The 230,686-nt window shown below is 44.0% G+C and carries 176 protein-coding genes, 3 tRNA genes and 1 pseudogene (2 of these 180 only partly in view); 100 read left to right on the top strand and 80 right to left on the bottom strand.

Translation table 11 applies throughout. The features are described 5' to 3' along the window. The 5 genes in view from radA to panC are tightly spaced (at most 56 nt apart) and all read right to left on the bottom strand, a layout consistent with a single transcriptional unit that may run on beyond the window. A protein-coding gene (gene radA, locus HYN49_RS05095) for a DNA repair protein RadA (RefSeq protein ID WP_108903116.1) crosses the window boundary here: on the bottom strand, positions 1 to 679 show its 5' end (the start). It extends 680 nt beyond the left edge of the window; only the first 679 of its 1,359 coding nucleotides appear in the window; its start codon is at positions 677 to 679; its stop codon lies off the left edge, out of view. After that, positions 679 to 1,827: an alpha/beta hydrolase gene (locus tag HYN49_RS05100; RefSeq protein ID WP_108903117.1), complete on the bottom strand. Its 1,149-nt coding sequence runs from the start codon at positions 1,825 to 1,827 to the stop codon at positions 679 to 681. The genes radA and HYN49_RS05100 overlap by 1 nt, the downstream gene beginning before the upstream one ends. A gap of 56 nt (positions 1,828 to 1,883) precedes the next feature. Beyond that, a complete protein-coding gene (locus HYN49_RS05105) occupies positions 1,884 to 2,846 on the bottom strand; it encodes a lysylphosphatidylglycerol synthase transmembrane domain-containing protein (RefSeq protein WP_108903118.1) in 963 nt (320 codons plus the stop codon). A 4-nt stretch (positions 2,847 to 2,850) separates the two neighbouring features. Beyond that, positions 2,851 to 3,201 carry an aspartate 1-decarboxylase gene (gene panD, locus HYN49_RS05110; RefSeq protein ID WP_108370050.1) on the bottom strand — a complete coding sequence of 117 codons (351 nt, stop codon included), beginning with the start codon at positions 3,199 to 3,201 and terminating at the stop codon, positions 2,851 to 2,853. A gap of 13 nt (positions 3,202 to 3,214) precedes the next feature. After that, the gene (gene panC, locus HYN49_RS05115; protein WP_108903119.1) at positions 3,215 to 4,063 is read right to left on the bottom strand and encodes a pantoate--beta-alanine ligase; all 849 of its coding nucleotides are present in this window, start codon (positions 4,061 to 4,063) and stop codon (positions 3,215 to 3,217) included. 106 nt (positions 4,064 to 4,169) lie between these two features. On the opposite strand from panC, the gene HYN49_RS05120 reads away from it, so the two are divergent. The 9 genes from HYN49_RS05120 (at position 4,170) to HYN49_RS05160 (ending at position 17,254) form a co-directional block, all read left to right on the top strand. After that, positions 4,170 to 4,976, top strand: coding sequence for a glycogen/starch synthase (locus tag HYN49_RS05120; protein ID WP_108904962.1), 807 nt, complete (start codon positions 4,170 to 4,172; stop codon positions 4,974 to 4,976). Between the two features lie 17 nt (positions 4,977 to 4,993). Continuing rightward, positions 4,994 to 6,709, top strand: a complete 1,716-nt coding sequence (locus HYN49_RS05125) for a DUF4270 domain-containing protein (protein ID WP_108903120.1) — start codon at positions 4,994 to 4,996, stop codon at positions 6,707 to 6,709. 5 nt (positions 6,710 to 6,714) lie between these two features. Next, positions 6,715 to 8,559 (top strand): glutamine--fructose-6-phosphate transaminase (isomerizing), encoded by a 1,845-nt coding sequence (gene glmS / locus HYN49_RS05130; protein ID WP_108903121.1) that lies wholly within the window; start codon positions 6,715 to 6,717, stop codon positions 8,557 to 8,559. Positions 8,560 to 8,838: 279 nt separating this feature from the next. Continuing rightward, positions 8,839 to 11,685: a TonB-dependent receptor gene (locus tag HYN49_RS05135; RefSeq protein WP_108903122.1), complete on the top strand. Its 2,847-nt coding sequence runs from the start codon at positions 8,839 to 8,841 to the stop codon at positions 11,683 to 11,685. 30 nt (positions 11,686 to 11,715) lie between these two features. After that, positions 11,716 to 13,179, top strand: coding sequence for an SGNH/GDSL hydrolase family protein (locus HYN49_RS05140; protein WP_108903123.1), 1,464 nt, complete (start codon positions 11,716 to 11,718; stop codon positions 13,177 to 13,179). A 305-nt stretch (positions 13,180 to 13,484) separates the two neighbouring features. Further along, a complete protein-coding gene (gene atpD, locus HYN49_RS05145; protein ID WP_108903124.1) occupies positions 13,485 to 14,993 on the top strand; it encodes a F0F1 ATP synthase subunit beta in 1,509 nt (502 codons plus the stop codon). Between the two features lie 68 nt (positions 14,994 to 15,061). Next, entirely contained in the window at positions 15,062 to 15,343 is a 282-nt protein-coding gene (locus tag HYN49_RS05150; protein ID WP_108903125.1) for a F0F1 ATP synthase subunit epsilon, read from the top strand. A 205-nt stretch (positions 15,344 to 15,548) separates the two neighbouring features. Beyond that, the gene (locus tag HYN49_RS05155) at positions 15,549 to 16,820 is read left to right on the top strand and encodes a Y-family DNA polymerase (protein WP_108903126.1); all 1,272 of its coding nucleotides are present in this window, start codon (positions 15,549 to 15,551) and stop codon (positions 16,818 to 16,820) included. Continuing rightward, positions 16,811 to 17,254 (top strand): LexA family protein, encoded by a 444-nt coding sequence (locus tag HYN49_RS05160; protein WP_108903127.1) that lies wholly within the window; start codon positions 16,811 to 16,813, stop codon positions 17,252 to 17,254. Before HYN49_RS05155 ends, HYN49_RS05160 begins: the two co-directional genes overlap by 10 nt. On the opposite strand, the gene HYN49_RS05165 is transcribed toward HYN49_RS05160, so the two are convergent. The 6 genes from HYN49_RS05165 to HYN49_RS05190 all read right to left on the bottom strand — a co-directional run bounded on the left by HYN49_RS05165 (position 17,255) and on the right by HYN49_RS05190 (position 24,486). Next, positions 17,255 to 18,298 (bottom strand): transglutaminase domain-containing protein, encoded by a 1,044-nt coding sequence (locus HYN49_RS05165; RefSeq protein ID WP_108903128.1) that lies wholly within the window; start codon positions 18,296 to 18,298, stop codon positions 17,255 to 17,257. It lies immediately after the preceding gene. A 35-nt stretch (positions 18,299 to 18,333) separates the two neighbouring features. Beyond that, on the bottom strand, positions 18,334 to 20,019 hold the full coding sequence (locus HYN49_RS05170) for a sodium/sugar symporter (RefSeq protein WP_108903129.1): 1,686 nt from the start codon (positions 20,017 to 20,019) through the stop codon (positions 18,334 to 18,336). Between the two features lie 25 nt (positions 20,020 to 20,044). Further along, positions 20,045 to 21,091: a UDP-glucose--hexose-1-phosphate uridylyltransferase gene (locus tag HYN49_RS05175; RefSeq protein WP_108903130.1), complete on the bottom strand. Its 1,047-nt coding sequence runs from the start codon at positions 21,089 to 21,091 to the stop codon at positions 20,045 to 20,047. Positions 21,092 to 21,196: 105 nt separating this feature from the next. Further along, entirely contained in the window at positions 21,197 to 22,366 is a 1,170-nt protein-coding gene (gene galK / locus HYN49_RS05180; protein WP_108903131.1) for a galactokinase, read from the bottom strand. A 9-nt stretch (positions 22,367 to 22,375) separates the two neighbouring features. Further along, on the bottom strand, positions 22,376 to 23,446 hold the full coding sequence (locus HYN49_RS05185; protein ID WP_108903132.1) for a glycoside hydrolase family 53 protein: 1,071 nt from the start codon (positions 23,444 to 23,446) through the stop codon (positions 22,376 to 22,378). Next, positions 23,443 to 24,486, bottom strand: a complete 1,044-nt coding sequence (locus HYN49_RS05190) for an aldose epimerase family protein (protein WP_108903133.1) — start codon at positions 24,484 to 24,486, stop codon at positions 23,443 to 23,445. Before HYN49_RS05190 ends, HYN49_RS05185 begins: the two co-directional genes overlap by 4 nt. Before the next feature lie 94 nt (positions 24,487 to 24,580). On the opposite strand from HYN49_RS05190, the gene HYN49_RS05195 reads away from it, so the two are divergent. Both HYN49_RS05195 and HYN49_RS05200 read left to right on the top strand, forming a co-directional pair. Next, the gene (locus HYN49_RS05195) at positions 24,581 to 25,579 is read left to right on the top strand and encodes a GntR family transcriptional regulator (protein ID WP_108903134.1); all 999 of its coding nucleotides are present in this window, start codon (positions 24,581 to 24,583) and stop codon (positions 25,577 to 25,579) included. Between the two features lie 123 nt (positions 25,580 to 25,702). Beyond that, positions 25,703 to 26,032, top strand: coding sequence for a hypothetical protein (locus HYN49_RS05200; RefSeq protein WP_108903135.1), 330 nt, complete (start codon positions 25,703 to 25,705; stop codon positions 26,030 to 26,032). A 41-nt stretch (positions 26,033 to 26,073) separates the two neighbouring features. On the opposite strand, the gene HYN49_RS05205 is transcribed toward HYN49_RS05200, so the two are convergent. From HYN49_RS05205 to HYN49_RS05215, 3 genes are all read right to left on the bottom strand, one after another. Beyond that, the gene (locus HYN49_RS05205) at positions 26,074 to 26,541 is read right to left on the bottom strand and encodes a TlpA family protein disulfide reductase (RefSeq protein ID WP_108903136.1); all 468 of its coding nucleotides are present in this window, start codon (positions 26,539 to 26,541) and stop codon (positions 26,074 to 26,076) included. Between the two features lie 76 nt (positions 26,542 to 26,617). Further along, a complete protein-coding gene (locus tag HYN49_RS05210; RefSeq protein WP_108903137.1) occupies positions 26,618 to 26,890 on the bottom strand; it encodes a hypothetical protein in 273 nt (90 codons plus the stop codon). Between the two features lie 290 nt (positions 26,891 to 27,180). Further along, a tRNA-Leu gene (locus tag HYN49_RS05215) sits at positions 27,181 to 27,260 on the bottom strand. A gap of 343 nt (positions 27,261 to 27,603) precedes the next feature. Here HYN49_RS05215 and HYN49_RS05220 point away from each other — a divergent pair. From HYN49_RS05220 to pth, 3 genes are all read left to right on the top strand, one after another. Beyond that, on the top strand, positions 27,604 to 28,545 hold the full coding sequence (locus HYN49_RS05220) for a ribose-phosphate pyrophosphokinase (protein WP_108903138.1): 942 nt from the start codon (positions 27,604 to 27,606) through the stop codon (positions 28,543 to 28,545). A 196-nt stretch (positions 28,546 to 28,741) separates the two neighbouring features. Then, complete coding sequence (locus tag HYN49_RS05225; RefSeq protein WP_108903139.1) at positions 28,742 to 29,353, top strand: 50S ribosomal protein L25/general stress protein Ctc; 612 nt, start codon at positions 28,742 to 28,744, stop codon at positions 29,351 to 29,353. A 211-nt stretch (positions 29,354 to 29,564) separates the two neighbouring features. Then, the gene (gene pth, locus HYN49_RS05230) at positions 29,565 to 30,131 is read left to right on the top strand and encodes an aminoacyl-tRNA hydrolase (protein ID WP_245892260.1); all 567 of its coding nucleotides are present in this window, start codon (positions 29,565 to 29,567) and stop codon (positions 30,129 to 30,131) included. Positions 30,132 to 30,180: 49 nt separating this feature from the next. On the opposite strand, the gene HYN49_RS05235 is transcribed toward pth, so the two are convergent. Then, positions 30,181 to 33,456, bottom strand: coding sequence for a zinc-dependent metalloprotease (locus HYN49_RS05235; RefSeq protein ID WP_108903141.1), 3,276 nt, complete (start codon positions 33,454 to 33,456; stop codon positions 30,181 to 30,183). A 228-nt stretch (positions 33,457 to 33,684) separates the two neighbouring features. Here HYN49_RS05235 and HYN49_RS05240 point away from each other — a divergent pair, with 228 nt between their 5' ends. Then, positions 33,685 to 34,140: a hypothetical protein gene (locus tag HYN49_RS05240; RefSeq protein WP_146185056.1), complete on the top strand. Its 456-nt coding sequence runs from the start codon at positions 33,685 to 33,687 to the stop codon at positions 34,138 to 34,140. A 160-nt stretch (positions 34,141 to 34,300) separates the two neighbouring features. On the opposite strand, the gene tsf is transcribed toward HYN49_RS05240, so the two are convergent. From tsf to HYN49_RS05270, 6 genes are all read right to left on the bottom strand, one after another. Further along, positions 34,301 to 35,122 carry a translation elongation factor Ts gene (tsf, locus tag HYN49_RS05245; RefSeq protein WP_108903143.1) on the bottom strand — a complete coding sequence of 274 codons (822 nt, stop codon included), beginning with the start codon at positions 35,120 to 35,122 and terminating at the stop codon, positions 34,301 to 34,303. 110 nt (positions 35,123 to 35,232) lie between these two features. Then, complete coding sequence (gene rpsB / locus HYN49_RS05250; protein WP_108903144.1) at positions 35,233 to 36,078, bottom strand: 30S ribosomal protein S2; 846 nt, start codon at positions 36,076 to 36,078, stop codon at positions 35,233 to 35,235. A 242-nt stretch (positions 36,079 to 36,320) separates the two neighbouring features. After that, complete coding sequence (gene rpsI / locus HYN49_RS05255; RefSeq protein WP_108370078.1) at positions 36,321 to 36,707, bottom strand: 30S ribosomal protein S9; 387 nt, start codon at positions 36,705 to 36,707, stop codon at positions 36,321 to 36,323. Further along, positions 36,707 to 37,162: a 50S ribosomal protein L13 gene (rplM, locus tag HYN49_RS05260; protein ID WP_108903145.1), complete on the bottom strand. Its 456-nt coding sequence runs from the start codon at positions 37,160 to 37,162 to the stop codon at positions 36,707 to 36,709. Before rplM ends, rpsI begins: the two co-directional genes overlap by 1 nt. Before the next feature lie 288 nt (positions 37,163 to 37,450). Continuing rightward, positions 37,451 to 38,266, bottom strand: coding sequence for a ferritin-like domain-containing protein (locus HYN49_RS05265; RefSeq protein ID WP_108903146.1), 816 nt, complete (start codon positions 38,264 to 38,266; stop codon positions 37,451 to 37,453). 18 nt (positions 38,267 to 38,284) lie between these two features. Continuing rightward, on the bottom strand, positions 38,285 to 39,025 hold the full coding sequence (locus tag HYN49_RS05270; protein WP_108903147.1) for a ferritin-like domain-containing protein: 741 nt from the start codon (positions 39,023 to 39,025) through the stop codon (positions 38,285 to 38,287). 225 nt (positions 39,026 to 39,250) lie between these two features. Between HYN49_RS05270 and HYN49_RS05275 the strand changes: the two genes are divergently transcribed. Continuing rightward, entirely contained in the window at positions 39,251 to 40,270 is a 1,020-nt protein-coding gene (locus HYN49_RS05275; protein WP_108903148.1) for a LacI family DNA-binding transcriptional regulator, read from the top strand. Here the strand turns inward: HYN49_RS05275 and HYN49_RS05280 are convergent. Next, on the bottom strand, positions 40,265 to 40,927 hold the full coding sequence (locus HYN49_RS05280; RefSeq protein ID WP_108903149.1) for a methyltransferase: 663 nt from the start codon (positions 40,925 to 40,927) through the stop codon (positions 40,265 to 40,267). The genes HYN49_RS05275 and HYN49_RS05280 overlap by 6 nt on opposite strands. 35 nt (positions 40,928 to 40,962) lie before the next feature. Beyond that, the gene (locus HYN49_RS05285) at positions 40,963 to 42,486 is read right to left on the bottom strand and encodes a B12-binding domain-containing radical SAM protein (RefSeq protein WP_108903150.1); all 1,524 of its coding nucleotides are present in this window, start codon (positions 42,484 to 42,486) and stop codon (positions 40,963 to 40,965) included. A gap of 79 nt (positions 42,487 to 42,565) precedes the next feature. On the opposite strand from HYN49_RS05285, the gene HYN49_RS05290 reads away from it, so the two are divergent. Next, complete coding sequence (locus tag HYN49_RS05290; protein ID WP_181369006.1) at positions 42,566 to 43,489, top strand: FkbM family methyltransferase; 924 nt, start codon at positions 42,566 to 42,568, stop codon at positions 43,487 to 43,489. A 3-nt stretch (positions 43,490 to 43,492) separates the two neighbouring features. On the opposite strand, the gene HYN49_RS05295 is transcribed toward HYN49_RS05290, so the two are convergent. From HYN49_RS05295 to polA, 11 genes are all read right to left on the bottom strand, one after another. Beyond that, complete coding sequence (locus HYN49_RS05295) at positions 43,493 to 44,659, bottom strand: hypothetical protein (RefSeq protein ID WP_108903152.1); 1,167 nt, start codon at positions 44,657 to 44,659, stop codon at positions 43,493 to 43,495. A gap of 78 nt (positions 44,660 to 44,737) precedes the next feature. Then, positions 44,738 to 46,291 (bottom strand): glycosyltransferase family 87 protein, encoded by a 1,554-nt coding sequence (locus HYN49_RS05300; RefSeq protein ID WP_108903153.1) that lies wholly within the window; start codon positions 46,289 to 46,291, stop codon positions 44,738 to 44,740. After that, positions 46,288 to 47,034 carry a glycosyltransferase family 2 protein gene (locus HYN49_RS05305; protein ID WP_108903154.1) on the bottom strand — a complete coding sequence of 249 codons (747 nt, stop codon included), beginning with the start codon at positions 47,032 to 47,034 and terminating at the stop codon, positions 46,288 to 46,290. Before HYN49_RS05305 ends, HYN49_RS05300 begins: the two co-directional genes overlap by 4 nt. Then, positions 47,027 to 48,142 carry a hypothetical protein gene (locus tag HYN49_RS05310; protein ID WP_108903155.1) on the bottom strand — a complete coding sequence of 372 codons (1,116 nt, stop codon included), beginning with the start codon at positions 48,140 to 48,142 and terminating at the stop codon, positions 47,027 to 47,029. The genes HYN49_RS05305 and HYN49_RS05310 overlap by 8 nt, the downstream gene beginning before the upstream one ends. After that, a complete protein-coding gene (locus HYN49_RS05315; RefSeq protein ID WP_108903156.1) occupies positions 48,143 to 49,630 on the bottom strand; it encodes a hypothetical protein in 1,488 nt (495 codons plus the stop codon). Beyond that, entirely contained in the window at positions 49,627 to 51,003 is a 1,377-nt protein-coding gene (locus HYN49_RS05320) for a B12-binding domain-containing radical SAM protein (RefSeq protein ID WP_108903157.1), read from the bottom strand. The genes HYN49_RS05315 and HYN49_RS05320 overlap by 4 nt, the downstream gene beginning before the upstream one ends. After that, positions 51,000 to 51,782 carry a class I SAM-dependent methyltransferase gene (locus HYN49_RS05325; protein WP_108903158.1) on the bottom strand — a complete coding sequence of 261 codons (783 nt, stop codon included), beginning with the start codon at positions 51,780 to 51,782 and terminating at the stop codon, positions 51,000 to 51,002. Before HYN49_RS05325 ends, HYN49_RS05320 begins: the two co-directional genes overlap by 4 nt. Further along, positions 51,779 to 53,233 carry a B12-binding domain-containing radical SAM protein gene (locus tag HYN49_RS05330; RefSeq protein ID WP_108903159.1) on the bottom strand — a complete coding sequence of 485 codons (1,455 nt, stop codon included), beginning with the start codon at positions 53,231 to 53,233 and terminating at the stop codon, positions 51,779 to 51,781. Before HYN49_RS05330 ends, HYN49_RS05325 begins: the two co-directional genes overlap by 4 nt. Next, positions 53,226 to 54,128: a nucleotidyltransferase domain-containing protein gene (locus HYN49_RS05335; RefSeq protein WP_108903160.1), complete on the bottom strand. Its 903-nt coding sequence runs from the start codon at positions 54,126 to 54,128 to the stop codon at positions 53,226 to 53,228. The genes HYN49_RS05330 and HYN49_RS05335 overlap by 8 nt, the downstream gene beginning before the upstream one ends. Positions 54,129 to 54,211: 83 nt before the next feature. After that, positions 54,212 to 55,534 carry a serine hydrolase gene (locus HYN49_RS05340; RefSeq protein WP_108904963.1) on the bottom strand — a complete coding sequence of 441 codons (1,323 nt, stop codon included), beginning with the start codon at positions 55,532 to 55,534 and terminating at the stop codon, positions 54,212 to 54,214. A gap of 16 nt (positions 55,535 to 55,550) precedes the next feature. Further along, positions 55,551 to 58,382 (bottom strand): DNA polymerase I, encoded by a 2,832-nt coding sequence (gene polA / locus HYN49_RS05345; protein WP_108903161.1) that lies wholly within the window; start codon positions 58,380 to 58,382, stop codon positions 55,551 to 55,553. A 201-nt stretch (positions 58,383 to 58,583) separates the two neighbouring features. Here polA and HYN49_RS05350 point away from each other — a divergent pair, with 201 nt between their 5' ends. The 5 genes from HYN49_RS05350 (at position 58,584) to HYN49_RS05370 (ending at position 62,677) form a co-directional block, all read left to right on the top strand. Next, positions 58,584 to 59,258: a response regulator transcription factor gene (locus tag HYN49_RS05350; protein ID WP_108903162.1), complete on the top strand. Its 675-nt coding sequence runs from the start codon at positions 58,584 to 58,586 to the stop codon at positions 59,256 to 59,258. 2 nt (positions 59,259 to 59,260) lie between these two features. Beyond that, positions 59,261 to 60,583, top strand: a complete 1,323-nt coding sequence (locus tag HYN49_RS05355) for an ATP-binding protein (RefSeq protein WP_108903163.1) — start codon at positions 59,261 to 59,263, stop codon at positions 60,581 to 60,583. A gap of 95 nt (positions 60,584 to 60,678) precedes the next feature. Then, a complete protein-coding gene (locus HYN49_RS05360; RefSeq protein ID WP_108903164.1) occupies positions 60,679 to 60,933 on the top strand; it encodes a hypothetical protein in 255 nt (84 codons plus the stop codon). Positions 60,934 to 61,099: 166 nt separating this feature from the next. Then, positions 61,100 to 62,332 (top strand): metallophosphoesterase, encoded by a 1,233-nt coding sequence (locus HYN49_RS05365; protein WP_108903165.1) that lies wholly within the window; start codon positions 61,100 to 61,102, stop codon positions 62,330 to 62,332. Between the two features lie 48 nt (positions 62,333 to 62,380). Further along, the gene (locus HYN49_RS05370) at positions 62,381 to 62,677 is read left to right on the top strand and encodes a thioredoxin family protein (RefSeq protein ID WP_108370100.1); all 297 of its coding nucleotides are present in this window, start codon (positions 62,381 to 62,383) and stop codon (positions 62,675 to 62,677) included. Here HYN49_RS05370 and HYN49_RS05375 read toward each other — a convergent pair. Both HYN49_RS05375 and HYN49_RS05380 read right to left on the bottom strand, forming a co-directional pair. Then, positions 62,674 to 63,357, bottom strand: a complete 684-nt coding sequence (locus HYN49_RS05375) for a polysaccharide deacetylase family protein (RefSeq protein ID WP_317045872.1) — start codon at positions 63,355 to 63,357, stop codon at positions 62,674 to 62,676. The two genes, HYN49_RS05370 and HYN49_RS05375, sit on opposite strands and share 4 nt — an antisense overlap. Then, positions 63,358 to 66,663 (bottom strand): glycosyltransferase family 117 protein, encoded by a 3,306-nt coding sequence (locus HYN49_RS05380; protein ID WP_108903166.1) that lies wholly within the window; start codon positions 66,661 to 66,663, stop codon positions 63,358 to 63,360. A 235-nt stretch (positions 66,664 to 66,898) separates the two neighbouring features. Between HYN49_RS05380 and HYN49_RS05385 the strand changes: the two genes are divergently transcribed. After that, a tRNA-Gln gene (locus HYN49_RS05385) sits at positions 66,899 to 66,969 on the top strand. A gap of 114 nt (positions 66,970 to 67,083) precedes the next feature. Here HYN49_RS05385 and HYN49_RS05390 read toward each other — a convergent pair. Beyond that, positions 67,084 to 67,908, bottom strand: a complete 825-nt coding sequence (locus HYN49_RS05390) for a universal stress protein (RefSeq protein ID WP_108903167.1) — start codon at positions 67,906 to 67,908, stop codon at positions 67,084 to 67,086. Between the two features lie 174 nt (positions 67,909 to 68,082). On the opposite strand from HYN49_RS05390, the gene rimP reads away from it, so the two are divergent. Genes rimP through infB form a run of 3 tightly spaced genes read left to right on the top strand, consistent with a single transcriptional unit; the run spans position 68,083 to position 72,608 of the window. Then, complete coding sequence (gene rimP / locus HYN49_RS05395) at positions 68,083 to 68,550, top strand: ribosome assembly cofactor RimP (RefSeq protein WP_108904965.1); 468 nt, start codon at positions 68,083 to 68,085, stop codon at positions 68,548 to 68,550. Between the two features lie 10 nt (positions 68,551 to 68,560). After that, positions 68,561 to 69,805, top strand: a complete 1,245-nt coding sequence (nusA, locus tag HYN49_RS05400) for a transcription termination factor NusA (protein WP_108903168.1) — start codon at positions 68,561 to 68,563, stop codon at positions 69,803 to 69,805. A 43-nt stretch (positions 69,806 to 69,848) separates the two neighbouring features. Continuing rightward, entirely contained in the window at positions 69,849 to 72,608 is a 2,760-nt protein-coding gene (gene infB / locus HYN49_RS05405; RefSeq protein ID WP_108903169.1) for a translation initiation factor IF-2, read from the top strand. A 125-nt stretch (positions 72,609 to 72,733) separates the two neighbouring features. On the opposite strand, the gene HYN49_RS05410 is transcribed toward infB, so the two are convergent. After that, positions 72,734 to 73,123, bottom strand: coding sequence for an SPOR domain-containing protein (locus tag HYN49_RS05410; protein ID WP_108904966.1), 390 nt, complete (start codon positions 73,121 to 73,123; stop codon positions 72,734 to 72,736). 218 nt (positions 73,124 to 73,341) lie between these two features. Here HYN49_RS05410 and HYN49_RS05415 point away from each other — a divergent pair, with 218 nt between their 5' ends. From HYN49_RS05415 to queG, 13 genes are all read left to right on the top strand, one after another. Continuing rightward, positions 73,342 to 74,685 (top strand): c-type cytochrome, encoded by a 1,344-nt coding sequence (locus tag HYN49_RS05415; protein WP_108903170.1) that lies wholly within the window; start codon positions 73,342 to 73,344, stop codon positions 74,683 to 74,685. A 54-nt stretch (positions 74,686 to 74,739) separates the two neighbouring features. Then, a complete protein-coding gene (locus HYN49_RS05420; RefSeq protein ID WP_108903171.1) occupies positions 74,740 to 77,805 on the top strand; it encodes a TAT-variant-translocated molybdopterin oxidoreductase in 3,066 nt (1,021 codons plus the stop codon). Positions 77,806 to 77,839: 34 nt separating this feature from the next. Then, a complete protein-coding gene (gene nrfD, locus HYN49_RS05425) occupies positions 77,840 to 79,243 on the top strand; it encodes an NrfD/PsrC family molybdoenzyme membrane anchor subunit (RefSeq protein WP_108903172.1) in 1,404 nt (467 codons plus the stop codon). Beyond that, complete coding sequence (locus tag HYN49_RS05430; protein WP_108903173.1) at positions 79,236 to 79,763, top strand: DUF3341 domain-containing protein; 528 nt, start codon at positions 79,236 to 79,238, stop codon at positions 79,761 to 79,763. Before nrfD ends, HYN49_RS05430 begins: the two co-directional genes overlap by 8 nt. An 8-nt stretch (positions 79,764 to 79,771) precedes the next feature. Next, positions 79,772 to 80,317, top strand: a complete 546-nt coding sequence (locus HYN49_RS05435) for a c-type cytochrome (protein ID WP_108903174.1) — start codon at positions 79,772 to 79,774, stop codon at positions 80,315 to 80,317. 28 nt (positions 80,318 to 80,345) lie between these two features. Then, entirely contained in the window at positions 80,346 to 81,887 is a 1,542-nt protein-coding gene (locus HYN49_RS05440) for a cation-translocating P-type ATPase (RefSeq protein WP_108903175.1), read from the top strand. A gap of 18 nt (positions 81,888 to 81,905) precedes the next feature. Beyond that, the gene (locus HYN49_RS05445; protein WP_108903176.1) at positions 81,906 to 83,069 is read left to right on the top strand and encodes a cytochrome c oxidase subunit II; all 1,164 of its coding nucleotides are present in this window, start codon (positions 81,906 to 81,908) and stop codon (positions 83,067 to 83,069) included. 28 nt (positions 83,070 to 83,097) lie between these two features. Next, positions 83,098 to 84,900 (top strand): cytochrome c oxidase subunit I, encoded by a 1,803-nt coding sequence (locus tag HYN49_RS05450; protein WP_108903177.1) that lies wholly within the window; start codon positions 83,098 to 83,100, stop codon positions 84,898 to 84,900. An 83-nt stretch (positions 84,901 to 84,983) separates the two neighbouring features. Then, a complete protein-coding gene (locus HYN49_RS05455; RefSeq protein WP_108903178.1) occupies positions 84,984 to 85,217 on the top strand; it encodes a (4Fe-4S)-binding protein in 234 nt (77 codons plus the stop codon). Continuing rightward, complete coding sequence (locus HYN49_RS05460; protein ID WP_108903179.1) at positions 85,210 to 85,500, top strand: GNAT family N-acetyltransferase; 291 nt, start codon at positions 85,210 to 85,212, stop codon at positions 85,498 to 85,500. Before HYN49_RS05455 ends, HYN49_RS05460 begins: the two co-directional genes overlap by 8 nt. Before the next feature lie 41 nt (positions 85,501 to 85,541). Beyond that, a complete protein-coding gene (gene ruvB, locus HYN49_RS05465; RefSeq protein ID WP_108903180.1) occupies positions 85,542 to 86,564 on the top strand; it encodes a Holliday junction branch migration DNA helicase RuvB in 1,023 nt (340 codons plus the stop codon). A 10-nt stretch (positions 86,565 to 86,574) separates the two neighbouring features. Beyond that, positions 86,575 to 87,399 carry an alpha/beta hydrolase gene (locus HYN49_RS05470; RefSeq protein WP_108903181.1) on the top strand — a complete coding sequence of 275 codons (825 nt, stop codon included), beginning with the start codon at positions 86,575 to 86,577 and terminating at the stop codon, positions 87,397 to 87,399. Between the two features lie 6 nt (positions 87,400 to 87,405). Then, the gene (gene queG / locus HYN49_RS05475; RefSeq protein ID WP_108903182.1) at positions 87,406 to 88,338 is read left to right on the top strand and encodes a tRNA epoxyqueuosine(34) reductase QueG; all 933 of its coding nucleotides are present in this window, start codon (positions 87,406 to 87,408) and stop codon (positions 88,336 to 88,338) included. 28 nt (positions 88,339 to 88,366) lie between these two features. Here the strand turns inward: queG and HYN49_RS05480 are convergent, their stop codons facing one another. After that, entirely contained in the window at positions 88,367 to 88,966 is a 600-nt protein-coding gene (locus tag HYN49_RS05480) for a M949_RS01915 family surface polysaccharide biosynthesis protein (protein ID WP_108903183.1), read from the bottom strand. Between the two features lie 345 nt (positions 88,967 to 89,311). Here HYN49_RS05480 and HYN49_RS05485 point away from each other — a divergent pair, with 345 nt between their 5' ends. The 15 genes from HYN49_RS05485 (at position 89,312) to HYN49_RS05555 (ending at position 108,838) form a co-directional block, all read left to right on the top strand. Beyond that, a complete protein-coding gene (locus tag HYN49_RS05485; RefSeq protein WP_108903184.1) occupies positions 89,312 to 91,603 on the top strand; it encodes an NADP-dependent malic enzyme in 2,292 nt (763 codons plus the stop codon). Positions 91,604 to 91,687: 84 nt separating this feature from the next. Further along, positions 91,688 to 92,269, top strand: coding sequence for a Holliday junction branch migration protein RuvA (ruvA, locus tag HYN49_RS05490; protein WP_108903185.1), 582 nt, complete (start codon positions 91,688 to 91,690; stop codon positions 92,267 to 92,269). Between the two features lie 37 nt (positions 92,270 to 92,306). Then, positions 92,307 to 99,668 carry a T9SS outer membrane translocon Sov/SprA gene (gene sov, locus HYN49_RS05495; protein WP_449404174.1) on the top strand — a complete coding sequence of 2,454 codons (7,362 nt, stop codon included), beginning with the start codon at positions 92,307 to 92,309 and terminating at the stop codon, positions 99,666 to 99,668. Between the two features lie 79 nt (positions 99,669 to 99,747). Then, positions 99,748 to 100,128, top strand: a complete 381-nt coding sequence (gcvH, locus tag HYN49_RS05500) for a glycine cleavage system protein GcvH (RefSeq protein ID WP_108903186.1) — start codon at positions 99,748 to 99,750, stop codon at positions 100,126 to 100,128. Then, positions 100,079 to 100,501 carry a VanZ family protein gene (locus tag HYN49_RS05505; RefSeq protein WP_108903187.1) on the top strand — a complete coding sequence of 141 codons (423 nt, stop codon included), beginning with the start codon at positions 100,079 to 100,081 and terminating at the stop codon, positions 100,499 to 100,501. Before gcvH ends, HYN49_RS05505 begins: the two co-directional genes overlap by 50 nt. Positions 100,502 to 100,567: 66 nt before the next feature. Then, the gene (deoC, locus tag HYN49_RS05510; protein WP_108903188.1) at positions 100,568 to 101,314 is read left to right on the top strand and encodes a deoxyribose-phosphate aldolase; all 747 of its coding nucleotides are present in this window, start codon (positions 100,568 to 100,570) and stop codon (positions 101,312 to 101,314) included. Positions 101,315 to 101,330: 16 nt separating this feature from the next. Further along, the gene (locus tag HYN49_RS05515; protein ID WP_108903189.1) at positions 101,331 to 103,424 is read left to right on the top strand and encodes an energy transducer TonB; all 2,094 of its coding nucleotides are present in this window, start codon (positions 101,331 to 101,333) and stop codon (positions 103,422 to 103,424) included. A 188-nt stretch (positions 103,425 to 103,612) separates the two neighbouring features. Further along, complete coding sequence (cyoE, locus tag HYN49_RS05520) at positions 103,613 to 104,524, top strand: heme o synthase (RefSeq protein WP_108903190.1); 912 nt, start codon at positions 103,613 to 103,615, stop codon at positions 104,522 to 104,524. A gap of 2 nt (positions 104,525 to 104,526) precedes the next feature. After that, entirely contained in the window at positions 104,527 to 105,108 is a 582-nt protein-coding gene (locus HYN49_RS05525; RefSeq protein ID WP_108904968.1) for a cytochrome c oxidase subunit 3, read from the top strand. Positions 105,109 to 105,150: 42 nt separating this feature from the next. Next, entirely contained in the window at positions 105,151 to 106,191 is a 1,041-nt protein-coding gene (locus tag HYN49_RS05530; RefSeq protein WP_108903191.1) for a cytochrome c oxidase subunit 3, read from the top strand. 18 nt (positions 106,192 to 106,209) lie between these two features. Further along, entirely contained in the window at positions 106,210 to 106,566 is a 357-nt protein-coding gene (locus HYN49_RS05535; RefSeq protein ID WP_108903192.1) for a cytochrome C oxidase subunit IV family protein, read from the top strand. Positions 106,567 to 106,644: 78 nt separating this feature from the next. Further along, positions 106,645 to 107,307 carry a hypothetical protein gene (locus tag HYN49_RS05540; RefSeq protein WP_108903193.1) on the top strand — a complete coding sequence of 221 codons (663 nt, stop codon included), beginning with the start codon at positions 106,645 to 106,647 and terminating at the stop codon, positions 107,305 to 107,307. After that, positions 107,294 to 107,983 (top strand): SCO family protein, encoded by a 690-nt coding sequence (locus HYN49_RS05545; RefSeq protein WP_108903194.1) that lies wholly within the window; start codon positions 107,294 to 107,296, stop codon positions 107,981 to 107,983. The genes HYN49_RS05540 and HYN49_RS05545 overlap by 14 nt, the downstream gene beginning before the upstream one ends. Further along, entirely contained in the window at positions 107,983 to 108,570 is a 588-nt protein-coding gene (locus HYN49_RS05550) for a DUF420 domain-containing protein (protein ID WP_108903195.1), read from the top strand. The genes HYN49_RS05545 and HYN49_RS05550 overlap by 1 nt, the downstream gene beginning before the upstream one ends. Next, positions 108,560 to 108,838 carry a hypothetical protein gene (locus tag HYN49_RS05555; protein ID WP_394336401.1) on the top strand — a complete coding sequence of 93 codons (279 nt, stop codon included), beginning with the start codon at positions 108,560 to 108,562 and terminating at the stop codon, positions 108,836 to 108,838. The genes HYN49_RS05550 and HYN49_RS05555 overlap by 11 nt, the downstream gene beginning before the upstream one ends. On the opposite strand, the gene HYN49_RS05560 is transcribed toward HYN49_RS05555, so the two are convergent. Next, positions 108,816 to 110,201, bottom strand: a complete 1,386-nt coding sequence (locus tag HYN49_RS05560) for a DUF4403 family protein (RefSeq protein ID WP_108903196.1) — start codon at positions 110,199 to 110,201, stop codon at positions 108,816 to 108,818. The genes HYN49_RS05555 and HYN49_RS05560 overlap by 23 nt on opposite strands. A 175-nt stretch (positions 110,202 to 110,376) precedes the next feature. Here HYN49_RS05560 and HYN49_RS05565 point away from each other — a divergent pair, with 175 nt between their 5' ends. The 7 genes from HYN49_RS05565 (at position 110,377) to tsaB (ending at position 118,136) form a co-directional block, all read left to right on the top strand. Further along, a complete protein-coding gene (locus tag HYN49_RS05565; protein WP_108903197.1) occupies positions 110,377 to 111,078 on the top strand; it encodes an ABC transporter ATP-binding protein in 702 nt (233 codons plus the stop codon). Then, positions 111,071 to 112,315 (top strand): ABC transporter permease, encoded by a 1,245-nt coding sequence (locus tag HYN49_RS05570; protein WP_108903198.1) that lies wholly within the window; start codon positions 111,071 to 111,073, stop codon positions 112,313 to 112,315. Before HYN49_RS05565 ends, HYN49_RS05570 begins: the two co-directional genes overlap by 8 nt. 1 nt (position 112,316) lies before the next feature. Continuing rightward, on the top strand, positions 112,317 to 113,579 hold the full coding sequence (locus tag HYN49_RS05575; protein ID WP_108903199.1) for an ABC transporter permease: 1,263 nt from the start codon (positions 112,317 to 112,319) through the stop codon (positions 113,577 to 113,579). A gap of 29 nt (positions 113,580 to 113,608) precedes the next feature. Beyond that, complete coding sequence (locus HYN49_RS05580) at positions 113,609 to 114,727, top strand: efflux RND transporter periplasmic adaptor subunit (RefSeq protein ID WP_108903200.1); 1,119 nt, start codon at positions 113,609 to 113,611, stop codon at positions 114,725 to 114,727. A 72-nt stretch (positions 114,728 to 114,799) separates the two neighbouring features. Then, complete coding sequence (locus HYN49_RS05585; RefSeq protein ID WP_108903201.1) at positions 114,800 to 116,170, top strand: TolC family protein; 1,371 nt, start codon at positions 114,800 to 114,802, stop codon at positions 116,168 to 116,170. A 5-nt stretch (positions 116,171 to 116,175) separates the two neighbouring features. Then, a complete protein-coding gene (locus tag HYN49_RS05590; RefSeq protein ID WP_108903202.1) occupies positions 116,176 to 117,456 on the top strand; it encodes an efflux RND transporter periplasmic adaptor subunit in 1,281 nt (426 codons plus the stop codon). Further along, entirely contained in the window at positions 117,456 to 118,136 is a 681-nt protein-coding gene (gene tsaB, locus HYN49_RS05595) for a tRNA (adenosine(37)-N6)-threonylcarbamoyltransferase complex dimerization subunit type 1 TsaB (RefSeq protein WP_108903203.1), read from the top strand. Before HYN49_RS05590 ends, tsaB begins: the two co-directional genes overlap by 1 nt. Here tsaB and HYN49_RS05600 read toward each other — a convergent pair. The 6 genes from HYN49_RS05600 to mvaD form a co-directional block, all read right to left on the bottom strand. Further along, the gene (locus HYN49_RS05600) at positions 118,133 to 118,828 is read right to left on the bottom strand and encodes a hypothetical protein (RefSeq protein ID WP_108903204.1); all 696 of its coding nucleotides are present in this window, start codon (positions 118,826 to 118,828) and stop codon (positions 118,133 to 118,135) included. The two genes, tsaB and HYN49_RS05600, sit on opposite strands and share 4 nt — an antisense overlap. A gap of 109 nt (positions 118,829 to 118,937) precedes the next feature. After that, on the bottom strand, positions 118,938 to 119,297 hold the full coding sequence (locus HYN49_RS05605) for a nuclear transport factor 2 family protein (RefSeq protein WP_108903205.1): 360 nt from the start codon (positions 119,295 to 119,297) through the stop codon (positions 118,938 to 118,940). Position 119,298: 1 nt separating this feature from the next. Further along, positions 119,299 to 120,216: a pseudouridine synthase gene (locus tag HYN49_RS05610; RefSeq protein ID WP_108903206.1), complete on the bottom strand. Its 918-nt coding sequence runs from the start codon at positions 120,214 to 120,216 to the stop codon at positions 119,299 to 119,301. Positions 120,217 to 120,286: 70 nt separating this feature from the next. After that, positions 120,287 to 121,228, bottom strand: a complete 942-nt coding sequence (locus HYN49_RS05615; protein ID WP_108903207.1) for a geranylgeranylglycerol-phosphate geranylgeranyltransferase — start codon at positions 121,226 to 121,228, stop codon at positions 120,287 to 120,289. 85 nt (positions 121,229 to 121,313) lie between these two features. Next, positions 121,314 to 122,252, bottom strand: a complete 939-nt coding sequence (locus HYN49_RS05620; RefSeq protein ID WP_108903208.1) for a mevalonate kinase family protein — start codon at positions 122,250 to 122,252, stop codon at positions 121,314 to 121,316. A 10-nt stretch (positions 122,253 to 122,262) separates the two neighbouring features. After that, the gene (mvaD, locus tag HYN49_RS05625; RefSeq protein ID WP_108903209.1) at positions 122,263 to 123,345 is read right to left on the bottom strand and encodes a diphosphomevalonate decarboxylase; all 1,083 of its coding nucleotides are present in this window, start codon (positions 123,343 to 123,345) and stop codon (positions 122,263 to 122,265) included. 68 nt (positions 123,346 to 123,413) lie between these two features. On the opposite strand from mvaD, the gene HYN49_RS05630 reads away from it, so the two are divergent. The 16 genes from HYN49_RS05630 (at position 123,414) to HYN49_RS05705 (ending at position 138,923) form a co-directional block, all read left to right on the top strand. After that, positions 123,414 to 123,890 carry a TspO/MBR family protein gene (locus HYN49_RS05630; RefSeq protein WP_108903210.1) on the top strand — a complete coding sequence of 159 codons (477 nt, stop codon included), beginning with the start codon at positions 123,414 to 123,416 and terminating at the stop codon, positions 123,888 to 123,890. 136 nt (positions 123,891 to 124,026) lie between these two features. After that, the gene (locus HYN49_RS05635; RefSeq protein WP_108903211.1) at positions 124,027 to 124,392 is read left to right on the top strand and encodes an NADH-quinone oxidoreductase subunit A; all 366 of its coding nucleotides are present in this window, start codon (positions 124,027 to 124,029) and stop codon (positions 124,390 to 124,392) included. 84 nt (positions 124,393 to 124,476) lie between these two features. Next, entirely contained in the window at positions 124,477 to 125,028 is a 552-nt protein-coding gene (locus HYN49_RS05640; protein ID WP_108903212.1) for an NADH-quinone oxidoreductase subunit B, read from the top strand. Positions 125,029 to 125,030: 2 nt separating this feature from the next. After that, entirely contained in the window at positions 125,031 to 125,552 is a 522-nt protein-coding gene (locus tag HYN49_RS05645; protein ID WP_108903213.1) for an NADH-quinone oxidoreductase subunit C, read from the top strand. 21 nt (positions 125,553 to 125,573) lie between these two features. After that, positions 125,574 to 126,809, top strand: coding sequence for an NADH-quinone oxidoreductase subunit D (locus HYN49_RS05650; RefSeq protein ID WP_108903214.1), 1,236 nt, complete (start codon positions 125,574 to 125,576; stop codon positions 126,807 to 126,809). A gap of 3 nt (positions 126,810 to 126,812) precedes the next feature. After that, complete coding sequence (locus HYN49_RS05655) at positions 126,813 to 127,343, top strand: NADH-quinone oxidoreductase subunit NuoE family protein (RefSeq protein WP_108903215.1); 531 nt, start codon at positions 126,813 to 126,815, stop codon at positions 127,341 to 127,343. Position 127,344: 1 nt separating this feature from the next. After that, on the top strand, positions 127,345 to 128,709 hold the full coding sequence (gene nuoF / locus HYN49_RS05660; RefSeq protein ID WP_108903216.1) for an NADH-quinone oxidoreductase subunit NuoF: 1,365 nt from the start codon (positions 127,345 to 127,347) through the stop codon (positions 128,707 to 128,709). A gap of 73 nt (positions 128,710 to 128,782) precedes the next feature. After that, positions 128,783 to 129,826, top strand: coding sequence for a 2Fe-2S iron-sulfur cluster-binding protein (locus HYN49_RS05665; RefSeq protein WP_108903217.1), 1,044 nt, complete (start codon positions 128,783 to 128,785; stop codon positions 129,824 to 129,826). 3 nt (positions 129,827 to 129,829) lie between these two features. Beyond that, positions 129,830 to 130,882: an NADH-quinone oxidoreductase subunit NuoH gene (gene nuoH, locus HYN49_RS05670; protein WP_108903218.1), complete on the top strand. Its 1,053-nt coding sequence runs from the start codon at positions 129,830 to 129,832 to the stop codon at positions 130,880 to 130,882. Positions 130,883 to 130,993: 111 nt separating this feature from the next. After that, complete coding sequence (locus HYN49_RS05675; RefSeq protein WP_108903219.1) at positions 130,994 to 131,539, top strand: NuoI/complex I 23 kDa subunit family protein; 546 nt, start codon at positions 130,994 to 130,996, stop codon at positions 131,537 to 131,539. After that, positions 131,539 to 132,063, top strand: coding sequence for an NADH-quinone oxidoreductase subunit J family protein (locus HYN49_RS05680; protein WP_108903220.1), 525 nt, complete (start codon positions 131,539 to 131,541; stop codon positions 132,061 to 132,063). Before HYN49_RS05675 ends, HYN49_RS05680 begins: the two co-directional genes overlap by 1 nt. Before the next feature lies 1 nt (position 132,064). Beyond that, positions 132,065 to 132,385, top strand: coding sequence for an NADH-quinone oxidoreductase subunit NuoK (nuoK, locus tag HYN49_RS05685; RefSeq protein ID WP_108370153.1), 321 nt, complete (start codon positions 132,065 to 132,067; stop codon positions 132,383 to 132,385). A gap of 3 nt (positions 132,386 to 132,388) precedes the next feature. After that, the gene (gene nuoL, locus HYN49_RS05690) at positions 132,389 to 134,284 is read left to right on the top strand and encodes an NADH-quinone oxidoreductase subunit L (RefSeq protein WP_108903221.1); all 1,896 of its coding nucleotides are present in this window, start codon (positions 132,389 to 132,391) and stop codon (positions 134,282 to 134,284) included. After that, positions 134,284 to 135,726, top strand: coding sequence for a complex I subunit 4 family protein (locus tag HYN49_RS05695; RefSeq protein WP_108903222.1), 1,443 nt, complete (start codon positions 134,284 to 134,286; stop codon positions 135,724 to 135,726). The genes nuoL and HYN49_RS05695 overlap by 1 nt, the downstream gene beginning before the upstream one ends. Before the next feature lie 13 nt (positions 135,727 to 135,739). Further along, positions 135,740 to 137,107: an NADH-quinone oxidoreductase subunit N gene (locus tag HYN49_RS05700; RefSeq protein ID WP_108903223.1), complete on the top strand. Its 1,368-nt coding sequence runs from the start codon at positions 135,740 to 135,742 to the stop codon at positions 137,105 to 137,107. Between the two features lie 196 nt (positions 137,108 to 137,303). Further along, positions 137,304 to 138,923, top strand: coding sequence for a T9SS type A sorting domain-containing protein (locus HYN49_RS05705; protein WP_108903224.1), 1,620 nt, complete (start codon positions 137,304 to 137,306; stop codon positions 138,921 to 138,923). A gap of 100 nt (positions 138,924 to 139,023) precedes the next feature. Here HYN49_RS05705 and HYN49_RS05710 read toward each other — a convergent pair whose 3' ends face one another. From HYN49_RS05710 to HYN49_RS05760, 11 genes are all read right to left on the bottom strand, one after another. After that, on the bottom strand, positions 139,024 to 145,992 hold the full coding sequence (locus tag HYN49_RS05710) for a gliding motility-associated C-terminal domain-containing protein (RefSeq protein ID WP_108903225.1): 6,969 nt from the start codon (positions 145,990 to 145,992) through the stop codon (positions 139,024 to 139,026). A 193-nt stretch (positions 145,993 to 146,185) separates the two neighbouring features. Next, a complete protein-coding gene (locus tag HYN49_RS05715) occupies positions 146,186 to 151,489 on the bottom strand; it encodes a DUF7619 domain-containing protein (RefSeq protein WP_108903226.1) in 5,304 nt (1,767 codons plus the stop codon). 68 nt (positions 151,490 to 151,557) lie between these two features. After that, complete coding sequence (locus HYN49_RS05720; protein ID WP_108903227.1) at positions 151,558 to 152,766, bottom strand: BaiN/RdsA family NAD(P)/FAD-dependent oxidoreductase; 1,209 nt, start codon at positions 152,764 to 152,766, stop codon at positions 151,558 to 151,560. Beyond that, the gene (locus HYN49_RS05725; protein WP_108904970.1) at positions 152,763 to 153,443 is read right to left on the bottom strand and encodes a glycerophosphodiester phosphodiesterase; all 681 of its coding nucleotides are present in this window, start codon (positions 153,441 to 153,443) and stop codon (positions 152,763 to 152,765) included. Before HYN49_RS05725 ends, HYN49_RS05720 begins: the two co-directional genes overlap by 4 nt. A 23-nt stretch (positions 153,444 to 153,466) precedes the next feature. Further along, a complete protein-coding gene (locus HYN49_RS05730; RefSeq protein ID WP_108903228.1) occupies positions 153,467 to 155,122 on the bottom strand; it encodes an alpha-amylase family glycosyl hydrolase in 1,656 nt (551 codons plus the stop codon). Continuing rightward, a complete protein-coding gene (locus HYN49_RS05735) occupies positions 155,122 to 157,521 on the bottom strand; it encodes a glycoside hydrolase family 31 protein (RefSeq protein WP_108904971.1) in 2,400 nt (799 codons plus the stop codon). The genes HYN49_RS05730 and HYN49_RS05735 overlap by 1 nt, the downstream gene beginning before the upstream one ends. A 99-nt stretch (positions 157,522 to 157,620) precedes the next feature. Then, positions 157,621 to 159,456: a glycoside hydrolase family 13 protein gene (locus HYN49_RS05740; protein ID WP_108903229.1), complete on the bottom strand. Its 1,836-nt coding sequence runs from the start codon at positions 159,454 to 159,456 to the stop codon at positions 157,621 to 157,623. Between the two features lie 51 nt (positions 159,457 to 159,507). Further along, positions 159,508 to 161,811: a glycoside hydrolase family 65 protein gene (locus HYN49_RS05745; RefSeq protein ID WP_108903230.1), complete on the bottom strand. Its 2,304-nt coding sequence runs from the start codon at positions 161,809 to 161,811 to the stop codon at positions 159,508 to 159,510. A gap of 61 nt (positions 161,812 to 161,872) precedes the next feature. Next, complete coding sequence (gene pgmB, locus HYN49_RS05750; protein WP_108903231.1) at positions 161,873 to 162,529, bottom strand: beta-phosphoglucomutase; 657 nt, start codon at positions 162,527 to 162,529, stop codon at positions 161,873 to 161,875. Further along, positions 162,522 to 164,075, bottom strand: coding sequence for an MFS transporter (locus tag HYN49_RS05755; protein ID WP_108903232.1), 1,554 nt, complete (start codon positions 164,073 to 164,075; stop codon positions 162,522 to 162,524). Before HYN49_RS05755 ends, pgmB begins: the two co-directional genes overlap by 8 nt. A gap of 212 nt (positions 164,076 to 164,287) precedes the next feature. Then, positions 164,288 to 165,316 (bottom strand): LacI family DNA-binding transcriptional regulator, encoded by a 1,029-nt coding sequence (locus HYN49_RS05760; protein ID WP_108903233.1) that lies wholly within the window; start codon positions 165,314 to 165,316, stop codon positions 164,288 to 164,290. A 225-nt stretch (positions 165,317 to 165,541) separates the two neighbouring features. On the opposite strand from HYN49_RS05760, the gene HYN49_RS05765 reads away from it, so the two are divergent. The 4 genes from HYN49_RS05765 (at position 165,542) to HYN49_RS05780 (ending at position 174,323) form a co-directional block, all read left to right on the top strand. Then, positions 165,542 to 168,502, top strand: coding sequence for a SusC/RagA family TonB-linked outer membrane protein (locus tag HYN49_RS05765; protein ID WP_108903234.1), 2,961 nt, complete (start codon positions 165,542 to 165,544; stop codon positions 168,500 to 168,502). A gap of 10 nt (positions 168,503 to 168,512) precedes the next feature. Continuing rightward, entirely contained in the window at positions 168,513 to 170,129 is a 1,617-nt protein-coding gene (locus HYN49_RS05770; RefSeq protein WP_108903235.1) for a RagB/SusD family nutrient uptake outer membrane protein, read from the top strand. A gap of 18 nt (positions 170,130 to 170,147) precedes the next feature. After that, entirely contained in the window at positions 170,148 to 171,281 is a 1,134-nt protein-coding gene (locus HYN49_RS05775; RefSeq protein WP_108903236.1) for a SusE domain-containing protein, read from the top strand. A 117-nt stretch (positions 171,282 to 171,398) separates the two neighbouring features. After that, complete coding sequence (locus tag HYN49_RS05780; protein ID WP_108903237.1) at positions 171,399 to 174,323, top strand: alpha-amylase family glycosyl hydrolase; 2,925 nt, start codon at positions 171,399 to 171,401, stop codon at positions 174,321 to 174,323. Positions 174,324 to 174,380: 57 nt separating this feature from the next. Here the strand turns inward: HYN49_RS05780 and HYN49_RS05785 are convergent, their stop codons facing one another. From HYN49_RS05785 to HYN49_RS05810, 6 genes are all read right to left on the bottom strand, one after another. Then, complete coding sequence (locus HYN49_RS05785; protein ID WP_108903238.1) at positions 174,381 to 175,943, bottom strand: hypothetical protein; 1,563 nt, start codon at positions 175,941 to 175,943, stop codon at positions 174,381 to 174,383. 126 nt (positions 175,944 to 176,069) lie between these two features. Beyond that, positions 176,070 to 176,462, bottom strand: coding sequence for an ExbD/TolR family protein (locus HYN49_RS05790; protein WP_108903239.1), 393 nt, complete (start codon positions 176,460 to 176,462; stop codon positions 176,070 to 176,072). Continuing rightward, positions 176,452 to 177,174 (bottom strand): MotA/TolQ/ExbB proton channel family protein, encoded by a 723-nt coding sequence (locus tag HYN49_RS05795; protein WP_245892263.1) that lies wholly within the window; start codon positions 177,172 to 177,174, stop codon positions 176,452 to 176,454. Before HYN49_RS05795 ends, HYN49_RS05790 begins: the two co-directional genes overlap by 11 nt. Positions 177,175 to 177,512: 338 nt before the next feature. Next, positions 177,513 to 180,428, bottom strand: coding sequence for a carbohydrate-binding domain-containing protein (locus tag HYN49_RS05800; protein WP_108903240.1), 2,916 nt, complete (start codon positions 180,426 to 180,428; stop codon positions 177,513 to 177,515). Beyond that, positions 180,425 to 180,907 carry a T9SS type A sorting domain-containing protein gene (locus HYN49_RS05805; protein ID WP_108903241.1) on the bottom strand — a complete coding sequence of 161 codons (483 nt, stop codon included), beginning with the start codon at positions 180,905 to 180,907 and terminating at the stop codon, positions 180,425 to 180,427. The genes HYN49_RS05800 and HYN49_RS05805 overlap by 4 nt, the downstream gene beginning before the upstream one ends. A 202-nt stretch (positions 180,908 to 181,109) precedes the next feature. Next, a tRNA-Phe gene (locus HYN49_RS05810) sits at positions 181,110 to 181,182 on the bottom strand. A gap of 98 nt (positions 181,183 to 181,280) precedes the next feature. Between HYN49_RS05810 and HYN49_RS05815 the strand changes: the two genes are divergently transcribed. The 6 genes from HYN49_RS05815 (at position 181,281) to HYN49_RS05840 (ending at position 187,510) form a co-directional block, all read left to right on the top strand. Then, the gene (locus HYN49_RS05815) at positions 181,281 to 182,009 is read left to right on the top strand and encodes a type III pantothenate kinase (protein WP_108903242.1); all 729 of its coding nucleotides are present in this window, start codon (positions 181,281 to 181,283) and stop codon (positions 182,007 to 182,009) included. Continuing rightward, on the top strand, positions 182,006 to 183,250 hold the full coding sequence (locus HYN49_RS05820) for a hypothetical protein (RefSeq protein WP_108903243.1): 1,245 nt from the start codon (positions 182,006 to 182,008) through the stop codon (positions 183,248 to 183,250). Before HYN49_RS05815 ends, HYN49_RS05820 begins: the two co-directional genes overlap by 4 nt. Positions 183,251 to 183,277: 27 nt before the next feature. Next, positions 183,278 to 183,844 (top strand): LPS export ABC transporter periplasmic protein LptC, encoded by a 567-nt coding sequence (lptC, locus tag HYN49_RS05825; protein WP_108903244.1) that lies wholly within the window; start codon positions 183,278 to 183,280, stop codon positions 183,842 to 183,844. Positions 183,845 to 183,846: 2 nt separating this feature from the next. Beyond that, positions 183,847 to 184,044, top strand: a complete 198-nt coding sequence (locus tag HYN49_RS05830; RefSeq protein WP_108903245.1) for a hypothetical protein — start codon at positions 183,847 to 183,849, stop codon at positions 184,042 to 184,044. Positions 184,045 to 184,047: 3 nt separating this feature from the next. Then, on the top strand, positions 184,048 to 185,310 hold the full coding sequence (locus tag HYN49_RS05835; RefSeq protein ID WP_108903246.1) for a hemolysin family protein: 1,263 nt from the start codon (positions 184,048 to 184,050) through the stop codon (positions 185,308 to 185,310). Between the two features lie 106 nt (positions 185,311 to 185,416). Continuing rightward, positions 185,417 to 187,510 (top strand): peptidylprolyl isomerase, encoded by a 2,094-nt coding sequence (locus HYN49_RS05840; protein ID WP_108903247.1) that lies wholly within the window; start codon positions 185,417 to 185,419, stop codon positions 187,508 to 187,510. 52 nt (positions 187,511 to 187,562) lie between these two features. On the opposite strand, the gene HYN49_RS05845 is transcribed toward HYN49_RS05840, so the two are convergent. Beyond that, positions 187,563 to 188,477 (bottom strand): GYDIA family GHMP kinase, encoded by a 915-nt coding sequence (locus HYN49_RS05845; protein WP_108903248.1) that lies wholly within the window; start codon positions 188,475 to 188,477, stop codon positions 187,563 to 187,565. Then, entirely contained in the window at positions 188,478 to 189,797 is a 1,320-nt protein-coding gene (locus HYN49_RS05850) for a hydroxymethylglutaryl-CoA reductase, degradative (protein WP_108903249.1), read from the bottom strand. Positions 189,798 to 189,982: 185 nt separating this feature from the next. Here HYN49_RS05850 and HYN49_RS05855 point away from each other — a divergent pair, with 185 nt between their 5' ends. From HYN49_RS05855 to HYN49_RS05880, 6 genes are all read left to right on the top strand, one after another. Continuing rightward, entirely contained in the window at positions 189,983 to 191,059 is a 1,077-nt protein-coding gene (locus tag HYN49_RS05855) for a PA0069 family radical SAM protein (RefSeq protein ID WP_108904973.1), read from the top strand. A 106-nt stretch (positions 191,060 to 191,165) separates the two neighbouring features. Beyond that, positions 191,166 to 193,334 carry a S9 family peptidase gene (locus HYN49_RS05860; RefSeq protein WP_108903250.1) on the top strand — a complete coding sequence of 723 codons (2,169 nt, stop codon included), beginning with the start codon at positions 191,166 to 191,168 and terminating at the stop codon, positions 193,332 to 193,334. Between the two features lie 26 nt (positions 193,335 to 193,360). Continuing rightward, a complete protein-coding gene (locus tag HYN49_RS05865; protein WP_108903251.1) occupies positions 193,361 to 194,878 on the top strand; it encodes a peptide MFS transporter in 1,518 nt (505 codons plus the stop codon). Between the two features lie 71 nt (positions 194,879 to 194,949). Next, the gene (locus tag HYN49_RS05870; protein WP_108903252.1) at positions 194,950 to 196,605 is read left to right on the top strand and encodes a peptide MFS transporter; all 1,656 of its coding nucleotides are present in this window, start codon (positions 194,950 to 194,952) and stop codon (positions 196,603 to 196,605) included. Continuing rightward, complete coding sequence (locus HYN49_RS05875) at positions 196,605 to 198,089, top strand: peptide MFS transporter (protein ID WP_108903253.1); 1,485 nt, start codon at positions 196,605 to 196,607, stop codon at positions 198,087 to 198,089. The genes HYN49_RS05870 and HYN49_RS05875 overlap by 1 nt, the downstream gene beginning before the upstream one ends. A gap of 60 nt (positions 198,090 to 198,149) precedes the next feature. Continuing rightward, complete coding sequence (locus HYN49_RS05880; RefSeq protein ID WP_108903254.1) at positions 198,150 to 198,608, top strand: thioredoxin family protein; 459 nt, start codon at positions 198,150 to 198,152, stop codon at positions 198,606 to 198,608. A 2-nt stretch (positions 198,609 to 198,610) separates the two neighbouring features. On the opposite strand, the gene HYN49_RS05885 is transcribed toward HYN49_RS05880, so the two are convergent. The 5 genes from HYN49_RS05885 to surE form a co-directional block, all read right to left on the bottom strand. Continuing rightward, a complete protein-coding gene (locus HYN49_RS05885; RefSeq protein ID WP_108903255.1) occupies positions 198,611 to 200,638 on the bottom strand; it encodes a ComEC/Rec2 family competence protein in 2,028 nt (675 codons plus the stop codon). Positions 200,639 to 200,872: 234 nt separating this feature from the next. Further along, positions 200,873 to 201,550: a C40 family peptidase gene (locus HYN49_RS15230; protein WP_245892267.1), complete on the bottom strand. Its 678-nt coding sequence runs from the start codon at positions 201,548 to 201,550 to the stop codon at positions 200,873 to 200,875. A gap of 276 nt (positions 201,551 to 201,826) precedes the next feature. Beyond that, positions 201,827 to 202,942: a lipid-A-disaccharide synthase gene (gene lpxB, locus HYN49_RS05895; protein ID WP_108903256.1), complete on the bottom strand. Its 1,116-nt coding sequence runs from the start codon at positions 202,940 to 202,942 to the stop codon at positions 201,827 to 201,829. A gap of 2 nt (positions 202,943 to 202,944) precedes the next feature. After that, positions 202,945 to 203,214, bottom strand: coding sequence for a hypothetical protein (locus tag HYN49_RS05900; RefSeq protein WP_108903257.1), 270 nt, complete (start codon positions 203,212 to 203,214; stop codon positions 202,945 to 202,947). Continuing rightward, complete coding sequence (surE, locus tag HYN49_RS05905) at positions 203,207 to 203,977, bottom strand: 5'/3'-nucleotidase SurE (RefSeq protein ID WP_108904975.1); 771 nt, start codon at positions 203,975 to 203,977, stop codon at positions 203,207 to 203,209. Before surE ends, HYN49_RS05900 begins: the two co-directional genes overlap by 8 nt. Positions 203,978 to 204,256: 279 nt before the next feature. Between surE and HYN49_RS05910 the strand changes: the two are divergent. The 5 genes and pseudogenes from HYN49_RS05910 (at position 204,257) to HYN49_RS05930 (ending at position 214,212) form a co-directional block, all read left to right on the top strand. Then, a pseudogene (locus HYN49_RS05910) lies at positions 204,257 to 206,489 on the top strand (carboxy terminal-processing peptidase). A gap of 11 nt (positions 206,490 to 206,500) precedes the next feature. Beyond that, positions 206,501 to 207,607 carry an ABC transporter permease gene (locus HYN49_RS05915; RefSeq protein WP_108903258.1) on the top strand — a complete coding sequence of 369 codons (1,107 nt, stop codon included), beginning with the start codon at positions 206,501 to 206,503 and terminating at the stop codon, positions 207,605 to 207,607. A 56-nt stretch (positions 207,608 to 207,663) separates the two neighbouring features. Then, complete coding sequence (locus HYN49_RS05920; protein WP_108903259.1) at positions 207,664 to 211,203, top strand: gliding motility-associated C-terminal domain-containing protein; 3,540 nt, start codon at positions 207,664 to 207,666, stop codon at positions 211,201 to 211,203. 5 nt (positions 211,204 to 211,208) lie between these two features. Continuing rightward, on the top strand, positions 211,209 to 212,144 hold the full coding sequence (locus tag HYN49_RS05925) for a PorP/SprF family type IX secretion system membrane protein (RefSeq protein ID WP_108903260.1): 936 nt from the start codon (positions 211,209 to 211,211) through the stop codon (positions 212,142 to 212,144). Position 212,145: 1 nt separating this feature from the next. Further along, entirely contained in the window at positions 212,146 to 214,212 is a 2,067-nt protein-coding gene (locus HYN49_RS05930) for an OmpA family protein (protein WP_108903261.1), read from the top strand. A gap of 40 nt (positions 214,213 to 214,252) precedes the next feature. Here HYN49_RS05930 and rodA read toward each other — a convergent pair whose 3' ends face one another. The 6 genes from rodA to purH form a co-directional block, all read right to left on the bottom strand. Further along, complete coding sequence (gene rodA / locus HYN49_RS05935; RefSeq protein ID WP_108903262.1) at positions 214,253 to 215,506, bottom strand: rod shape-determining protein RodA; 1,254 nt, start codon at positions 215,504 to 215,506, stop codon at positions 214,253 to 214,255. Positions 215,507 to 215,512: 6 nt separating this feature from the next. Further along, positions 215,513 to 217,408, bottom strand: a complete 1,896-nt coding sequence (locus tag HYN49_RS05940) for a peptidoglycan D,D-transpeptidase FtsI family protein (RefSeq protein WP_108903263.1) — start codon at positions 217,406 to 217,408, stop codon at positions 215,513 to 215,515. Further along, positions 217,405 to 217,911 carry a rod shape-determining protein MreD gene (locus HYN49_RS05945; protein WP_108903264.1) on the bottom strand — a complete coding sequence of 169 codons (507 nt, stop codon included), beginning with the start codon at positions 217,909 to 217,911 and terminating at the stop codon, positions 217,405 to 217,407. Before HYN49_RS05945 ends, HYN49_RS05940 begins: the two co-directional genes overlap by 4 nt. Then, the gene (gene mreC / locus HYN49_RS05950; RefSeq protein WP_108903265.1) at positions 217,908 to 218,738 is read right to left on the bottom strand and encodes a rod shape-determining protein MreC; all 831 of its coding nucleotides are present in this window, start codon (positions 218,736 to 218,738) and stop codon (positions 217,908 to 217,910) included. The genes HYN49_RS05945 and mreC overlap by 4 nt, the downstream gene beginning before the upstream one ends. 100 nt (positions 218,739 to 218,838) lie before the next feature. Then, complete coding sequence (locus tag HYN49_RS05955; protein WP_108370194.1) at positions 218,839 to 219,867, bottom strand: rod shape-determining protein; 1,029 nt, start codon at positions 219,865 to 219,867, stop codon at positions 218,839 to 218,841. A 56-nt stretch (positions 219,868 to 219,923) separates the two neighbouring features. Beyond that, positions 219,924 to 221,450, bottom strand: coding sequence for a bifunctional phosphoribosylaminoimidazolecarboxamide formyltransferase/IMP cyclohydrolase (gene purH, locus HYN49_RS05960; RefSeq protein WP_108903266.1), 1,527 nt, complete (start codon positions 221,448 to 221,450; stop codon positions 219,924 to 219,926). A gap of 255 nt (positions 221,451 to 221,705) precedes the next feature. Here purH and HYN49_RS05965 point away from each other — a divergent pair, with 255 nt between their 5' ends. Next, entirely contained in the window at positions 221,706 to 222,959 is a 1,254-nt protein-coding gene (locus tag HYN49_RS05965; protein ID WP_108903267.1) for an ABC transporter permease, read from the top strand. Positions 222,960 to 223,074: 115 nt separating this feature from the next. Here the strand turns inward: HYN49_RS05965 and HYN49_RS05970 are convergent, their stop codons facing one another. The 4 genes from HYN49_RS05970 to HYN49_RS05985 form a co-directional block, all read right to left on the bottom strand. Beyond that, a complete protein-coding gene (locus HYN49_RS05970; protein WP_108903268.1) occupies positions 223,075 to 225,576 on the bottom strand; it encodes a sodium-translocating pyrophosphatase in 2,502 nt (833 codons plus the stop codon). Positions 225,577 to 225,733: 157 nt separating this feature from the next. Beyond that, the gene (locus tag HYN49_RS05975) at positions 225,734 to 226,336 is read right to left on the bottom strand and encodes a DNA-3-methyladenine glycosylase family protein (protein ID WP_108903269.1); all 603 of its coding nucleotides are present in this window, start codon (positions 226,334 to 226,336) and stop codon (positions 225,734 to 225,736) included. Next, on the bottom strand, positions 226,336 to 228,816 hold the full coding sequence (locus HYN49_RS05980) for a DUF5686 and carboxypeptidase-like regulatory domain-containing protein (protein WP_108903270.1): 2,481 nt from the start codon (positions 228,814 to 228,816) through the stop codon (positions 226,336 to 226,338). Before HYN49_RS05980 ends, HYN49_RS05975 begins: the two co-directional genes overlap by 1 nt. Before the next feature lie 205 nt (positions 228,817 to 229,021). Then, positions 229,022 to 229,999: a pyruvate dehydrogenase complex E1 component subunit beta gene (locus HYN49_RS05985; protein ID WP_108903271.1), complete on the bottom strand. Its 978-nt coding sequence runs from the start codon at positions 229,997 to 229,999 to the stop codon at positions 229,022 to 229,024. 280 nt (positions 230,000 to 230,279) lie between these two features. On the opposite strand from HYN49_RS05985, the gene HYN49_RS05990 reads away from it, so the two are divergent. Continuing rightward, positions 230,280 to 230,686, top strand: the 5' portion of a protein-coding gene (locus HYN49_RS05990; protein ID WP_108903272.1) for an electron transfer flavoprotein subunit beta/FixA family protein. It continues 340 nt past the right edge of the window; 407 of the gene's 747 nt are visible here — the first part of the coding sequence; the start codon lies at positions 230,280 to 230,282; the stop codon falls past the right edge of the window.

A 230,686-nucleotide genomic window follows, 5' to 3' on the forward strand; every position in this document is an offset into this window, starting at 1 on the left:
CCAGGATTTTCGGGCCGGCAATGCTGCCGTCTTTCGTGATATGCCCGATGAGGATGACGGGCACATTGGTTTCTTTGGCAAATTTGATCAGCTCGGCAGTGCATTCCCGGATTTGCGAAATGCTTCCCGGTGAAGCCTCGATGTAATCTGTATGAAGTGTTTGTATCGAATCGATAATGACGACTTCAGGCTCAATTTCCCGGATCTGGTGGAAAATGTGCTGTGTTTTGGTCTCGGTTAAAATGTAGCAGTTGTTGGCTTTGTCGGTAATCCTTTCGGCACGCATTTTTATCTGCTTCTGACTTTCCTCGCCCGAAACATACAAGGTGCGATACGGGAGTTTGAGCGAAATCTGCAGCAGCAACGTACTTTTCCCGATTCCAGGTTCGCCGCCCAATAAAATCAGGGAGCCGGGAACAATCCCGCCGCCGAGTACACGGTTCAGTTCGCCGTCAAGGCTGTCCATACGGATTTCCTGCGCCGAGTCGATTTCTTCAATCTTAAGGGGCTTTGCTGCTTTTTTATTTTCTGCCGAAGGTTTCCAGGAAGTCTTGTCTTCCTTCTGTATCACCTCTTCGACAATCGTATTCCATTGTTTGCAGGAATTGCACTGGCCCTGCCATTTCGGATATTGGGTTCCGCAATGCTGGCAAAAGAAGGCCGTCTTTATTTTTGACATTATTTGCTTCCTCCTTTTTTTAATTCGTCCGCTTTATCAAGCATCATGTCTTTGGTCAGATCGCCGATTTCATCCATGAGGTAAGCGTTTTGGTATGCTTTTGCGGCTTTTTTGGTGTCACCGGTCTTTTCATAAAACATCCCCATTTCATATTGCGAAAGCATGGCCTTTGGGTAACTTTTTTTAGCGATGGCAGCCAGTTTTTCAAGTTCGTCGAAAGCATTATTCTTGATAATGGCCGCTTCGATGGCCTTGAAATCGCTGATACGTACCGGCATTTTCATACCATATGATTTCTCGATGATATCATATTTTTTGATCAGGTAATCGACATATCCTTTTTCCATCTTAACGATCTTTTCCTGGAATTCGGCTGTGGAAATAGGTTGGTACTGCCCGAAAATGTGGTATAAGGATGCCGGAATGCCGTACAAAACCAATGAATAATGCGAAGCGCCTTTGAACTCGTCATAAGCATAATACACATTGGAATGCAGTACGGTTTTAATATTGGTATCCAGAGTCCGCATATCGGCGAGATTTTTTTTCAGGTCACCGTCGCCGCTGGCCATATAATAGAAAATGGGTTTTTTGGTCGTCTGGAGCATGACAGGGATGCGTTCCATCATTTGCAGGCCAAATTCAGGGCTGAAGCAGATGTAAGCGTTAAAAAGCGGATTTTCCTTATATAGGAACAGATTCAGGAAACCTGCCGTGACATCGTGACCGCCGATGATCCTGAACGGGGAAAGGCGGTATTTTTTGTCGAGCGCCGGAATCAGTTCGGTACCGATGAATTCAAAAAATGCCGCGCCCGTTTCCGTAGGCAGGCCTTCTTCATCCATCACCGAGTCGGCTTCACGTTCCCCATTGCTGTTTTGGTTTACAGCAACGATGACCACTTCCGGGAGGTCGTCCCAGTAATTGCCATAAGCGAGGGCGCCATCATACGCGTCAAGCAGGTATTCACCATCCAAAAGCAATAGAAGTGGGTATTTCCGGTCTTTATTCTTACCGTAAGACAGTGGAAGCGAGACTGTAAACTCGCGGTCCATATTCAATTTTTCAGAGAATATAGTGTCGCGGCTTCGTTGCGAAAAAGCAGGGAGGCAACACAGGAATGCCAGTAGAATTATAATTTTTTTCATAGCCCGTTGAGGATTAAAGGAATGGATCCATTAAAACAGTCGGGGAAGTTAAGAAATTATTTTTTCCTATTCAGGATGGGAAGCAGGAAAATTGAAATGATTCCCGTGATGACCACGAGCAGTATCTGGGAAATCCAGACAATCCATCCGAAGGCGTTTCCAACCGTTTCCGCAATACCGTAGAACAACAGGATCTTAGCCATCAGTACAGGATAGGTCCCGAAGCCGCTGCTGGTCACTGCAATGGTGATGCTTCCTACGAGGAATGAAGATAAAATGGCACCAAAACCGATATTACTGGTTTCCTTTAGGGTGAAAATAGTGATGTAAAACATCGCCAGGTAACTTACCCAGATAAAAATGGTGTGGAAGATATAAGGCCATTTTTTCTCCATCTTTACAACGCTGAGCATGCCTTCCTTGAGCCCGGAAACTTTTGCCTTGAGCGAAACGATGAATTTCATACGGGAATAAAAATACAGCAGCAACGCAATAATGGTCAATGTTCCACCGATGACCAGTACCCAGATCGTTTCCCGCAAAGGGATTTTGTCCAGAACGAATTTCTTTACGGCTTCAAACTGTACAAAAAAAGTCAGTACCATCAGGAAGAGCAGTACAATTGAGTCGACGATGCGCTCAGCCACAATACTTCCGAAAGCTTTGTCAAAAGGGATGTTGTCGTATTTTTTAAGGACCAGTGCGCGTGAAAATTCACCCGAACGCGGAATGGTCATGTTTACAAGATAGCCTACTGAAACCGCCATGAAATTATTGGCAAACGAACTCTTATAGCCCATATGTTCCAGCGAAAATTTCCATCGGTAGGCACGGGAAATACAACCTAAAGTGGAAATAATGAGTGAAACGATAATGTAAAAATAATCGGCCCGGCGGAAATGCGTCTTGATTTCCTTTAACTGCTCCGGCGTGAATTTATCGTAGGTGTAATAAATAAGAAAAACACCCAGCAACAGCGGGAGGATTATGGAAAGCCATTTTGTAATTTGATTTTTCACCGGTCTATGTCAGCGAATTGTCCTTTTCATTAGGGAATACCAAAGAAGGCTTAAAGGATTTTGCTTCTTCAAAGTCGAGTATTCCATATGAAATGATGATGATGATGTCGCCCTTCTGGACTTTCCTCGCAGCAGGGCCGTTCAGGGTAATGTCGCCGCTGTTGCGGTTTCCCTTGATGGCGTAGGTTTCGAGGCGTTCGCCGTTGTTGATGTTGACGATGGATACTTTTTCACCTTCGATGATGTTGGCGGCTTCCATTAAAGCCTCGTCAATAGTGATGCTTCCGATATAATTCAGATCGGCTCCGGTCACGCTGACGCGGTGGATTTTTGATTTTACTACTTCAATTTGCATGGCGCAAAAGTAATTAATTAAATGAAATCGTGTCAATTAAACGAATATCCTTAACAAAAACGGCTATAAAACCACGGTATTTTTTGTTTTTGCTTTTGCGGATTACAGGCAATAACGTTGATTCGTCAGCAATTTCGAAATATTCCAGCCTGAAACCGTCGATATTCTTAAATGATTTTTCGACAAAAGCCGTGACTTCTTTTGCGCTTTTCGTGCCAAACATTTCTTTGGCATATTTTAAAGTGCTGAAAATAACTGAAGCTTTATGTTTTTGCTCCGGAAGCAGTCGTTCATTCCTTGAACTCATGGCGAGCCCGTTTGCTTCGCGGAATATTGGCATGCCGATGATATTCACCGGTATATTATATTTACTGACCAGTTTCCGGATAATCTGCAATTGCTGGAAATCCTTTTCCCCAAAATACGCATTATGAGGTTTTACAATATCAAAAAGGCGTTTGACGACCGTCCCGACACCGTCGAAATGGCCTGGCCTGTGGCGGCCTTCCATTTGCTTGTCGATGCCATCAAAATTGAAGTGTTCTGACGTTGTTTTTCCGCCGTAAATATCATCTACCGATGGGGCATATACAATCACGTTGTCGCTGACCGTGCGGATTTTCTCAATATCGGCTTCAAGTGTCCTTGGATATTTCTTAAGATCATCCGGATTGTTGAATTGCGTCGGGTTTACGAAAATACTCATGACAGTCACATCATTATCCTTTAAGGACTGGGCCATCAGGGAGAGGTGTCCCTGATGCAGTGCGCCCATGGTTGGCACGAAACCTATTGTCATCTTGCCTGAGGCCAAAGATTTCAGGTGTGATTTTAAATCAGCCTGCCGTTCGAAAATCTGCATGAGCATTGGATTAATAATTTGCAAACTTAAGATTTTACCCAATAAATCCATAAAATTTTGTACTTTTGCCTGTTTTTTATCGGCAATACATAAAGTACAGAATTATATGGAGGATAAGAGGATATTGTTTGTATCATCTGAAGTGGTGCCTTACCTGGCAGAAAATGAAGTTTCTTCAATGTCATATGATGTCCCCAAAATGATTAATGATCAGGGCGGGCAGATCAGGATTTTTATGCCGAGATACGGCAACATCAACGAACGCAGGCACCAGTTGCACGAGGTGATCAGGCTGTCTGGGATGAATCTGGTAGTCAATGACCTTGACATGCCGTTGATTATCAAGGTAGCTTCTATTCCGAAAGAAAGAATCCAGGTTTATTTTATTGACAATGATGAATACTTCAAACGGAAGGCAACCTTTGCGGATGAAGAAGGTGTGTTGTATCCCGATAATGACGAGCGTGCGATATTCTTTGCAAAAGGCGTTGTCGAAACCGTGAAAAAACTGAACTGGGTCCCGGACATCATCCATGTTCATGGCTGGCTTGCCGCAATGCTGCCGATTTATATGAAGCATTATTATAAGGACGAAGCGTTGTTTGCAGATACTAAAATCGTAACGTCGGTATATTCCCAGCCTTTTGATGAAACGCTGAATATCGAAATGATCAATAAGGTGAAGTTTGACGGCATTCCCGGAGAAGCGGTTGCTGATCTGGAAATACCTACTTATGAGAATATTATCAGGGCTTCCGTCCTGCATTCGGATGCAGTAATCATAGCGTCTGAAACCCTTTCCCCAAGTTTAACAAAATTTATAGAATCGTCCGGAAAACCTTTTTTACCTTTCGCCCCGAAAGATAAATTCGCAGCGGTTTACACCGATTTTTACAAAACAAAAGTGCTATAAATTATTTCTGATTACCCATGAATTACAAAACAGTAAGATCTTTTTTTCTCTTCATTTCCATTACAGCTTTTTTTGCTTCCTGTGACAAGGAATATAACGATATCGGGACAGATGTGATCGGTGAGGACCATTTCCTTGTCGATAAATATACCGGTGCATCGGTGGTGGCTTTTGATAAATCTACAGGAGCGGTGCAGTCAAACAACCTGCCGGTGAATCCGCTGGGGATTTATGACAACCCTACGTTTGGCGTTACCAAAGCCGGTTTCGTAACCCAGGCTGAAATTGATATCAGCAATTTAAACAATGCCATCGGGAACAACCCTCTGGTGGACAGCGTGTATATATCAATCCCTTACTTCAGTAGCAGAACCGCTATAACCAGCGGGGTAAGCACTTATGAGCTTGATTCCATCTACGGCAGCGGTAAAATGAAGCTTAAGATTTATGAAAACGGCTATTACCTGAATGACCTGGATCCGGCAACCGGTTTTGAAGATGCCCAGAGATTTTTCAATGACGACCCGAATATTGAGAGTTATAAAAGAGGAGCCGCTGGCGATGGAACGTCAATCCCCAATGGGAAGCAGCTTAATGATCTTTTGGTGAGTGAAGGAAATCCGACAGATTTCGCAGATGACCATTTTACATTCAGTAATAAAGAAATCATCACCAAAACGAAAAATGATAATAATGAAGACGTGATCTCAAGATCGGCACCTGCGATGCGGATGAAGCTTAACAAAGATTTTTTCCAAAAGAAAATCCTTGACGCGCCAGCTGCAAAACTCGCCAATAATGCGTCATTCAGGGATTATTTCAGGGGGCTTTATTTCAAGATGGAAGATGATGACTCAGGCGATGGTACAACGATGGCGATGATGGATTTTTCAAAAGGGACTATCAATATCGCTTATAAAGAAGATAAGATCATCCGCAACAAAGCCAACACCGCAGATAGCCTCACAAGGCCGGCAAAGAAATATGTAATCAACTTAAAAGGCAATACCATCAGCCTTCAACAGCATAATGAGACGGCTGATTATAATGCCGCCTTATCAACAACAAACACTACTGTGGGCGATGAAAAACTGTACCTGAAAGGCGGGCAGGGATCGATTGCGGTCATCGATTTGTTCGGCCCTGGAGAACTTGAAGCACTGCGCGATAAAAAATGGCTGGTCAATGAAGCAAACCTGACTTTTTACATTGACCGTGCCAGCATGAAGTCGGAAGAAGGAAGCGGTGTTGCAAAACCAATTGAGCCGGAACGATTGTACCTTTACGATTTAACGAATAAACGTCCTTTATACGATTATGCTACGGATGGAACGACTTATTCTACAAAGCCAAAATTTGCTAAAGTCATCCACGATGGGATCATACAACGTGAAGAAGTAAAGGGCCGTGGTGTAAAATACAGGATCAGGATTACAAATTACATGAGGAACCTGCTTAAGCACAATATAGCGGATCCAAGTAAAGATTCGACAAATGTGAGAATCGGACTGGCTGTAACAGAGTCAATTAATATCATTTCGAATGCAAGGCTTAAAAATCCGACGACACTTCCTTTGCCATTTACAAATACTTCCACTACATTTGACAGGCTGCCAGCAGCTTCTGTAATGCATCCCTTAGGGACGGTGCTTTGGGGAAGTGCCCCGACGGTTGCGGATGACAAAAGGCTGAAACTCGAAATTTATTACACAGAAGAAACCAATAGTAACTAAGTATTATGTGCGGAATAGTAGGTTATATAGGACACAGGGAAGCTTATCCCATCATTATAAAAGGGCTCAAAAGGCTTGAGTACAGGGGTTATGACAGTGCAGGCGTAATGCTTTATGACGGAGACAACCTGAAGCTTTCCAAAACAAAGGGAAAAGTGTCCGACCTTGAGGAGCGTGCCAAACAGATTACAACCAATGGCACGATCGGTATTGGCCACACCAGATGGGCCACCCATGGGGTTCCCAATGACATCAATTCCCATCCGCATATTTCCAATTCCGGGAACCTCGCTATTATCCATAATGGGATTATTGAAAATTATGAGCCGCTCAAGAAGGAACTTATAAAAAGGGGCTATACTTTTCAATCGGATACCGACACAGAAGTATTGGTCAACCTGATTGAAGAGGTCCAGAAAAAAGAAAACCTCAAACTCGGAAAAGCCGTTCAGATTGCTTTAAATCAAGTCGTAGGTGCTTATGCCATTGCAGTTTTCGACAAACAGAATCCCGACGAAATCGTGGCGGCGCGTTTGGGTAGCCCATTGGCAATCGGAGTGGGCGAAGATGAATTCTTCATTGCTTCGGATGCTTCGCCGTTTATTGAATACACTTCAAATGCCGTTTATCTCGAAGATGAGGAAATGGCTATTGTAAGGCTGCATAAGCCTTTGAAAATCAGGAAAATTAAAGACGATACCCTGGTAGATCCTTACGTACAGGAACTGCAGTTGAATCTGGAGCAGATTGAAAAAGATGGCTACGATCATTTTATGCTCAAGGAAATCTACGAGCAGCCAAACGTAATCAGGGACACGTATCGCGGAAGGCTTCTGGCCAACGAAGGCATCATCAAGATGGCCGGTGTTGAGGACAACCTTGAGAAATTCCTGAACGCGGAAAGAATCCTGATCGTTGCCTGTGGTACTTCATGGCATGCTGGTTTGGTTGCCGAGTATATCCTCGAAGAATTCACAAGGATCCCTGTTGAAGTGGAATATGCCTCTGAGTTCAGGTACCGCAATCCGATTATCAACAAATCCGATGTAGTGATTGCCATTTCACAATCGGGTGAAACGGCTGATACGCTTGCGGCAATAAAATTATCCAAAGAAAAAGGCGCTTTTGTTTTTGGCGTATGTAACGTAGTCGGATCTTCTATTTCGAGGGAAACGCATGCGGGTGCTTATACCCATGCAGGACCTGAAATAGGTGTAGCATCGACTAAGGCTTTTACGACACAGATTACAATATTGACTTTAATTGCCTTACGACTTGCCAAAGCCAAAGGGACTTTATCGCATACGGACTTCCACAGGTATCTGCAGGAACTTGAAATCATTCCTGAAAAAGTAGCCGAAGCTTTGCTGACCAATGACAAGGCCAAAGAAATTGCAGCCAGGTTCAAAGATGCACCGAATTGCCTTTACCTCGGGCGTGGCTATAATTTCCCGGTAGCTCTTGAAGGCGCATTGAAGCTAAAAGAGATTTCCTATATTCATGCAGAAGGCTATCCTGCTGCTGAGATGAAGCACGGCCCGATCGCCTTGATTGACGAACTGATGCCGGTAATCGTAATCGCTCCTAAGCAGGGACATTATGACAAAGTGGTAAGTAATATCCAGGAAATAAAATCCAGAAGCGGGAAAATTATAGCAGTAGTAACTAAAGGCGATACACAGGTACGCGAACTGGCGGATTATGTGATCGAAATCCCGGACACTTCCGATGCTTTATCTCCATTGCTGACCACCATTCCTTTGCAATTGTTGTCTTATCATATTGCTGTAATGCGCAATTGTAATGTGGACCAGCCGCGTAATCTTGCGAAATCAGTTACAGTAGAATAGTTTTTACAAAAATAAATATCTGAAAGGCGGGTCTATCCTGCCTTTTTTTATGGGATTATGTTTGCATTTTCTTCATAAAAGACACTATTTAATATGTATGCATAGTATTTAATTTAGGGGTTATATTAATTTGTTAAGAAAAATTTAAAAAACCAATATAACCATGTTATATGCAGAAAAAATTGATAAAATTGACAATATTTAAATCTTATTTCGATTTTATTGCTAATATGAAAATTATTTGTACATTGTCCGGGTAAACTAACAAAAACATAACCAATGAAAGTGTATTTATTTATTTTGTCATTGTTCTGCTGCAGCATTTCCTTTGCGCAGAGTTCCGTTTCGGGAACTGTAACTGACAGCAACGGTCTCCCGGTTTCCGGAGCCAGTGTTTCAGTGGTAGGCGAATCTACAGGGACCATCACGGATTCAGATGGAAAATTTTCCCTCAGTACTTCCCAGATGCCTCCTTTTTCCGTGCAGGTAACCAATATTGGCTTCACTGCGCAGACCATCCAGGTGACCTCTCCGAGCCAGAAACTCGCTGTCAGCCTGCAGGAAGAAGAAACCAAGCTTAATGAAATCGTAATTTCGGCATCAAGGACGCCTGAACGTATTAAAGAATCGCCTGTTACCATTGAGAGAATGGGAATCAAAGACATCAAGAAAAGCGCTTCTCCGACATTTTATGACGGTCTTGAAAATTTAAAAGAAGTTCAGATGAACACCAGTAGTATGTCTTTTAAATCGATCAACACACGTGGTTTTGCAACCATTGCCAATACACGCTTCATGCAGTTGGTTGACGGCATGGACAATTCATCGCCATTGCTGAATTTCGTGCTTGGCAATATGATAGGAATGTCTGAAATCGATGTGCAGAGTGTCGAGTTGCTGCCCGGGGCTTCTTCCGCATTATACGGAGCTAACGCTTTCAACGGGATTTTGTTCATGAACAGTAAGAGTCCTTTTGATTACCAGGGGATTTCTGCCTATGCAAAATATGGCTCTACAAACCAAAAAGCTGCCGGTGCCAATGAATATGCTGACTACGGCGTTCGCGTGGCACATACATTCAGCAAGTATTTTGCCGCCAAAGCCAACGTGGCTTTCATGCATGGAACCGATTGGTACGCGACAGATTATCGCGATCTTTCCAACCCTGGTGCTGACCGCAGTTTTTACAACTATAATGGTGTGAACGTTTATGGGGATGAGGCGAGTACAAACATCAAGGCAGTTGCCGGGAAAATGCTTGCAGCGGGTGTCATCACGCCTGCGCAATTTACAGTATTTGATGCGATTTTGCCCAATTATAAGGTGAGCAGGACTGGTTATAATGAAGTGGATCTGACCGATAATAAAGTGAGAAACGCAAAAGTGGATTATTCATTACATCTGCGTCCTTTCGGGAATGCTGATTTTGAAATTATTTTCCAGAGTAAATTTGGTTTTGGAAATGCAGTTTACCAGGGTGCAAACAGGTATTACCTGAATAATTTCAATATGCAGCAGCATAAAATTGAATTCAAGGGAAAGAACTTCTTCCTTCGTGGGTATACGACTACTGAAGATGGTGGAAAATCATATGACATGTTATTTACCGGCTTAAATGTGAACAGGCAGTGGAAGTCCGATGCGGTATGGTTCGGGCAATATGCTGCAACCTATGTAACTTCCACTTTAGGCGGGGCCACTCCGGATCAGGCTCATGCTAATGCAAGGAATGTAGCTGATACGGGAAGATTAATCCCTGGTACGGCTGCTTTCATGAAGGCATTCAATAGGGTGATTTCTGACCCTAATGTGCTTTCTGGTTCTAAATTAGTCGATAATTCAAGGATATATCATTCTGATGTAAACTACAATTTCAGGGATCTTATAAAATTTGCTGAAATTCAGGTTGGTGGTTCCTACAGGCAATACCAACTCAATTCACACGGAAGGATTTACACTGATGCGGCAGGTCCGATTTATTATGATGAATACGGAATGTACACACAGTTCCAGAAAAAATTCATGGAAGACAGGTTGAAATTGGTAGGGTCTTTACGATATGATAAATCTCAAAATTTTGATGGTAATTACTCGCCAAGAGTATCCGCAGTGTATTCTGCAGGGGCAGAAAAAAACCATACTTTCAGAGGGTCATTCCAAACAGGTTTCCGCAACCCATCAACCCAGGATCAATACATCGGATTCAATGTCGGAAGTGCTGTGTTAATCGGTTCAGCACCGGATAACCTGACCCGTTACAGTGAAGTATTGCCGGTTAATACGGCTATTGGCCAGGCTTTGGCTGGTGGTGAAAACGTGACATTGACGGGGCTTAACGCTTACAACAATTCTTATACCGCAGCTTCTGTGACACAATTTTCTGAATTGGCTGCATCAGATCCCATTGCTGCATCCGCATTGCTCAGGAAATCCAATGCCAGCAATGTGAAGCCTGAAACCGTGAAAGCGTTTGATTTAGGATATAGAGGGCAAATCAAGAATTTTTCGTTTGATATCAATGCCTACTACAATATCTACAATGATTTCCTTGGAAACCTGAACGTAATCGCGCCTTATTACGGAACTGTCGTGGATTCACCAAATCCTTTGGGGGGTGCAGCAGATCCGGGTGCACAAACATTGCATGCGCTTCAAAATGATAACTACAGGGTTTATCAATTGTATACAAATACGGATATCGAGATCAAATCTTTGGGCTTTGGTGTTGGTGTTACCAGAAAAATTGCAGGCAACTTTGAGTTGGGTGCAAACTATAATTATGCGCAATTTGACTTCGACCAGGCTAAAGACCCAAGCTTTGAAGCTGGATTCAACACGCCGAAACACCGCGTAAAAGGATCGATCGGAAATGACAGGTTATTCAAGAATTTCGGATTTAATGTAAGTGCAAGATGGAGCAGTGAATATCTTTGGCAGTCGGGATTTGCTGACGGAACAATAGATGCTGCAACTGTAGTGGATGCTCAGATTAATTACAGCCTGCCACAATTGAAATCAGTATTTAAATTAGGTGCGGCCAACCTCGGAGGCAAAGAATACAGGCAGGTCATTGGTCCAGGTTTAATCGGGCAGCAATACTTTATTTCCTGGACGGTCAACCCGTAATTTTTTTTAACAAATAAAAATATACTGAATATGATAAAAAATTTTAAATGGCTGTTTTTACTCTCACTGAGTATTACAGCGTGCAGCAGTGATGACGACAATGGGGAAGAGGCTGTAGTAATCACTTCGGGTTCCGCTGATTTTTCAAAATATGTGGCACTTGGCGATTCCTTCGCGGCAGGTTACAGCGATAATGCATTGTTTAAGGCTGGTCAGGAAAACTCATATCCGAACATCCTTTCACAACAATTTGCTTTAGCAGGCGGAGGTACTTTCAACTCTCCGTTCATGGCCGATGATTTAGGTGGATTTTCTGTAGGCGGCATGCAGATTCCGCAATTCCCGACACGCCTGTATTTCAATACAGCCACCAGCACGCCGATGAATGTAGCCGGAATTTCCGGAACCGACATCACGGCACAGGTTGCTGGTCCGATTAATAATTTAGGCGTCCCGGGCGCAAAGAGCTTTCATTTGCTGGCCGCCGGTTATGGTGCCGCCAATCCTTATTTTAAAAGATTCGCTTCCGCAGCCGATGCCTCAGTGCTGGGCGATGCTTTGGTACAATCACCAACTTTCTTTTCGCTGTGGATTGGCGGGAATGACGTGTTGGCTTATGCTACGTCAGGGGGCAGCGGTGTAAACCAGACCGGAAACCTGAACCCTGCCACTTATGGCAATTCGGATATTACCGATCCTAATGTTTTTGCTGCGACATATTCCCAGATCGTAGCGAAACTGACCGAGAATGGAGCCAAAGGTGTCGTGGCCAACCTGCCTTACATCAATGCGTTGCCGTTTTTCACGACAATCCCATACAATCCTGTGCCGCTTGACGCCAATACGGCTGCATTGCTTAACAGTGCGAATGGTTTCGGGCAATATAATGCAGGAATCCAATTTGCAAAATCACAGGGCCTGATCAGCCAGGATGAAGCCGACCGCAGGACCATTGCGTTCCATGCCGGTGCCGGAAATGCCGTTGTCATGACTGACAGTTACCTGACCAACCTTACGGCTTTCGGAATTCCTTCATACCGTCAGGCCACTTCAGAAGATTTCATCGTGCTTCCGGCAAGGGCTTTCATCGGAACCCAGGTCAATGGAAATCCTTTGCAGGTAAACGGCGTTTCAGTCCCATTGGCTGACAATTGGGTGCTTTCGAAAGATGAAGTAGCCGAAGTGAAAACAGCCACGGATGCTTACAATGCGACAATCGAAGCAGTTGCAAATGACAAGGGCCTTGCTTTAGTGGATACCAAAGCAATCCTTGCACAACTTTCCAATGGCGGTATTGTAAAGGACGGCTTTACATTAACTTCTGCATATGTGACAGGTGGTACTTTTTCGCTTGACGGAATCCATCCAAGCCCAAGAGGGTATGCCTTTATCTCAAACATGTTTGTGGATGCCATCAATGCAAAATACGGCTCGAATATGCCGGGCGTAAACCTTGGAGATTACAGGATTTTGTACCCGCAGGCTTTTCAATAGTAACTAAGCAGAATATTGATAGGAAACCATCTCTTTCGGGGGATGGTTTTTTTATGGACTGTGAGATTTTAAGACTGTAAGATTTTAAATTGAACTTAGTCTTATAACCTTAAAGCGCAGCGGTCTTATAATCCAATCCTCAGCATAAATAAGCCATCTCGGATAATCCTGCAAAAACCCAATATTTTTTTATCGAAAAATTATTGATTTTACATTTTAAAAATTATCTTTGCACTCGGAAAAAAGAGGTGTTTTTTGCCTGTTGATTCCCGAACCTAAATAGCTATTTAATAAATACATAAGCAATGTCAAAAGTAATAGGAAAAGTTGCGCAAATTATCGGTCCGGTAGTGGACGTGGTGTTCAGCGGAGATGTTGAGCTTCCAAAAATCTATGATTCATTGGAAATCACTAAAAAAGACGGTACGCTGTTAGTACTTGAGGTACAATCACACATTGGTGAAAACGTAGTGCGTACCATTTCGATGGACTCTACTGACGGTTTGGCCCGTGGTGCTGAAGTGGTTGGTACCGGAGCTCCAATCCAGATGCCAATCGGTCCGGATGTTTACGGACGTTTGTTCAACGTAATCGGAGATGCTATCGACGGTTTGGGCGATTTGCCAAAAGCAGGTGCTAACGGAATGTCTATTCACCGTCAGGCCCCAAGATTCGACGAATTATCAACTTCTACGGAAGTACTTTTTACAGGTATCAAAGTAATCGACCTTATCGAGCCTTATGCAAAAGGTGGTAAGATTGGTCTCTTCGGTGGTGCCGGTGTAGGTAAGACCGTATTGATCCAGGAGTTGATCAACAATATTGCAAAAGGTCACGGTGGTCTTTCCGTATTCGCAGGAGTAGGAGAAAGGACCCGTGAAGGAAATGACCTTTTGCGCGAAATGCTTGAGTCAGGCATCATCAAATACGGAGAGGCTTTCATGCACTCTATGGAAGAAGGCGGATGGGATTTGTCTAAAGTGGACAAAGCCGGTATGCGTGATTCTAAAGCGACTTTCGTATTCGGACAGATGAATGAGCCGCCTGGAGCACGTGCGCGTGTTGCCTTGTCAGGTCTTTCTATCGCTGAATATTTCCGTGACGGAGCCGGTTCTGACCAAGGTAAAGACGTACTTTTCTTCGTAGACAACATCTTCCGTTTTACACAGGCAGGTTCTGAGGTATCCGCACTTCTTGGACGTATGCCATCTGCGGTAGGCTATCAGCCAACATTGGCCACTGAAATGGGTGCGATGCAGGAGCGTATCACCTCTACAAATAAAGGTTCGATCACATCTGTACAGGCGGTTTATGTTCCTGCGGATGACTTGACTGACCCTGCACCGGCAACAACATTTGCCCACCTTGATGCCACAACCGTATTGTCACGTAAGATTGCTGAGCTTGGTATTTATCCTGCTGTTGACCCACTGGATTCTACTTCAAGGATTCTTACCCCGCACATCCTTGGTGATGAGCACTACGATTGCGCACAACGTGTAAAAGAGATCCTTCAGAAGTACAAGCAACTACAGGATATCATCGCGATCCTTGGTATGGAAGAGCTTTCAGAAGAAGATAAATTGTCTGTATCACGCGCACGTCGTGTACAACGTTTCCTTTCTCAGCCGTTCCACGTAGCAGAGCAGTTTACAGGTATCCCAGGGGTTTTAGTTGATATCAAAGATACCATCAAAGGTTTCAACATGATCATTGACGGAGAACTGGATCACCTTCCTGAAGCAGCCTTCAACCTGAAAGGGACTATTGAGGATGCTATCGAGGCTGGACAGAAAATGCTCGCTGAAGCGTAATCCAGTATTCAGTAGGCAGTCGCAGTAGACAGTACTGAGACTGAGACTGAGACTGTAAACTAAAAGATATGATATTAGAAATAGTTTCTCCAGAAGCCTCCCTTTTCAAAGGTGAAGTTACATCGGTTACACTGCCGGGTGTTGACGGTTCTTTCCAGATCCTGAATCACCACGCGCCAATTGTTTCAATCCTGAAGGCAGGTGATGTGAAGATTGTAGCAAACAGCTTCAACATTGGAAAAGAAGTCGCAGATCGTTTCGTAAAGGTAGACAACAACACCTATCTGTTGCCGATTAACTCCGGCACGATCGAAATGAATGACAACAAAGTGATTGTATTGGCCGATTAAGCCAATCTAAAATAAATGTGAAAGGCCTGGCAGATGTCAGGCTTTTTTGTTTTTCAGGAGCTCAATCCCGCTGTCCGCTATATCTTTTTATTTTTGGCAGCAAAATAATGGGATGCCGCTGCCTTCGGGCTAGGGCATCTCATTCCAATTTACGGATCTGTAAAATTAACGTGATCCCTCCGTTCTTATTCCGTAATTTTACAACATGTACGCCTTAGTCGATTGCAACAACTTCTACGCTTCCTGCGAGCGCCTGTTCCGTCCGGACCTGGAAGGCAAGCCCATCGTGGTTTTGTCTAACAACGATGGCTGTATCATTTCGCGTAGTGATGAGGCCAAAGCACTCGGCATCGCGATGGGTGCGCCCGAATTCAAGGTGCGTGATGAACTAAAGGAAAAAGGCATCAACGTATTTTCATCGAATTATCCACTATATGGTGACCTTAGCGAGCGCGTCATGGACATCCTGCGCGAATTCACACCCGACGTCGAAGTGTACAGCATCGATGAAGCCTTCCTGAATTTTGATAAGGTGAAGGTAGCCGATTTTCACGATTATGGCCTGCAGATGAAAAGTAAAATCCGTCGCGGCTTAAGCATTCCCGTCTGCGTAGGCATTGCTCCAACAAAGGCTTTGTCTAAAGTTGCCAATAAGATTGCGCGTAAATTCCCCGATCAGACACAAGGCGTCCACGTAATCGATTCCGAAAAAAAACGCATCAAGGCACTCAAATGGACCGCCATCGAATCCGTCTGGGGCATTGGTTACCGCATGAAGAAAAAGATGGTAGCCCGCAACATCAAAACCGCTTACGATTTTACTGATGTGATGCACGAAGCCTGGATCAAAAGCCAAATGGGTGTCGTCGGCCTGCGGCTGCGTAAGGAATTGTTAGGCGAATCCGTGTTGGAACTCGAAAAAGAGGATGTCAAAAAAAGAAGCATCGCCATCACCAGGAGCTTTCCAAAGAAACTGACTGACCTGGAACCTTTGCGCGAAAGGGTAGCTACTTTTGCCGCCGTCTGCGCTGAAAAGTTACGCAAACAGGAATCCTGCTGTTATACGGTAATCGTATTGCTTGGCACTTTGGAGCATAAAACGGCCCATTCAAAAATGTATTACCAGGAAGCGTCAACACTAGCTTTTGCAACAAATTCTACCCTTACGATAACCAATATAGCTTTGGATTTACTCGAAAAGATTTACGAAAAACACCACGGACACCGTTTCCACAAAGCCGGTGTCATCGTGACACAAATGATCCGGGAAGATGAAAAGCAGTTCAACTTATTTGAAGAGGAAGACCCGCGCCACCTGTCCATTATGAAGGCAATGGATTCCCTGAATAAGAAGATTGGCGAACGCAAGGTACGGCTGGCATCACAGGATGAAAAGACGTGGAACATGAAGCAGGAACTCCGTTCTCCAAGGTATACAACAAGTATTAACGAACTGATGGTTGTGAAATGTCATTAGAGAAACCACAAAAGCCACTCGAATTTTTTATTCCTTCCACTTCGGACAAACAGGAATTGCCTTTTTCTGAAACGGGTATTTCCGCCGGTTTCCCATCACCTGCAATGGATTTTATGGAAGCCAAAGTCGACATGAATGACATATTGGTCAAAAACCCGAAAACGACTTTCTACGCGCGTGTCAGCGGCAATTCGATGATTAATGCCGGGATTGCAGACCAGGATATTCTGGTGATCGACAAAAGCATCATGCCTGCAGACAACCATATAGCCGTCTGTTTTATCGATGGGGATTTCACCGTAAAAAGGATCAAGCTCAAAAAGGAAGGGGTATTCCTAATGCCGGAAAACGACAGTTATCCTGAAATCCAGGTGAAGGAAGAACAGCAGTTTGTGATTTGGGGTGTGGTCACTTATGTGGTCAAAAAGCTTTGATTACTCGCTTACCCTGATCTTGAAACGCGCCACAACACCGCCGTTGAAAAGGATGTCGAGATGCCTGGCTTTCACGTCATCAGCTGCATACGTGAAATAGTAGGTGTCTTCTTGCCTTTCAAAAGGGATGGTCAGTTGCTTCTTCCCGATTTCATCATATTCGTCTCCTGCCTCTTTGCGTGAGAGGGGTTTGTGCCGGACATTGGTGTTTATCTGAATCTTTTTTGTTCTGTTAACGGCGCTGTTACGGATACTGAACCGGATTGTATCGCCTAAACGAACGGCTAGGATGCCACTGTCAGGTTTGATAACTTCAATGTATTCCAATTTGTTTCCGGGAATATAAGGTGCATCCTTATACTGCTTTTTCGTAATCGATGTCGATGCAAGTAATGTAGTATCTTTTGGGAAATGATTCCGCGAAAATCTTTCCACCGGTGTCAGCCAATAATAGTCATTGAAACGTTTTACGAATTTCTTCAGTTTGCCTGTTTTGTCATTCCGCGTACATCCGCCTGCTGCCCACGTGACATCAAGCCAATACGGTTTCCCATCAGCAATCATATAGTTCCAGGCATGGTCTAAAGGGCCCATCCTGCCAATCTGCGAAGGGTGGTCTTTGGTATATCCTGAAACGACGGAACATTCAATACCGCTGTATCCACACATCATCTGGAATAAACGCGCATAGCCTTCGCAAATGCCTTTCTTTTTCCGGATGACTTTATTAATATACTCCTGCTGTTGCTTTGCCAGCCTGGCTTTACAGTCATCAGCATCCTTACATTTAAAAGATTTCGCCGGCTTGCGGTTGTTATACCCATGGTAATCATACGCAATATTGTCTGTAATCCAAATGAAAATAGCACGTGCTTTGTCCGTCTGGCTGGTATAATTTTTTGTAAGTTCGTAAGAAAGCTGCTTGATATCGCTTCGGTATTTTACCATTTTTGCCATGCTGTCCACCTTCGTGAAAACCATCTTTTCCTGCGAAAAGACCATTCCTGAAAATAAAATGAAGAGGACGGCAAAACGATATTTCATAGAAATCCTTTTTGCCAAAACTAAGCAATAAACCTTTACCAGAAAAGCATATACAACGCCGCCGTAATAGCACAAACGATAATAGCGCCTACTGTAAATCCGGCATTGGTTTTGAACATCGAAGCGTCCACTTCGAGTCCGTTCGGCTGTAAACCGTTTCGGGTTTCCAATTTGCTGATGAGGTACATGCCGATGATACAAACCGCGAATACGATACCCATACGGTCAATGAACGGAATTTCATAAACACCGGTACTGTTCGGTACGGCCCAGCCTGAATCATAAAGGAACGACAGGTCCACAAAGCCCGGCAGGAACTTCAACACGATCGACAATATGAAACCTCCAATCATTGAAAACAGCGCCGCATTTGAGGTGGTTTTTTTCCAAAAGAAACCCAATAAGAACATCGCAAATACACCCGGACTTACAAATCCTGTGTACTCCTGAATATACTGGAACCCTTGTTTGCCTTCACCCATCAGTTTTTCACCGATGACCAACGCGAGCAATATCGCCATCAGCATTGAAACCACCACGGTGATTTTCCCGACACGCACGACTTTTTTATCTTCAGCCTCTTTGTTGATGGCTTTCTTATAAATATCAAGGGAGAAAATGGTAGCGATACTATTGGCTTTTCCAGCAAGCGAAGCGACGATTGCTGCCGTCAGCGCTGCAAATGCCACGCCTTTTAATCCGGTTGGCAAAAGATTCAGCAAGGTTGGATAGGCTTTATTTACGTCGACAATGCCCTTTGAATCGAGCAATTCCGTCTGGAACATGCCTTGTTGGTACAATACATAAGCCGCAATTCCCGGGATGACCACGATTAAAGGCATCAATAGTTTCAGGAATGCACTGAACAGGATTCCGGCACGTGCCGTCTTCAGGTCGGCACCCAAGGCACGTTGCGTGATATATTGGTTGCAGCCCCAGTAATTCAGGTTTACAATCAGCATACCGCCTATCAATACTGAAATGCCTGGCAGGTCCATATAATTGGCATTCGATTTATCGAAAATCATATGGAAATGATCGTTTGCTTTGGTCGTCAATAACTTAAATCCGTTCAGCACACCCGGCTCGCCGAATTTATCCGCCACAAGATCCAATGCGATATAAGTGGCGACCAATCCGCCCAGGATCAGGAAAAATACCTGGATTACATCAGTGTAGCCAATGACTTTCATGCCGCCCAGCGTGATGAAAATAGCAAATAAAGATAATAGCCCGATACAAAGATGAATGTCCAGCCCCGAAATACCGTGGATGGCCAATGCCCCTAAATATAAAATCGACATCAGGTTGACTACTACATAAAGCAACAGCCAGAATACCGCCATAATCATCGCTACCGTGCCATTATAACGCTGACTCAGGAATTGCGGCATCGTAAAAATCTTGTTCTTCAGATAAACGGGAATGAAAAATATTGCGACAATAATCAATGTAATGGCGGCCATCCATTCATAAGTCGCAATCGCCAAACCAATCTTGAACCCGCTGCCGCTCATCCCGATGAATTGCTCCGCGCTGATGTTACTCGCAATCAGTGATGCACCAATCGCCCACCACGTCAGCGATCCTTCGGCAAGGAAATAATCCTTGCTTGACGTTTCCTCTTTTCTTTTTTTACGATAAATCCAAATGCCGTAACCGACAATCAGGATGAAATAACAAAAGAAAACAATATAGTCGGCGGTAGATAGTGTGCTCATAAGCAATGGTTTTAATGAGGGAAAGTTAACGTTTTTTGTAATGGATATCCGGGAGCTGCCTCAGGATTTCAGCGCTTTTTTCCGGGGTAATGTCACGCTGCGCCTCGCCCAGCATTTCATAACCGACCATAAATTTCTTCACGCTCGCCGACCGTAATAACGGCGGATAAAAATGCATATGGAAATGCCATTCCGGATGTGCGGCCTTATCTGTCGGTGCCTGATGAATTCCTGAGGAATACGGGAAGGAAGTTTCGAAGAGGTTGTCGTATTTTACTGTAATGCCTTTCATGATTGCTGCGTAAGCGCGTTTTTCGTCGTTGCTCATCGAAATCAAACTTCCGAAATGCCGCTTGCTGATGATCATCGTTTCATAAGGCCACGTTGCCCAAAATGGTACCAATGCGACAAAATGCGCATTCTCAATCACGATGCGTTCACCGAGTTTCAGTTCCTGTTCAAGATAATCCTTTAAAAGGCTGGTTTTATTTTTCTGGTAATATTTCTCAAGCTGTTTCTGGGTTTTTTCGATTGCTGTAGGCAAAGACGATTGCGCCCAGATCTGGCCATGCGGGTGCGGATTGCTGCAGCCCATCACCGCGCCTTTGTTCTCGAAAATCTGCACATGGTTGATGAAATCGCGATTGCCTAAATCAAGATATTGCTGCGTCCAGAGGTCGATGATCTTCTCAATGGCGCTCACTTCCATTTCCGGAATCGTAAGGTTGTGTGCCGGCGAAAAGCACACGACACGGTTGATTCCGCGCTCCGGCTGGAACCGGAAAAGCGGATCGGTATTGATGTCGGTAGCAATGTCGTCGTTGAGCAATGCCGGGAAATCATTGTCGAAAACGTAAACGTCCTGGTAATCTTCATTCCGCTCGCCGTTGGAGCGCGAATTGCCCGGGCACAAATAACATGTTGCGTCATATTGTGGCAGGCTGCTGTCCGTCACCGATTCTTTCTGGCCCTGCCAGGGTCGTTTGGAACGGTGTGGGGAAACCAGTATCCACTCGCCTGTGAGCGGGTTGTAACGGCGGTGCGGATGTTCATTTCTGTCGAATGTCTTCATATTACGAGGATTTGCGTGAGGGATGGCAGCGGCAGCCCGGAGTCTCGTTTTTTCAACGAGACGAGGACTATAGCGGACAGCCCGGCCCGCAGGGACACGCCCAAATTATTTTTTATAAACTGATGTTCCTTTTGAAATCTTAATCTTATACGCCTGAAGCGCGATCCCGAACTGTTCCTGATACGCTTTAGTTGTTCGTTCAATAATTCCCTCTTCACTGCCTTTCTGCACCAGGCAAATCGCGCAACCGCCAAAGCCGCCGCCCATCATGCGGGCGCCGAGAACGGTTTGTTCTGAAGAAACGCTTTCTACCAGGAAATCGATTTCGGGGCAGCTCACTTCATATTCTTTGGAAAGGCCGTGGTGCGTTTCTGACATTAGCCTTCCGAGCCTTGCAAAATCTGCCTGTTCCAAAGCATCAACAGCTTCAAGTACGCGCCGTATTTCGGTGACAACAAAATGGCAACGGCGGAAATTGATTTCGCCGAGTTCAGAGCGCAGTTCGAGCAATTGTGTTTCGGTACAATCGCGGAATGTACGGACTTCGGGGAACTGTTTTTTTACCAGCGCCAAGCCTTGCTCAGTCTCACGTCGTCGGTCATTATAACCCGATGTGAGGTGTGTGTGCTTGACTTTACTGTCGAGTAAAAGTAAGGCGTAATTTTTAAAATCGGCATTATGGTATTCGTATTCAAGGCTGTCGCAATCGAGTTTGATGACTTTTCGTTTCTTGCCGAAAACACTTGCAAACTGGTCCATAATGCCACAATGGACACCGGCAAAAGTGTGTTCTGCTTTTTGCCCGATCAGGGCGATACGTTCTTTAGATAGGCCAAGTGAAAAGATGCTGTCCATCGCAAAGCCAAAGCCGCATTCGACCGCTGCAGAAGAGGAAAGTCCGGCCCCCATGGGAATCGTACTGCTGAAAGCAATGTTAAATCCTCTTACCGGAAACTGCATTTCAAGGAGTTGATGCAATACGCCCAGGATGTAATTCGGCCACATCGCAGCTGCCGGCACAACAGGGTTTTGAAGGCTGAAACGGAATTTTTCATTCAGGTCTAAAGCGACTAAAGTACAGTCGTCTGAATCGCTTTCGGAAACGGCAAAACAAATGTATTTATTGATGGCGGCGGGCAATACGAAACCGTGGTTGTAATCGACGTGTTCCCCAATGATGTTGATCCGGCCAGGTGACAAAAAAATGTGCTTCGGCATGCTGCCGAATTCCTTTTCAAATCCTGCTGTCGTATTACGGATGAGTTTTTTCTTCATGGTTTTCAATTATTCTGCAAAAACAGCCATCACAGGCAAGGCGTTGTGGTTGAAATCCCAAAGCGCCTGGTTTTCGAAAGTAGAGCCGTTGGTTGCTTCCGGGCCGCGGAATGAGAGCCATTCGCCGCCCCAATAAGCAAAGCCGAATCCTTTCGACGTGGACTTTACACTGCTTTTTAACGCGTTAAGAAAATCTTTCTGTCCGGCTGACGTTGCGGGAAATCCGGGAATCAACTGGTTTTCCAATCCTACAATATTGTTGGTCCAGTCCGCCCATTGTAAGGTAAACGGATAAGCGGTTTCGGCTATAATGACTTTTTTATTATAGGTCGTGCCTAAGGATTCTATGGTGTTTTTTACGTCGGTCAGGCTCTTGCCATGCCAAACGGGGTAATATGACAGTCCGATGTAGTCATAGTCGATTGCCGCGACTTTATTGAAAAACCAATCAGAGCCGGTCATTCCTGCAAAATGCAGCATGATTTTTGTGCCGGGCGCTTCACTCCTGATCGTAGCGCTTGCGGCAGTAACCAGTTGCAGGTATTGTGCTTCGTTCGTGGTGATCTTTCCTTTAGGCCAGAGGAATCCGTCGTTGGTTTCATTCCCGATCTGGAAAATGTCGGGATGGATTTCGCTTAGGATGGTGGAGGTGTAAGCGGAAATGGCATTTTTCAAATCGGCGAAAGAAAGGGCTTGCCAGGCCGTGGGGGTAGTCTGGTTTCCAGGATCGGCCCACGTATCAGAATAATGGACGGTAAGCCAGACCTTCATTCCGGCATTTTTTACGCGTGTCGCAAGCGCTTTTACTTCAGCCAAACCCGAATGGGATGTGGCGGGATCTTTCCAAAGGCGTATCCGGATGGTATTACAGCCGGCATTTTTCAATGTGGTGATCGCATCCTCGGTTTGCAGATTGTTTTTGTAAGCCGCACCGGCGCTTTCCGCTTCCGGTAAAGTAGACAGGTCTGCTGCGCGGATGAATTCTTCGGTAACCGGGTTTCCTCCGGTTTTTTTATCATCGCCTGAACAGGAACTGAAAACGGCAATAATTAAAAAAAGGAATAGGGCTTTAGGCTTCATGTGGTATGTTTTTTAAAATGATATACTGTTTTATGATGATAGATTTCTCCTTTTTTTAAAATGGCATTCGGGAATTTAATGTGGTTCGGGGCATCAGGATAATTCTGGGTTTCAAAACAAATGCCGCTTAGCGGATGGTATGCGGCATGCTCTTTGCCGTTGATCTGGCTGAAGCAATTTCCGCCGACGTAAATGTGCAAGCCTGGCTGATTGGTGTAAACTTCCATTTTCAGGCCGTTTTTTTTGCTGAAGAGCGTTGCAGCCATGCTTTTCCCATCGATGGCAAAAGTATTGTCGATGCTTTGGGGACAATTTTTTGCAGTCCTGAAATCGAAATCCGTATTTCCGACGGAGAGGAAATTACCGGTAGGGACGTTTCCGGAATCGGTTTCAAGGTACTGGTCGGAATGGACCTGCAATTGCTGTTCCACAACCGACTCTGTGTGGCCATCGAGGTTGAAATAACTGTGATGCGTGAGGTTGATGGCTGTATCGTCATCTGCGGAGGCGGAATATTCTACCATAAACTGATTGTCGTCAGTGAGGGAATAAGTCAGCGTGACGTGCAGGGTGCCGGGATAATTTTCCTCACCATCCGTGCTTGTATAAGTAAAAGTGAGGCGGTTTTTATGCGGGGTACAATGCCAGATTTTTTGGCTGAAACCGACATGTCCGCCATGCAGTGCGTTATTGCCATTGTTTTTATTGAGGTTGATTTTTTGGCCGTTTAAAACGAACTCCGCGTTCCCAATACGTCCGGCATAGCGCCCAACCGTAGCGCCGAAATAGGGCGCACTTGGCAGGCGGAACGAATCAATATAATCCTTAAGGGTGTCAAATCCCAAAACGACATCGGTGAAATTGCCATCCAGATTGGGGATTTGGAGTGAAGTGACGGTCGCGCCGTAGTCGGTCGCACAAAGGGTCATTCCGTTTTTGTTCGAAATTTTATAAATGAAAGATTCATTCCGGTTTTCATCAAAACCAAAAAAATCTGCATTTATACGGGTGTTAAAATGTGGTATGTGTTTTATTTTCATCACTTTTTTATCAAAAACAGAATCAAAATTAAAAAAACAAATCTCCTGACCACACCAGTACCTACCAGTTTAGTATATTTGACAAATTTTTTTCATGAAAATCATAACGATACAAAGCAATCTTGGTATTCCAAAATACCGCCAGATCATAGGCTCGATAGAAAAAGCCATTGAGGAATCCCGGTTGCAGCGTGGCGTGAAATTGCCTTCGGTGAATAAGATCAGCATGGAATTTTCATTGTCGCGCGATACTGTTTTACTTGCCTATGAGGAGCTTAAAAAACGCGGAATCGTTTTTGCCATCCCCGGAAAAGGCTATTATGTAAAAAGTACGGAAGTGGCCATTGAGCAAAAAATTTTCCTGCTTTTTGATGAATTGAACAGCTTCAAGGAGGATTTATACAATTCATTTATGGCGAATATCGGGGGGAATGCGCGTGTTGATATTTTCTTCCATCATTTCAATAGTAATGTATTCCGGAAGCTTATTGACGACAGCAATGGGAATTATACGAAGTATGTCATCATGCCGACAAACCTTCCATCGGCTGCGGAAGCGATAAAAACCCTACCGGTTGACGAGGTGTTTATTTTGGATCAAACCAATGCCGATCTGGATTCGTTTCCTTCAGTGCATCAAAATTTTGTAAAGGACATTTATGACGCGTTGCTTGAAGGCAGATCAAGGTTGCAGGCATATGATAAGATGATTATGATCTTTCCTGGTTTCCGTGAGCCAATGGGAATGAAAGAAGGTTTCGTGAAATTCTGCACCCATTTTAACCTGGATTTTGAAGTCATTCCTGAATTTGACCAGCGCAATATAACGAAAGGCGAAGTCTATATTATTCCAAATGATCGCGACCTTGTCAGGGTGATTGAGCAATCGAACAGCCAGGAACTGGTTTTGGGAACAGATTTTGGGATTATTTCCTATAACGAAACCCCTTTGAAGAAAATCGTGGCCAACGGCATTACCACCATCTCGACAGATTTTAATGCCATGGGGAAAATTATGGCGGGAATGGTCATTGAGAACAGCAAAAAACAAATTGAGAATCAAAGCGCTTTGATCATGCGAAACTCTCTTTAATTTTTTAAGATTTCTTTCTGAGGGAATCTTGAAATTTTACTTTTTTAAATCATAACATATTGATAAACAGCACCTCTAATTTTACGTTACAGTTCACGGAAGATAACATAAATATTAGAAGTCATGAAAAATCTTGTTGCAACAATGATGATGATTGCGGGTGTTGCTTTTTATGGCAATACAGCTCATGCGGGAACAGGCGATTCTTCGCCTTTAAGCCCGGAATTAAAGTCCGCTAAGATGGAACCCATAAAAATGGCCAACTTACCGAAAGATGCCAGGCAGTATATCAAAGAAAATTTTCCGTCAAAAGGAGTGACTTATGTTTCCAAACATAAGGCTGCTTCAGGCGAAACGGTTTATGAAGTAGGCGTTGCTATGGAAGGGAAATTGTCGATACTCGAATTTGATGCCAAGGGAGAGTTGCTGAATGAAAAAGTTGCTAAAAAGTAACCCCTCAATTAAAATCTGAAACCCGCATGTAGCGGGTTTTTTTATATTTTGTCAGGAGTGTGGCCGTATTTAGCAACGAAGTGCCTGTTTTCATCATAAAGCACCAGGGTGGGGTATATTGCTACAATTCCCAATCCAAAGTCTTTCAGGAAAGTGTTTTGCATGTCAATCAATATTGCATCATTCTTACGCAGGGACTTTGTTGAAAAGTGGCTTTGTGCATAATTGAAATTGCTGTTTAGCGGAAGGACTATAACGAGGTTAAAGTCGGTGTTTTTTCGCAAGTTGTTTAGTTTATCTATTTCTGCGGTACAAATGTCGCAATCCGGTAAAGCATAAAGGAATATGGTTTTTTTATTTTCGGCAAGGATTTCTTTCCCGGTGGCTTTTCCTGTAAAACTGTAATATTTGAACTCGGGGATACTGCTACCGCCGATATTGAATAAAATAATGTGGATGGCGAGATAGGCAAGGATTGCCAGGGCGATGCCAATGACGATTTTTTTCATTTGAAGTTTTTTAAAATAAAACGGTTGAAACCATCCCAGAGTAGCTTCAACCGTTTAATGGCAATGAATTCAAGTGTTAATTTTCCCAGAACCATTCCCAGTCTCCGTGAGTCCCGCATTGATATTCATTGGTCGATTGGCAGGTTTCGCCGGTAGCATCTTTTCGAAAATGGCTTGTGGCTTTGATGGAGCCGGACCATATTTTCACAAGGCCAAGATTAATGCTGCTGCAATTGTTAGTGTAAGTTGTGTCAGTGTACCTCCAGCCTGTACCGTCACATTCCTGTGCATAAATTGCTGATGCGATCATCATTCCGCTGATCATACATCCAAGTAAAATTTTTTTCATGGTAAACATTTTTGTGTTAATAATTGAGAAGATTTGGGATGATGAAGTTACAAATAGCGAATTAATAAAACAAATAAAATCGCATTTAAAATTATTTAACATTAAAAAATTAACTTTAGTTGAATTTGTGCGACACAAAATAAAACAAAATGAGGATTAGTTTCATGGATAACTTAAAGACATAAAAAAAGCCCTTCTTTTCAGAAGAGCTTTGTGCCCGGAGCCGGTCAAACAAAAAAAGTTTGACGCTGCTCCTAAAAGAAAAAGCCCTTCTTTTCAGAAGAGCTTTGTACCCGGAGCCGGAGTCGAACCGGCACGGTTTCCCACAGGTGTTTGAGACCAGCGCGTCTACCAATTCCGCCATCCGGGCGAATGTGCCTTTATGGATGATAATTATTTTTAGAAAAAATAATGGTAAAATTTATCATCCGGGCTTGAGAGACAATATCGAACCAATCGATATGTACGCAAAAAACAGTAAAAAATAGATTGCTGTTTTTCTAACACGGTGCAAATGTAAAAAATATTCTTTCTCACAAGCAAAAATTACTGAAAAATATGCTTTTTTACTCCGATTTATTTCTAAATTTGCAGCTCGTTAACGCGACACACAACTAACTAACTACATTCGAGGGATTTATATGTCATTTGACTTTGGAAAATAACAAGGTTGAATAGTATAAAAATACACCGGATAAAAAAACCTGAATACAATGCCACACCAGGAACCGGAAGCAAAGATTTTTGCGTGTTCACAAAGCACTTATCTCGCCGAGATTATCGCCGAGAAATATGGAGTGCCGCTGGGGAAAGTTACGTTCTCTAAATATAGTGATGGGGAATTCCAGCCTTCGTATGAAGAATCTATCAGGGGATTGCGCGTGTTCATCGTTTGTTCGACTTTTCCAAGTGCGGACAACCTGATGGAATTGCTGCTCATGATCGATGCTGCAAAAAGAGCCTCGGCAAGGCATGTCACCGCAGTAATACCGTATTTCGGTTGGGCGAGACAGGACAGGAAAGACAAACCACGCGTTCCGATAGGGGCGAAATTAGTGGCTAATCTTTTGGATGCAGCCGGTGCCACGAGGGTGATGACGATGGATTTGCATGCAGACCAGATCCAGGGATTTTTCGAAAAACCGGTGGATCACCTGTTTGCCTCGACAATCTTTTTACCTTATGTAAGAAGCCTGAACCTGGAAAACCTGACGATTGCGTCGCCTGATATGGGTGGTTCGAAAAGGGCTTATGCTTATTCGAAATTTCTGGAATCGGATGTGGTAATCTGTTACAAGCAAAGGAAAGCGGCTAATGTGATTGACACGATGGAGCTCATCGGGGAAGTGAGAGGCCGGAACGTGATCCTTGTAGATGACATGATCGACACCGGCGGGACTTTAGCCAAAGCGGCTGACCTGATGATTGAAAAAGGGGCATTGAGCGTAAGGGCTATTTGCACGCACGCGATTTTATCGGGTGATGCGTATGAAAAGATTGAAAAATCACAATTGAGTGAACTGATCGTAACGGATTCCATTCCGTTGAAGAAGCAGTCGCCAAAAATAAGGGTTGTAAGCTGTGCCACATTGTTCGCAGATGTGATGAAGATGGTACAGAACAACAACTCGATTAGTGGAAAATTCCTCATGTAAGAGGAGAGACCGCGTCAGGGATTGCAGTGGAAATCCTTTTTGCCTGTCCTGGAATTGATTTTGAGACAGAACCTGAAGGCAAAAAGATTGAAACGGAAAGCCCGGCCCGCAGGGAGACGCCAAAAAGAAGTTTACAGTGAGCAGTCACAGTAGGCAGTTTAGAAAAGAGTTTTATTATTAACTATATATTTTTACAATGAAATCGATTACAATTAAAGGATCAGAAAGAGAAAGCGTGGGCAAGGTAGCAACCAAAGCGGTACGTAATGCTGGAGCGGTTCCTTGCGTTTTATACGGAGGAGGTCAACCAGTTCATTTTTCAGCTGAGGAAAAAGAATTCAAAAGCCTTGTTTACACTCCAAACGCGCACACCGTTGTGATTGATTTGGGCGGCAAGAAATTCGATGCGGTTTTGCAGGACATCCAGTTACACCCTGTGTCTGACAAAATCCTTCACATCGACTTTTTCCAACTGAAAGACGACAAGGAAATTATCATGGAAGTACCGGTAAAAGTAACAGGAACTTCTCCTGGTGTGCTTTTAGGAGGTGTTTTACGTTTGAACACACGTCGTCTGAAAGTGAAAGCTTTGCCAAAGGATCTTCCGGATTTCGTAGAGGCGGACATCACGCCACTTGAAATGGGTAACAAGCTTTATGTTACTAAACTGGCTTCTGACAAGTACAAACTGATGCACCCGGACAACACGGTTGTAGCTCAGGTTCGTATCTCTCGTGCGGCCATGAAGGCAGCACAGGAAGCAGCAAAAGCAGCAAAAGCACCTGCAAAAGGAGGAAAGAAGAAATAATTTCTTTTCAAGATATTTGGAAAGCATCGGGAAACCGGTGCTTTTTTTTTGAAACAGATTTAATCAGATAACGTCATAATAGAAAAATGAGATAATTCTTTACGAATCGATGATTATCTCATTTTCTCATTGACTAATTTTCTAATTTAGCCTCATGAACTGGATTTCCAACTTATTTTCATCCAAACAACCACAGGAAACAATAGATCCCATGAAGAAATTCTTAATCGTTGGCCTGGGCAACATCGGCGCAGAATATGTCAATACACGCCATAATATTGGTTTTAAGGTCGTCGACTTTTTAGCTAAAGAAGAATCACTTTCATTTGAAACGGTGAAGCTGGGCGCTATGGCGGAATATAAATTTAAAGGACGCACTTATTTCCTGCTAAAACCAAATACCTATATGAACTTAAGCGGAAAAGCGGTGAAGTTCTGGATGGATAAGGAAAATATTCCGTTGGAAAATATCATGGTGATTACAGACGATCTAAACCTTCCGTTCGGGACCATCCGCATCAAACCAAAAGGGAGTGATGGCGGCCACAATGGGCTCAAAAGTATCAACCAGATCCTGAATACGCAAAATTATACACGCTTCCGTTTTGGCATCAGCGATGAGTTCAAGAAAGGGAAACAGGTGGATTATGTACTGGGGGAATGGGATGAGGATGAAAAATCCAAGTTGCCCGAGCGGCTGAAAATGTCAGCGGATGCTGTTCGTTCCTTCGGGGCTGCAGGATTAGAAAACACGATGACTTCTTATAACGGGAAATAAAAAAGGGAAAGCATTGCTTTCCCTTTTTCCTTTATTGACTAATCATAAGTTATTGCACTACGATCCTTTTCACTTCTTTGTTTTGGCCGTCGGAAACGGACAATAAGTATACTCCGGACTGCACATTATCCAATTTGATGTTTTCGTTGAAATTTGCGCTGCCTGCATAATCTTTCTGGAAGATTATCCTGCCGCGGATGTCGTATACGGCCATATTGATCTTATCTGAAGTCAGTTTGTCTGACTTTACAGTAAAACTTCCATTGTTTGGATTTGGATATACGGCAAAACTGAATAACGCTTTATCTTCTATTCCCAGTGGCGCAGCTGAACACACTTTCATGCTCCATGAATTAAGGGTGCCGCCATCGCCACTCTGATTGTCTAGAATCCTAAGTGTCCAATTCCCCTGAGCCGATATGTTATTGAAATTAGAAAGCGCGTTTAAAGGCTTAATTGTGCCTGAAATGGCAGGATTTGTACCACATACCAGAAATGACCCTAAATCGTCAAACGTTACATTCATATTCGGCACTCCAGGATTCACATTACATTGATTTGCAATAAGCGTAAGTACGGTACCGCCCGGACTAACCAATGAAACCCTAAGGTCGCTGATCCAGCTGTGGGTGATGTCCACGGTTAAATCCAAATCCCTGATGCTGACATTATCCGAAATATTCATTGTAGAGTTAATCGTAATGTTCCCTCCCGTTCCGATAACCATCGGGACATTTGTTGCTACATATGAATTACAATTGAAATTCCCTGTAGTGAATTTACTTACAGCACTGAAAGCACTTAAGCATTGTCCGTTGTTTACGGCAACCCTCCAGTAATAATCTGTATTCTCCATGAGGCCATGGGCATTATAAGAAGCAACTTCAGGATTTTCAGAGACAATGATATTGTTAAAATTAACATCAGTAGCCAATTCAAAAACATAAGAGATAACATCTGCAGCCTGCCATGTAAAGGCAAGGTCTGTAAGTTGATCTGTAGCAAGATTTACCGGAGTGGTTGTTGTTACCGGGGCTACAGCAGCCTGTATCTGGAGGTAAAAATTGATTGTTTTTGTAATGCTTCCAGAGGTTGATGTAACGGTAATCGGATAAGTTCCTGTGGCGCTGTTGTCAAGGCCACTTACACTCATTGTGATTTCACCATTGGCAGTTGCCGATGTCGGGTTGAAGCTTACGGTACTTCCTGCAGGATTTCCTGTCGCACTGAAAGTCGTTGTTCCTGTAAATCCTGCAAGAGTCAGATAGTCAAAGATGAAATTTATTGAAGAAGCCTGTCCACATACAGTTTTAAATTGCTCCCCCGCATCTCCGGTAAAGGCAATGGACTGGGTAGCGACAGGCGCACTTATTGCAAAGTTCGTGTTAGAAACATCGAAAAAGATATTTCCATTGGCCCTAACCATGATGCGGTTGCTTGTGCCTGGAGTATTTGGTATAGTAATCGTCTCAGAGCCATCATTTGGTACGTGGCTTGCCAGGAGTGTGCCGAAAGTGACACCAGCATTATTTGAAAGATAAATGTCAACAAACGGGGTATCAACACCGTTCCCCGTAGTTCCTGCAACATTCCATGTCACCGTTTGGTTTGATCCGGCTTGCCATGTCACTACGCTGTTAGGCGCCGTTACGGCAAATGGACCTGCGGCAGTAGTTACCGTGATGGCCATTGCGGCAGTATTGGTTTGTGGTCCGTTTACTGAATTGTCCCTTGCTGTCAGCGTAAAATTCAGGTTTCGCGCCACATTGGAAACTGATTCAAATGCCGAGGTGATGTTGTTGCTTAACACTTTGCTCATCGATGGGCAATAACGGATCGGAGACGTTGTTGGTGAAAATGACCTGAAAGTCGGACCCGCCGTTTTCGTCGCAGATGCGATACTTGCATTCCCCTGTAAAGACTGGGTTGAATCATCATTTTGCTCCCAGGTATATTCTAACGAATCCCCTTCAGCATCAGTTGCTGAGCCTGTTAAGATAAAAGGTGTTCCCTTAGGGATGGTATAACTTGCACCCGCATCAACCACAGGAGGTGTATTTGTTATTGGCGTTGAAACCGGACAGGATTTTCCGGCAAGGTTTTGCTGGATTTGCGCGATGTTTACGTAAGTGAAATAGTCATTCGAATGTGCCTGAACGTCAGTCGGGCTGCCTGTGATTCCGGCATAACCCATAATTGTAGAGCCGCTTCCTGGTTCCACATTAGTTCCTGAAGCTTCATAAATATGCGAATAGGAGTGTGTACCGCCCAACTGGTGGCCCATTTCGTGAGCGACATAATCAATGTCGAAAGTATCGCCCATTGGCACCCCGTCCTCAGGGGAAGTGATTCCGCTGCCTTTTCCTTCAGGTTCAGTGTTTGTTGGAGCAACGCATACACATCCGATACAGCCTGCATTTCCACCGCCTCCGGTCGCACCGAAAAGATGGCCGATATCATAATTGGCATTGCCGATAATTGAAGTCAGTTTTGCCTGCAATTCTAAATTCCAGTTGTCCATGTTAGCGGCATTGGAATAACCGTCAGTAGTGGCATTTGTATAAACAAGGACGTTGTTGTTTGCAATGAGGTTAAGGTGTACGGCAAGATCGATATCATACACTCCGTTAACACGTGTCATCGTCGCGTTCATCGCAGCCAAAGCACCTGCCGTGCCACCGTGGTATGTACCATATTCGCCAGTACACGAAAGCGCAAGCCTCATGGTTTTGTATGAGCCATTGTTGGAACGCGCAACGCTTGGGTTGCTGCTGATTTTATTGGATACGTTCTTTTCCTCTGTGCTACAAACCAGCGGAAGGCTGTTTTTTAAGCGTGTATCGGAGTCAAACATTACATACACCGCACGGTCTTTTGTATACGGCTCAATAAATTCTGAACCTTTATCAGCCCTGAGGATCATAGTCTGGATTCCCTCTGGCGCAAGGCTGAAGTACAATTTGGCAGTACTGTCAGTAATTCCACGGCCAATGTATGACCTGATTTCAGGATATTTTGCCTGCAATTCTGGTTCGAAATTAGAGTTTTCCCAAACCATGAATTCTTCCATATTGCCGGAAATGGTAGGAATAGCGATTCTCACACCAGCCTGGCCTGAAAACCTGCCTGAAACATTCACAAGCATATTCTTCATTGTGGCTACATCAAAAGTGAAGAATTTCTGGTTTTCAGAATAAGCACCGCTACGGATTGTTTCACGTCCCGAAAAAGCGGACAAATCGGCAACATGCCATGCGTCTTTCTTTTGGGCAAAAATCGGGCCTGCCAAGAGCAACGCAATTAAGAACAGTAATATTTTTTTCATCTTAATGGGGGTAAAGTTTTAAAAGAATTTTAAAAAAGTTTCCAAATGTATCAAAAAATACATGAATTATGCATTAAAGTATTATGAATTTAACTCCGGGTTGTGTTAAAATATTTTTTGTACTTTTAAAACCCTCAAAACATTGAAAATCTTTCAGATATGCAAAGAATATTCGCCTTTTTATCATGTTGTCTTATCCTTTCCTGCTGCAATACAAAAAGCGCGGTTTTGTCTAAAAACGATAACGCGGTGCTGCAGTCGGCGTGTCCTGGTGACGGCGTGTGCACGATTGCCCAAAAACAGAATAAATCAGTTTCAGTCCTGGAAGACGAATACGGAAACCTGAATTATAAGCTGGAAGATTCCCCTTCTAAAAGTGTTTACATCATTACCTACAACCGTAATGTGCCGAAAGATGTACAGGACGGGACCTACAGGGAGGAAATCATTTTTGAGTCAGAGAATTCCAATAAATCTTCCGTTATGGAAGGCGAAGCGCTGCAAAATGCGAGGTTGCTTTTTGGACGTTTCTGCTATTGCAAAGGACAGACCGGATATTACAGGATCAACCAGGGAATCATCAGGGTTTCAGGAGATGATAAAAAACGTGTTTTCAGTGTGGATTTCACCAATCCAAAAACACCCCAGGTTTTATCTTCCGTAAAGTTTACTGTAAGGCTTTAAAAATCAATCGGCCCTGAAGGCATTTTGCCGTTGAATTTGATTGTTATTTGAGTACGGAAATCCAAAACAAGTATTTAAGTTTGTGGTATCATGAAAATGGTAAAAATAAAAAAAGGCACCGGATGTCTCCGATGCCTTTTTTAAAGTACTTGAATTATAATTATCCCAGAGCAACTCTTTTGAAACCAGTTACGGTAAGACCTGTATCTACAGATTTTACATAAGCGGCAACGCTCATCGAGCTGTCCTTGATGTAATCCTGGTTCACCAAAGTATTGTCTTTGAAGAAACGCTGGATTTTTCCTTTTGCGATATTGTCAAGCATTGCCTCAGCTTTGCCTTCCTGACGCAATTGGTCTTTTGCGATTTCGATTTCTTTTTCGATTACAGCAGCGTCAACCCCTGTTTCATCCAATGCGATTGGCGACATCGCTGCAGCCTGCATGGCTACGTTTCTTGATGCTTCTTCAGCACCGTCAACGTTAGCAGAAAGTGCCACCAAAGTAGCGATTTTACCAGAGTGTACATAAGAACCTACAAATGCACCAGTCAGTTTTTCGAAAGAGTTTACCTCGATTTTCTCACCGATAACACCAGTCTGCTCGATTAATTTATCAGCAACAGTGATTCCGTTGAAATCAGCAGCAAGGAAAGCCTCTTTTGAATCAAAGTTGATGGCAAGGGCAGCCAGTTCGTTGGCCAATTTTACGAAACCTTCATTTTTACCTACGAAATCAGTCTCACAGTTCAAAGTGATCGCAACGCCTTCAGTTTTGTCAGCATTAACAAAAGCTACAGCAGCACCTTCAGTGTTTTCACGGTCTGAACGGTTAGCAGCTACTTTTTGTCCTTTTTTACGAAGGTTTTCGATAGCCAAATCGAAATCCCCGTCAGCTTCAACAAGCGCTTTTTTACAGTCCATCATTCCGGCGCCTGTGATTGTTCTTAATTTATTTACGTCTGCAGCAGTGATTGTTGCCATTGTTTTATTTTATTTTAAGATTAAAGATTCTTTTAAAATGAATTACGAATTACAAATTAGGAATCACGCAACTACGCAATTCCCAATTCATAATTCGTAATTGTTTTGTTTTATTCTTCAGTCGACTCAGCAGCCTCAGCAGCAGGAGCTTCAGCTACAGGAGCTTCTTCTACAGCTGGAGTTTCTACAGCAGGTGCAGTAGCAGTAGCAGCCGGAGCAGCCTCTGCTACAGTGTCGGTTTCTTCATCAGACTCTTCTTTGTCAGAAGTCCTGTTAGACAAACCATCCACTACGGCAGCAGTTACTAAAGATAAAATTTTCTCGATTGATTTAGAAGCATCATCATTTGCAGGTATTACATAATCCACCTCACGTGGGTCAGAGTTTGTATCTACCATTGCGAAAACCGGAATGTTTAATTTCTGAGCTTCTTTTATTGCGATGTGTTCCGCTTTGATATCCACTACGAATAACGCCGCAGGAAGTCTTGACATATCAGCGATAGAACCTAAGTTCTTTTCTAATTTTGCACGCAGACGATCAACCTGTAAACGCTCTTTTTTAGACAGAGTCTGGAATGTACCGTCTTTCTTCATCCTGTCGATAGTGCCCATTTTCTTAACGGCTTTACGGATGGTTACGAAGTTAGTCAGCATTCCGCCCGGCCATCTTTCAGTGATGTACGGCATGTTTGCAGCTTTTGCCTTATCGGCAACGATGTCTTTTGCTTGTTTTTTGGTCGCAACGAAAAGGATTTTGCGGCCTGATGCAGCGATTTTCTTAAGGGCTTCGTTAGCCTCTTCAATCTTAGCTGCAGTCTTATACAGGTTAATGATATGAATACCATTACGCTCCATATAGATGTAAGGAGCCATGTTTGGATCCCATTTTCTGGTCATGTGCCCGAAGTGAACACCTGCTTCCAGTAATTCTTTAACTTCTACTTTGTTTGCCATTTTTAATAGTTTACGTTCTGTCGAATTAGCAATGGATTTTAAAGATTTAAAGATTTAAGGATTTAAGGATTTAAAGATTTTTTGATACAATCTTTTAATTTTTCAATCTTTCAATTTTTCAATCTCAACCTCATTTAGATGCTAAACTAATTTCCAGCCTCAGCGGGAATAGTAACAATAACTTAGTTTTTAATAATTTAATGAACTTGATGTCCTGTACGCCCAGCACAGGACAGGTAATATTAACGTTTCGAGAATTGGAATCTCTTACGGGCTTTCTTCTGACCGAATTTCTTACGTTCCACCATTCTTGGGTCCCTTGTCAATAAACCTTCTGGTTTAAGGATCGCTCTGTTTCCTTCACCAACTTCGCACATTGCCCTTGCAATAGCCATACGTACCGCTTCTGCCTGACCTGTAACACCGCCACCGTATACGTTGATCTTAACGTCGTAGTTGTCGGCATTCTCAGTCATTGTCATTGGCTGCAATACTTTGTACTGTAAAGTTGCCGTTGGGAAGTAAGTCGCGAATTCTTTTTTGTTTACGGTGATTTTTCCTGTTCCTTCAGAAACATACACACGCGCTACGGCTGTTTTTCTTCTGCCGATTTTGTGGATTACTGCCATTACTTAAGATCGTTTAGGTTAACAGTTTTAGGTTTCTGAGCGCCTTGTTTGTGCTCAGAGCCTACTACTACATTCAGGTTTCTGAAAAGTTCCGCGCCCAATTTGTTTTTTGGAAGCATTCCTTTTACAGCTTTCTCAACTAAAGCAGCAGGATTCTTTTGCTGTAATACTTTAGCAGTTAAGGTTCTCTGACCTCCTGGGTAACCGGTATGACGCATGTAAATTTTGTCATCCATTTTTGAACCCGTAAGGTTGATTTTCTCTGCGTTGATAACAATCACGTTATCGCCACAGTCTACGTGCGGTGTATAACTCGGCTTATACTTCCCTCTTAAGATCATAGCGACCTTTGAAGCAAGACGTCCCAAGTTATGACCATCAGCGTCAACAACAATCCACTCTTTGCTTACAGTGGCCTTGTTGGCTGAAATCGTCTTGTAACTTAATGTGTTCACAATAATTTATTTTAATTAAACATTCCATCCCCAATAAAGGGAGTGCAAAAGTACAATTATTTATTTTAAATGCAAATTGTCTGGAAAAGATTATTTTAAGTTCGTTTTCATCAATACAGTTTTTGGATATTGGTTTAATTTTCAGGAGCTTTTTCCCGCTATCCACTACAATCTTTTTGTTTTTAAAGAAAAAACAAAAAGGATTTACGTTCCTATCGGGGCTAGGCATTAGTCTATAAATAAAAAAAACCACCCCGAAGGATGGTTTTTCAACTAACCAATTAAATTCTATACAATAAACAAGTTGGCGATATCCACCACCTGTTCTGTAGTCAAAGGCTCATCATATGCTTCACTTCCTGCATCCGCCCCAAAAGGGCCGCCAGTATTAAACCCTGCCTGATTCGTTACTTCTTCTCCATTATATACTGCCTGAGTAGCATCGGGCATTCCTGCACCACGTTGGTTTCCGGTAATCCAGCCTTTCAGTCCGCGCAACCTTCTTACTTCAGAAGCGTGACGTGCTTCGACGGAGTGGATTTGCAATGCAGCCGTTAATAAAGCCGGCTGTGTAATCAGGTTACCAGCCTGTCCTTTATAAGCCCTCACACCCGTATCTTCGAATGCCTGGGACAAAGCGAGGAATTGGGCATAAGCTGTTGCCTGCCCTATTCCGTTATCATTAAATGGATCAAAAGCACCGCTTACAGTAAAATCGAAAGTTGGTTTTGCAGGTGCATTGGCACCAAGGGCATTCTTTAAGAAAGCCACGTGGTCGCTTTCGTGTGCCGCAATCTGCATAAAGACTTTTTCATCCCTTCCTCCGGTTGGGATTACCCCGGATTCTAATCCCAGTCTGTAAAATTCATCTTCAAGGTATTCCAATATTAATGCAAACTGCAATGCACCTGTTGGCGTGGCCGGTGTAGGCGTAATATCTGCAGCAAACGCTTTTGAAGTCAAAGTGGCAAGCCCGAAAGGTACCGCTGCCAGAGCAAGGTTTCTTCCTAATTTTCCGAATTGCCCGAAACTGTCTCTTCTCGAGCCTTCACTGCGCATCATTTCCTCATTGGTAAACGACTCTAAAAATTTGATAATATTCATGATCGTGATTTTTAAATGTTATAAATAATTCGCAGTAAATTCAGTTGTAATAAATCCTCCGGCGATACCAAGTATTTCTGACGGTTCTTTAGCGACATCAAGCCCGTTCGAGGTACTTACGACATCATCTCCGGCAAATGAATTGGAATTCGGATTGATAAGGCTGCGGATTGCTGAAGCATGCCTCGCTTCTACAGAAACGATTTTACCGGCAAGTAAAAGATAATTTACATTGGTAATCTGCTTTGCAGCACCATTATAAGCGGCTACACCAGTATCTTCAAGTGCTTTAGCCGTGGCTAAAACCGCATCACGGCTGTTGAAATTCAATCCGCTGTAGTCAAACGCCAGTGTAGGCAGCAATTGTGTCGAAGGATCAGGTAAAGCTTCGGTTAAGGCAGCCTTGAAAAATTCCCTGTGGATTACCTCATGGTGATAAAGGTCGGTCAGTACCTGACGGTCTTCATCAGGAAAGCTGTTAAAACCGGAAGCGTTTACGACTTTAGTATAAAAGTCGGCTTCAAGTTGTTCGAGTGCATAAGCATAAGTCAGCACGCCGAAGTCACCGCCGCCTAAATCAAAAATACCATTACTCCGCACGCCCGGCAACTGGTTTTGATTACCATTGCCGTCGTCGGTGTCGTTACATCCGGCTAATAGTAGGCCCGCACCAACAACGGTCAGCCCACTAAGTTTCAGGAAACTTCTTCTGTTAGTAAAAGAAGGATTTACTTCCTGGATTTTCACTGTGTTTTTCATAATGAAACATTTAAAAGTGGTTAATAATCATTCAGCCCGGGAATTATGCCAACGTTTTACGATAACACTTTCCCGAAAAATCAATTTGCCGTTTGTCTACTGGAAATTTTTATTTTTTGGTTTTGTAAAATTGTTGATTAAATATGTGTGAATGTTTCGCCTTTACAACAAAACCTTATATAATTCACATTATATTTGCATAAACCGCCAATAATCATTTGACCGATGAAAGAAAAAGCCACCTTAAAACAAATCGCCAAAGAACTGCATGTTTCGGTTTCGACCGTTTCCAAAGCTTTGAATGATAGTCCTGAAATCAGCGAGCCAACGAAAATCAAGATACAGGAGTTTGCCAAGCTGAAGAATTACAAACCGAACATCATTGGTCTGAACCTCAAGAACCGCAAGACCAAAACCATTGGCGTGATCATACCCAATATTATGAATGCCTTTTTCGCAAAAGTTTTCAGTGGTATTGAAAAGGTGGCGGAAGCCAAAGGATACAACGTGATCACCTGCATTTCAAACGAATCGCTGGCAAAGGAAATCCATACGCTCGATATGCTCAGCAATGGCACTATTGACGGTTTTATCCTTTCCGTTTCAGAAGAAGCCCAGAAACTTAACGAATACCAGCATTTCACAGATGTCATTAATGACGGTACGCCCATTGTAATGTTCGACCGTATCGCCGAAAGGGTGGATTGCGATAAAGTGGTGGTGGATGATTTCGATTCGGCTGTACACGCCACAGAACACCTCCTTAAGCTAGGATGCAAAAAAATCGCGCTGCTTTCGGCAATCGACAATCTCAGCGTAGGGAAACTGCGTGCCAAGGGCTATTTCGAAGCGCTGGAGAAAAACGGCACTAATGTCAGCGACGATTTGATCATCCGCACGGATTCCGAAGATGATTTCAACGATAAGATCGAAAAATTATTCGACAGCGAAAAACCGGATGGCGTTTTTGCATTAGATGAACATGCATCGACCATGGCCATGAAAGCGGCTATAAAACGCGGGGTTAAGATTCCGGAACAACTTTCAGTGATTGGTTTTGCAGATGGGATCTGGTCCAGAAGGATGACGCCAAGTTTGTCAACCATCAGCCAGCACGGACCGGAAATCGGGGAGGCGGCTGCAAAGCTTCTCATAGAAAGGCTCGAAAGCAAAGAGGAAATCAAGCCCATCACGAACGTCATCAAAACGGAGCTGCGCCAGCGCGATTCGACCAGAAAGTTATAATTGGATTATGCGAAAAATGTAATTTTTTTCACCGGCGACTTTTTTCTCCAGAACAACATTTAAAGCCATTCCATTTTTTAATGCAATGGCTTTTATTTTTTCCAGATCACAATCTTCTGACAGGATCATATAGATTTCGTTTTGGGCAGAAATAAATTCCGGCAAAGTGGAAAAGAGTTTTCTGAAATACTCAAAATCTTCCCCGCAAAACCAGGCGTTTTCAGCTATGGACCCAGGGTTTTTCGGATAATACGGCGGATTGATGATGATACAATCAAATGATTTTCCGGTAAGGCTTTCAAACAAATCCGAAAACAGGATTTCGATATTGACCCCATTCGCTTCAGCATTTTTTTTTAAAGCACGCAACGCAGCCTCATTAATATCTGTCGATGTCACAATCGCTTCCTTTTTTGCCGCCAGTATGGAGATGATGCCGCAGCCGCAACCCAATTCTAAAAAGGCCTTATTTTTCAGCGGAAGTGGATTGATAAAATCGAGTAAAATTTTAGTACTGATGGTAATGAACGGCGGAAACACCGTAGGTTCCACCCAAACTGAAATGCCTTTATAGGAATATTTCCGGCGTTTTTTTAAATACATCGCGCTGGCTTTTTTCAGGAACGGGCTGAATATTTTTTTTAAAAGTCCCCTCATCACTATATTATTAATTTGCCGCTTGCAGCAGCGAATTATTCAGAATAAAATCCTTCAATTTCAGGTTGCCGGTATTTCCAGATTTTATGCAAAGCCTTGATTTCATAAGGAAAATGATACATCCCCGTTTTATAGCGTATTCCCGAAACTGCCCGAAGCAAGTGCCTTTTATAACCCTTGATCCGAAAATCGGAAACCGTTGGGTAATAGCCGTTTAGCACCGTCTCGAAGTTTTTTATGGTGTCAATCATATAAGGTTTCAGCCAGGGAGTAAGCGGATTTTTACGTAAATCGAAATTTTCCCAGCTTGGCGAAATCCATTCTTCCAGCGTTTCCGGGAATGAGAATCCCGCATCGATGATCTGCTGGTATAATTCCGAACCTTCGGTTGGTACCGGGCTGAAAAGGTAAATGATGATTTCCGCATCAGGATTGATGGTTTTGATTTCCTTGATGAAATTGATGTCCCAAAGAATCTGGTCGTAAACTTCCTTCTCTGTTTTGGCAGGCATGCCCAATACAAACGACAATTCGGGTATGATGTCGGCGTTTTTCATGCGCAGCACAAAATCCTTAATCATCTTCCCCGTTTGCGTACCCCCTTTGTTCATTTGCTTTAACACGGCATCGTTTCCGGTTTCGGCACCGAGGAAAATCATTTTGCAGCCTGCTTTGCGCATCAGTTTCAAATCCTCGTCCGAATACATATTGATGGTGTCGATGCGCCCTTCGCCCCAGTAACTGATGTTGTCATCCATGATTAAATTCGAAAACTCCAAAACCCTTTTTTTGGAAGTGAAGAAATTATTGTCGTGGAATTCGACCGCATCGATATTATAAGTTTCTTTAAAATATTTTACATCCTCATAAATCCGCGTGGCCGACATGCCTTTCCACTTTGCATTGTATATAGGTACCACAGCGCAAAACGAACACGAAAACGGGCAACCCATACTGGAATGATACGATAGTGTCTTGTTTCCCATGAAGGTTTTCGCGAGGTAATTCCTTACGGGATAAAACGAATCCAGGTATTCATAAGGGAACTTCGGCAAGGTGTCCTGGTCCAGTAAAGCCTCGACCGCGGTTTTGATGATTTCGCCTTTGTCGTTTTTATAAATCAGGTTTTTGATCAGGAAAATAGCTTCCTTTTCGTTTGCTTCAATCGCTGCAATCAATTGTGGGAACGTATTGTCGCCAGGCCCGTTGATCACATAATCCACAACGCCTGAATTCAAGGCGGCCTTATATTGATTCGAAGCGAAGTAGCCGCCCCAGACCGTAATGACATCGGGGAACGCTTCGCGTATTTTTTTGGTAAAAGGAATCGCCTGCCGCAATTGCGGGCCGGGCATTACTGTAGAACCGAAATATTTAAACTCACCCGTTTTAAGATAATTTTCAATGGTTTCCCAGGGATCTTTTTCGAGATTGCCATCCACAAAAACATATTCGTATTTTCCATGGATCGATGCGCCGACCTGCAGGATCGAGTTGGGGATGCGGTGCTTGCCATTCGCACTTTTCGGGTTGAATATGATGGTTTTATTTGCGGACATCGGAATTATTATATGGCAAATCTAATGAGTAAAAGGGATTTAAATTCATATTTTTGGGTTTAAATAGCTATAATTTATCTTGGACAACCAAATTATCCCGATCCTGAATCACCACAATATCGAATCCCTTTTCTTTATTGATGTTGGTGCCAAAGACAAACTTGATTTCATACATGAATTGTCTTCCATCACCAATATGGTGGGCTTTGAGCCAAATCCTGCAGAATTACAGCTGCTTCAGGAAAAGTACCGTAAACACCCTTTTAAGTCACTGGAATTATCCGGTCAATGCCTTTCAGATACGGAAGGCGAAGTGTCGTTTAACATCACAAAACATGCTTCAATGAGCAGTTTGCTCGAAACAGATGCGGACAATTATCAGAAACATTTCGGTTTGTATAGCAACTTCAACAGCTGGAAATCCAATATAGAGATTGAAAATGTGGTGAAGGTTGCGGCGGTGAAGCTTGATAATTTTATAAAAGACCAAAATGCTGTAATCGATTATTTGAAAATTGATACCCAGGGCTCAGAATTGAAAATCCTGCATGGTGCGGAAAAACTGCTTTCGGCTAAAAGGATCAACATCCTTAAGATTGAAGTCTCGACCATCGCTGTGTACCAGAATCAGGTAATGTTTTCGGACATAGACATCTATTTAAGGGATAAAGGTTATGTCCTGGTTGATTTTATCACCTACAGGCAGCATTACAAGCCGGTTTTTGGGAATTCCCATAAAAGTTACCATTCGGCTCCGTGCGGCGATGCGGTTTATGTGCTGAAGCCGGAATTCCTGACCAATCAAAACAAGGTAAAATCGGGATTCCTGCTGCTTTGGATGGGGTATTATAGTTTAGGGTCTTATTTACTGCGTGAATCCGGTTTGTCAATGCAGGAACACAACATCCTTACTGCCTTTGATTTTGTTTCCCGAGGCGAAAAAATAAAACAATTGCTTAAAAACATTTGCCCTCCGATTATACTGCATTGGTTGACGAAATAGTTTTTATTGAAGCTTCAGCAATCGCTTTTTTCGGAAAAATAACAGCAGGAGCCACTGCGAAAAGGCACTTCCCGATAAAACACCAATCAATCCAAATCCGGAACGCAATAAAATCCATGAAAGCAAAATATTGATCAGTACTCCGGTAAATAAATACACGGTAACTTTTCTTTCCTGGTGCTGTTTAAATAGCGTCACGATTTCAATGCCATACCCATAAGCCGGATAAATGTACAGGAACGCCACCAGGTAAAAAAACCACGAATATTCCACATGCAGGAAAATCTTCAAAATATAATGTACCGCGACTAAAGCAATCGGTATGATGAGGAACCCGGAAATGATTAAAAGTCGTTTCGCTTTCCCAACAACCTCGGTATTGTTCCGGTAAATGTTCTTCGTAAATGGCGCATACATATAGGAAGCGATTGACATAATGAAAATCAGCAATCCGTTTATCACCTGGTAATTGGCCACCGTCTCACGATCGGCATAATGATTGATAATATACACATCTGCTTTGGAAGCCAGCAACCCCAGCAGCGACAGTAGGAAAAACGGAAGTGAGTCGCGGTAGTAACTCCAGTCTATCTTCAATGCGGCCCTGTTGAAGACACGAAGGAACAGGATAAAAAAGCAGCCCCCCCTTATGAATTGGTAAAAGCTGTAAATAACCAGCAAAGGAAAAAGCCCTGGTGTCTGCTTTACCATGTAAAATAAAATACAAAATACCATGAAGCACGACAATTCAATCCAAAATGAGGCTTTAAACTTTTTTTCATACATAATCAGGGCCTCTGCAGTATGGGTCAGGTATCTTCCGGTAAGCCAGAGTAAAATAAAAATGCCATAATACAATGGAAAACAAAAAAAGCCGAGGCATGAAAACAGCAGCAGTAAGGGCAGCCGTGTAAAAAGGTTTTGCGAATAATCAAAATTTATCCTTGCGGGTTCCCTGCTGAATTTACGCAGCAGGAATTCCTTATTGCCCCAATTAACCACAGCGATGGCCATGAGCGTGTACAGTAAGATAGGGACGAAGCCACCCCATATGCCTTTAGAAAAATAATGGATGACCATAAACGGAGTGATAATGCCAAATACAGATGTCATGATCTGACGCGTAGCATTGGCGAAGATGGCCGAAATTCGTTGCAAGTGTTTAGGCATTCTCAAATGTGTTCCGGCAGCTGTAAAAACAGGCTGGTTGATGATGTTGCATACTGTCCTTTGTAAATAAGCTCTTTCTTATAAATCGATTTTTTTCAAAGCATAAAACCCGATGCCGCGATCGAAATCCGAAAGGTAAATAACGGTATGATGATCCAATAATATGGGTTTCATTTTATTGCTTTGGTCCGATGTAAGCATTTTATGGTTGTAAAATACTTCGCCATTCCTGATTTCAAGCGGTTGCACAGTCGAAAATTTCAGGGATTCGGACCGGCTTTGGGGCCCGTTTTCATTCCAGAAATGATACGTCAGTTTGTTGGCCGTGATCCGGTAATCGTATATAAGAATGGGTTCCTGATGGGTGAGGTGAAATCCGTCCGGGCGTGAACCCGTTTGCTGCAAAAGCAATACCGCTAAAAGCGCGGCTAGCGAAACGGCCGATATGATTTTCCATTTCAGCAGCTTTGAAACACTCAAAATCAACATCGTCGCCAGCAGCAGCAATAAAACCAGCCTTAGGTAAGACACCGGAAACGGCTGCTGCATAAATAAAGCCAGCGGGATATTATTGATCAAAAGGAAAAGGAAGAAACACACCGCTTTTTTTGAATTGGGCCAGTCGTTTTTTAACACCAGCAAAACCGGAAAGGCCAACAGCAGCAGGCTGTAAGTGCTGCCATACGGTGACATCAGCAATAGGGCGAAAATCCAATAGGAAAAAGCCAAAAGCGGATCCGTTGCCTTTTTCGAAATGTAATATCCGCCAGCAATAAGCATGATTTTAAAAGCGGCTACCAATCCGGAAAACAGCAGTTGATGATTGCCCCACCATGGACTCGTGTTTTCAGGGTAATCATAAACCAAAAGCCTTTTCAGGAACATGAATACTGATTGGTAATTGTCGACAAAAGCGGTCGCGATTTCTCCGTTTGAAGCTTTCGGGAGCACTGCATTGAGATAAAAAATCCAGATTCCGATTCCCGTAAACGGCAGGCTGACGGCAAATAAAATGGCCATGCCGACGAAAACGCAGATAAAGGCACGGAATTGCTTCTTAAACAGGAGTATCAAGACCAAAAACACCGGGAACACCTTCAGCATGATCGCCAATGAAAGCCACATTGCCATGCTCTTAAGCCGGTTTTTCTGATACGCGAGCCAGCTTTCGGCCAATAGAAAGAAAAGCAGCATATAAACCTGCCCGAAAAGCAGGTCATTTTTTATCGGTACAAAAAAAAGTAAAGGGATGATGGCCATGTACCACAGATTGATCCGGTTAAAATCCACCAGCCTTTTTAAGCTGAAAAAAAACAGGCCGCAACTGACGATATTGAAAATGATCTTGGCCGCTGCAACAGGAATCAGTGAAAGTGGCGCAAAGAGCAAAGCCAGGAATGGCGTATTTGGCGCATAACTCACAAACACGCCCTTGTGGCCAAGGTCAAAAATGACTTTGTTGAATTCGTAAGGAAAATAAACCCATTTTCCGAAACTACCGTCGATAAGGAATCGCCCCCCGAAATAATAGTTCGCAAAATCATGTACAGGGAAATCAACCGCCCGGAAAACATAAAACCCGCAGAGCAGCAACAGCGGAAACCAATAGTAATATTTAAAAAGGGATTTCATAAATCCCGGAAGATTGAAAAGCGAAGCAATCCGGTCTTCTGTAAAAAATATGATACGGAAACCCTTAAAACGCCCAATCCATAAACAACGCTTCTTTTGAAATTAATCGAAGAAGCATCTTCAAAGTATTTGGCCGGACACGAAATTTCTCCAATCCGTGCCTTGGTATAACAGCATTGCGCGAGCATCTCATTGTCAAAAACGAAATTATCCGAGTTCATGCCGAAGTGTATTTTCTTCAATATATCCGCGCTAAAGCAACGGTAACCCGTGTGATATTCTGAAAGTTTCTGGTTCATCAGCATGTTTTGGATTAGCGTGAGGATGCGGTTCGACAAATATTTGTACAAAGGCATCCCGCCTTTCAGTGCGCCTTTGCTCAGGATGCGTGACCCTAAAACCACATCGTATAAATCATTGGCGACGAGTGTGCACATTGCCGGGATCAGTTTGGGCGTGTATTGGTAATCGGGATGCAGCATCACCACGATATCTGCCTGCAGTTCGAGGGCTTTCGCATAACAGGATTTCTGGTTGGCGCCATAACCTTTGTTTTTTTCATGGCGGATGATGTGGCGAATGCCGAGATTTTTGGCCACTTCAATCGTATTGTCATTACTGAAATCATCGGTCAGGATCACATCATCGACTACCTCAAAAGGGATTTCCTCAAAAGTCCTCTGAAGGGTTTTGGCAGCATTGTAAGCCGGCAGTACGACGATTATTTTACGATTGTTAATCATGGATATAATTTACTTCCGAAGACATTTCCCTGACCGATCCTGAAACTTCCAGGCCTTGATAGGGCGCGAGTTTTTCTACCTCTTTACGCTGGTAAAGCGGCCCTAAATACGGAAACTCCTCACACACATGCGTACTTAAACCTGAAAGCCGCTGCTGTACTTCAGCCAAAGGCATGCCCCATTCGGCACTGAGCCTTTCTGCGGAGGGCTCCATAAAAGTGATGTAAAGCAATTCTGTAAAAGTATGGTCCTGCAATTTTAAATAATCGACACCTTCTTTCAACAATGCTTTCTGTTCAGTAAGGGATTGATTGTACGCTTTCAGCTTATCCTGCAGCGCATTGTAGCTTAAGTAGGAATGTACCTCGTCCTGTGGTTTGAACATGGGCGAAATCGTCGATTCGTGGCACCACATGCATTTAGCGGGTTTTCCGGCATTGGTAACAGACGGGTCAGCATGGTCCATTCGATTCCCGTCAGCATCAAAAATCCCGAAACGCAGCTGCGCGTTGTCCATGATTTCGAGGGTCTCATATTCTTCAATACGGCCTGTAGCAGGATCGGTTTCTGCAGAAAGGAAAACCTGCCTCATTTTGTCTTGCCCGGAAAAGCGGATAATACGGTGTTTCAGCGAAACGGCAGAGTGGTTCACATAGCCTTTGTCTTCAAGCAGAGTGTAACCGGCAAGCAAGTCATCCAACTTTTCCGGAACGCCAGTCAGTGCGTAATAATGTTGTGGCGATCCCAGGATCAGCGAAACGTAGCGCCCCATATCAATGGATTTATTGCGTTTATACTCTCCTGATTCCCGGATTGCCTGATGCAATATCTTCAGTGCGTTGACCGCATTTTCATTCAGCCCCAGTTTGTAGGCATTGATGCTGGCAGTGTTCCCGGAAACTGTTATTTCGGAAGGCCCCAGGGATTTCGCACCTACATATGACAAGGCCCAGCGCAATCCCACCACAGCTTTATCCATAGTGTCGTCTGCATAACTTTTATGCCATTCCAGCTTCACACTGTCGTCAATGTCCATGAATTGCGGGGGCACGGCCACAGATTGTGTTAGCAGGATTGAAAGCAGGACTATGAATCGGTGGATCTTCATTTAATGCTGTTTTATTGGGGATATTTCATAAATAGAAAATCCCGAATTCCTTATGATGTTGTCATTATATTCTGCAAGCAGTTTTACCTTTACCATTTCATTCAGCGCTTGCCAACTCCCCAGGGATTTACTATCGGTAAAAGCATAACCGCTTACAAAGATGGCTGTCCCTTTTTCATTTACATAGCTGGTTAGCATCGCCCTGATGCTGTCTTTTTGGAAAATGCCTTTCGCGCTTCCCCAGTCGCAATAGCTGTGCTCACTTTTCTCACTAAGGAAATAAATTTTCTTTTGAAGATAAGGGCTTAACATTGTGCCATCACAGGTAACGGTCACCACATTGCCGTTTTCCGGTTTTTTATGCTTAAGGAAAGAAGCCACATTTTTCGCAGCGGTAAATGGGTAAAGATAATCAAATGTATAAGCAAGCACGCCAGTGAGCATTTGAATCGAAAGTATGGAATACAAAACCCATTTTTTCCTTTTCAGGAAGGCTTCGGGAACTTCATCCTGCGGAAGATATTGTTCCACCCACAAACCGATGACCAGCACCATATAAGCCATGCCATCAAATCTTACCGCAGATCGCTGTGTTACGAAAAAGAAAACCTGCAACCCCGCCAGTGTAAGGTATACATAGCCCAATACCATTTTGCTCCGGAGTAAAAACAGCGGCAGTGCATACGCCAATAATCCAAGAAGGACCGCCGTCGGCCTGCTCAGGCTTACCAGTATATTGGTGTTCCAGAAATGCATGGTGCTGAAATCGGGAATGGTCATTATACCTTTAAAAAGGGAAATATAGCCCGCGCTGAATTTCTCTCTCAATGGCACGTCTTTCACTGTTTCGAAAAGCCAATCCGACTGTGTCATTGCAATCAGGGCGACATTTATCGCCAACCCGATACCGAAAACGAAAATGCCGGCCCCGGAAGTACGGATGTCACCGTTCCGGAACTTTTCATACAAAAGCACAGCAAAAATACCGCAGCAGACGACCGAAAATATCAAGTGTACATTACTGGCAATGGCAAGATACAGGCACAAAATCCAGAATTTCCGCTGCCGGTCCTTAAACAGGCTACAGGCCAAAAACAGGAAGAAAATGCCCAGGATATAATTCCTGCTGATCAGGCTGTATTCAAAAATCATGAAGTACCCAAACACGAAAAGCGTCCTGAATGTCCTTGAAAAAGGGGCTCTGCTTAAAAAAACGAAAGCTGTAGCCGTTGCAATCAGGATGTGCAGGAACTGCATCCCTAAAGGGTTGTGCGTAAAACGGCTGACCAGGAACAAAAGGGAATCCCAAAGTACCGGATGCCCTTCAAAGCGAAGGTTGTACATTAAGTCAGCAAACGAATCGCTGTCCCGGGCCAGAAGCCAATGCTGGGATTCGTCAAGCCACAGCTCATGGTGCAGGATGCCGACCAGGCTTACCACAAAATAAAGCAGCGTAATTATGGCAGCATATGTAGTGTCCTTCTTCATTTGCTTAAACTCATCAACGCGGTGGCCAGGAATGATTTCGCCTTGTGCTTCACTGCTTTTACAGAAAAGTGGTTTTTGGAAAATGCCCTGTGGAATTCGACTTCATTGACTACTTTTGACACCGCATAATCATAATATTTCCGTGGATATTCCCGCCTGAAATCGATTTCCCTGTCGGTTGAGGTTTCCCAATCCGGCGCAACGGTAATGTCTTTTTCAATTTCTTCGTAAAGCGATGTCCCCTTGATCGGATAAGCGATGGTAATCGTATAATGCGTCGGATTGGCATCTTTAAGGTATTGGATCGTTTCCGAAATATCGGCTTCGGTTTCCCCGGGATAGCCCACCATGATAAAAGTCCCGGTTTCAATCCCGAGCGCATTGGTGTCCTGGATCATTTTCTTTACGTGGTTCACGTCTACGCGTCGGTCCATCGCATCGATGATTTTCTGTGATCCGCTTTCCGCCCCTATCCAAATCCGGAAACAACCTGCTTCTTTCAACAGTCTCAGGATTTCCTCATTCAGCCTTTCCGCGCGCGTGATGCATTCAAAACGGATCTGTGCACCCTGTTTTACCACTTCCTCATGGAAAGCCGTGAGCCATTTGTGGCTTATCGTAAACACATCATCGACAAACCAGATCGCATCCGGGTTGTACTTTTCTTTGAGCATTTTCATTTCTGCAGCCACCTGTTCTGGCGGACGCCTGCGGTAACTTTGCCCGTAAACCGCCGTGCTGCACCATTTGCAGGTGTAGGGACAGCCACGTTGCGTAGAAATCGTCATCGAGCTTTCGCCGTGGTTGCGCTTCCAGATTTCCAGGTATTTTTCGTTTGGGATGGCATCGCGGTTGGGTAACGGCAGTTCGTCCAGCTCGCGGAATTTAACACGAGCCGCGGTTTTTACGGCAATATTATTTTCAAGGTAAGCGATGCCGTTTATATCAGCATAAGATTGACCATCTAAAAGTGCCCCACACAATTCAAATGTCGTTTCCTCACCTTCACCAATAACCAGGAAATCGGCACCGGCTTTCAGGTAATTTTCAATATTATAGCTCACGTCCGGGCCGCCAAGGATGATTTTAGGGAAACCATATTCGGGCAATTTCAGGATTTTCATCAGGCTGATGACTTCGGTCTTGGTCATCAGGTTGGTGTAAATCGCGACGATTCTTGGTTTTTTCTCAAGGATGAAAGCCAACTGGTCTTCTTTGGTATAAAAAGTCGAATCGTAAACATCGTTATGCATCCCTTTGCTATGGAGGTAGGAAGACACGTAAAGCAATCCCAGTGGCGGGTACGGCTTCATGATCCGTTGCTCTTTCGGGTCGGATGACAGGTAATAGCCGTGTGTCAGTAATACGCTCATTTTTTCTCCAGTACGATGCAATAATGATCGGAATAGGAGGACAGCCATCCTATGTTCCTGATGCCTTTTTCGAATTTTGCCAACACCTTCAGGATATTCGGGTACCTGTTGAAATACGGCTGCAAATACGATGGTGGCACAAAAAAACCGATCGGCGAAATATTTTTCACCTCAAATCCCGCCGCTGCTAAAGTTACGGTTTCTTTCGGGTTGTAATAAAAAGTCGGGATTTTTTCGCCGTTGACATCCGCAATCATGAATTCGTTTTTTCTGCGGAAGCTGTTTTTGAATTCACCTTTTGAGAGGAAATATATTTTTTCCCAAAGTGTATTTTTCGGCATAATAACGAGAACCAGCATTCCTTTTGGTGAAAGGATGCGATGAATGTCATTAAAAAATGTCGCATAGGCTTTTCCGGATAGGCAATTCAACCCGCCGAAATTGGAAAATACAAGATCGAATGCAGTACCTGAAAAATGTGCAGCCAAAGATTCAATGTCCATCGTTTCGAATACCGGCTGATTTTTATTGACCTTATTTTTCGCAATGGCAATCATGCCTTCAGAAATGTCAGTCGCAGTGATATTAAAACCCTGATTGGCGATCCAAACCGCATCAGCGCCGGTGCCGCAATTGATTTCAAGGATGGATTCCGGTTTTTTACGGTCTAAAATTTCAGATAAAATAGCGTAAACCGATTGACGCTGAAGCTTCCCGATGGGGGTATCTGTAAAATCGGCATCATAAGAAACAGCCGCGCGATCAAAGCCGCTACTCACTTTTGCATTTTTTTTAGGCTGATCCCGCTGGCAAAAGCTCCGGGAACATAATACCCCAGCTTCATTACAGAAATTACTTTACGCAACGACAATTCCAACGGGTTTCCGGCCATAGCTTTCAGGTTGTCAAGTCCCTGGGTTTTGCGGAATTCCTTATGCACAAAACGCTGCAGTTTTTTATAATATGCCGATTTAAAAGTGCCATTGAACATCATTTCCAGGTCGTCAGAATCTTTCCAGTTCGATTTTGCTGTCAGGTCCGCTTTTACCTTTTCGTAAAAAGGCGTGCCCGGCAACGGATAGGAAACCGAAATCCCAATATTGTCCGGCTTCAGTTCTTTCACCATCGAAATGGTATGCTCGATATCCTCAGGTGTTTCACCAGGATAACCGAATTGGAGGAAAAACGCAATACGGATATTCTTGCTTTTGAGCAGCCGTGTGGCTTCATATATCTGTTCGACTTTAGTGCCTTTGTCCATCGCGTCAAGGATTTTCTGGCTGGCACTTTCTGCGCCAACCCACACTTCTTCAAGGCCCGATTCAGCAAGTGCGTCTATCGTGTCTTCTTTCAGCAGTAAATCGGCACGGCTTTGGATATAATAGCGGATTTTGAGTTTTTTACTTTTCAATCCGGCATTGAATTGCTGCACCCAATTGGGTTTTAATCCAAAGATATCATCACACATCCAGAAGCGTTTCACGCCAAAAGACTGGCGCAGGAACTCGATGTGGTTCACGATATATTCCGGCGAATGCGAGTTGTAGCGGTTCCCGTAAATCGGCTTTGCGCACCAGTTGCATTTGTATGGGCAGCCGCGTGTGGTAGCGATATTGAGTGTGAAATCCTGTCCGCTTTGGCTCCAGATGATCTTATAATCGTTCATTTCAATCAAATCCCAGGCTGGTAACGGCAATTCATCTAGGTTTTGGAGTACCGGCCTCTTTGGATTTACCTGAATGTCATTGTGCTTACGGAATGCGATTCCGTTGGTAGTTTCAGGAATTTGATTTTTTTCAAGCGTATTGATGAGTTCCAGCAAAGTGAGCTCGCCTTCGCCCTGTATAATGTAATCAGCGCCTTTTTCAAGATAAAGGCCGTAATGATCTGTGGAATCGGAACTGCTGACAATGACGATAGCGCCATTTTGTTTGCCCATGGCAATCATTTCGAACGCCGCCTCGCGCATCGTCGTGAGGCACATCTTGGTCAGGTAATTGAAGCCGTCGTCATAAATGACGAGATATTTGGGCAGAATCGCTTCAATCGCAGGACGGATTTCAAGTGGGTCTTCAATAAGGCAGGTGTCAAAAAGATGTACGTTATAGCCATTCCCACGCATCAGCGAAGCCGCATACAGCGTGCCCAACGGCGGAAAAGGCATCTTGTTTTTCCACTGCTTTGGGTCGCGCCTGTAAAAATAGGAATGGGTAAAAAGGATCTCAGACATACTCCCGTTGTAATTCAATGTTATGGTTTATGCGAATCTCGTCATATTTATCATTCAGTGCGTTGATTACCTTTTTCTGGAAATTCAGCGGATGGTGCTTTGAAATGTCTTTGGTTGATTTCAATGCCATCTTAAAATCATCGGTATGCATCTGCCGGAATTTCAGCTTCCAGAACGCCACCGTTGTTTTCTTGAATAAGGAATCCAGCTGATTGCCGGCTTTAGTATCCAGTATGGCTTCGAGCATTTTCACGCCGTTCGGCTTGCTGATCACGCCTACGCTCTCCAATTTCGGGTCATACTGGCCCAATAATCCGGAAACCCAGTCGTTTTTGCTGTAAAATTCTTCAAAAACCATTTTTCCTTCGAAAGGAATGAGGGTCTTGATCTCGGTAGCGGTAAACCTGTTTTTTTCTTCCACTTCAAGGCTCGACGAAGACATGAAATAATTGATACAGAAATATTTCCTGGAGTTAAAAAGGAACAACTTCTTGTATAGCATCAGGAAAGTACGCGAAATCCAGAGCTTTCCTGGTTTGGTAATCACGAAAAAATCGATGTCGCTGTCTTTGTCATAATATCCTTTTGAAAGCGAACCTGATACTCCGACGGCTTCCACAAAAGGGAATTTAGAAATTAATGTAGCACGTTCTTTAGCCTTGACCAAAGCATCTACAGCCATCTTGTTTCCATTTTTCCGTTTTTCAAGGCAGCTGGGATCATATTCGGGATAATAATAATCCTCAATCTTAAAAATGATTTTTTTCGCAATCAATTCCACAAGCTCGGCTTCAATTTTCGGGCAATCCTTTGAGATTGAAAAACTGCATATCTCCTCCAGCTTCAAAGGATACCTGAATAATGAGAAATATAATATGGTCTTTAATGATTCCACGGTCGGCTTTTAGGTTATAGACCTGATGCTCGGATTTGGTTAAGGTTGCGTTAAAAATATGGCTTTTGCGTTTAAAAAAAGCACTAAGGCGTGTCTTTTTTAAATTCAAATTTCATTCCACCCTGATGCAGGGTCATCGTATTATTGCCAAATGTAATTTTTATCCCTGCGTCTTCAAAAATAAATTCGGTTTCACTTTCCGCTGTCAAGGGAAATGCACCCTGTCCCGTGGCCTGCGCGGTGAGGTTACCATTTTCATATGCGATGGTCATTTTTAAAGGGACGGTGGGTGTTGCATACACCCCGGTATAGCTTTTCAGTATTTTTTCATCAACGCTGATGTTTTTTATTTCCGGGAAATTGAAAGCCTGTCCGTAAAACGCACTCAGTGCCATAATAGCGATCTTATTTGTATCATAATTTGCCGCATTTACGGTCATGGCAAATCCTGCGCCGTCTTCGGGATTATAGCCTAATGAGGAGGAGAAGCCTTCTATCCCGCCGGTATGCCCGAAGAATTTCTTATCGCCGAAAGGAAAAGTGAAAATGCCTTTTCCAAATTTATTTTCCATCCGGGTCATCTCTTCCAGTGAATTTTTACTGATGATTTTGCCTTCAAATAAAGCCCGCGCAAAACGCGTCAGATCATCGGGTGTTGATTGCAAAGCTCCTGCGGCGTAAGCCACGGATTCGTGCCATTCCTCGCGCTTGTTCCATTTACCGCCTTCGAATGCGTATGAAAAAGATTCGTTATTTGCCGGGTTGATGGTGCCGTAATACTTGGTATCTGTAAGCCCGGCTTTTTTAATAACGCGCACAGCAACATTTTCAGGATAGCTTTTTTTGGTAATTTTTTCGATGATGTAACCCAGCAAAAGGTAATTTGAATTGCTGTAATCAGACTTGCTGCCTGGTTCGAATGCAGCATCATAGGCGGCAATTTTCTTTAGCATCGATTCCTGCGTCTGCGGAATTTCTGCAAAATCCATAAAAGTGCTGTCATTCGTGAAATTATAAATCCCGCTGCTGTGGTTGAGCAGGTTGGCGATGGTGATTTTATCCGCGTTTCTGACTGTTGGGTAAAATGCAGATAATTTTGTGTCCAAAGCCAGTTTCTTTTCTTCAATCAATTGAAAAATGATGGCCGAAGTAAACATTTTAGTGATCGAACCGATCTTGTATTTTGTCTTCGGCGTGGCTTTGGTGTTTTTTTCGACCTCTGCAAAACCGTAAGCTTTGCTGAAAACGACCTGGTCCTTATCCCGCAGCGCAACAGATCCCATAAAACGGTTGTTCGAAGCAAGGTATGTCAGTGCGCTGTCCAGTGTTTTATATTTATCTGAAACCTGCGCCGTAATATTTTTTGCCGAAAGGCAGAGTAATAGAAGGATTAGTGTTTTTTTCATGGTGTTTTTGTTATTATTAATGCGCTTCAAGCCAATTCTGCCCCATTCCGAGATCCACTTCTAATGGGACATCAAGCTTATAAGCATTTTCCATTTCGTATTTGATCATGGGCTGGATTTTTTCGAGTTCTGAATTGTGGACATCAAACACCAATTCATCATGTACCTGCAGCAGCATCTTGCTTTTCCAGTTTTCCGAAACCAGTTTTTTATGGATGTTGATCATCGCAATCTTGATGATGTCGGCGGCGCTTCCCTGGATAGGCGCATTCACCGCATTCCGCTCGGCAGCGCCACGAACGATCGCATTGGCTGAATTGATGTCTTTCAGGTAACGTCGGCGGCCTAAAATCGTTTGCACGAATCCCTGCTCGCGTGCGATTTCAATTTGCTCGCTGATGAAATTGCGAAGCCTTGGATAAGTCTGGTAGTAGGCATCGATGAGGTCTTTGGATTCACTGCGTGTCAACGACGTCTGGTTGCTCAATCCAAAAGCGGATACGCCGTAAATAATCCCGAAGTTTACCGTTTTGGCGTGGCTTCGCTGCTCCCGGGTCACTTCATCCAAAACGACATTGAATACCTTTGAAGCGGTCGCCGCGTGGATGTCCTCGCCGTTCTGGAACGAACGGATCATGTTTTCCTCACCGCTTAAGGCTGCAATAATCCGCAATTCGATCTGAGAATAATCCGCGGAAACCAGGGTGTAATTTTCATCCCTGGGCACAAAAGCCTTCCGGATCTGGCGGCCTCTTTCCGTACGGATTGGGATGTTCTGCAGGTTCGGATTATTGGAGCTCAAACGTCCTGTTGCTGCTACGGCCTGCATATAATCGGTGTGGACACGTCCGGTCCTTTGGCAAACCTGCGTAGGCAATGCGGTGACATAGGTGCTTTGTAGTTTCACGAGTTGGCGCCAGTCCAGGATGTCCTGTACAAAAGGGCTTGAAAGCGCCAGATACGAAAGCACTTCTTCACCAGTGGCATATTGACCGGTTTTGGTTTTCTTCTGTTTGCCTTCGCCGATTTTCATTTTGTCAAAAAGGACTTCGCCCAATTGTTTCGGGGATGCGAGGTTGAATTTCTCACCTGCGGTTTCATAAATCCGGTTTTCGAATATTTTGATATCGTTATCCATTTCAACAGACATGGCTTTCAGGAAATCAGTATCGAGGCGCACGCCTTCGGTTTCCATGGCGGCTAAAACAGGCACCAGTGGAATTTCGAGTTCCTCAAACAGTTTACGGGTTTCGGTTTTATCTAAAACTGGGGCGAAATGTTCTTTCAGCTGGAATGTGACATCGGCATCTTCAGCGGCGTATTCCTTGATGTCTTCCAAAGCAACATCGCGCATCGATTTCTGGTTCTTGCCTTTCTTGCCAATCAGCTCTTCGATGGATTTCGGGGAGTATTGCAAATACGTTTCAGACAATACATCCATATTATGGCGCATGTCCGGATTGATCAGGTAGTGCGCAATCATGGTGTCAAACAGTTTTCCTTTGACCGTTACGCCGTAATTGGACAGCACCTTTAAGTCATATTTTAAATTCTGCCCGATCTTTTCAATCGATTCTGAATCCCAGAACGGTGCGAATTTATCCACCAAAGCCTGTGCCGCTTCGCGGTTTTCAGGAACCGGGACATAAAACCCTTTTCCTTTTTCCCATGCAAATGACAATCCGACGAGTTCGGCGTTCAACGCGTCAATCCCGGTAGTTTCGGTATCAAAACTGACGGCGGTTTGCTTCAGCAGGTTTTGGATCAGGAATTTTATCGCCATATCAGTTTCTGCCAATTGATAATGGTGGTCCGTGTTTTCGAGGGTTTTATAATAACTGTTGATCTGTCCTGAAGCGTCGTCTGCACTTTCCTGGGTTGAAAACAAATCGAACTGATCGGTTTTAACAATGGTTTTCGTAGGAGGCAGTCCCTGCGTTTCAATATTGGAATAGTTTTTCTGGTCGCTGAAAAACAGGCTGTTGAACTGCTCTGCCAACCTCCGGAATTCGAGTTCGCGGAAAATTTCCTCAACCTTATCGGCATCCGGTTTTGACAATTCGTAATCGTCTTCATTGAAAGTGACATCGCAATCGCATAAAATCGTCGCCAATTGTTTTGACAGTAAGCCAAGCGCTTTATTGGCTTCGATGTTTTCTTTCATCTTCCCCTTAAGCTTGTCTGTATTTTCCAGTAGATTTTCCATGGAACCGAATTCCTTCAGGAATTTTTTCGCGGTCACTTCACCCACGCCGGGAAGACCGGGGATGTTGTCTACAGCATCGCCCATCATCCCAAGGAAATCAATCACCTGTTCCGGGCGCTCGATCTCAAAACGGTCAAGCACTTCGGGAATACCCCAGATTTCAATGCCATTGCCAAGACGCGCAGGCTTGTACATAAAAATATTTTCGGAAACCAATTGTGCAAAATCCTTATCGGGTGTGACCATAAAAACCTGGTAATTCTGGTTTGCTGCCTGTTTGGCAATGGTACCGATCAGGTCATCGGCTTCGCAGCCTTCCAGTTCCAAAATCGGGATGTGCATCGCTTTAAGCAACTGCTGGATGTATGGAATCGCAATGCGGATGGCTTCCGGGGTTTCGTCACGATTCGCTTTATAGGCGGTAAACATTTCGGTCCGCACGTGGCTGCCGCCTTTGTCAAACGCTACGGCAAGATGGTCCGGCTTTTCCCTTTTAATAACATCGATCAGGGAATTCATAAACCCAAGAATGGCGGATGTGTCCATTCCTTTTGAATTAATTCTGGGGTTTTTGATCAGCGCATAATAGCCGCGGAAAATCAGCGCGTAGGCATCAAGCAGGAAAAGGCGTTTTTGTGACATAGGTATTTTATAAAGGTGTAAAAATAGTAATTAGATTGGAAAGTCCGGAAGCGGGAAAGACCGAAAGTCCGAAAGTCTAGAAGATGAGATGCAAAAGCTGGGTCAGAACAGTCAAACATTTCTTGATTATAGTCATTACTTCCCGACTTTTCTGACTTTCCCAACTTTTTTATTACTTTGGCTTCATAAAAAAAGCTTCAAATGAACATCCTCATTGTGGAAGACCACCGCGAACTCGCACAGGAACTCGGAGATTATCTTACGGGAATGGGTTATTTGTGCAAACACGTCAGTGATTGTGCTGATGCGCTGGAGGAAGTTGCGGTGAATTCCTATGATGTGATGCTTTTGGATTTAGGGCTTCCGGACGGAGATGGCCTTGAAGTGCTGCGCAGTATCCGTAAAAGCGCTTCTAAAATTGCGGTCATCATTTTGACGGCAAGAGGCGAACTGGATGACCGGGTGAGCGGATTGCAGCTTGGCGCTGACGATTACCTGACAAAGCCATTTGCACTGCCTGAGCTTGGAGCACGGCTCAATGCGATTGTACGCAGGATGCATGGCTTTGCTGCGAATGAAATTCCGGTACACGGATTTAAGGTGCAGCTTGAGGATTTTAAAGTGACTTTTGACGGCCTGCCGGTGCCATTGACAAAAAAGGAATTCCAGATATTCCGTTATCTGGTATTGAATAAAAACCGTGTGATTACGAGGCTTCAGTTGACCGAGCATATCTGGGGTGATGTTTTGGAAATCAACTCGGACTCAAATTTCATCGATGTGCATGTGCGGAACCTACGCAACAAACTCGATAAGCATACCGATATTGACTGGTTTGAAACCGTACGCAACGTGGGTTACCGCATCAATGAATAGTTATGAAACTCAGGAGCCAGATTTCGATTTTCAATGTCATTACCAGGTTGCTGCTGATCCTGATCCTTGTTTTTACGCTTCCGATGCTGATCGAGCATGTCGTTTACAAACACATTGATAAGACGCTGCTCGAAAAGAAGCAGAAATTCATCCATAATTTAGGCCAGGCCGAAATCAATGAATTCCTGAATGAAAGCATGCAGTCCGATACCTATGCCAGTTTCTCAGTCTTGCACGACGAATTTATCCTGTTGTCGAAGCTGGGCGATAAGACGCAAATCCTGAAGTCGGTTTTTATTGATGAGCCGAGGATCATTGAAGGGCAGCAGGATGATTACAGGATACTGCAATATACATTCAATTATGAAAACAATGCTTATGAGCTGGAGATAGGCAGCAGCATTGCCGAAATCAGGGAACTCACTTTTATGATCCGGATTTTCACGCTCGTTTTACTATTGGCAATCGTATTGGTGACCTTTTTGATGGATGCGCTTTTTATCGATTATTTATTGAAGCCGTTTTATAAAATCATTGACACGAAGATCAGGCGGGTGAATGATGCCGACTCGTTTAATTTCACCAGTATTAAAAGCCATTCTACGGATTTCAGGGAACTTGACGAGGTACTGAACCAGATGATGCAGCGGATTGAGGACCATTTTAAGCAGGAGAAGCAATTTATTGCCAACGTGTCGCACGAATTGCTTACGCCGATTTCGTTGTTGAAAAACCGCTTTGAGAATCTATTGCAGCATCAAAATCTCGATGACGCTGTTGCCGATAAGATTGTCGCTTCGCTCAGGACGCTCGACGTGCTCAAGAAAATCATCAACAACCTGCTGCTGATTTCCAAAATAGAGAACAACCAGTTCAAGCAAGCCGAACCTGTAAACTTGCGGCAACTGATTGCAGATGTAGCAACTGAAATGGAGGACCGACTTCTGGAAAAATCATTGGTTTTGAAAAATGACTTCCTGGATGATTATATTTTCGAGGGAAATAAAACTTTACTATATATACTTTTTTACAATATCATTTCGAATGCGGTAAAATATAATTCAGAAAAAGGCACTATTCAGATTTCAGGTTATGAAACCACGGATGCTTATGGGGTTTCTATTACTGATTCCGGAAAGGGCATGTCTCCGGAGGAAGCCGCTACGATTTTTGACCGGTTTACGCGCATTGATCAGTTGCAGGAAGGCCAAGGGCTTGGACTGGCCATTGCGAGCAGTATTGCGCGTTTTCATCACATCCAGATTATGGTTGAATCTTCACCGGGCAAGGGTGCAACCTTCACGCTGCAATTCCCGAAAGCCTAAAAAAAGGTTAATTTTCCCGGCTTAGGCAAATCTTCATTTTATCTTCATTTAGCGGTTGTAGTTTTGACTCGTTGAATAATTAAAATGATAACATTATGAAAAATTTATTGATGGCAGCATTGGTTGTTTTGGGTACAGGCTCGATGGCTTTTGCACAAACCGGCCAGCCAAAGGCAGCTCCTGCCAAAGAAGTAAAATCTGAAAAACATGCTAAAGCTGTGGCAAAAGATGCTAAAGCGGAAGTGAAAACCGAAGTGAAGGCAGAGACTAAAAAAACAACTGCAACGGTAAAAACGACAACTCCTGCAAAAAAGGAAGTGAAGGCAGTAAAAACAACTGCAACAAAATAAACCCCATAATGAATGCTACATTATAAAAGGTTTTTTGATTAAGGTGATAGTGTTTTATGTTGGAAAAACCGGTAGAATCATTCTGCCGGTTTTTTTTGCGTTAAAAATTATGTAATAAAAAAATTTCAGAAAGGCATTCTTTGTTAATTTGTAAAAACTTTTAAAAATGATTCGTTGGATTATTGCTATAGTGATCTTCCTTGCTATAGAAATTTACGCTTTCCAGGCTTTCCGCACCATTACCAAAATCCGTTGGGTATTGTGTGGCTATGCTATCGTAAGCCTGCTGGTTCTGATTTTCATCCTGTACTCCTTTTCACAATTCGACCGTTCGGTAGGGCAGAATAAGCAGACACTTTTTACGATCGGGCTTTTCCTTGTCGTTTACATTCCTAAGATTTTACTGACGTTTGTGATGTTTGGCGAAGACCTGTTCCGACTGGCAGCCGGAGGGATCAATTATTTTGTGAACAACGATCCGGATGTGGCATACATTCCTTCGCGGCGCAGGTTCATCAGCCAGGTGGGGCTGGCATTGGCGGCCATTCCTTTTGCGTCATTGATTTACGGCATTTTTGAAGGGAAATATAATTTTAAGGTGCTGAAACAGAATGTGTATTTTCCGGATTTGCCAGATGCTTTCGACGGCTTCAGGATTATACAGATTTCCGACGTGCACAGCGGCAGTTTCGACAATAAGGAAAAAATCGAATATGCAATCGACCTGATCAACCAGCAGGAAGCCGATATGATGCTATTTACAGGGGATATCGTCAATACTTTTGCCAAAGAAATGCATCCGTGGATTGATACCTTCAATAAAATCAAAGGTTTCCAATACGGAAAATATTCAGTTTTAGGGAACCATGATTATGGCGAATACCTCGAATGGCCTTCACAAAGTGCTAAAGATGAGAACTTCCGGGATATCAAAGCCCTTTACGGGAAAATAGGTTTTGACCTGATGCTGAACAGGCATACGTTTATAGAAAAAGACGGGCAGAAAATCGCATTGGTTGGCGTAGAGAACTGGGGAGAGGGTTTTAAGAAAGCCGGCGATCTGGCGGTAGCTTCTGAAGGGCTTACAGACCAGGATTTCAAGATACTGATGTCGCACGATCCGTCACATTGGGATATTGAAGTGAAAAGCCACCCGAAACATTTCCAGCTGACTTTAGCCGGGCATACGCACGGCATGCAGTTCGGGATTGAAATTCCGGGATTTATCAAATGGAGCCCAATCCAGTTCAAATACCCGCAATGGGCAGGATTGTATGAAAATACGGGTCGGTATGTGTATGTAAATCGCGGTTTGGGATACCATGCCTATCCCGGAAGGGTTGGGATCTGGCCTGAAATAACCGTTATACAACTAAAAAAAGGCAATAAAGTAGCGTAATTCGTTAAAAATATTACATTTGTATATTATTGACTCAAAATTTTTTTTATGTCAAAATTTGGTGAGCTTATAAATGCCCAGGTTCCGGTACTGATTGACTTCTATACAGAGTGGAACGAGCAGTCTGTTTCCATGCATCCGGTGATCCGCGATGTGGCTGCCGCTTTGGGCGATAAGGCTAAAGTCATTAAGATTGATGTGGACAAGAATCAGGAACTGGCCGATGCCTTAAGGATTAAAGGACTGCCAACGCTGATGATTTACAAAGATGGCGAGATGATCTGGAGGCAATCCGGGGAGCTTGACGCAAACACCATCATCGGGATAGTCCAGGAGCAGCTTTAAGTTAAAGCGGCAAACCGGTATCCCTTTCCCTTCAATATCCGGATCGTTTCAGGCAATGCTTTTTCAAGGTTTCCGAAAGCCTTGATGCTGTCATGAAATATGATGATGCTTCCGGAAGTTGTTTTTTTGGTGGCATTTTCAATACACTTTTCAGGAGTTACCTTTTTATCGTAATCTACGGTAAGGATATCCCACATGATGATTTTATAACCGAGTTTCAGGATTTCCGTAGCCTGGGCCGATTTGATCCTGCCATAAGGCGGACGGAATAACTTTAGGTCCGGCGCATTGTTTTCTGCCATCACGTTTTGGCATAAATCGAAATTCTCAAGATAGGTGTTATCCTCGGTGTTCCAGCCTTTAAGGTGGTTGTAGGTGTGATTCCCTACAGAGTGGCCCTCATTAAGTATCCGTTTAAATATTGCGGGATTATTACTGATGTTATTGCCGATGCAGAAAAACGTGGCTTTGATCTGGTGTTCGTTTAATACATCCAAAACCCATTCCGTTACTTTCGGCGTAGGCCCGTCATCAAACGTCAGGTAGACCGTTTTGCCGCTATTGGGAATGTCCCACACATAGCGTGAAAAAAACTTCTTAATGAAACGATTTGTCTTAACCCAATAGAAATGCATAGGCATAAAAAAACAGCAACCCGAAGATTGCTGTTTGTAATTCAATTATTCTTCTTTTTCAAAATGGTGTATCTCGTACAATTTCGCAAACCTTTTCGTATAGCTCAGGAAGGTGTCGTGCGCAGGGCCGTATAGCGCCATATCCTTATTCTCCTTCATGATGTCAATCTGCCCTTTGTACTTGTAAATATCATTGAAGATATCCATATGGATGTCATTTTGCTCACTGATGGACAGTTTGCTGTAATAGTTCAGGTTCTCCTGGTACTTCCTGATGATTTTTGCTGAAAGCTTCCGGGCATTGGCCGCATCGCCAATCTTATAATATCCGTTTACGAAAGAATCTAGCATGACATAATAACCGTAATATTCGAAAGGCATTTTCTGCATGGCCAGTTCAATCACTTTCCTCGCTTTGTCGGTCTTGCCTTCAAGGATGAGCTGGTCCATCAGCCTGGCGAGGTTCGTGCGGAATGAAATACTGTTTTTCCTGGTTTCCGGATCATGGTAAATGTGTGGGCTTTCCCCATTGCCCCAATCCCATTTCATGACGATATCATACATCTTTTCAGAATCGATCTGCCCCATATCCAGCTGGCTTGAATCCTTGTTGAAAGGTGTCCTCACAGGAACGAGTTTGTACACCATGCCGTCAAGCTGCAAATAATCTTTCATCCAGATGTAATCATCATCGCCGAAACTTCCGCCTGTAAAATATACCGGGCGTTTCCAGTTGTTGTTCTTGATGATATCGAGCATCATCAGCCTGTTTTTATAAATGGCCTGGCCTTTGATCGTGATATCAATATAAGGTACGATGGAGTCATTATATTTAGGGTTGACCACTTTATTAGCGATGACACTATTCTTGTCAACCGGGATGCGGATTTTATTTGTGGGATAGAAATGAATCTTCTGGCCATTTTTCAATTCAATGATATTCCTGCCTGTAGGATCGTCTGTGGCAATGAAGTTTATGAATGAATTGATGTCCGGGCGCACGTCCGATTGGCCTGTGTAAGCAATATAATCAAGTTTATCGCCTACATATTGATCGTGCGTAAATGAAATCGGCATCGGATCTGAATTATAAGCTTTGGATTTCATCTGGTCAATGTACCAATCGGTCATCAATAAGCTGGTGTTGACAATGCGCACGTCAGTCCGTACTTTTTCGATTTCCTGCGCATACCAAAGCGGGAACGTATCGTTGTCACCTATCGTAAATAAAATAGCGTTGGGTTCACAGGAATTCAGGTATGCTTTTGCCATAGAAACGGCAGTATATTTTCCGGAACGGTCGTGGTCATCCCAGTTTTGGCTGGCCATGAGTACCGGACCCGCCAATAAGGTGATTCCGATTGTCAAAGGAGCAAGGATTTTCGGCGAAAGCCATTTTTTGGCAGAATCATAAAGCGAATACACCCCGAATCCGATCCACATCGCAAAAACATAAAAGGAACCTACCAGGGCATAATCCCTCTCACGCGGCTCAAAAGGCCTTTCGTTAAGGTAGATTTTTAGCGCCAGTCCTGTGAAAAGGAACAATACCAGTAAAACATAGAAACTTTTCAGGTTTTTGCCAACGTGATAGATGAAACCGATCAGCCCGAGGATAAAAGGCAATGCAAAATACAGGTTGCGGCCCTTATTGTCTAAAACATCGGACGGAAGGTTTTGCTGGGAGCCCAAGCGGAGTTCGTCAAATGGAGTAATCCCGGTCATCCAGTTGCCGTCCATATTGTCATATTTTCCCTGGATGTCGTTTTGCCTGCCGCTGAAATTCCACATCAGGTAGCGCCAGTACATGTATCCGAACTGGTATTCCACCATAAAACTCAAATTGTCAACCGTAGAAGGTTTTTCAATAATAAGGTAATCCCCGTAGCTTTTCAGGAATTTTGAATAGCCTTCGATATCGATTTCCTTCTTTTGGAAGGCTACCCTGAATTCATTAACGGTTTTCTCAACTTCCGATTGCAATTGTGCGGCTGCAGCCTGCACTTGTTCAGGATCGGCAGTTTCGACATCGATGCCGTATTGCGCCAAATCTTCCGAATAGTCGTAATTCGGGTCCATCCTGAATTCCAGCGGATGGCTGAATCTCATGTAGTTTTCGGCGTGTTCCGTACTCCACATCCTTGGCAGGATGGCTTTGTGTGCATTGGAAGTGTTTTGCTCCGCCTTGATGTAGTTGTTGGTAATGACGTATTTTCCGGTTTTGTAATCCCTTTCGTAATTAGGCTCTTTGTCGATGTATGGTTCATCTTTGTCAAGTCCGGCATACATGTCAGAAAACTGCGGGCCGTAAAATAACGGATTCACGCCGTATTGTTCCCTGTTGTAATACGCTAATACTTCCCTTGCATCCGAAGGCTTGTTCTCATTGATCACGGTATTGGCATTGGCACGTATCGGCAGCATCATCCAGGTGGAGAACCCGATCAGGATGAATAAGATGCATAGGATTCCAGTGTTGATCTGCACATAGCCCTTGCTGCGTGTGTACCGTAGTCCAAAATAGAAAAAAGCAATGAATAACAACGCAACGAATATCGTTCCGGAATTGAAAGGCAGGTTGAGTTCATTGACCATAAATACTTCCGTATTTGCAAAGAACGACATGGTTAAAGGCAGGAGAAGCTTAAAAATGAACAGCAATATCGCCACCACAACGATGTTGGCAATGATAAAACTCTTGATCGTGATTTTTTCGTAATTTTTGAAATAATACAAAAATCCGATGGCAGGAATGGTCAGCAAAGCCATGAAGTGTACACCAAATGACAATCCAATAATTAACGAAATAATCAAGAGCCAGCGATTCCCTCTGGGCGTATGCATGTCCTGTTCCCAACGCAGACCGAGCCATAATAATAAGGAGATGAGCAGCATGGCCATCGCATATACTTCGGCTTCGACGGCATTAAACCAGAAACTATCCGAAAATGTATAAGCCAAAGCGCCTACAGCGGAACTTCCAAGGATCATCACAAGGTTGGTTTTAGTCAATTCTGAATAACCGGAAACGACTTTCTTAAGGATTATTGATGACGACCAAAACATAAAAAGAATTGTAAAAGCACTCGAAAATACCGACATCATATTGACCATCAGTGCAATCAGCTTATCATTTCCAAAAGCGAACATCGCGAAAAACGCGCCCAACATCTGGAACAATGGCGCTCCCGGCGGGTGGCCCACTTCGAGTTTCGCTGCGGTCGGGATGTACTCCCCGCAATCCCAGAAACTCATTGTCGGCTCGACCGTTAAGGTGTAAGTGATTAAAGCGATTGCGAATACGCACCATCCGGTAATCGTATTCCATTTTTTGAAGTTGAATGCCGCCATAAATCTCGTATGTTTCAGTTTTGAATTTTGTGATACAAAGAAAATGTTTTTTTACGGAATGCAGCGGGCATTAACAATTTTTTCATTAATAGATTGATTATTTGGTAAAAGCGTGTTTTTTATGGCTTTGCAGGGCATAATATAAGCCGTTGCAGAATAAAATAATTGTATTTTTTTGTTCAAAAATTTGGAGGGTTTGATTTTTGTGCTAAATTTGCACTCGCAATATGCAAGCTGGTCTATGGTGTAATGGTAACACAGCTGTTTTTGGTGCAGCCTTTCTAGGTTCGAGTCCTAGTAGACCAACAGAAAAAGCCTCCTTGAAAAGGGAGGCTTTTTTGTTTTTATTATTGTTGATTCCTAAAAATAAAAATTCCAAATTCCATTGTTAAAGCTGGAATTTGGAATTTGTTTTTTATATCATATTTTGAAAGTTATCACAGGCCTTGCCGCATGGCTTACCAAATCCTCGCTGATGCTTCCATTGAAGAAATGTGAAAACCCGGTACGCCCGTGTGTGCAAACACCAATAACATCGGCATCAACCTTATTGGCATAATTCAGGATGCCTTTTTCTACGTTATAATCGTTGTAGATGTGCAGTGAATGCCTGCTGATGGTAAAGTCTCTGATGAAATCATTCATGACTTTTTCAGCTTCTGTAGTCGACCTGAAACTGTTAGGTGTATTGATCATTACAAGGTTAAGGTCTGCGTCGAAAATATTGGCAAAATCCACAAGTTTCTGGAAAGGCTTTTTAATTTCTGCTGAAAAATCCGAAGCAAAAACAAAATTATCAGCTTTAAAGTTCGGCGTGTCATTTTTTACAACCAGCACCGGAACGTCGGAAGTGCGGACGGTTTTTTCCGTAATCGATCCGATGGTATTATTGTCAAATCCCGAGGCGCCATGAGAGCCCATTACGATAAGGTCTATATTGTGCTCTTTGCTGTAAGTGGCAATCCCTTCAAAGGCTTTTTCGCTTCGGGCTTCTGTAACCACGTGTATGCCGTCCAGTTCGCCGTTTTCTTTAAGAAGGTCAAGTTTTTCCTGTGTTTTTTTCAGGAAAAGCATCACTTCTGGGATGTTGACACCGCTGCTTACGGCATCGTTCATGTGAGTGGGAAGGTCAAGTAGATTGAGGAGATAAAGGTCGCTATTGGTTTTTTTGGCGATTTGTGCCGCGACATTCATGGCGTAGTTTGCGTGTTCAGAAAAATCGGTTGGGACGAGAATTCTTTTCATAATAAAAAGTGTAAGAAGATTATTAAAAAATCGATTGTTTTAACAAATTAAAGATAAGAATTATTTTTAGATAAGGCAATGATTTTGATTTACAAAAAAATAGCTATATTTGCACCGTTATTTATTACAACTTAAATAATGAGGGGAGCATCGCTCCCCTCTTTTTATAAAATTATGACATTCAGGGAAAAAGTCGCGGCATTATTAGAACAGGGATTGATCGAAAAACCCGATGTTTTTTTAATTGACCTTAATATTTCAGATGCTTTTAAGATTACCGTCACGCTGGATGGCGATCATGGCGTCACTTTGCAGGACTGCATTGACATCAGCCGTGCGATAGAACATAACCTTGACCGCGAAGAGCAGGATTTTTCGCTTGAGGTAGCTTCAGCAGGTGTTTCGTTGCCGTTGAAGATGGTCAGGCAGTATAAAAAGAATCTCGGCAGAACGCTGAAGGTTAAAACGGCTTCAGAAAGTATTGAAGGTGAGCTTGTTGAGGTGAATGAGGAATTTATTACCTTAGCTTGGGAAGCAAGAGAGCCAAAAAAAGTCGGAAAAGGAAAGGAAACTGTACAGAAAACACAACGGGTTCCGTATTCGGAAATAAAAGAAGCAATGGTTACAATAACATTTAATTAAAAGAGTTGGCATGGAAAATTTAGCATTAATCGATTCATTTTCAGAGTTTAAAGACGATAAGCTCATTGATCGTGTAACGCTTATGGCGATTTTGGAAGATGTGTTCCGCAATGCATTAAAGAAGAAATTCGGTTCAGATGATAATTTCGATATCATCATCAACCCTGATAAAGGGGATATGGAAATCTGGAGGAGAAGGGTAATCGTTGCTGATGACGACCTGGACCTGGAGAATGAGGAGATCACATTGACCGAGGCCAGAAAAATCGAGCCGGACTTTGAAATCGGGGAAGAAGTTTCCGAAGAAGTAAAATTGATTGATTTGGGAAGAAGGGCGATTTTGGCTTTGCGCCAGAACCTGATTTCTAAAATCCATGAGCATGACAATACCAATCTTTACAAGCAGTTTAAAGACCTTATCGGTGAAATTTATACGGCTGAAGTACACCATGTTCGCCCAAGAGTCGTAATTTTGGTTGACGACGAAGGAAATGAGATCGTATTGCCGAAAGAAAAACAGATTCCGTCTGACTTTTTCCGCAAAGGGGATAACGTGCGCGGCATCATAGAAAATGTCGAGCTGAAAGGCAACAAGCCGCAAATCATCATGTCCCGTACGTCAGAGAAATTCCTTGAGAAGTTGTTTGAACAGGAAATCCCGGAAGTTTTCGACGGCTTGATCATGGTGAAAAGCGTGGTTAGGATTCCTGGTGAAAAAGCGAAAGTGGCTGTAGATTCATATGATGACAGGATTGATCCTGTTGGAGCCTGTGTCGGAATGAAAGGGTCGCGTATCCACGGTATCGTCCGCGAATTAGGAAATGAAAATATCGACGTGATCAACTATACGACAAACCAGCAATTGTACATCACAAGAGCATTAAGCCCTGCTAAAGTATCTTCGATCAAGATCAATGAAGAAACCAAAAGAGCTGAGGTGTTTTTGAAATTGGAAGAAGTATCAAAAGCCATCGGAAGGGGCGGGCACAACATTAAGCTGGCCGGTTTGCTGACCGGTTATGAGCTGGATGTTATCCGTGAAGGCAACATTGCTGATGAAGAAGATGACGTAGAATTAACAGAGTTCTCAGACGAAATCGAAAGCTGGGTGATCGAGGAATTTGCAAAAATCGGCCTCGATACCGCAAGAAGCATCCTGAAACAGGATGTAAACGATCTTGTCAGGAGAACAGATCTTGAGGAAGAAACCATCCTTGATGTGATGCGTATCCTTAAAGAAGAATTTAGCAACTAAAAATCCTTTGCAACACAACTAAAGGTAATTATAAAAACAATTTATGTCTGAAGAGAGAGTAATAAGAATTAACAGGGTTTTAAGGGAGCTGAATATTTCCTTGGAAAGGGCCGTTGATTATCTTAAAGATAAGGGGATTGCCATCGATGCAAATCCGAACGCCAAGATTTCCGAAAGAGAATTCGGCATCCTGCAGGACCAATTTGCAGGCGACAGGGGGAATAAGGAAGCTTCGAAAGAAGTGGGCGAAGAAAAAAGGAAAGAAAAAGAAGCGTTGCGCATCGAAAGGGAGCGTGAGATTGAAGAAAAGCGCAAACATGACGAAGAGCGCCTGAAAAGCCAGCAGGAAGTGATTAAGGCCAAAGCAGTAGTGACAGGCCCGAAAACTGTCGGTAGCATCGACCTCAATCCAAAAAAACCTGCAGTTCCTGAGCCAAAAGCTGCGGAGCCGGTTAAAACGGAACCAGTTAAAACGGAACCTGCAAAACCTGAAATTGTTCAGGCTGAAACGCCTGTTGCTGTTGCTCCTCCGGTTGTTACTCCTGAAAAGCCGACGACTACCGAAGCAGCTGCGCCTGCACAGGATGAGGCTATTACGACACAGTACGTGCAACTTTCAGGGGCTACCTTTACAGGGCAGACGATAGATTTGTCGCAATTTGACAAGCCTAAAAAGAAAAAAGAAGATCTAAAGATTACGCCCAATAATCCGGGTGCAAATGCTGCCGGAGCTGCGGGTCAAAATAAGAATAAACGCAAGCGTATTGCTCCAAAACCCGGAACGCCGGGCGGAAACAATACCAACAATGCCGGGAATAATGCCAACAGAGGGCCGGGTGGAAAACCTGCTTTCAATAAACCGGGCAACCGTCCTGCTATAGTAGCTAAAGTTGAGCCGACAGAGGAAGAGGTTAAAAACCAGATCCGTGAAACACTTGAAAAGCTTCAGGGCAAAGGCGGAAAATCCAAAGCAGCGAAATACAGGAGGGATAAAAGGGAAACACACCGCCAGAAATCAGACGACGAGCAAAGGGCTATCGACGAAGGCAGTAAAACCATTAAGGTTACTGAGTTCGTTACCGTAGGCGAGGTGGCCACCATGATGGATGTGCCAATTACAAAAGTAATCGGAACCTGTATGTCACTTGGAATCATGGTTACCATGAACCAGCGCCTTGATGCGGAAACGCTGACAATTGTTGCGGATGAATTCGGTTTTGATGTGGAATTCATCACAACGGATCTTGAAGAAAACATTAAAGTGGTTGAAGACCGCGAAGAAGACCTTGTCAACAGGGCGCCGATTGTAACCGTAATGGGTCACGTCGATCACGGTAAGACTTCGCTTCTCGATTATATCCGTAAGGAAAACGTAATCGCCGGGGAGTCCGGAGGGATTACGCAGCACATCGGTGCTTATGGAGTGACTTTGGATAACGGACAAAAAATCGCATTCCTTGATACACCGGGTCACGAGGCGTTTACCGCCATGCGTGCGCGTGGTGCCCAGGTAACCGATATTGCTATTATCGTAGTGGCTGCAGACGACGATATCATGCCGCAAACCAAAGAAGCCATCAGCCACGCACAAGCTGCAAATGTGCCTATTATCTTCGCCATCAACAAAGTGGATAAGCCAAATGCCAATCCTGAAAAAATCAAGGAAAGGCTTGCCGGGATGAATCTTTTGGTGGAAGACTGGGGCGGAAAAATCCAGTCACACGATATTTCGGCTAAAGTCGGGACGGGTGTAAAGGATTTATTGGAAAAAGTATTGCTCGAAGCTGAAATCCTTGACCTGAAAGCCAACCCGGACAAACCTGCTTCAGGGACCGTGGTAGAAGCTTTCCTTGATAAAGGTAAAGGATATGTTTCCACAATCCTGGTTCAGGACGGGACATTGAAAGTCGGAGATTACATGCTTGCCGGAAAACACCATGGAAAAATCAAGGCGATGCACGATGAGCGCGGACACATTGTTAAAGAAGCAGGGCCTTCAACGCCGGTATCGGTACTTGGTTTGGATGGTGCTGCGACAGCTGGTGATAAATTCAATGTTTTTGAAGATGAAAGGGAAGCCAAAGCGATTGCTGCAAAACGTACGCAATTGATGCGTGAGCAATCCGTCCGTACACAAAGGCACATTACACTTGCCGAAATCGGTAGGCGTATCGCGCTTGGACAGTTTAAAGAACTTAACATTATCCTTAAAGGGGACGTTGATGGTTCTGTGGAAGCGCTTTCTGACTCATTCTCAAAATTATCGACGGAAGAAATCCAGATCAATATCATTCACAAAGGAGTAGGTGCGATTACTGAAACTGATGTTATGCTGGCTTCTGCTTCAGATGCGATCATTATCGGATTTAACGTGCGCCCTGCCGGAAATGCAAGGCAGTTGGCCGATAAAGAGGAAATCGATATCCGTAATTACTCAATCATCTATGATGCCATCGATGACTTGAAAGACGCCATGGAAGGGATGCTTTCTCCTGAAATGAAGGAAGAAATTACCGGAACTGCAGAAATCAGGGAGATTTTCAAAATCTCAAAAGTGGGGTCTATTGCAGGTTGTATGGTTACCGATGGAAAAATATTCAGGAACTCCCGAATCCGTATCATCCGCGAGGGCGTGGTGGTACACACCGGGGAGCTTACGGCCCTGAAGCGTTTCAAGGACGATGTGAAAGAAGTCTCAAAAGGCTACGATTGCGGAATCCAGGTGAAAGGTTACAATGATATCGAGCAGCTTGATATTATTGAGGCATTCCAGGAAGTTGCCGTTAAGAAAAAGTTGAAGTAGTTGCTGAGTCACTGAGTTGCTGAGCATCTTAGTTTTTCAGTCTATAAAATAAAAAAGCGTCCAAATTATGGGCGCTTTTTTATTTTCAATAGTCAAAACTTTAATTTTGCTCATCAACTCAGCAACTACTTATTCGGCTTTATCAAAAGCGCGTTCGGATACTCCGCCTTAATCTCATTCAGGCTGCGTTCGGCTTCGATGCGTGTCTTGAAATTCCCTGCCCAAACTTTATAGAAAGGCGTGTTGAAAATGATGGTAGCGTCAAAGTTTTTGAATTTCTTCTTAAAGTCGGCCAGTGATTTTTTCGAACTTTCACTGTCACCGGTATAAATCTGGATTTTATAACGATCGTTTACGGTAATGGAAGAGTTGATCCTGCGTTTTTCTTTTAGCAGAGTTTCGAATTTAGGGTCTTGGCTGATGGTCGTTTTTGGTTCCTGTGAAAACATCGGAACAGCAGATAAAATTAAAATGCCAATAGTCGACAATGCCTTTATCTGATTCATTTTTTTCATAAGTGTATGTTTTTTAAACAAATGTAATATTTCCAGCAATACAACGGCTCCGCAAATTATTTAGAATTGGTATAAATTGGATATTAAGATATATTTAAGGTTTTGAGAATGGTTCATAAATTGTATTTTTGTGCAGGTTTAAAAAGGGTGTATTCTGCTTTTTCGTTGAGAATCAGGGAAAAAGGTTACATCATCATTAGTCGATAATCATCTAAAATATGAAAAAGGTGGGTAACCATAATTCGATTTCGAAAAATTTATTTTACAGTTTGGCGATTCTGCTGGCTTTTTCCTTCACTTCTTTTGCTCAAGATCCTGCTGCTCCGATGGCTACTACTACGGCTGCTCCGGCAACTGGCGCTGCGGCTCCGGCTGCTGCTGGTGATCCTGCTGCGGGGAAGGGCTTGTTTAATGCAAACTGTGCTGCATGTCACAAGCTTGATGCTAAAATGACGGGTCCTGCTTTGAGGAATGTTGCGGAAAGGCACGACAAAGAGTGGCTTTATAAATGGATTCACAACAGCTCTGAGATGATCAAATCTGGGGATGCTGCTGCTGTAAAGTTGTTTGAAGAAAATAACAAATCGGTAATGACGCCTTTCCCTCAATTGTCGACTACTGATATTGATAATATTATCGCGTATACTTCTCAGCCTGCTCCGGTTGCTGAGAAAACTGGATCTACATTGCCTCCGGGAACTGAAGCTGCTTCTGGTGGTATGTCAAACACGCTGATTCTTGGGATCTTGATAATTGTCCTGGCTGTTCTTGTCGTAATGCTTGTTCTTGTAAACCGTACGCTGAAGAGAATCGCTGCGGCAAACGGTGTTACCTATCCTGAAAAAGAACCGAGGATTTCAATCTGGAAAGCATATGCCAAAAACCAGTTCCTTGTTTTGGTTACGGCTATTTTTCTTTTGCTTGCCAGTGGTTATTATGTATACGGCTTCCTGATGCAGGTGGGCGTTGATCAGGATTACCAGCCGGTTCAGCCAATCCATTATTCGCACAAGATTCACGCCGGTGATAACGGTATTGATTGTAAATATTGCCACTCTTCGGCAAGGGTCAGTAAGAATGCGGGAATCCCTTCTTTGAATGTTTGTATGAATTGCCATAAAAACATCTCTGAATTCCAGGGTGATAAGGATTCTATTTACGATTATTCTAAAGAATTCTATACTGGCGAAATCCAAAAATTATATGATGCAGTGGGCTGGGATAAAACAACCCAGAAATATACAGGTAAATCCCATCCTGTAAAATGGACACGCATCCATAACCTACCTGATTTTGCTTACTTCAACCACTCGCAGCACGTTACTGTTGCTGGGGTAGAATGCCAGAAATGCCACGGCCCGGTTCAGACTTATGAAGTGCAGAAACAATTTGCTCCATTAACTATGGGTTGGTGTATCAACTGTCACCGCGAAACTGAGGTGAAGATGGAAGGTAATGACTATTACAAAAAGATCCACGAAGAACTTTCCAAAAGATATGGCGTTGATAAGCTGACGGCTGCCCAAATGGGTGGACTTGAATGCGGTAAATGCCACTATTAATCCGTAACGGACCGGAAGAACAAAAATAATTTAAGAAGCTAATATTTATATAAGATGTCATCAAACAAAAAATACTGGAAAAGTGTTGAAGAACTAAACGAAAATAGTTCTATTGTTGAGGCGTTAAGGAATAACGAATTCATCGAAGCCATCCCAACAGATGAGTTTCTTGGAGATAAAGAAGCACTGTCTTCTTCTTCCACCACCCGTCGTGATTTCTTAAAGTACGTAGGATTTTCAACTGCAGCAGCATCGCTTGCCGCTTGTGAGGGTCCGGTAGTTAAATCGATTCCTTATGTGGTGCAGCCGGAACAGATTATTCCGGGTGTTGCGAACTTCTACGCAACGTCTGTTTTCGATGGATTTGATTTCGCCAACATCCTTGTAAAAACAAGAGAAGGCCGTCCGATTAAAATTGAAAACAATACGATTGCCGGTGCTAAATTCTCTGCCAATGCCAGGGTTCACGCTTCCATTTTGTCTTTGTATGATAATATGCGTCTGAAGCAGCCTAAGGTGGCCGGTAAAGATGCTTCCTGGACTGATGCTGATGCTGAAGTAAGAAAAGGCCTAGCCGCTGCTAAAGCAAATGGTGGGCAAATCGTATTGCTTACCGGAACATTGGCGAGTCCTTCTACTGAAAAACTGATTTCTGAATTCATTGCGCAAAACCCAACAGCTAAGCATGTTGTGTATGATGCGGTTTCTTCGTCGGCGGCTTTGGATGCTTATGAAATGGCTTACGGAGAAAGGGCGTTGGTGGATTATGACTTTTCAAAAGCGGGTACAATCGTTTCTGTCGGCGCGGATTTCTTAGGGGATTGGCAAGGAGGCGGTTATGATTCTGGGTATGCAAAAGGAAGAATTCCTGCAAATAATAAAATGTCCAAGCATTTCCAGATGGAGTCAAATATGACTTTATCCGGCGCTGCTGCAGATACAAGAATTCCAATGACGACTGCACAACAAAAGCAGGCGCTGGTACACATATATAATGTTGTCGTTGGCGGAGGGGCTTCTGTAAACCTGGACGCAAAAGTGAAAGCCGGAGTTGATAAAGCCGCGCAACAATTGAAATCATCAGGATCTAAAGGGCTTTTGGTTTCAGGAATCCAGGATAAAAATGCACAATTGCTTGTTTTGGCAATCAACAGCAGGCTGGCCAGCGAGGCTTTCCTGTCTGCCGGTGCAAGACAGATCAGAAAAGGTTCCAACGAAAAAATGGCGCAATTGGTGAGCGATGTTATTGGCGGAAAAGTGCAGGCATTGATCATGAGCGGCGTGAATCCAGTGTATACTTTGCCTAATGGTAAGGTATTCGGTGAAGCCGTGAAGAAAATGCCACTTTCAGTAACTTTTTCTTTAAAAGACGATGAAACTGCAATGGTGTCCAAAGTGGCTATCGGAACGACACATTATCTTGAATCATGGAATGACTTGAGTTTGGTAAAAGGAAGCTACGCTTTGACACAACCAACCATTCGTCCATTATTCCCACAAACCAAACAATTCCAGGAAGCTTTATTGTCCTGGACAGGAAATACAGGAAGTTTCTACAGCTATGTAAAGGCAAATTCGGCGGCTTACACTTCGGGCTCTTCATGGAACCAGGTGTTACATGACGGTGTATTTGCTGCAGCAGTTACTCCGATGAGTGCTGCTTCAGTTGATGCTTCTGCGGCAGCGTCGGCACTTTCACAGGCTAAAGGAGGCGGAACAGAATTGGTGCTTTATACCAAAACCGGAATGGGAGACGGCCAGCAGGCCAATAACCCATGGTTGCAGGAATTCCCGGATCCGATTACAAGGGTTTCATGGGATAATTACGTAACTGTTTCTGCAAAAGACGCTAAAGCGTGGGAGCTTGAAAATTACAATGTGGCCAATGGCGGACTTAACGGTAGCTATGTGACTCTGGAAGTTAATGGAGTGAAACTGGAAAATGTTCCGGTAATCATCCAGCCTGGTCAGGCGCAAGGTACCGTAGGTGTAGCGCTTGGTTATGGTAAAACGGCTTCACTTAAAGAAGAAATGCAGGTAGGCGTTAATGCTTATACCTTATATAATAATTTTAATGATGTCCAGCCGGTTAAGATTTCAAAATCTGGCGGTTCACACGAATTTGCGTGCATACAGCTGCACAAAACCTTAATGGGGCGTGGGGATATCATCAAGGAAACCACGCTGAAAATCTTCAGTTCTGAAGAAGCGGAAGTGTGGAACGAGCAACCAATGGTGTCATTGGATCACAAAGAAGTCCCTGCTACATCGGTGGATTTATGGGAGCCTTTCGACCACTCTGTGGGACACCACTTCAATCTTTCAATCGACTTAAATGCCTGTACAGGTTGTGGCGCCTGCGTTATCGCTTGCCACGCTGAGAACAATGTTCCTGTAGTTGGGAAATCTGAAATGAGGAGAAGCCGTGATATGCATTGGCTGCGTATCGACAGATATTATTCTTCGGAAGAGACTTTTGCGAAAGACGATATCAAGAAAGAAGAATTCGATGGTTTATTTGGTGAAAAAGGTTCATTAGGCGGTTTCAGTGAAATGGAAAATGCATACGCTGAGAATCCTCAGGTAGCTTTCCAACCGGTAATGTGCCAGCACTGTAACCACGCTCCTTGTGAGACTGTTTGTCCGGTAGCTGCTACTTCACACTCACGCCAGGGACAAAACCATATGGCTTACAACCGTTGCGTTGGTACCAGGTATTGTGCAAACAACTGCCCTTACAAAGTACGTCGTTTCAACTGGTTCCTGTATGCCAATAACAATGAATTCGATTACCATATGAACAATGATATGGGTCGTATGGTATTGAATCCTGATGTAAACGTACGTTCACGTGGGGTGATGGAAAAATGCTCTATGTGTATCCAGAAAACCCAACTGACCATCCTGACCGCCAAACGTGAAGGAAGGGAAGTGAAGAAAGATGAATTCGAAACCGCCTGTTCAGCAGCCTGTTCATCAGGAGCAATGATTTTCGGTGACGTAAACAATAAAGAAAGCAAGGTAGCCGAATTGGCACAAGATGACAGAATGTACCACCTGTTAGAGCACGTAGGGACAAAACCGAATGTGTTTTACCATGTAAAAGTCAGAAATACCTAATCGAATTAATTAATCAGAAACAATATAAAGGATTATGTCGTCTCACTACGAAGCACCCATTAGGAAACCTTTAGTCATAGGTGATAAAACTTATCACGATGTAACAGTTGATGTAGCCGCACCGGTTGAAGGCAAAGCGAATAAACAATGGTGGGTGGTTTTTTCCATCGCATTGGCCGCTTTCCTTTGGGGAATAGGATGCATCACTTATACCATCTCGACAGGTATCGGGGTATGGGGATTAAACAGAACTGTAAACTGGGCCTGGGATATTACCAACTTCGTTTGGTGGGTAGGTATCGGACACGCGGGAACGCTGATTTCTGCGGTGCTGTTACTTTTCCGTCAGAAATGGAGAATGGCGATAAACCGTTCTGCGGAAGCGATGACCATCTTCTCAGTAGTGCAGGCTGGTTTGTTTCCGATCATCCACATGGGCCGTCCATGGTTGGCATACTGGGTACTTCCGATTCCTAACCAATTCGGATCACTTTGGGTAAACTTCAACTCTCCGTTGCTTTGGGACGTATTTGCAATCTCCACCTATTTATCTGTATCATTGGTGTTCTGGTGGACAGGTTTATTGCCGGATTTTGCAATGATCAGGGACAGGGCCGTAACGCCATTCACCAAAAGAATATACAGCATCATCAGTTTCGGATGGAGCGGACGTGCCAAAGACTGGCAGCGTTTTGAGGAGGTTTCCCTCGTATTGGCAGGTTTGGCAACACCACTTGTACTTTCAGTGCACACCATCGTATCCTTTGACTTTGCTACCTCAGTAATCCCAGGTTGGCATACGACCATCTTCCCTCCGTATTTCGTTGCGGGTGCGGTATTCTCAGGATTTGCGATGGTAAATACACTCCTTATCATTATGAGGAAAGTATCTCACCTTGAAGCATATATTACCATACAACATATCGAATTGATGAACATCATCATCATGATTACAGGATCGATAGTAGGTGTGGCGTATATTACCGAATTATTCGTGGCCTGGTATTCAGGAGTAGAATACGAACAATATGCGTTCCTCAACCGCGCTACCGGACCTTACTGGTGGGCATACTGGTCGATGATGACGTGTAATGTATTCTCTCCACAGTTCATGTGGTTCAAGAAATTGCGTACGAGCATTATGTTCTCTTTTGTAATTTCTATTGTAGTAAATATCGGTATGTGGTTCGAAAGGTTTGTAATCATTGTGACTTCGCTTCACAGGGATTACCTGCCGTCATCATGGACAATGTTCCAGCCTACGTTTGTAGATATCGGGATATTCATCGGGACAATCGGTTTCTTCTTCGTGTTATTCCTCCTTTACGCAAGGGCTTTCCCTGTAATCGCGCAGGCAGAGGTTAAAACGATCCTGAAAACATCCGGAGACAATTATAAAAGATTAAGAGAAGCAAATAAAGATTCACACCATGAGTAGTAATAAAGTTATTTACGCTATTTACAATGATGATGACGTGCTGATGGACGCCGTGAAGAAAACACGTGCAGCCCACCATCACATCGAAGAAGTTTTCACGCCGTTTCCGGTGCACGGATTGGATAAGGCTATGGGAATAGCACCAACAAGGTTAGCGATTTGTGCCTTTATTTATGGTTTGTGCGGACTGTCATTCGCTACCTGGATGATGAATAATATCATGATTTCAGACTGGCCTCAGGACATCGGGGGCAAGCCAAGTTTCAGCTACATCCAGAACATGCCGGCTTTCGTACCGGTAATGTTTGAGATGACCGTATTTTTCGCAGCCCACCTTATGGTAATCACTTTTTACATGAGAAGCAGGTTGTGGCCTTTCAAAGAAGCTGAAAATCCTGATGTAAGGACCACCGATGACCATTTCCTGATGGAAGTGGCTGTAAAAGGAAACGAGGATGATATGGTCGCCTTCTTCCAGAATACAGGTGCAGTTGAAGTTAAAGTAATTGAAAAACATTAATCACAGATATGAAAACGGTAAACAAATTAGTGTTTTTATTAGCATTGTCAGCATTTGCGGTTTCCTGCCACAATAAGGAAAATCCGAATTACCAATACATGCCTAATATGTACCAGTCTGTAGGTTATGAAACCTATTCAGAATCGAATGCTTTCAGGAACGGGAAAGAAGGGCAGTTGCCTCCTGATGGAACCATTAAAAGAGGTTACGTTCCTTACGAGTATCCTAACACCACTGAAGGATATAATGCTGCCAAAGCAAACCTGAAATCACCGTTGGATTCTACTGCTGTAGACATGGATAAGGCCGGACAGCTATTCAATATTTATTGTGCCATTTGCCACGGCGAAAAAGGCGATGGAAAAGGGAATCTTTCCAAAAGGGAGAAATTCCTTGGTGTTCCAAGCTATAAAGACAGGGTAATCACCGAAGGCAGTGTCTTCCATGTGGAAACTTTCGGTCTTAACGCCATGGGATCTTATGCCAACCAGCTTGATACACACGAGCGTTGGATGGTAGCTGCTTATGTAATGAAGCTGAAAAGCGAACTTTAAAATTGTATAACACACTGATTTACTAGATATGTACACATTTTCAAGCAAATTAAAAACACTTTCGATTGTCCTGATGATTCTTGGAATCCTCGGAATAGGATATGGTTTTTTAAATGCACCAAAAAATACGGCAGACGTAGAAAAGATTCTTAAGGATGAAGAAGCACATCATGGTGGCGGACACCACGAAGCTGCCGCTGAATCTACTCATGAAATGCCTAAAGTACTTTCTGCTGAAGAACATCATGCAGCCGCACAGCATGAAGAAGCTACTCATGAAGTAGCTGAAGCAGCAAAGGACACTGCATCTGTGAAATTGTTGGATACCATATCAGTTGATTCGACTAAAGTTGCTGTAGCTCCAGTTGAAGAAGAACATCATGCTGAAGCTAAGACCGCACACGCTGAAGAACACCATCTTACAGCTGCTGAAGAAAAGGCGCACCATGAAGAACATGTAAACCACGTGCTTCATCAATTGCAAAACAAACCATGGTCTGCTTTATATGTAGCCTGTATTTTTGTAATGTTGATTTCATTGGGTGCTTTGGCATTCTACGCTATTCAACAAGTAGCACAAGCAGGCTGGTCTCCGGTGTTGTTCCGTGTAATGCAGGGAATTACAGCTTATCTTCCTGTAGGATCGGTTATTTTCTTCGTACTATTGGTTTTATGCGGATTGCATTACAATCACATATTTGTATGGATGGCTGATGGCGTTACTGAAAAAGGACACGAAAACTATGATAAACTCGTAGCGGCAAAATCAGGTTACCTGAATTTTCCATTCTGGATTATCCGTGCGGCGATATTCTTAATCGGGTGGAATCTATACCGTTATTTCTCAAGAAAAAACTGCCTTGCACAGGACGAGTCTTCAGACAACTCTTTCTACAAAAAGAATTTCAACATATCAGCGATGTTCCTTGTATTTTTCATCGTTACCGAATCAATCATGTCATGGGACTGGATTATGTCTGTTGATCCCCACTGGTTCAGTACCTTATTCGGATGGTATGTATTTGCTAGCTTCTTCGTAAGCGGCATCACCACCATTGCTTTGGTAACATTATATCTTAAATCTAAAGGCTATCTGGAGCATGTCAATAACAGCCACATCCATGATCTTGCAAAATTCATGTTCGGTATCAGTGTATTCTGGACCTACTTATGGTTCTCACAATTTATGTTGATCTGGTATGCTGATATTCCTGAGGAGGTTACTTATTTCTGGACAAGGATTGAATTGTATAACCTTCCTTTCTTCGGGGCTGTCGTAATGAACTTCGTTTTCCCGATCCTGATCCTGATCAATTCAGATTTCAAACGCCTTACATGGATTGTTGTAATGGCTGGTATCGTAATTCTTTTCGGTCACTATGTAGATTTCTTCAATATGATTATGCCGGGAACCGTAGGAGACCGCTGGTTCATAGGTATTCCTGAAATCGGATCATTGTGCTTCTTCATCGGATTGTTCTTATTGGTGGTATTTACGGCGCTTACAAAAGCACCATTATTGCCAAAACGCAATCCTTTCATCGAAGAAAGCAAACATTTTCATTATTAATATTTAAAGTACAAACAGATGACAAGTTGGTTAGTAATTATTGTTTTAGTTCTATTATCGATTGCCGTTTGGCAGCTGACTAAAATATTTGATTTAACTCAGGTCGGAGGTCAGGCCAATAAAACCCAGGTTGCCGATGATAAGGATAACAACGTTCAGGGCTACTTAATGTTTGGCTTTTTGGCATTCATTTATATTTTCACCATCTATGGGTTATTAAAGTGGGGACACTTTGTATTGAGCAATCCTGCTTCTGAGCACGGAAAGGAAATCGACAGGCTGATGAACATCACCTGGGTACTGATTTTTATCGTCCAAGCCGTTACTCAGGTTTTATTGCACTATTTTGCCTTTAAATACAGAGGGAAAAAAGATCAGAAAGCACTCTATTTTGCTGACAATAGCAGATTGGAAGTTATCTGGAGCGTCATTCCTGCAGTAGTTCTCGCCGGTTTAATCCTTTACGGACTTTATGCCTGGACAAATATCATGTTTGTCAATGAGAAGACTGAAAAAGTAATGGTAGTAGAATTATACGCCAAGCAATTCCAATGGGAAGCAAGATATTCAGGTGCTGATAACGTACTTGGAAAAGCAAATGTAAGATATATCGAGGGTGTAAACACCTTAGGAGTTGACATGGACGACCCTAATGCGCAGGATGACAAAACCGCAACCGGCGAGCTTCACTTGCCAAAAGGGGTGAAAGTATTGTTCAAATTCCGTTCTCAGGATGTATTGCACTCGGCCTATTTCCCACACTTCCGCGCCCAAATGAACTGTGTGCCGGGAATGGTAACACAATTCGCCTTCACGCCAACAATCACTACCGTAGAGATGCGTGCCGATGGCGATATGATCAAGAAAGTGGAACACATCAACAAACTGAGGTCAGACAAAAGCAAAAAGCTAGTCGCTGAAGGCAAGGCTGCTTTAGATCCTTATGTGTTTGATTACCTGCTGCTGTGCAATAAGATTTGCGGACCTTCACACTACAACATGCAAATGAAGGTGGTGATTGATGAGCCGCAGGATTTCAAAAAGTGGATTGACAGCCAAAAGACTTTAGCACAAGCTGTAAAAGAAGACAAGGCTTCAAAAGAGGCTCCGGCTGAAGCTCCAAAAGCTACTCCGGCTGCTGCAGATACGACTAAAGTTGTCGCTCAATTAGTTAAAAAATAGACTCTTTTAAATAAAAATTAAAGTACATATGTCAGCAATAGCTCACGATCACGGACACGATGACCACGCTCATGACGAGCACCACCATAAGGATACATTTATCACTAAATATATCTTTAGCATAGATCATAAAATGATCGCCAAGCAATACCTGCTTACGGGTATTATTATGGGTGTTATCGGTGTGGGTATGTCAATGCTCTTCAGGATGCAGTTGGCGTGGCCGGAAGAATCATTCAAGATTTTTAATTTTCTTTTAGGAGATAAGTTTGCTCCAAACGGAGTAATGCGTAATGATATTTACCTTGCCCTTGTTACCATTCACGGTACTATCATGGTATTCTTTGTATTAACTGCAGCACTTAGTGGTACCTTCAGTAACTTATTGATTCCATTACAATGTGGTGCACGTGATATGGCTTCCGGCTTCATGAATATGATCTCATACTGGTTGTTTTTCCTTTCAAGTGTTGTCATGATCAGTTCTTTGTTTGTTGAATCAGGCCCTGCATCAGCCGGATGGACAATTTATCCACCCCTCAGCGCACTGCCACAGGCTATACCGGGCTCAGGAACAGGTATGACTTTATGGTTGGTTTCTATGGCTATCTTCATTGCGTCATCATTGATGGGTTCATTGAATTACGTTGTTACAGTAATCAACTTAAGGACAAAAGGAATGAGCATGACAAGATTGCCTTTGACAATCTGGGCGTTTTTCATCACCGCGGTTATCGGTATCGTATCGTTCCCTGTTCTTCTTTCTGCAGCTTTATTGTTGATTATGGACAGAAGTTTCGGAACATCGTTCTTCCTGTCTGATATCTACATCGCTGGAGAAGTTTTACACTATCAGGGCGGTTCGCCGGTATTGTTCGAGCACCTTTTCTGGTTCCTGGGCCACCCGGAGGTTTACATCGTATTGCTACCTGCATTGGGTATCACTTCTGAGATTATAGCAACCAACTCACGTAAACCGATCTTCGGTTACCGTGCAATGATTGCTTCTATCCTTGCCATTGCCTTCTTATCAACCATTGTTTGGGGGCACCACATGTTCCTTTCAGGAATGAACCCGTTCCTTGGATCTGTATTTACATTTACAACATTATTGATTGCAATCCCTTCTGCGGTAAAAGCATTCAACTATATCACAACCTTATGGAAAGGTAACCTGCAGCTGAACCCTGCGATGCTTTTCTCTATCGGGTTGGTGTCAACTTTTATTACCGGTGGTCTTACGGGGATTATCCTTGGAGACAGTACGCTTGATATCAACGTACATGATACGTATTTCGTTGTAGCGCACTTTCACCTGGTAATGGGTATCTCCGCACTTTACGGAATGTTTGCCGGGATCTACCATTGGTACCCGAAAATGTTCAAACGCATGCTGAATAAGAACTTAGGTTACATCCACTTCTGGGTCACTGCGGTTTGTGCTTATGGCGTTTTCTTCCCAATGCACTTCATCGGGATGGCCGGATTGCCAAGGCGTTATTACACCAACACAAACTTCCCATTGTTCGATGACCTTCAGGATGTAAACGTTTTGATTACAACATTCGCATTGGTGGGAGGAGCTTTCCAGTTGGTATTCCTTTTCAACTTCTTTTACAGTATTTTCTATGGTAAAAAAGCAGTTCAGAATCCATGGAGGTCTAACACTTTAGAGTGGACTGCCCCAATCGAACACATCCACGGTAACTGGGACGGACCAATCCCTGAAGTACACAGGTGGCCATATGACTACAGCAAGCCAGGCCATGAGGAAGACTTTATCCCTCAAACCGTGCCGATGATGCCGGGCGAAGAAGAACTTCATCACTAAGATAAACAGAAAGCCTTCCTGCAACGGAGGGCTTTTTTGTTTTCGGATTTTTTAATTTCTATATTTATGCAAAATATTTCATCATGGAAAATACTAAGGAATATTCAAACGGAGAAGTAACCATTGTCTGGAAGCCTGAAATTTGTATCCATTCCGGGATTTGCGCACGCGGACTGCCCTCAGTTTTCAAACCAAAAGAAAAACCCTGGATAAATCAACATGGCGCTCCCACCCAGGATATTACGGACCGCATCGACAAATGTCCTTCCAAAGCACTTTCCTATTATATGAACGATAAACCACAAGCCAATGGATGATTTCAGCCTCAACGAAGAAAAGAAACGTTTTGAACTAAAAGCAGAAGGGCACACCGCTTTTATAGAATACATCCTGACCAACGACAACACCATGTTCCTTACCCACACCGAAGTGCCGACCGCTTTGGAAGGAAAGGGTGTCGGCAGCCGGATTGTAGAAAAAGCATTGCAATACATTGCTGATCACGATTACAAACTCGCGCCACTCTGCCCTTTTGTAGCAAAATACCTCACCCGCCATACCGATTGGAAGTCGTTGCTGGCTCCCGGCTATAACGTCTGATTTATCCTGCGAGTTGTTCGGTTAATAATTATATTTGTGCCATGAATGAGAACCTGAATCCGACCAACAAGCATTTCAACAACGAGGAACTTGATCTTGAAAAGAAATTGCGCCCACTGGCTTTTGACGATTTTTCAGGCCAGGACCAGGTGCTTGACAATTTAAAAGTATTTGTCGAGGCAGCCAACCAACGCAATGAAGCTTTGGACCATACGTTGTTTCATGGCCCTCCGGGATTGGGGAAAACCACTTTGGCAAACATCCTTGCCAACGAGTTGGGTGTCGGGATTAAAATCACTTCCGGCCCGGTTTTAGATAAACCTGGTGATCTTGCGGGATTGCTTACGAATTTAGAAGAGCGCGACGTTTTATTCATTGATGAAATCCATCGTTTAAGCCCCATCGTGGAAGAATATTTGTATTCTGCAATGGAGGATTTCAAGATTGATATCATGATTGAATCCGGCCCGAATGCCAGAAGCGTACAAATCGGGTTGAATCCATTCACACTTGTCGGTGCGACCACACGCTCCGGATTATTGACCGCGCCGATGCGTGCCCGTTTCGGCATACAAAGTCGGCTGCAATATTATACGACCGAATTGCTTACCACCATCGTCCAGAGAAGTTCTGCGATCCTCAAAATGCCCATCACCATGGAAGCAGCGATTGAAATTGCGGGACGCAGCCGTGGCACGCCGCGTATTGCGAATGCCTTGCTGCGCCGCGTACGCGATTTCGCCCAAATCAAAGGCAACGGTAAAATCGATATTGAAATCGCGCGTTATTCTTTAAAAGCCCTGCACGTTGATGCGCACGGCCTTGATGAAATGGACAATAAGATCCTGAACACCATCATCGATAAATTCAAAGGCGGCCCCGTCGGATTGTCCACTTTGGCCACCGCGGTTTCCGAGAGCAGCGAAACTATCGAAGAGGTCTACGAACCGTTCCTGATTCAGGAAGGGTTTATTATGCGTACGCCACGAGGGCGTGAAGTAACTGAGAAGGCTTATAAGCATCTGGGTAAAGTGAAGATAGGCATTCAGGGAGGCTTATTTTAATTTTAAGATTATGGAAAAGATCTCGACAATTGTCTTATTTCTGGTCGTATCCATTTGCTTCGGACAAAATAAATCCCAGGATGTCCATCTTCAATATGGGACTGATAAGCAGCAAAACCTCGACCTCTATCTTCCGGCAACCATTGATGCCAAAACCCCTGTAATAATCCTGTTACATGGTGGTGCCTGGATGATGGGTGGCAATGAGTATACCGCAAAACATGCGGGCGACCTTCGTGACCGCGGTTTTGTCGTAGCCAATGTAGATTACCGTTATGTTAGTAAAGATGTATATTTCATTGACTTATTAACGGATATTGAAAGTGCCATGGATTATTTGTACCAGAACGCCGATAAATATCATTACGCCAAAGCGGGTTATCATCTTGTCGGGATCAGTGCAGGCGCGCATCTCGCATTGCTTTATGGATATACGACCGTTAAAAAAGTCAAATCCATCACGGCACTCTGCGCTCCGTCCAGGCTGGATTCCGAAGAGGCATTACGATTCATCGAAAAGAACGGATTACTTCATAACATCGAATGGCTCGCCAACGCGAGTTATCCCGGCAAAGGCAAACCCGGCAAAGCATTTACCACTATAAGCCCCTACTCGCAAATCGAAAACATCCCGACATTACTCATCCACGGTACAAAGGACACCTTGGTGCCGTACCAGCAATCGGTCGATTTGCTTGCACTTTTACAACGAAAAAAAGTGGATTCCAGGCTCATCACTATGGAAGGAAAAAGACATGACGTGGGCATGAACCAGCAGGATTCAGAGAAAATAGTATTGGATGCCATCGTGGATTGGATAAACACACACCAGTAAAGCCCGGTGCTTCCGAAATCTGAATATACATCCTTCATCAAATCCGAAGCAAAACGTTTGGGTTTCCTGTCATGCGGTATTTCCAAAGCCGGTTTTCTGGAAGAAGAAGCACCACGCCTTGAAAACTGGCTCAACCACCGCCACCATGGCCAAATGTCATACATGGAAAACCATTTCGACAAACGCCTTGATCCCACAAAACTTGTTGAAGGCTCTAAAAGTGTCATTTCATTACTGCTGAATTATTTTCCATCTGAAACACAAACTGCAGACTCTTATAAGATTTCCAAATACGCTTACGGCAAGGATTACCATTTTGTAATCAAGGACAAGTTAAAAGAATTGCTGTATTCGATACGGCATGAAATCGGGGACGTAGATGGGCGTGCGTTCGTGGATTCGGCGCCGGTGCTGGACAAAGCCTGGGCTGCAAAAAGCGGTTTGGGCTGGATCGGCAAACATTCCAATTTGCTTACGAAACAAACCGGGTCGTTTTATTTCATTGCCGAGCTGATCCTTGACCTGGACCTGGAATATGACCATAAAGTTACCGATCACTGCGGTTCCTGCACTGCCTGCATCGATGCCTGCCCGACTGAGGCAATCGTAGCGCCCTATGTTGTCGACGGCAGTAAGTGCATTTCGTACTTTACCATTGAGCTTAAGGACAATCTTCCGATGGAAATGAAAGGAAAATTCGATGACTGGGCGTTTGGATGTGATGTGTGCCAGGATGTTTGCCCGTGGAATCGTTTTTCCAAAGCGCATAATGAACCTTTATTCAATCCGCAACCGGAATTGCTGTCGATGTCAAAGAAAGACTGGGAGGAAATTACTGAAGATACTTTTCGGAAAGTGTTTAAGGATTCGGCCGTTAAGCGAACGAAGTTGGAAGGATTAAAAAGGAATATCAAGTTTTTGGGAGATGCTTCGCTATAGAAAAGCTTCGCTGTAGAAGAATTATTCCTTACATCCGCCATTTCGCATACCGCTTCCACTGTTTTACCGCATAATCCTTTATCTTCTGCGGAAGGGTGTTAAACGCTGCGTCAAATTCATATTCGCCTCCGGTCACCTGGTCGCCCATAATCAACCGTTCCTCGCCCCGCATGGCATATTTTTGCTGCCCTTCATATATGACAATCTTCATCGCCCTGGGGCTGATGTCGCCACGGCAGGCCATCTTATACACCAGCCATATTTCAGTAGTTTTGTCGCCATCGAGGTCCGTAACTGCAATGGCACGGTCAATAAATGAGGCTTCGACATCAAGGGGGCAGCCTTTTTCAAAATCGTATACTTTCCAGTCCGGATCGGCTGCGCCATTAAGGAAATGGTACGCAAATACTTCAGCATTTTTGTTGTCGCCGGATTTGTAAATTCCTGTTTCTGTAAGCAGCAGCATGTTATCGCCATGGGCATCTTTCCATTGGAGTCCTTTTACGAACTGCCCGGAAAAAGAGAAGCCTTTCGGGAGGTCTTTTTGCCAGATGTCTTTGGTGATAATCTTTGCCTGCCCGAAAATAAAAGGTGAAAAGAGTAGTAAAAGAAGGTAACGGACTTTCATAGATTGCGCGGTTTCCTTTCAAAGGTAAATAAGCATTTTTATATCTTTTGTCTGGTTCACAAAATATTATGAATGTGGAAAGAGGGTGAAAATACCTCTTAGTGGGCGTTGTTTAAGCGGTACCGTTGTAACCTTTAGCGGTAAGTTTGAATTTAATTGCGAAAACCGGCATCCTCCTGCACAGGATTGCAGCACACTGAGTGGGTTCGAGGCTTGAATTTTGGCTTCTTTTGTTTAGCTCCGCTCAGCCGGCTGCGCCTCTGGTCAAGACAAAAGAAGAAGCAATAAAAAAACTTTCCTTTTCCAACTCATACCCCTACCTTTGTAAGTCTCAAAAAAAAGAAAATGAACAAGTACAGCAAACGCCGCGAAGCGCTATTATACCACGCCAAACCAAAACCGGGGAAGATCCAGGTGGTCCCAACCAAGAAATATGCTACGCAGCGCGACCTGTCACTGGCGTATTCGCCCGGGGTGGCTGAACCCTGCCTTGAGATTGCAAAGGATGTCAACAACGTCTATAAATATACGGCGAAAGGCAACCTCGTAGCCGTAATCTCGAATGGTACTGCGGTACTGGGACTGGGCGACATCGGGCCGGAGGCATCCAAGCCGGTGATGGAAGGCAAGGCACTCCTGTTCAAAATTTTTGCCGATATCGACGTATTCGATATTGAAGTGGGTACCAAGGATGTCGATGCGTTTATTGAAACAGTAAAGAATATAGCACCCACTTTCGGGGGGATCAACCTCGAGGATATCAAGGCCCCGGAATCGTTCGAGATCGAAAGGAGGCTCGTCGAGGAGCTGCAGATCCCCGTGATGCATGACGACCAGCACGGTACGGCAATCATTTCGTCGGCCGCCTTGCTCAACGCCCTGGAATTGGCCAAAAAGAAGGTAGAAAAAGTGAAGGTAGTAGTGTCAGGTGCCGGTTCGGCTGCTCTGGCCTGCGCCAATTTATATGTGCTGCTGGGCGTAAAGCCGGACAATATCATCATGTTTGACGTAAACGGGGTGCTGTCTTCCGAGCGTACCGACCTGTCGGACCTCCAGAAGCGTTATGCCAAAGGCAAACCCGGGATTGACCTTAAAGGCGCTTTGAAAGACGCGGATGTGTTCCTTGGGCTATCCGCAGGGAACATCCTGTCGCCGGACATGCTGATGGGTATGGCGAAGAACCCGATTGTTTTTGCGATGGCCAACCCCATTCCGGAGATTGATTACAACCTTGCCATCGATACCCGCAAGGACATTATCATGGCTACCGGCCGCTCGGACCATCCGAATCAGGTGAATAATGTGTTGGGATTCCCGTATATCTTCCGTGGCGCGCTTGATGTCCGTGCGACGAAGATCAACGAGGAAATGAAGATGGCTGCAGTACGCGCCCTGGCGGCTTTGGCCAAAGAGCCCGTGCCGGAACAGGTGAATATCGCTTATGGCGAAACCAAGCTGAATTTCGGGAAAGATTACATTATACCCAAACCATTCGACCCAAGATTGATCGCCACTGTGGCGCCAGCTGTTGCGCGTGCTGCAATGGATTCAGGCGTGGCATTGCACCCGATTGAAGATTGGGGAAAATATGAAGAAGAATTGCTCGAAAGGCTGGGTTCTGATAATAAGATGGTGCGATTGCTCATCAACCGGGCAAGGATGGACCCGAAACGCATCGTTTTTGCGGAAGCGGACCACCTCGATGTGTTGAAAGCGGCGCAAATTGTAATGGAAGAAAGGATCGGTTATCCTATCCTTTTAGGCAACAAGGATGTGATATTGAGCCTGAAGGAAGAAATCGGTTTTGATGCCGATGTGCCCATTTATGACCCCAAAACAAAAAAAGAAGATGAACGCCGCCTGCGTTATGCCGAAATTTTCTGGAAATCACGCCAACGCCGCGGCATACAATTGCTCGATGCCCAGAAGTGGATGCGGGAGCGCAATTATTTTGCCGCAATGATGGTAAATGAAGGCGATGCCGATGCTTTGGTAACAGGCTATTCACGAAGTTATCCTTCAGTGATCAAGCCGATGATGCAGTTGATCGACAAGGCTCCGGGGATTTCATTGTTTGCCACGACGAATATGATGATGACCAACCGTGGTCCGATGTTCCTCTCCGATACGGCTATCAATACGAATCCTTCAGCCGATGACCTGGCGAAGATTGCGCTGATGACGGCCAAGACGGTGAAAATGTTTGGGATGGAGCCGGTAATTGCAATGGTTTCGTATTCAAATTTCGGGTCTTCGGCAACGCCAAGCGCGGCTAAGGTGAATGAAGCGGTGGCTTACCTGCACAAATATTATCCGGATCTGATTGTTGATGGGGAAATCCAGACTGATTTTGCTTTGAACGATGAGATGCTGCGCAAGAAATTCCCGTTTTCGAAACTGGCCGGGAAGAAAGTCAATACCTTGATTTTCCCGAACCTTGAAGCGGCAAACATTACTTATAAATTGCTGAAGGAGCTTTATAATGTAGATTCTGTAGGTCCAATCATGCTTGGTATGGACAAGCCGGTACACATTTTCCAGATCAGTGCGAGTGTCGAAGAAATGGTCAATATGGCCGCTGTCGCCGTGGTGGATGCACAAGAGAAGGAAAAGCGCCATAACATGACAAAAAAGTAGATTTAACCGGGAAAATTTGAGCTAAAAACATTCTGTTCCTGCTTAGTAAAAGATTTTTGTTACTTTTGGGCATTACTTAGCTAAATGATTGCACACATACACGGGAAACTGACAGAGAAAACGCCTACCGAAGTGGTTATCGACTGCGGCGGTGTGGGTTATCATATCAACATTTCCCTGCACACTTATTCCCTGCTCCCGGATTCCGACAACGTAAAGCTGTATACGCACCTCCAGATTAAGGAAGATGCGCATACGCTGTTTGGTTTCGTACAGAAATCGGAGCGCGAGATTTTCAGGATGCTGTTATCTGTTTCCGGAATAGGCGCGGGTATTGCACGTACGATGTTGTCTTCATTGGAACCCAAACAAATCGTACAGGCGCTTGCTTCTGGTGACGTAGCTACGATACAGGCCGTAAAAGGCATCGGAACGAAGACGGCACAGCGCGCCATTCTTGACCTGAAGGACAAGGTGTTAAAGTTGTATGATTTGGATGAAGTTTCGATTTCGCAGAGCAATACAAATAAAGAAGAGGCGTTATCTGCTTTGGAAGTTTTAGGATTTAACAAAAAATTGGCTGAAAAGGCCGTTGAGAAAATCGTTCGCGAACAGCCCGAAGCGACTGCTGAATCGATTATAAAACAAGCTTTAAAAAATTTATAAGGACTTGAAAACATTATACAGTAAAGGCTCTGAAGCCGTGTTGAAAATCAGTATTTTTTTACTGATGTTATTGGCAGCACCGGGACTTCAGGCACAGGTGGACGACGAAGATAATGAGCAGCCCAAAGATACCGTAGGATATAATCCCGGCAGGATTGAACTTGATAATCCGCCGAGCGTGGTCGCTTCCTATACTTATGATCCCGTTACGGACCGTTACATTTATACCAATAATGTCGGGAATTTTAATGTAACCTATCCTATTATCCTCACGCCTAAAGAGTATGAAGCCCTGGTGATGAAGGAAGCCATGCATAAATATTTCAAGGAAAAAGCCGAAGCCATCGATGGGAAAAAACCCGGAACTGAAGATGCAAAAAAGAACCTGCTGCCGAAGTATTATGTGAACAATAGCTTTTTTGAAACGATATTCGGCGGGAATACCATTGATGTAAAGCCTACAGGTTCGGTTGAAATGGACCTTGGCGTGCGGTATACGAAACAGGACAATCCTGCCTTTTCACCACGGAACCGCTCTTCGATAACCTTTGACTTCGATCAGAGGATTAGTATGGCGCTGCAGGGGAAAGTAGGAACGAGGCTGAATGTGAATGCGAATTATGATACCCAATCGACATTTGCATTCCAGAATCTCATCAAACTCGAATACGCCCCTACTGAGGATGACATTTTGCAGAAGATTGAAGTCGGTAACGTCAGCATGCCTCTAAACAGCACCCTGATTAAAGGAGCGCAGAGCCTTTTCGGGGTGAAAGCGCAATTCCAGTTTGGGAAAACCACCATTACCGGAGTATATTCAGAACAGAAATCACAAACCAAAGCCGTTGTGGCACAGGGTGGCGGTACGATACAGGACTTTGATTTATTTGCACTTGATTATGACTCTGATCGTCACTTCTTCCTCTCGCAGTACTTCAGGAATGAATATGATGCTGCGCTCAGGACTTACCCGAATATCGACAGCCGTGTACAGATTACAAGGATTGAGGTTTGGGTGACCAATAAGCAGAACAGGATTACGACACAGGACAACAACCTGCGGAACATCGTGGCACTCCAGGATTTAGGGGAATCACGGATTACCAACAAGCTTGATGCAGAAATTGTAAACCTGAACAACCCATCCGATTTCTTTAACCCGGATCCTGCGAATCCAGGAGGCCCCGCTATCGACCTTCCGGCGGATAACAGGAATAACAAATTCGACCCTGAGGCCATCGGGACAAGTGGTTACCTGAACAGCAACATCAGGGAAATATCCAGTACCAATAATAACGCCTTTACGTTTCCGGCCGGATCGGGTATTACCGTGGCGGAAGGCCAGGATTACGTAAAACTTGAAAACGCACGTAAATTAACTTCTACAGAGTTTACCTTCCACCCGCAACTGGGTTACATTTCGTTGCAGCAGCGCCTTGCCAATGACGAGGTCCTGGCGGTGGCTTACCAGTATACCATCGGGGATGAAGTGTACCAAGTCGGGGAATTCGGTAACGGTGGGGTGGAATCTACCATCGTAAACGGTACACTTCCGCAGAACCAGACCATCATTACGCAAAGCCTTATATTGAAATTGCTGAAAAGTAACCTGACGACTGTTGACAGGGAAGTGGCCACACCTTCAGGCCCTGTGAGGTACAGCACGCCGATTTGGAACCTGATGATGAAAAACATCTACCAGGTGGCGCCGGGAGGGCAGCTGGAGCAGGAGGATTTCAGGTTTAATATTTTATATACCGATCCGTCTCCGCTGAATTACATCACACCGGCCGGGAATACGACACTACCAGCTGATGTCACCAACACGCCACTTTTAAAAGTATTCAGGGTGGACAGGCTCAATGCGACGAACGATCCACAGCGCAACACGGACGGTACCTTTGGCGATGGGTTCTTCGATTATATCCCGGGCATTACGGTCGATACGCAAAACGGAAGGATTGTCTTCACTACGGTAGAACCTTTCGGGGAATATCTTTTTAATAAACTTCGGACAAACCCCGGAGAGGATTACAATGGTGATCCGAATATCCCAACCGAATATAACCCGAACCAGGCGAAATACGTTTTTAAAACGATGTACCGCAGCACGCAGGCCAAGGCGCTGCAGGAAAGTGAGAAGAATAAATTTGAACTCCGCGGTAAATACAAATCCACAGCGGGTGATGGTATTGCCATCGGAGCCTACAACGTGCCCAGAGGTTCCGTAGTCGTCACGGCTGGCGGAAGGGTGCTGCAGGAAGGATTGGATTATTCTGTGAACTATCAGCTGGGGCGTGTCATTATCCTTGATCCTGCATTGGCGAGTTCGAATGTGCCGATTAATATTTCTGTGGAAAACAATTCCGTTTTCGGGCAGCAGACCAGGAGGTTCGTCGGGATTAATGTGGAGCACAAATTTTCAGATAAATTCGTCTTGGGCGCTACTTATCTTAAAATGACGGAGAAGCCTTTTACGACCAAATCCAATTACGGGCAGGAATCGGTAAACAATACGATTTTTGGCTTAAACGGAAATTTCTCTACCGAAGTGCCGTTCCTGACCAGGCTGGTCAATAAGCTCCCAAATATGGATACCGATGTGCCTTCAAATATTTCCTTCCGTGGGGAAGTGGCATGGCTGAAGCCAAATGCACCAAAGGCGGATCGTTTTGAAGGTGAATCAACGATTTATGTAGATGATTTTGAAGGATCTCAGACAGCCATCGACGTGAAGTCGCCATTGGCATGGTCACTTTCATCAGTCCCCGTGAAGGAAAATGAGGCCAGCAATCCTGATTTCGATGGGAATAATCCCGGCGATATACTGTCTAATGGATATAAAAGAGCCAAATTATCGTGGTATACCATCGATCCGGTTTTTTATACCAGTGATAGGCCAGGCGGTGTTTCAGATCAGGATATGGCGCTGAATAAGACCAGACGCGTGTACATACAGGAGCTTTTTAACCAGGATATCGCCGACGGACAGCAGAATGTACTCAACACGCTGGACTTATCTTACTATCCACAGGAAAGAGGCCCTTACAATTATAATCCTGCAGCCACCAACGGCACATTGCCGAATCCCGAAGAAAATTTCGGAGGGATCATGCGCTCGCTGAGTTCGACCAATTTTGAGCAAAGCAATGTGGAATACATCCAATTCTGGATGATGGATCCTTATGTTGACGAAACCGGTAACTCTACGATAAACCTGGGGAATACCGGAAAGATTTATTTTAACCTCGGTGAAATTTCTGAGGATATCCTGAAAGACGGTAAAAAGCAATACGAAAACGGACTTCCCGAAGCCGATTCACAACAGGCCACCATCGCGACAGAGTGGGGCAGGGTGCCGGCATCGCAATCCCTGATATATGCTTTCGATACCAGCAATGCCAACCGTGCCGTGCAGGATGTCGGGCTTGATGGCCTTGACAATATCGGTGAGGCTGGTTTTTTCACAGACTACGCGGGAATCAAAGATCCTTCTGCCGATGATTATGAATTTTACCTGAATGCCGAAGGCGATGTGCTGCAGCGCTACAAGAATTATAATGGCATGGAGAAAAACTCTCCTGTTGGTGTTTCAGATAATAATCGCGGGAACTCCACCTTGCCGGATGCGGAAGACGTGAACCGCGACAATACCATGAATACCCTGAACGCTTACTTCCAATACCATATTGATGTTAAGCCGAACATGGTTGCTGGTGAAAATTATGTAAGCAGTATCATTGATGCTCAGAGCCGTGTGAGCGGGCCGGGCAATCAGGTGGCGAAGACCAAATGGATACAGTTTAAAATCCCGATTATTGAGGGTGAAAAAGTGGGTACTATTGACGATCTGCGTTCCATCCGTTTTATGAGGATGTACATGACAGGGTTCAGCCAGCCTATTACCGTCCGTTTTGGTACCCTGGACTTGGTGCGTGGGGAGTGGAGGCAATATTTGAATTCGCTTGAAGCCAATAACGACGACCCGGATGATGACACCACCACTTTTGACATCAGTGCGGTAAACATCCAGGAAAATGGTTCCAGGCAGCCGTACCATTATGTAACGCCGCCAAATGTAGTGCGCGAGCAGTTGTATAACAACAATACGGTAATCAATCAAAATGAGCAGTCGCTTTCGCTGAAAGTGAATGAATTGACCCCGGGTGATTCCCGCGGTGTATTTAAAAATGTTGATGTTGATATGCGCCAATTCAAGAAGCTCAAGATGTTTATGCACGCTGAATTGCTCGCAAAACATCCCGTGGTTTTTGATAATGAACTTGCCGGTTTCCTTCGTTTTGGAACTGACTTAAAGGAAAACTACTATCAGGTAGCGCTTCCTTTGAAAGTGACCAGGGAAGGACTTACACCTCCTGATGACAGCTCGATAGAAGTACCTGCTGAGGAAATGTGGCCTGACGAAAGCCAGATCGACATCAAGCTCGACCTGTTGACCAAGCTTAAGATTTATGCGATGAACCACCCGGACGAATTTGATGCGAACGGCGTACTTACAAAATCTGAGGAAGAATTGGATGGGTCGGCTGCCGACAAACCAAACAAACTGATACTGAGTATCAAAGGAAATCCTAACTTCGGGCAGGTCAGGACCATTATGGTGGGTGTTAAAAACAATACAGACACCGGGACCAAACCCGATGGCACCCCGCTTGCAGCAAGGAATGTGGCCGGTGAAGTGTGGTTCAACGAACTCAGGCTTTCAGAGATGGATAACAAAGGCGGTATGGCTGCCGTAGCAAGCCTTGATACAAACCTTGCCGACTTCATGACATTGTCTGCGACAGGTAAAATGAGCACCATTGGTTTCGGGGCGCTTGAAGACGGTCCTAACGAAAGAAGCCGCGAAGATGCGAAGCAGTACAGCATCGTGACCAATATGAACCTCGGGAAACTGCTTCCTAAAAAATGGGGTATCGTCCTGCCTTTCAATTATGGTGTGGGGGAAGAAATCGTAAAACCGGAATATGATCCATACAACCGAGACATTCAGCTGGCACTTTTGCTGAATGAAACTCCGAACGTAGGCCAACGCGCCAATATTGAAGACCGTGCTATCGAATACACTAAAACCACCAGTATAAATTTTATCGGTGTAAAAAAAGAAAGAAGCCCGGATCAGAAAACCCATATTTACGATCCGGAGAATATTACGCTTTCGCATTCGTTCAATGAAACACTGAAGCATGATTTTGAAATCGAGGAATATGTTGACCAACAGGTGCGCAGTACCGTCGATTACAGCTTTAATTTCCAGCCGAAAGCGGTGGAGCCATTCAAGAAGACGAAATTCATGAAAAGCAGTTACTGGAAATTACTCAGTGATTTTAATTTCAATTACCTGCCATCGAGCGTGACTTTCAGTTCATCTATCCTCAGGCAATACAACCGCCAGCAATTCCGCCAGGTGGAAGGAATTGAAGGGATTGCGTTGCAGCCATTGTTCAGGAGGAATTTTATGTTCAACTATCAATATGGTTTCAATTACAACCTGACCAAAAATCTCAAAATCAATTATACCGGGGCTTCTAATAATATCGTAAAAGCATATGATGACCAGGGGTTGCTAATCGATACAATCTATGATGATTACTGGAATATCGGTGACCCGAACCAGCATACTCAGCAATTCATCCTTAATTATGAATTGCCGCTAAGCAAGCTTCCTTTCCTGAGTTTCCTGAAAGCGACCTACACTTACACCGGTGATTACAGCTGGCAAAGGGCATCAGAGGCGACATCTAACTTTGAAGACAGGGAAGGTAATTTCTACAACCTGGGAAATACGGTCCAGAATAACGGGGCGCATCGTATCAATACCACCCTGAACTTAGAATTATTGTATAAGTATTTAGGTTTGACCAAAACAAAGGCTGTGGCAAAAGCGCCTGCCAAAACAGCGCCGCCTAAGCCGGGACAGAAAGTGACCACTACGCAGGCGGCTCCGCAAAAAGAGCCAAATGTACTTGTGGATGGCCTGATCGGAGTGCTTACAAGCCTTAAAAACGTACAGGTGAATTATACCGAAAGCGCAGGTACCGTATTGCCGGGTTATTTACCGGGCGTCGGATTCTTCGGGACTTCAAAGCCGACTTTGGGGTTTGTTTTCGGTCTTCATGATGATGTACGCCAGTTCTCTGCCGAGCGTGGATGGCTGACCGATTATCAGGATTTTAATCAAAATTATACAGAAGTACTTAACAGGGAACTTGATGTGACCGCTTCAATGGATTTGTTTCCTGATTTCAAAATCGACTGGACGGCAAACCGCAGCTACACTGAAAATTTCTCTGAGCAATTTGACGTAAGCGATGACGGGCATTATAATTCCAGGGCACCATATACCACCGGTAATTATTCGATCTCAACCGTGCTGATCTCCACCGCTTTCGGCCGCAGTGATGAAAATGGTTCAGCTGCTTTTGACGATTTCAGGGAAAACAGGCTGATTGTCGCCGACCGCCTGGCTGCGGATAAATACGGGACAAGCATTCCCCGTTATGGAGATGCCGCCAATCCGATACCTGCAAATACTGATGATCCGCTTTACGAAACTTATGTCGCGAATGAAGGATTTCCTATCGGATACAAAAAAGACAACCAGGAAGTATTGCTTCCGGCATTCCTTGCGGCCTATACCGGCTCAGGCGCTTCCGGGGTATCGCTCAAGGCTTTCAGGAATATCCCATTGCCGAACTGGACCGTAAAATACACCGGACTGATGCGTTATAAATTCTTTAAGGACCGGTTCAAGCGATTTTCGCTGCAACATGGTTACAGGGCTTCATATACGATTAATTCTTTCAGGTCGAATTTTGAATTTGATAAAAATCCGAATCAAACCCTTCCGGAACCAGGCGATAATTTCAACACCAAATTGCTGATGTCGAACGTCAACCTCGTGGAAGCCTTCAGTCCGTTAATCAAAGTGGATATGGAAATGAAGAATTCCGTAAAGATCACCGCCGAAGTTAAAAAGGACCGTGCTTTGTCATTAAGCTTCGACAACAACCTGCTTACGGAAGTCCAGGGTATGGATTATGTCTTCGGGCTGGGTTACAGGATCAAGGATGTGGTGTTTAACTCGTCATTGGCCGATAACCCGCAGGGTGTTATCAAAAGCGACATTAATATTAAGGCCGACTTATCATTAAGAGACAGCAAAACCATCGTTCGCCATCTTGATTATGACAACAACCAGCTTGCCGGCGGACAGAACAACTGGAACCTGAAACTGACTGCCGATTATTCCTTCAGTAAGAACCTGACGGCCATTTTCTTCTACGATCATTCTTTCTCGAAAGCGGTGATTTCGACGGCTTTCCCCATCACGAATATCAGGGCAGGATTTACTTTGCGATACAATTTTGGAAACTAAATAGCAGAAAATTTCAGAATTAAAACGGTAAACAATACATTTGTAAAAAGCATTTAAAAACAAACTAAAACTATAAAAGATGAGCATTCCAAGCAGTTTAAGGTATACCAAAGATCATGAATGGGCAAAAATCGAAGGCGATATTGTCACCGTAGGCATCACACATTTTGCACAAAAAGAACTTGGTGATATCGTATATGTTGAAGTGGAAACCCTGGACCAGCATTTGGATAAAGATGAAGTTTTTGGTACTGTTGAAGCCGTAAAGACCGTTTCTGACCTGTTCCTGCCGATTGCGGGAGAGATAATAGAATTCAACGAATCACTGGTGACCAATCCGGAAATAGTAAATAAAGATCCTTACGAAGAAGGCTGGATGATCAAGATCAAAGTGGACGACGCAGCGGATTATGAAAGCCTGCTTACCGCCGACCAATACAAGGAACTCATTGGCGCATAAAAAGAAATTCCTCTGGCTGGCACTATGCTGGACCGCTGTTGTGGCTTATTTTTGCCTGATCGATTTTAATGAGTTGCCGAAAGTAGGCGCAAAGAATTTCGATAAAGTGGGCCATCTTACATTTCACTTCGGGCTTACGGCAGTCTGGTTTTTATATTTCAGGTTCCAAAGGCTCAATGACAATAAAAAGGCGCTATACAAAGCTTTCGGGTTTTCATTCGTTTACGGTGTAATGCTCGAAATCGTCCAGGCGAATTTTACGGATACCCGAAATGGTGATGTTTTCGATGTTGTCGCCAATACCGTTGGCGGATTGCTGGCGGCGCTGACTTTCGCGCTTTTGGTAAAACCACTAAAGCCTCGAACAGAATAATAGCAAAAAATAGTCCCGCTTCGGTGGGATTTTTTTATTTTTATCACCGATATAAAGTACCGACAAATGACAGACATCAGGCAATACCTGGATTCCACATATCTTAAGACGGCTGAGCAGACAGGACTGACCGAGGCAGAAAATGCTGCGGTGGCGCGCGAGTTCATTCAGGAGGCCATTGACGGGCATTTCAAGTTGATTATGATCCGGCCCGAAATGGTATCTTTTGCAAAAGCGATGGTTGAAAAGGCATCATCGAAATTGCTCGTCGGGACGGTAATCGATTTTCCGTTTGGCCTGTCACCACTGGAAATGAAGATGGCCGAAGCCGAAAAAGCCATTGAGGACGGCGCGGACGATCTTGATTTCGTATGCAATTATGAGGCCTTTAAAATCGGTGATGTTGAAAGGGTGCGTGATGAAATATTACAGTGTACTGCGCTTGGACTTGCGGCAGGAAAAACCGTAAAATGGATTATTGAGGTTGCGGCTCTGGACAACCAGCAAATTGTGCGCCTTTCAGCATTGATCAAAAATGTGGTGGTCACCCATTTCAAGGAAGATTCGTATGCTTCGGTTTTTGTAAAATCGTCAACAGGATTTTATAAGACGCAAAACAACCTGCCAAACGGCGCCACAATCCCGACCATCACCATGATGATTGAAAATGCGTATCCTTTACCAGTAAAAGCAGCCGGTGGCGTGCGTTCTTTTGAAGAAGCCGAAGCGATGATCAGGCTTGGCGTAAAACGTATCGGGACATCTTCTGCGAAAGCGATTGCCGAAGGGAAAATTTCCAAAACCGGTTATTAAACTGAAAAACTTAAAAATGAAATACACTTTACTTTCTTTATTTTTTTTAATGCTTTTCGGAACGGCTAAAGCCCAAAAAACCAGCGAACAGGTCCCGGTTTTCCCGAATTGTGAAAATAAAAATCCACAGGAGCTCGAAAATTGCTTTTATGCCCAGTTGCAGGATTTTGTATTCAATAATTTCAAAGTGCCTGAAAACCTGGTGCAGAACAATTATAAAGGGAGTGTTAATGTGCTTTTTGAAGTCGATTCCGCCGGAGCTTTCAAAGTGCAGTATGTCGATGCGATTTATCCGGAACTGATTAAGGAATCCAAAAGGCTTTTCTCGACTTTGCCAAAAGTGAAGCCCGCAACTTTCAATGGAAAACCGGTTTATAGTAAATTCACTTACAAAATAGCCATCCCATTACGCAACGAAACTGTCACACAGGCGGAGCAGAAAAAAGTTCAGGATGCTAAGGTTTTAAAGGAAAAGGAACTCACAGAAATCGACAGCCTTCCGTATAAAAAATTCGACAACCCCATTTTGAAAAGCCGTTTGTATGTGCCTTTCACACACAGCAATTATGCGCGTTTTGATGCCGCATTAAACCAGGTGGGAAGCAACAATCACACGGGTTCGAAACCGCTGACTTATGAGGAAGTGACGCAATACTATGATCTGGCCGCTGCCAATAAAAAATTGCTGAGGGGAAAAACCGGCTGGTGGGGCAAAAAGATATGGGATGAGAACTTCGTACAATTCCAGGGCGAAGGCTATTGGCTGACACTGAACCCGATTATCGACCTGAGGCTTGGAAAAAGCAAAGGAGAGCAGTCGGTTTCTACATTCCAGAACACACGTGGCGTACAGTTGCAGGCGGGTTTGGGCGACAATCTTGTCTTTACTTCGACAATTTATGAAAGCCAGGGGCGTTTTGCAGGTTATTTCAACCAGTATGCCGAATTGATAAAACCGGCTGGTGGCGATCCTGCGATCATTCCGGGTGTCGGGATAGCGAAAAGGTTTAAGGCCGATGCATACGATTTCCCTTCTGCGGAAGCGAACATCACTTATACACCTTCAAAATTCATCGACCTGCAGATGGGTTACGGAAGGAACTTCATCGGTGATGGCTACCGTTCGTTATTGTTAGGCGATGCGGCGAGTCCGTATCCGTATATTAAAGTGAATACCAAATTCTGGAAAATAAAATATACCAATACGTATTTGTGGCTTAAGGATGTGCGTCCCGGAGTCATTGAAGACCGTACTTATGCCACAAAATTCATGGCAAACCATTACCTGAGCTGGAATATCAATAAAAGGATCAATCTTGGTTTTTTTGAATCGGTGGTGTGGACGAACAGCAACGGGCGGGGTTTCGACATGAATTTCATCAACCCGATTATTTTTTACCGTACGGTCGAATTCACATCATCAGCACGAAGCGGAAATGCCGTACTGGGTTTGACAGGAAAATACAAATGGAGCAACAGCATCAATTTTTACGGACAATTCATTTTGGATGAATTTTCGCTCGGCGCTGTAAAGGACCAGAACAAAAGCTGGCTGAACAAATCCGGGATCCAACTCGGAGCCAAATATTATAACGCCTTTTCCATCGACAATCTTTTGCTGCAATTTGAATACAACGCGATACGTCCGTATGTGTATTCCCATAGCGATCCGCTTACCAATTATGGGCACAATAACCAGAGCATGGGCCATCCCTGGGGCGGGAACGCGCGCGAAATCATTGCGATCGCACGGTACAATACGGGACGTTATTTTGCAGATGCGAAGCTGACTTACGGAATCCGCGGTTTCGATTTCGATTCGGCTGCCGATGCATTTAATTATGGTGGAAACATTTACAAAAACTATAATGAAGGCCGCCCGTTTGATACCGGTGTTGCCATTGGGCAGGGCAATAAGACCAACATTGTGATTGCCGATCTGCAGGCGGGTTATATCGTAAATCCGGTGACCAACCTGAAACTGTTTGCCAGCCTGATCTACAGGAGTTTCGATCCGGAAACGGAAACTACTGCGGTTTTTAAGGACAATACGACCTGGTTTTCTGTTGGCGTGAGGGCGGATTTATTTAACTGGTATTTTGATTATTAGGAAGTTGCAAAGTTTCAAAGTAGCAGGGTTGCAAAGTATCAAAGTGTCCGGTTTTTTTTTAAAATTTTGGATGGAGTTCTTATTTCAGCTGCTCGCTGTGACTGCCAACTGAGACTGCCAACTGCGACTTAAAATAATTTGCGCAATCACTTTCGATAAAGTACCTTTGCGCCACTAATAACACCGTTTTGAGCGCGACCGCAAATACCTTTTCCATCAAATCCATTTTTCTTGATTTTAAGGAGATCACCAAGGCAGGATTGGCGATAAGCGTTTTGTTTTCGTCGATAGCCGGTTACCTGCTGGGTTTTGATGAGGCACACCCGTTCAGCTGGAGCGTTTTGGCTATGTTGATGATTGGCGGTTATTGCATGGTTGGCGCTTCCAATGCGTACAACCAGGTGATTGAAAAAGACCTTGACGTGTTGATGGACCGCACGAAGAACAGGCCGGTGCCGTCGGGCAGGATGTCGTCAAACATGGCGCTTTTCATTGCAAGTTTACTGACGATTATCGGATTGATATTGTTGTATATGATTAATCCGAAAACGGCCATGTTCGGCGCGATTTCCATTTTTCTTTATACGAGTATTTATACACCTTTGAAAACGGTGACGCCTTTGTCGGTTTTTGTGGGTGCATTTCCGGGTGCTATCCCGTTTATGCTGGGCTGGGTTGCTGCGACGGGCGATTTCGGGATTGAAGCCGGGACCCTTTTCCTGATACAGTTTTTCTGGCAGTTTCCGCACTTCTGGGCGATTGGGTGGTTTTTATATGAAGATTATGAGAAGGCCGGATTTTTTATGCTGCCTTCCGGCAAAAGGGACAATACTACGGCTTTGCAGGTCATCCTTTACACGGCATGGCTGATTGGCGCTTCGCTGATCCCTTTCGTATTGCCGTATTTTGCAGTAACGAAATTATCGCTGTCCATTGTCGCTGCGGTATTGGTTTTGGTTTTAGGATTATGGCTGCTGTCGCATGGCATACGATTATACAGGCAAAGAACTGCGAAAGCTGCAAAAACTTTGATGCTTGCCAGCGTAGCTTACATTACGCTTTTGCAGATAATATATATAGTTGATAAATTTTTACGATAATGATGCAGATGACCTATACACAAGAAGAAAGAGAAAAAGTAATACGTTCCAAGAAAATGCTGCTTTGGTTTGCGATGATCAGTATGATCATGGTTTTCGCGGGATTGACCAGCGGCTATATTGTCAGTAAGAAACGTGAGGATTGGGTGCCTTTTGACCTGCCGATCGCTTTCACGATCAGTACAATCCTTATTTTAATAAGCAGCGTGACATTTCACCTGGCCAAAAAATCCATCCAGAAAGACAATCGCGGCGCTACAAGCCTGTTTCTTTTGATTACTTTAGTGTTGGGAAGCTTGTTTGTGTATTTCCAGTTTGCGGGATTCCATGAATTGTACGAAAGGCAGCTTTTCCCGTCGGGGAGTTCGAGTAAAATCACGGTTTCCTTCCTGTATGTTTTCGTGATTGTGCATTTGGCGCACCTTGCAGGAGGATTGATTTCACTTTTGGTTGTAATTTATAATCATTTTAAACAAAAATACAATTCGGGTCAAACCCTTGGATTAGAGCTAGGTGCGATGTTTTGGCACTTTCTTGATTTTCTTTGGCTGTACCTGTTTTTATTTTTATATTTCTTTAAATAAGAAAAAAACGTAAATTTGGGAACTTTTTAACGAATAACTTTTATGGAAGCGACAGCTACTACTGCAAACAACGAAGTGAAAACCTGGGGCGGCGGCAATGAGCCGTTAGGTGCCAGCTACGGTAAACTGATGATGTGGTTTTTTATCGTCTCAGATGCCTTAACATTCTCAGGATTCCTTGCTGCATATGGTTTTTCAAGATTTAAATTTATTGAAACGTGGCCTACGCCGGATGAGGTATTTACCCACTTTCCGTTCATGCATGGCGTCGAAGCACCAATGTACTATGTAGCACTGATGACGTTTATCCTGATTTTTTCGTCTGTGACCATGGTGCTAGCCGTGGATGCCGGACATCATTTGAATAAGAAGAAAGTTACTTTTTATATGTTCCTGACCATCATCGGTGGTTTAATATTCGTGGGCTCACAAGCCTGGGAATGGAGCAACTTTATAAAAGGCGAGTATGGAGCAATCGAGACCAAAGGCGGAAGCCTGCTGCAATTCGTCGACGACCATGGCAACAGGGTGGCACTTGAAAAGTTTGTTGTCCAATTGCCTGAAGAACGGGAACAATTGTCAAGAAGCAAAGCCAAATGGTTTATGGATGAAAGTACATTGGCTACTTATTCCGTAACTGAAGTACAGGCTGCTTTTATCGCACATCCTGAATTGAGGGTAAGGACTGAAGTGAACTACCGTACTGATAATAAGGATTTGATGGCAGATGCTACTGTTGATCATGGCTTAATGAAAACAACAGCGCACAAACACAAAGCCATCCTGACCCGCGAGGCATCATTGAAAAGGATGGAAAATGCCCATTTAGTGGTAGAAGGTGCAAACCTGAAAAGAAATGAATATGGAAGCAAACTGTTTGCAGATTTCTTCTTCTTCATTACAGGTTTCCACGGTTTCCACGTATTTTCGGGAGTGATCATCAATATCATTATTTTCTTTAATGTGCTTTTAGGCACTTATGAAAAGAGAAGAAGCTACGAAATGGTTGAGAAAGTCGGTTTGTATTGGCACTTCGTAGATTTGGTTTGGGTATTCGTATTTACAGTTTTCTATCTGGTTTAAAATTTAAAATTTACTATCATGGCACACGGTCACGAGCATGTTTCAAATACAAAAAGAATCTGGACAGTTTTCGGAATACTTTCTGTTATAACAATTATTGAAGTTTGGTTAGGGATTGAAAAACCGCCCCTACTTCACGAAAGGCACTTATTAGGGATGAATCTCTTAAATTGGCTTTTTTATATCTTAACTATTGTAAAAGCTTATTTTATTGTATGGGCCTTCATGCACATGGAAGGTGAAAAAGCAAGCCTTCGCTGGGCAGTGGTGCTTCCGGTGATTTTCCTGGTACTGTATTTGCTTTTTATACTTTTGACCGAAGCAGATTATATATTCGAGGTGTTTAAGAATTCTACCATAAAATGGAATTTTTAACAACATATTAATTCAGAAAAAAGGGTACGCATTGCGTACCTTTTTTTATTTTTGCAACATATTTATTCCCCTTTCCCGATGAAGAAAAACCTGGTCCTTTTTGTACTGTTCGTACTGCCGATTGTTGCCTATCTTTTCTTCGCTTCGGGTATAAACAGTTTTTCGAAATTGCCAACCGTGACACCTAAAGTTCCTGACTTCCCATCGTCATGGAAAACCATTGAAGGCAAACCGGTAACGCTCACTGGCAAAATCACTGTGCTGGGGTTCGGCGGAAAAGATATCTTGAAGAACCGGGGCAACCTCTTCAACCTAAACCAGAAAATCTACGAGCGATACCACGAATTCAAAGACCTGCAATTTGTAGTGGTTTGTCCTGAAGGTACACAGAACGATGCGCAGCGCATCCTGAAAGCCATGGCATCTACAACCGATATTGAACAATGGCATTTCGTTTTTGCAAAAGACAGTGAGATCAGTTCCTGGTTTGATTCGCTGAAACTTAAAGGAAAACTCAATATTGATTACGGTACTGAAAATGTCTATATCCTTGATAAGGAGCGGAATCTACGCGGCAGGAAGGACCCAAAGGAATACAAGGAAGGCTACAGCACTTTCCATCCGTCAGAGCTTAGCAACGAAATGCTCGACGATTTTAAGATCATCCTTTACGAATATAAAGCGGCTTTGAAAAAGAACAACCTGCAACTCAAAAATACCCCGGAAAATGGCGAAGAATAAGTCGTACATCGGAATTTCATTCATCATACTCGTTTTCGGCATTTTAGTGATTCCGAAAATTGTGGAACGCGTCAAAAATGGCGACATCGTAAAAGCCGACCGTTTGAATATGGTGGAAGGCGGTACGAAAAAATCTTCCGGTTTATTCACTAAAGGTAAAGCGCCTGATTTTATCCTTACCGATCAAAACGGCAAAACCATCACCAACAATGATTATAAAGGCAAAGTGTATGTGTTGGAATTTTTCTTTTCCACCTGCCCTACAATCTGCCCGAAAATGAATGCGAATATGCTCAGGCTGCAGGAAGCATTTTCAGGAAATAAAAACTTCGGACTCGCATCGATCACCATCAATCCTGAAAATGATACGCCTAAAGTATTAAAGGAACACGCCGACCTGATTGGTGTCACTTCGGAAAACTGGCACATGATGACTGGCAAACGCGAGTACATTTTTGACCTGGCCAATAAAGGGTTCAATGTTTTCGCGGGCACGCTTCCGGATAAAAGTAATGGCGGCTTTGAACATTCCGGCCTTTTTGCATTGATTGACAAAAATGGCAACATCCGTTCAAGGCGCGATGAAAGCGGCAATCCAATCGTGTATTATGACGGACTCAGTCCACAGGGAATAGCACAAATTAAAGAAGATATCAAAATTTTACTCGAAGAATAATGGAGCATACCAGCATAGTTGAACAGAAATACAATAAATGGATCGTAGTGTTGTCAATCGCAATTCCGCTTGTAGTGGCATTGCTGTTCAGTGTTAAATTAAAAGACCTCGGTTTTAATGTACAACCTTTAAGCTTTCTCCCACCGATTTATGCCGCAATCAATGGTGTAACGGCAATATTGCTGATTGCTGCAGTATGGTCGATAAAAAATGGAAAACGCAAACAGCATGAAACGCTGATGAAAATTGCCATCGGCTGTTCCGTAGCTTTCCTGGCGATGTATGTCGCTTACCATATGACAAACATAGACACGAAATTCGGAGATGCGGATCACAACAGCATCCTCGATGATGCCGAAAAACTGGCAGTAGGCCCAGTCCGATACCTTTATTATTTTATATTGATTACACACATCACTTTGTCGATCGCAGTAATTCCGATGGTGCTGGTTTCCTATGTGAGGGCTTTGGCAGAACGCTTCGACAGGCATATGAAAATATCAAAAATCACTTTCCCGATCTGGTTATACGTCGCCGTTACCGGAGTAGTGGTTTATTTAATGATTGCTCCTTATTATGCTTCTTAAAAAGGTGCAGGGTTCAGGATACAGGGTTCAGGTTTTTATCCTGATGCTTTGTGGCTCCTTATTTTCATTGCCTGCAAATGCGCAGTGTGCGATGTGCCGCGCTGTGCTTGAAACGGAAGATGGTGGGCAAAAAGGGGAAGCCGTCAATGACGGAATCGTATACCTGATGGCATTCCCCTATCTTTTGGTAGGAATATTAGGGTATGTTATTTACAGGATGATGACTAAAAAAAGCAAAGAAGATCCTACTTCAGCCCATCAACCTTAATATCTACTTTTCCATCGATTGTCAAAAATGCAATAATCGCCTTATTGGTCAATTGCATTTTCTTAAACCCAATTTCACTCATCGTGCCATTCACGAAAACGCCCGGCATAGGCGAATAATTTTTCATGTATTTCAGGATATTCTGTTTTCCTTCTTCCAGATTTGGTTTGATGGAGTAACGACAACTTTCCTGTATTTTTTTCAATATGTATCCGGAAGCCAGCCAATTTGCGGCACGGACCAATTTGCTTTTCGTATCGATTGCATAATCCAGCTGGTCGAAGAAAATTTCTTTCGTGGATTCATTGTATTGTGGAAATCCCGCCAGGTAAATCGTTCCGGTAACGCTGCCCAGTAAATCCAGTGCAATCACCATCTTCCCATCTTTATGCCACAGATTTACATTCTGAACGGTAACTTTCTTGCTGCCAGAGCCAAATTCCTGTCCCTGGAAATTCTTCGTCATAATCTTCGAAGCATCCTTAAAAGTCGAAACCGCAACGATATTGGCCGTAATCTTATCCGGCATTTTGGCAACCGGTTTCAAAGCGATCTTATTCCTGTCAAACCTGGATTCCGGTTTTTTACCGACCAGGGTTTCAATGTAGCATTTCAGCCCCATTTCCATATTCACGGCGTCTTTCTGCAAAACGGCATCTGTTGCATATAATTCTACCGGAACGATGCGCAGCCAGCTTTCATATTCGGCGCTCATCTCCGATGGTGTGCAGATTTTCTCGAGCGCATCCAGCACATTCGATTTGAAATCCATCGATTTATCAATCGCGCCATCGATGTTTTTTTCGATTTTTGAACGAAAAAGCTTAATTGCCGGATTGATCAGGTACGTAATCGGGAGGCTTTTTCCGGCAATAGTAACTGTAGGGCTTTCGGTCCAGTCGAGTGATTTGAGTTCCGTTGTCGAATTCACTTTCCAGTTCGACATTTTAATGCTGCTCGATACGGTAACCACCCCATTAAGGTTGATTTCGCGAGTGTCCGTGAGCAGTTTCCCTAAACCGTAGCGGTAATTTACGCTGGCTTTCAATGGAAGTACCGTCTGTATTTTGCCGTTTACATTCTGCAGGGTGATATTTCCGGTCTTCCAGACTTTTACCGTATAATCATCATCATCAATATTATTGTCTTCATAAATCAGTCCGGTGAGCGTCTTGTTCGTCTGGTTTTCGATATCCTTCAGTTTAATCGTCACGGGCAAATCGATAAATGAAGTTTCATTGTCATAAATCAACGGCGTAGCATCGTCCGGCTCAGGCCTCATCGTTTCAATCTTTTTGGTCGAAGCGCATCCGCTCAGTAAAATCAGCAATAAGGCAACATTGAAAAATTTTATACGTTTCATCTTATAAATTTTGCGTAAAAGTAGTCAATTGGATTGATTGGCAAACGGACAAAGATTATATCAGAATAGCGTAACATATTAAAACATATCCAGTCTTACACAATAACAGTATTAACAAATTTTTATAACGTACTGAATTTCTTAATAATTAATATTGCCAAAACAACCTCACCTTATGATTGAAATTACCGATTTGCATAAATCTTATAAAACGGGAAACTCCAGCCTGCATGTTTTAAAAGGCATCAATTTCAATGTCAACGAAGGTGAATTGGTCGCCATTATGGGGTCATCAGGTTCAGGCAAATCTACCTTGCTCAATATCCTAGGCATACTCGACGAAGCTGATTCCGGAAGTTACATCCTCGACGGACTTCCGATCAAAAATCTCAATGAGAAAATAGCATCACGGTACCGAAATCAGTTTCTCGGCTTCGTATTCCAGTCCTTTAACCTGATCAATTATAAAAGCGCGCTCGACAATGTCGCGTTGCCGTTATATTACCAGGGCATAAAAAGCAGGGAACGGTATGAGATTGCGATGGATTACCTCAGGCGCGTCGGACTCGAATCACATTCGCATCATTTGCCATCAGAGCTTTCCGGCGGGCAAAAACAGCGTGTTGCCATAGCCCGTGCACTGGCATCGCACCCGAAAGTATTGCTTGCCGATGAACCAACAGGCGCTTTGGATACCAAAACCTCCTACGAAGTGATGGAGCTGATCCAGGCTATAAACGATGAAGGAAAAACCATCCTTATCGTAACCCATGAGCCCGATATTGCAGCAATGTGCAAAAGGAATGTCGTGTTGAAGGACGGGCAGATCATCGACGATAAAATGGTTGTCCAACAAAGAGTGAAGGCACATGTTTAATATCGAACGCTGGAATGAAATCTTTGAAGCCATCGGCAAGAACAAGCTCAGGACTTTCCTGACGGGGATTTCCGTGGCATCCGGAATTTTTATCTTGGTGATTTTGCTCGGTGTGGGCAAAGGGCTGCAAAATGGCATCGAAAAGCAGTTCGAGCGCGATGCGGCCGGAATCATTGAACTCTGGCCCGGAACGACCACAAAAGAATATAAAGGATTGAATCCAGGCAGGGAAATCCAGCTGCACAGTGGTGACTATGATATGTCCGTGCAAAAATTCGGCAAGGAGCTCGACCTCAAATCCGCGAGTTACAGCAACTGGGGCGTCCAGGTTGCTTATGGAAAGGAAACCGGCAATTATATGTACCGTGGCGTATATCCCGATCACAAAGGCATAGAAAACGTAACGATGGTACAGGGACGGTTCATCAATGAAAATGATATGGTGCATTTTGAAAAATCCGCTGCCATCGGGCAAAAATTGAGCAACGATTTGTTTAAGGGCAAAAATCCATTGGGTGAAATGATTACGATAAATACCATCCCTTATAAGGTTGTCGGCGTGTTTACGGATCCGGCAGGAGAAAGGGAAGAAGCCAGGGTTTATGCGCCTATTACGACATCACAGAAGGTTTTCGGGATCGGCGATAAAATCAGCAACCTTTCCTTTACCCTTAAGAAAGGTGAGGATTATGATGTGGCTTTGGCCGAATCCAAAAAGTTTACCGCTGGATTGAAGCAGATGCTGCAAAGCAAATACAGCGTGGCGCCCGACGATGAAAATGCCATAGGAATCCATAATTCAGTCGAAGATGCAAAGAAAGCTTACAATATCACTTTGTATATCAGGCTGTTTTTTTGGTGGGTTGGGATCTGTACGATTGTGGCCGGAGTCGTTGGCGTCAGCAACATCATGCTGATTATTGTAAAGGAACGTACCAAGGAAATCGGCATCCGCAAAGCGCTCGGCGCACCACCCATATCCATTATCGGGATGATTTTGCATGAATCGATTTTCATAACGACCATCTCAGGTTTTGTCGGATTGCTGATGAGCCTCACATTATTGGAAATCGTCGGCCCGATGGTGGACAGCGAATTTTTCCGAAACCCCGAAGTTGATTTTAATGTAGCCCTGACTACATTATTTTTATTGGTTTTTGCCGGAGCGATAGCTGGATTCTTTCCCGCCTACCGCGCTGCACGCATCAAGCCGATTGTAGCCTTAAGAGACGAATAGTATGTTTGACAAAGACAAATGGAATGAAATTTTACAAGCGCTGAGTGCGAATGTCTTCAGGACGGTGCTCACCGCGTTTGGTGTATTCTGGGGTATTTTCATCCTTGTGATTCTGCTCGCCGCCGGCAAAGGACTGGAAAATGGTGTGATGAAGGACTTTTCAGGCATGTCGACCAATACGGTGTTCCTTTGGACACAAAACACCTCGAAACCATTCAAGGGATTACCCAAAAACCGCAGTTACAATTTCAAAAACAGTGATGTGCAGGCGCTTCGCGAAAACTTTCCTAACCTGATGTACATTTCCCCGAGGAACCAGCTTGGCGGTTATCAGGGTTCGAATAATGTGATCCGCGGCACTAAAACCCAGGCTTATACGGTTTACGGCGATTATCCTGAACTCGCGTACCAGGAATCAAAAGCGATTGTAAAAGGAAGGTTTATCAACTACAATGACATTAACCAAAAGCGGAAAACGGCCGTAATTGGTGAAGGCGTTATTTCAGGATTGTATGATAAGGGCGAAGAAATTTTGGGTTCTTACATCAAGATCAACGGCGTTAATTTTATGGTTGTCGGCGTATACAAATCCAAATCGAATAACGGCAATGCCGAAGAAGAGCAAAAGCAGATTTATGTGCCGTTTACCGCATTCCAGCAGGCTTTCAATTATGGCGATGTCGTCGGGTGGATGACAATTACGGCAAAGGATGGCACGTCAATAACGGATTTGAAAGCGGATATTTTCAGGTTCCTGCGCACGCGCCACGATGTCGATCCGGATGATGAACGTGCTATCGGGAATTTCGATTTGTATGAAGAGTTCAGCAAAATCAACGGGTTATTCGTCATATTGAAGTTTATTGCCTATTTCGTCGGGGTTTTGGTATTGCTTTCCGGCGTGATCGGCATTTCAAATATCATGCTGATTGTGGTAAAAGAGAGAACAAAGGAAATCGGGATCCGCCGCGCCATCGGGGCATCACCGGGGACAATCAGATCACAAATCCTGACAGAATCGATTTTCCTGACCATCCTTGCAGGCATGCTTGGAATAGCCGCCGCGGCAGGGGTTTTGGCCATAATCAATGCGATTTTGGACAATATGGATTCTGAAGGGATGATGTTTGCCAATCCAAGTGTCGACCTCGGTGTCGTATTTTCCGCTTTGATGATATTGGTATTTTCAGGACTACTGGCAGGATTCATCCCAGCACAAATCGCTATCAAAGTAAAACCTGTTGACGCTTTAAGGGCAGAATAAGATAAGAAAACCAGCATAAAACAAACAAAATGAAAAGAAAAGGAGTCACCATTACCATCTTAATCCTGATTGCCGTCGTGTTTTTCGGGGCATTGTATTATTTATACCAGAAAAATTCCGAATCGCCCGTCGTTTATGAAACCGACAAGGCGGAAACCAAAACCATCATCAAAAACACCATAGCCACCGGAAGCATCGTGCCCGACGAAGAGGTACTGATCAAACCCAATATTTCAGGGATTATTGAAGAAATTTATGTCGAAGCCGGCGGTTTCGTAAAAGCCGGCGATATGATCGCCAAAATCCGTGTGGTGCCAAACGTCAACAGCCTGAACAGTACTTACAACCAGGTGTTGAGCGCTAAAAACGATTTGGAGAATCAGGAAAAATCCTTTCAAAGGCAAAAAACCTTATTTGATAAAGGCGTGATTTCTGCCAATGATTTCGAGGCAGCAGAATTGGCTTACAAACAGGCAAAACAGAATTACAACGCGACCAAACAAAGCTATGACATTGTCAAGACCGGAACCACTTCAGGAATGGGAACTGCTGCCAATACCATAATCCGCTCGACAGTAACGGGAATGGTGCTCGAAGTCCCGGTGAAAGTTGGAAACCAGGTCATTGAAAGCAACAATTTTAACGAAGGCACTACGATTGCCAGCTTGGCCGATGTCGGGAAAATGATTTTCATTGGCAAGCTTGACGAATCCGAAGTGGGTAAGGTGAAGGAAAACCTGCCCATTGAAATTACCGTCGGAGCCATTGAAAACAAGAAATTCGACGCGGTATTAAACTACATCGCCCCGAAAGGTAAAACCGAAAATGGCGCCATACAATTTGAAATCAAGGCAAAACTCACCAACCGGGATACCACTTTTATCCGTGCCGGCCTGAGTGCCAATGCCTCGATTATTTTGGCGAAAGCTGAAAATGTACTGGCGATTAAGGAGTCTTTGGTACAATTCGATGAAAAGACAAAAAAATCATTTGTGGAAGTCGAAACCGGAAAGCAGAAATTTGAAAAACGGAACGTAGAACTTGGTGTCAGCGACGGGATTTATGCAGAAATCAAAAGTGGCATCAAAGCTTCCGATAAAATCAAGGTGCTGAACCAGGAACTCAAAAAAGAAGAAGGTAAACCGTAATCCGGGACCTGAACTTCGCCAATCGTAACCAAAATATAATTAAATTTGCACAGCGCGCTGTGTGTCATCAATATGGGAAAAACTAAAAATTGTATCGGATTGTTTTTGCTGATATTCAGCATGTCGCTGCAGGCACAAAACAAAAAGTGGACCATCCTGGAATGTGTGGATTATGCGTTGCAGCACAATATTTCCATCAAACAGACCGAACTGGATACCATGGCTGCTAAAATTGACCGCAAAGATGCCATCGGGAATTTCCTGCCATCGGTAAATGCGAATGCTTCCCATTCGTGGAACATCGGGCTTAACCAGAACATCACCACGGGATTGCTCGAAAACCAGACGACACAGTTTACGTCGGCGGGACTCAATATGGGCATCGATATCTACAAAGGACTGCAAAACCAGACCAGGCTGAGCCGCGCCAGGCTTAATATTATCGCATCGCAATACCAGCTTAAGAAGATGCGTGATGACATTTCACTGAATGTAGCCAATGCATTCCTGCAAATCCTTTTTAATAAGGAAAACCTCAAAGTCCAGAAGGAACTGCTGCAAAACAATGAAAAGCAGCAATCGCGTACGGAAGAGCTGGTCAATGCTGGCTCAGTCCCAAGAGGGGACCTGATGGATATGAAGGCTACTGTGGCCGGAAGCAAACAGGCGGTAGTCATTGCGGAAAACACATTGCTTATTTCCAAACTAAGCCTTGCGCAGCTTTTGCAATTAGAGGATTATGAAAATTTCGATATTGCCGACGAGAATTTCGATGTGCAGGACAGCCCGACCATGATGCAGACGCCAACCGCGATTTACGAAAAAGCAAAAGAAGAGCGGTCAGAAATCAAGCTTGCCAGGACCAATATGGAAATCGCTGAAAAGGATGTTAAAATAGCGAAAGCCGGATTCCAGCCAAGCCTGACAGGTTTTTACAGTTTCAGTACCAGGGCTTCTTATTCGGATCGGATTATCGGCGTGGATGGCAACGGCGACCCTATTGTGACCGGGCCGCAGCCGTTGTTTGATCAGTTTAGTGATAATAAAGGACATTCTTTCGGGTTGCAGCTCAATATCCCGATCCTGAATGGTTTTTCGGTGCGCAATAATGTGGAGCGCTCAAAAATAAGCCTTGAGCGTTACAAGATTGCCTACAGCCAACAGGAATTAGATTTACAGCGCAATATTTATACCGCATTTACCGATGCAAAGGGCGCGCTGAATTCATATGAAGCCGCAGTCTCCGCACTGGAAGCCAGGACTGAAGCGTTTAATTATGCAAAGGAAAAATTCAATGTCGGGCTTATGAATGCTTTCGACCTGAACCAGGCGCAGACGTTATATGCCAATGCACAATCAGAAGTGCTGAGGACAAAATTCGATTATATTTTCAGGGTAAAAGTCGTGGAATTCTATTTCGGCATCCCGATAACAAAAAAATAAACACCATGTCAAAAAAGTCAATCTTTATCACGCTCGGCGTATTACTGGCCTTGTTTATACTTTACAAAACCATTTTTAGCAAGGAGGACAACAGCAAACATATCGAAACCGCGTCGGTGAAGGAAATGACGATTATTGAAACCGTTTCAGCTACCGGGAAAATCCAGCCCGAAACCGAAATCAAGATCATGCCTGAAGTTTCCGGCGAGATTATTGCGTTGCCTGTAAAAGAAGGCCAGGTGGTGAAAAAAGGCGATTTACTGGTGAAGATCAACCCGGATTTATACACTTCCGGATTGAACAGGACTGTTGCGGGATTGTCACAAACCAAAGCCGGCCTTAGCCAGGCGGATGCACAGTTCAATGAAGCGAAATCAAATTATGACAGGAATAAGACGCTTTTTGATAAAGGGATTATTTCGAAGTCAGATTGGGATAAGGCGATATCCGCGTTTGAAGTAGCCAAAGCCAGTAAGCAGTCAGCATATTACAATGTGCAAAGTGCTTCAGCGAGTGTCAATGAGGCACAGGACAATTTGGGCAGGACCACCATTTACGCCCCGGCTGACGGTACGATTTCCACTTTGGCAGTAGAGCTCGGAGAAAGGGTTTTGGGCCAGCAGCAGATGACCGGAACTGAGATGATGCGCGTTGCAAACCTAAATAGTATGGAGGTGGAAGTGGACGTCAATGAAAATGATATCGTAAAAATAAACATCGGGGATTCCGCCAGGGTTGAGGTGGATGCTTACCTGAAGAAGAAATTCAAGGGAATCGTCACCAGCATTTCAAACTCTGCCAGCACTACACAAACGGCGGACCAGGTTACAAATTTTAAGGTTAAAATCAGGATTTTAAAAGAATCCTACGCAGATTTGCTTGAAGGCAAGCCGGAGAGTTATTCTCCTTTCCGTCCCGGGATGACTGCCACGGTTGATATTGAAACCAAGCGCAGGGCCAATGTTCTGGCGATTCCTATCAGTGCAGTGGTAGTCAAAAGCGATACGCTTCCTATGAAAAAAATGGAAGGCCCTGAGGGAGAAAACCAACCCCAAACCCCGAAATCTGACAAAAAGCTTGAATGTGTTTTTGTGAAATCAGGAAATAAGGCTAGAATCCGCATTATAAAAACGGGAATCCAGGACGATACGAATATCGAAATCCTGTCAGGTCTTAAATCCGGCGAAGTCATTATCAGCGGCCCGTATAACCTGATTACGAAAGAACTCAACTCGGGTGACGTGGTGGTAAACGAAAATGAATCTGGCAATTCCGCTAAAAAATAATGGCATATATCCTCAATATTGAAACAGCTACGAAGAATTGTTCCGTGGCATTAGCCCATGATGGTAAAGCAATCCTACACCGTGAAATAGCCGACAAGGATTATTCCCATGCTGAAAAATTGCATATTTTCATTGATGAAATCATCTCCGAAGCCGGCATTTCCTATCAGGACCTTTCGGCGGTTGCTGTAAGTCAGGGGCCGGGGTCTTACACTGGCCTGCGCATCGGCGTTTCAGCAGCCAAAGGATTATGCTATGCGCTGAATATCCCTTTGATTGCTGTAGATACTTTACAATCGCTGGCATTTGGCTTAAAAGGATTTTCGCTGCCTGAAAATGCACTGATCGTCCCCATGATCGATGCGCGCAGGATGGAAGTTTACAGCGCGGTTTACAGTGCAATGTTTGATAAAATCCGGCAAATCCAGGCTGAGATCATTACGCCTGAGAGTTTTCAGGAGTTTGATGCACCTGTTTACATTATTGGGGATTGTGCTGAAAAATGCAAACCGGTGCTGACTTCGGATAAATTTATTTTTATTGAAAATGTAGTCTATCCTTCTGCTCTTGACATGTGCGTATTGAGTTATGAAAGCCATAAAAAAAGCGACACCGTAGATGTCGCTTATTTTGAGCCTTATTATCTCAAGGATTTTTTCTTTCCGTCCAAATCTTCTTAAGATAAAGTGGAAAGGAACTGAGTCAGTTTCACCATATCATTCTCTTTTTTGAATGACAGGTCGTTTTCTTTCAGGTAAGAATTGATTTTTTCAGCCTGGCCAGGGAAAAGTTCCTGTAGTTTCTTTTTGTTTTTAGGAAATGAAACCACCCTGTTATTTTTCAATAAAAGATAATATTCTTCAGATTGCTTGTCGTAACGTGGTGGGACATAGCTTCCGTAACCATTTATTGGTTGTTTTTCAGCAATGAGATTGATTTTCTCCTTTTTCAGAAGCGTAACACCGTTTACAGTGGTTTTTTCCACCATATACCCCTTCACATTTACATCATCACTATTCTTGTAGTCAAGCAATTTATACACAGTGCCGGTTTTTAAGGTAATAGTATTGAAATCATCCTCTTTTGGAAGCACGAAAATTTTCCCGTCTCCGTTGTCAATTTCCATTTCGTCACTGTAAGCATTATATTTTACAAGTATTGTCTCTTTTACATTACTGATAGTTGCCAGGATAAACGCCGGACTAACATATGGTGTTCCGGTAGCTGCTTCCGAATCTTTCTTACCCATTTTTTCGACAAGGCTTGTACTTCCTCCGTTGGTCCTATTTATCATATTGCTGATCCTCGTCTGTGCACATAAAGAAGCTACTGAGGAAACGGAGAGTACTACAACTGCCAATAATTTTTTCATTTAATCTTTATTTAGATGGATTATAATTTGAGGCGTAAAAATATATATTTTAGTGAAGCTTCCAAAATATTACACGTTAATGTGTGTTAAAATTTTAAAAACCAGTATTTTAACCGTGGTATACCCGTGAAGCAACAATTTTCCCGCTTTTAACCTCTAAAACTTCAGCTACCAGCATGTTTTCTTCGCCAGGAACGATACGGATATATTCCATGAAAATCCTTTCGTTATTTGCAGTAAGGGAGGTCGCTTTGTAATGCAGTTCAGGCAATCTTTCAAAGGCATCCTGCCACCAGTCGCGTAAAGCGTGCTTGCCACTTACAAAACCATTGGTTTCAGGTTTGCGGATTTTTAATTTCGGACTGAAATGTTCCGCATTGTCATCATACAGTGAAAGCAGTTTGTCAAGGTTATGGCTGTTGAAGGCATCAAACCATTGCCTTGCGATATTTTCATTCTGGTTTTCCAAATTAGCTGTTCTTCAGGTTGATGATTTCCTGCTCTGTGAGAAATCTCCAGTTGCCTCTCGGCAGGTTTTTCTTGGTTAGTCCTGCAAATGCGACGCGGTCTATGCGCAATACGTCGTAGCCGAAATGTTCGAAAATCGTACGGACAACTTTTACATTCGAAGTTTTCAGCTTCAGGCCGACTTCGCTCTTTGGCTGGTCTTCGATGTAACTTACTTCTTCTACATAAATCTTATGCTCATCAATCATTGGGCCCTTGGCAATTTTTTCAAGGTCTTCATACTTGAGGTTTTTGTCCAAAGAGATTTGGTAAATTTTTGATGAACGCTGGCTCGTTTGTGTAAATTTTGTCAACATGTCATTGTCGTTGGTGAACAACAATAATCCGGTCGTATTTTTGTCCATACGTCCTACAGCACTCATTTTTGAAGTTGTTGCGCCTTTGATCAGTTCAAGTACGTTGCGCATTTCTGCGCCGTCATCAAAAGAAGTAGTGAAATTTTTCGGCTTATTCAGAAGAATATATTCTTTCTTTTCAGGTGTTACCACATTGCCATCAAAATTGACGACATCGCCTTTTTTAACTTTGTAGCCCATTTCAGTTACAGCAACGCCGTTGACCTTTACGTTTCCGGACTGGATGTAAATGTCGGCATCACGACGCGAACACATGCCGGAATTGGCGATGTATTTATTCAGGCGGATTTCGTTAGGATTTTTCGGTGCTTTTGGCGCTCTTGGAGTCCTTACCGGTTTACCAAAAGTTTTAGCCGGTTTGTCACTGTCTTTAGCTGTTTCAGGCTTCGCTTTTTTAGGTCCCTGGGCACGCTTAGCCATTGCCGGTTTCGGCTTGTTGGATGATGGCCTGCCACTTCCCGGCCTCGAACCTCCTCTTTTATTACTTCCTTCCCTGTTCGTCATGGTATTCTGAAATTTTTTGCAAAGATAGGGTTTTATTGTCAGATGTGGTTTTAGCCGACGCTAAGCAGCACTAAAGTAAATTCCTCCCATGCCACAACACGGCGGGATCAATCAGTACGATGCAGAAAATCCCTGCAACAATAAGTGTTTTCAGCGTGAGGTGAAGGCGCAGGTATTGGGCTTTATTATTTGATTTCCACAGGTAAATGGTGAAGAAAATCAATGCCACCATGCAGGTATAAAAGTAAATATCCATATACCCGACATCATAATCTTCGATGAGTAGAAAAACTGGAACGAGCGTGGCAAAAACCAGGAAGGTAATGGCTTTTTTAGCAGTTCTTTCACCGTATTCGATAGGGATGGTGCTGTAATTATTGGCGAGGTCACCGGCAAGGTTTTCCAGGTCCTTTACAATTTCCCGGATGAGTAAAAGTAAAAACAGGAAGCTCGCATGGCAGAAAATGATGCCGCCTTTCTGCAGATCGTATCCTTCATATTGGGTTTTGAAAAAATAAATCAGCAATCCAAAGAAAGGGAAGACCGCAAGGAATGCCGCCGTAATATTCCCGATAATCGCATATTTCTTAAGCTTGTGCGAATAAAACCAAATCATGAAAATATAGACGGAGAAAAACAGGCTGACACGCCACGAAATCAGCAAACCCATTGTGACGGCCAGGAAATTGAGCCCAAAATAGACCTGCAGTTTTGTTTTCTGGCTGACCAGGCGGTCCAGCATCGATTTCTGAGGACGGTTGATCAAATCCTTTTTGGCGTCGTAAAAATTATTAATAATGTATCCGGCTGCAATGCAAAATGAGGAAACAATGACCAAAATAAACAGCTTCCAGTCCAGGATGACATCAAGTGCGCGGGAGTTTTCAGGAGCTAAAATAAAGATTGCCGAAAGGTACTGCGCCAGAATAATCACAGGAATGTTATAACCGCGAACTACGGAGAACAAACTCACGATTTTCATTAATAGGAGGCGGTTCTTCCTGCTTAACATGATGGGTACAGGATAAAGGATGCAGGCTGCAGGGTTTTATGTAACTCGGAATACTTGTACCTTGTACGTTGCACCGGGAACCTTTTTAGAATTGGTAAACGACTTCTAACTTGTAGTCTTTCAATGAAGCCTGCGCTTTTTCGAGGTCTTCGGTAAAGCCGAGTATATAACCGCCGCCGCCTGATCCGCAAAGCTTCAGGTAATAATCGTTAGTGTCAATGCCTTTTTGCCAGATGCCGTGAAATTGTTCCGGAATCATGGGTTTGAAATTATCCAATACGACCCTTGACAGTTTCTTGGTATTCGAAAAAAGCGATTTTCGGTCGCCGCCAAGGAAATTCTCGACGCACAGGTCAGTGTATTTTACGAATTGGTTTTTCAGCATCGCGCGAAACCCTTTATCTTTTAAGTTTTCCATAAAAATATTTACCATTGGAGCGGTTTCGCCAACGATTCCTGAATCAAGCAAAAATACGGCGCCTTTGCCGTTAGTGCTTTGGGTAGGAATTCCGGTGGCTTCGATATTGTCTTTGGAATTGATCAGGATCGGAATGCTGAGGTAGCTGTTTAACGGGTCCAGGCCGGAACTCTTTCCGTGGAAAAAGGATTCCATCTGCCCGAAAATATTTTTCAGCGTCAAAAGCTTTTCACGCGTCAGGTTTTCCAGTACGGTGATTTTGTTTTTGGCGTATTTATCGTAAATGGCGGCAACCAATGCGCCGCTGCTTCCTACGCCATAACCCTGCGGGATGCTGGAATCGAAATACATTCCGGCTTCAACGTCACTTTTTAAAGCATCCAGATCAAACTGTACCAACGCCGGCTGTTCTGCCTGAAGGGTTTCGAGATGTGAGATGAATCTTTTGAGGTTGGCGTTGGATTTCAGTGCTTCAGGAGCGGGATTCCCGTCTGATTTCAGCGCGCCGTTATAAAAATTATAAGGAATTGATAATCCTTTGGAATCCTTAATGATACCATACTCTCCAAAGAGCAGTATTTTGGAATAGAATAAAGGTCCTTTCATACTTTTTATGTCAAATTAATTCGGCTCCATGGCCAATCGCATCACAAATATACTGACCATTTTCGCAATAGCCTACTAAATTACTCTTAATAAACGCTAAAACTTCTACGCTAACGTTTTCGGGATAAAGCACATGCACATTCGCACCGGCATCGAGGGTAAAACAAACCGGAATTCCTGTTTCTTTCCTGAATTTCCAAATGTGGTTTATAATTTCCAAAGTGTTTGGTTTCATCAGGATAAAATAAGGCATCGAAGTCATCATCATGGCGTGTAAAGTCAACGCTTCACTTTCGACTATGCTTACGAAATCAGTCAGGTTTCCGTTTTGCATAACGGCGCATAACCGGTGTAAATTGTCATGAGCCTGTAAAAATCGTTGTGCCGCAAAAGGATGTCCGTGCATTAAATCATGGCCGACCGTGCTTGAAACTTCTTTTTTGCCTTTATCAACCAATAAAATCGTGTCCTGGTAATTCTTAAAGTTGGGATGGATTTCAAATGGGAATGCTACGCCGTAAAAATCTGAACTTTCACTAAAATCGGCATGATTTCCCCAAATAACGACGCTTCCTTTTACACTGCGGCATGCGCTTCCGGAGCCCAACCGTGCTAAGAATGACGCTTTTTGGTAAAAATGACCATCGTCCATTTCAGGATCAAGCTGCTTTTCCACATGCATTAAAGCGACGGACAAAGCCGCCATTCCTGATGCCGATGAAGCGATTCCGGAACTGTGCGGAAAAGTGTTTTTGGTGTCAATCGTGAAATGGTAATTTTTCAGGAAAGGCATATAAGTTTCAATCCTTTCAAAGAATTTTTGGATTTTCGGCTTGAAATCTTCCTTTGGTTTTCCTTCAAAAAGCAAGTCAAATGAAAAGGAATCCGATTGAGTTTTTTTTGCGAAAGCCAGTGTCGTGACCGTCTTGCAATGACTTAAAGTGAAGCTAATCGATGGATTGGCCGGAATCTGGTGCTGCTTTTTACCCCAATACTTCACCAGGGCAATATTGCTTGGCGCAGAAACCGTTATTGAGCCTTCGGTCAGTTCTTGTATGTATTTTTTCGAAATGAATTGCGATTCGGAACTCATGAATATTATTTGCTGCAAAGATACTTTTTTTTGTTTCCCAAGCTTTTTATTACTTTTAAGAAAAAAACATGAACAGGTATTTTAAGATATTGATTTTCGTAGCGACCTGCCTTGGCGTGGGATATTTTTCCGGAATCGCCACACAGTCCGGAGTAAATGATTGGTTTCCCACGTTGAAAAAGCCGGTATTCAATCCTCCTTCGGCAGTGTTTATGCCAGTCTGGACTACATTGTATGTTTTTATGGGCGTGGCTGCGGGCTTGGTTTGGGCAGAAATTGAAAATAAACGTGAAGAAGTCACTTCGGCACTGCGTTTTTTCTGGATTCAGCTGGCATTAAATGCAGCCTGGTCATTCCTTTTCTTCATGCTCAAAAACCCGTTACTGGCTTTCATCGAAATGATTGTTTTATGGCTGATGATTTATGAAACCTGGTTTAAATTCCGAAGGATTAACGCCATTTCGGGCTATCTTTTCGTGCCTTATTTGCTTTGGGTCACTTTCGCGCTGGTGCTTAATGGAAGTATTTGGTGGCTAAATAAGTAAATGCAGATATTGCACACTATTTATAATCAATAAAAATTACGATTTTACAACGTTATAGTGGGTACTAATTTTGGCTTTTGGGTTGTGATTTCCAAGCACGCAAGTTATCTTTGTTCCCAAATTTTTAAAGATAATTATGCAATCTACCCAAACGGATTATCTCCCGATTTTAATCCAGATGCTTCTGGCAGTCGGATTTGTGGTATTGACCATCATAGGCTCCAGTTTCCTTGGCCCGAAAAGGCATTCCAAGAATAAAGACAAGACTTTCGAGTGCGGAATCGAATCCATCGGTAATGCGCGCGTGCCGTTTTCGGTGAAATATTTCCTGGTAGCGATCCTTTTCGTGCTTTTTGACGTGGAAGTGATTTTCCTGTATCCATGGGCTGTCAATTTTAAAGAAATGGGCATCGATGGATTGCTGAAAATGGGCGTATTCATGATTCTACTGTTGGTCGGATTTTTCTATGTCATGAAGAAAAAAGGCCTTGAGTGGGATTAAATCAGCATTGAGATATGAGTATTCAGATGTGAGGCATACGGCCTGACTCAATACTAAAATCCCAATACTAAAATCTAAATTAAAATGAGCAATTCAAAAATAATAACAGACGCACCGGCTCCCGAAGGCTATTCAGGAGAAGGTTTTTTTGCAACAAAACTCGATTCGGTTGTCGGGATGGCGCGTGCCAATTCGCTTTGGCCTTTGCCGTTTGCCACTTCGTGCTGCGGAATTGAATTCATGGCGACGATGGCTTCCCATTATGATGTGGCGCGTTTCGGTTCCGAGCGTATGAGTTTTTCTCCGCGTCAGGCTGATATGCTGTTGGTGATGGGGACAATTGCGAAGAAAATGGCCCCGATTTTACGTCAGGTGTATGAGCAGATGGCTGAACCGCGTTGGGTGATTTCAGTAGGTGCCTGTGCCTGTTCAGGCGGAATTTTCGATACTTATTCTGTGCTTCAGGGCATCGATAAGATTATTCCTGTTGACGTGTATGTGCCAGGTTGCCCGCCACGTCCGGAGCAAATCCTTGACGGCATCATGCGTCTTCAGGACCTTGTAAGATCTGAATCAGTAAGAAGAAGAAGTTCGCCGGAATACACCGAGTTGCTGGCTTCTTATAACATCAAATAATAATGGCTTTAGAAACTGCTGTCATACAAAATACGTTAGCCGACCAGTTCGGTGCCAAAGTAAGTAACTTTCAACAGATTCATGATATCCTGACTTTTGAAGTCAATACTGACGATATCAAGGAAGTGATGGGGTTTTTACGCGATGATAAAACCATGCGTTTTAATTTCCTTACCGATTTATGCGGGATGCATTTTCCGGATGCGGTTCCCGAAAGGCAATTCGGGATGGTGTATCATATGCACAACTGGATGGACAATGTCAGGATCCGCATCAAATGTTTTATGGATGGTGAAAAGCCGGAAATTGATTCGGTAACGGGATTGTTCTTAAGTGCAAACTGGCAGGAAAGGGAAACTTACGATTTCTTCGGGATCATATTTAAAGGACATCCACAGCTGAAGCGTATTTTGAACATGGATGAAATGGTTTCATTCCCCATGAGGAAGGAATTCCCACTTGAAGATGGCGGAAGGACCGATAAGGACGACCGTTTCTTTGGGAGGACAACAGATAATTGCTAATAATGTCATTGAAATAAATATATGTCAGACTTATTATTACCACCGGAATTAAGGTATGCGGGCATCATCGAGCAACGTAAGAATGAAGACGGGAGCGAGCTTTCAGTCCTTAATTTAGGTCCGACGCACCCTGCCACGCACGGTATTTTCCAAAACATCCTTTTAATGGATGGCGAAAGGATTATCGATGGCGAAGGGACCGTTGGATACATTCACCGCGCTTTTGAAAAGATTGCCGAAAACAGGCCTTTTTACCAGATCACGCCGCTTACCGACAGGATGAATTATTGTTCCTCGCCGATCAACAATATGGGCTGGTGGATGACATTGGAGAAGGCGTTGGGTATAGAAGTACCAAAAAGGGCGCAATACCTGCGTGTTATCGTCATGGAATTGGCGCGTATAGCCGACCACATTATCTGTAATTCGGTTTTGGGTGTGGATACGGGAGCTTTAACGGGTTTCCTTTATGTGTTCCAATACCGCGAAAAAATTTATGAAATTTACGAAGAGATCTGCGGGGCACGCCTTACCACCAATATGGGAAGGATTGGCGGTTTCGAACGAGACTGGAGTCCGTTGGCTTTTGAAAAATTAAATACCTTACTTGAAGAATTTCCACCGATCTGGAGGGAATTTGAAAACCTGCTGACAAGAAACAGGATTTTTATGGACCGTACCATAAATGTAGGCCCGATTGCTGCTGAAAAAGCCATCAGTTACGGTTTTACAGGTCCGAACCTGCGTGCTGCCGGAGTGGATTATGATATTCGTGTCATGCAGCCGTATTCTTCTTATGAAGATTTTGAATTTGATATCCCGGTTGGAAAATCAGGTGATACCTATGACCGTTTCTGTGTAAGGAACGCTGAGGTTTGGGAGAGCTTAAGCATCATCAAGCAGGCTTTGGCAAAACTGCCTGAAGGTCCATACCACGCTGATGTACCGGATTATTACCTGCCTCCGAAAGATGAGGTTTATAACAATATGGAGGCTTTAATCTATCACTTTAAGATTGTGATGGGTGAAGTTCCGGTTCCGGTTACTGAAGTATATCATCCGGTTGAAGGCGGAAACGGGGAACTTGGGTTTTATCTGGTCACCGACGGAAGCCGTACAGCATACAGGCTGCATTTCCGCAGGCCATGTTTTATATATTACCAGGCCTTTAACGATATGGTACAGGGGCAGATGCTTTCGGATGCGATTGCAACCTTGTCGAGCCTGAACGTTATTGCCGGAGAATTAGACGCATAAACTATGGAAAGAAAACATTACACACAGGATATCAATATTTCGCCGGAGCTTATGGCCCGTATCGAGGAATTGTGCAGTCATTATCCTGAAGATAAGAGAAAGTCAGCACTACTGCCTGTTTTGCACGAGGTTCAGGATGCACACGATAACTGGCTCAGTATTGAATTGCAGGATAAAGTGGCTGAAATCATCGGGATTAAACCGGTTGAGGTTTATGAAGTGGTTTCTTTTTATACAATGTATAACCAAAGACCGATCGGGAAATTCATGTTCGAATTCTGCCAGACTTCACCTTGCTGCTTAAACGGTGTAGAAAACCTGATGGATTATACCTGTAATAAATTAGGGGTAAAAGTGGGTGAGCCAACTGCTGACGGCATGTTTGAAGTGCGCGGAGTAGAATGCCTTGGTGCCTGTGGTTATGCCCCGATGATGCAATTGGGGGATTTCTTCCTTGAGCATCTTAACGAAGAAAAAATCGATCAGCTGATTGTTGATTGCCGTGATAATAAAATAACGTTACACGATAAATAATATGTCACAAAAAATATTATTGGACAAGATTAACGTTCCGGGCATCAAAACCTATGAAGTGTATCGCCGTGAAGGTGGTTATGCATCTGTGGAGAAAGCCCTGAAAATGACTCCGGACGAGGTGGTGGAAGAAGTAAAGACTTCCGGACTTCGTGGTCGTGGTGGTGCGGGTTTCCCTGCCGGTATGAAATGGAGTTTTATCGATAAGAAATCAGGAAAACCAAGACATTTGGTTTGCAATGCCGATGAATCAGAACCGGGAACCTTTAAGGACCGTTTCCTGATGGAGTACATTCCGCACCTTTTGATTGAGGGAATGATCACGTCGAGTTATGCATTGGGGGCAAATTTGTCATACATCTACATCCGTGGCGAATATATGTGGGTTTACAAAATCCTTGAAAGAGCGATTGCTGAAGCCAGGAATGCCGGATGGCTGGGTAAAAATATACAGGGTTCCGGATATGACCTTGAATTATATGTTCATTGTGGTGCCGGCGCTTACATCTGCGGCGAGGAAACCGCTTTGATCGAATCGCTTGAAGGGAAGCGTGGTAATCCAAGGATTAAACCACCGTTTCCTGCCGTTTCCGGTCTTTGGGCGAATCCGACCGTGGTAAATAATGTGGAAACAATTGCTGCCGTGCCGTGGATTGTGAACAATTCCGGCGCAGAATATGCAAAAATAGGTATCGGAAGATCGACAGGAACCAAATTGATTTCTGCTTCAGGACATATTAAAAATCCGGGGGTTTATGAAATTGAGTTGGGCTTAAGCGTATATGAATTCATGAATTCAGATGAATATTTAGGCGGAATGAGTTCTGACCGTCCATTAAAGGCATTTGTACCGGGTGGAAGTTCGGTGCCTGTTTTGCCTGCCAATTTAATTTATAAAACCGCGAACGGAGAAGACCGCCTGATGACTTATGAAAGTTTAAGCGATGGTGGTTTCGCAACCGGTTCAATGCTGGGTTCAGGTGGGTTTATTGTGTACAATGACACTTCCTGTATTGTTCGCAATACCTGGAATTTCTCCAGATTTTACCATCACGAAAGCTGTGGGCAATGCTCGCCATGCCGTGAAGGTACCGGCTGGTTGGAGAAAGTTTTACACCGTATCGAAACAGGAACAGGAAGGGAAGAAGATATTGATTTGCTATGGGACATCCAAAGCAAGATTGAAGGAAATACGATTTGCCCGCTGGGTGATGCTGCGGCATGGCCTGTGGCGGCTGCGATACGTCATTTCAGGGATGAATTTGAATACCATGTCCGTTTTCCGGAGAAAATTAAGAACAGGGACCATTTTGTAGCCGAGCCGTTTGAGCAGGTGAAGCATTTGGTTGGGAAAGTAACAGTATAGTCAAAAGTGAAAAGCCAAAAGCCAAGAGTCTTCCTGACTTTCGGACTTTCGGACTTTCGGACAAATAGAAATTATGAAAGTAACAATTGACGGTCAAAGTATAGACGTAGAACCAGGGACAACGATCCTGCAGGCTGCGCGTATGATCGGTGGAGAATCTGTTCCGCCGGCCATGTGCTACTATTCAAAACTGAAAGGGAGCGGCGGGAAATGCCGTTGCTGCCTCGTTGAGGTTTCCAAAGGAAGTGAAGCAGATCCAAGGCCAATGCCAAAGCTGATGGCTTCCTGTGTTACCGGCTGTATGGACGGTATGGAAGTGAACAGCAAATCTTCGCCAAGAGTGGAAGAGGCAAGAAAATCTGTAACGGAATTCCTCCTGATCAACCATCCGTTGGACTGCCCTGTTTGTGATCAGGCCGGAGAATGCGATTTACAGAACCTGAGCTTTAAACACGGGAAATCCAAAACACGTTTTATCGAAGAGAAAAGGACATTCGAACCGGAAAATATCGGGCCGAATATCCAACTGCATATGAACCGTTGTATCCTTTGTTACCGTTGTGTAATGGTTGCTGATCAATTGACAGACAATCGTGTACATGGAGTAATGGATCGTGGTGATCATTCGAATATTTCGACCTGCATTTCCAAAGCGATTGACAATGAGTTTTCAGGAAATATGATCGATGTGTGTCCGGTTGGTGCATTGACTGACAAGACTTTCCGTTTCAAGTCAAGGGTTTGGTTTAATAAGCCATACAATGCACACAGGAATTGCACGAAATGCTGCGGAAAAACGACTGTCTGGATGTTCGGAAATGAAATCCAAAGGGTTACGGGAAGAAAAGACGAATTTCACGAAGTAGAGGAATTCATCTGCAACGAGTGCCGTTTTGACCATAAAGATGTAAACGACTGGACCATAGAAGGACCGCGTAAATTCGAAAAGGATTCGGTGATCAACCAGAATAATTATACCCGGGATTTGGACACGGTGGTGATTGATACCGAGAAAAATATCCTCAAAGGCCGTGACCAGGACCGTAAGAAAATCAGTATGCCGTCTGTTCCGCTGCAGCGGGAAGAACAGGAAGCGTTTAAACAAGGCAATATTTAACGGATGGAGAGTAGTATTATCATAGAAAAAAGTATTTTCATCTTCGTCATCTTCGGGTTAACGATGCTCATGGCGATGTATTCTACCTGGGCAGAACGTAAAGTGGCCGCCTGGCTCCAGGACCGTATCGGGCCAAACCGCGCGGGACCATGGGGATTGTTACAGCCTCTGGCAGATGGATTGAAATTATTTTCAAAAGAAGAATTTTTACCCGATACACCCAATAAATTCCTGTTTGTTGCCGGCCCTGCCATTTCGATGAGTGTGGCTTTGATGACCAGTGCGGTGATTCCGTGGGGGGATAAACTTGAAATGTTCGGACGGACTGTTGTGTTGCAGGCCACGGATATTGATGTGGCATTATTATACATTTTCGGGGTGCTTTCTGTAGGTGTTTATGGAATCATGATTGGCGGTTGGGCCTCAAATAATAAATTCTCGCTGATGAGCGCCATGCGTGCCGCCTCGCAGATGATTTCATATGAGGTCGCCATGGGATTGTCAATTATCGCTTTGCTGATGATGACAGGAACACTGAGCCTTCGCGAAATTGCGGCCGGACAGCAAGGTATGAACTGGAATGTATTTTACCAGCCGGTAGGATTCATCATCTTTTTGGTGTGTTCGTTTGCAGAAACCAACCGTACGCCGTTTGACCTTGCGGAATGTGAGGCCGAGCTGATCGGTGGTTACCACACCGAATATTCGTCGATGCGTATGGGATTCTACCTGTTTGCGGAGTATGCAAGCATGTTCATCTCATCAACCATTCTGGCCGTATTGTATTTCGGGGCGTATAACTACCCTGGAATGTCCTGGGCGGTGGAGAATTGGGGCGTAAATGCGGCGAATCTTATAGGATTTGGTGTGCTGTTCGGGAAAATATGTTTCTTTATCTTCTTCTACATGTGGGTAAGGTGGACGATTCCGAGGTTCCGTTACGACCAATTGATGCGTCTGGGATGGCAGGGACTGATTCCGATCGCGATTGTGAATATTTTCATCACGGGGATCGTAATGCTGTGGCCGGAAATCATGTCGGCACTGGGAATGTAAATTAGAGTACAAGCGCCTAGCCCCGATCGCAGCGGCATCCTTTTGTTTTTTTCTTTAAAAAACAAAAGATATAGCGGAGAGCGGGAATAGCTTCAAATAAAAAAATATAAAATGTCAATAGAAACGATTTCATTATCAGGCAGGAAAAAAGAGGTTTCCGACAAAAAGATGACTTTTTGGGAGAGCCTGTACCTGGTAGCGATTGTAAAAGGGCTGTTCATTACGATCAGGCACCTTTTTACAAGGAAAGTGACCGTAAAATATCCGGAGCAGGTACGCGAAAGGAGTACCGTTTATCGTGGGCAACACTTGCTGAAGCGCGATGAGCAGGGAAGGGAAAATTGTACAGCCTGTGGGCTTTGTGCGTTGTCATGCCCTGCGGAAGCAATTACAATGACTGCGGCTGAACGTAAGCCGGAGGAGAAACATTTGTACCGTGAGGAGAAATATGCATCGGTGTATGAAATCAATATGCTGCGTTGTATTTTCTGCGGATTGTGTGAGGAAGCTTGTCCGAAAGACGCGATTTACCTGACAGAATCTAAAGTGCTCGTGCCTTCGATGTATGAAAGGGAGAGTTTTATTTTCGGGAAAGACAAACTGGTGATGCCGCTGACACAGGCGATGCAGAATGCCCAACTTAATAACGCGAACTAATGGCGACAGCTTTACTTATATTTTACATCCTTTCTGCCGTCACATTGGCGAGTGCGTTTTTGACGATTTATTCAAGAAACCCGATCCACAGTGCGATTTACCTTGTGATTTGTTTCTTCTCGATTGCAGGTCATTATTTATTGCTTAATGCGCAATTCCTCGCGATTGTACACGTGATCGTGTATTCCGGGGCGATTATGATTTTATTCCTGTTTACGGTGATGCTGATGAACCTGAACAAGGAAGATGAAGTGCATAAGCCACGTATGGCGCGTTTTGTGGCGATTACCCTTTTTGGAATCATGTGTGTGATATTGGTCGCTTTGTTCATGAACTCCAAGCCGGTTTCCGATATTTATGTACAGGACGGCACCGATTACCAATCGATCAAAGTATTGGGTCGTGTGTTGCTTGATGGAAAAGAGGGGTATATGGTGCCGTTTGAATTCGCTTCGGTATTGCTGCTTGTAGCGATGATCGGAACGGTATTGTTGTCTAAAAAAGAAATAACCGAAAAAAAATAAGATGCAGAATATATTAGAACAGATAGGCATACAGAATTATATTTTCCTTTCGGCGATTTTATTCTGCCTGGGTGTTTTCGGGGTGTTGTACCGCCGGAACGCGATTATCGTTTTCATGTCGATTGAAATCATGCTGAATGCAGTGAACCTGTTGTTTGTTGCTTTTTCAACATACCACCAAGATGCTCAGGGACAGGTTTTCGTATTTTTCTCGATGGCTGTTGCTGCTGCGGAAGTAGCCGTAGGATTGGCGATCGTGGTGTCGATTTTCAGGAACGTAGGCTCGATCGATGTGGCTTACCTTAAAAAATTAAAAGGATAATTAATGGATACCAATGTAGCTTTAGTGTTGTTATTAGCGCCTTTTATAGGTTTTCTTATCAATGTTTTCTTTGGCAAGAGCCTTGGCAAATCGGTTTCCGGAATTATCGGGACGGCTTCTGTAGTGGTTTCTTTTATTATTACGCTAATATTTTTCATGGAAATCAATAATGGGCATGAACCTGTTAAGATTACGGTTTTTGACTGGATGGAAGTGGCCAATGTGAAGATTGGTTTCGGATTCCTTTTAGACCAGCTTTCGTTATTGTGGCTGATGTTTGTAACAGGAATCGGATCGTTGATTCATATATATTCTATCAGTTATATGCATGATGATGAGAATATGCATAAATTCTTCGCTTACCTGAACCTGTTCGTGTTTTTTATGATTACGCTGGTAATGGGAAGCAATCTTCTGGTGATGTTCATCGGTTGGGAAGGTGTAGGATTATGCTCTTATTTACTGATCGGTTTCTGGTATAAGAATCAGGATTATAATGATGCTGCGAAGAAGGCATTCATTATGAACCGTATAGGGGATTTGGGATTATTGATTGGTATTTTTATACTGGCAGCTTCCTTCTCGACTTTGGATTTTGACGTTTTGAAAACCCAGATTATCGCTGGTGTTGATTACCGTGATTTCTGGATTGCCGTGGCTGCGTTGGCATTGTTTATTGGTGCGTGCGGTAAATCAGCACAAATTCCTTTATATACGTGGCTTCCGGATGCAATGGCGGGACCTACGCCGGTTTCAGCGTTAATTCACGCTGCGACGATGGTCACTGCGGGAATCTTTATGGTGACAAGGTTGAATTTCCTATTCGATCTGGTTCCGGATGTACAGCATATTATTGCGGTTGTCGGTGCTGTTACGGCATTGGTGGCTGCAACAATTGGACTTGCACAAAACGATATTAAAAAAGTACTGGCATATTCTACAGTTTCCCAATTGGGACTGATGTTTTTGGCTTTAGGACTTGGCGCTTATGAAGTCGCCGTATTTCACGTAATTACACATGCATTCTTTAAGGCGTGTCTATTCCTTGGCTCAGGTTCTGTGATTCATGCTTTACACGGTGAGCAGGATATGCGCAATATGGGCGGATTGAAAAAGTACATGCCGATTACATTCTGGACGATGATGGTTTCTACGCTGGCGATTTCGGGAATATTTCCATTTGCCGGTTTCTGGTCCAAAGACGAAATATTGATGGTAGCCCACGAGCACAATATGATATTGTATGTTATCGGTTCGATTGCTTCGATTATGACGGCTTTTTATATGTTCCGATTGATGTATCTTACTTTCTTCAGGGAATTCCGTGGAACGGAGGAGCAGAAACATCATTTACACGAAAGCCCGGGATTAATCACTTTCCCATTAATTGTTTTGGGAATCCTTGCAACTATTGGCGGATTGATCAGTTTGCCAACAGGAAGCTGGCTGAATCATTATCTTGAGCCATTATTCGAAGGCAGTAAGAAAGCGGCACATCATGGACTGACTGATGAAGCATATATATTGATGGCCATTGCCACGGCAGGCGCCATCGTCGGAATCGTATTTGCCTATATGAAATATATTAAGCAGAAGCAGGTTCCGCCGGTTGATGTTGAAATTACGGGATTGACTAAAGTGGTTTATAACAAATATTACGTCGATGAAATTTATGATTTCTTATTCGTAAAACCGATTGTTGGCTTATCGCGCTTTTTCCGTGAATATATTGAAACGGCATTGTCGGCTACGATTTTCGGATTGGGGAAAGCCACCGGGGAACTTGGTTATTACGGAAAGAAACTCCATAACGGAAGCATCGGCTTATACCTGTTTGCTTTTGTACTTGGTCTTTGCGCTATATTTTTATTCATTTTCAGCTCAATAATTTTTACATAATGGATGTAACTTACCTATTAATACTGCTGCTGGCAGGAGCATTTGTAACTTATTTTTCAGGAGATAAGGCGGCACCGAAAGTCGCGCTGTTTTTTGCACTTGCGTCACTTGGGGTTTCCATAGGCTTGCTCAATATGCACAATGCGGGACAGGATATCAACTTTATCTGCCAGTGGATTTCGAAACCGAATATTTCTTTCGCTTTAAATGCTGACGGACTTTCACTCGCAATGATTTTGCTTACCACAGCACTTACGCCGATTATCATCTTTTCGGGTTTTGGCAATCAATTCAAGAGCGGTAAATCCATTTATGCCTTAATATTATTCATGTCGTTTGCGATGGTTGGGACTTTCCTTGCTGCGGACGGTTTATTATATTACATCTTCTGGGAAATCGCCCTGATCCCGATTTATTTCATTGCGCTGATCTGGGGTAACGGCGATGCAGAAGCCCGTAAGAAAGCTGTCGTGAAGTTCTTCATCTACACTTTCGCAGGATCATTATTTATGTTAACCGCTTTTGTGTATCTGTACCAAAAAGCTGGAAGTTTACTGATTGATGATTTGTATAAACTGGATTTGACTGCCGACGAGCAATTGTGGATTTTTGCTGCTTTCTTCCTGGCTTATGCCATTAAGATTCCGATCATCCCTTTTCATACATGGCAAGCAACGGTGTACCAAAAAGCGCCTACTGTCGGCACCATGCTGCTTTCAGGTATCATGCTGAAAATGGGATTGTACAGTGTCATCCGCTGGCAATTGCCGATTGCGCCTTTTGCCGCTAAAGAGTATAAAGACGTATTGATTGGATTGGGGATTGCCGGTGTGATTTACGGTTCGATTGTAGCACTAAAACAAAAAGATCTTAAAAAACTGCTCGCCTATTCTTCCCTGGCGCACGTAGGTTTAATTGCTGCAGGTGCGTATGCATTGAACTTTGACGGACTTAACGGTGCGGTGCTGCAAATGATAGCGCACGGTTTCGTAGTCGTCGGTTTGTTCTTTGCGGCAGAGATTATTTACAGGCGTTTCGACACAAGGACTATTTCAGATATGGGCGGCATTAGGGTTCAGGCACCGAAATTCACTTCGATGTTCATGATTCTTGTGCTTGCTTCAGTGGCTTTGCCTTCTACGTTCAACTTCGTAGGCGAGTTTACAGTATTGTATAGTTTATCTCATGTCAACGTGATTTACGCAGTATTGGGAGGAACCACGATTATACTCGGTGCTTATTATATGCTGAAAATGTTCCAGAATGTAATGTTGGGTGATGTAAAAGCCAAGCGGACTCCATTTACCGACGTTAGGCTGAATGAAACCATCACGATGGTAGCGATTATTGCCGTGCTGTTTTTCTTCGGGATGTACCCGAAGCCAATCACCGACCTGATTGCGCCAAGCATCGAAACTATAGTATCACAAATCAACAGATAACAGTCAGATAAAAATGAACTTATTAATAGCTATTACGGGATTGGGTGTCTTATGCCTTATGTTTGAAATCTTCAACCTGAGGAAAGCCTTGGTACCACTCGTCATTTTAGGGCTGTTGGGTGCTTTGGCGTTGGACATATCTGAATATGATGCCATCATCAAGTCTAACAACAACATGATTACCGTAAATAATTTTTCGGTAGCGTTTTCAGGCTTATTCATCATCCTTACAATATTCCTTGTGGCACTGAGCCACAATTTTTACGAAAAACATCAAACCAAAATCTCTGATTACATTGCCATCAAGGTATTTATGCTTGCAGGTTGTGTAGCGTTGGTGTCATTCCAAAACCTTGCGATGTTCTTCCTTGGCATCGAAGTGCTTTCGATTTCATTGTATATCCTTGCTGCAAGCAACAGGCTCAATGCCAAGAGCAATGAAGCGGGTATGAAATATTTCCTGATGGGATCCTTTGCTTCAGGGGTATTGTTGTTCGGAATCTGCTTGATTTATGGCGCTATCGGTTCTTTTGATATGGCTGTGATTGAAGAAGCCGGAATGTCGGCAGCGGTAGAAGAGTGGTTTTACATCGGAATTATCTTAGTAAGCATCGGATTGCTGTTCAAAATTGCAGCAGTGCCTTTCCATTTCTGGGCACCGGATGTGTATCAGGGCGCACCTGCATTGACCACGGCGACGATGAGTACCATCGGTAAAGTGACTGCAATGGCAGCTTTTTTCAAATTGGCCACAGTAATGAACGTCAATCTTCCTGAAGCGCAAAGTGTGATTGTGGTGGTTTCGATGTTGTCCATGACAGTAGGAAATATTATGGCTTTAAGACAGGCGAATGTAAAGCGTATGCTCGCGTTCTCAGGAGTTTCACATGCGGGATTCCTGTTGATGACGCTTTTGGGCAATGACAACCCTCCTGCAACATTGTTGTATTATTCTGCGTCATATGCATTGGCTGGAATTGCGGCATTCAGCGTCATCCTATATGTATGCAAGAACCGTGATAACGAAGATATTGTAAACTTTAACGGATTGGGTAAATCAAATCCTTTGCTGGCTGCTATCCTTACCGGTGCCTTGCTTTCGATGGCAGGGATTCCTGTATTTGCTGGATTCTTTGCAAAACTGATGTTGTTCGGGCAGGTCATCAGTGCCGGGCATATCGCTTTGGTGATTGTTGCGGTTGTCAACTCAATCATCAGCGTAGGTTATTACTTCAAATTAATCCTTGCGATGTATACCAAAGAAGCAAATGAAGCGCGCCCGGGAACACCGGTATTGCTTTATGCTACGGCAATCATTTCGCTCTCGCTGAATATCGCAATGGGGTTATTTCCATCGGTAGTATTGGATTTACTGACGTAACACACAATTAGGACAAAATAATAAAACCCCCCGCATCAGGTGGGTTTTTTTGTTTTCAACTGTTACTATAGAACTAATGCGATGCTTTACGTTACAAACAGGGCATCAGTTTTTATTTGTTTGAGACGATCGGCACATCGTAGCGTAAAATAATACGGAACACCTAAAACACGATTATTAATTTTATTACACGGGTATGAATAAGCGAATTTTCTTTCTGCTGTTATTTGTTAATGCCATTAATGCGCAAAGTATTCATTGGGAATGGGCAAAGAATTTTGGATCATCGTATCTTGATAATGCAGCTTCATTGGCTTTAGATTCGGACAATAGTGTTTATGTGACGGGAAATTACTTTGGGCCCTCAATGAATATTGGCACAGTAACACTGACTACTACGGGTGGTAATTCTGATTTTTTTATCGCAAAATATGATGCAGGCGGTAATGTGATCTGGGCCAGAAGTGCCGGAGGTACTGAGAATGAATACGGAGTAAGCGTCGCCGTTGATGCAGATGATAATATCTATGCGACCGGTTGGAGCCACAGTGATAGCATGACATTTGGATCCATCACGATTAGCGGTTCCACCTTTGTCGTAAAATACGACCCGTCAGGGAATGTAATCTGGGCAAAAGGCTTTGGAGGTAATGAAAGTCATAGCACGGCTGTCAGAACTGATATTTTGGGTAATGTATTTATCTTAGGGAATTTTTCAGGAACGGATATCGCTTTCGGTACCGCCACATTGAGCGGCTATGAGGATATCTACCTTATGAAATTTGATACCAATGGCAATACATTGTTAGCTAAAGCTTTTGGTTCTGCAGCCTTGGAAAACGGGCAGTCATTGGAAGTAAATTCGTTAGGGAATATTTTTATAACAGGCTATTTCTGCAGCCCCACAGTTTCTATCGATTCCGTAACCATTTCAAATACAATCGGAAATAACGGATACGGTGATGCTTTTCTGTTGAAACTCGATCCGTCCGGAAATGCATTATGGGGTAAAGCTGTGGGCGGAGGCAGTCCTTTTTGGGAAAGAGGTTTTGGCATCACCTCCGACGATAATGACAATGCCTATGCCATAGTAGAATATTGCAGCCCGACGGTCAATGTTGATGGTACTATCCTGAATAATATTTCTAATTTCGGAAATCATAATACTTTCATTGTAAAGTACGATACAAACGGAGCCTTAAACTGGATTAAGGATTTTGGTTTGTCTCAGAACCATGGCTTTGGCATCACGGTAGACCATGATGGAAATGTTTATGCAGCTTCCAATTTCGGAGGTACAATTAATCTGGAAGGGGCTGCCATAGACTTTGCCGGAGGATATGATATTTTTATAACCAAATATAATAGTCAGGGTGTTTTACAATGGGCCACCGGCGTAGGCGGTATTACCTGGGATTATGCAGATGATATTGCCGTAAACGATACAAATGATGTTTTTGTAACCGGATCTACTGTCGATGACGGAACTGCGTTTGGCGACAATGTTTTAATCAATCCTGGTGAGGTCAATTTATATGTGGCAAAACTTACGCAGACAGACAACCTGAATATGGAACACGATTTGTACGACAATACAATAAAATTGTTTCCTAATCCTTGCCGTAATGATATTACTGTGGCAGGAATCAAAACAAAAACAACGTTAAGGCTGTATGATGAAACTGGAAAATTTCTCTTCTCCCGTGAAACAGAAGGGAATGCCGAATTGGATATGTCATCACTGAATACCGGAGTATACTTTATGTCGATTCAAAGTGGAAAGATGTTGGAGTTTAGAAGAATCCTGAAAGAGTAAACACCATTATAAATGCGTTTATCAATCTATATAATGAATAAATAAAAAATCCCAAATTCCATATCTATTGGAGTTTGGGATTTTTATTGCGTTTTAATCATTACCTGTTCAAATAAACCCACCCCGTTTTCGTCGTGCCGTCGACCATTTCCGCTACATAGAAATAGGTGCCATCCGGAAGCTGTTCGCCGCGGTCGTCATCGCCGTTCCAGGTGTTGTTGTAATGGTTGAAGGAGTTCACTTTGGTGCCCCAACGGTTAAACAATTCCAGTTTCAGGATATCACAGCCTACCACCGTAAACGTATCGTTCTTGGAGTCATTGTTCGGAGAAAATCCTTTCGGCAATACACAGCCACTAACCAAATTGATCGATTCGCTATACTCACAGCCGTTGCTGTCCCGCACGCTGACGATGTGGTCGCCTGCGGCAAGGTTTCGGATCGTATTGTCGGTAAAATACGTTCCACCGTCAATAGCGTATTCATAAGGAGGCGTTCCGTTTGTAACACCGTCAATGCGTACCATGCCTGTTGCAACGTCTCCCTGGGGATTAATCGTCGTAAGTTCGAGATCTTCCGGAGAGGCATTCACGACGATATCCATAACAATGTTCGGGCCGCAGTTGCCTTCTGGTGTAAATGTATAAGTGCCACTACCATTGATTATGGCAGGATTCCATGTGCCTCCGATCCCATTGTCCGAAGTTGACGGCAAGTCCGGAATCGCAAAACCGGAACAGTAAGGGCCCATTTGAGAGAATACTGCGGTTTCGAAAGGTGCTACATTGACATAAATTGTTGTGGCTAAAGCGCATTGTCCCGCCTGAGGCGTAAAAGTATACAAAGTAGTTTGTGCCGTATTAATCACAGGTGGATTCCAACTGCCGGTAATTCCATTAGGAGATGTCAGCGGCAATACCGGAGGCGTGCTTCCGAAGCATACGGCCGGTATAGGATCAAAATACGGCAATGTTTTAGGATTGACGGTGATTTCCATGGCGGTGATATCAGCACATTGACCGGGAGCCGGTATGAAAGCATAGATAGCACTTAAAGTATTGTTTACTGTCGGAGGAAACCACGAACCAACGATGCCATTTGTGGATACCGCCGGCAATATCGGGGCCACATCGCCTTCGCAAATGGGATTTACAGGATTAAATACTGGCACAGTAATCGGCAGTACGCTGATATTCATCGTAAAACTGCTACCGCATTGGCCTGCATTTGGCGTAAATACATAAGCCGCAGTTCCTGTATTCAGGATGTTGATAGCAGGCGGATTCCACGACCCTGTAATCCCATTTGTAGAAACTGTCGGCAATACGGGTGGCGTACTTCCAAGGCAAACTGCAGGAATTTGATTGAAAGTCGGGGCGATAGCATTGCTTACAATAATATTTAACGCAACCGCTACGGCACATTCACCGGCATCCGGTGTGAAAATGTATCCTGCTGAATGCTGGTTGTCGACTACTGCAGGCGACCACGTTCCATGTACGCCATTGTCAGACACCGTTGGCAATAGCGGTGCAGTCGCGCCGCTGCAGAGGAATGCAGGAATACTGAAAATAGTGCTTCCGGGAGTTACAGTAACTGTTATTGTAACCTGCTCAGTGCATACAGGCGGAGAGCCGTCAAGAGGCGTAAAAGTGTAAGTCCCACTTGCTGTATTGCTGATGATTGACGGGAACCACGTTCCTGAAATGCCATTGGTAGAAACCGAAGGAAGCGTTGGCGCTACTGTACCCGCGCACAATGGTCCGATGGGATCAAATGTTGGCGTAACAACAGGGTTCACGGTAATGTTTACAGAAACAGCTGCGTAACACGCGTTGCCTATCGGTGTAAAGGTATAAGTTCCCGACGCAGTATTATCAACTACAGCCGGATTCCACTCACCCGGAATCCCGTCATTGGAAACTGATGGTAATACCGGTGGCGTGGTACCTGAACAGAAAGGGGGAATCACGTCAAATACAGGAATAACAGACGGGGCTACAGTCACTGCAATTGTTACAGGCAATCCACATTGGCCTGTATCAGGGGTAAAGGTATAAGAGCCATTATTCTGATTGTCGATTGCGGCCGGATTCCATGTCCCGGTGATGCCATTATTTGATGTTAAAGGAAGGGCAGGAGCGATGCTGCCTGAGCAAATCGTGCCAATCGGATCAAATACAGACGGAATAGTATTGCCAACGGTAATGTTTATCGTGATTGGCCCGGAATCGCATTGTCCTGCATCGGGGGTAAACGTATAAGAGCCATTATTTTGATTGTCGATTGCGGCCGGGCTCCATGTCCCGGTGATGCCATTATCAGATGTTGGCGGCAATGCAGGCGCTGCGCTTCCGGTACAAACGACTGTCGGCAAACTGAATGCCACATCAATGGAAGTACTTACCGTCTGGGTTAAAGTAACAGGCAAAGCACATTGTCCCGCATCAGGAGTAAAAGTGTACGTTCCGGTAACCATATTGTCAACCACGGCAGGATTCCATACCCCCGTATATCCATTTTCAGAAACGGATGGAAGTATTGGTGCGGCTTCATTGGTGCAGATGGTAATCAAAGCAGGGAAAACAGGGGTTACAGGCGTATTTACGGTAACCTCCAATGTGGTCACATTGGCACACTGGCCCGGATAAGGCGTAAAGGTATAAGTGCCAGAAGCAGTGTTATCCACTACCGCTGGATTCCACGTTCCTGCTACGCCTTCATTTGAATCCAAAGGCAATACAGGGCTCGTATCTCCCATACAAATTGCAGCTACCGGATTAAATGTGGGTGTAAAATAAGGAACGGCTGTGATTTGCACACTTACGACAAGTCCACATTGTCCGGCATCCGGCGTAAAAACATAGGTGTTTGTCGTATTAGGATCGACAACTGCAGGATCCCAGGTGCCTGTGAACCCTTCCAGAGAAGTTGTCGGAAGTATGGGCGGCGTGTCACCTATACAAAAAGTATTATTAAGAGCAAACGTAGTCGTACTCAATGGATTCACTTCAATAACCATAACGGCAACGTCGGCACACAAACCCGTATCAGGAGTAAATACATAAACGCCCGTCAGCATATTGTCTACTGTCTGAGGATTCCAGGTTCCTGTAATGCCATTGGTCGAAACCGATGGAAGAATTGGTGCCGTCTGGCCTTCACAAAGCGGGGCGATTTGGTCAAAAACAGGTGTCACCACATTATTTACAGTAACATCAATTGTAGTTGGGATACCACACTCACCAGGATTAGGCGTAAAAGTATAGCTTCCGGAAACGGCATTGCTTACATTGGCCGGATCCCATGTCCCCGAAATACCGTTATTCGAAACCAAAGGCAGTATTGGTGCTGGTAACCCGAAACAAATCGGTGCTATGAAGTCAAAAGTTGGTGTCAGTATCGGACTTACATCAATATGGACGGTAAGGCCTGTTGCGCATTGGTTTGCATCAGCGGTAAATACGTACGTTCCGCCTGTAGTGTTGTCCACAGTGGCCGGATTCCATGAACCGGTAATTCCTTCGTTGGATACCGTTGCTAAAATCGGGGCCGTTTCCCCTATGCAAACCTGGGTGTCAATATTGAATGAAGGTGTCACGATTTGGTTTACAGTCACGGTAAGTTGTACTTCCAATGTACACACGTTGCCCGTGTCGGGAGTGAAAGTATAAGTTGCAGTTGCAGTATTGCTGACCGTTGCGGGGGCCCAGGTACCGCCTACACCATTGTTTGAAGTCAATGGCAGTATCGGGGCAGCATCGCCGGCGCAAATGGCAGCAACCGGATCGAATACCGGTATAATGGTTGGATTTACGATAATGTCCAGGGTTGTGGTGGTGCCACATTCTCCCGGATTCGGCGTAAAAGTATAGGTTGCGGTATTATCAGCATCAACAACAGCAGGATTCCATGTCCCTGAAATGCCATTGTTCGAAACCAAAGGCAAAACCGGAGCCGTATTCCCGGAACACAATGGGCCGATCGGGTCAAAATCCGGAGTAACAATAGGATTTACTTCAATATTTACGATTGCTGGCAAAGCGCACTGCCCGGCATCCGGAGTAAATACATATGTACCGTCGGCCACGTTATCAACTGTCGCAGGATTCCATGTGCCTGTAATGCCGTCGTTTGAAATTGTTGCTAACACCGGAGGTGTTTGCCCGACACAGATTTGCGTATCAATGGTAAAAGCAGGTACGATGTTTTCATTTACAGTGACTGTCAGTTGTGCATTCAGGGTGCAGGTATTCCCTGCATCCGGTGTAAAAGTATATGTAGCCGTTGCGGTATTGCTGACGGTAGCGGGATTCCATGTCCCGGTAACGCCGTTATTTGAGGTTAAAGGCAAAACCGGCGCGATTCCATTTTCACAAATCGGTGCCACCGGATCAAAGATCGGGGTCATGACTGGATTTACGGTCACGCTTAAAGTAGTCGGCGTGGCACATTCTCCCGGATTCGGTGTAAAAGTATAGATTCCCGAAAGCATGTTGTCAATCACTGCCGGGTTCCACGTTCCTGAAATATTATTATTGGAAACCAAAGGCAATGCCGGAACCGAATCGCCTGCGCACAAATCTGCCACAGGATTGAAAGCCGGTACCAATATCGGGTTCACCTGGATGTTTACAATCCTGACGGTGGCGCATTGTCCCGCAGTTGGTGTAAAAACATAAGTCCCGTCAGCCATGTTATCGACCACTGCAGGATTCCATGTCCCTGTAATGAGGTTGTTGGAAACGTTCGGTAAAAGCGGTGCAGTATCGCCTGCGCAGAGTTGCGTGTCGATTGTAAACGTTGGGTTGATGTTATCCTGAACCGTTACGGTAATCTGCGTGGTTAAAGCGCATTGCCCGGCATCCGGTGTAAAAGTATATGTAGCCGTTGCAGTATTGCTGACGGTAGCGGGATTCCACGTTCCGGTGATGCCGTTGCTGGAAATTATCGGGAGTACCGGTGCAACATCTCCTTCGCATATAGCAGCGGGAGCCGTGAAAGCGGGAATGACATTGTTATCAACGGTAACTGTCAGTGTAGTCTGAATGGCACATTCACCCGGATTCGGTGTAAAAGTATATGTCGTTGTTGTGGTGTTGCTCACAGTTGCAGGATTCCACGTACCTGAAACGCCATTATTAGACACAGTAGGGAGTACAGGCGCAATTCCTCCGGAACATATTGGCTGAACAGGATTAAAAGTGGGTGTCAGGATCTGATTGACGGTTACTGTGATCGTTACAGGCTCAGCACAAGGGCCGGCAATATCAGGTGTAAAAGTATAAGCTCCCGTAGCCATATTGTTGATGAAGGCAGGATTCCATGTGCCATTGATGCCATTATTTGAAGTGTTCGGCAACAGCGGCGCAATATCACCTGCACAGAACGGATCTATCGGATTAAAAAGCGGGATTTCATTCGGGATAACTTGTATTTGTAAAGTTTGTGTTGTACCGCATTGCCCCGGATTTGGGGTAAAAACATAGGTCGTAGTAGCGGTATTGTTCACGACAGCAGGATTCCATGTTCCTGTAATGCCGTTTAGTGAAGTTGCCGGCAGCGTCGGTGGTGCCGAATTTTCGCAAATCGGTGCGATCGGGCTGAACGTCGGAACCGTATTTGGGGTTATTGTAACCGACAATGTAAATGGTGGTGCACATTGGCCCGGGTTTGGCGTAAATACATAACTTCCCGAAACCATATTATTGATCACGGCAGGATTCCAAGTTCCGGTAATACCATTGTTTGAAACCGGTGGTAATGGCGGACTTGGCATCCCTTCGCAAACCGGAGGCAGCGGATCGAATGTCGGGTTTATGGTCGTAACCGTAATGGTACGGATTAAAGGAACGGCGCACTGCCCGGCATTTGGGGTGAAAGTATAACTGCCGCCTGCCTGGTTATTTATGGTTGGTGGGTTCCACGTTCCTACAATTCCGTTATTAGACAAAGTTGGCAATACTGGAACCGGTTCATTATAGCAAACGACGGAAGGCACCGAAAAAGTAGGCGTAACATTATTCACTACGAAAATCGTCAGGCTTAAAGTTTCAGCACATTGCCCGGCATTTGGTGTAAAAGTATACGTTCCCGTTGCAGTATTGCTTACGGTTGCCGGATTCCATGTTCCGGTGATACCGTTAGTAGAAGAAGTCGATAAAATCGGGGCGACACCGTTACGGCAAATTGCGGGTACAATAGCATCAAATGTCGGTACAACCTGATCTTCGACCGTTACGCTGGCTGTATTCTGAATGGTTGAGGTAATGCCACAGCTATCGGTAATCGTCAGGGAATATATGCCGGAATGGCTAAGTTGCGCCGATATCACAGGGTTTTGCTGCGCCGATGTGTATCCGTTCGGTCCAGTCCAGTTGTAGGTGTAAGGCGATGTACCTCCGGAAGGATTTGCTGTCAGTTGCAGATTGCTGTTCTCACATATTGTAGTGGCGGAAACTGTAGGGTTTGTGACGGGATTCGAAACGGTAAATGATGCCCTGAAATTCTGGCCTGAATTGCTGATGAACCGTGTCGTTTCACAACCAGAAGTCGTTACATCCGATCCGTCCAGGCTGTAAAATACCTCAAGGATGTAATTTCCGGAAGTCAGGCCTGTAAGGAAATTGGTGTTCAAGCCGTAGTCTTTCCATTTTTGGTCATTGGCAGCACAAGGCCCAAGGCCGTCATTAAATATGCTTGTTCCGGTATTGCACTCAAACAATTGTGCCAAAGGAATCGTGTTAAAAACCCCGGACGGTGATCCTGCCGGATAAGCACGCCAACTGAGCGTGACCGAACAGACATTTGATGTTGCGGTTTTCCAGGTTTTCACTTCGCCGGCAGTGATGGCTGCACAGGTTGAATTCTGGCTGAAGGTCCCCAGATTGACGCCGTCAAAAAATTGCGCGCCCGGATCAGGGTTGATGAGTTGGATGGACTGCGAACCGGAGATATTGTAGATCGTATTGTTGATCCTGATTCCGCTCGCAAAGGATTCGAAATTTTGGCCGTAGCCAATAACAGTAGTAAAAAATAAGATAAAGAGCAGGCAGTAATTTTTTTTCATTGCTGTCAGTTTTGGGGAATGTAAACAGTTTTGTGTTTGGATTTTGGCTTTAAATCAGTTGTTAAAGTTATTTCTTTTTTGAGTAACGCACTAATTTTTCTGACGAAACGCAAATATTTCGGATTAGGAATATTTCATCATGAATGTCATAAAAAAAGCCGACGTCTGTAAAGAATCGGCTTTCCTAAAATAATTATTGTATGACCAGTTTTTTTAACTGCTTTAAATGATTCTCAGTGACTATTTCTACCATATAGACCCCTTTTGCCAAATGGGAAACATTGATGTCCGTTTGTCTGGAACCGATGCCTTTGCGTGTAACAATTGATTTCCCCAACATATCGAAAATGGTAACATCTGCAATGTCTTCCGCTGTATTGACCAACGCAATCTGTACATGCTGGCTTGCCGGATTTGGGAATAACAAAATATCTGAAGCGTCAAGGATACCGGTTGCAAGCGGTATTTCAAAAGTGGTTTGTATCGTATTGGTTGTAATCGGAGGATTCGCGTCAAAATGAATGTCGGCAGTATTTGAAATAACATCCCCCACTTCAAAACCTGGTAACAATTTAACCCTGAAAGTAATGTAGCCATGGCTCATTTCTTCATTCTGGAACATGGAGGGCAATTGGATATAATCAAAATACCAACTCACTTTATTGTCAATGCGTTCCATCACATAATTGTGGCTGGCACTCACCATACGGATGCTTTCCGGATCGATTTGCGCTTCCAGCACATCTTCAATACGCACGTTCAATGCATTGAATGTTCCCGTGTTTTGGAACCTAATGGTGTAATACAGATAGTCATCAGCAGTAAATTGGTTGATGTTGATTTTACCGCCATGCGATTCCTGCTTATCATTCGGGTCATAAGAACCGATAACAGTCTGGGTATTGCTGAAAGTGTTGTTGTTGATGTTGACATCGCCTGAAGGAGCAGAAATTACTGCAGATGTCGTGAGTTGCTGTCCTAAATGAACCACAGGAATATTAGGCACATCCATAGTGACCATAAAAGAACGGGTCTCATGAGGCAGCAGGTTGCTGAAGTCATAAGTAAAGCCATTTGCGGTAGTATTGGCGCCAGGCTCACTTATCGAAGCGATTGTTACCGAAGCATCCCTCGTAAAAGTAATCGTACCAGAGGTTGTCGTCATGCCTAAATTAGTGTAAACAATCTTATTGCTGTATTGAAAACCGGGGCGGGGACTGCTAATTGGTAAAATTGAAATCGTAGGGTTGCTGTAAGACTGCAATACGGTTATCGGGAAAAGCAATTCTGTCGTACCGCTTCCGTCCGGGATGTTGACATCATTGAAAGAAGTTGTGCCTGCGCTGAAATAGGGCTGGAATTCCGGATCAACCACATAATTGAAATCATAAGTGTTTAACGGGTCTGAATCATACAAAGTGTACATTCCAAGCGGTGTGGAAATGTGGTTGATCTCGCCGGCATTATTCTGCTGGTAAGAAAATGATCCGTAAGTGAAAGGGATTTCAGTGTCTTCCCTGGTGCCATTGGCATTTTCATCGATAAATGCCGTAACCTTTAATTTATCGGTACATTCCGGCGGCCCTGAGGCAAAGCTTCCGGCCTGGATGAATACTGCGGAATCATAAGCATTATCGCCCCTGTCAGCGATGACAAGCTTAATGTGGTATGGGTGATTTGGCTCGATAGGGGAAGCCGCGGTCATCACTTGTGTCTGTCCGCTGAAATTTATGGCTGAAAAATTCTCATTGTTTAAGTCTCCAGAAAAGAAGTGGCCGAAAAATTCAGGATTCATGGACTGGCAGCCGTCATTATACGCTTGATCCCTTATTGTGATTACGGAAATCGGCGTAATATTGTCAGGAAGCACTGCAAGGTTTTTTGTTTGACCGGTGATTAAATCAGTCAGCAGGAATGCAAAAGCATCTGAATATTGGCATTGGAATGATCCATATTCTTCTGAGGCGAATAAGAAATTGAAACTCATATAAGCCGTAGGTGTTGTAAAATCAAATTCCAAAACCGAAGCATTATGTGATGCCTGATCCATATTGGTTACAATCTCTAAATCTGAATCACCTGTCCAGGAATCAGTTCCTTCGCTAAGTATCGTAACATTGTGTCCTCCGGCAAGTAAAGCGTCACCCGTAGTCAGTAGGAGCCCGCTGCTGAGTGGGAAGAAATCATTTGAAATCGGATTGGTAAAATACCCGATCCCGTTTACCGAACCGAAATCAGTTCCGGTAGTTGAGGTGACATTGCTGATTTCCACACATGGATTGTTGATCAGCACGTTTGAAACCAGTTGCCCGGGTGTATATTGTGTTGTGGAAACATTAAGCGGCGTAGTCAGGGCCCTGATGCAGACGTCAAATGTAACATCCTCCAAAAGATTTGAAGCAGTCCACACCCTGATGTAATAGGTATCCCCGATAATCAAATTCTCTGCAATACTTACTTCAGGGTCACTACAGTAAAGCAATGTTCCGCTATTGCAATCGCCATGATAAAGCGAATGTACAAGGTTCCCAGTTGTCCCGGTGATATTAGAAAGTGCAATATTCAACGTTGGGCTTTGCGCCACGAACGTAAACCAGACATCATCATCTTCCGTCCCGGCACAGGTTGAAGCCATTGCTGATGGTGTAGCGCCTGTAATGGCACCATGTACAGCATTTGAACAGCTCATGTCAACGCTCATCGGTACGAAAATTGCGGCACTGCATTCGTCATTTGTTACCGGATCAGGAGTAGTAACGCATATCTTAAATGTGGCTGACTCCGAAACATTCCCGCCAGCAGTATACACCCTGATCTTATAATAACTGCCCACTGTAAGGTTGGTGGCGACACTTACATTCGCATTGCTGCAATAAAGCTGGGTCAATGCGGAACAGTCACTTCCAGCGTATAAGGTATGATTGATATCCAAAGCCGCCGGCGCTGTCGCAACAATATCACTTATTGTAATGATTTGTGTAGTTGAGGTTGCCAGGAAACTAAACCAGACATCGTCATCAGTATTCCCCGGACACACTGGCGCTGTATTTGGAAGTGAGCGTGTAGCGCCTAATGTGGAACCGTTTGCAAAAAACGTGCAATCACGACTCGTGTTCGCAAGCACTGTTATGGCACCTGCACATTCGTCATTTACTGGTTTTGTAGTAAATGTTTTAGGATTCAGTACAGGCCATGTACTTGCGTCAGAATCTGAGCAAAGCGAACGCACATAATAAACGTATTTGGTTTGCGGCTCGAGCCCCGTAAGCGTATAAGGATTGGTATTGGCAATGCGGTAAGCCCCGGTTCCGGTTACAGGACTGCCGTTTATGGGCTGCGGACCTCCTTGCGGGACGGCATATACTTCCCATTGGATAGCGTTGCCATTCTCTGTCCATGCCAATTGTACCGAAGTTTGTGTTATTGTGTTAGCAGTGACCTCAAGTGCAGAAGGTTTCGGGCAGGATGGCGGTTCACAGCTTCCCATACTGCTGTAAAGCGCCTCAAGCGGATTTCCCTGGCCGGGCAATTTGGCATAAATAATATCTGCATATGGATTTTGAATCGAAACCCCAATCTCTTCCGGAGCAGTTCCGGCGACGCTCCAATACAAATCAAAAGGGACATTGTTGCATAAAGGAACAGTGACAACCGTCGGTCCTCCGCCGGTAATAGTCTGGCCTATAGTCATGATAACGATGCCGTTCTGCCTAACCTGCATCCGCGCACCATTCCATCCATTTACGCCGGTATCGGTCATGACGAATTTGTAATTGCACTTATTTGCGGGTTCACAGGTGATGGTGTTAAACATAAATGGCCCTGCCCATTTGCTCTTTACGCCCGGCGAGCAAACCGTCCTGATATAATAGGAGTAAATGGTTGCTGCTGTCAGCGTCCCTGAAGGCAATCCTAACGGTGATGCCGATGATACCGGAATCAGCAATGAACCATTTGACAGGTCAGGGTTTGCTGCTGGCGGAACGGTAGACGGTTGGTCTGTTATGCCTGGTACCAAAAGTATTTCCCAGGCGTTGTCTGCCGGGGTTCCTTTCTGCCAGGACAAAGACGCACTTGTAGCTGTTATTAAAGACACGGACAACGACATTGGCCTGACACATAGGGGCAATGTAGTGAAATTTCCTGCTACAGACCAGTTCGAATCTATAGGGGCGCAGTTGGCCCTTACATATACTTCATACATTGTATCATCATCAAGTCCATTCAGTGTATACGGGTTTGTGCTAATGCCGCTATGGGTTGGAATAGCATTCACATCAGGGGCCGGGCTGCCTGAGGGCACTACATAAAGATCCCAGGACGTTATTGCCGGTGATGACCAGCTAATCTTGGCTCCACTGGTGGTAACGTCGCTTGCCGAAACCGAATCGGGCACGATGTCACATTGGGGTGTGCTGCAATTTCCTGTCCCTGAATACACGACGGTACCTGCGGCCCCTGTTCCGGCTGACTTCGAAAATATATTTTGCCCAAACGGATTCAGGACATCAATGATCTTATTCTGCGGGTTTACACCGGCAATATTCCAATACAGGTCAAATGGGACACCGTTGCATAACGGTACCGTTACATCTACAGGTCCTTGCCCGGTAGAAAAAGTGGAGCCTAAAATGGCAACAACAATACCGTTTTGGCGTACCTGCATCCGCGTCTGCCCCCATGCGCCGCTTGTCGTACTAAGTCGGAAAGTGTAATTACAGGTATTTACCGCTTCGCAAACCTGGGTATTGAACGCATATGGCCCTGCCCAGTCCGTAAACATTCCGGAATTTTCCATGCATTCAGACCTTACCCAAAATTGATATTGCGTGCCAGGACTTAAATCCGACAATGTTAACGAATCTGTATTGCTCGTATACTGGCCTTGGCCTGTAGGGATACTACTCCCCAATGGCTGCACTGCAATCTCCTGAGAAGGGAAAAAGCCACTGTTCCAGGACAATTCAGCTTGCGTAGTTGTGATTGCTGAAGCAGATAAAAAAACAGGCTTCGGGCTACACAGGTGTTCCTGTACCAGCAATGTATAGTTAAAGGATTGCGTGGCGCCGCTTGATGAAATTACGATGATGTAAGGTTGTCCTGCTACCGCATTGAGCGTCAAAGAACGGCTATTGCTGTTGGCATTTGCTACTCCCGCAACACAGGTATTGCCCAACCAGCTACAATTGGCGTATACGAAGATGGAGGAATTGGTGGCTGTGGGCGTCATCGAAATGCTTAATTCACTATTTGTGGCAGGAGTATAACTATAAAAAACCTCATTGCCTGCAAGGTAATTGGTCGCTGCAGGTACCGCCCCGCATGACGTGCCCTGCGGAGTATCGAAGCTATCACCATAATCTCCGGTGTTCCCGCTCGCCTGATAGGGCAGTGAGGTAATGATGATCGGATCGCTACAGGTATTTCCAACTTGCGAAAATGCAGTTGTAAAAAAAATCAAAAATGCGCAGATGCCTAGGTGTAATCGTGTTTTCATGTTTTTGGATTTCAGGCAAATATAATTGTTTTGCCTGTATGATAAGAAACCGCAACGTAAATAAATAACTACATATTGCACGCAACAATATAACCGGATGTCCAGGCATTCTGGAAGTTAAAGCCGCCGGTGATCGCATCGATATTGACGATTTCACCTGCAAAAAACAAATTGTTGTGCAGCTTGCTTTCCATGGTCTTAAAATTGATTTCACGCAGGTCAACCCCTCCAGCGGTAACAAATTCCTCCTTAAAGGTGCTTTTGCCTTTCACTTCGAAGCTGCTTTGTGTAAGTGATGACGCCAAATCCTGAAGTTGCATTTTGGAAAGATCGGCCCATTTGGCCTCCAGTTGTATACCGGCTGCTAAAACGATGCTTTCCCACAAACGGTTAGGGAAGGCAAAGGGCGATTTTTTAGAAACCGTTTTCTTCGCGTGCTCTTGTTTGAGGTTGCGTAAGGTATTTTCAGCTTCTGCCGAATCGATGTCATTGAGCCAATTCACAAAAATGGTAAACTGATATTTTTTTTCGGCTAAAATCCTTGCACCCCAGGCGGAAAGCTTCAGGATTGCCGGGCCGCTCATGCCCCAATGGGTGATTAAAAGCGGCCCCGTGGAAGTCAGTTTCGTATCTTTCACCTTTACCGAAACCATAGCCGAAATGCCCGGTAAGTCTTTAATCCGCGGATCTTTGATGTTGAAAGTGAACAGCGAAGGCACCGGATGTACGATGGAATGCCCCAATCCCTGGAGCATTTCCCATATTTTAGGATTGCTTCCGGTGGCCATGATCAGTTTTTCACACAAGAAGTTTTGCTGTTTGGTTTCGATTTTCCAATGGTTACCACTTTTTATGATTTGGCTTACGCTTTGGCCTGTCAACACTTTTATGCCTAATTGATGCACGGCATCCTGAAAACAGTCAATAATGGTTTGTGATGAGTCTGAAAGGGGGAACATACGCCCGTCCTCTTCAATCTTAAGTGCCACACCATGCGATTCAAACCACGCGATGGTATCTCCCGATGCAAATTGGTGGAACGGGCCACGCAGTTCCTTTTCGCCGCGCGGATAAAACTTCACGAGTTCATTCGGTTCGAAACACGCATGCGTCACATTGCAGCGCCCTCCGCCTGAAATCCTGACTTTCGTCAATACTTCCTGCCCGCGCTCTAAAATCGCCACTTTCAGCAACGGATTTTTCTCCGCAATATTGATTGCCGTAAAAAAGCCGGCAGCGCCGCCACCGATGATGATGATGTCAAAATCCTGGTTCATATGCGGTCGGGAAAATCGGTGATGATGGCACTTACGCCAAATATTTTCAGGTTTTGAATGTCCTCAGTTTCATTGGCTGTCCATGCAAAAACCTTGAAATCCTGTTGTAAAATTTCGGTATTTTCCTTGTTCAGCAAATGAAATTGCGGATGTATGGTTTCAGCGTTGATGGTTTTGGCGAAAGCCGCGGCCAACTCCAGATCGGTTTCTGTCAAAACGCCAATAGGAATTTCCGGATGCAGCTGCCGTACGTGTTGAAGCGCGGTCCAATCAAATGATGAAATCAGGAATTCATGGAATTCCCAGCTATTCGCAACATAGTTTTCAATCAATCGCAAAACCGGCTCGGCTGCTTCGGCGACTTTCAGTTCTATGTTAATCAATGCGCGATGGTCAACCAAATCAAAAACTTCGGAAAGCAATGGGATGCCGTGTGCGCCGTCAATCCTCATTTCTTTTAATTCGGAAGAAGCCAATGCAGATATAACCCCACTTTGCCCGGTAACCCGATCTGTCGTATGATCGTGAATTACAAAAATGTTGCCGTCTGCTGAAAGGTGTACGTCGAGTTCGATGCCCTGGCAGCCCATTAAAATCGCTTTTTCAAAAGCTATCAGCGTGTTTTCAGGGGCATAACCTTTGGCACCGCGGTGTCCAATCTTCAGGATTTTACTCATTTTGGCCATTGTATGCAGCGAAATTAAATCTTTTCGAGCAAAACAATATCCGATTGGGAATCAATAATCACTTTGCCGTTTGAAACCGTCGCTTTTTTACCGGAATAAGCATCGCGTACCTTAGTTCCGTTTTTGAAAATTTTACCCACAGGGATTTCCTTTTTTCCTTTTGCAAGGCTTAAGCCAACCACCACGGCATCCGAATATTTTCCATTTGAAAAAGTCCTGCTGAAGGTATAAGGTGAAACAGAAATCTGTTTGTGAATGCCAGCACCCACAGCAGTATGGTTTTTCCTGAACTGCCCGATTTTCTGCCAATGTGCCAATATTTTCTGCGTTTCAGCATTGGTTTTGATGTCATCCCAATTCATGAAGGACCGCAGCGTTGCATCGCCTTCAGTACCTTTAATCACGAGTGAACGCGCAGTTTCATCACCATAATATGTTTGCGAAACGCCGGGAGCAAGCAATAGCTTTATTGCACTTTCATAAGGTTTTTCACGCTTGGCATCGAAAGGCGCGCCGTCATCGTGTGACGAAATGTAATTCAGGACGCTGAAACCCTTCAGTTCACCGTGGAGTTTTTCGGAATATTTTGAAAACAATGCTTCATAATCCAATTGCGCGGCATTCCACTTGAATTCGAAATTGATCATGTTGTTGAAACCATTTTCAAAATAATTCACTTTCCTATCCCCAAAATCAAACAACTGCCCACCGCTGATGCCGTAATTGTATACTTCGGCAATCGTGTAGAAACCATTATTGTCCAATACTTTCTTAGGATTTTTCTTTTTCCAAAGTTCAAAAGCGTAAGTGCATTGCATCTTAAAATCAGCCCAAACGCCCTCATCGGTATGCTTTACGGTATCGGCGCGGTAGCCATCAATCCCGAATTCCGAAACATAATCGGTAAGCCATTTGATGATGTAGTTTTTCGGCGTACGCTTATATCCTGTCCTTTTGAAAAATGCTTCCAGTGACTGCATTTCCTGTTCGTAACGGCCTTCATTTTTCCATTTTTCAATAAGGAAATCTGGGATGCCTACTTCTTCGTTGCTTTCGGTTTTCACATCCGGAAGGTTTTTGACCAAAGTGCAGGCGGTAGTGCCTTCAAACGATTTGTAATCACATTGCGGCCCTGTACGAACCCAGCCTTCCGGCCAAACGGTATCGACATCGGTCACCGGCCCGGTATGGTTGATGACGCCGTCGAGCAAAATCCTGATGCCGTGAGCGTGCGCTTTTTCGACCAATTCCTTTAAATCTTTTTTGGTGCCGAAATTCGGATCAAGTGCTGTCCAGTCGCGTGTCCAATATCCGTGGAAACCATAGGTCAGGCCAGTACCTTCATCTACACCGTCGTGAATCTGTTCGACGATCGGCGTAAACCAGATGGCATTCACACCCAGTTTGTCAAAATAACCTTCGTCGATTTTCTGGATGATGCCGCGCAGATCGCCGCCTTCAAAACCACGCAGTTTGCCCGTTTTCTTTTCCCGTCCGAAATAGGTTTGCCTGTCCGGATTTCCATTACAGAAACGGTCGGTCATCAGGAAATACAGGTTCGCGCCTTCCCAGATGAATGGTTTTTCGGCCGGAGCTTTTTTGGTTTTTTGCTTTTGTGCGACAGCGGCACCCGTGAAAAGGAGTAAAGCCATAACGATTATTTTTTTCATCAGAATTGAATTTTGATTTCAGTATTTCCGGGATTAATGTTAAGGTCAAAATGCAACGGACCTCCGTCTGCATCGGGATTGATGGTATTACCCCCAACGGAAATTTGTGGTAATATCGTCATGCCATGCAGGAAAATACGATATTTTTTGTTATTAACAATGTAGTCTTTGTTAGGTTGGTCATTGATCTTGATTGTAAATCCTTTTTTGTCAACTATAGAAGCGAACGTCAGCATTTCATATGTTCCTTTTTCAAATGCATCGGGAGTTAAACCGTCATCGAGGTAGAGTTCAAGCTTGCTGTTTTTTACATCTGCATCATAATAATAATGGATTTCCAGATCGGTTTGCGAATAGGCTTCGGTATTTTGTACGACTTTGCTCATCGGAATGAAAGCGCCGCCGCGGACGTAAACGGGAATGTGGTCCTCAGCAGTTTTTACAGTCTCGGTTTTACCGCCCAAATGTTTTTCCTGGTTGTCGAAGAAATCAAACCATTGACTCCCTTTCGGGAAATAAACAACAGTTTCCTTTTCGCCGGATTTCACAACCGGCGTCACAAGAAAATCGTTGCCCCAAAGGTATGTCTGGCTTTTTGCAATAAGATTTTCATTCGTTGATTCTTCAAAAAGCAATGGACGCATCAAAGGCATGCCTGTTTTATGGTTTTCAAAAGCGATATTGTAATTGTATGGCAAAAGACGGTACCGCAATTCGATGATTTTTTTCGCTTTTTCTTTCGTAATGATGTCTTTATAAACCGCTTCCGAAGCGACGGCTTCCTGCGCATGCGGACGGAAAACCGGTTGGAACACGCCGTATTGCAACCAACGCAGGTACAATTCGTTGTCGTTGTAATCCCCAGCAAATCCGCCCAGATCGGAATGCATATACCCCATGCCCTGCATGCCCATTTCGAGTGAAATTTCCATCTGGCCTGACAATCCGCCCCAACTGCGGCTCACATCACCGCTCCACGGAATCATCCCATAACGCTGGGAACCTGTATAACCCGAGCGCATCAGGATAAACGGACGTTGGTTCGGGAAATCTTTTTGATAGCCTTCGAACACCATTTTGGCCCAGTTGTGCCCGTAAATGTTATGGACTTCATCGGCTTTTCCTTTTGCGGTAAATGCTTCGGATGGGAAAACTTCTGGTTCGCCCAAATCGCCCCAGACACCGGCGATGCCCATTTTGCCCAGGTTTTTATAAATATCCCAAAACCAGGTTTTTGCGTCAGGCTTAAAAACATCCACCAAACCGGTATTCCCGAAGTAGAAATCGTAAGTAAATGGTGTTCCCGTTGCATCGGTGGCAAGTACTTTTTTATCGACGGCTTCCTGCCATTTGGAGGAAGTGGTCAGGATGAACGGCTCTGTGATAAGGACGGTTTTGATGCCTTTGTCTTTTAAACCGGAAATCATTTTTTCAGGATTTGGGAAATTGTCCTTGTCGAATTCGAGATTACCCATGGTGCCTTTGATGGTTTTCCCGAACCAATACAAATCGAAAATCATCGCATCGACCGGGATTTTATCATCAATGAAATGTTTTGCGGTATTGTCTGCCATTTCCTGGTCGCGGTACCCGAAACGGCTCGCGAAATTCCCAAATGCCCAACGCGGCGGCAACGGCTGTCGTCCGGTTAATGCGGTGTAATTTTCCATCAGTTTTGGCCAGCTGTCGGCTGCAATGACCTGATAGGTTTTCCTTCCTGAAATGGTTTCGTAAGCTAAAGTATTGTCTTTTTTGCTGTCCAGATCCAGGTAGCCGATAGCGGGATTGTCAAAATGTACGGCGTAAATTTTTGAAGAAAGTACCAATGGCATGGTGAAATTCATCAGCTCTGCGCGGCTTTCATAACCATACGATGCGCGATTGTACAGTTGCAGGCGGTGGCCCCGGCGGTTCATGCCCAGTACGCGTGCCCCGCCGCCGTATAAAGCTTCATCCTTATCGAGATTGAAATTGAGTGTTTCCAAGTGCTGTGTTTTCCCATCATTTCCGGTTTCGGATTTTTTGGCATAGCCGTTTTTCTCGGAAAGCAGCAGTTTGTTTTTATAGGAATACGAAATGTGGAAAGGCGATTTTGTGATGGCTACGTTTATTCCGGCCGATGATAATGTGATCGTGCCATTTTTTTCAGAAGTCTTACCGATTTTAGATTGTGCCGTGAGAACAACAGCATGCGACTCTGGGTTAAAAATTTCGCCTGTGGGCAGGAAGGTGGTTTCGACGATGGATTCATTGTAAAAATGGATCAGGTATTTCCCATCGGAAACGGAAACTTCGAGTCCGTTTGGTGTTTTTTTAAAGCTTTTAAAAGTGCGGACATCCTGTGCTGTGGCGGCAATCGTAAAATGGAAAAGCGCGATTATTGAAAAAAGGTTTTTCATGATGTGGTGTTTTAGCCCCGATGGAAGCGGCATCCTTTTTCCTGCTTTTTTAGCAGGGAAAAGATACAGCGGACAGCGGGATCAGCTCCTGAAAAAAAATTATTTTAATTCGAGTATTAACGATGTTTTGGCATCTATTGAAATTTCTTTGGTGATATCAAAATCGGTTCCGGCCAAAACGTCTTTGCCGGTTTTGAAATCTTTCATTCCTTCCTTAAAACGTGCCGTGCCGAATGTTTTCTTCTGGTCGGAATTGTTAATGATAACCATCACAGATTCACTGTCATTGTAACGGAAATACACATATACGTTTTCTTCCGGCAAAAACTGCATCGTTTTCCCGTTGTGGATCAAGGTTTTGCTTTTACGCCAGTTAAACAATTTTGAGGTGAAATCGAAATATTGTTTCTGGGTTTCCGTACGGCCCGATGGGGAAAATGCATCGTTCGCATCGCCGTTCCAGCCGCCGGGGAAATCGTGCCGGATATCGCCATCGCCTTTGTGCTTGTCGCCGGTCATCCCGATTTCAGAGCCGTAATAAAGTTGCGGAATGCCGCGGATGGTTGCGACCAAAGTCATTGCCATTTTGTACTTATTCAAATCCGGATACCAATGGCTGATGCGCTGTGTATCGTGGTTTTCGGCGAAAACGAGGATAGAATTCGGGTTTGGGTACAGGAAATCGTTCACGAAATTTTCATACACCTTAATGATTCCTTTGTCCCAGGAAGCCTTGTCTTCATTAAAAACACCGCTGATGGCATCGTGCAATGTGAAATCCATGACAGACGGCAAATAAGAATTGTAGTTTTGGATGGCCCCGATTTTACTGTCTTTCTGCCAATACGCCATCTGTGCCTGGTCGTGCATCCAGACTTCGCCGACAATGTTGAAATAGGGGTATTCGTCGGTGATGGCTTTGGTCCATTTGGAAATACCTTCCTTGTCGCAATAAGAATACGTGTCTACCCGGAAACCATCTAGATTTGCATATTCAATCCACCAGATGGCGTTTTGGATGAGGTAATTCAACACCAACGGATTGGCCTGGTTCAGGTCGGGCATCGTTTTTACGAACCAACCGTCGACACAATATTTCTTGTCGGTTTCGGAATGATACGGGTCGTACTGCGTGGTCATGCGGTAATTGCTCTGGCCGTAGCCGGGAAATTGATGGATCCAGTCGTAGGTCGGTAAATCCTTGATCATCCAATGCTCGGAACCCCAATGATTCGTGACGTAATCCAAAACCAGTTTCATATTGCGTTTGTGGAGTTCAGAAGATAATCTCAGGTAATCCTCATTCGTTCCGTATCGCGGGTCGATGTTGTAAACATCCGATTGCGCATAGCCGTGGTACGAGCCGCGCGGGTCGTTGTCTTCACACAAGGGTGTGTTCCAAACGGTGGTGGCGCCGGTAGATTGTATGTAATCGAGGTGGTCGATAATCCCTTTGATATCACCGCCATGACGGCCTGATGGTTTGGAGCGGTCCATTTTTTCAGCGGTATTGTCGGTGTTGTCATTCGAAGGGTTTCCGTTGGCAAAACGGTCGGGCATGATCAGGTAAATCGCATCTGAGGCATCGAAACCTTTGCGTAATGCCGAATTTTTTTCACGGTCGCGGATTTCGTATTTTTTGGTGAAAACGGTTTTTCTCTTTTCGGAAAAGGAAAAGGTGAGCGTGGTGGACTTTGAAATGTTTTTGGTGTCGATGGTGACGAAAATATAGTTCGGATTTCCGGTTCTCGTAACATCCGTAATGGTCACATCGTTCGAAACGCTGACGACATATTGCCCGATATTTTCTCCGTAAAACATCAATTGCAGCGATGGGTTTTTCATTCCGGCGTACCAGAATGGCGGTTCGGTTTTTTGTATTTGGGCGAATGCTGCCGCGGAAATAAGTAATAAGAGCGATAGTAGTTTTTTCATGTCTTACACAATAAAAAAGGACCGGAAAGACCCGGCCCTTTTTGTGATTATTTAAACGGTAACCAGGCTGTTTGGTTCTACCAAAACTTCTTTGTCATTCACGGAAACTTTAAGTTGCCTGCCGCCTTCGAGTGAAAAACGGGTTTCATTCGGGTGTACTGAAACCTTCAGCACCTGTCCCCTGAAGTTGATCTTGAAAGAATAACTGTCCCAGCCCTGCGGGATTTTCGGTTCAAAATGCAGCTGGTCCTTTTTGATGCGCATGCCTCCGAAACCTTCGACAATACTCATCCATGTTCCAGCCATTGAGGTGATGTGGCAGCCTTCTTCGACTTCCTTATTATAATCATCCAGATCAAGACGGGAAGTCCGTAAATAGAACGTGTAAGCCATATCCATTTTGCCTAAAACTGCGGCCTGAATGGAGTGTACACAGGGAGAAAGCGAACTTTCATGCACTGTAAACGGTTCGTAAAAATCGAAATGGCGTTCGAGCTCGACTTTGGAAAAATGATCTTCAAAGAAATAGAAACCCTGCAACACGTCGGCCTGTTTGATGTAAGGCGAACGTAAAATCCTGTCCCAGGACCATTTCTGGTTGATCGGGCGTTGTGATTTGTCGAGGTCAGAAACCTTTACGAGTTCCTTATCGAGGAATCCATCCTGTTGTAAATAGACGTTGTGTTTTTGCGAATACGGGAAGTACATATTCCCTGATACGGCTTTCCATTGCTTGATTTCAGCGTCGTTGAGCGTCACTTTCGACATGATGCGGCTGTAATCTTCAGTATAATCGGATTTTATTTTTTCGATCTGCTCGACCGTGTAATCGATACACCATTTGGCCAGATAATTCGTGTACCAGTTGTTGTTGACGTTGTTTTCGTATTCATTCGGGCCGGTCACGCCAAGGATGACATAGGCATCCCTATGCGCAGAATACGTTGCCCGTTGGTGCCAGAACCGCGCAATGGCAATCAGCACTTCCAATCCTTTTTCAGGAATGTATGAATAATCGCCCGTGAAGCGATGATAGTTGTAAATCGCGAATGCAATGGCACCGTTGCGGTGGATTTCCTCGAAAGTGATTTCCCATTCGTTGTGGCATTCTTCACCGTTCATGGTAACCATAGGGTACAGCGCCGCGCCGTTTTTAAAACCTAATTTGGCAGCGTTTTCAATCGCTTTGTCAAGTTGGTTGTAACGATACGTCAGTAAATTCCGTGCGACCTGCTGGTCTTTTGTTGCCATGTAAAAAGGAATACAATACGCTTCAGTGTCCCAGTAAGTGGAACCGCCGTATTTTTCCCCGGTGAAACCTTTCGGGCCGATATTCAGGCGTGAATCCTTTCCGGAATAGGTTTGGTTCAACTGGAAAATATTGAAACGGATGCCTTGTTGCGCTTTCACATCGCCGTCAATGGTGATGTCTGACATTTCCCAGATTTTCGACCAGGCATCGGCCTGTGCTTTCAGCATTTGGTCGTAACCTTTAGTGGAAACCGACTTCATGACCTCTGCGGCAGCGTAAACGGTATCGTTGTGATTCGTCGAAACGGTGTAACCGCCGATTTTTTGAATAGACGTTTTTTGTCCCTGGACGATATTTACGGTGTATGCGAATTCGATTTTGTCTTCGCTTTGGGTGGTGTTTTCAGGCGTAAGATTCTGGTTTTTGCCATCAACAAAAATGCTGTTGTGCATGAAAGTCGTCGCGGTGAAATGGGTCTTGAACGTTCGAGCCGTAACGAAAGCTTCGTTGCCTTGTGATTTTACCTGCAATGGTTCCCAGAATTTTTCTTCCCAATTTGCGTCTTCGTTGTGTACGCCGGCATCGATATAGGGCTTAAATGTAATTTTGGCGGCTTTGTTCAGAGGGACGATTTCATAATTGATGTAACCTGCCTGGTCATCATCGAGCGAAAGGAAGCGTTTTACATTTACAGCAATTTCAGTTTCGTTTCGTAAAACAGCTTCGAACGTACGCAGGTACCAGCCTTCCTTCATGTTGAGTTCACGGCGGAAGTTTTTTACTGCCTGGCAGCGATTCAAATCCAGGTTTTCACCGTTGATTTCGATGTTGATGCCGATCCAGTTCGGGGCGTTGAGGACTTTGGCGAAATACTCCGGATAACCGTTTTTCCACCAGCCCACTTTGGTTTTATCGGGATAATACACTCCGGCGATGTAGCTTCCCTGAAACGTTTCATTGGTATAAGTTTCTTCAAAATTGGCGCGTTGCCCCATCGCGCCGTTGCCGATACTGAAAAGGCTTTCGGATGATTTTACACTTTCTGTATCAAATCCTTCCTCTATAATGGACCAATTGTCCGGTTTGATATAATCCTGATTCATCTGTTTGTATTTTTATAGTCATGCAACAACCGGTCCTTGCTGGTCTTATTTGCTTTGTAGTTTATCTTTTAATGAGCATATCCAGGAAATCAGTTTCAATATGTGTGAAATCCGGAAAAAGGTATTGTGCTTCATGTAAAATGGATTCTTCCCCAATCCCGATGCTGGTCATGTTGGCGATATTGGCTGCCTGGATCCCCGCAACGGAATCTTCGAAAACAATCGCTTTTTCAGCGTCAATGCTCAATAGCCTGGCAGCCTGTACGAAAACTTCCGGGTCCGGCTTGGCATTGGTAACGTCATTCCCGTCTACAATAGCATCGAAGTAGGAAATGATGTTGACTTTTTCCAGGATCGGACGGGCGTTTTTGCTTGCTGAGCCTAAGGCGATGGCCTGGCCTTGGTCTTTTAAATATTGCAAAACCGGTAAAACGCCGGGCAGTATTTCGTTTTCATCCATATGGACAAGGTAGCCGAGGTAATCTTCGTTTTTCTGGACCAGCCAGCGGTCCTTGTCTTCCTGGGTAGCATTGATTTTCCCCAGATTTAAAATAATGTCTAAAGAACGTACGCGGCTCACGCCTTTTAATTCTTCGTTGTGCTCCGGGGTGAATTCAATCCCGAGTGCTCCGGCAATCTTCTGCCAGGCGAGGTAATGGTATTTTGCCGTGTCGACGATTACGCCGTCAAGGTCAAAAATAAATGCTTTCTTATTCATTAATATCAATCTTTTTGTTTGTGGAAACGCCAAGCGTAAGCAAGCCGGCGAGGATCATCGAGCATCCGCCGACAATCAACGCATAAATAGGCTCATCATTAAAAAAGGTGTTGACCAGGAAACCCAAAATGGTTCCGGCCACGATTTGCGGGATGACGACAAAGAAGTTGAATACGCCCATGTAGTACCCCATTTTTGCTGAAGGAAGCGCGCCCGAAAGCATCGCATAAGGAATTGATAAAATACTTGCCCATGCTATTCCCACACCTATCATTGCCAGTAATAATCCCACTTTATCCGTCAGGAAATAAACCGAAATCAGACCGATGCCTCCCGCAATCAAAGCGAGCATGTGCGTGAATTTGTTGCTGGTCCTTCTGGCCAAAACAGGTAAAAGGAACGCCACGGCAGCGGCCACGCCATTATACACGGTAAACATGATCGAAACCCAGTCTGCGGCATCGTTGTACACCTTTGACGTGGTGTCTGAAGTGTTGAAAACGTGCCCTGTCACGGCTTTAGTGGTGTAAATCCACATGGCAAATAAGGCAAACCACGAGAAAAACTGCACCCATGCCAGTTGTTTCATCGTTTTTGGCATGTTCAGCAAATCAGTAACAATTACAGTAAAACCGTTGCGTACTTCACGTTTCCTGAGTTGTGAAACCAGTGTAAAAAGTATGCCGACGACCAGCAATCCGATGGAAAGGATGTAGAGTTCCTTGTGTTGGTTCGTTTCCCCTTTTTCATTTACCTGTGTATTGATGTGGTGCACATACGCGGTAGCAACACCTCCGATGACTAAAAGCAATACCCCGATGGAACGCTGTCTTGTAACGGTAACGCCACTTTGCGTAGCCATGCGTTCGTGATGGCCTTTTGTAGCATGTTCTTTTTTTGCTTCTTCAAACGCTTCAAGCTCTTCGGGAGCATATTCTTTGGATTTTAAAACGGTCCAGAGCACCGCAAGCAGGAAAACTGCCCCGCCAACATAGAAGGACCATTTTACAGATTCAGGAATGACGCCTTCGGGAGCCGTATTCGAAATCCCGACCCAGTTTGTGAATACATAAGGCAACGCCGAACCTACGACAGCGCCCAGCCCGATGAAGAAACTTTGCATTGCAAAACCGAGTGTACGTTGTCTTTCAGGCAAATTGTCGCCCACAAACGCGCGGAACGGTTCCATTGAAATGTTAATCGAGGAATCCATAATCCATAAAGTCCCGATCGCGACCCATAAGGTGGGGGAGTTGGGCATCACCAATAAAGCAATCGAAGATAAAATGGCGCCGGCAAGGAAATAAGGCCTCCGTCGTCCAAGACGGGTCCAGGTGCGGTCCGAGAAATAACCAACGATGGGCTGAATGATCAATCCTGTGAGCGGCGCTGCCAGCCAGTAAAGGCCGATCTTGTCCACATCAGCACCGAGGGTGTCAAAAATCCTGGAGGTATTGGCATTTTGCAGTGCAAAACCAAACTGTATCCCAAGGAACCCGAAACTCATGTTCCAGATTTCCCAGAAACCTAATTTACGCTTTTCCATTATCGTAATTTAAAGATGATACGATAAGCGTGATGCTTATCAAAACTTAATTTTTGTTTTCGAAGCAAAAAATCGCAAGCTTTGATAAATCGGTTGTAAAGATATGAAAGTTTTTATATGGCTGATTTCGGGCCGCTTGTTTTTTTGGTTTTTCAGCAGCGAATCCAGTGCTATAACGTGGTAGTACTGAAGGTTTGTTGTTGATAAATCGCTTACGCTTTAGTAGATTCACGTTCGATAAGCCCGGTTTCGATGACTTCAGTGCGGTACAATTCCTCGACTTCATCCTCTTCTTCGGTTTCGAGCCTGTCAATGAGCATTTTGGCGGCTTTCTGGCCCATTTTGATGCCGTTTTGACTGACAGTACTTATAGTTGGCGTGGAATATTGGGAAATGATCCCGTCTGTAAAAGCAATGACAGAAAGGTCATCCGGAACCTTCAAGCCCATTTTACTTGCCAATTTAATGATTGTCACTGCGAAAAGCTCATTTACGGCAAGCACCGCATCAATGGCGCGGTTTTCCATAAGTTTGGCAATCTGGGATTCAAAATTGTCAATATCCTCAATTTTGATGATCAGTTTTTCATTGAATGGCAGCTCATTGTCCAGAATCGCTTTGGTATAGCCATCCGTACGAAGCTTTCCAACGCTGACATAATCGACCGTAGTGACCAGCGCAATCTTCTTTTTGCCCATATTCACCAAATGCTGGACCGCTTCGTAAGCAGCCATCTTATCATCGATGATGACTTTATCGCAAAGGACCTCATTGGTTACGCGGTCAAACATCACCACAGGCATGCCCTGGTTGATCACTTCGGTGATGTGGTGGAAATCACCTTTATATTGTGTCTCTTTTGATAATGACATGATAAATCCGTCAATACTGCCGTTGGCGAGCATTTCCATATTGATGACTTCCTTGTCGAAGGATTCGTTGGAAAGGCAGACCACAACGCTGTAACCATGCTCGTTGGCCACCTGCTCGATACCGCTGATGACCGTCGCGAAAAAGTGGTGCACGATTTCCGGTATGATGATGCCGATGGTCTTGGTCTTGCGGTTTTTGAGGCTTAAGGCGATATTGTTGGGCTTATAGTTGTATAGCTTGGCAAAAGCCTGGACTTTCTGGCGTGTGTCCTCACTGATTTCCGGACTGTCACGCAGGGATTTGGAGACTGTTGAAATCGAGACATCAAGTTCTTTGGCAATCTGTTTCAGGGTGACCTTTCTTTTCATGTCCGGGAGGAATAAATATTGTTTTGTGAATAAAGATAATTTTAATTTTTACTTATGTCAATTTCTACCTTAAAAATTTAAGTATTTACGAAAGTTTTCAACACGAAAACGTTTTCGGCAGTCAATAAAACAGGGTGAAGTTTTTTTAACGTCTTTTTTACATATTTTTAACATTCGAAGCAATAAAATCCAAGCAAAAACTCAATTTTAACTTAAACAAAATGTATGAAAACAATTTACACTAAGTTGTTAATTTTAGTACTCCTACTTCCGCTAAGTGCCTTTGCTCAGGGCACTTTGAACGGTAAAGTCACTGACCAGTCGTCAGGACAGCCGTTGCCGGGAGTCAGTGTGATTATCCAGGGTACCCAAAACGGTACTTCGACAGACATGGATGGTAATTTCTCCCTATCCAATGTAAAGCGCGGCGACAAAGTCGTTTTTACATTCATTGGGTATAAGGAGGTGGTCCAAAACTATGATGGACAAAAATCCGTATCTGTTGTTATGGAAGAGCAATCAAATGAACTACAGGAAGTTGTGGTTCAGGTAGGTTACGGTAGCGTGAAGAAAAAAGATGCTACGGGATCCCTGACCACTGTCAGCAGCAGGGATTTTAATAAGGGAACGAATGTTACTGCGGAAAATCTGTTAAACGGACGGGTTGCAGGTTTAACCATTAATACAAGTGGTGCTGCAGGTTCCGGTTCTCAAATCAGGATCCGGGGCGGTTCTTCATTAAACGCTTCAAACGACCCGCTTATCGTTATTGATGGTTTGCCGATTTCAAATTCGACAGTAGGAGGATCAACCTCTATCCTGGCTTCGATCAACCCAAGTGACATCGATAGTTTTACCATCCTGAAAGACGCTTCCGCAACTGCAATTTACGGTTCGCGCGCTTCCAATGGTGTCATTATCATCACTACCAAAAAAGGAGGGAAATCCCTGGCGGTAGACTACAATTTCCAATATGGTTCAGGACGGGCTGTAAATAAAGTAGACGTACTGAGTGCGGCTGAGTTCAGAAAGGCGATTACTGATAACAGGCCGGCCGATGTGCCATTACTGGGGACAGCAAATACCGACTGGCAGGACGAAATATACAGGAATACCGATTTTGTAGACCATAATATTACTGTGAAAGGCTCATTGTTCAAAAAGATACCAACCAGGCTTTCTATCGGTAATACCTATCAGGAAGGTTTGCGTTTGACGAACGATTTCAACAGGACTACGGCTTCTGTATCGATGAATCCAAGTTTGTTCAATGATCATTTGAAAATTAACCTGAACGCGAATTATGCGCGTGAGAAAAACAGGTTCGCGGACGGTGTGGAAGGAAATGCCATTTATTTTGATCCTACACAACCCGTTTATGACGCAGCATCTCCATTTGACGGATTTTTCGAATACACTAAAGATGGATTCAACGACAGGCCGGACGATAAATCATCACGTAACCCTGTGGCGCTGTTGCTGCAAAGAAGCAATGTTTCTAAAGTAAACAGGTTTTATGGAAATGTAGAATTCGACTATAAGTTCCATTTCCTGCCGGAATTAAGGGCTGTTTTGAACCTTGGGTTTGACCAGGCAGCAGGTGAAGGAAGGAATTCTTTGCCTAGCAGCAGCGCTGCCGGAAACGTATATTTTGATGCTACGGCAGGGCATGACGTCTCACACGGAAGTTATTCTGAATATACAAGCGACAGGAAAAATAAGCTTCTTGATGCATACCTTGTATACAGGAAGGACTACACTAATATGAATTTTGACGTTACCGGTGGTTATTCTTACCAGAAATTTGAAAGCGAAGATTACAACTCTTCAGATTTGAGGGATAACAACACCCAGACCAATAGTGAAGTTACAACCAACCCTGATATCGTATTGATTGGGTTTTTTGCAAGGTCAAATATCTCCTTCAATAATAAATACCTGTTTACATTGTCATACAGGCGTGACGGTTCATCAAGATTTGGTGATGATTACAAATGGGGTAATTTCCCTGGAGCTGCCTTTGCATGGAAAATTAAAGAGGAATCATTCCTTAGAGATTCAAAAGTATTCAGCGATTTGAAACTCAGGTTAGGGTATGGTGTGACAGGACAGCAGGATATCGCTGCGGCATACAGCTACCTTGACATCTACAGGTTGTCACAGCCGACATCACAATATACTTTTGGCACAACACCTACCATTATAGGTATGGCACAGTTCAAGAATTCCATCATCAAATGGGAAGAAACCACGACTTACAACGCAGGTCTTGATTATGGGTTTGCAAACAACAGGATCAGGGGTGCAGTCGATGTTTTCTACAAAGAATCGAAAGACCTTTTGTCCTATGTACGCGTTCCGGATGGGACCAACCTTGGTAATGCAGGATTCCAGAATATTGGTGACTTTACTACAAAGGGGATTGAATTCTCTATCAGCACAGATATTGTGAAAACCGACAATACCTTATGGAACGTGAACTTCAATGCAACCCATTACGAAAGGAAAATCACCCGTTTGTTAGGTGGTGAAAACATCCAGATCGGTGGTATTTCAGGAGGAACAGGAAACACCGTGCAGATTTATAGCGAAGGTTTCAACCCTTCTTCATTTTATGTCTACAAGCAATTGTATGATGCGGACAACAACCCAATCCAGGGCGCTGTAGCGGATATCAACGGTGACAACATCATCAACGACAACGACCGTTACATTTATAAGAATGCTGACCCGAAAGTGATTTTTGGCTTTGCTTCGGCGTTTAATTATAAAAACCTCGATTTTTCTTTTAATCTTAGGGCAAATATCGGTGGAAGGATATTCAACAACATCAATTCAAACAACGCACAATTCCAAAGGCTGAGAGGAGATTCAGCATCAGCGTTGACGAACATCCCAAGTTCTACTTACGATTCTAACTTTGTCCTTGAAGACAAGCAAACCACGTTGTTGTCAGATTACTATATTGAAAATGCCTCTTTCCTGAAAATGGATAACGTAACTTTAGGATATACATTCCCGAAATGGCTGGATGGAAAAGCATCGCTGCGAATCTATTCAGGTGTGCAGAACGTATTTACGCTAACAAAATACAGCGGTCTTGATCCTGAAATCACAGGCGGTATCGACAACACAATCTATCCAAGGCCAAGAACGATACTGGTAGGTGCTAATGTAAAATTTTAAAAATTGAATGATGAAAAAGTATTTAAACTTATTTTTATTTACGGGTTTGCTGATACTGGCAAATTCGTGCACCAATGACCTTGATGTAAAGCCCCAGGATGATGATGAATTCGTTGCAGATGAATTTTACATGAAACCTGGTGCTTACAAGCAGGCATTGGCGGGTGTTTACGGCAACCTTGCCCTGACAGGATCAGGAGATGCAGGATCAAGTAACATTTCCGGACTCGATGCAGGTACAAGCCAGTACGGCAGGTGTCTTTGGTATATGCAGGACCTCACAACCGATGAAGTGGTATGGTCTTACGAAAGTGACCCCGGAACCAGTGAGATTAACCGTGTAACTTGGAGTTCGACCAACCCGATCTTCAGGGGGATGTTCTCAAGGGCTTGTTTCGAAGTGACGCTTGCCAACGAATTCCTCAGGCAATCTTCTGCTGAGAAGTTGACCGCAAGGAATATCAGCGAGGCTGAAAAGGCGGAGATTGTGCATTACAGGGCTGAAGCGAGATTGTTAAGGGCATTGGCTTATTACCACCTGATGGACCTTTTCGGAAAAGCTCCTTTTGTAACCGAAAATGACCCGATCAGCACAACATTCAAGCCGCAGCAATACGACAGGCAACAATTGTTTACGTTCATTGAATCGGAACTTCTTGCTATTAATGCAGACCTGAAGGATCCTAAAACAAATGAATATGGAAGGGCTGACAAAGCTGTAGCATGGATGATCCTTGCAAAGATTTACCTGAATGCTGAGGTCTATATCGGGCAGAGCAAATATGTAGAATGCCTTGCTAAATGTGATGAGATCATCGGCGCAGGATATACCCTTGCGACCAATTATAAAAACAACTTCAATGCGGATAACGACAGCAACGAGGCCTATCAGAAAGAATTGATTTTTACAATCCAGTCTGACGGCCAGCTCACCCAAAATTACGGACCTACAACTGTAATCATCAATGGCGAGGTTGGTTCTATCGAAAACAACGGGTCTTCATTGGGCGTAAATGGCTGGAGCGGTGCTTTAAGGACCAGGAAACAGTTCGTGCAGAAATTCGCTGGCGCTGAATTCAACAACGATGTCAGAAATACGCTTATCAAAACCGGCCGTACCATGGATGTGGTTGATATAGCTGAGAAGAAAAACGGCTACATCATCACCAAATTCTCTAACCTGACCTCTACCGGAGCCAATGGTAAGGATAAAGGTTTCGTAGATACGGATTTCCCCTTGTTCCGACTCGGAGATGTTTACCTGATGTATGCTGAAGCGCAGATGCGTCGCGATGGTGCTACAAATGGCAGCGGCACAACAAACGCCAGCACGCAATCAGTTGATTATATAAATGCATTGAGGACCAGGGCTAACGGCCAGACCGTCAGCAGCGGAAGCATTAACCTTCAGTTTATCCTTGATGAAAGGCTTAGGGAATTGCATTGGGAAGCACACCGCAGGCAGGATCTGATCCGTTTCGGTCAATATACAGGCGGTGTTTATAATTGGGATTGGAAAGGAAACAGCAGGTCAGGATCGGCGATTCCGGCACATTATAACGTTTTCCCGGTTCCGACCGCAAGCATCAATGCGAATTCGAATTTAACGCAAAATCCAAATTATTAAAAAACAAAAAAAGATATTATGAAAACAAAATTAAGAATCGTTTTAGCAACTTTATTACTTGCAGGACTTTCGTCATGTGAGGATGATGACAATTTTATGCTGGTCACTCCGGATAATGCTGAGTTCACCATCCTGACGCCTGCTGAAGGAGGATCTGTAATACTGAACGAGGCCACACCTTCAAACCCTGGCATATCTTTATCATGGTCAGAACCGGATTATGGTACGCCAACAGCCATCACTTATTCTGTTGAGGTAGACAAGGATATGGGCGATTTCACTGCGCCTTATGCCGTAGGCCCGACAGCTACGCCTGGGCAGACGAGCATCATCATCAACTCTGCAGACCTGAACCTTGCAGCTTTGAACAAAGGTGCCACGCCTTTTGTAGAAAGCAAAATCAACCTTAGGATTAAAGCAACGGTTGGAACTGGTGCTGAGCCTGTTTATTCAAACGTGATCTCTTACCTGGTAACGCCTTACGGATGTCTTAACCAGTATGCCGTTGGAGCTGGTATCCCTGCTTCAGGATGGAACTGGGACAATCCTACAACCTTTATCTGTAATGACAACGTCTTGACGCAGACAGTTACCCTGGCAAACGAGACCTTCAGGTTTTTTACCACAGAAGGGGATTGGGATTCAGGAAGGAACTATCCTTACTACACAGGAGAAGGTTACAAAATCAGCTCTACTTTGGTTAATGCAGCAGACGGGGACAGCAACTTCCGTTTCATAGGAACACCTGGGGTTTACAGGTTAAAAGTAGACGAAAACAATAAAACGGTAACACTTGCACAGGGAGCAACTACTGCTACGTCAAACTGGCTCGTTGGTGCTGCAACACCAGGCGGATGGTCATGGGCCGGGGATTCTGAGACAGAATTCGGTCTGATTTCTGACGGTGTATATGAAGTGCCTTTGAGGCTTAGCAACAATGATACATTCCGCGTTTTCTTAGGGAATGACGGAACCAATGACGGCAACTGGGGCAACAGCCACAATTTCCCTTACTATGTAGGACAGGGTTATACCATCGACAGCGAACTTGAGAATGCAAACGATGGTGACAGCAACTTCAGGTATATGGGCCCAACTGACACGAGGGTTTTCAGGATTGATACCAATACTAAAACCATTACAGTAGAATAACACTTTTATAAATTACAATGGCTGAATTTATTCAGCCATTGTTTTTATTATGTAGCAAGATATGCGAAGCATAAATGAAACAACAAGATCTATTTTCGGAATCAAATACATTACCAAATGAAAAAAAATATTCTGTCATTATTCCTTTTATTCACCGGAATGATTACAGCGCAAATGCAAACGCTGACCTATTCTGTTACACCTTCGAGTTTTGAAGAAACGACGTTCATCACCATTACGATCAACGGAAACAGCCTTAACGAAGCTTCCTGGGGCATTTCGACGACACATGATCTTTATATGTGGGCCTGGTGTTTCGATGTTAACGACCAGAACAGCCAGGATAGTCCAAGCAATGGGACCTGGGACTTGTCGAGTGAAGCGAGCAAGTTTACTTACAACGCCGGAACGGACACTTACACCAAAACATTTGCTCCTACTACCTATTACAATAGGGTAGGTATAGGCAGGATTGGTTTTTTAGCGAAAGCAAAGAATGGAACAGGGGATAAGAAATCCCAGAATATGACCGCTGAAGTAGGTGCCTTCCAGGTAAACCTGACTGCTCCGGCAATAAACAGCACTACAGTATTGCCTTCAGGCGGAAGCCTGATGATTACTGCAAATAACGGAAATGGAAACGCAAGTTATGTACTGCTTGCAAATGGTGTGCCGGTAAATACCAATGCGGCAACTTCAAGCTACAGCTTTAATCATACGAACATCACCGCAAACCAGAATTATGAATTGCAGGTCACCCAGGGTGCGGTGACGATTACGAAAACATTTTCTGTACTAGTGAATCCAGGGGTAGCCACCGCAGCGGTTCCGGCCGGTATGGAAGATGGTATCAATTACAATCCTTCCGATGCCTCAAGGGCTACATTGGTGCTGACAGCGCCAGGCAAGGATTTCGTATATGTTGCAGGCAGCTTCAACAACTGGCAGCCTAATGCTTCTTATGCGATGAAGAAAGATCCTGATTTTGCCAACAACGGAAAATTATGGCTTGAAATAACAGGGCTTACCCCAAACATAAACTACACTTACCAGTATTGGGTAGCCGACATGACGCCATTTTCAAGTTCCCCTTCCCTGGTGAAAACAGCCGATCCATTTTCAACTTTAGTCGTAAATCCATATGACGATCCCTACATCTCTGCTGCAACTTATCCAAATATGCCGTCCTATCCCGCAGGCCAGAACCGCGACGTAACTGTTTTGCAGACCGGACAGGCACCTTACAATTGGCAGGTAACTAATTTTACGAAGCCTAAAAAGGAAGACCTGGTGGTTTATGAAGTTTTGATCAGGGATTTCGATGCCAACAGGAATTTCCAGTCTTTAATCAATCGCATCGATTATTTTAAGAACCTGAAAATTAACGCCATTGAACTCATGCCGGTCATGGAATTCGAAGGCAATGAGTCCTGGGGTTACAACACGTCGTTCCATATGGCTTTGGATAAGTTTTATGGAACTTCGGATAAATTCAAGGAGTTCATCGACCTGTGCCACCAGAACGGGATTGCGGTAATCCTCGATGTCGCACTCAACCACGCTTTCGGGCGAAACCCGATGGTGCGCATGTGGATGAAAGATCCTGACGGTGACGGCTGGGGAGATGCAAGTGCAGAAAACCCGTATTTCAATGAATTTGCAAAACACACTTATGGTGTGGGGAATGATTTCAACCACGCTTCGGCTTTTACCAGATCTTACGTGAAAAGGGTCATCAAACATTGGATCAAAGATTATAAAATCGATGGTTTCCGTTGGGATTTGACCAAAGGTTTTACGCAGGCCTGTTCAGGCAGCGATGAGACGTGTACCAATGCGTACCAGGCAGACCGCGTTGCAGTGCTTAAGGAATATGCGGATTACTCGTGGTTCGGGGACAATTCAAATGTTCCGAATGCATGGAATGGAGATCCATACCATTATGCTATTTTTGAACATCTTGGATCTGATAATGAAGAGCAGCAATGGGCCAACTACCGCATCAATGAAACACCAAGCAAAGGGGTAATGATGTGGGGCGAAATGACTTACCCATACACGCAGCTTATCGAAGGATATGCCAATGGTGCCGACATCAGCAGGATGGGCAACACCGCACATGGCTTTACCGCCAAACGTGTCATGGGTTATCCGGAAAGCCACGATAAGGAACGCATGGTTTATAGCGCGATGAAATATGGCGTAAATACAGGAACGTCTCCGGTGTTGAACAATCTTAACAATACCTTTACAAGGATGTCGTCAGTTGCAGCGATCTCGTTACTGGTGCCTGGCCCGAAGATGATTTGGCATTTTGCCGACCTGGGTTACGACGATTCTATTTTCACCTGTGATAATGGTACCGTAAATACCGATAATGATGCCACTTCAGGCGACTGTAAACTGGCAACCAAACCACAGGAGCAATGGACAAACAACTGGCTTTCTGTTACCGAAAGGGCACAACTGTACAACGATTATGCCCGGATGATTTCATTAAAAATCAACGAGCCTGTATTCGAAGGTTCCTATACCATCAGCCCTGATGGCGGAAATAACCTCAAGCAAAGGATTTATGTCTTTGATAACGCGTTGCCTTCAACGGCATTGAAAAATGTCGTGATACTGACCAATTTCAATTCCAGCGCCCAGGCTGTCACGGCCAATTTCCCGTACACCGGAACCTGGTACAACCTGATGGACAATTCTTCTATGGATGTTTCCAATACCGCCATGACTGTAAATATCGCTGCGGGTTCGTTCAGGATTTATGGCAATAAACAAGGGCTTTTGAATGTTGATGGTCTGGAGCAGGCAACTATCAGCCTGTCGCCAAACCCTGCTTCGGGTTATTTTACACTCAATGCGGAAACGACTGCCGTACAGGTATATTCCATTACAGGGCAACTCGTAAAATCGTTCAGGGATCATTTTACGAACACTTCCATTTTTGATGTCAGTGATCTTAATGAAGGGGTTTATATTGTGAAAGCACAGGATGCAAATCATCGCGAGAGCACAATGAAACTCCTGAAACAATAATTGAGTTAGTTATTTTTTATGCTTAAGGCCTTTCTTCTCGGAAAGGCCTTTTGGTTTTTAAATCAGGATCTTCTTCAATCCTTCCTGAATATTCAGCCAGAAGAAATTGTAAAATGATGTTTTCGGGTTGCGCTTCACTGACACGGCTACATTTTTGACCTTGTCCTTGGAATCATTTTTGACCAGTAAATTGGCTATCGCCGTTTTCAGCTTGTTTTTCTTATTCGGGTCCTTCTTTTTATACAGCGCGACTTTTACATCATGGTATTTCATAGCAAACTCGCCTTTTGATTCAATATCATTCCCGTTGATGTTGAAATACACTTCGTCAAATACCCCTTCCTGCATCATGTTGCTGTAGTTCTTTGTAAACGAAACGAGGTTTTTTATGTTGAAGTTCAAAATACTTCCTTTGATGTTGAAGCCATCGGTCTTATCCAACACGTTGAAGTTCCAATCCACTTTCATGGGTGAGGCATTCATGAAAAGGCAATGCATCCTGATTTTTACATCGGCCATCTTATCGTGCCCTTCATCGCTTTTGATGTTCAGGGCGGTGAGGTTGAATTTATTGAAACTGATTTTCCCGGGTCCTTTCTCGAAACTGATTTCCTCTTCATACACGATATCCGAATCCTTTAACTTCAGCGTGTCCACGCGCAACGGAAATGTCACGTCACGCAGCATGCGGTTGTATAAATGGGTCGGCGTAGGCCTGTCAACAGGCTCTTTGCTGCGGTAAATGTTCGCATTCACTTTATCCAAAACCAAAGCATCGGCGCTGAAGTACAGCTTTCCGTCTTTAAAACCCCAATCCATTTTCCGGATGTCGAGCCCCGCGGCCTTCAGTGTGTACAAGTCTTTTTCTATTGGCGTATACGCCACAAACTGCCTGCGCGTCATTTCAGGGACCATTTCAAAATCCTTCAGGCTGAGTCCGTTGGTTTCGGTTTGTATATTTTTCGCCTTGATGTGATACACTGCATTGTTCTTAAAATACAAGCTGTCGCAGCTGAATGAATACGTTTTATAATCAAAAGGAATCGTACGTTTCAGGATGTCGTCACTCACCGTAATGCCTTCCAGTTTGATGTTGATGTTGGCCGCATTCAGTACAGGCTTGTTATTCTTCACATAAATGATCTTCACATCGCCATGATTCAGGTACAAGTCAGAAACGGTAACAATCGATTCAAACGGTTTCACTACTTCTGAGCCGATGCTCTTGCTGCTGTTCATCGCATTGTCGGTTTTTTTGTAAAACACGATTTCAGGTTTGTTCACCGTGATGCTTCTGGCCTTGATCTTATTGCTGAAGAGCACCGCCATACTGCTGAAATCCTTCACTTCTACAGATTCGATCCGTGCATAGATTCCAGCCTTATTCACCGTGTCCTTCACTGCTTTCTTGGGTGTAAGCCGTATGCCTTTCACTTTGATGCTGCCATCCCAGACATCGATCTTTATACTGTCGTATGCAATATGGTAGGCTGTCTTGTTCTTGTCAGAAAGCAGTTCCGGAAGTTTCCTGTTCACCCAAATGTTCACGCCCTTATTGACAAGGAGCAGCAATACGGCAAGCGCCGCAACAGCGATCAGGATTTTTTTAAGTATACGCATGCGGCTAAAGTACAGACATTCATGCGCGTATCCCTTATGCTTTTTTATGTTGATTCTTACAAAATTTGAGTTGCGGGAATAAAAAAACCGGGACATGCCCGGTGTATTATGATTTGGATCCTAACATCATTTTGCGGTAGCAATCACAAAGTTCAGCTTCAGCTTCACCCCGATCTGCATGATGTCTACCAGATCCTGCACTTTATTGTCTGCAGGCACGCGGACTACGACGGTTTTATCGTTCGCGGCATTCGTCTTCTCCGCCAAAGCCGTTTCGAGCTCCTCAAAAGCTACCGCCTGCTGGTTCAGGAAATACTGCTTGTCTTCGGTTACCGAAAGCGTGATGTGGTCCTTGTTTGTTGTTTCGTTGGATTTCGCCTTAGGCAATGTCAGCTTGATCACGTTCGGATTTGCCAGCGTTGAAATGATCAGGAAAAACAAAAACAGGAAAAACATGATGTCGCTCATCGAGGACGTCGGGATTTCCGGATGGAAACGTCTTTTTTTCTTAATTCCCATTTTGCGGTTCGTGTATTATATTGATTACTTCCAGCGTCTGTTTCTGTACTTTCAGCGTGAAATTATCAATCATCATATTAAACAAATGGTATCCTGCATAAGCCACGACCCCTACTACAAGTCCCGCTCCGGAGCTGATCATCTTTTCATAAAGTCCGCCCGAAATGGTCTGGATATTCAAATTTCCGGTGGCTGAAATCGTGTGGAAGATTTTAATAACCCCCGAAATCGTCCCGATGAATCCAAGGATCGGCGCAATACCGGAAATCAATCCCAAATAGCCAAGGCCTTTTTCCATCTGCGCGATTTCCACTTCTGCGGTCTTATCCATTACCGATTCGATTTCGCTTATGGGTCGGCCGATAATAGCGATGCCGCTCCGCAATATATTTCCTGATGCCGATGGCTGGCGTGTGCATACCATCAATGCGTTGTCAATCTTGCCCACTTTCAGGTTCATCCGGATGTCGTTGATCATCATGACATCCTGTTTGGTCTGTTTCTTAATCGACAGATAGCGCTCGATAATTACGTATATGCAGAAAAAAAGCAACAGGATCAACGGGTAAATCATGATACCGCCTTTCAATACGAAGTCAAGATAAGATACTTTTTCTGTCACCGCAACGGTTGCCCCGGCTGCATCAACGGCCGTATTAGCGATAGTGTCGGTCACGGGATTGTCCTGGAGCAGGAAATTAAGGAACATCATAAAAGGTTGTTTTAAAGTGATATTTATAAAGCCTGGAATACGGCTCCCGACAAAAATAAATAAATTTTAATCTTTCAGGCCATCCGTCCAAAAGAATAACGGAAGTTTTTTGGATTAATTATGAAACGGGCGCAAACGCGAGTTTTACTGTTTCAGATGCTGTCCGGGCGTAAAGCCCAATTGCGTTTTAGCGGGATGTGTTTGTTTGGTGCGTACTGTGCAGGCAATGCTTAAAAACTGAGTTTCTACATTCAAGCATTAACACTCTTTTTGCCTTTCCAGACAAAACTAAAAACCCCGGCACTGTAGCCCGGGGTTTGCAATAGAGGTGATTCGTATTAAAAGGACTGCGTATTCAAAGTACTGTTTGCCGATGACGTAAATGTCGTCTTCAGCGTTCCGCCCACATTCGAATAAGTCCCGCCGGTGTATAATCCCCAGCCGGTAGCGGCGCCTACAAAACTTCCGCCGGTGTATGAACCACCGAAATACACTTTGTAGCTGGTATTGGCGGCGATATTAGGACTGGAAAAGTGGAAATAATACACGCCATTTTTTGGTTTGAAAGTCACCATTTCCGTTCCTGCGGCATTTTCAATATGCAATATCGAAGTGGCTGCAAGCTGCGCGTTTGATTTCAAATACATCGTACGCTGTGTCGAAGTGCTGTTGAAATTCTTGGTCATATTCGCATTCGATCCCGCCGAAATCAGGTAGCCACCGTTCATATTAAATATCCCGTTGAAATCGATGCCTTCCTCTGGCTGGTTCGTCACGCCGCAAACTACCGTAGTGCCGCCGGTAATCGTGATGTTTCCGTTGCTGTCGATCGCATCTTTCCCGGCTACGATGACAATGCCGCCAGAGATGTTCAGCTGGCTGTTGTCATTCGATTCGGTTCCACCTGAAACGGTTCCGTACGTGGCATTGATGCCGTCATTGGAAGCGGTAATGTTCGTTACCCCGCCGGTGAAGTTAATGATCGGTGCCTCGACACCTTCGCCCATAGCCTGTACGGTCGAATTGGCTACAATCGTGTTGTTTCCGCCATTGATGCTTACTGAAGCATCGGAGTGCACGCCGTCATCAGTCGATGTGATGGTATTGGTCCCGTTATTGATCACCACAGCGCCTACGGCAACGATGGTTTTTGGATGGTTGTAATTGGTTCCTGAAACCTGGAAACGGCTTCCTGTAGTCGTAATGTTTAATACAGGTATGCCTGATGCACTGCCGATGATAATTGCGCCGTCCGCTTTTAGTCCTTTTCCGCCGGAACCGGAATTTGACGTGGTCACTGATCCTCCAGTGATATTGATGTCGCCATCAGCACTCCATGCTGCCGAACTGTAGGAATCCGTAATGCCTGTAATCCCGGTGTAAATCGTTCCGGACCCACTTGAAGTGACATGCACGGTTCCTGATGCCATGTTGATGTTGCCGTTTGAGGAAATGCCCTTGAATCCGGCGCCTGTTCCTGAAATGGTGACTGTGGCGCCTCCAATATTGACATCGGTGTCTGATGTAAGGGCAGCGGCATAAGAAGGATCATAGCCTGAGCCGGAAGTTTCCAAAACCACACCGCCGGTGGAGTTGACTGTAATATTTCCGCCGTTAAGGTTCATATCGCCTGTGGTAGCCACGCCTTTAGACTGGTTGCCGCCTACAGTACAGCTGATGTTTCCGCCGTTTACAGTCAGGATGCTGTCGACATCGATGCAGGTGCCGTTTTGGTTGGTTACCGATAGCGTGAGTGTACCGTTGTTGATGGTTACATTGCCGTCAGCCTTGATGCATTTCGGCGCTGTATATTTTGCTGTGGCAGAGTTGTTCGTCCCCGACACCAGGAATTGAGATGCGGTGTTGGCAATCGTAATGGCCGGCGTTCCTGTAATGCTGCCGATGGTGATATTTCCGTTGGCCGACAAACCTTTACCGCCTGATCCTGTAATGTTCAGGTGGAATACGCCACCTGTAATCGAAATGTCGGTATCCGTACTGAAGCATGAAGCCGAATAACTTTCGATCGTGCCTGAAGTATTGGTGTAAGTAGCGCCAGTCCCGGCATTATTCATTGTAAAATCGCCACCTGTAACCGTGATGCCCCCATCCGAAGAAAAACCTTTTCCTCCGTTTGCAGCGGCAGTAACGGTAATGTTAAACGTACCGCCGTTGATGGTGGTGGCCGCGTTTGATTTCACAGCCGTAGCATAAGAAGGGTCGAAACCGCTTTCTGCGGCAGTAAACACTGCAATGCCTGACAGCGTTGCGGTGATGTTTCCATTGTTGATATCGATATTGCCTTTGGCGCTGATGCCTTTGGATTGTGCCCCGGAAACCGTCATCGTGATATTGCCTCCGTTGATGGAAATGGTGTTGTTCCCGGTTTTGATGGCCTTCACATCGTCGGCAGTGGAAGTGATATGGATGGTTCCTGCGCTGATGTTGATCGCGCCGTTCCCTGCGTCAATGCCATCGGCGAGGGATGTAATGGCCACTGTACCACCATCCATCGCGAAACCTTCGGCATGGAAACCGTCAGATGCTGCTGATGACACAGTCGTTGTTCCATCAAGCACGGTAATCATTCCTGAGGTATTGATACCGTGTTTTTTCAAAGCACTGATATGCAGCGCACCGGAATTTTCGATGACGATCGGGCCGTCGGTCGTAATGGTCCCGTTGCGGTTGCTTGCCATGCCATCGGACAATGCATTCGTGGTGTTTGCGGAAAGCTGTATGTATGTTGTCTTCCCGCCTGTAATACTTATTGGTGCCCCGGTCGGATTGGTCAGCGTCAGGTTGTTGTATACAAGACGGATGTCTTTGTCGGTGGCCAGCTCGAGACTTCCGTTGGCCGACGAACCCAGCAGATGGTATTCCAGATTGTCGATGCCCGATGCTGCCGTAACGGTTACCGTTCCCGCCGCCGCCGTAATCGATACGCCTGAAGCTGCATATGGATTGATGATCGTCGCGTTGTCATCACCATTATATATAATGTATATCTTGTCAAGGCTGACAGTGTTCGATGTGAATGTCAGGCTGTCGATAAGCGTTTTCTGGATGTTCAGGGTATTGGCTTCGCCGGAAACCTTAAACTTCGCATAGGTACTGTTTAGCTTGATGCTGTCTACGGCAGTCAATTCTTTGGCATACATTGTATTGCCGGAATTGTGGATCTGTATTTTCTGCTGCGCAAATGAAAAATTAGCCAGCAATACAAGCAGTGTTATGAAGTGTATCTTTCTCATTTTTTGCTGAATTTAATCGTTACATCATTTACCTGAACGAGGTACAATCCCGCAGGCAGAGCATAAACATTGATGTCCTGTCCGGATTTGTAAATGCCTTTCAGGAGCAATTGTCCTGTCGTGGAGTAAATGTTTGTCTTAAGGTCTTCACCGGAATCCGAACTGATGCTGATGACATCCGCACCCGGATTTGGGTACAGCGCCAGATTGTTTTTATTCTCGCTCAAAGTCGTGGTCCCCAGCGCAGCATCAGAAAAAATTATTTTCCTGATAATGTTCACCGGAATGGTGGTGGGTGCAGTCGTTCCGTTTAACTTGATGTACAGGTTGTCGGTTTCGAAATAGAGTTTGCCTGCTTCGGTCACGTTAAAAACCTGCGTATTGCCGTCATAATAGGTTACGGTGACGCCGGTTTGTGCAAAAGAAATACCGCTTAAGAGCAGTAATCCCATCAATGCGAATTGGTTAAATAGCTTCATTGGATTTCATTTTATCGTGTAAAAGAAACTTTTTTTGAAGCTGCCGGGAAATAATTGAGGTAAAGCAAAAATATATTGAGGTGGATTTTTACGAAATCGTTAACTTAAAATTCCTGATGTTTTTGGATTGTAGATCCGGAATATTTTCTTGAATAACGAGTTAAATAAAAACAAAAAACCCCGACGAATGTCAGGGTTTAAGTGGTACCTCCAGGGATCGAACCAGGGACACATGGATTTTCAGTCCATTGCTCTACCATCTGAGCTAAGGTACCTTGCGTTAGCGGGGGCAAATATAGGATGATTTTTAATTTATCCAAAACAAATATTAAAAAAAATCTATTCGTAACTTCGCACCCTCAAAAAGGCTGTGATGATTTTAACCATTGATGCGGGAAACACCAGAATTAAAGGCGCTGTCTTTGAAGAAGATACGATGCTGTCTGATTTTGTTTTCCCTATGGAAGACTTTAAAATATCCGTTTCAAAAATTCTTGATGTGCATAAAGATATTACCGATATTGTCGTTGCTTCGGTCAGGAATATGCCTTTGGATGACTTTTTTTGGTTCCAGAACCGTGTAAAAGTAACCCTGATTACCCATGAAAGTATTTTCCCTTTTCGCAATTTATATGAAACACCACTGACGCTCGGTATCGACCGAATGGTGCTTTCAGCTGGCGCTGTATTGGCTTTTCCCGGACAAAACCGGCTTGTGGTTGATGCTGGAACCTGCATTACATACGATTTCGTGGCTGCGGATGACCAGTATCTCGGCGGCGCGATATCCCCAGGGATCAGGCTGCGGTATGAAGCCCTGCATCATTATACAGCGAAACTACCCTTGCTGAAAAGGGAATTGCCCGATCATTACATCGGGAAATCGACAAACCAATCCATGCATTCCGGCGTAGTGAACGGCGTGATCAATGAAATCGACGGTTTTATCGCCCGGTATGAGCAGCAGTATCCAAACTTTACAATAATTTTAACGGGTGGCGACACAGATTTTTTGGCTAAACAATTAAAAAATACCATATTTGCCAATTCAAATTTTCTGCTTGAAAGTCTGAACCACATTTTTCAATACAATCAAGAATGATTAAAAAACTTTTAGCAACCATCGTATTGCTTTTCTCCCTTGCCATTACTGCCCAATCAGGAACTTCTTCCCCTTATTCTTTTTACGGCATCGGCGATGTAACTTTTAAGGGTGCGGCCGAGAACAGGTTTATGGGAGGCGTCGCCGTATTTTCAGACAGTATCCACCTGAATCTTTCAAATCCCGCATCAATTGCCGGACTGAAGCTAACGACATTTACAGTAGGCGGAACAAACAGCCGCAACAAACTCATTACAAATACACAGGAAAGTAAGGCATCGAGGACTTCGGTGGATTACCTGGCATTGGCCATCCCGATCGGCAAATGGTCGGTTTCGGCAGCATTATTGCCCTATTCTTCCGTAGGATACCGTACACAAAGGCTTGCTCAAAACGTGAATGAGACCAGCAGCAGGTTTGAAGGAAGCGGTGGCGTGAACAAGGCTTCGATCGGTACGGCATACAGTCTGAATTCAAAATGGAATATCGGAGCGAATGTTGAATACAATTTCGGGCAGATTTCCACTACGAGTTATGAGTTCCTGCCTGACATCCAGTTGGGCTCGCGCGAAAAAAATGTGTCTAATGTTTCGGGGGTCACCTTTAATACAGGTTTGATGTACCAGTCCAGGGTCAATAATAAATTTGACGTTTTCGGAAGCTTTACTTTTACGCCTGAAACCAAGCTGGCGTTGCAGAATGAGCGTAAAATTGCTACGGTCACCGGCCTAAACTCTTCCGGGTCTGACGAAGTTCAAGTTGATGTCGATGATACTACTGTAAACCTGCCTGCAAAGTTTTCTGTTGGAGGTGGTTTCGGCGTGGTCAGGAAATGGCTTATTGGAACTGAAGTGACGTTCCGAGAGTCCGGAAACCTAGGCAGCCGTTTTACCGACATCAGCAACGTAGGTTATGAGAATTCCCAGAAATATTCCTTAGGAGGGTATTTTATCCCAAATTATAATGCCTACAACGGTTATTTCAAAAGGGTTACGTACCGCGGTGGTCTGCGTTATGAAAAGACCGGACTGATCATTGCCGGAAAATCAATCGAAGATATGGCTGTGACCGCCGGTTTCGGTTTTCCTGTAGGGAATGGTAGTTTCTCGAACATTAACCTTGGCGTGGAATTTGGCAGGAAAGGCACGAAAGCCGCTAGCCTGGTAAGGGAAAATTACACTAACTTTACGTTAAGCCTTTCATTGAACGACAAATGGTTCGTGAAGAGGAAATATGACTAATACGACCGGAGCGCCCCGGTTTTGCCGATGACCCGTAAACTGAAAATACAATCACTGTTGCTGTCTTTTTTTGCCATTCCTTTTTTCTGGAGTTGCGAAAGCAATTTCAAGGATGTACAGAAGTTTTATTTTTCAGAATTTATGCCTACCGGCGAAGCCGATTCCATCAACCTTAAATATACCGATTCAGGAAAAATCACTGCGGTGCTTGCCAGCCAGCGGATGCTCGATTACAGCAGCGTGCGTTTCCCGTTTACGGAATTCCCGAAAGGCATCGACCTGACGCTTTTTGACAAAAATGCCAAAAAGACCTTTATAAAATCAGATTATGCAGTGAGTTTCAAAGGTACTGATATGATCGATTTGCGCGGGAATGTGCGCATCACTTCTGAAAACGGCCAGCAACTCACGACCGAACAACTGTATTTCGACCAGAAAAACGAATGGTTTTTTACTGAAAAAAACTTTAAATTTACAGACCCAAAAAGCGGATCGACCACAGGTGAAGGCATCGATTTCAATAAGGATTTTACCCGGGTTAACTTCCAGAAGGTAAAAGGGCTCATCAACCAATCCGCCAATACAAAATTATAACTATGAACAATTATTTTAAATATACCCCGTACCTGTATCTTATTGTAGCGTTGTTTGCTGCTTATAAAAGTGTCATGGCGTGGAGTGGGGAACGCGACCAGGCGTATATGTTTCTTGGAATCGCCGTTTTGTGCCTGTTCATGTTTGGGTTCAGGCTGTGGTTCATCAAAAGGATGGACGCGCGCAACCGCAAACCTTAATCCATGGGAGCAGGCATTATTATCATATTGTGCTTAGTGCTTTCGGCTTTCTTTTCAGGCATGGAAATTGCCTTCATCTCGTCAAATAAAGTATACCTGGGTATTGAAAAGATGCAGGATACTTTCGTTTCGCGGACCCTTTCAAAACTTACTGAAAAACCTTCCATGTTCATCGCGTCTATGCTCATCGGCAACAACATTGCGCTGGTGGTGTATGGTTTTTATATGGGAAGCGTCGTGATGGGCTGGCTGACGGGTTACGGTGGCCTTGCGAAAGGATTTTCAGGATTGTTGCTGCAAACGGTGATTTCTACCTTTATTATATTGATCACATCCGAGTTCCTGCCCAAGGTTTTTTTTCAGGTATATGCCAATAGCCTGATTAAGTTTTTTGCCATTCCAGCTTATTTTTTCTACAGGATTTTTTATTTCATTTCGACGTTCATTATGTGGATTTCGGATATGATCTTAAGGAAAGTTTTCCATTCCGGCGGCGACCAGGAGCAATTGCTTTTCAGTAAGGTTGAGCTTGGGAATTATATTTCGGAACAGATGAGCGCCGTAGAAGACGATGCTGAAGTGGATTCAGAAATACAGATTTTCCAGAATGCACTGGAGTTTTCAGGCGTAAAAGCGCGTGAAATCATGAACCCGCGTACCGAAATCGCTGCCGTTGAAATCCATGATTCGGTAGCCGAACTTAAAGCGCTTTTTATTGAAACAGGGTATTCAAAAGTACTTGTTTACCAGAATTCGCTTGATGACATTGTAGGTTACATCCATTCTTTCGAATTGTTTAAGAAGCCGAAAAGCATCAAGTCGGTCATGATTGCGGTAGAATTCGTTCCGGAAACGATGCTGATTAAGGACGTGATGGCGCTTCTGACGAAGAAACGCAAAAACGTTGCCGTGGTCCTTGATGAATATGGCGGTACTTCGGGCATGCTGACCATTGAAGACATTGTCGAGGAGCTTTTCGGCGAGATCGAGGACGAGCATGATGCTGATGACAGCCTGATTGAAAAGGAGCTCGAGCCTGGTGTCTTCCTCTTTTCAACAAGGTTTGATGTTGAATATATCAATCAAAGTTATAAACTCGATATCCCGGAAAGCGATTCCTATAGTACACTCGGCGGATTCATCGTAAACCATACCAAAGAGATTCCCCAAAAGGGTGAAAACATCCAGATCGGGCACTTCCATTTCCTTATTGAAGCGGCAACGGAGAAAAAAATCGAGCTTGTAAAAATGACTGTCAGGGAGTAAGCTGAAAAAAAAACCACTTTTTTGTCGAAAATATTTTGGTGGAGCACAATTATTTGACATATAATTGTATTTTCGCAAACTGAATTAAAAAAATAACAGAATAGAAATGGCAGTTTTATCAAAAATCAGGCAACGTTCGATATTGTTGATAGCGGTTATCGGCTTTTGTCTCTTTGCATTTATAATTGGAGATCTTGTACAAAGTAACTTGTTTTCAAGAAGCGCTAACAATATCGGAAGCGTAAACGGGCACGACCTTCCAATGGATGAGTTCAAGACCAAAGTAGAAAATGTTACGAAAAGTTCTCAGGGCGCAACCCAGAGCCAGGCAGTAAATTATGTTTGGGAGTATGAAGTGAATAACACGCTGCTTGATGCCGAATTTGACAAGCTGGGTCTTGAAGTAGGTGATGATCAAATCATTGACATCCTGAAACAAAATCCTCAAATCGGGCAAAATCCAATGTTTTTAGGAGCGACAGGAGTTTTTGACATAGCTAAATTCGATGCCATTGCTTCGCAGGGCGTGGAGGCGAAAAACTTCGTGACCGAATCGAAAAAGGATGCTGCTGAAAACGCAAAAAAGCAAATCTACAATACGTTGTTAAGGGCCGGTGCTTATACCACGGCGCTTGAAGGCAAGATGAAATACAAAATGGAGGCTGATAAAGTAAGCTTCGATTATGTTTCTGTTTTGTTCTCTACCATCAAGGATAGCGATGTGAAAGTGTCTGACGACGAGATCATCGCTTACATGAGGAAAGACGAGAAAAGGTATAAGTCTGAAGAAAACCGTGAATTGGATTATGTGATTTTCGAAGACAAAGCATCAAAAACCGATGAAGACGCGATCAAAGCCAAAATGGATGCCTTAATGGCTCCAAGGGTAGAATATGTAAACGGGAAGAATGATACCATCCCTAGTTTTGCAAACGCAACCAACGTGGCTGAATTCGTGAATTCAAACTCTGACACGCCTTACGATTCAACCTACATTGCTAAAAAAGACCTTCCTGCACAGTTTTCTGAGCAGTTGTATAACCTTCCGACAGGTCAGGTTTTCGGTCCATATATTTATAACAACGGCTATTGGTTGTCAAAATCAATGGGACGTGAAGCAGGAGCGAATGTAAAGGCCAGCCACATCTTATTGTCTTATAAAGGAGCCATGCGTGCTGCTCCGACTGTAACGCGTTCCAAAGAAGAAGCAGCTGCAAAGGCCAACGAGCTTTTGGCAGAGGCCAATGCAAAACCTGAAATGTTCTTCATGCTTGCCATGCAGAATTCAGACGATTCTTCAAAACAGCAAGGTGGTGATTTGGGTTATTTCTCAAAAGGTGCCAACAACCTTACCAAGAAATTCGCAGATTATATTTTTGCAAACCCGATCGGGAAATTAGGACTGGTTGAAACGGAATTCGGATACCATATTATTAAAGTGACCGATAAGCAGGATGGTGTACGTTTGGCTACCATCTCTAAAAAAATTGAGCCTTCTGCAGAAACTGTAAATACCGTTTACAACAAAGCGGTGAAATTCCAGATGGAGGCTAAGGATAAATCTTTTGACCAGGTAGCGAAAGCAGCTAAACTTACGATCAATCCATCGGTTAAAGTGAGGGCTATGGACGAAAACCTGGGTGCTATCGCAAACCAGAGGCAAATCGTGAAATGGGCTTTCAACAAGGATACTAAAGTAGGCGCTGTGGAGCGTTTCGAAGTAACCAATACAGGACACGTGATCGTTAGGCTGAAAAAAGTGAATGAAGAAGGATTACTTCCTTTGGATGAAGCCAGGCCAATGATTGAGTTGAAACTGAAAAACCAAAAGAAAACGGCTTTGATCAAAGCAAAAATGAAAGGTGGTTCGCTGGAAGCTATTGCAGCTGCAAATGCTACGAAAGTGCAGACCGTTGCGGATCGTACTTTAGAAACGGCAAGCCTTGAAGGTGTTGGTTTAGAGCAAAGGGTTGTGGCTACTGCGATGGTTACTCCGGCTAACAAACTGTCTGCCCCGATTGAAGGGATGTCAGGCGTGTATGTGGTGAAAACGACTGCTTACACTAAAGCTCCGGCAATCCAATCTTATAAAGATTATGTAGCAAAACTGAAAGTGAATAACGGAAACACCATGCAGCGTATCTCTGCTTCATTGAAGAAGGATGCTGAAATCGAAGACAACAGAAGTTTGTTCTACTAAGATAATATCACATGATAAGAAAAGCCGGTTTTTTAAAGCCGGCTTTTTCATTTTATAATATCATATCAGAATATGGGATGATTGTATCATATCCTTTGTCAATAAAATATGGCGTGGGATCGTTTTTTGAAATGACCAGTATAAAATCCCCGCCCCAGGCACCGAGGCTTTTGATAGTGCCGTTGAAATCCGGAAAAAGATGTTCCTTTACCGTTACCATATGAAGCACATCGCTCATAATGGCTTCGTGTTTTTCGAGCTGCCGGGCAAAATCACCCAGCGATGTTGTCTGCCGTATCGCAGCAGTAATTTTATTTACAGCCGAAACATTTTTAGTGATGTCATCGCGATGCCTGTAATATGAATTGATGGCTGCTTTGCTGCTTTGCTTTTTATTCAGGTAAACAAAATACAGATTTGAGATGAATTCTGGCCTGAAATCAACAGCCTCAACAATCGGGTTTCCGTTTTCAAGGCGATACAATACCGGCTGGTTGTTTTGTGCGCAGGCAATATCATAACCGCTCCCGCCAAAACTGTTCTGGAGCAGGGCAAAAGCATCAATACTAAGCCATTGTGCAATATTATTGATCAATGTTGACGAGGTACCCAGTCCCCATTTCTTTGAAAAAGTAAGGTTTGTAGTGATTTTGTATCCGTCAGCATTATCAATGAAGGTAGGGTTCAGTAAATACGATTCGTGCAAAATCTCAATCAGCGTGTTTCGAATGGAATCACTTTTCTCTTTGTAACCTGTATCAGAAATAACGTCAAACCCAATCACATCTTCAAACCAAACCGACCCATCGGCATCATGGCTTTTCCAATATATTTTTTTATCAGAGGCTTCTTTAATAACAAGATCCTGCCCGAATTTTGTCGGCAAAGCCAAAGCCATAGCGCCATCAAGCACCAGGTATTCGCCTGTGAGCATCAACTTTCCATTACTGTAAAAACGCTGCGACAATTAATTGGTTTTTAAATTTTTGATGAAATCCACCACCGCCGAATGGGAAACGGCATGCTGCTTGAAATATTTCGTAATGATATCCCTTTCTTCAGCCGAAACCTCAAATTGATTGATGATGTTGTTCAGGTGCATTTTCATATGGCCCTGCTGGATCCCGGTTGTGGTTAAAGAGCGTAAGGCAGCAAAATTCTGTGCCAGGCCCACTGCTGCAGTGATCTGCATCAATTCCTGCGCCGACGGCTTTCCAAGCAATTGATGGCAAAATTTCACCAGTGGATGCAAAGTCGTCAATCCGCCAACGGTTCCTAAAGCCAACGGGATGTCCAGCGAAAAATGAAAATTTCCGTTTTCAATCCTCGCATCGGAAAGACTCGTATAACGCCCATTCCTCGCAGCATAAGCATGCACTCCGGCTTCCACTGCACGGAAATCATTTCCTGTAGCCACAACGACTGAATCCACGCCGTTCATGATGCCTTTATTGTGTGTGACAGCCCGGAATGGCTCGACTTTCGCTATGGTCACCGCCTGCACGAAATTTTCTGCAAACAGCTGTGGGTTTTCAATGTTTTTTTCCTGCAAATCGCTAACAGCGCAGGAAACTTCAGCTTTTACGATGCAATTCGGGACATAATTTGATAAAATACTCATTACGACCCTGACCTCTTTTTCAGTTTCGGAAAAGCCATCATGTTCGTTTGCTTTCTCCTTCAGCGTTTGTGCAAACTGTTCGAGGCAGGAATTGATGAAATTCGCGCCCATCGAATCTTTGGTTTCAAAAGTGGCATGAAGCTGGTAGTAATGGTCAATCAAATCGGTTTTATCTCGAAGTTCGATGTCCAGGATCCCGCCGCCACGTTGTTGCATGTTTTTGGTGATGCTTTGCGTTTCAGCGAAAAAATCAGGCTTGATCATATTGAAGAAAGACTGAAGTTTGTCTTTTGCGCCTTTAAACATAAAATGCACCTGCCCGATTTTCTCGGTATTGATCACTGTCGTTTTGAAACCGCCGCGTGTTGACCAGAATTTAGCAGCTTTGGCGGCCGCAGCAACCACGGAACTTTCCTCAGTAGCCATCGGGACCGTGTGGAATTTTCCGTTAATCAGGAAATTCGGGGCGATGCCCAACGGCAGGTAAAAATTGGAAATCGTATTTTCAATAAACTCATCGTGGAGTTGCTGGAGTTTTTCGTCGGAATTCCAATAGGATTTTACCAAATTTTCCGCCGAACCGGCATCAGTAAAATAATGTTTAGCAATCAGCTTGATTTTTTCCGCTTTGGATAATTTCGAAAATCCTGAAATGGCCTCGTTCATCAGTATCATATTGAATTCGTTGCAAAGATAACTTTTCACCAGATAAAAAACAGTGCTTTTTTGCTATGAAGAATCGGTTCGGGAATGACGGAAAAAAGCCACGCCAAATTTATCAACAGCCACTGATTTTTAACATGGAGGATTTTTGCGGTGAAGCTTTCAGGCGTATTTTTAGAAAAAAAGCTATGCAGGAGGAAAGCCAATATATAAAGGGAAGGGGTGCGCAAAAAAATGTGCACAACCGCTTTTTCGCGGAATCTTATGACATGCTCGACGATTTCCTGAATTATTGTGAAGCAGAAGGCGACAAGCCTGATGACAACCGGACGCATTACCTCGAAGTGTTCCCGAAAACCATTGTAAACAAAGTCGAAAGCCCGGATGTGGGGATGGAATTCTCGATGAATGCCTATCAGGGCTGTGAACACGGATGCATTTACTGTTATGCGCGCAACAGCCATGAATATTGGGGTTATAGCGCCGGACTTGATTTTGAAAGGAAAATCCTGGTCAAGAAAAATGCACCTGTCTTACTCGAGGAAAAACTCAAAAGCAAGAACTGGAAAGCGCATCCCATTGTCATGTCAGGCAATACCGATTGCTACCAGCCGGCTGAAAAAAAATTCCGGATTACGAGGCAGTGCCTTGAAGTGTTCCTGAAATACAGGCATCCGGTGGCGATTATCACTAAAAACGCCCTCATTGCAAGGGATATGGATATCGTGTCAGCACTGGCAAAGGAAAATCTCATCGGCGTCAATGTGTCCATCACTTCCCTGAATGAAAAGACAAGGCAATTGCTTGAACCGCGCACGGCGACAATCGCAAAACGTCTCGATACGGTAAAATTGCTTTCGGAAAACGGCGTTCCGGTAAATGTAATGCTCGCGCCGATTATCCCGGGAATCAACAGCCACGAGATTCTGCCTTTGGCGAAAGCCGCCTCAGATGCAGGTGCCCTGTCGATCGCGCATACCGTGGTACGGCTGAATGGTGCGATAGGCGAAATTTTTACGGATTGGATCCAAAAAGCGATGCCGGACCGCGCGGAAAAGGTGCTGAACCAGATCAAAGCCTGCCATAACGGGAATTTAAACGACAGCCGTTGGGGAGAACGCATGCGTGGCGACGGGGAATTTGCTGAAATGATCCGCTCGCAGATGGGCATGGCGCGGCGTAAGTTTTTCGCCGGGAAGCAATTCCCGAAACTCAATACGGCTTTGTATGAGCAATATAAAGGCGGGCAGCTCAGCCTGTTTTGACAAATATCACAAACGCGATGGGCGTAAAATTGCATTTAACAGAAAAAAATGTCGTTTATTGTAATTTTTTCACTAAAATTGACGGTTTTTATATTCAGTTAAGCCAATGAAATTATACAGGATTATTGCGTTGCTGGTTTTTACAGCTTTTTCGGTTTCGGCCCAACAAAAAATCAGTATTGATGAAATTTATATGGGTGCCTTCAGGCCCAAAGGGATGGATGAACTCCAGTCACTTAAAAACACCAACCAATATACTGTGCTGAATGCTTCACGTGCGACGCGGAGTATGCAAATCGACTTATATGATTTTGCTACGCTGGAAAAAGTAAGCACGCTGGTTGATAACAGAGATTTTGCAGAATTGGCAAACGGCATCGACAGTTATACTTTCAGCAGTGATGAGAAAATGCTGCTGATTGCCAATAATTCAAATCAAATTTTCAGGCATTCATTTACGGCTGATTTTTTCATTTATGATATCGCTTCAAAAAAACTGACCAAAATGGCCGAGCAGGTACAAGAACCTGTTTTTTCGCCTGACGGTAAGAAAGTCGCTTTTGCAAAAGAAAATAACCTTTATGTGTACGATCTCGCTTCTGCAAAAACGACGCAGTTGACTTTTGACGGTAAAAAAAATGCCGTCATCAACGGCATCACCGATTGGGTTTATGAAGAGGAATTTGCATTCGTTCGGGCGTTCGACTGGAGCGCTGACGGCAGCAAAATCGCTTACATCCGTTTTGATGAAAGCCAGGTGCCGGAATTTTCGATGAATAGGTATGGACAGGATTTATACCCGTCTGTAGAAACGTTTAAATACCCAAAAGCGGGTGAGAAAAACTCGGAGGTCTCATTGCATTTAATCGATTTGAAAACCAATGCCGATTCGGAAGTCAAACTTGGAAATTACAATGATTTCTACATTCCGAGGATCAAGTGGACCAACGACGCAAACCTCCTCAGCGTGCAGGTCATCAATCGCCACCAGGACAACCTGGACCTGATTTTTGTAGATGGGACAACCGGAAAACCGACTGTCATCCTGAATGAAAAAGACAAGGCATATATCGATATTACGGATAACCTGACGTTCCTGAAGGACAACAGCTTTATCTGGACCAGTGAAAAAGACGGTTTCAACCATATTTACCTTTACAGCAAAAGTGGGAAACTCATCAACCAGCTCACGAAAGGAAACTGGGAAGTCACCGCATATTATGGCCTGGATGAAAAATCTAAAACGGTGTTTTATCAATCTACAGAAAATGGTTCGATCAACCGGGACGTTTACAGGATCGGGCTTGATGGTAAGAATAAGAAGCGCCTGTCGCCTGCAACAGGGACGAACGCGGGTACTTTCAGCCCGAATTTCCAATATTTCATCAATTCGTTTTCCAGTGCGACGGTGCCGCCGACGTATACGTTGAATGATTCCAAAACCGGAAATACCATCAAGACGATTGTCAGCAACGAAGCGTTGTCCGAAAAACTTAAAAAATACGATTTGCCGCTGAAGGAATTTTTTATGCTAAAGACTGAAAAAGGCAACGAACTCAATGCCTGGATTATCAAGCCAAAGGATTTTGATGCGACGAAAAAATACCCGGTTTTCATGTACCAATACTCAGGCCCGGGTTCACAGCAGGTCAATAACGAATGGCACGCTAATGATGATTACTGGTTTATGATGCTCACCCAGATGGGTTATGTTGTGGCTTGTGTCGACGGCCGCGGGACCGGTTTCCGGGGTGCGGAATTCAAGAAAGTGACACAAAAGCAATTGGGCAAATATGAACTGGAGGATCAGATTGATGCTGCGAAAGTCATCGGCGGATACAATTATGTTGATAAAGACAGGATGGGTATTTTTGGCTGGTCTTTCGGCGGATTTATGTCGTCCAACTGCATCCTGAAAGGTGGCAATACCTTCAAGATGGCCATTGCTGTGGCTCCGGTGACGAGCTGGCGGTTTTACGACAGCATTTACACCGAAAGATACATGCAGACGCCACAGGAAAATGCGGCAGGATATGACGACAATTCCCCGCTGACCTTTGCGAAAAAACTTCAGGGGAAATTCCTGTTGATCCACGGTTCAGGCGATGACAACGTGCATGTGCAGAATTCGATGCGTCTGATCGATGCGCTTGTAAATGCCAACAAGCAGTTCGACTGGGCGATTTATCCTGATAAGAACCACGGGATTTATGGCGGTTACACCAGGATCCAGCTTTACAATAAAATGACCAATTTCATTAAAGAGAATTTATAATCAACCAACACCAAAATTTATATAACATGAGTGAACCAGCAGTAAAATCAGGACATCCAAAAGGATTATACTTTTTATTCTTTACGGAAATGTGGGAGCGTTTCAGCTACTACGGAATGAGGGCAATCTTTATTCTTTTTATGACGAAAGTATTATTAATGAAAGATGCCGATGCTTCTGAAATTTATGGGAGCTATACTGGATTGGTATATTTAACTCCGCTTCTTGGGGGGTATTTGTGTGATAAATTTTTAGGTAACAGGAGAAGTATTGTGATTGGCGGCCTTTTAATGGCTATTGGGCAGTTTTTCATGTTTTTTAGTGCGTCTGCCGGAACCAACGGGGGAGTGTCTTTGATGTGGATGGGATTGACAGCGATAATAATAGGAAATGGATTTTTTAAGCCAAATATTTCTACGATGGTTGGTCAACTATATCCAGCCAACGACCGTCGAATTGATAGCGCATTTACGATTTTTTACATGGGTATCAATCTGGGTGCCTTCTTTTCACCATTGGTTTGCGGATCTATGGATTTTAAGTGGGGATTCCTTGCGGCAGGAGTCGGTATGCTGATTGGATTGCTTGCATTTGTGATTGGCAAAAAGAAATATCTTATCTCTGAAGAAGGAAAGCATATCGGTTTACCGGTCAAAAAACTGGATGCTAAAAGTATCGGGATGATAATTGGATCGATTGCTATTATCTTTTTTATGCTGAATTTTAAGCAAATGTTCAAAAGCGATCTGGATATCATCAGCTACTTTATCTATGGTGCGATGGTTTTAATGCCTGTCCTTATTTTTAGTGATAAGAGTTTGTCAAAAATTGAAACACAAAGGATTACGGTTATTTTTATTCTGGCATTTTTTGTTATTTTCTTTTGGGGAGCTTTTGAACAGGCCGGTGCATCGTTAACGCTTTTTGCTGACAGGCAAACGGAGAGGACACTCTTTGGCTGGGAAATGCCTGCGTCATATTTCCAATCGGTAAACCCATTGGCGGTAATTGTACTTGCGCCACTCATGACAATTGTTTGGGGGTTTTTATATGCAAGAAAACTGGAACCATCATCACCTAAAAAAATGGCAATAGGATTAGGAATGGTTGCATTGGGATATGTTGTGATTGCAATTGCAGTAAAAGGTTTAGGAATAGGAGACAAGGTATCAATGTGGTGGTTATTCGGTTTATATGTAATTCACAGTATAGGAGAGCTATGTTTGTCGCCAATCGGATTATCAATGGTTTCAAAACTGGCGCCTTTGCGTTTGTCTTCATTGATGATGGGAACCTGGTTCTTAGCCAACGCCGCAGCCAATAAGTTCGCTGGAACATTAAGCGCACTGATTCCTGGCGGAGAAGACGGAACAGGTGGTGCAACTCATTTCCTGGGATTTCAAATTACCAACCTTTATGAATTCTTTATTGTGTTTATCATCATGTCCGGAGCCGCTGCGGCGATATTGTTTGCACTGAGTTCCTGGTTGGAAAAGCGCATGCATAATGATCATATCGAAGGAGTTTCCGATTCCGTTATGTAATTGATAGTATTTTTATATAAAACCTGCAATTCATTTTTTGTGTTTGCAGGTTTATTTTCAATTTATAAATTATGTGGAAAAGCCATCCTAAAGCCTTGCCATATCTGTTTTTATCCGAAATGTGGGAACGTTTTGGATATTACCTGATGATAGGAATCTTCACGCTGTATCTCAAAGATGTAGAAGCCGGTTTTTCCATGACTGAAAAAGAGGCTTCCGACTTATACGGGACCTTCATCGCACTGGTTTTCCTGACACCATTTATCGGAGGGCTCGTTGCCGACCGTTACCTGGGGTACAAAAAATCCATCATTATTGGTGGGTTGATGATGGGTGTGGGATATTTTATGATGGGAATCCATTCCCTGCAGATGCTGTATGTTGCGATGACTTTGGTGATTGTCGGGAATGGTTTTTTTAAGCCGAATATCTCCACACTGCTCGGTAATTTCTACAACGAAGAAAAATATAAGGACAAAAAAGACGAAGGCTACAACATTTTCTACATGGGAATCAATGTCGGGGCGTTCATCTGTAATTTCTTCGGTGCCGCGCTGAAAATCCTTTTCGGATGGCAGTATGCCTTTATGGCTGCCGGTGTCGGAATGTTTATTGGCGTTTTGGTTTTTATGCTCGGCAGCAAATATTATGGAAATAAGGCAGAAAAAAAAGGCGTGCAGCCGGGCGACATGCCATTTTATAAAATCGTATTGTTCATCCTGTTGCCGTCCGTTGTTTTTGGTGTTATCGGATGGCTGCTGAAAGGCGTGCAATCTGATGCAAATCCTGATTCCGCTTTATTTGGTTCAGACAGTACGGATGCTTTTATTTTTGCCTGTATTCCCGTAGTGTTGTTTTACGCCAGTTTGTATTTCAAGGCCAAAGTGGAAGACAAACGCCCGATTGGTGCTTTACTTGCCATTTTTGGTGTGGTAATTTTGTTTTGGGCGGTGTTTAAATTGAACGGCTCGGCGCTCAACAATTGGGGCGATAAATACACTGACAGGGAATTGACGGGAACTTCGCAGCGGGTAGCATCCAGGCTGGTGCTTACAGATACCTTGACCTACAAAAAAGATTCGGTACCGTTATATGATGAAGTGTTTCGGATCCAGAAAAAGGATGGCGAAGTAATCAAGACAGTCGATTATCCGTTATATTTCAGGAATGTCCACAAGGATAAATTGCCTGAAGAGGGCGGTAAAGTCTTCACCTGGTCTGCAAATTTGAGCCAATCCATCAATCCGGGTTGGGTGATTATGCTGACGCCTTTGGTAGTGGCATTTTTTACCTTTTTGCGAAACCGCAGGAAAGAGCCTTCAACGCCTACCAAAATCGCATTTGGATTGCTGATTTCTGCATTGTCGGTATTAGTGATGGTTGCTGCGGTAAAGGCTGGAAATAACGGCGCTGAGAAAGTCAGTGTCTGGTGGCTCGTTGCGAATTACGGCATCATCACCATCGGGGAATTGTTCTTAAGTCCGATGGGGCTTTCGATAGTGTCCAAATTGAGCCCGACGAATATCACGTCACTGATGATGGGCGGCTGGTTTTTATCAACATCAATAGGAAATAAATTAAGCGGCGTATTGGCCAGCATGTGGGATACTTATGAGGACAAAAGCCATTTCTTCTGGGTGAATTTTGCCCTGCTGCTATTTGCCACGCTGCTGTTCGTGCTTTTGAGACAATTAAACAGTGTAATGACCGAAAAAGGAATTAAATAATGGAACAAAATTTGACAATCGAACAAATACAGAATTTCAAAGGGAAATACCCGAAACAGCTTTGGTATTTGTTTATCGTGGAAATGTGGGAACGTTTCTGTTTTTATGGGATGCGCGGCGTACTTACCGTTTTTATGGTCGATGTACTCTTTCTCAAAGACGCCCAAGCCAACCTGCAATATGGTGCGATACAGGCTTTTGTGTATGCATTTACTTTCATTGGAGGTATTTTTGCCGATAAGATTCTGGGTTTTAAAAAATCATTGTTCTTCGGAGGAATCGTGATGATCCTCGGGAACCTGTTGATTGCATTTTCACCACAGGATATGTTTTATTATGGTATCGCTTTTTCCATCATAGGGACTGGTTTTTTTAAACCGAATATCTCGTCGATGGTGGGTGAGCTATACCATGAAAAGGACAACAGAAGGGATGCTGGTTACGGTATGTTTTATGCAGGTATCAATGTAGGCGGACTTTTCGGTGGCGCTTTGTGCGTGTATTTGGGGAAATATTATTCCTGGAGCTGGTGTTTCCTTGCAGCAGCGATTGTCATGGCTTTGGGGTTATTGACGTTCCTGTTTACCAAAAAATATCTGGGGCCTATAGGAGATTCCCCGCTTTTAAATCTGTCGCCTTCAAAAAGGAAATTACGCGAAGTCGCAGTTTATGTGGGTTCGATAGTAAGCATTCCGTTAATTTTCTTGATGGTAAGGAACACCGATTACACGGATTATTTCATGTATACAATAGGTACCATTGCGATTGGATATTTTCTTTTCGAGGTCGTAAAACTGCCTGAAATCAGCATGAAGAAAAAAATGATTGCTGCGTTCTTATTCATCTTTTTTTACTTTTTATTCAATGCGATTTATGAGCAAAGCGGCGGATCCTTGTCGTTATTTGCAAAAGACAACCTTAACCACAATTTGCTCGGTTTGTCAATAGATCCAAATATTGTAAACAATAGTTCCAACACACTTTTTGTAATTATTTTAAGTCCAATTATCGGATTAATCTGGCTTTGGATGGCAAAAAAGAAAATCGAACCTAACACGTTACTGAAATTCGGAATCGGATTCTTATTTCTGTCTGCATCATTTTTCCTGTTTTATTACACGAAATTTTTTGCCAATGTAGACGGCATCACATCTTTGAACGTTTTCACGCTGGCATATTTCGTGACGACCATCGGGGAACTTTGCCTCGGGCCCATCGGGATGTCCATTATCACAAAGTTATCCCCGAAAAGACTGTTTGGGATGATGATGGGATTGTGGTTCTTGGCGAGTGCGTTTGGACAATTGGCTGCAGGAAAACTCGGCGCCGAAATTTCAAAATCCAATGAAGGCGCTTCATTGATGACCAAGTTGCAGTCTTATACAGAAGGATATTACCAATTGGCGATTTACTCGTTGGTCGCCGGTGTCATCCTGATTGTTTCCATACCGCTGATTAAAAAATTAATGCAGGGCGTGAAATAAGATAGGAAAAGATTATTTTTGGCCGTACAGGAATTATTAACAGGATTATAAAATTTAAATATGAAAAAATTAGCAATACTCGCAGTACTCGTATTGTTCACGGTCACTGCAAAAGCACAGGAGTTAAAATGGTATACCGATGTGAAAGAAGCTTCGGAGGTTTCAATGAAAAGCAAAAAACCGCTGATGTTCTTTTTTACCGGCAGCGACTGGTGCGGATGGTGTATGAGATTGCAGAAGGAGGTTTTCCAAACCGCAGATTTCACCAAATGGGCTAACGAAAATGTGGTTTTGGTCGAATTGGATTTTCCCAGAAGAAAACAACTTTCCGCAGACCTTACAAAACAAAATAACGATCTTGGACAAATGTTCGGGATTCGTGGGTATCCGACAGTGTGGCTGGTAACGCCATCAAAGCCCAATGACCAGATTTCTTTTGAAAAATTAGGAAGCACGGGTTATGTTGCCGGTGGACCCCAGGCCTGGATCCAGACTGCGAATACGATATTGAAGAAGTAAGTTCACTCCAACTTAAAATATCCCTTTTCGGCAATGGCATGGAAAGGGATTTTTTGTTTTTGGCAGGTGGCTTCCCATAGTTTGGTGTATGATCTGAAATTGGATGCATCAGCAATAACGGTATTCGGTTTGAGTTGCATCAGCATTCTTTCGAAATTGATTTTTGGTGAATGTGTCATCAATAATACATCTGCCCTGATGTTTTCCGGATATATTCCGCTGCTGTCAGACACAAATATTGTCCTGTTAAGATAGAGCAGGTTCTGCATGGCGCTAACGTTTTTTATGTTGCTGAAATTCGCCACACGGTAAGCAGTAAGGTTTTGATTTTGAAAAATGCTTTTGCATAAGCTGTCATCACAGTATACATTGATTTGATTGCCATGCCTTTTTGTAATCAGGCTGGTATTTTTACTTTTGAAAACGATTATTTCGTCAGTTTTTTCATTTTCCCATTTGTTGAAAACCAACGTTCCCTGGAAAACCAACAGGCATAATGTCATGCAAATGCATTTTCTGTAGCTTGGTTTCATGGCCCAGATAAACAATGTAAGGATGAAAAGATAAAGCGTTGCCATCATCAGCGCGTTTAGTGGGATGTCCTTTATAATGAATTGTTCAAATGAAGCGATTTTTCCTATGGTCTGGTTTAACAGCCGAATGAGGAATTCCAATGATTTGGATAAATAATCCGGAACTGTTCCAAAACTGGCAAAGACCATTACAAATGCCCCATACGCCATAATAATGCCCAATCCGGGCAGGATGATAATGTTCGTGATAAAGAACAATCCCGGGAATTGATGGAAATAGTAAATGCTTAACGGAAATGCGCCGATTTGCGCTGCCATTGAAACAGTGACAATGTCCCAGAAATATTTTATGATTTTAAGTTTTGGCATCCACAATGTTGAAAAATACGGCTGCAGCCAAAGGATGAAAAACAAGGAGATGTAACTTAACTGGAACCCTACGTCAAAAAGGAAATTTGGCGAAACCATCAGGATTAACAGCAGCGAAACAAGTAAAGTATGGAATATGTATGTTTCCCGCTTCAAATACATGCCAACGGCCATAAAGGAAAACATCGTTGCCGAACGTACGATTGATGGCGACAATCCTGCAATAAATGAAAACGCCCACAGTGAAGTCAATACGGCAACCAAGCGAATCGTATTGCCCTTCCTGTTTTTGGGCAACCGCAATAACATAAAGTTAATGAACAACATGATATATCCTACATGCAGTCCGGAAACGGAGAGAATGTGAATGGCACCTGCATACTGGTAATCCTGAATGGTGTCTTTGGAAATGTCCTGTTGCTGCCCCAAAATCAATGCCGTAACCACGGCAAGGTTTTCCTTTTCAAAATGGCTTTTTTCTAAATTCCTGATGATCCTCTCCCGAAATGCCGCCGCATGATAGGACATGTTTTTTAGTGTATCGATAACTTTTATGTCTTCCGGATTTACATATGCCTGTGCTTCGATGGACTTATTGGAAAGGTATTTGCCGTAATCAAACTGGTTGGGGTTTTGTGGTGGCCTGTGTTTCATGATCTGGCCAAAAGCCAGGATTTGTGTGCCTGCAATAATATTTTTTCTGGGGATTTGTTTTTTGACATTGACCAGGATCAATCCTGTGCAAGGTTTCCCTTCTAACGAATGCACTGTCGCAATGTATCGCTCACAATACCTATTGCTCTTTAATGCTTCGTTGATGGTGAGTTTGAATAAACATTGCCCTTCCTTATCGGATGTCAGGCGTGTGTAATGATTCTCCCGGATGTAGTGATGTGCAGTATAAGTAAACAGCCCTATCATGAAGGAAAGGCAATATAAAGAAACTCCGAATGGCATTTTTTGAGTCAGCTGTCGTCTCAGATATACAAACGCAAGAATGCACAGTGTAAAGGACAACAAGACAGTAAATAATACGCTATAAAAATTGGGTTTGAAATAATTTCCACAAATTATACCAAGTACAAAAAAAATGGTAATCCGCGTCAATGGAAATTTCAGCGCTTTCATCTGCTGAATATTATTGGTGAAGGGAAGGAGCCCCTAAACTCCTTCCGCTTAACCATAATAATATGAAACCTGCAGTTAAGGCCGGATCCTGGAAAGTAATAATTAATTGTTGACTACGTGGCATATAGTAAAATTTACACCGGCCTTACGGTTTCATGATGTAAAACTACAAACAGCTACACACGGCTAAGTGTGTAAAATACGCAGCAAATGTTAAATTTTAATGAGTGAGGACTACAACGTTCCTGTAACGCGGTTCACCTGTGCAAATGTCCTTTGGTAATAAGGTTCTTTTGTAGAAGATATAATCACCCCGCTCTGGGTAGAGGAATGGATGAACTTAATCTCGTCATCATTGACTTCTGTGACCATTCCCACATGATTGATGACACTTCGGCCGTTGGTCCTAAAGAAAATCAGGTCGCCGACACGAATATCCTTGCGATCCAGCTTTTGGCCTACTTTAGCCATATCATTTGAACTTCTTGGCAGTTTGATCTCAAAGATATTGAAAACGGCAGTCACCATCCCGGAGCAATCCATCCCGGCGGTTGTCGTACCTCCGCCGTGGTATCTTACGCCCATAAAAGTCATGGCATTGTACACCATCTGTGTGCCCAGGTAGTTGTCATATGACTCAATAACGATATCATTGTCATTGGTGTCATTGATAAGTGCCGTTTTTTTAGGTTTTTGTAATGCTTTCGTGTCCTTAACCTCTTTCGGTTTGGTATCTGTATAAGCAATCAGTTTTGGTTTTTCGGGTGTCGCAGCGGTGTTTTTCTTATCAGCCGGTTTTTGATAAACACCTTTTTTGATGGCTTCTTTCTTTGAAGTAATGATTTGGGCATTCCCAAATGAAAATACGAATAAAAGCGCGAAAAGTGTAAAAGTGTTCTTTGTTACGGACATATTTTATTTTTTATTTTTCATGCAAAAGCAAATGCGCTTTTACGATTTAGATTTATAAATAAAATTCGGTATGAATTTTTGTGAAATCAGGCGGAGCAGAAAAAGCATAACGCCATGAGCCAAAGTTTTAGTATAACTCTTGCGGCAAATATATCAAAATTTTAAAAAAAAGTTGCTATTTAACACTTTAAATTTGTGTAAAACTTTCTGTACAGTTCAAAATCCAATGCTTAATGAGTTGAAATTTAAAGGGTTGTTTTTGTTAAAACAGAAGGATTATTCTCTAAGGTAATTAACAATAAGTTTGGCAGTTTTGCTGCTCGCCCCTTCGCCGCCAAGCTTTTCTTCGAGCGCATCATATTGTTCCAAAAGTGCTTTTCGATGCATTGGTTCAAGGATCTTTCCCAATTCCGTTTTGAGGTTCTTACGATTGAATTCGTCCTGGATCAATTCTGTCACAACCTCTTTATCCATAATCAGGTTCACGAGTGAAATGTACTTTAGCGTAATAATCCGTTTTGCGATCTGGTAGGATATCCATCCGCCTTTATAGCAAACCACTTCAGGGACCTTAAATAATGCGGTTTCAAGAGTCGCCGTACCGGAAGTCACCAATGCCGCGTGGGCATGCGTTAGCAAATCATAAGTCTTATTAGGCACGAATTTAACATTCGGGTGGAGCAGGAACGGTTTGTAAAACGAAAAATCCTGGCTCGGTGCGCCTGCAATTACAAACTGGTAATCCGGGAAATCATCGGTAACACTCAGCATCACCGACAACATTTTGGTGATTTCCTGCTTGCGGCTTCCGGGCAAGATGGCGATGATTGGTGTATCGTCAAGTTTGTTTTGAGCAATAAAATCGGTGTAGCTTGTTTTTTTTCTGTCATGTATCGCATCAATCAAGGGGTGCCCGACAAATTTCACCGGGAAATGGTGCTTCTTTTCGTAAAAATCCTTTTCAAAAGGCAATATCACAAACAGTTTATCGACATCGCGCCGGATGGCTTTAATACGGTTTTCCTTCCACGCCCAGATTTGCGGAGAAATATAATAATAGGTCTTAAACCCAAGCGGTTTTGCCCATTTGGCAATGCGCATGTTGAATCCCGGGTAATCGATGAAGATAATCGCATCGGGCCTGAACTTCGCAATATCGGCTTTGCACAACTTAATATTGTCAAAAATCGTCCGAAGGTTTGCCACTACTTCTGCAAATCCCATAAAAGCCAGCTCACGGTAATGTTTTACCAATGTCCCGCCGGCAGCCTGCATCAGGTCGCCACCCCAAAAACGGATATCCGCATCAGGATCTTCCCGGTACAATGCCTTCATCAGGTTCGAGCCATGAAGGTCCCCGGAAGCTTCGCCGGCAATAATGTAATATTTCATAATCAGACAAAAATTGTAGCAATAGCAAGCATGGCCGTAGCAGCAACGATGCCCCATGCCATGTCTTTTTTACTTTTTAGGAACAAGAAAAATAACCCGATATTCACTACTGCGCCGAGCGTGATGATTTTCCCCAGTTGCCCTGACGCGATCGTGGTGTCAAGTCCTTCTGATAAGCCATAGCCGGTAAAGCAGATGATCAAGAGATAACTTCCCAGAAGCGCGGCAGCCAGTCCAATGGCAATGCCTGAAAGCACATGTAATTTATTCATTGATTTTCCATGAATTAAGTTCCTGTATCGCATGGTGCGCCGTCATGTCATAATGCACCGGAACTACAGAAATATAGCCGTTTGCCAATGCCCATTCATCCGTATCTTCGCCTTCATCCTGGTTTACGAATTCCCCCGTCAGCCAGTAATAATCCTTGCCGTTCGGGGTTTTGCGTTTGTCGAATTTCTCCATCCAGACGGCTTTCGCCTGCCGGCAGATTTTGATGCCCTTGATTTCGTCTTCTTTCAATTTCGGAATATTGACATTCAGGATCGTACCGTTTGAAAGCCCGTTTTCCAGCACATGCGCCGCAATTTTCCGGATGAATTTCCGCGCCTGGCCGAAATCTGCATTCCAGTCAAAATCCGATAATGAAAACCCGATAGCGGGAATGCCCTCTATACCAGCCTCCACTGCAGCGCTCATCGTGCCTGAATAAATCACATTGATCGACGAATTCGAACCATGGTTGATTCCGGAAACACACAGGTCGGGTTTCCTGTGCAGGATTTCATTCACGGCGAGTTTGACACAATCCACCGGTGTCCCTGAACAGCTGTATTCGAGGCCGTTTTCTTCAGAAACCTTGTTCAGGTAGAGCATGTTGTTGATCGTGATGGCATGCCCCATAGCACTTTGCGGCTTGTCCGGAGCGACGACAACCACTTCGCCCAACTCTTTCATGATGCCTATAAGCATGCGGATTCCCGGCGCTGAAATACCGTCGTCGTTGGTTACTAAGATCAGTGGTTTTGAGGTCATTTTATTTAATTTGCAGCTAATCCCGCTTTCCACTGTATCTTTTTTATCTGTCTGGCGACTAAGATAAAAAAAGATCCCGCTTCACACGAGCGAAGCGACTGCCGCAGCAATCGGGGCTGGGATTGATATCTTAATGAAAAATCGTACGTAAATATGGAAAATCCTTTGGCAAAATTAAGCAATTTTACACGGAACTTCCTATTTTAGCATGTTTAACAAAAAATTATATGACACCCGAAATCATTGGTATGGTTTTTATGTAATTTAGGCACGAAATTGATGAATGCAATTATGAATTTTATGAAAAGAAACTATAAAGTATTGCTGGTTGTCGCAGCGTTGTCTGTGGCACTGTGGAGTTTTATTCCGAAAGTGAATAAAAGCGATCCCGAGAAGGATAAGTTGTTGCTGGAGCTGCTGGCTTTCGTGATCAATAAAGGGCACTACGCACCGAAAGATATCGATGATAATTTTTCAAAAGTGGTTTACAAAGACTATATCACGGCACTCGATCCTTCCAAAAGGTTTTTCCTGCAATCGGATATCGACGAGTTTTCAAAATATGAGACTCTGGTCGACGATGCCATCAAAAACAAGGACCTGACATTTTTCGACCTTACATACAATCGCCTCATGCAACGTATGGAAGAAAGCAAAGCCTACTACAAAGACATCCTTGCCAAACCTTTCGATTACAATGTAGACGAAAGTTTCAATATCGATTATGATAAAATGCCTTATGCTACATCTACAGCCGACCTGAAGGAAAAATGGCGCAAGCAGATTAAGCTTTCTACGCTTTCTTCGTTAACCGACCGTTTGAAAATCCAGGAGGATAAGAAAAACGGCATTAAGGAAGAGCCCGTAGGTGATGATGAAGATGAGGCCACTGAGCCTGCACCGAAAACCACTGCAAAAGAAGATGAGCCTAAAACTTTCGAACAGCTTGAGAAAGAAACACGTGAAAATTCATTGAAATCGTTGAATGAATATTTCGGTTTTATCAAAGATTTGAACCGCGATGATTATTTCTCGGTTTTCGTAAATACCATAGCGGAAACTTTCGATCCGCACACTTCTTACTTCGCCCCGGAGGACAAGGAAAAATTTGACACGAGTATTTCCGGGAAATTTGACGGAATCGGAGCCAGATTACAAAAGAAAAATGATTTTACGGAAATCACGGAATTGATCTCAGGCGGACCGGCCTGGAGGGGAAAAGAACTCGAGCCGGGAGACATCGTGCTAAAAGTAGGGCAGGGCAAAGAAGAGCCTGTTGATGTGGTTGGGATGCGTATCGACGATGTCGTGAAAAAAATCAAAGGCCCTAAAGGTACCGAAGTACGCCTTACCGTTAAAAAAGTCGACGGTTCAATGAAAGTAATTTCGATCATCAGGGATGTCGTTGAAATCGAAGAGACCTACGCTAAATCGAGCATCGTTAAGAAAGATGGGAAATTGTATGGCGTGATTTACCTGCCTAAATTCTACATCGATTTTGAAAACAAGGATAGCCGAGATGCTGCAAAAGACGTCGCTCTTGAAATCGACCGCCTTAAAAAACAGGGCATACAGGGATTGGTGTTCGACGTTCGTGATAACGGAGGAGGTTCATTGCGTACCGTTGTAGATATCGCAGGATTGTTCATAGATCAAGGTCCTATAGTGCAGGTAAAATCTACCGGGAAGAATAAGGAAGTGCTTCCAGATAACGACAGCAAAGTACAATGGGATGGGCCGTTGGTGGTGATGCTAAATAATTTCTCCGCTTCAGCATCTGAAATCCTTGCCGCGGCAATCCAGGATTACAAGCGTGGCGTCATTATTGGCAGCAAGCAGTCTTATGGAAAAGGAACGGTGCAGAATGTCATCGACCTGAACCAAATTCGTACGGAACAGCTCTACCGGAGATTTAGGTGCGCTGAAAACCACCACGCAGAAATTCTACAGGATTAATGGTGGTTCGACCCAACTTAAAGGCGTTGCCAGCGATGTAGAGATGCCGGACAAATATTCATACATTGAAGTTGGAGAACGCGATTCCGAAAACGCGATGCCATGGGATAAGATCGACCCTGCCAATTACAATGTTTGGGACAGGCAGCCGAATTTCGAAAAAGCAATTGCAAACAGTAAGAAAAGGGTGGCCCAAAGCCAGCAATTCAAGCTTATTGACGAAAATGCAAAATGGCTCGGAAAGCGTAAAGACGAAAACGATTACAGCCTGAACATCAATAAATTCAGGAAAGAACAGGAAAGCATCAAAGCAGAAAACAAGAAGTACAAAGTGATCAACGATTACAAGACCAATCTTGAATTTACTTCGCTGCCATACGAAACCACCCAAATGGAAAAAGACGAGGTCCTGAAGGAAAAAAGGAAAAGATGGCATGAAAGCCTCGCCAAAGATGCCTATGTTGAAGAGGCGCTGAATATACTTTCCGATTTGCAGGATACAGGTGCCAAACCGACTGTAAACCTTAAAAAAAAGGATAAGCTGGTGAAGTCTTAAGCATAATTTTAATGAGCGAAAATCAATCATTAACCAGTATAGCGCTCCGGAAATTCAGGAAGAATTTCTGGGGCGTTTTCAGTTTCATATTTATCGTGCTGGTGCTGCTGCTTGCGGTATTTGCTTATGTGCTTGCGCCGGATAATTCGGAAAATGCCAATCAGATGCATTTGTCGATCCATTCCAAAAAGCCGGGATTTGAAGTCATGATGCTTTCCATTCCTTCAGGCGATAAGAGTGAAAAAGGCCTTTCTGGATATTTTTTCGGATTTGCAAATACCGCTACTGAAATCCCGATCAGCCATTATGAAGTTAAAAAGGATTCCATTGTGTATCAGGAATATAATGATGATGCCTCGGTTAAAATTGTAAAGGCCGTTGGGCTTAATCAATTTTCAGGATATCACGACATCAGGAAAGTTTCAAAAGATTTTATTAAGAAGCAAAGCTTCATTTTAGGCACTGACAAATACGGACGGGATGTTTTGAGCAGGATGCTGGTCGGTTCCCGAGTGTCACTTTCGATTGGATTTGTTGCGGTTTTTATTTCCCTGGTGATAGGTGTTTTTTTCGGAGCGATCGGTGGTTATTTCGGTGGTAAAACAGATGCTTTCGTTATGTGGCTTGTCAACATCATCTGGTCCATCCCGACACTGCTTTTGGTGATTGCGATTACACTGGCATTGGGTAAGGGTTTCTGGCAGGTTTTTGTTGCTGTGGGACTTACCATGTGGGTGGAAGTGGCGCGTGTTGTCCGCGGTCAGGTGATCAGCGTCCGGGAAATGCAATATGTCACGGCATCGCGTGCGTTGGGCTACGGCAATTTCCGGATCATCTTCAATCATATCCTTCCAAATATTATGGCACCGGTCATCGTGATTTCAGCGGCCAATTTTGCCTCGGCGATTTTGGTGGAAAGCGGGCTGAGTTTTTTAGGCCTCGGCGCACAGCCACCTGTTCCAAGCTGGGGCAGTATGATTAAGGACCATTACAGCTACATCATTTTAGGGAAGCCTTATCTGGCCATGGTTCCAGGCATTGCCATCATGCTTGTTACCCTGGCTTTCATGATGACGGGGAATGCGTTTCGCGATGCGCTTGATGTGAAATCTTCGTAAAGTATTTAGGGTTTTCTCGGTATTAAGTGTTATATTGGCGCTAACCAAAAACACGAATGTCACCGAAACCAATCAATCCCCGCAGTTTAATGCCGGTTTTTGTGCTGATTTTTTTTCTTTTCACAGGAAAAATACAGGCGCAATGTGCAGGTGCCGACACTGCCATTGAAATCTGTGACTATGACAACCCTGCAAATCAGAGTATAGATCTTTTTGCCTTACTGGGTCCTGATGCAGTTCCGGGCGGATTTTGGATTGATCCGATGCAGTCCGGCGCATTAAACGTACTCACCGGCGAACTCAACCTCTGGCATTTCCATTTTACAGGCGTATTTAATTTTATTTATGTAAGGAATAATATTCCGGGTTGTACCGATAATAATGCCATCGTGACAATAACAATAGGAGGTTATACTGGGGTGCCAAGCCCTGATGGAATAGCCTGCAGTAGCAATGACCACGTTAATTTATTCAATTATTTCATAGGTATGGATCCTTATCCGCAGCATAATGGGGTATGGACATCCCCAAATGTAGGAATCATAGAGGATAAATATTTCAATGCGGCCGCTACAGGTCCGGGCGTTTTTACGTTTACTTATACTACGGAAGCCGTTGGTTCCTGCCCGGAAAAGTCGTCTACCATATTTGTTACAGTTTATGCTGCGCCGAATGCAGGTTCTGCGTCTGATTTCGTGGTTTGTGAAGCTGATGACCTGACGCAATATGCAAACCTCGATCTTTCAGGGATCCTGCAGGGCGAGGATGGCAATGGATTGTGGTCTGAATCTGGGACTTCTGAATTGTCCGATCCTTTTGATCCGGTTATCGACCTGCAGCACATTTATCAAACCCAGGGCAGCGGTGAATATACTTTTTCCTATACCGTTTTTCCGCAGCATCCTGTGTGCGATAAAAGTACTTCGGAAATCCGGATTATCATTGAAGACAGGATTGACCTTACCGATGCCACGCTGGTATTCGAGGACTTTTGTGGGGAAGCAGGGGGTGGCCCTTTTCATGCCACGTTAACGCAAGGCCCGGATCCGATAAAAGATGGTGATCAGTACGAAATAGATTATCATGTTGAAGGCCCGGGAATTTCAGAAACACGTACGCAGCTTATTGAATTTGCCTCAGGAATTTCCCATTTTGATATTTTGCCGGACGGCATCGGCCAAGTGGGAACTTATACCATAACCATCACAGACATAAGGGATTTGTCAAGCCACCAATCGTGCGATAATATTGCCGGACTGCCCGGGATTTTTCACGTCTATCCGTTGCCTGTTATCGACGACGCTGTGATCAGCATCCCGACGGTGTGTAAGGGTTCAGATGGTATAGTACTCATCAGCACCATGGATATTCCGGATGGGCCTTATGAAATCACTTACAATATTTTTGCCAGCAATAAAGCCCTCAATCAGCATGTTACCATCAACGTGGTCAATGGTGCGGCACAGTTAGACATTCCCGCAGCAGTGATCCCAAACACGGGCAATTCCACTTTTTACATCATCCACATCGTTGATCTCACAACAGGCTGCGAAGCCGAGGTGGATAAATTCAGGACATTTATCATTTACGATCTTCCTTTTGTAGATAACATTACACTGGAGGCACACAGTGGCTGCCTTTCTGTCGGGACTACGGTTTTAGTAACCGATCTTGGTACGATGACAAATGTTAAAGTCACTTACGACCTTTCCGGCGCAAATTCCGCTACAGCGCAAGAAGCAACGTTCACGGCGGTGCTGGGCAACGGGACGTTTACGATCCCGCCTTCGCTGCTTCCTAATTCCGGGTCGACCACCGTAACGCTCACCATTGTGCAGGATTTGGTGACGGGTTGTTCCAGCCCTACGCATGTCCAGGATGAATTTATCATGAATATCCTTCCTGATGTATCGTCATTGAATGCCACTGTAACCGATGTATGCCAGGGAAGCACCGTTTCAGCAACAATATCGGGACTTGGCACACAAGCCAACCTGACGCTTGGCTACACCTTGTCCGGTGCCAATACAGCACCGCTTCAAACGATTGCATTAAGCAATACCGGTACTACAAATTTTACAATTCCTTCGGCTTTAATCCAAAACCCAGGTGAAACCACATTGGGCATCGCCTCCGTTACCAATACCATTACAGGTTGTATCGCTGTAGTAAATTCGGATGTGGTTTTCAATATCAATCCGTTACCTCCCGCAAATACGTTTTCAGCCGTAATCCAGAATACGTGTATCGGGCAACCTGTATTTGCACTGCTTTCCGGTTTTGGCAATACAACCGATATGAATATTACGTACTCGCTTTCCGGGGCCAATACCGCTGCTGCACAAACCGGCAGCCTGGTCATTACCAATGGGAGTGCAGTATTCAATATCCCTCCGGCTTTACTTGCAAATAGCGGTAATACCACTTTTACCATCACCCATGCCGATTATCCTGGTACAGGTTGCGGTATAAATGCCGGCCTTACCAGAAGTTTCACAATCAACCCTTTGCCTGATGTTTCCACGATAGCCGTGCAGGCTACTGATGCTTGCTATGGCAGTGCGGTTCCTGTTGTTATTTCAGGATTGGTTGGGAATACCCCAGTTGTCGTTTCTTACGAACTTTCCGGTGCGAATACTACTTCGATACAAACCGCGACAATTACGCCCGTGGCCGGAAATGCCACTTTTATAATTCCGGCGGCATTGGTCCCGAATGCCGGGCTCACAACGATCTCCCTTTCGAAAATCAATAATCCGCAAACCAGCTGTGAATCCACCACTACCGTTGCTGGCAATTTCAGCATCAATACGATTCCGCCCGCTCCGGTGGCAGTAAACAGGAGTTTCTGTATTGAAGAAAATGCTGTCGTTACTGATTTGTTGCCTTCAGGGAGTCAGTATTTGTGGTATGCTTCCGCAGTTGCGACCCAGCCCTTAAGTGGCGATGCCGTTTTAAGTAGTGGGAATTATTTCGTTTCCCAAGCCAGCAATACCGGATGTTTCTCACCACGAACATCTATTACAGTAACCATAACCGAACAAGTTCCGATCATACTTAATCCTGACGGGGCACTTTTCTGCGGTGCCGATAATCCGACACTTGCGGAGCTTACTGCGAACATATCAGGCGACCAGGCGGTCCTTTGGTATGATGCGGAACAAAACGGGAACCTGCTCGCTAATGACCTGCTTCTTGAGCAAGGTGGCATCTATTATGGAGTAGGGGTTTCGGAAGCGCTTGGCTGCAGGTCGCAGGAAGTGCTTGCCGTTACGGTGTCCCTTACCCAATGCGACGAAGATCCCACACAATACGACTTCTTCATCCCCGATGGATTTTCACCCAATGGCGATTCGGTAAACGATACCTTCCGGATTCCGGATATCGAATTCCTCTATCCTGACTATTCCTATGAGATTTACAATCGTTACGGCAGCATTTTATTTAAAGGCAATATCAATCAACCGGCATGGGATGGTACCAATACCGAATCCGGAGGGGAAAAGATTGCCCCGAACGGGGTGTATTTTTATGTGGTTAAGTTTAACAAAGGCAGTGTTCCGTCAAAACAGGGTAGACTTTACCTGAACCGATAAGATAAATGAAAAAAGCATTACACAGCGTCATTTTTCTTTTATTTGCAACGGTCCTGTTGGCACAGCAGGACCCGCAATACACGCATTATATGTACAATATGAATGCGGTGAATCCAGCGTATGCCACGGGAACAGAATCTGTGTTGAATGTAGGAGGTCTGTACCGTACCCAATGGGTGGGCGCCGTCGGGTCCCCGAAAACAATGACATTTTTCAGCCACATTCCCGTAAGTGGTAAGATTGAACTTGGCGTTTCCCTGATTTCGGACGATATAGGTGACGGTGCGAAAAAGGAAAATAATTTCTATGCCGATGTTGCTTACGTCATTTCGCTTAAGAATAAAAAGAAACTGGCCTTCGGGATAAAAGCCGGATTTACCTCTTTTCAAACCAATTTCAACGGTTTCCGCCTGGAAAGCGGCGACCCGTCAACCGATCTGGCTTTTGCGCAAAACATCAATTTTTTTAAGCCTAATATAGGTACCGGGGTTTATTATTTCTCCGACAATTATTACCTCGGATTGTCGGCACCCAATCTGCTTTCGACCAACCACATCGAAGAGAAAAACGGCATCCATGCCATCGGGTCTGAAAAAATCCACACTTTTTTTACCGGCGGTTACGTGTTCAGATTAAGCGGCAATCTTAAATTCAAGCCCGCTTTTATGGCGAAATATATTGACGGGATGCCGGTTACTACGGACATTTCCGCCAATTTCCTGTACAACAGGCGCTTCGAACTCGGTGCCGCATACCGCTGGGATGATGCCGTAAGCGGCTTGATGTCAATCGGGGTCAGTCCGAGTATCCGCATCGGTTATGCTTATGATTATACGTTGTCAAACCTGGGACAGTTCAACTCCGGGACCCATGAAGTCTTTATTCTATTCGACCTTGACCTGCTGGGCAAAGGCTATGATAAATCACCGAGATTCTTCTGATATGAAAAAAGTATTCCTCATACTCGTACTATTTTCATGCTTCGGTGTCCGTGCACAGGAGTTTGCCGAGCAGCGTGCCAAACGTTTATTTGAGCGTACTTACTACAGCGATGCCCTGCCGCTGTATGAAGAACTCGTGAAAGACAGCCAGTCGCTTGAGGTACTCCGCAATCTTTCGGACTGTTATTATTATACGAATGATATTGAAAATGCGCTAAGATATTACAGGCTGTTACTGAGTGCTTTTCCGAATATTGATGCAGAATACCAGTTCCGCTACATCCAGTGCCTGAAAGCGACCGGGAATTACGACAAGGCAAACGAACTTATGCGTAAAAAAATCAAGGCGCCCGAAGCGTTGGAAGCCTTTGAAAAAAAGCTGCACGAACTCGACAATATCTCCGGGATAGGCGAGCGTTTTGAAATCCATAACCTGAAAATCAATACGAAAAACTCCGAATTTGGTGCCATAAAGTCGGGTGATAAAATTGTCTTTGCGGCTATTGTCAACGACGCTGCCGCTAAAAAATACAAATGGAATGGCGAGCAATACCTTGATTTGTTTTCAATTCCATCGACGGAAGCCACGGTTGCAGCGCCTTTCCCTGCAGAAATCAACACGGTAATGCATGAAGCCGATGCCGTATTTACGAAAGACGGCAGGACCATGTATTTCACACGTAATAATTTTAAGAATGGGAAGCGCGTTAAAAATGCTAAGAAAATATCGACGATGCAGATTTTCAGGGCAGAGCTGGTGGATGGTAAATGGAGCAACATCACGTCGCTTCCGTTCAATAATGACAACTATTCCGTGGAGCATCCGGCCCTTAGCAACGATGAGCAGACCTTGTATTTTGCATCAGATATGCCGGGGACGTTAGGATCTTTTGATATTTTCAGCGTGCAAATCAACGGCAATAATTATGGCGTGCCTGAAAACCTCGGGAATAAGATCAATACCAGCCGGAAAGAGCAATTTCCTTTTGTTTCGAAAGACAACAAGCTCTATTTTTCATCGAACGGCCATCTGGGCTTTGGATTGATGGATGTTTTCGTCGCCGATATCCACAATGATGGTTTTGGAGTGCCTTTAAATGTAGGCCTGCCCGTGAATTCAGGATATGATGATTTTGCCTTCAACATCGATTCAGAAACCAGGGAAGGTTTTTTCGCTTCCGACCGCCCAGGTGGCAATGGGGGCGATGACATTTATGGCCTGGTTGAAACCAAGCCCTTGATCGTCCGGGATTGTATGCAGTTGATTTCGGGAATTATTTCTGATGTGGACACTAAATTGCCTTTGGATAGAGCGACAGTCGTCCTCCAGGATAAAAATAAGAATGAGATCACGCGGAAGGTGACAGAAACCGATGGCAAATTCTCTTTTGAGGGGAATTGTGAAGAAAGTTATGTTGTTTTGGCTTCAAAAGAAGCATATAGCAGCGATTCGAGAAACCTGACTTTGAGTAAAATCCGTGATAAGGTAAACGATGCCTCCATGGCACTGAAGTCGGATGCCGCAGTCAAAAAGGAACAGGATGCTTTAGCCGAAAAAGAAAAAATGGAACTTGCTGAAAAACAGAAAGACCTTGCCGAAAAACAAAAGCAGCAACTTGAAAAGGACAAGCAGCTCGCCGTCGTAAAAAAGAAAGAAAAAGAAGAAGCGATCCTCAGTAAAGAGAAGGACGTGGTGCGCGATAAGGACAGGCTGTTGATTAAGACCGACCCGATTTATTTCGATTACGACCTATGGTACATCCGCAAGGAATCCAAACCGATCCTGGACCGCGTTATAGCATTGATGAAGAAATATCCTGACATGGTGGTTGAAATCGGATCACATACCGATGTGCGTGGGAATAATGCCTACAACCTCGAATTGTCATCAAAACGCGCCGCTTCCACGCGCGATTATTTCCTGAAGATGGGCATCCCTGCCGCACGTATTTCCGCCAGGGGTTATGGTGAGACAGTCCCGATTATCCAATGTATTCCGGATCATTCGTGCACGGAAGAGCAGCATGAATTGAACAGGCGAAGCGAATTTGTGATCAAGAATTTGTAAAGCGTCACCATGATGCTGCCTACTGAGACAGCTTACTACATTACCACTCGTTCACTTTGTTCGCGTCCATTTTCACGAAAATGAATATCAGTACCGTAAAGCCCCAAAGCCCGGAGCCGCCATAAGAAAACATCGGCAGCGGTACGCCAATGGTAGGGAACAACCCCATGACCATGGTAATATTTACGAAGAAATGTATGAATAGTATCGATGCGACGCAGTAGCCGTATACGCGGCTGAACTTGGTTTTCTGCCGTTCAGCCATGTAAATGATCCTTACGATCAGCCCCATGAAAAGTAAAACGACCGTCATAGAGCCTGCGAACCCCCACTCTTCACCAACAGTAGTGAAGATATAATCGGTGTGTTGCTCCGGTACGAACCCCCCTTTGGTCTGGGTGCCTTCAAGGTAACCTTTGCCCAGCAGTCCGCCGGAACCGATGGCGATTTTAGATTGATTTAAGTTGTATCCGATGCCTTTGTCGTCTACTTTTTTGCCCAGCAGGATATTAAACCTGTCGCGGTGGTGCTGTTGGAAAACGTGGTCGAAGACATAGCTTGTCGATACCGTAAATCCCGAAACCAAAATCAGCATCATACCACTGAAAATAATATTCCTGTTGACAATCCTTGTCCTTAAATAGATAAACCCAATGATGATTGCTGCGATCAGGATGATAGACCAGGTGGTGATGACCAGGCTTAATACGAAAAGTATGGCAGCTATAAATCCAGTCCAAAGATACCATGACGGCAATCCTTCGCGGTACAGCACAAAAAAGAATACCATGAATATCAGCGCGCTTCCCGGGTCATGGGGCGCAATGAGCAATACGGGCAGGAATATGATTCCCAATGCCTGTACCTGGCGGTGTACGTCCTTTAAGTTGACCTGTACGTCGCTGAGGTATTTTGCAAGCGCCAAAGAGGCACCAATCTTTGCAAACTCTGCAGGCTGCAGGCTGAAACTGCCAAACGAATACCAGTTTGTCTGCCCGTTCACTTCTTTTCCAAATACAAATAAACCGGCCACCAGGAGGACAGTGGCGGCATAAATCACGCCGGCAAATTTTTCATAAAACTTCCCGTCCACCGAAAGGATCATGATGATTAACGGAATGGCCAGGATGATGTTCAGCAGCTGTTTGCCATAGAATTGCGAAAGGTCAAACAAATCGGCGCCTTCTTCGGGCAACGACGACGAATAGATATTGAGCCATCCCATGATGACCAATACGATATAAATCATCACCGTGATCCAGTCCAGATTGCTTCTGATGCTTTGGTTCCTCATGCTCGGTTAGTTGTCGACTTGTGTGGAATCGATCGGTTCGGGTTTAATATTTGTAAGCGTATCGGAACTTTTCTTCGTAAATCGTTCGTATTCGCTTTTCAGGCTCTTTTCGAGTACACGTTTCTCTAAATCTGTACGCGTAATTTTGCCGCGCAGGTATTTTTCTATCATCAGGCTTGCAATCGGGCCTGCAATCGTCGCACCGAAACCGCCGTTTTCCACAAACACTGCAATCGCGATTTTCGGATTTTCCATCGGTGCAAAAGCGACGAAAATAGAGTGGTCCTTAAGCTGGATCTTTTTCCCGCCTATCCTCGTAAAATTCTCTGCCGTACCTGTTTTTCCGCAAATGTTAATCCCTTCCACTTTAAGCGCACTCGCCGTACCGAAATTGTAAACATCGAAAAGCCCGGAAATCATCGGTGCAAAATATTTCTTATCGATTGTTGAGACGTGCTTTTTGGTAAACTTCGGATCGATTTTTTCACCCTTGATCTTCTTGATGATGTGGGGCGTATAATAATAACCCTGGTTGGCTACGGCCGCAATCATATTGGCGAGTTGTATCGGCGTGGCTTCCACTTCGCCCTGCCCGATTGCGTTGGAAACGATCGCTGTGGCTCGCCAACCGCCGTTAGGATACATTTTTTTGTAGGTTTTTGAAGTAGGAACCCTGCCGCGTTTACCGGTAGGAAGGTCGTATCCCATGAAATCGCCCAATCCGAAACTGCGGACGTGCTTACTCCAGACATCGACTGCTGCTGCGGGTTTTACATATTTATTGATCGTCCGCAGGTAAACATTCCCAAAATAGGCATTACAAGAATTGTAAATCCCATTGTGCAATTGGTGTGGCCCGAAACCGTGGCACTTCATAAAACGCCCGCGGGCATAACTGAATCCGTGGTGGCACATAAACGTCGTCTGCTCATCAATAACACCTTCCTGTAACCCGACAAGGCCGGTCATGATCTTAAACGGTGATCCGGGGGCATATTGTGCCAGCAACCCGCGGTCAAATAAAGGCTTGGCTATCGAATCACGCCAAAGCATCGTGTAATTCCTGGAACGCTGCCGGCCCACCAATAAGGCCGGGTCATATGACGGCGCTGTAACCAGCGTCAGGATTTCTCCGGTTTTTGGTTCAATGGCTACGATCCCGCCCCGCTTATTGATCATCAGTTCTTCGCCATATTGCTGCAGGATGGCATCTATGCTCAGTGTAATGTCTTCGCCGCGCACCGAAATCGTGTCGAAACGGCCTTCCTTATATGGTCCGATGTCTTTATTGAATTTATTCATCTGGCGGTATTTTACGCCTTTTACACCGCGCAGTATCTTTTCATAACTTTCCTCAACGCCTTGTATGCCAATCAAATCCCCCGAATTATAATATGGGTTATTGTCTATGGTTTTTTGGTTTACCTGGCTAATGGAACCAAAGACATTGGCACCGACATGCACCTGATAATCGCGAAGTGAACGTTTTACAATATCAAATCCTGGGAATTTACGCTGTTTTTCCTGGAATGCCGCATATTCTTTTTTATTGAGTTGCGGAAGGAATACCGAAGGGAGCATCGGGCTGTAGTTTTTGGCTTTAGTCAATATCCTGATAAAATCCTCTTTGGTGATGTTGAGCAGGCTGCAAAACTCCACTGTGTCGATATCCTTGACATTCCTTGGCGTGACCATGATGTCGTATGAAGGTTGGTTTGCCACAAGCAATTTTCCGTTCCGGTCATAAATATAGCCGCGTTCGGGATAGTCGAATTTCTTCTTGATTGAAATGTTTTCCGATTTGAGTTTCAGGCTTTCATCAATCAATTGCAAATAAAACAAACGTGCCAGGATCATGATTCCGGCAATGATAATGACTGTTGGCAGCAATACTTTCCTCATCGTTTATTCGGTTTAAAGATATAAATGATGATGATACAGAGCAGGATCGTGAAAATACTGCTGAAGATCGTACGGAACACAATGTCAAAAAAGAAGCTGAAACGGAAAGTCTCCAGGATAAACAAAATGACATGGTGCAGCAGCACGCAAATCGCAATGAATGAAAAACGTTCAGGCGTTAAGCGGTCATTAATCTTGATGGTCTGGTATTCGTAACTTACACCGAAAGAAAATTTGAAGAAAGCAGGCCGGAAATATGCCAATGCAATACATGCAGTGGTATGCACGCCGCCTGAATTCAGGAAACTATCCAATAATATGCCCAACAGGAAAGCTGATAAAAGCAATCCATAACGGTTGCCGTTTACCGGATACAAAATCAGGAACAATACATAGGGATACGGATTGATGTAGCCCAAAAACTGCATATTATTGAAAATAAGCACCTGGGCCGCGAGCAGCAATACGAAACGGGCGATATTTAATAAGACCGTAGCGTTCATTTGGCCGGTTGGGTTTTAGTCTGTAATGCCTGGATTTCTTGCTTGTCTTTCATGTCAATGATGTACACGTGGCCCAGATTGGTCATGTCATTGAACAGCTTGACATCCAGTGTGTAATAATTCGTCTCATCATCGGTGTAAATTTTATAAATGGTGCCGATACCGATATTTTCCGGGAAAATCGTCGAATCCGAATTGGTCACGATGGTGTCTCCTTTGCGGATCATCGCCAGCCTCGGCACATCGGTGAGTTGTACATATCCGGTGCTTTTGCCATTCCATGACAAAGTTCCAAAGTGATTCGATTTCTTAATCTTGGCGCTGATTTTCGAATTCAGGTTCAGAATACTCTGGACAGTGGCATAATGAGCTGAGGTTTTTTCTACCAGTCCGACAATGCCCAGGTCATTGATCACGCCCATATCCACGCCTATACCCTCCTTGCTTCCTGAATTCAGTGTGAGGTAATTCTCGGGCATGGTAAAGGAGTTGTGAATCACTTTCGAAACAGCAACGATATTGACTTTGTTCACGCCCTTGATGGTGTCAGGCAGGATGGTTTTCGTGGTGTCGGCTTTGTTGAACAGCAGGCTTTTTAATCTTGCATTTTCAATAGCAAGTTCTTCATTCCGGGTCTTAAGGTTAAAATATTCGCTGATGGCGTTCATGCGTTCATACACGCCGCCGGTCAGGAAATTAGCAGAAGAGATCACCTTGCTTTTATGATACGAATGCGACTGTATCGTCAGTGAAAACGAAATTCCCAAAAGCAGCAAAAACAGCAATTTGTAGCTGTTTTTAAATATAAAATTAAATATTTGCTGCATTTGTAACCGATTAAGATAACGCTGATTGAAAAAATCCCAAATCCCAATAAATCTAATAAAAATTAGCTTTACATCTTGGGACCCGGGATTTGTTTATTAACTATTTAATTAAGATGCTTCTGAACTTGGTAATGTTCTTCAAAGCGATGCCGGTGCCACGTACCACGGCCCTTAACGGATCTTCCGCGATATAAACAGGAAGGTCGGTTTTCTGTGAAATCCTCTTGTCAAGGCCTCTTAACATCGAACCACCGCCGGCCAGGTAAATTCCGGTGTTGTAAATATCTGCTGCCAATTCCGGTGGCGTTTGCGATAAGGTTTCCATTACTGCATCTTCGATACGCTGGATGGATTTATCGAGTGCTTTTGCAATTTCGCGGTAAGACACTTCGACCTGCTTTGGTTTTCCCGTCAAAAGATCTCGTCCCTGTACCGACATATCATCCGGTGGGCTTTCAAGGTCTTCAATGGCGGCACCGATTTCAATCTTGATTTTCTCTGCAGTGCTTTCTCCAACGAAAAGATTATGCTGCGTACGCATATAATAAATAATGTCGTTTGTAAAAACATCACCTGCAATTTTCACCGATTTGTCGCAAACGATACCGGCCAAAGCAATGACTGCAATTTCTGTTGTTCCACCACCGATATCGACAATCATGTTTCCTTTTGGCTGCATGATATCAACTCCGATACCAATAGCAGCAGCCATTGGTTCATGGATCAGGTATACTTCTTTTCCGTTTACGCGCTCACAGGATTCCTTTACAGCGCGCATTTCCACTTCAGTGATTCCTGAAGGAATGCAGACGACCATGCGCAGGGCAGGGGTGAACATCCTTTTCTTCAATGCGGGAATACTGTTGATAAACATTTTAATCATCTGTTCCGAAGCTTCGAAATCAGCGATGACCCCGTCTTTTAAAGGCCTGATGGTTTTGATGTTTTCATGTGTCTTACCCTGCATGAGGTTGGCTTCCTTACCCACATGGGTAATTTTTCCTGAAACCCTATCGCGGGCTACAATAGAGGGGCTGTCAATCACAACTTTGTCGTTGTGAATAATCAGCGTGTTGGCTGTTCCGAGATCTATCGCGATATCCTCGGTCATGAAATCAAAAAATCCCATAGGTCTTTTATGAATTAAAGAAGGTTAAAATTTTTAAGTGGACAAAGTTACATAAATTAATGTTTGAAATGACGGGTTCCGGTAAATACCATCGCAACTTTATTTTCATTGCAATAATTGATGCTCAGTTCGTCTTTTATCGAGCCACCAGGCTGAATTACAGCGGTTATTCCCGCATTGTACGCAATCTCGACACAATCCGGAAACGGAAAGAAAGCATCGCTGGCCATCACCGAATTTTTCAAGTCAAACCCAAACGCATTTGCTTTTTCAATGGCCTGTTTTAAAGCATCGACCCTTGAGGTTTGTCCAGTTCCTGAAGCAATCAATGTGTTGTCTTTTGCTAAAACGATGGTGTTGGATTTGGTATTCTTGCAGATTTTAGAAGCGAAAATCAAATCGTCAACCTGTTGCGCGGTCGGTGCTGTATCTGTAACGGTTTTTAGTTGTTCTTTATTGTCGGTGATGTTGTTACGGTCCTGCACTAAAACGCCGTTTAATGCTGTGCGCAGCTGTTGTTGCGGCAAATCCACATCGTTTAAGATTAAGATGATACGGTTTTTCTTTTCGGACAAAATGGAAATGGCTTTATCGTCATAAGCAGGCGCAATCACGACTTCGCAGAAAAGCTTGTTGATTTCGGAAGCAGTATCCCCATCGATTTTCCCGTTTGCGATCAAAACACCACCGAATGCGGAAGTAGGGTCGCCCGCCAAAGCATCGAGATAAGCCGCTTTCATGGAACTTCTTGTGGCGAGTCCGCAAGCGTTATTGTGCTTTAAAATGGCAAAAGTCGGTTTGTCGTTTTTGAATTCCAAAATCAGGTTTACCGCCGCATCAACATCCAGCAGGTTGTTGTAGGACAACTCCTTGCCATGGAGTTTCTTAAACATAGCGTCAAAATCACCGAAGAACCAGCCTTTCTGGTGTGGATTTTCGCCGTAGCGCAATATTTGTCCACCGGAAATGCTTTGCTTTAAGATGGTTTCGTCGGTATTGAAATAATTAAAGATGGCCGTATCGTAATGCGAGGAAACGTGGAACGCTTTTGCAGCCAACAGTTTCCTGTCTTCCAAAGTCGTCGCGCCGTTTTGGTTTGTAATCAGTTCCAATAGTTTTGAATAATCATCCATCGAAGCGACGATGACGGTGTCCTTGAAGTTTTTCGCGGCAGCGCGGATCAGTGAAATGCCACCGATGTCGATTTTCTCAATGATATCAGCTTCGGAAGCGCCCGAAGCGACGGTTTTTTCGAACGGATATAAATCGACAATCACCAGATCAATCTGCGGAATGTTATATTCAGTCATTTGCTGCACGTCGCCTTCATGGTCCTGGCGGTTTAAGATGCCTCCGAAAACTTTCGGGTGCAGCGTTTTTACGCGCCCGCCCAAAATGGAAGGATACGAAGTTACTTCTTCAACCGGAACGACCGGGATGCCAAGGTTTTTGATGAAATCCTCAGTACCGCCTGTGGAATAAATGATGACATCCTGCTCATGTAGTTTTTGTACAATCGGTTCGAGTCCGTCTTTTGAAAACACGGAAATCAGTGCGGATTTAATGGTTTTTGTGGTGTTCATTGTAGTTGTGTGTTTAGTGGTGCAAAAGTAGTTTTAAATGACAAAATTTACTAATTTGAAAATGAGATAATTTTAGCCAAGCGTCGGATTCTGGTACGGATTGCAACAGGGATGGGAGCGGCATCCTTTTTTAATCCCGTAGGGTTGAAAAAGATATAGCGGACAGCCCGGGCCGCAGGCGTTGCCCAAATTAAAAATACCATTAGGATTTTGCCGAAAAAATGATGATTTTTACCATACTTCAAATAACATCCAATGATTGTTTATTTACGCCTGCTCAGTGAAAGTTTCAGTTTTGCGATGAATGCGCTGCGGAATAATAAACTCCGCACATTTCTCTCTTTATTAGGTGTAACCATCGGGATTTTCTCCATTATAGCGGTGCTCGCGGCAGTAGATTCCCTGGACAGGAAAATTACGAAAGATTTGAGCAGCCTTGATAAGAATACGATTTACCTGTTCAACGATTCTTTCGCGCCGACCGATGTGCCGCAATGGAAAAAGAACCAGTTCCCGAACATGAAATACGAGGAATACCTTTACCTGAAAGGCGCGATGAGCCACCTCGACCAGATGGGTTACCAGATTTTTACCAAGCCGGAAACCTTGAAATATGATTCGAAAACCATGTCTTCCATCAATATCGTGCCTGTGTCTTATGAATTTATTGATATACAGGGATTGGAATTTCAAAGCGGGCGTTTTTATAACGAAGCCGAATCGACTTCGGGCGCGCGCGTTGTGGTGATTGGGGATGAGATTGCGCAGACGTTCTTTGGAAATGGGGATCCGATCGGGAAGGGAATCCGGATGTACGGACAGCGTTTTACGGTAATCGGGGTATTGAAAAAGCAGGGTTCAGGAGAAAGCATGGGGCCGAGCAATGATATTTCTGCATTTATTCCGGTAAATTTTCTGAGAAGATTGTACAGCGAAAGCAACAGGATGCTGACCAATGTCATTATCGTAAAGCCGGTAAAAGGCGTCGATATGGATGCGTTCAAGGCGGAACTTTCGCAAAAACTCCGCAATTTTCGCGGGATGAAGGCCGGTGATGAAGATGATTTCTTTATCAACGTTTTTTCGGGGCTTACAAACTTCATTGACAACATTATCAGGCAGATGAATATCGCGGGGTGGATCATCAGTATTTTTTCGTTGCTGGTGGGCGGTTTTGGAGTCGCCAATATTATGTTCGTTTCGGTAAAGGAGCGTACGAACCTGATCGGAATCCAGAAATCATTAGGCGCCAAGAATAAGTTTATTTTGTTCCAATTCCTTTTTGAAGCTATTATTTTATGTGTGATTGGCGGAATAATCGGAATGTGCCTTGTATATGTCGTGATGCTGGTGTTGACCAAAGTGCTTGACTTCGAATTTGTGCTTGGCCTGGGAAATGTAATGTTAGGGACCGGGCTCGCCGCCGGAATAGGATTGATATCGGGCTTGTTGCCGGCGATTTCGGCTTCGCGACTGGATCCGGTGGAAGCGATCCGGAGCGGAATGTAATATTTAAATTATGAATTACGAATTACGTTTGTATCATAATTTGAAATTCGTAATTCATAATTAAAAAAAATGCTCCCTTTTGAGGAGCATTTTTTTTTATAAGAAATGAATTTAGCTATTCATTGGCTTTCCTGAATTCGGCGATTTGTGCATCAACCTCTTCCATAGTGCCTGTAAATTCTTTTTTGTCTTCAACCGGAGCGCCACCGTCTGTAACGGTAGTCACGCTTACGATAGCTCTCACTACGCCATTGGTTGAATTTTTATCTACAGAAATCTGTTTCTTAACGTCATGCTTGATTTCAGTCGTTGCAGCTGCAGTCATATGTTCGCAGGTTGGGTTTGTACAACCTTTAGCCACACATTCTTCTTTAGACATCGACATACATTTTCCTGAAGAAACCTCGCAACATGAAGCCGTTTTTGCAGTAGCAGTGTGGCTTCCTGATCCCAAAATAGGAGCGATAACCAGACCGATAAGGCATGTCAGTTTGATAAGGATGTTCATCGATGGACCTGAAGTGTCTTTAAATGGATCACCAACGGTATCTCCGGTTACGGCTGCTTTGTGTGCGTCAGATCCTTTGTAAGTCATCTCGCCGTTGATCATCACGCCAGCTTCGAAAGATTTTTTAGCATTATCCCAGGCGCCACCGGCATTGTTCTGGAACACAGCCCAAAGTACCCCTGAAACGGTCACACCGGCCATATAACCACCAAGCATTTCAGCAATCAGTTGGTTGTTGTCAGCGTAAACTAATTTTCCAAGTAAAACGATCGCAATCGGGAAACCGATGGTCATGATTCCTGGCAACATCATTTCACGAAGCGCGGCTTTTGTAGAGATCTCAACACATTTGCCATATTCAGGTTTTCCTGTTCCGGCCATAATACCCGGGATTTCCTTGAACTGGCGACGCACTTCATAAACCATATCCATAGCGGCTTTTCCAACGGAGTTCATTGCCAAAGCAGAGAATACCACAGGAATCATGCCTCCTACGAAAAGCATCGCCAATACCGGTGCTTTGAAGATGTTGATCCCGTCGATGCCTGTGAAAGTCACATAGGCAGCGAATAAGGCCAATGAGGTCAATGCAGCAGAAGCGATTGCAAAACCTTTACCGGTTGCTGCAGTTGTGTTTCCAACGGAATCCAAAATGTCTGTCCTTGTACGTACTTCTTTTGGCAATTCGCTCATTTCAGCGATACCACCGGCGTTGTCAGAGATTGGTCCGAAAGCATCGATAGCCAACTGCATGGCCGTTGTAGCCATCATCGCAGAAGCTGCCAAAGCCACTCCGTAGAAGCCTGCCAATGCATAAGATCCCCAGATAGCACCTGCAAATAAAAGTACGGTTGGGAATGTTGAAATCATACCTGTAGCCAAACCAGCAATTACGTTGGTTCCTGCACCTGTAGATGATTTTTGTACGATGGCCAAAACCGGTTTTGTGCCCAGCCCTGTGTAATATTCTGTTACGGAAGAAATGGTTCCCCCTACAATCAATCCAACGATAGTAGCATAAAATACACGCATTGACGAGATATCCTGAAGGCCTTCACCAAAGAAAGTCATCTTCATCGTTTCAGGCAACATATATCTTACAAGGAAGAAACAGGAAATGGCGGTCAATACGATAGAAACCCAGTTCCCGATATTCAGTGCTCCCTGTACTTGTTTTTCTTTTGCGTCATTGCTGCTGATTTTCACCAACATCGTTCCAATGATAGAGAAAAGGATTCCGAAACCGGCAATCGCCATTGGCAACAAGATTGGCCCGATTCCGCCGAAAGCATCAGCAATACTTCCACCCATATCTTTAATGACATAGTTTCCAAGAACCATGGCAGCCAAAACGGTCGCTACATAAGAACCGAACAAATCGGCACCCATTCCGGCAACGTCACCTACGTTATCACCTACGTTATCAGCGATAGTAGCAGGGTTACGCGGATCATCTTCCGGAATTCCAGCTTCCACCTTACCTACAAGGTCAGCACCAACGTCAGCAGCTTTGGTATAAATACCACCACCAACACGGGCAAACAATGCGATGGATTCCGCTCCAAGGGAGAAACCGGCAAGTGTTTCCAAAACAACGGTCATGCCTTCAGTATCAGTCCATACACCGCCCATAAAAAGCTGGTAGAAAATGATGAAAAACGTTGTCAATCCTAAAACCGCAAGACCAGCAACGCCAAGACCCATAACAGTACCACCGCCGAAAGACACTTTTAATGCCTGTGGAAGGCTTGTACGGGCGGCCTGTGTCGTCCTTACGTTAGTTTTTGTAGCGATTTTCATCCCCATGTTCCCGGCCAAAGCAGAGAAAATAGCACCGAAAATGAATGCAACAACGATTAAGTAATGTGTTTTAACGCCGTCAATTAAAGTAATTCCGGCTAAAGCGGCACTTGCAACAACCACGAAAATCGCAAGAAGTTTGTATTCAGCTTTAAGGAAAGCGAGTGCGCCTTCATAAATGTAATCTGAAATTTCTTTCATTTTACCATCTCCGGCATCTTGTTTCAACACCCAGGCTCTTTTGGCCCACATGAACAGAAGCCCGATAACTGCCATTACTATTGGCAAATAGATCATCATTGAATCCATAAATAAAAATTTTGTTCTTAATTTAATCGCCTGCAAAAGTAACAAAACATTAACAATATACAAGAGCTTCAATAATTAATATTAATAATGAATAATTGACAATTTAGGAATGCGTAAATGCGACATGTGCATCACATTATCCTTTGTCCATCCTCAATTAATAGCCGGAAACCCGATTCCGCTTCCGCAGATAATAATGCCACAATAAGAACGTGGCAGCAGATTTGTATGGACTCCATCTGTTGCTGGCGGTTTCCATTTCCTGCGGCGTATGAAGGTCGAGCAATTCCTTAATCGTATTGACGATGGCGATGTCGCCCAGCGGGATGACGTCAGGTGCGCCAAGGCAGAACAGTAAATACACGTCGATGGTCCAGTTTCCGATGCCTTTCAGCCGGATCAATTCGGCGCGGATGTCGTCGGCGGATTTTGACGGCAGGCTTTCCAGATTGATCTCATTATTTAAAACAGCTGATGAAAGTCCTTTGATGTAGTTGGTTTTTTGTCGGCTGACCCCGGCTTCACGGTAAATTTCATCGGGAAGTTCGGCGAGGAATCTTGGCTCGAAAGCAGCTACTTTTGCTTTGAGTTTTCCAAAAACGGCACGCGCGGAATCAATCGAAACCTGTTGTTCTAAAATCAATAACGCCAAAGTTTCAAAACCCGGTGGTCGCTTCGGGATTTCCGGAACGCCATAAATGTCAATGATTTTTACGAAAACCGGATCGGCTTGCTTCAGGAACTCAAACGCATTTTTCATCAGAAATAAAATCCGAAGGAACCTTTTACGCCGAAGTTAGTGGTATTTGGACCGATATAGCTTCCTCTCCATGCGAATTCAATCCGGAATACCTTAAAAATATTCCCGATTCCTGCATTGTACTCCCAGTAAAAATCTTCCGGTGCCTGGTAAGTCAGTCCTGATGGTATGTTGATCAGGCGGTTCTTATCACTGATGGTGCCATAAACGCCTTTAAATCCTATGGTTTCACGCCAGTTCAATTTTCTCAGGAAAGGGATCCGCGAGAAAATCCTTCCTCCGAAATTGTGCTGCAATTGGATCGTAGCATACGTATCGGCTTCAAATTCATAGAAATCCAACAGGTTAAACGTGTTTTCAATGGAGAAATAAGTCTGGTTTCCTGGAACGATACTCATCAATCCCAACGGAATATAACTGTATGTTTTCCCCAATTCCGTAATCACATCCAACCTTCCCAAACCGCCGATATTCATAGGCTGTTTGTAAAATAACTGGAATTTTTCATAGTCGAAATCGCTGTCCAAAACCCCTTTCAATCCCTGGCTGTAATTCAGGAATACTCTGGGAAACGGGCTGTCAACGGTGTGCCTTTCCACGCCATAGCCGACACTTTTTCGACGTGGTGTATAGTCAATCTGGAAATTCAATTCCGATTGCGTAATATCGGATTTTATTTTTTGCTGGGTTAAGTCGGTATAATAGGCAAGGCTGAAAGTTGGCGATGCCGATTCCAGGGTGCGGTACGAAAATCCAAGTTGGAACGTCAGGTTTTTTACAGGCTCGATTTCCAAAGCGACGGAACTGAGGTTGATGTTCGTCAGTTTCCCATTGCTGCCGCTTGTAAATAAAGCCGATGACGCGAAACTTCTTCCGAGAATATCATTGGTTGTGGTTAAGCTTGCGCCAATCTGTTCAATGTCACGGCGGTTTCCTCCGGATAAGATCAGCCTGTTCTTACGGTTGAGCAACCACATTCCGGTAAGCCCATATTTGAATTTATCATCCTTGAACCCATAAGCGACATAACCCTGGATACGCCACGGATCGTTCTGTCCGAAGTATGTCCGGCCACCCGTCCGCAATCGCAGTCCCTCGACTTCATTATATCCGAAAGTGGAAAAAATCGGGCCGTAATCAAAATGCCCTTTCTGTATATAACCGCTTCCGATGATTTCGACCAGGCTGTACAGTTGCCGGAATTTCTTGTTGGTTTTCAGTGTGTCGAGCATTTTATACACACCGACTTCATCTTTATTCAGGTTTTCGAACCGGTTCTCTTCCCAGAATTCATCAGGTTTTGTGTACACCGTCTCATCAAATTTATTGACATCTTCCTTGTAAAAACTGTCAGGCTTTTCAATGTCGAACTGATGGTTCCTGTATAAGGTTGTACGCTTTCCGTAAACCCCACGCGATTTCTCTTTTTTATTCAGTGCGAAATCCGTCATCATATAATCGCGCTTGAGTAAAAAGACAGAGTCATTCAATACATCAAATTGCTGTGCAATGTAAATTTCCTTCACCCAGTTAATGTTGGCGCTTTTTGTAACGGCCATATTGATGTCCTTGATGGCCCAGGTGGTGTCGTTTACCCAAAAATCGCCTTTAAAAGTCAGCTCATTTTTGCGCCGCGGATAATACACGATATTATAGCACCATTTCTTGTCAATAAAAGCACTGTCCGCCAATACATAATTGTATACGTCAATACCGGTTTTTGACAGCGGGCTGGTAAAGGCTTTATCAAAGAATTTCAGGTAGTTGTCATAAATATCATAATCGGCATAAAGATCCTTAATAAAGGAAATCAGTTGCTGGTTATTGCTGAAACCTGAGTTCTTATTGGCTTTCAGGATGTCTTTTACTTTGTTTTTAATGTTATCGCCATACACATCCGAAAGCGCTTCATTGATGAAAATCGGCAGATACGTTTTCCCGGTGACATCAGAAGTATCTACAGAGTTGAAGATGAATTCCATGCCCCTGAAAATCCGGCTTTTCATAAACGCGCTGTCGATCGTATTCATGTCAAACTCTACCTTCTCGTATTTTTCCATCTGATATTGCTTGAACATACGAAGTCCGTTCTTGCGCTTCCTTGCCCATATTTTCCTTAAGATGTCGATTGCAGGATTATTTTTCTTGGAGGTTTTCCCTGAATAAATCTTGACTTCTTCAAGTTGCTGCCCGGATTTCAGGACGACCTTCATATTATAGGTAACCGCTTTATCAAGGTTGATTTTTACGGTATCATAGCCTACAAATGAGATTTGCAGGATCTTACGGTCTTCATTGGATTCAAGATAAAATCGCCCATCCTCGTTGGTGATGATTCCTTCCGAAGTGCCAAGGAAACCGACATTCGCGTAGGCAACGGGCTTGTTTTCCTCATCAAGGACGATGCCACTGACTTTGGTCTGTGCAAAGGATAAAACCGTGAAAAGCAGTAATACAAGGGAAAGTAAATTCTTTTTCATGCGTATAAAAATATCACCGTTTTTGCGATGAAGGGTCAAATATAGTCAATTAGATAATTGGATAATTAGCGAATGAGAAAATTAGCAACTCGAGGCTTTAGCCAAACAGGCGAAGCAATTAGCGAATGACATCTGACCCTAATAAAAAAAGCCTTCTAAAAAGAAGGCCAATATTTTTTTTTTAAGTATGTCAAACATTCGCTGATTATTTATACATCACTTTCTTCACCGCCTTCACAACATCCTCCGAATTCGGAAGCCATTCTTTTAATAAGGTAGGAGAATAAGGAGCAGGCGCATCAGCAGTCGTAATTCTTTGGATTGGTGCATCAAGATAATCAAACGCTCTTTCCTGTACGATATAAGTGATTTCAGAAGCGACGCTTGCAAACGGCCAGGCTTCTTCCAGAACAACCAGTCTGTTTGTTTTCTTTACTGATTTCAAAATCGCATCGTGATCCATCGGACGTACAGTGCGTAAATCGATGATTTCACAAGAAATTCCTTCTTTCTGCAGGGCATCAGCAGCGATATGTGCTTCTTTTATAATTTTTCCGAATGACACAATCGTCACATCGGTTCCTTCTCGTTTAATATCGGCAACACCAAGCGGAATCGTATATTCTCCTTCGGGCACTTCGCCTTTGTCGCCATACATCTGCTCTGATTCCATGAAAATTACAGGATCATTATCGCGGATGGCTGATTTTAATAATCCTTTCGCATCATAAACCGTTGACGGCACAACCACTTTTAATCCAGGGGTGTTCGCAAACCAGTTCTCAAAAGCCTGTGAGTGCGTCGCGCCCAATTGTCCTGCAGAGGCTGTCGGACCACGGAACACCATCGGCATCGGGAATTGTCCGGCAGACATCTGGCGCATTTTTGCTGCGTTGTTGATGATCTGGTCAATACCTACCAATGAAAAGTTAAACGTCATATATTCTACAATCGGGCGGCAGCCGTTCATCGCTGAACCTACTGCGATTCCTGCAAAACCAAGCTCGGCAATCGGTGTGTCGATCACGCGTTTCGGGCCGAATTCGTCAAGCATTCCTTTCGAAGCCTTGTACGCTCCGTTATATTCTGCCACCTCTTCACCCATTAGGTAAACCGACTCATCGCGGCGCATTTCTTCGCTCATCGCTTCGGCAATCGCCTCTCTGAATTGTATCGTTTTCATATATATGAATTGTTTTCGTCTTGTTAAATGAAACGCAAAAATAAAAATTTTTTATCCGCTCAAAGCATTATTTCAGGTTTAATTCTTTGGGAGCTATTCCCGCTTTCGGCTGTATCTTCCCGCCGCTAAAGAAGCGGCAGGAAGGATGCCGCCTTAATCGGGGCTAAAAAGGTCCCGCGAAATCGATGTAATACAGTGATTTATTATGCACGCATAGTTTATTTTGTAAAAATAAATTAGTATTTTCGCGGCTCGAAATATCCAATAAATTTTTTATACGATGAAAATATTAGTCTGCATCAGCCATGTGCCTGATACTACTTCAAAAATCAATTTCACGAACGGCGATGCTGAATTCGACACGAACGGTGTACAGTTCGTCATCAACCCGAATGATGAATTCGGCCTGACGCGTGCCATCTGGTTCCAGGAACAACAGGGTGCGAACGTTACTGTGGTAAATGTTGGCGGTGCTGATACTGAGCCGACTTTAAGGAAAGCACTGGCCATCGGTGCGAATGAAGCAATCCGTGTGAATGCCAATCCGACTGATGGTTTCTTCGTGGCCACACAATTGGCTGAAGTGATAAAGAACGGCGGATACGATTTAGTGATTGCCGGCAAAGAATCTTTGGATTACAATGGCGGCATGGTTCCGGGAATGATTGCCGGATTATTAGGCTATAA

This window comes from Flavobacterium pallidum, assembly GCF_003097535.1.
GTDB classification, from domain to species: Bacteria; Bacteroidota; Bacteroidia; order Flavobacteriales; family Flavobacteriaceae; genus Flavobacterium; species Flavobacterium pallidum.

What these genes read in the sequence shown, in the direction of transcription:
- HYN49_RS05100 (WP_108903117.1), bottom strand. Translation starts at nt 1,827, where the DNA reads ATGAAAAAAATTATAATTCTACTGGCATTCCTGTGTTGCCTCCCTGCT.
- panD (WP_108370050.1), bottom strand. Translation starts at nt 3,201, where the DNA reads ATGCAAATTGAAGTAGTAAAATCAAAAATCCACCGCGTCAGCGTGACC.
- panC (WP_108903119.1), bottom strand. Translation starts at nt 4,063, where the DNA reads ATGCAGATTTTCGAACGGCAGGCTGATTTAAAATCACACCTGAAATCT.
- HYN49_RS05120 (WP_108904962.1), top strand. Translation starts at nt 4,170, where the DNA reads ATGGAGGATAAGAGGATATTGTTTGTATCATCTGAAGTGGTGCCTTAC.
- HYN49_RS05125 (WP_108903120.1), top strand. Translation starts at nt 4,994, where the DNA reads ATGAATTACAAAACAGTAAGATCTTTTTTTCTCTTCATTTCCATTACA.
- glmS (WP_108903121.1), top strand. Translation starts at nt 6,715, where the DNA reads ATGTGCGGAATAGTAGGTTATATAGGACACAGGGAAGCTTATCCCATC.
- HYN49_RS05135 (WP_108903122.1), top strand. Translation starts at nt 8,839, where the DNA reads ATGAAAGTGTATTTATTTATTTTGTCATTGTTCTGCTGCAGCATTTCC.
- HYN49_RS05140 (WP_108903123.1), top strand. Translation starts at nt 11,716, where the DNA reads ATGATAAAAAATTTTAAATGGCTGTTTTTACTCTCACTGAGTATTACA.
- atpD (WP_108903124.1), top strand. Translation starts at nt 13,485, where the DNA reads ATGTCAAAAGTAATAGGAAAAGTTGCGCAAATTATCGGTCCGGTAGTG.
- HYN49_RS05150 (WP_108903125.1), top strand. Translation starts at nt 15,062, where the DNA reads ATGATATTAGAAATAGTTTCTCCAGAAGCCTCCCTTTTCAAAGGTGAA.
- HYN49_RS05155 (WP_108903126.1), top strand. Translation starts at nt 15,549, where the DNA reads ATGTACGCCTTAGTCGATTGCAACAACTTCTACGCTTCCTGCGAGCGC.
- HYN49_RS05160 (WP_108903127.1), top strand. Translation starts at nt 16,811, where the DNA reads ATGTCATTAGAGAAACCACAAAAGCCACTCGAATTTTTTATTCCTTCC.
- HYN49_RS05165 (WP_108903128.1), bottom strand. Translation starts at nt 18,298, where the DNA reads ATGAAATATCGTTTTGCCGTCCTCTTCATTTTATTTTCAGGAATGGTC.
- HYN49_RS05170 (WP_108903129.1), bottom strand. Translation starts at nt 20,019, where the DNA reads ATGAGCACACTATCTACCGCCGACTATATTGTTTTCTTTTGTTATTTC.
- HYN49_RS05175 (WP_108903130.1), bottom strand. Translation starts at nt 21,091, where the DNA reads ATGAAGACATTCGACAGAAATGAACATCCGCACCGCCGTTACAACCCG.
- galK (WP_108903131.1), bottom strand. Translation starts at nt 22,366, where the DNA reads ATGAAGAAAAAACTCATCCGTAATACGACAGCAGGATTTGAAAAGGAA.
- HYN49_RS05185 (WP_108903132.1), bottom strand. Translation starts at nt 23,446, where the DNA reads ATGAAGCCTAAAGCCCTATTCCTTTTTTTAATTATTGCCGTTTTCAGT.
- HYN49_RS05190 (WP_108903133.1), bottom strand. Translation starts at nt 24,486, where the DNA reads ATGAAAATAAAACACATACCACATTTTAACACCCGTATAAATGCAGAT.
- HYN49_RS05195 (WP_108903134.1), top strand. Translation starts at nt 24,581, where the DNA reads ATGAAAATCATAACGATACAAAGCAATCTTGGTATTCCAAAATACCGC.
- HYN49_RS05200 (WP_108903135.1), top strand. Translation starts at nt 25,703, where the DNA reads ATGAAAAATCTTGTTGCAACAATGATGATGATTGCGGGTGTTGCTTTT.
- HYN49_RS05205 (WP_108903136.1), bottom strand. Translation starts at nt 26,541, where the DNA reads ATGAAAAAAATCGTCATTGGCATCGCCCTGGCAATCCTTGCCTATCTC.
- HYN49_RS05210 (WP_108903137.1), bottom strand. Translation starts at nt 26,890, where the DNA reads ATGAAAAAAATTTTACTTGGATGTATGATCAGCGGAATGATGATCGCA.
- HYN49_RS05220 (WP_108903138.1), top strand. Translation starts at nt 27,604, where the DNA reads ATGCCACACCAGGAACCGGAAGCAAAGATTTTTGCGTGTTCACAAAGC.
- HYN49_RS05225 (WP_108903139.1), top strand. Translation starts at nt 28,742, where the DNA reads ATGAAATCGATTACAATTAAAGGATCAGAAAGAGAAAGCGTGGGCAAG.
- pth (WP_245892260.1), top strand. Translation starts at nt 29,565, where the DNA reads ATGAAGAAATTCTTAATCGTTGGCCTGGGCAACATCGGCGCAGAATAT.
- HYN49_RS05235 (WP_108903141.1), bottom strand. Translation starts at nt 33,456, where the DNA reads ATGAAAAAAATATTACTGTTCTTAATTGCGTTGCTCTTGGCAGGCCCG.
- tsf (WP_108903143.1), bottom strand. Translation starts at nt 35,122, where the DNA reads ATGGCAACAATCACTGCTGCAGACGTAAATAAATTAAGAACAATCACA.
- rpsB (WP_108903144.1), bottom strand. Translation starts at nt 36,078, where the DNA reads ATGGCAAACAAAGTAGAAGTTAAAGAATTACTGGAAGCAGGTGTTCAC.
- rpsI (WP_108370078.1), bottom strand. Translation starts at nt 36,707, where the DNA reads ATGGCAGTAATCCACAAAATCGGCAGAAGAAAAACAGCCGTAGCGCGT.
- HYN49_RS05265 (WP_108903146.1), bottom strand. Translation starts at nt 38,266, where the DNA reads ATGAATATTATCAAATTTTTAGAGTCGTTTACCAATGAGGAAATGATG.
- HYN49_RS05270 (WP_108903147.1), bottom strand. Translation starts at nt 39,025, where the DNA reads ATGAAAAACACAGTGAAAATCCAGGAAGTAAATCCTTCTTTTACTAAC.
- HYN49_RS05275 (WP_108903148.1), top strand. Translation starts at nt 39,251, where the DNA reads ATGAAAGAAAAAGCCACCTTAAAACAAATCGCCAAAGAACTGCATGTT.
- HYN49_RS05280 (WP_108903149.1), bottom strand. Translation starts at nt 40,927, where the DNA reads ATGAGGGGACTTTTAAAAAAAATATTCAGCCCGTTCCTGAAAAAAGCC.
- HYN49_RS05285 (WP_108903150.1), bottom strand. Translation starts at nt 42,486, where the DNA reads ATGTCCGCAAATAAAACCATCATATTCAACCCGAAAAGTGCGAATGGC.
- HYN49_RS05295 (WP_108903152.1), bottom strand. Translation starts at nt 44,659, where the DNA reads ATGCCTAAACACTTGCAACGAATTTCGGCCATCTTCGCCAATGCTACG.
- HYN49_RS05300 (WP_108903153.1), bottom strand. Translation starts at nt 46,291, where the DNA reads ATGAAATCCCTTTTTAAATATTACTATTGGTTTCCGCTGTTGCTGCTC.
- HYN49_RS05305 (WP_108903154.1), bottom strand. Translation starts at nt 47,034, where the DNA reads ATGATTAACAATCGTAAAATAATCGTCGTACTGCCGGCTTACAATGCT.
- HYN49_RS05310 (WP_108903155.1), bottom strand. Translation starts at nt 48,142, where the DNA reads ATGAAGATCCACCGATTCATAGTCCTGCTTTCAATCCTGCTAACACAA.
- HYN49_RS05315 (WP_108903156.1), bottom strand. Translation starts at nt 49,630, where the DNA reads ATGAAGAAGGACACTACATATGCTGCCATAATTACGCTGCTTTATTTT.
- HYN49_RS05320 (WP_108903157.1), bottom strand. Translation starts at nt 51,003, where the DNA reads ATGAGCGTATTACTGACACACGGCTATTACCTGTCATCCGACCCGAAA.
- HYN49_RS05330 (WP_108903159.1), bottom strand. Translation starts at nt 53,233, where the DNA reads ATGTCTGAGATCCTTTTTACCCATTCCTATTTTTACAGGCGCGACCCA.
- HYN49_RS05340 (WP_108904963.1), bottom strand. Translation starts at nt 55,534, where the DNA reads ATGAAAAAAACACTAATCCTTCTATTACTCTGCCTTTCGGCAAAAAAT.
- polA (WP_108903161.1), bottom strand. Translation starts at nt 58,382, where the DNA reads ATGTCACAAAAACGCCTTTTCCTGCTTGATGCCTACGCGCTGATTTTC.
- HYN49_RS05350 (WP_108903162.1), top strand. Translation starts at nt 58,584, where the DNA reads ATGAACATCCTCATTGTGGAAGACCACCGCGAACTCGCACAGGAACTC.
- HYN49_RS05355 (WP_108903163.1), top strand. Translation starts at nt 59,261, where the DNA reads ATGAAACTCAGGAGCCAGATTTCGATTTTCAATGTCATTACCAGGTTG.
- HYN49_RS05360 (WP_108903164.1), top strand. Translation starts at nt 60,679, where the DNA reads ATGAAAAATTTATTGATGGCAGCATTGGTTGTTTTGGGTACAGGCTCG.
- HYN49_RS05365 (WP_108903165.1), top strand. Translation starts at nt 61,100, where the DNA reads ATGATTCGTTGGATTATTGCTATAGTGATCTTCCTTGCTATAGAAATT.
- HYN49_RS05370 (WP_108370100.1), top strand. Translation starts at nt 62,381, where the DNA reads ATGTCAAAATTTGGTGAGCTTATAAATGCCCAGGTTCCGGTACTGATT.
- HYN49_RS05380 (WP_108903166.1), bottom strand. Translation starts at nt 66,663, where the DNA reads ATGGCGGCATTCAACTTCAAAAAATGGAATACGATTACCGGATGGTGC.
- HYN49_RS05390 (WP_108903167.1), bottom strand. Translation starts at nt 67,908, where the DNA reads ATGAAAAGAATTCTCGTCCCAACCGATTTTTCTGAACACGCAAACTAC.
- rimP (WP_108904965.1), top strand. Translation starts at nt 68,083, where the DNA reads ATGACATTCAGGGAAAAAGTCGCGGCATTATTAGAACAGGGATTGATC.
- nusA (WP_108903168.1), top strand. Translation starts at nt 68,561, where the DNA reads ATGGAAAATTTAGCATTAATCGATTCATTTTCAGAGTTTAAAGACGAT.
- infB (WP_108903169.1), top strand. Translation starts at nt 69,849, where the DNA reads ATGTCTGAAGAGAGAGTAATAAGAATTAACAGGGTTTTAAGGGAGCTG.
- HYN49_RS05410 (WP_108904966.1), bottom strand. Translation starts at nt 73,123, where the DNA reads ATGAAAAAAATGAATCAGATAAAGGCATTGTCGACTATTGGCATTTTA.
- HYN49_RS05415 (WP_108903170.1), top strand. Translation starts at nt 73,342, where the DNA reads ATGAAAAAGGTGGGTAACCATAATTCGATTTCGAAAAATTTATTTTAC.
- HYN49_RS05420 (WP_108903171.1), top strand. Translation starts at nt 74,740, where the DNA reads ATGTCATCAAACAAAAAATACTGGAAAAGTGTTGAAGAACTAAACGAA.
- nrfD (WP_108903172.1), top strand. Translation starts at nt 77,840, where the DNA reads ATGTCGTCTCACTACGAAGCACCCATTAGGAAACCTTTAGTCATAGGT.
- HYN49_RS05430 (WP_108903173.1), top strand. Translation starts at nt 79,236, where the DNA reads ATGAGTAGTAATAAAGTTATTTACGCTATTTACAATGATGATGACGTG.
- HYN49_RS05435 (WP_108903174.1), top strand. Translation starts at nt 79,772, where the DNA reads ATGAAAACGGTAAACAAATTAGTGTTTTTATTAGCATTGTCAGCATTT.
- HYN49_RS05440 (WP_108903175.1), top strand. Translation starts at nt 80,346, where the DNA reads ATGTACACATTTTCAAGCAAATTAAAAACACTTTCGATTGTCCTGATG.
- HYN49_RS05445 (WP_108903176.1), top strand. Translation starts at nt 81,906, where the DNA reads ATGACAAGTTGGTTAGTAATTATTGTTTTAGTTCTATTATCGATTGCC.
- HYN49_RS05450 (WP_108903177.1), top strand. Translation starts at nt 83,098, where the DNA reads ATGTCAGCAATAGCTCACGATCACGGACACGATGACCACGCTCATGAC.
- HYN49_RS05455 (WP_108903178.1), top strand. Translation starts at nt 84,984, where the DNA reads ATGGAAAATACTAAGGAATATTCAAACGGAGAAGTAACCATTGTCTGG.
- HYN49_RS05460 (WP_108903179.1), top strand. Translation starts at nt 85,210, where the DNA reads ATGGATGATTTCAGCCTCAACGAAGAAAAGAAACGTTTTGAACTAAAA.
- ruvB (WP_108903180.1), top strand. Translation starts at nt 85,542, where the DNA reads ATGAATGAGAACCTGAATCCGACCAACAAGCATTTCAACAACGAGGAA.
- HYN49_RS05470 (WP_108903181.1), top strand. Translation starts at nt 86,575, where the DNA reads ATGGAAAAGATCTCGACAATTGTCTTATTTCTGGTCGTATCCATTTGC.
- HYN49_RS05480 (WP_108903183.1), bottom strand. Translation starts at nt 88,966, where the DNA reads ATGAAAGTCCGTTACCTTCTTTTACTACTCTTTTCACCTTTTATTTTC.
- HYN49_RS05485 (WP_108903184.1), top strand. Translation starts at nt 89,312, where the DNA reads ATGAACAAGTACAGCAAACGCCGCGAAGCGCTATTATACCACGCCAAA.
- ruvA (WP_108903185.1), top strand. Translation starts at nt 91,688, where the DNA reads ATGATTGCACACATACACGGGAAACTGACAGAGAAAACGCCTACCGAA.
- gcvH (WP_108903186.1), top strand. Translation starts at nt 99,748, where the DNA reads ATGAGCATTCCAAGCAGTTTAAGGTATACCAAAGATCATGAATGGGCA.
- HYN49_RS05505 (WP_108903187.1), top strand. Translation starts at nt 100,079, where the DNA reads ATGAAAGCCTGCTTACCGCCGACCAATACAAGGAACTCATTGGCGCAT.
- deoC (WP_108903188.1), top strand. Translation starts at nt 100,568, where the DNA reads ATGACAGACATCAGGCAATACCTGGATTCCACATATCTTAAGACGGCT.
- HYN49_RS05515 (WP_108903189.1), top strand. Translation starts at nt 101,331, where the DNA reads ATGAAATACACTTTACTTTCTTTATTTTTTTTAATGCTTTTCGGAACG.
- HYN49_RS05525 (WP_108904968.1), top strand. Translation starts at nt 104,527, where the DNA reads ATGCAGATGACCTATACACAAGAAGAAAGAGAAAAAGTAATACGTTCC.
- HYN49_RS05530 (WP_108903191.1), top strand. Translation starts at nt 105,151, where the DNA reads ATGGAAGCGACAGCTACTACTGCAAACAACGAAGTGAAAACCTGGGGC.
- HYN49_RS05535 (WP_108903192.1), top strand. Translation starts at nt 106,210, where the DNA reads ATGGCACACGGTCACGAGCATGTTTCAAATACAAAAAGAATCTGGACA.
- HYN49_RS05540 (WP_108903193.1), top strand. Translation starts at nt 106,645, where the DNA reads ATGAAGAAAAACCTGGTCCTTTTTGTACTGTTCGTACTGCCGATTGTT.
- HYN49_RS05545 (WP_108903194.1), top strand. Translation starts at nt 107,294, where the DNA reads ATGGCGAAGAATAAGTCGTACATCGGAATTTCATTCATCATACTCGTT.
- HYN49_RS05550 (WP_108903195.1), top strand. Translation starts at nt 107,983, where the DNA reads ATGGAGCATACCAGCATAGTTGAACAGAAATACAATAAATGGATCGTA.
- HYN49_RS05555 (WP_394336401.1), top strand. Translation starts at nt 108,560, where the DNA reads ATGCTTCTTAAAAAGGTGCAGGGTTCAGGATACAGGGTTCAGGTTTTT.
- HYN49_RS05560 (WP_108903196.1), bottom strand. Translation starts at nt 110,201, where the DNA reads ATGAAACGTATAAAATTTTTCAATGTTGCCTTATTGCTGATTTTACTG.
- HYN49_RS05565 (WP_108903197.1), top strand. Translation starts at nt 110,377, where the DNA reads ATGATTGAAATTACCGATTTGCATAAATCTTATAAAACGGGAAACTCC.
- HYN49_RS05570 (WP_108903198.1), top strand. Translation starts at nt 111,071, where the DNA reads ATGTTTAATATCGAACGCTGGAATGAAATCTTTGAAGCCATCGGCAAG.
- HYN49_RS05575 (WP_108903199.1), top strand. Translation starts at nt 112,317, where the DNA reads ATGTTTGACAAAGACAAATGGAATGAAATTTTACAAGCGCTGAGTGCG.
- HYN49_RS05580 (WP_108903200.1), top strand. Translation starts at nt 113,609, where the DNA reads ATGAAAAGAAAAGGAGTCACCATTACCATCTTAATCCTGATTGCCGTC.
- HYN49_RS05585 (WP_108903201.1), top strand. Translation starts at nt 114,800, where the DNA reads ATGGGAAAAACTAAAAATTGTATCGGATTGTTTTTGCTGATATTCAGC.
- HYN49_RS05590 (WP_108903202.1), top strand. Translation starts at nt 116,176, where the DNA reads ATGTCAAAAAAGTCAATCTTTATCACGCTCGGCGTATTACTGGCCTTG.
- tsaB (WP_108903203.1), top strand. Translation starts at nt 117,456, where the DNA reads ATGGCATATATCCTCAATATTGAAACAGCTACGAAGAATTGTTCCGTG.
- HYN49_RS05600 (WP_108903204.1), bottom strand. Translation starts at nt 118,828, where the DNA reads ATGAAAAAATTATTGGCAGTTGTAGTACTCTCCGTTTCCTCAGTAGCT.
- HYN49_RS05610 (WP_108903206.1), bottom strand. Translation starts at nt 120,216, where the DNA reads ATGACGAACAGGGAAGGAAGTAATAAAAGAGGAGGTTCGAGGCCGGGA.
- HYN49_RS05615 (WP_108903207.1), bottom strand. Translation starts at nt 121,228, where the DNA reads ATGTTAAGCAGGAAGAACCGCCTCCTATTAATGAAAATCGTGAGTTTG.
- HYN49_RS05620 (WP_108903208.1), bottom strand. Translation starts at nt 122,252, where the DNA reads ATGAAAGGACCTTTATTCTATTCCAAAATACTGCTCTTTGGAGAGTAT.
- mvaD (WP_108903209.1), bottom strand. Translation starts at nt 123,345, where the DNA reads ATGAGTTCCGAATCGCAATTCATTTCGAAAAAATACATACAAGAACTG.
- HYN49_RS05630 (WP_108903210.1), top strand. Translation starts at nt 123,414, where the DNA reads ATGAACAGGTATTTTAAGATATTGATTTTCGTAGCGACCTGCCTTGGC.
- HYN49_RS05635 (WP_108903211.1), top strand. Translation starts at nt 124,027, where the DNA reads ATGCAATCTACCCAAACGGATTATCTCCCGATTTTAATCCAGATGCTT.
- HYN49_RS05640 (WP_108903212.1), top strand. Translation starts at nt 124,477, where the DNA reads ATGAGCAATTCAAAAATAATAACAGACGCACCGGCTCCCGAAGGCTAT.
- HYN49_RS05645 (WP_108903213.1), top strand. Translation starts at nt 125,031, where the DNA reads ATGGCTTTAGAAACTGCTGTCATACAAAATACGTTAGCCGACCAGTTC.
- HYN49_RS05650 (WP_108903214.1), top strand. Translation starts at nt 125,574, where the DNA reads ATGTCAGACTTATTATTACCACCGGAATTAAGGTATGCGGGCATCATC.
- HYN49_RS05655 (WP_108903215.1), top strand. Translation starts at nt 126,813, where the DNA reads ATGGAAAGAAAACATTACACACAGGATATCAATATTTCGCCGGAGCTT.
- nuoF (WP_108903216.1), top strand. Translation starts at nt 127,345, where the DNA reads ATGTCACAAAAAATATTATTGGACAAGATTAACGTTCCGGGCATCAAA.
- HYN49_RS05665 (WP_108903217.1), top strand. Translation starts at nt 128,783, where the DNA reads ATGAAAGTAACAATTGACGGTCAAAGTATAGACGTAGAACCAGGGACA.
- nuoH (WP_108903218.1), top strand. Translation starts at nt 129,830, where the DNA reads ATGGAGAGTAGTATTATCATAGAAAAAAGTATTTTCATCTTCGTCATC.
- HYN49_RS05675 (WP_108903219.1), top strand. Translation starts at nt 130,994, where the DNA reads ATGTCAATAGAAACGATTTCATTATCAGGCAGGAAAAAAGAGGTTTCC.
- HYN49_RS05680 (WP_108903220.1), top strand. Translation starts at nt 131,539, where the DNA reads ATGGCGACAGCTTTACTTATATTTTACATCCTTTCTGCCGTCACATTG.
- nuoK (WP_108370153.1), top strand. Translation starts at nt 132,065, where the DNA reads ATGCAGAATATATTAGAACAGATAGGCATACAGAATTATATTTTCCTT.
- nuoL (WP_108903221.1), top strand. Translation starts at nt 132,389, where the DNA reads ATGGATACCAATGTAGCTTTAGTGTTGTTATTAGCGCCTTTTATAGGT.
- HYN49_RS05695 (WP_108903222.1), top strand. Translation starts at nt 134,284, where the DNA reads ATGGATGTAACTTACCTATTAATACTGCTGCTGGCAGGAGCATTTGTA.
- HYN49_RS05700 (WP_108903223.1), top strand. Translation starts at nt 135,740, where the DNA reads ATGAACTTATTAATAGCTATTACGGGATTGGGTGTCTTATGCCTTATG.
- HYN49_RS05705 (WP_108903224.1), top strand. Translation starts at nt 137,304, where the DNA reads ATGAATAAGCGAATTTTCTTTCTGCTGTTATTTGTTAATGCCATTAAT.
- HYN49_RS05710 (WP_108903225.1), bottom strand. Translation starts at nt 145,992, where the DNA reads ATGAAAAAAAATTACTGCCTGCTCTTTATCTTATTTTTTACTACTGTT.
- HYN49_RS05715 (WP_108903226.1), bottom strand. Translation starts at nt 151,489, where the DNA reads ATGAAAACACGATTACACCTAGGCATCTGCGCATTTTTGATTTTTTTT.
- HYN49_RS05720 (WP_108903227.1), bottom strand. Translation starts at nt 152,766, where the DNA reads ATGAACCAGGATTTTGACATCATCATCATCGGTGGCGGCGCTGCCGGC.
- HYN49_RS05725 (WP_108904970.1), bottom strand. Translation starts at nt 153,443, where the DNA reads ATGAGTAAAATCCTGAAGATTGGACACCGCGGTGCCAAAGGTTATGCC.
- HYN49_RS05730 (WP_108903228.1), bottom strand. Translation starts at nt 155,122, where the DNA reads ATGAAAAAAATAATCGTTATGGCTTTACTCCTTTTCACGGGTGCCGCT.
- HYN49_RS05735 (WP_108904971.1), bottom strand. Translation starts at nt 157,521, where the DNA reads ATGAAAAACCTTTTTTCAATAATCGCGCTTTTCCATTTTACGATTGCC.
- HYN49_RS05740 (WP_108903229.1), bottom strand. Translation starts at nt 159,456, where the DNA reads ATGAAAAAACTACTATCGCTCTTATTACTTATTTCCGCGGCAGCATTC.
- HYN49_RS05745 (WP_108903230.1), bottom strand. Translation starts at nt 161,811, where the DNA reads ATGAATCAGGATTATATCAAACCGGACAATTGGTCCATTATAGAGGAA.
- pgmB (WP_108903231.1), bottom strand. Translation starts at nt 162,529, where the DNA reads ATGAATAAGAAAGCATTTATTTTTGACCTTGACGGCGTAATCGTCGAC.
- HYN49_RS05755 (WP_108903232.1), bottom strand. Translation starts at nt 164,075, where the DNA reads ATGGAAAAGCGTAAATTAGGTTTCTGGGAAATCTGGAACATGAGTTTC.
- HYN49_RS05760 (WP_108903233.1), bottom strand. Translation starts at nt 165,316, where the DNA reads ATGAAAAGAAAGGTCACCCTGAAACAGATTGCCAAAGAACTTGATGTC.
- HYN49_RS05765 (WP_108903234.1), top strand. Translation starts at nt 165,542, where the DNA reads ATGAAAACAATTTACACTAAGTTGTTAATTTTAGTACTCCTACTTCCG.
- HYN49_RS05770 (WP_108903235.1), top strand. Translation starts at nt 168,513, where the DNA reads ATGAAAAAGTATTTAAACTTATTTTTATTTACGGGTTTGCTGATACTG.
- HYN49_RS05775 (WP_108903236.1), top strand. Translation starts at nt 170,148, where the DNA reads ATGAAAACAAAATTAAGAATCGTTTTAGCAACTTTATTACTTGCAGGA.
- HYN49_RS05780 (WP_108903237.1), top strand. Translation starts at nt 171,399, where the DNA reads ATGAAAAAAAATATTCTGTCATTATTCCTTTTATTCACCGGAATGATT.
- HYN49_RS05785 (WP_108903238.1), bottom strand. Translation starts at nt 175,943, where the DNA reads ATGCGTATACTTAAAAAAATCCTGATCGCTGTTGCGGCGCTTGCCGTA.
- HYN49_RS05790 (WP_108903239.1), bottom strand. Translation starts at nt 176,462, where the DNA reads ATGGGAATTAAGAAAAAAAGACGTTTCCATCCGGAAATCCCGACGTCC.
- HYN49_RS05795 (WP_245892263.1), bottom strand. Translation starts at nt 177,174, where the DNA reads ATGATGTTCCTTAATTTCCTGCTCCAGGACAATCCCGTGACCGACACT.
- HYN49_RS05800 (WP_108903240.1), bottom strand. Translation starts at nt 180,428, where the DNA reads ATGAGAAAGATACACTTCATAACACTGCTTGTATTGCTGGCTAATTTT.
- HYN49_RS05805 (WP_108903241.1), bottom strand. Translation starts at nt 180,907, where the DNA reads ATGAAGCTATTTAACCAATTCGCATTGATGGGATTACTGCTCTTAAGC.
- HYN49_RS05815 (WP_108903242.1), top strand. Translation starts at nt 181,281, where the DNA reads ATGATTTTAACCATTGATGCGGGAAACACCAGAATTAAAGGCGCTGTC.
- HYN49_RS05820 (WP_108903243.1), top strand. Translation starts at nt 182,006, where the DNA reads ATGATTAAAAAACTTTTAGCAACCATCGTATTGCTTTTCTCCCTTGCC.
- lptC (WP_108903244.1), top strand. Translation starts at nt 183,278, where the DNA reads ATGACCCGTAAACTGAAAATACAATCACTGTTGCTGTCTTTTTTTGCC.
- HYN49_RS05830 (WP_108903245.1), top strand. Translation starts at nt 183,847, where the DNA reads ATGAACAATTATTTTAAATATACCCCGTACCTGTATCTTATTGTAGCG.
- HYN49_RS05835 (WP_108903246.1), top strand. Translation starts at nt 184,048, where the DNA reads ATGGGAGCAGGCATTATTATCATATTGTGCTTAGTGCTTTCGGCTTTC.
- HYN49_RS05840 (WP_108903247.1), top strand. Translation starts at nt 185,417, where the DNA reads ATGGCAGTTTTATCAAAAATCAGGCAACGTTCGATATTGTTGATAGCG.
- HYN49_RS05850 (WP_108903249.1), bottom strand. Translation starts at nt 189,797, where the DNA reads ATGAACGAGGCCATTTCAGGATTTTCGAAATTATCCAAAGCGGAAAAA.
- HYN49_RS05855 (WP_108904973.1), top strand. Translation starts at nt 189,983, where the DNA reads ATGCAGGAGGAAAGCCAATATATAAAGGGAAGGGGTGCGCAAAAAAAT.
- HYN49_RS05860 (WP_108903250.1), top strand. Translation starts at nt 191,166, where the DNA reads ATGAAATTATACAGGATTATTGCGTTGCTGGTTTTTACAGCTTTTTCG.
- HYN49_RS05865 (WP_108903251.1), top strand. Translation starts at nt 193,361, where the DNA reads ATGAGTGAACCAGCAGTAAAATCAGGACATCCAAAAGGATTATACTTT.
- HYN49_RS05870 (WP_108903252.1), top strand. Translation starts at nt 194,950, where the DNA reads ATGTGGAAAAGCCATCCTAAAGCCTTGCCATATCTGTTTTTATCCGAA.
- HYN49_RS05875 (WP_108903253.1), top strand. Translation starts at nt 196,605, where the DNA reads ATGGAACAAAATTTGACAATCGAACAAATACAGAATTTCAAAGGGAAA.
- HYN49_RS05880 (WP_108903254.1), top strand. Translation starts at nt 198,150, where the DNA reads ATGAAAAAATTAGCAATACTCGCAGTACTCGTATTGTTCACGGTCACT.
- HYN49_RS05885 (WP_108903255.1), bottom strand. Translation starts at nt 200,638, where the DNA reads ATGAAAGCGCTGAAATTTCCATTGACGCGGATTACCATTTTTTTTGTA.
- HYN49_RS15230 (WP_245892267.1), bottom strand. Translation starts at nt 201,550, where the DNA reads ATGTCCGTAACAAAGAACACTTTTACACTTTTCGCGCTTTTATTCGTA.
- lpxB (WP_108903256.1), bottom strand. Translation starts at nt 202,942, where the DNA reads ATGAAATATTACATTATTGCCGGCGAAGCTTCCGGGGACCTTCATGGC.
- HYN49_RS05900 (WP_108903257.1), bottom strand. Translation starts at nt 203,214, where the DNA reads ATGAATAAATTACATGTGCTTTCAGGCATTGCCATTGGACTGGCTGCC.
- surE (WP_108904975.1), bottom strand. Translation starts at nt 203,977, where the DNA reads ATGACCTCAAAACCACTGATCTTAGTAACCAACGACGACGGTATTTCA.
- HYN49_RS05915 (WP_108903258.1), top strand. Translation starts at nt 206,501, where the DNA reads ATGAGCGAAAATCAATCATTAACCAGTATAGCGCTCCGGAAATTCAGG.
- HYN49_RS05920 (WP_108903259.1), top strand. Translation starts at nt 207,664, where the DNA reads ATGTCACCGAAACCAATCAATCCCCGCAGTTTAATGCCGGTTTTTGTG.
- HYN49_RS05925 (WP_108903260.1), top strand. Translation starts at nt 211,209, where the DNA reads ATGAAAAAAGCATTACACAGCGTCATTTTTCTTTTATTTGCAACGGTC.
- HYN49_RS05930 (WP_108903261.1), top strand. Translation starts at nt 212,146, where the DNA reads ATGAAAAAAGTATTCCTCATACTCGTACTATTTTCATGCTTCGGTGTC.
- rodA (WP_108903262.1), bottom strand. Translation starts at nt 215,506, where the DNA reads ATGAGGAACCAAAGCATCAGAAGCAATCTGGACTGGATCACGGTGATG.
- HYN49_RS05940 (WP_108903263.1), bottom strand. Translation starts at nt 217,408, where the DNA reads ATGAGGAAAGTATTGCTGCCAACAGTCATTATCATTGCCGGAATCATG.
- HYN49_RS05945 (WP_108903264.1), bottom strand. Translation starts at nt 217,911, where the DNA reads ATGAACGCTACGGTCTTATTAAATATCGCCCGTTTCGTATTGCTGCTC.
- mreC (WP_108903265.1), bottom strand. Translation starts at nt 218,738, where the DNA reads ATGCAGCAAATATTTAATTTTATATTTAAAAACAGCTACAAATTGCTG.
- HYN49_RS05955 (WP_108370194.1), bottom strand. Translation starts at nt 219,867, where the DNA reads ATGGGATTTTTTGATTTCATGACCGAGGATATCGCGATAGATCTCGGA.
- purH (WP_108903266.1), bottom strand. Translation starts at nt 221,450, where the DNA reads ATGAACACCACAAAAACCATTAAATCCGCACTGATTTCCGTGTTTTCA.
- HYN49_RS05965 (WP_108903267.1), top strand. Translation starts at nt 221,706, where the DNA reads ATGATTGTTTATTTACGCCTGCTCAGTGAAAGTTTCAGTTTTGCGATG.
- HYN49_RS05970 (WP_108903268.1), bottom strand. Translation starts at nt 225,576, where the DNA reads ATGGATTCAATGATGATCTATTTGCCAATAGTAATGGCAGTTATCGGG.
- HYN49_RS05975 (WP_108903269.1), bottom strand. Translation starts at nt 226,336, where the DNA reads ATGAAAAATGCGTTTGAGTTCCTGAAGCAAGCCGATCCGGTTTTCGTA.
- HYN49_RS05980 (WP_108903270.1), bottom strand. Translation starts at nt 228,816, where the DNA reads ATGAAAAAGAATTTACTTTCCCTTGTATTACTGCTTTTCACGGTTTTA.
- HYN49_RS05985 (WP_108903271.1), bottom strand. Translation starts at nt 229,999, where the DNA reads ATGAAAACGATACAATTCAGAGAGGCGATTGCCGAAGCGATGAGCGAA.